Source organism: Paenibacillus sp. TAB_01 (assembly GCF_043945595.1).
Lineage (GTDB): Bacteria > Bacillota > Bacilli > Paenibacillales > NBRC-103111 > Paenibacillus_S.
Map to the genome: position 1 here is coordinate 790188 of NZ_JBIFNP010000001.1, position 230686 is coordinate 1020873.

Here is a 230686-nt window from a genome sequence, read left to right on the forward strand (position 1 = left end):
CGTTAGTCTCGTTTATGATGCTGGGAACGGCCCTGGCCGGTTGTTCCGGGGGCAGCGGCTCTGCCTCAGGGTCCGGCAGCTCGAATAAGCCGGTAGAGCTGACTTACTGGGACGCAACATGGAATACGACTACAGCCGCTATCGTGAAGAAATTCGAAGAGAAAAATCCTGATATTAAAATCAAAGTTCAGCAGTTCCCCGATGCGGGCATGTCGGACAAGTATTTGCTTGCCTTGAAGCAAAAGAACGGCCCGGACCTGATGAACATGGCCGTGGATTGGGTTACTCCGTTTGCTACCACCGGCGGCTTGCTGCCCCTCGATGATTATATTAAGAAGGATAACGTAGACTTGAAGGATTTTTACGACGGCGCCTTGGCAGTGACCAAAGTTAACGATAAGATGTATGGTCTGCCTTACCGCGCGGAAACGCATGGACTCATCTATAATAAAAAGCTGTTTGAAGCGGCGGGAATTGATGCGGCTAAAGGTCCGGAAAATTGGAATCAAGTGCTGGAGCAGGCGCAGAAAATGACCAAAGGCGATACCTACGGTTTTGCTTTCCCGGGAACGAACGTAGGGAATGTGACGACACAGCTGTTCAACATGATTCTATCCAATGGCGGCAGCATTCTGAATAAAGAGAATACGAAATCGACGCTGACCGAGCCTGCGGCTTTGGACATGGTGAAGCTGTATGTTGAAATGTTTACCAAATACAAAGTCATTCCGAACAGCATGCTGCAAAATGACAATGTAGCCGACCGGAACCTGTTCACCAACGAGAAAGTCGGTATGTACATGTCGGGTATTTATGATCTTGATCCAATCAAGCAAGCCAATCCGAAGGCTCAGCTTGGAGTAGCTATGGTACCGGCTAACAAAGACCGTAAAACGATACTTGGCGGCTGGGCCGTTGGCGTAACTACGGCGAGCAAGCATCAGGAGGCTGCGTGGAAATTTATTAATTTTATTACCCAGCCGGATATTTCTTCGGAATACAGCGTTACGTTCTCCGCGAGAAAATCGGCCGCAAACAACCCTAAATACCAGGATCCGCTGGTAAAGCCGCTGCTTGACGCGCTGGTGTATGCGCAGCCTTTACCGCAAATTCCGCAGTGGACTCAAATCAAGCAAATCATATTCGATAATCTGCAATCGGCGTTAGGCGGAAAAACGACACCGGAAGAGGCCATGACTCAAGCCTCGAAAGCGATCGACGATCTTCTTAGCAAAAAATAAATTCAGGTCACAACTGCAAAATGAACGAGTCTCCTCTTGTAGAATCGCGTTATCACTGTGCCGATGCGAGAGGAGCTCCTCCCTGCAATCGGCAGTGCAGACCCGTCTGGAAGAGGTGCTTGGTAGTGCGCATGTTTAAATTTACCCGCAATCCCGGGATGCTTTACGTTTTGCCGGCAGTTCTAGCTATTGCCTGCGTCATGGTATTCCCTCTGATTTATACGTTTGTCCTGGGCTTTAATAAAAGTGACTTATACACCGACGGTTGGAAGTTTGTTGGCATCAGTCAGTATGCAGCGCTGTTTCAAAACAGCGATTTTATAGCTTCGATCCGGCATACGGTTGTTTGGACCTTATCGAGTGTCGTTTTTCAGTTTCTCGTCGGCTTTATGGCGGCGGTTCTTATTAACCAGGATTTCATTAAGATGAAATGGCTTATCCGCATTTTATTGATGATTCCTTGGGTGCTTCCGAGCGTCATCAGCGTGAACATCTGGAAATGGCTGTATCATCCTGACTTCGGCTATATCAATTATTTGATCAAGGTGCTCGGCTTATCGGATACACCGATCAATTGGGTGGCTGACGAAAACTATGCCATGCTTTCTGCGGTCATTGTTAACGTATGGAAAATGTTCCCGCTCGTTATGCTCATGATCGAAGCTTCGCTTCAATCGGTTCCGAACGAATTGAAAGATGCCGCCAAGGTGGACGGAGCTACAGGCATCCGGGAATTTTTTACGGTTACGGTTCCGCATGTATCTTCGACGTGTTATACGATCATTTTGCTGTTAATTATTTGGACGCTGAATGCATTTACATTTATTTTCGTTCTGACGGGCGGCGGTCCTGCCAACAGCACGGAGATCCTGTCGATGTTCATCTATAAGTCCGCATTCCAAAATTACGATTTCGGTATGGCCGGAGCGGCCAGCGTCGTCCTGTTTGTCATAACGGCTGTCTTGAGCGTCGTCTATATGAAGTTCGTTATGAAAGGAGGAGACAACTGATATGCGAGAAAAAAGAAGCGGCCTCTATACCAGGGTGACATTGAGTTACCTGATTCTGCTGGTCATGATCGTTTTCAGCGTATTTCCGGCATTGTGGATGTTCATTACATCGCTCAAGACACCGGCCGAAAATTTTACCACGCCTCCCAAGCTTATTGTTGAGCAACCTACGTTTGCGAACTATACCCGAGTCCTGTTCGACAGCCAAATTCCGCGCGCGTTTCTTAACAGCGTTGTCGTGACGGTATGCGCGACGGCTTTGACCTTGGTGGTGGCGATCTTGGCGGGCTATGGATTTTCCAGGTACCGGTTCAAAGGCTCGCGTGTGCTTTCGTCCGGATTGTTATACGGGCAAATGATGCCGGGGGTTGTCATTATCATCCCGCTGTATATGGTTTTTAGCAAATTGCAGATCATTGATACCTACCTCGCCCTCATCATAGCGGATTTGGCTATCACGATTCCTATGGCGGTTATGATGCTGCGCTCGTTTTTCCAAACCATTCCCAAGGAACTGGAGGAAGCGGCTAAAATTGACGGCTGCACCGGCTTGGGAGCGTTGTTCCGGATCATTATCCCGGTATCGCTGCCGGGTATTATTGCGGTGAGCGTATACGCCTTCTTGAATATTTGGGAGGAATTCTTGTTTGCGTTAAACCTTACGAATTCAGATACGGTGCGCACGCTGCCGATCTCGATCAACAATTTCAGCGGCGAGTTCGTCATTGATTGGGGCGCTATGATGAGCGCGTCCATGGTCGTTTCCATCCCGGTTCTGCTCATCTTCCTGCTCTGCAACAAATTTTTTGTCAAAGGACTGTCCGACGGTTCGGTTAAAGGTTGATTCCAATAAAAAGGAGCTGCGAAACCATGACTGCAGACAAGCATATATTCATTACCGGCGCGAACAGGGGGCTCGGGTATCATTTGACAGCCGAGGCCGTAAGACGGGGGTATACCGTGTATGCGGGCGTGAGGTCGGTCGATTCCTGCCCGCTGCTTGATTCACTGGATGCACAGTTTCCGGACCAGATTCGAAGAATTGAAATCGATGTGGCGGATGAAGGCTCGATTCGGCAGGCTTGCCAAGCGATTGGAACGCTGACGCCGTCGCTCGATGCCGTAATTAACAACGCTGCCGTTCTGCTGGAACGCGAAAAGACACTGGAGGATCTCGACTTCGATCAAGTCCGCTTGAGCTTTGCGGTGAATACCTTCGGCCCGATGTATATTATTCAACAATTGCTGCCGCTGATTTATAAAGGAAGCGGGCAGGCGATTATTAATATTTCCTCGGAAGCGGGAACGATCGTTAATGCTTTCAGCACCAATTATGCGTACAGCATGTCCAAAACGGCGTTGAATATGTTCACCGAACGTTTACGTTATTACGTGAAGGACCAAGGGATCGAGGTATACGCCGTACACCCGGGCTGGATGAAGACGGATATGGGCGGTGAAGAGGCGCCAAGCGAACCGCTTGAGACGGCATCCGGAATTATGAATATCATCGAAAGAAAAACGACGATCACCAGCAAGATTTCCTTTATCACTCACCAAGGAAAACCGATGCCCTTATAAGGGCTGCGGACATGGGAGGAATGCACAAATGAAGCATACGATTACCGCAATTGTCGGAGATTTTTTTCATGATGAAAGCACGATTCGCGCTTCGCTGGAGCAGGCGCTGGAGCAGCAAGGGCTGCAGGGCTCGGTCTCCATTCATTACACAACCTACGACCGGCTGTCCGAATGCCTGGATGATGCCCCGGATGCCGTCATTTTGTTTAAAGATGACCGGCTGAATCCGGGAAGCCCGGAGGTTCACCGCTGGATGACGCCGGAGACAGCCGGGCGGATTGCCGATTATGTTCGGCAGGGCGGGAGCTGGCTCGGCTGGCATTCCGGTCTTGCCAGCTTCGAGAAGGCAGCGGAATACATCGCCATGCTGAGAGGACACTTTATCATGCATCCGCGCGAGCATAGCGAAGTGACTTACACTGTAGAGAAGAACGAGCTGGGAATACATGAGGGCAGGACATTTGCCTTTATGGACGAGCATTATTTTGTCGAGTGCGACGAAGCGAATACGAACGTCTTCCTCCGTTCATCGTCCAAAGACGGCGAATCTATTGCCGGGTGGCACCATTCCTTCGGTGAAGGCAAAGTTTGCTGTTTAACCCCTGCTCATACGATAGAAGGGCTGAACAGCCCGGACACAGCTGCTATTTTGGGCCAAGTCCTGCAATGGATCGTTTCTTGAGACTGCAGAGGGAGGCTTTGAAAAGGAGGGACATCATGCGGGAGCTTAACGTCGCACTTATTGGATACAATTTTATGGGCAAAGCCCACAGCTACGCGATCGGCAATGCGCCGTTCTTTTTTCAAACGGGTGTGAGACCTGTCAAAAAGGTCATTGTCGGCCGTACCGAGCATATGCTTAAAAAGGCGGCTGAGGAGTTCGGCTGGGAGGAATATGCGACCGAGTGGGAGTCAGTCCTTCATAGAGACGACATTGATATCGTCTGTATAGCGACGCCGACCTCATTGCATAAGGAGATCGCGATTGCGGCCGCCAAAGCCGGAAAGCACGTTTTGTGCGAGAAGCCTCTTGGGATGAATGCGGCGGAAGCCAAAGAAATGCTGGATGCGGCAGGACAGGCGGGCGTCATTCATATGCTGGGTCACAATTACCGCAGAGTTCCGGCGGTCGCTCTGGCTAAGAAGCTTATCCGTGAAGGGAAGCTTGGGGACATTTATCATTTCCGCGGCGTATACCTTCAGGACTGGTTAGCGGATCCGAACGAGCCAATGAGCTGGCGGCTGGACAAGTCGGTTGCCGGTTCAGGTCCGCACGGGGATCTGAACTCTCATTTGATAGACTTGGCCCGGTATTTGGTCGGGGATATTGGGCAGGTGATAGGCATGGAGAAGACTTTCGTGAAGCAGCGTGCCAAAGCTCGGGGGGACAACTGCACACGCCGTGCGCTCCGGATGAGCGTGAGACTGCCACTGTCACTGTCGACGACACGACGGCGTTTCTCGCGAAGTTTGAGAATGGCGCATTGGGGACCTTCGAAGCGTCGCGCATGGCGAGCGGCCGCAAAAATCATGAGCGGATCGAGATTAACGGCAGCAAAGGCTCCTTGTCCTTCAATTTTGAACGGATGAATGAGCTGGAGTATTGGTCTCAAGACGATGGTCTGGAGACACAGGGCTTCCGTACAATTATTGTGACGGAGGAGGTCCTATCCGTATATTCGCGCTTGGTGGCCGCCGGGCCATTCACTGGGCTATCAGAACACCTTTATTAATCAATTTGCGGACTTTATGCAGGCCATTGCAGATGGAAAGATGGCGCAGCCGAATTTTTACGATGGCTGGATGTGCAGCAAAGTATTGGATGCGGTAACCCGGTCCATTGAATCCAACACGTGGGAAAAAATAGACGGTTTGTAAACCGGAGTCGAGTTGGTTGCAACCTGTCCATTGAAACATAGGAAGCCATTCCTGTGATTGCCTTCAAAAACGGTGATGCAGACAACCTCTCCGAACCATTAAAGGAGGCAGCGTACATGTCAGATACATTCGAATCCACATTACATCACGTCAATACGCATTCAAGACCGTCCGAGCTTAAAATTACGGATATGCGCTTTGTTGATTTGGCCGGTGCGCCGATGCACTGCACGCTTGTGAAAATATATACAAATCAAGGGATCACAGGGATTGGGGAGCTTAGGGATTTTGGCAGCCGCACCTATGCGGCTATGCTGAAGGGCCGGCTGCTGGGAGAGAATCCATGCAACGTGGATAAGCTGTTCCGCCGGATTAAACAATTCATGGGAACGGGAAGACAGGCGGGCGGCGTTGCAGGAATCGAGATCGCGCTCTGGGATCTGGCGGGCAAAGCGTTCGGCGTTCCCGTATATCAGATGCTTGGGGGCAAGTTCCGCGATGCCGCCCGCGTTTACTGCGATCTGGGAGTCAATACGCCGGGGCTTAAAGGCGACGGCTATTCGATGGGCACACGGCTGAAGCAGTTTGCCGACGAAGGCGGCTATACGATGGTTAAGGCGGTTCTGGGCGTAGAGAGCCTCCAGGCGATGTACCCCGACGAGGAATTGATCTCAGCCCCCGGCAATTATGTGGAAGAGCTTCGTCAAGCGGCCCAATACAATTTCGACTTCATTAAAAACCGCCGGGATACGCCGTACGGCCCGTTATTCCAGCAGCGCAACCGGGCCTACGACCTGGTCAATACGCACCATCCTTATACGATGTTCCGCATGACCGAGCACGGTCTGGACCGTTATGAGCAAGAGGTCGCCCGTATGCGGGAAGTGCTCGGCAATAAGATGCCGCTGGCAATCGACCATCTCGGTTATTTGAACGTCGAGGATGCCGCCCGTCTTTTGCGCCGTCTGGAGAAATACAACTTATTATGGGCGGAAGACATGCTGCCATGCACGTATACGGAGGAATATAAACGGCTAAGCCAGTTAACGGCAACGCCTTTGGCGACGGGCGAGGATCTGTCGACGCTGGAAAGCTTCGAGGATCTGATTGTGAACAGGGCTGTTCCGATTATCCATCCTGACGTTTGCTCCTCCGGCATCTACGAATGCAAAAAGATCGGCGATCTGGCGCAACGCTATCATATAGCGATGGCCATGCATATGTGTGAAACGCCTGTGGCCGCTTTGGCTACCGCGCATATGGGCGTGGCGACGGAGAATTTTATCGCTACCGAATTCAATGCGCCCGACGTTCCGTGGTGGGATGATATTATTACGGGCTTCGGCGGCAAAGTTATTACAAACGGTTTTATCCATGTACCGGACAAACCGGGTCTTGGATTCGACGATATTAACGATGAAGTAATTAAAGATCATTTGATGCCCGGATTTCCCGATATGTGGGCTTCAACCGAGCATTGGAACTCGGAATATTCCAATGACCGGCTGTTCAGCTAGTCTTTCGGATACCATCGGGTGGTAGGCGAATGGAGATGCACCCCTAGGAATGAATATCAGATGCGCCCTTGGCGAATCCGATCATTCCTTCCTAGGGGTGTATTTTTATGTTGCTCGGTGATACAAGGGATACAAAGGGGAAGCAAAGCCGATATAAAGCCGATACAAGACCATCCAAGGCCATCCAAGGCCATCCAAGGCATACAGGGAGCCTCTGCCCCGATTTCGGCTCCTTCTTCAACTAATAAGACAATAGGATTGACACCATTAGTCCATTTGTCATACAATTGAACAAAAGAACAATCCAAGATCATCCCGACAGGTGGAGAACACGATGAGCAATCCGAACGAACTGCAAATGAAGAGCGTCAAGCGGGAAACGATGTCCAAGCAGGTCGTCGATCAGATTATCGAGCTGCTCCGCAGCGGACAGCTGAAGCCGGGGGATAAGCTGCCCACGGAGTCGGAGCTGAGCGAGAAGCTGTTCGTCAGCCGTCCCGTGCTCCGGGAAGCGTTAAGCTCGCTCGAAACGATGGGGATGATTCACCGCAAAACGCGGGAGGGCACCTTTTTCTCCGATAAAATCGGCAGCAAGCCGTTTTCGATCATGCTGGCTCTGTCGGCAGGAGATATTCCGGCGGTGATGGAAGCGCGGATTGCGCTGGAGCTGGGGCTCGTGACGGTAGCGGCGGAGAAGATTACGGAGGCGCAGCTCGGCAGGCTTGAAGAGCTGCTGGAGCTGATGAAGCGGCAGACGGATCAATACATGGATATCGACAAGGAATTTCACCGGACGATCGCCTACAGCGCCAACAATCCGATTCTCGAGGGCAGCATCGATCCTTTGTTGAATATGTTTGATGAAACGCTGAATCAGATCGCATTGACCGACCGGGATCATGCGGTCACTTTGCGCGAGCACCAGACCATCCTGGAGGCTCTGCAGAGAAGAGAACCGGCGGCGGCGTTTACCGCCATGTTCGCCCATCTGGACCATGTCCGCTCCAAGGTGATGAAAAGGCTGACGGAGGGCTGAGAAGGAACGGTCTGCCGTCCTTCCTGCTTCTGTCATGTCTTTGCATTTATACATTGTATGATTTATCCCAAATTGATTGAAGGAAAGGTGAACTCTCCATGACGGCAAGTGAAAGTAAATTGAAAGCGCCTACAGGCATTCTCGGTTTCCCTGTAACCCCAATGGAACAAGACGGCTCCTTGAACGAAAAGGCATTGGAAGCGAATATCCGGTTTCTGCTCGACAATGGTCTTTCGGCCATTTTTATCGGCTGCGGCTCCGGGGAATTTCATGCGGTCAGCCCGTCCGAATACCGGACGATGGTCGAAATTGCCCTGTCGGCGGCGAAAGGGAGCGTACCCGTATATACAGGGGTAGGCGGCAACCTCAGCCATGCGCTGGAGCTCGCCAAGCTGTCCGAAGAGCTGGGCGCCGACGGCTATCTCATTCTGCCGCCTTATCTGATCGAGCCGGAGCAGGAAGGGCTGTACCAATATTTGAACGCGATTATCCGCAGCACTTCGCTGAACGCGATCGTCTACCAGCGCGATAACTGCGTACTGACCCTGCCGACATTGCAGCGGCTGCTGGAATCGCCGCAGCTGGTCGGCTTTAAGGACGGGCTCGGCAACATGGAGATGAACATCGAGTTCACCCAGACGATCGGCGACCGGCTGGGCTGGCTGAACGGAATGCCGATGGCCGAGGTGACGATGCCGGCCTATGTTAATCTGGGCTTCCGTTCCTATTCCTCGGCGATTTCCAACTACATTCCTCACATCTCGAAGCTGTTCTATGATGCGCTGCTGCAGCAGAACCAGGCATTGGTGAACGAACTGTATCTGCAGGTCATTCTGCCGATCAGCCGCATCCGCAGACAGCGCAAAGGCTATGCCGTATCCTTGATTAAGGCGGGCATGGAAATCATCGGGCTGCCTGTCGGCACCGCGGTGCGTCCTCCGCTTATTCCGGTGGAGAAGGAGCATTACCGGCAGCTGGAGCAAATTCTGAAGACGGCCTTCGACCGCTTTCCCGTCTCCCGATAAGGGAGGAAGATCCGGAGAACGAAACGGCGGTCTGTCACTGACTGCCAGCCAAGGCTGAGGGAGCGGGCAAGAGCCGCCGAATCGCTCGGCCAGGCAGGCTTCATGTATTGAAATCTCATCAAACCGGGAGGAGATTATGAGTCATTTTACAGCAAACGCAACCTATTTGAACTATATCAACGGACAATGGAAGGCCGCTGCATCGGGAGAGACGGAAGCGAGCATCAATCCAGCACGGAAAAGCGAGGTTGTCGGCTACATACAGAAATCCGATGCGCGGGACTTGAACGAGGCCGTGGCGGGCGCCAAGCAGGCACAGAAGGCATGGCGCAAGCTGTCCGGTCAGGCGCGCGGCGATCTGCTGTTCAAAGCGGCGGCGGCATTGGAGCGCCGGCTGGATGAAATCGCGGAGACGATGACGCGGGAGATGGGCAAGACCTTCCCGGAAGCCAAGGGCGAGACGGCGAGAGGAGTGGCCATTCTGCGTTATTATGCGGGCGAAGGGCTCCGCTCGGTAGGGGATGTCATCCCGTCGACGGACAGCGAAGCGCTGATGTTCACGACCCGGGTGCCGCTCGGCGTCGTCGGCGTTATTACCCCTTGGAATTTCCCTGTGGCGATTCCGGTATGGAAAATGGCGCCGGCGCTGGTCTACGGCAACACGGTCGTAATCAAGCCGGCGTCCGAGACGGCGGTCACCTGCGCCAAGCTGATCGAATGCTTCGAGGAAGCGGGGCTGCCGGCAGGCGTCGTCAACCTGGTCACCGGTCCGGGCTCGGTGATCGGTCAAGGCTTGGCGGAGCATCCGGACGTGCAGGGGATCACGTTTACCGGCTCCAACGGAGTCGGCAAACGGATCGGTCAGGCGGCGCTTGGACGCGGAGCGAAATACCAGCTGGAGATGGGCGGGAAGAACCCGGTGATCGTAGCGGCGGACGCCGACCTGGAGCTGGCGGCGGAAGCGACGATCAGCGGAGGGCTGCGCTCCACGGGGCAGAAGTGTACGGCTACAAGCCGTGTCATTGTTCACCGCGACGTTTACGAGCCGTTCAAACAGAAGCTGCTGCAAAAAATCGGTGGCATCACGGTCGGCGACGGCATGCAGGAGGGCATATGGATGGGGCCCTGCGCCAACGAAAACCAGCTCCGCACCGTGCTGTCCTATACGCAGAAGGGCATCGAGGAGGGCGCGAAGCTTTTGTTCGGCGGGAGGCATATGCAGGGCGCGGCGTTCGACGACGGCTTCTTTATCGAGCCGACGGTATTCGAGGAAGTGACGCCGGGCATGACGATCGCCCGGGAGGAAATTTTCGGGCCGGTGCTCGCCCTGATGAAGGCGGACTCGATGGAGGAGGCGGTGGAGCTGGCCAACGATGCCGAATTCGGCCTGAGCGCTTCCGTATTTACGGCAAGCATAGGGAGCATGCTCTCATTCATTCAGGACATGGACGCAGGACTCGTCCGCGTCAATGCGGAGAGCGCAGGCGTCGAGCTGCAGGCCCCGTTCGGCGGCATGAAGCAGTCCAGCTCGCATTCGCGGGAGCAGGGCCGGGCGGCCATTGAATTTTTCACCTCGGTGAAGACGGTGTTTGTCAAAGGCTAAGCAGCGCGAGGGACTTACCGAAATTCGGGGATATCAGCGATCGGACGCGGGATCGTGGGGAGTCCGAGGCGTACGCTATTGGACTGTGCCGCGGCCGGTCGGACCCCGTTATAGGCGAATCCATTTATTTTTAGCGCCTTCCTTCCGGCGCAGCGGGCCGTTGTGTACACGGATGTAGATAATCGGATTGAATTAATCGGATCGAATGAGATCGGTTGGAACGATAAACATGTGGAGCAGGGGGAGCACTATGAATGAATCGTTAACGAAGGACAGCTTGACCGGCACGCCGGTGATCTCGGAAATGCGGGTGATCCCGGTTGCCGGCCACGACAGTATGCTTTTCAACCTGAGCGGGGCGCATGGCCCGTATTTTACCCGGAATATTGTGATCTTGAAGGACAATGCGGGCCGTACCGGCATCGGAGAGGTGCCCGGCGGGGAGAAGATCCGACAGACGCTGGAGGAAGCCCGTCCGCTGGTCGTAGGCCAGCCGATCGGCAGCTTTAACAATGTGCTGAACGCCGTGCGGAAGCGTTTTGCCGACAGGGACGCTTCGGGGCGCGGACAGCAGACATTCGATCAGCGCGTGACGATCCATGCGGTGACGGCGCTGGAAGCCGCGCTGCTGGATCTGCTCGGCCAATATCTTGGCGTACCGGTAGCCGCCTTGCTCGGGGAAGGCCAGCAGCGGACCGAGGTGGAGGCGCTCGGCTATTTGTTCTACGTCGGGGACCGGAGCAAGACCGATCTGCCGTACCTGCATGACCTGGGCGCAGAAGACGACTGGTTCCGTCTGCGTCACGAGGAAGCGCTTACGGTGGAGTCGATTGTCCGTCTGGCGGAAGCGGCCCACGAGCGTTACGGCTTCCAGGATTTCAAGCTCAAGGGCGGTGTGCTCCGCGGCGAGGAGGAGATGGAGGCCGTGACTGCCCTGGCGCAGCGTTTTCCGCAGGCGCGGATTACGCTGGACCCGAACGGGGCCTGGTCGCTGGAGGAAGCGGTCCGGCTGTGCCGCGGACAGCATCACGTGCTGGCTTATGCCGAGGACCCGTGCGGCGCGGAGCGGGGCTACTCGGGCCGTGAGGTGATGGCGGAATTCCGCCGCGCTACCGGGCTGCCGACAGCGACGAATATGATTGCCTGCGATTGGCGGGAGATGGGGCACGCCATCCAACTGCAATCGGTCGATATCCCGCTCGCCGACCCGCATTTCTGGACGATGCAGGGCTCGGTCCGCGTCGCCCAAATGTGCGATGCCTGGGGACTGACCTGGGGCTCGCATTCGAACAATCATTTTGACATCTCGCTTGCGATGTTTACCCATGTCGCCGCGGCGGCTCCGGGGAAGATCACGGCGATCGATACACACTGGATCTGGCAGGACGGCCAGCGGCTGACGAAGGAGCCGTTCCGGATCCGGGAAGGCAAAATTGCGGTGCCGGATAAGCCGGGGCTTGGCATTGAAGCCGACATGGAGCGGATCGAGCAGGCACATCAGCTGTACCTGCAAATGGGGCTTGGAGCCAGGGACGACGCGATAGCGATGCAATACCTGATCTCCGGCTGGGCGTTCGATAACAAGCGCCCTTGTCTGGTACGCTGAGGCGTGCAGGCGGGCAGCCGCCGCAGAAATGAAAACGCTTATAATCTTGTCTGAAACAGAGGGCCGGGTGGTTAACCGGTCCTTCTTTTTGTTTGTGGGGATTTATAAGCGTTGGCCAAGCGGCTGGAGGGCTTAACCCATTTTTTTATAGGGGGAGGAGATCGTATCGGCTATATCGCGAATGGCTCTATTGTTCTGATACACATTGGAATACACGAGGTGAATCATCCGTATCGGGAAGAGCGGTCCTAATTTCAGCATTTGGAAGGGGGCGGATGCTTCGGAACGGTAGTGAACGACATAGGAGGCGGGCAGGATGGTATAGCCCATGCCGCTTGAAATCATGTTGAGCAGCACGTTCAGGTCGTTCACCTCTTGGATGTCCCGCGGCATCGAGCCGTCCCATAGCTTCAGCAGGATCAGATCGGTCAGCTTACGCAGATGGGAACGCGCGTGGTACAAAATAAAAGGCTTATTCATCAGGCCGTCCCGATTTTCCAATAAGCGGTCTATCGGCTCCGAATCCTGTTTCGGACCAAGCAGAACCATCTCATCCTTATAGATCGGCACCTGAACCAGATCGGGCCGCTCCTCCGTAAAAGGCACGATGCCGATATCCATCTCCCCAACGGCTACCATATCCAAAATACATGAGCTCAGCTCCGACAGAACGTCATAACGAAGCAGCGGATACGAACGGTTGATCTCCTGCAAAATTGGCGTCAAAAAGGAGGAACTCAATGGCCGGGAGACGCCTATCTTCAGCTTTGTCCTTTCTCTCGAGCTCTCAGAGGAAGCAACCTGATCCTCCTCACGGCACACCTGGTTCAGCTTTTTCAAAAAGGCGATGCTGTCGTTCATTTCCTGTTTGATTTTGATCGCCTGCAGCAAAAATAACGCCCCATGCTCATTCAGCTTGATTCCATTCCAGTTTCTCTCCAGTAAACTGACCTCCACCTCCTGCTCCAGTTTTTTCAGCCTTGCTGTCAAAGTCGGTTGTGATACGTGAAGCTTCTGGGAAGCTTTGGAGATGCTTCTTTCTCTGGCAACGGTAATAAAAGCGTGCAGATCGAACCAGTCCAACTCACATCACCCTCCTTTTTACATTCAAAAGCCTAGCTTAATTTTAAGTGATGTTAACTTTATTTACAATTGAATTTATATAAATAAAGCGATTTGTCCGAAAAAATCCGCAATTTGACAGAAAGAAACAAAAATAGTCAAAAGATTTAGATATAGTATTTTTTTATTTCCTGTCCGGCTTAAAAAGATGCTACCTTATGTTATGTAAAATAACACACAAGAGGAGATGGATGTATGGAACTCATGCAAAAAACAATTAAGGATTTGGCGCCTTTAATTCAGAAAAAAGAAATCTCTCCTGTGGATTTAGTGAAAGCATGTCTGGACCGGATTGAAAAGACGGAGCCTGTCATCAATGCGTACATTACGGTGATGGCGGATAAGGCTCTGCAGGATGCGGAGGAAGCGGAGCGGGAGATCATGAAGGGCGGCTACAAGGGAGCCCTGCACGGCATTCCTTACTCCGCGAAGGATCTTTATACGACCAAAGGCTACAAAACGACGGCCGGCTCGAAAATATTGGCCGACTATGTGCCGGATTACGACGCCACAACGGTGCAGCGGTTAGCCGAGGCGGGAGCCATCCTGGTAGGCAAAAACAACCTGCACGAGTTCGCGTTCGGCGGAACCAACGAGAATGAACATTACGGGCCTACAAGAAACCCGTGGAATACGAATATGATCCCGGGCGGCTCCAGCGGAGGCTCCGGCGCTACGGTCGCCGCTTCCAGCTCGATCTTCTCGCTCGGGACGGACACCGGGGGTTCGATCCGGATGCCGGCAGCCTTATGCGGCGTAGTCGGAATCAAAGCGACCTACGGAAGGGTCAGCCGGTACGGCGTGCTTCCGTTAAGCTCCTCTCTCGACCACGCCGGGCCGTTAACGAAAACAACCTGGGACGCGGCAGCCGTTTTATCGGTGATGGCCGGATACGATCCGAACGACGCTTCCAGCTCGACAAGAGAGGTGCCTAATTATTTGGCCGATTTGGCCGAGGTGTCGGAGCTGCCGATGAAAGGCACGAGAATCGGGATCTGCAGAGAGTATTACTTCGAGCATTTGGACCCCGAGGTGACCGGCGCCGTCCGTCAGGCGATTGACCTGTTCCAGGAGATGGGCGCGGAGGTAGTTGAGGTTCATATCCCTTCCCTGCAGGAGGCGGTCCGTCTGCAAGGGGTCATTACAACGGCCGAGGCGTACGCTTACCACTCGGGCTATCTCGCAGAGCGTTATGCGGAGTACGGCTCCAATATCCGGCCAAGGCTGGAGATGGGTCAGTTCGTTCCCGCCTGGGCTTACGTGGAGGCGCAGCGGCTTCGGGCGCAGTACAAAAAAGACTGGGCGCGGGTTTATGAGCAAATCGATCTGCTGGTGGCTCCGACTACAGCGATTCCGGCATTCCCTATCGGAGCGGAGACGATCTCCTTCGAGGGCAGGGACGTAAATCCTAGAGATTTAGGCATTCTGGGCAGAACGTCGCCGGGGAATTTCAATGGGTATCCGTCGATCTCCGTGCCGTGCGGACTGACGGCGGCCGGCTTGCCGATCGGACTGCAAATTCAAGGCAGACCGTTCGAGGAATCGGCAGTATTCCAGGCGGCGCATGCTTATGAGGAGGCCAGCTCCATATTGACAATCACCAACCAATTGGCAGTTTAAGCTTCAAATCATTCTAAACCAGAAAGGCGGAGAGGATTGTGGCCGAAGTTTTGGAGATTGATCAGCTGGTGACGGAATTTGCGACGAAGAAAGGACTGGTGCCCGCCGTGCGCGGGGTTTCGCTGAAGGTGAGGAAGGGAAAGACGCTGGTCGTGCTGGGCGAGTCGGGCTCGGGCAAAAGTGTCATGCTGCGCTCCATTCTGCGGATTACACCGCCGGGAGCCCGGCTCTCCGGCTCGATCCGGTACGAGGACAGCGAGCTGCTGGAAAGCAGCCCGCAACAGATTCAGTCGCTGCGTGGCAACCGGATCGCGATGATTTTTCAAGATTCGTTATCTGCACTGGATCCCTTGTACCGGGTGGGCGCGCAAATCGAGGAAACGATCATGACGCATCAGAAGCTGTCCCGCGCCGAGGCGAAGCGTCAGGTCATCGAGCTGTTTCGAAAAGTCGGCATCCCCTCTCCCGAGGAACGGGTCCGCTCCTATCCGCATGAAATGAGCGGCGGGATGAGGCAGCGCGCGGTCATTGCGATGGCGCTGGCCTGCAAGCCGGATATTCTGCTTGCCGACGAGCCGACGACGGCGCTGGACGTTACGATTCAGGCGCAAATTCTGAATCTGTTCAAGAAGATCCAGGCGGAGTACGGCATGTCTATTATCATGGTCACCCATGATATCGGCGTAGCGGCCGAGATGGCCGATGAAATAGCCGTCATGTACGCCGGGAAAATTGTGGAGTTCGGCGAAGCGGGGCAAATTTTGTCCGGCCCGGCGCATCCGTACACCCGGGGGCTGATGGCCGCAACGCCGCGGAAAGGGCAGCGGGGTACGCTTCTTACGATTCCCGGCCAGCCTCCGCTGATTACCCAAATGCCGGCAGGCTGCGCTTTTGCTCCGAGATGCCCGGAGGCCCAGGCTTCCTGCACAGGCGTCTCTCCCGGCTACGCGTCGCTTCAGCAGGGCCATCAAGCGGCCTGCATCTTGCTGAACGAGCGCTCCGAAAGGAGAGCCTGAAGGCGAGGGCGTGAGCCGGCGTTGATTTAAACGAGCTGTACCGTATACAGCAGCAGATATATGAAGGAGGTCGCATCCGATGATTCCCAGGATGAGCATCGTAAAAACCAAGCAAATGACTGGTCTTTTAATTGCCTTAATGATGATTGTAGTCACTGCCTGCAGCGGAAGTAAGCCAGCCGCTTCGTCCGGCAAAAGCGTCCCGTTGGTTATTGCGATGTCCGCCGCCAATCTCCCCGTAGCGGATACTTCTCCGACAGAGGGCTACGAGGGATGGAGGTTCGTCGGCTTCCAGCTGTATGACGGACTGACAAGGTGGCAGCTGAAGCAGGGGGACAAACCGGCGGACGTCGGACCCGGGCTTGCAGAATCTTGGGAGGTTTCGAAGGAGGATCCCACACTCTGGACGTTTCATTTGCGAAAAAACGTCGCTTTCCACGACGGGACTCCTTTTAATGCGGATGCGGTCCTTTTTCAATTCGATCGGGTGAAGAAACAGGATGCTCCCCAATACAGTGCGCAGGTCGCGGCCGGGGTGCTGACCTATTTGAAGTATATCGACAGTTACTCCAAGGTGGACGATTACACGATTCAGATCAAAACCAAGGAGCCTTACAGCTACCTGCTGTACGACCTGGCGTTCATTGCCATTCCGAGTCCGGAGGCGGTGAAAAAGTTCGGTACCGATTATCCCGTGCATCCCGTAGGGACAGGCCCGTTTAAATTCGTCAGCATGAAGCAGGGGCAGGAAATGATTCTGGAGAAAAACGACAGCTATTGGGGCGGCGCTCCCAAGCTCGATCAGCTGGTGCTGCGGCCGGTGCCGGATGCCTCGGCGAGACTGGCCGCGCTGCAGTCCGGACAGGTGAACTGGGCGGAAATACCGCCGCCGGAATCCGTCGAGCCGCTGAAGGCGTCCGGGTTCCAGGTGCTGCTGAACGACTATCCGCATATTTGGCCTTATGTGCTGAATACGAAGGAAGGGCCGTGGGCGGATAAACGGGTGCGTCAGGCGGCCAACTATGCGATTGACCGGGAAGGGATGAGCAAATCGCTGCTGAACGGCGTCGCCAAGCCTGCGGGGCAGGTGCTTTATCCGGGCCATCCCTATTTCAACGATCAAGCGACGAAATATACGTACGATCCCGAGAAAGCGAAGAAGCTGCTGGCGGAAGCGGGCTATCCGAACGGCTTCCAGACGACATTCATCGTTCCGACGAGCGGGTCCGGCAATATGTGGCCGCTGCCGATGAACGAGTTCGTCCAGAAAAATTTCAAGGCTGTCGGCATCGATATGAAAATCGAGGCGATCGAATGGCAGACGCTCATTACCCAAATTCGCGGCGGCTTCCCGGCCGGCAAGGATATCGGGGCTTATAACATCTCGCTGGCGCCGGTTGCGCCGTGGGTGTTCGAACGGTATTTTGCGACGAGTTCCTTTATTCCGGCGGGCAGCAATTACGGGCAGTATTCCAATCCGAAGCTGGACGATATTTTAACGAAAGCAAGGCATGCCTTCGATGCGAAGGAAAGAGACGCTTACCTGAAGGAAGCGGGAGGCATCGTAGCCGACGACTCGCCGTGGCTGTACGTTGTACACGATTTGAACCTGCGGGTGCTGGGCCCGAACGTCAAGGGCTTCGTCCAGCCGCAATCCTGGTTCGCCGACCTGACCACCGTCTATATGGAATAAGGATAAAGGAGGGAGTCCATTGGCTCATTTTCTGATCAAGCGGGTCGCATTCATGGTGCCTACGCTGTTCGGTGTTACGCTGATCGTCTTCCTGATGCTTCAGATCGTACCGGGGGATCCGGTGAACAGCATTCTGCCGCCGGACGCCTCCGAGGCGAACCGGGCGAGGATGATTCAAGAGTTCGGGCTGGATAAGCCGCTCTACGTTCAATATTTCAGCTGGCTGTTTCACATTGTCCAGGGAGACTTCGGACGCTCCCTCATCAAGCGCATGGCCGTCAACGATCTGCTGTTCGAAAGCTTGTGGAACACCTTCCTGCTGTCCATGGCGGCCGGTATCGTATCGTTCGGCCTGAGCATCGTGATCGGGGTGTACAGCGCCTATAAGCCGAAATCGCTGATCGCTTCTCTGGCTAACATCATCGGCTTGACGGGAGTGACCATTCCGAACTTCTGGGCGGCGCTCATTCTGGTCGGAGTTTTCTCCGTCATGCTCGGCTGGCTGCCTTCATCCGGCATGAGCAGTATCGGCGGAGGCGGGCCGGGCGATCTGCTGGCGCATTTGATCCTGCCCGCCGTCGCCGCCGGCATGACGACGCTGGGGGTCATGACGCGGATGGTGCGCAGCACCGTCTACGACATCCTGCAGCAGGACTTCGTCACAACGCTCCGCGCCAAAGGCGTGTCGGCGGTTACGGTGCTGCGGCACGTGCTTCGCAACGGCATGCCGACGATCCTGACTGTGGCAGGGCTGCAGTTCGGCTACCTGTTAGGCGGATCGGTGCTGGTCGAAACGGTGTTCTCCTGGCCGGGCGTCGGACAGTTGATCTATCAGGCGATCAGCCAGCGGGATTTCCCGGTCATCCAGGCAGGAGTATTGATGATCGCCGTATTGTTCGTCTGCTTGAACCTGATCGTCGATTTGTTCCACGGCATGATTGATCCGCGAGTAAGACATACGTAAGGAGGGGATGAGATGGTCCAATCGAATACGGGAGCTGTCGCCGAGAAGTCGATCTTTGCATCTCAGCCGAAGGAGGAGTCGCAGCTTCGATTGTTTTGGGAAGTGTTTTACCGAAATAAAGTCGCGTTGGTCTCGCTGATCGTCCTGTTCCTCATTGTGGCCTCTTGTCTGCTGGCCTCCGTTCTGGCCCCCTACGATCCGCTGGACGGCAAGGTGACGGAGCGGCTGCTGCCGCTCGGGACGCACGGGCATATTCTAGGCACGGACGAACAGGGGCGCGACATTTTTACGCGGATCTTGTACGGCGGCAGGCTAAGTTTATTGGCAGGCGTCATGCCCGTTCTGATCGCCGCATGTATCGGCGGCTTCCTCGGTGTAACCGCCGGCTACTTCGGCGGCGTGCTGAATACGGTCATTATGCGGACGCTGGATATTTTCTACTCCTTTCCCGCCGTGCTGCTGGCCATCGGCATCTCCTCGGCGCTCGGGCAGGGCATGCTGAACATCATCATAGCCATCTCCATCGTGTTCGTTCCGCCGGTGGCGAGGATTGCGGAATCCGCCGTGAAGGGGGTGATGGCGGAGGAATACATCGAAGCGGCCAAGTCCAGCGGGGCCGGGCACTTCTCGATCATCTGGAATCATGTGCTGATGAATATTTTCAGCAAAATGTTCGTCTACAGCACGACCCAGATCAGCATCAGTCTCGTACTGGCGTCCGGCTTAAGCTTTCTCGGACTTGGCGTATCGCCACCCGCTGCGGAATGGGGCATTATGCTGAACAATTTGAAGCAGCAAATTTTTATCAATCCTATGGTGACCTTAATCCCGGGCGTGTTCATCTTTCTTAGCGCGCTGACGATGAATCTGGTTGCCGACGGGCTGAGAGACGCCCTGGAAGCCAAAAAATAAGGGAGGGAAGCGGCATGGACGCCATCCTGGAAGTTTCTTCGATAAGCAAGTCGTTTCCGGTCAAGAGCGGCTGGGGTAAAGCCAAGGGAGCCGTTTCCGCCGTGAAGGAGGTTTCCTTCGCCCTGCAGGAGCAGGGGACGCTCGGTATTGTCGGCGAATCGGGCTGCGGCAAATCGACTCTGGCCCGGCTGCTGCTGCGGCTGATCGAGCCGGATGCAGGCGAGGTCCGGTTCCGGGGCAATAACATCCTGGAGCTGAAGGATTCTGAGCTGCAGCAGATCCGGCAGAGCATGCAGATGGTGTTTCAGAACCCGTACTCGTCGCTGAATCCCAAGATGACGATTCTGGACAACGTTGCCTTCAATCTGTGGGTCAACGGGCAGTCGAAGCAGGAGGCCAGGAAGCGGGCCCATTACTACCTGGAAGCCGTCGGCTTGCCGAGCTCTTATGCGGGCCGCTACCCCCACAGCTTGAGCGGAGGGCAGAGACAGCGGGTTGCCATCGCCAGAGCGCTGATTCTGGAGCCGCCGATTCTGATCGCTGACGAAGCTGTCTCCGCGCTGGACAAATCGGTACAGGCGCAGGTGCTGAACCTGTTCCAGGATTTGAAGAAGGAGTTCTCCTTATCCCTGCTGTTTATTTCCCATGATTTGAACGTCGTCGAATATATGAGCGACGAAGTGATGGTCATGTATTTGGGAACCGTGGTGGAGAAAGGTCCGGCCGACAGGCTGTATTCCAGCCCGTATCATCCTTACACGCAGGCATTATTGAACTCCGCCCCCTCGATGGAGGTAGGGGTCACCACCTTAAATAAGCATACGCCGATCAAAGGGGAGCTGCCGAGCCCGCTCAATCCCCCATCGGGCTGCCGCTTCCGCACACGCTGCAATTTTGCCGAGGAACGCTGCGCGCATCAGGTCCCGGAGCCGGTCAAGGTAGGCCCGGGGCATGAGGTAGCCTGCTTCCTGTATGAAACAGGTCATGAAGCAAGAGTGGTTTCATAAAAAAACGGGAGGCTGATAACTATGAAACAGCATCTAAATCCGGAGGAAACAGCGCTGATTATTGTTGATGTGCAGAACGACTTTTGCCACGAGGACGGGGCTTGCGCCCGGATGGGCAGGGATGTTGCCGGAGCTCAGGCGATTGTTCCCCGCATCGAAGCTTTGATCGGGGAAGCGAGAAAGCAGAGTATTCCGATTGTTTTTGTTCAAATGACGATGGAGGAGCATACGGTGTCCGAGGCATGGGCCAAGCGCCCCCGGCCGAACGGCCATACCGACCCGCTGGCCATATGCCGCAAGGGCAGCTGGGGAGCCGAGTTCTATAAGCTGACGCCGCTGCCGGGAGATATTATTGTTGAGAAGCACCGCTACAGCGCATTTATCGGCACGCAGCTGGACATGATTCTCGGCAATCTGAACCGGAAATCGCTGGTCATCACCGGTGTAGCGACGAATGTATGCGTGGAGTCGACGGCCCGGGACGGTTTTATGCTGGATTATCATGTGACCGTCGTGCGGGATGCTTCCGCAGGCTACAACCAGGCGCTACATAACGCCACCTTCGACAATATCGAAGCCTGCTTTGGGCTGACGATGAACGCCACGGATATCGTCAAGTATTGGTCAAGCTCGGTGCTGCCGGTGTAAGCCGCAGGTCAATCTGATACTGCGATGCAAGGCAAAGCTCAATTCCGATGGTTTAAACCGGAGGTCGTACAGTCTCGAAAAATCTCGATAGCCTCGGCATCATGCATCAGATCGGGAAATCGATATCGATTCATGCAACACCCATTTTACGAAATTGAGAGAGGATAAGTGATCCGTATGGAAACGACAACTTTAAAAAGCATGACCGTTGAAATAAATGGAAGAAAGCTATATCCCGAGCTGGAAGCCTGCCTGCCTCAATATGCCAACGACTTGCAAAACATGATGGGAGGCCTGCTGAAGCTGTCCCGGACGTTCCCCCTGCAATTGGAGCCGGCTCCTACCTTCAATCCGGAGGCGTCCTCCCTATGAGTAATTTCCCTGTACAGACCATTGCCGAAGCGTCCAGGGCGATCGAGAGCAAGCAGCTTTCGCCCGTAGAATTGTTCCGGTATTTCATGGACCGGATCGACAAGTTCGAGCCCAAGCTCAATACGTTCATTACCGTCATGGCGGATGCCGCCGAGCAGCAGGCCAGACAGGCCGAGCAGGAAATCTTGTCCGGCCGTTACCGAAGCCCGCTGCACGGCATTCCGATCTCTTTAAAGGACATTATCGCTTATGCCGGGTACCCGATGACGAACGGTTCAAGAATTGCACCGGACTATGTTCCGACAGCCCATGCTACGGTTACGCAAAAGCTGCTCGATGCAGGAACGGTCGTCATGGGCAAAGCCCACTTGAACGAGTATGCTTTCCGGGCGCCCCATCCGTATTACGGGTGAACCCGCAATCCTTGGGATCTGGAGTCGATTCCCGGCGGCTCCAGCTCGGGCTCCGGCTCGTCCGTGCAGGCGTCGCTCGTGCTGTCGTCCATCGGCACCGACACCGGCGGCTCGATCCGCAATCCGGCCAGCTACTGCGGCGTCGTCGGCTTGAAGCCGACGTACGGCCTGGTCAGCCGGTACGGCGTCTCGCCGCTCTCCTGGACGCTGGACCAGATCTCGGTCCGCTGACCCGGACGTGCGAGGATGCCGCCCTGATGCTGGCGGCGATGGCGGGCTACGATGAGCTGGACGACAGCTCTTATCAAGGCTCGACCGCTTCATCGACTTCGTTCATGAAGGTCGAGTCGCTGCAAGGCAAAAGAATCGGCATCCCGACAACGTACTTCTACGATAACCTCGCCCCTGAGGTCGAGGCCGCGGTCCGGCGGGCGGTACAGGAGCTTGAAGGGCTGGGGGCGGAGATCATCCCCGTCGAGATCGAATCCATGGAAGCGCTGCTGAGCGCGCACCGGATCATTCTGAACACGGAAGCTTACGCCTTCCATCATCATCAGCTGGAAGATCAGCCGGAAGGCTACGGTCCACGGCTGCGGCTGTCCTTCGAGCTGGGCCAATATTTTACCGCAGAGGCATACATAGGCGCACAGCGGTTGAGAACGCAGATGCGTGAGCAGTTCCAGGGCATCTTTCAAAAGGTTGATGCGCTCGTCACGCCGACAACTCCGACGGCCGCCAAAAAAATTCAGCAGTTTGAAAAGGAGAACACCTTCGCGCTGCAAAGCATGACATCCACAGCGAACTTCCTGGGACTTCCTGCGCTCTCGATTCCTTGCGGCTTTACCTCCGAAGGCCTGCCGATAGGACTGCAGCTGATGGGCCGTCCGTTCAGCGAAGGAGAGCTGTTGACTATCGGACACTGCTACGAGCAGTTCGCGTCATTGTTTAAACAAGTGCCGAATGAAGCGGAATGGGTAGCTTAAGAGGGGGAAAAGGGGAGCGCAGCTTCCCTTTTTCTTGCCCAGGTTCGGGGATAGGGGGAACAGGGAATTGATGCCCTTACCCGCTGTCTTTACCGGGCGTTTAGACAACGGGAGGTGAGGATGTGGGAGAAGAAGCTGTGCCGTCTGCCGGTCCGCTGCAGTCTGCGGCCAACAAGTGGTCCGTGTTAACCTGTGTGTTATTAGGCTCCTTTACCGTGATTTTGAACAACAGCATGCTGAATGTTTCCATCCCGTCCTTTATGAAGCTGTTTCATATCGGGGCTTCGGAGGCGCAGTGGGTCATTACGGGCTTTATGCTGCCTATGATGATCATGATGACGATCAGCGGCTATTTGTCCGATGTGCTGGGGCAAAAAACAGCCTATATAGCCGGCATGCTGCTGTTTCTGGCAGGCTCCGCCTTTGGCGCAATGGCCTGGAGCTTTCATTCGATCGTCGGCTTTCGGATCGTGCAGGGGCTGGGCGCAGGGTTGGTAATGCCGCTTGGAATCACCATTATTTTCCATAATTTTCCTGAACGAGAACGCGGCCTGGCGACAGGCATCTCCGGCATTGCCTCGATGGCGGCGCCTGCGGTCGGGCCCACGCTCGGAGGGATGGTTTTGCAGGTCAGCTCCTGGCACACGCTGTTTCTGCTCAATATTCCGACCGGCGTTATTTGCCTTACTGCTACTTTATTTTGTCTAAAAGGGCGGCGCCTGCGGGTCCGGGTACCTTTCGACCGGCTGGGGTTTGCCGGTATAGCTGTCGGCATGACCTGCCTCATGCTGGGCATGAATCGGCTGCCCCAAGGCTTGGGAGGGACAGCACCCTCCCGCTGATCTGCGCAGGCGTCGGCGGCCTGGTTTTTTTTATCTGGAACGAGCTGCGCGCCGAGAAACCGCTGATTGACCTGAGTATTTTTAGTTTTCCGGCATTCACGGTCAGCGCCGTCTTATCCGCCATTACGGCTTCCAGCATGTTCGCCGGCGTTCTGCTCATCCCGCTGCTGATGCAGGAGGTGCTGCAATACAGCGCGATGACGACCGGGCTGATCCTGCTCCCTCAGGCGCTGATGATGGGGATCGCGATGACGGTAGGCGGCCGGATTGTGGACCGCCATGGAGCGCAGCTCATTTTGCCGTTCGGCTTGCTGCTGGCGGCCTGTTTCTCGCTGGTGCTGGGCTGGACGGCGGGAAAGACCGGCCTGGCCGCGCTCATCGTGCTGCTCTCGATACGCGGCTTCGGGCTAGGGCCCATCCATACGCCTGTGATGACGGCGGGTTTGAACGCTCTGCCGGTGTCCCAAGTATCCCGGGCGATGTCGATCCTTCAAATCGTCGGGCAAATTTCCGGAGCGGTCACCATCGTGCTGCTCTCCATGTTCTTTGAAGAAAGGCGCAGCCTGTACCAGCTGCAGATGCCTGCCGAAGCGGCCGGAATTCTGGCCGTTCAGCAAATGTTTATAGGCCTCGGCGCGCTGGCCTTGTGTATTCTGCCCATTGCGCTGCGGCTGATGGGCAAGCGAAGAGCCCTGCGGGCGGTGCCGCCGGCTGGCTGACAGACGGAGGCGGGACGAAGGTCCGGCAATGACAGCTGTTGAGTAGGGACGTGCAGAGGCGCGGCTTATTGATGGTTGATGGTTGTATGTATGGCAGTGATGAGAGCAAGCTGATTTCCGCTGTCGATTGTATAAGCTGCTCTTAGGCATGGCTGATTGACGGCTTTCGGTTGGGCAGGTGCTGGTAGATGCTAATGGGTATTCTAAAGGCGCGGCAGGTTGTCGATGTTGGCTGAGCAGTAAGACCGTTTTAATGAAGCAAGAGCCTCCCGTTCGCAATACTTTGCGGCGGGAGGCTCTTGCTGTTATCAGTCATTTGATTTTGCGCCGGACGCATGCGGCTTTCGCGGGAAGCGTGAAGCGAGTTCAACACAGCGTCAGGCCGCGCCTATCCGGGCTTTTGACCTCGCCCCCCATGCAGAGAGCCGGAAGCCTCGCCCTTAGGCTTGGCTTGAGACCTGCTGCAGCTCCTGCCAGTAGCGGCACAGCGTCGCGATGCCACGGTCAAAATTTTCAAGATGGAAGTGCTCGTTCGGCGCATGCATATTTTCGCTCGGCAGCCCGAAGTCCATCATCACAACGGGAGCGCCCAGCACCCGGGAGAACACCTCGACGATCGGAATCGAACCGCCGCTGCGGATATAAACCGGGGCGGCGCCGAAGCCCGCTTCGTACGCTCTGGCCGCAGCCTGAATATACGGGTGCTCGGGGGAGATATAGAACGGCTTGCCGCGATGCGTCTGCTGCACCTTAACGGTGACGCCCGCAGGCTTATGCTTCTCGATATGGGCCTCGATCCGTCTCATGATGTTGTCCGGGTTCTGCTGATCGACCAGACGGCATGAAATTTTGGCGCCCGCGGTAGACGGCACGATCGGCTTCAGGCCTTCGCCTTGATACCCGCCGTAGATGCCGTTAATCTCCAGCGTAGGCCGCGCCGTAGTTCTCTCCAGGAACGAGAAGCCTTCCTCGCCGGTCAGCTCGGGCACTGCCAGCTCGTTCGCCGTCTTCGCATCGTCGAACTGCAGCGCGCGGAATGCTTCGCGCTCGGTATCGCTCAGCTCGTTCACGCCATCGTAAAAGCCTTCGATCGTGATGTGACCTTCCTCGTTGCGCATAGAGGCCAGCAGCTGCACCAGCGCGATGGCCGGGTTGGCTACGCCGCCGCCGAACAGCCCGGAGTGCAGGTCGTTCTTGGCGCCCTGCAGGTCGATCTGGAAGCCGCACAGGCCCCGAAGGCCGTAGCAGATGGAAGGAACGCCTTCGTCGTGCATAGGGCCGTCCGAGATGACGATGGCGTCGGCCTTCAGCAGCTGCGCATGCGTCTCGAGAAAAGCGGGCAGGCTGGGGCTTGCGATTTCCTCCTCGCCTTCAATGCAGAACTTCACGTTGACCGGCAGCTTGCCGACGGTGTTCAGGAATGCCTCGACCGTCTTCACATGGGTGTACAGCTGCGCCTTGTCGTCCGTCGCTCCGCGGCCATACAGCTTGCCGTCGCGGATGACCGGCTCGAACGGCGCTGTCGTCCACTGCTCCAGCGGATCGGCGGGCTGCACGTCATAGTGCCCGTAGATCATAGCGGTCGGCTGGCCCGGGGCGTGAAGCCAATCCCCATAGACGACCGGATGCCCTGTGGTAGCGAGCACCTGTACATTTTCCAGCCCGGCTTTACGCAGGCTGTCCGCCAGCCATTCCGCCGCTCTGGTCATATCCGGCTTATGCTCCGTGCTGGCGCTAATGCTCGGTATGCGGACGAATTCAATCAGCTCGGCCAAATGGCGGTCGCGATGCTCTGCCAGGTACGCGGTTAATGAAGATTCCATACACGAACGACTCCCTTCGAATTAAACTGCCGTTAACGGACAAGTGCCGCTTACAATTCCAAATGCTCGCCTGGATGCAGAGCCCTGCCCTCGATGCCGCGCGACTTCAACAGCTCGATAAAGGCGGCGCCGTCCTGCTTGATCAGCTCGAAGGTGTTATAATGCACAGGCACGACCTGCTTCGCCTTCAGCCATTCGGCAGCGGTAGCCGCATCCTCCGGTCCCATCGTGAACAAGTCGCCGATAGGCAGGAAGGCCAAGTCGATCGCATTCCGTTCGCCGATCAGCTTCATGTCGAGGAACAGGTTCGTATCCCCTGCATGGAGGATCGTATGACCGTTCCAGCGGATGATGAATCCGGCAGGCATGCCGCCGTAAATGATCTCTTTGGTCTCATGGTTCACGATGGCGGAGCTGTGAAACGCCTGAACCATCTGTACCTCGGCATAGCCCAGCGACAAGCGTCCGCCGATGTTCATATCCTGAGCTTTGACGCCCTGCCAGCTCATGTAAGTAGCAAGCTCGTGAATAGCCACCAGCGTCGCGTCATTGGCTTTGGCAATCTGCGCCGCGTTCTGAATATGGTCGGCATGCGCATGCGTCAGCAGGACATGCTGTACGCGAATGGCGTCGGGGTCGGCTGTCGCGACCGGGTTATCCGAGAGAAACGGATCAATAATCAGCGAATGCTCGCCATCGGACAGCTGGACACAAGAGTGCCCGTGATACTCGATCTTTAACATCCAATCACCTCATGGTTTGTTTGTTGGATTACCATATCTTTCATTATAATGGACAACGAGAGAATCATTCAAACTTCTGTTATCTCAAGTGCTTCGGCTTGTAGACCTACGGGCTTTTCAGTATCATGAAAGGGAGTCATTTTTTACGTCCTGCGGAATGCGGCCGGGCAAGGCCCGGCGAGGTTAGCGGGCGGTTAGCTGCTGCCCAGCAGGCAACAAAACCGGATGGTGGGATACGCATGAAAAAAAGAATCAGCCGCAAGCATTTCCGGCTCCGTATAGATGAAATGATCGTCACGCTTCGTCAGGAAATCATGTCGGGCAAATATGCCGTAGGCAGCTACCTGCCTTCCGAAAACGATTTGGAGGAGCGCTTCGAGCTGAGCAACGCTTCGGTGCGCAATGCGCTCAAAGTGCTGGTAGACGAAGGGCTCATTGAGAAAATAGCCCGTGTCGGCAACCGGGTGACGAGCCCGCCGCCGGGTCGGGAAACGGTCATTAAATTCGGCTATGTGCACGATATCGCCGATCTGGTGGAGATGGAACGGCTGCTGGCCGAATTTCATCGGCTCCACCCGCAGATTCGCGTCCAGCCGGTGGAACTGCCGTCCTCGAGCTATTCGCAGACGCTGAAGGAATATATGGATTCCGGGCTGCTGGATGCCGTAATTATGAACAATAACAATTTTCAGGATTTTGCAGAGCAGGGCTCCCTCGATTTGCTGGAGCGGGTTGAGCCAATGGAGGACTGCTACCCTTTCTTGACCAAGCCGTTTCAGCGGGGAGAGGACATCCTGGTTCAGCCGTTCATTTATTCTCCCGTTGTTTTGTGCTACAACAAGGACCATTTTGATGAGGCGGGCGTTCCGGTGCCGGACAGCAGCTGGACCTGGCGCGATTTGTTCGCCTGCGGGCGGCGGCTTGCGGTGAAGAACGAGCGCTTCGGCTTTTACTTTTATTTGCCTTCGCGCAACCGCTGGCCGATCTTTATGCTGCAAAGCGGCGCCAGGTTCGAGGCGGATGCGGAGGGCCGGTTCCGGCTGCCCCATGGAACCCGGCTGGTAGAGAGCCTGGAGACGTGCAAGGAAGTGCTCGGTATGACGGACGTCTTTCCCCGCATTTTATCGGAGAGCGATGCGGATGCGGAAGCGCTGTTCCTGAAAGGAAAAGTATCGGTCATCATGACGACCTACTTTTTCTTAAACCAGCTTCGGGCATCGGGAATCGCCTTCGACGTATCACCCTTGCCCGGGCTGCACGATTCGAGCACGCTGCTGATTGTAAACGGCCTGGCGGTGAACAGCAAATCCGCCAACAAGGGTGCGGCAAGGCTGCTGGTGGACTTCTTGACGTCCTATGAAACGCAGCTGTACCTCCGGCGTCACACGCTGAACATTACCGCTCATCGCCGGGCGATGGCCTACAACGGGGATGAGGCGATTTACCGGCCGTCGCGGTTTTATTTATACCGGGAAATATTCCCGACGCTGCGTCTGATTACCGAGCTTGGCTTGACGAATGTCCGGCTCAAGAGCATTCAGAGGGATATTATGCTGTTCCTGTCAGGGCTGCAGGACGGAGAGTCGCTGCGGGTGCAGCTGGAATCTCTCTTGAATCCAACGGCGACAGAAGAGGCGAAGATAAAGGAATAAATTGTCAATAGTCCGATCTTTGGTTTCTTGCTCTGTTTATGAAAAGCCTGAAATGTGCGAATGAGTCAAACCTTTGTTTATTTCCAGGAGGCTGTCTTGAGGCTACGATAGGCCTAAGGCGGCCTTTTTGATGTGCAGGAAATGCTGCGGGGCTGATCGGTAACGAAGGTTCCCTGCTAAGTAACTGGCATCCGCTTCGCTGCTTGTCTTCACACTTTGGCTTTGGGGGCCTGGTTCCAGGGGCTGCCTTAATTCAATGACCTGGAGGGAAGGTTGTATGAGATTCAGGAAAACGATTGGAACATGTATGCTGCTACTTGCCTTGATCAGTCCTGCGGACAGCGCGTTCGCTTCATCCGATTATGATGACGAGGTGCTGGCGGATCATCCGGTCGGGTATTGGCCGATCGCTTCGGGGGTAACGGCAGACCAGTCCGGTCACAGCATGAACGGGACGTTCACCGGAAGCCCGGCGTCAGCCACGCTGCCTAATGGCGAAGGGGCCATAAAATTCAATGGCGTCGATCAGTACTTCACCATACCGGATGACGATTATTTGGAGGTGACGCGGACGGGGATTTTGACGGTGGAAGCCTGGATGCGTCCGGATGTGCTGCAGTTTACGCATTCGGAAAGCAGCGGCTACGTGCACTGGATGGGCAAGGGAACCTCCGGACAGCATTCCTGGGTGGCGAGAATGTACAGCCTGACGAATACGGAGAACCGCCCGAACCGGATCAGCGGCTACTCATTTAACTTAAGCGGAGGTCTCGGCGCAGGCTCCTACTTCCAGGACGCGGTGACGGCCGGAGAATGGATTCATTACACTTTGGTTATCAACACGGTGGATACGAGCTCTGCCTACCCTACAGGCTATACGAAGCTGTATAAAAACGGCGTGCTGCGGGATCAGGACAGCCTGTCCGGCTACAGCATCGTTCCGGGCAACGGGACGGCCCCGATGCGGGTCGGCACGCGCGACCTTGCTTCGTTTTTTGAGGGAGCGGTCGGCAAAGTGGCGGTATACGACTACGAGCTGACGCCCGCCCAGCTTGCCGCGCACTATACGCAGATGACCTCCACGCCTTAGCCTCTGCGGCTGATGCGGACGGTCTTTCTTGTGCAGCGTTAAAAACCGCAGTCCCGCTGTGCATAGCATAATACAGCGGGACTGCGGTATGTTTTGCCGTGGGACTGCCGTTGCCTGCGGCCTGAAAGGAGCTGCAGGATGACTAAGGATGCGCTGCGGCGCATATCCCGGGTGAGATGGAATCGGTCGTGCTTGCTTGCGCCGTGCCCTCTGCCGTTGCCTTCGCCCTAAAAAGGGGCAGCCCGATGCACCCCCATCCCGGCGCGTATCAGGCTAGCTGACCGAACGGCGGTACTCGCTCGGCGTCATGCCGGTATGCTTTTTGAACATGCGGTTGAAGGAAGCGACGGTATAGTAGCCGACCAGTCCTGCGATGTCCTGAACCTTCAGATCGGTCCGGTTCAGCAGCTCCATCGCTTTATTCATCCTGACGTTATTGACATAATCGCTGAAATTCGTATCATTCTTTTCTTTGAAATAACTGGACAAATAAGTGCTCGTAATGTTCAGCTTCTCTGCAAGCAGCTCCAGCGATACATCCCCGCCGAAATGATCCTCCACATAATTCATCACAAAGCTTGTAATATAATCGGTATTTGCTTTCTTTTGCTTTACGGCAGCTCCGCACTGCGTCAGCAGATTTTGAAAATAATGCTGAAACTGCTCCAGCGTCCGGCAATCCTTCAACGTTTCCTCCGAGGCGCGTCCGGGCAGCGGGATGTTCATGGCGACCATCGTTTTAATAATCAGGTTCTCGATTTCTTGAGACAACTCAACCATCTGCGAGTAGGAAGCCTGCTGTTTGCAGGCATGCTCCAGCAGTCTCATGACGAGAGGGATGGTGACGGCTTCATTGCCCGTCTCCAGATTAGCGGTGAAATCCTTGACCTTGGCATGCTGGAACCAGATCGGCTTGGTGGCCAGCGGAGTATTCCCGTCGACGACCTGGACGCCTTCCCCCAGTCTTCTTCGTTTCATGAGGCCGGCTGTGTGCTCGAAAGCAAGGTTAAAGGCAAGCGAATCGGTTTGGAGCGGACTGACGGCAATCGTGACGTCGTAATAATTGGCATCCGGAGCCAGAAAATGATGAATTTTATCCAGCATGTCCGAGAGGACCTGCGTCTGTGCATCGGTAAACAGCAGCGTCAAAATCTGGTCGTTCTCAATCTGGAACGTGACCGAATCGGGAAAGCGCTGCATGAAGACGGAGTGAATAAACTCTTTTATATAGTAGGAAGCCATATTGGAATCGAGCTCCAGCTCTTGGAGATGACGCTCTTTGAACATCAGATGAAACTGCAGCAGACGGTACGGCTTATCCGTGTCGATCGGTATTTTGGCGTCTTTAATATTGGTATGTATCATTTTGACCTTGCTTAAATAGGCAAACTGCTGAAGCAGGGAGTTTTTGGCGTGCAAATCTTTATGAATGTCTTCATTCGTTTTGAACAGATCATGCAGCTTGTCGCTGATGAAATTGAACTCGGCGATCTGGCCGTGTGCCGGGGCCTGGCCCGGATTGACCTGCTGGAGAGAACGGACAATCGCGGTCAATGGATTGTAGAACCGGACGGCGAAGAAAACCGATACGGCAATACTGATGATGATGGAGATGGCGAACAGAACGATCATAATGAGATTCAGCCGCGTGATTTGATCGGAAATGGCGGCGAAAGGGACGGTAAGGACGTAAGTAAGCCCGGTGTCGGCGCTTTTTTGATAAAAGTAGTAATCCGTTCCCCGCAAATAATAGCCCGAAGAAGTATCGAAGCGGTTGATAATTTCCTTCCCGAGCGCATGGCTGGATAACGAAAAAATAGGCCGCTCCGTCTCATCGAGAATATAAAAACCCCGGTCCGGCGCCACTTGGCTGAACGAGTCGTACATGCGGGTACTGTCAAGAAACGCGATGATCGCGAAGCCGGGATTCAGCGCGCTTTTGAACATGATGGGATTGAGCGTGCCCAGGCTGTGTGATGAGAAGCTGGTCTGCTCCTTAAACTCGGAGGCGGGATAGACATGAAAAGCAGGGGCGTTCAGAAGCTCATTCCTCCAAAAATCGGTTGTATACGGATCGGCTTGGAGAAAATTGTTGAACATCGTATCGACAGGACGTCCCCCGTCTTTATCGATGACATAATCCATATTGGGATAATAGTAAATTACGTTATTGAGGTACAGCTGCGTATTTTTGAGCGTATTCTGCAGATCCTTCTGCACTTGACTTGCGATGTAGTAGTCCCAGTCGCTCTTGCTGTTCTTGAGCAGCTCTGTCCGGTTGTTGGAATAGAGGCTGATCAGCAGGCTCTTGATGAGGGCGATGTGCTTCTCATAATTCATGGCGGTCGTATTGAGGCTCAGGCTGCTGTTCTTGGTGATTTCCTGGCGGATGTTGCTTAGAAAGAAGGTGTAGGTAAGCAGATTAAAGGATACGAGCAGCAAAATAACGACGACGAAGCTGGCGAGTAGACGGTATAACAAAGAACCGCTGAATCGGGCTCTGAGCACGCGCATGCTATCCCCTGCCTTCCTTCATTAGGAAATGGTGTGGCTATTATAGCATGGCTGATTTTAGAAAGAAATAAGGCTGCTGTCGAATGAGACTTTGTATTTTTTGTGGTTCTTATTAATTTTAATGATTTGTGAAGAACGGGCAAGGATCCCAAGACGGAACAGTAGGCTCGCGCAGCCTTTTGCATATAAGATCGACACATGGGAAGCCTGCAGGGGAAGTTCGCTTGGGGAGCTTGGCAGCTTGAGCTTGGTAGAAGTGAGCGCACAAAAGGAGATCAGGAGGAGGAAAGGGTATGGGGTGAAAAGTTTACGGGCCGTCTTTGAAGTCGTGTTCCACCCGCCTCATCTAATTAATGGAACACGACTTCAACAACGGCTGGAACCCCATACCCTTTCCTCCCAGCGCACAAACGGCTGGGTTTACTCCAAAGGTTTTAAAGTCAGGTTTTAAAGTCAGGTTTAGAAGTTTAGGTTTAGAAGTTCAGGTTTAGAATTTAGCCGCAGTCATCGTCCAAAATTTGCTTAACCAATGAAGGAGGCTCGTTCACATGCCGCAACCATTAAAATTCGCGATCGTAGGCGCAGGCGTTATCGCACACTTCCATGCCAAGGCGTTATCTCATCTGGCGGGAGGAGAGCTTGTCGCCGTCGCCGATAATCAGCCGGAGGTCGGACGCCAGTTCGCCGAAACCTACGGGATTCCATCCGTCTATACCGATTATGAGGAGATGCTGAAGCGGGACGATATCGACTGTATCTGCGTATGCACGCCGAGCGGTCTTCACGGGGAGGTCGTCATCGCTGCGGCGCAGGCCGGCAAGCACGTCTTTTGTGAGAAGCCGCTTGAGATTACTTCCGAAAAAATGCAGCGCATGATCGACGTATGCCGGCAGAACAGAGTGAAGCTGGGCTGTGTCTTTCAGCGGAGAGTCATGCCGGCCTCGCTTGCCGTCAAGAAGGCCGTTGAAGCGGGAAAGCTAGGCAAGCCGCTGCTTGGAGACGCATACCTTAAATATTACCGGAGCCCGGAATATTACCGCAGCGCCGGCTGGCGCGGGACCTGGGAACTGGACGGAGGCGGTGCGCTCATGAATCAGGGGGTTCACGGTATTGACGTCATCCAGTGGCTGATGGGCGATGTACAGTCGGTATTTGCCTACTCCGCGGCGCTCGCCAGAGATATTGAGGTGGAAGATACGGCCGTAGCCGTACTGAAGTATAAGAGCGGGGCGTTTGGGGTAATTCAGGGGACGACCTCCGTGTATCCCGGTCTCGAAACGAGCTTTGCCCTGCATGGGGAGAAAGGTTCCATTTTATTCGCGGACAGCGGCATCAAGCAGTGGTCCATTTCTTGGAAGCGACGAGCCGATCCCTCAGGTGGAGGGCAGAGTCAATTCCAGCAGCGATCCGTCAAAAATCGCCAGCGACGGCCATTTCGTCCTGCTGGAGGATTTCGTCGAAGCCATTCATGAAGACCGCGATCCCTTGGTGACGGGAGAAGAAGCGAAGAAATCGGTCGATCTCATTCTGGCGATTTACGAGTCGTCCAGATCGGGCCGGGAGATTCAACTGGCTTAAAAAGTATACGCCCCGTGTTCATCATTAAACAGAAACTATTTTGATAACAGGAGTGAAAACGGTATGTCCCGACAATGGAGCATCGGCATGATCGGGCTGGATACGTCCCATGTATCGGCCTTCACCAAATTATTAAACGACCCCTCCAACGAATTTCATGTCCCCGGAGGAACCGTCGCGGCGGCTTATCCCGGCGGCTCGGCCGATTTTACACTGAGCAGCTCGCGGGTCGGCGGCTATACGAAAGAGCTGCGGGAGCAGTACGGGGTGGAGATCGTCGACTCGCCCGAGGCGGTAGCCGAGCGCAGCGACGTGCTGCTGCTCGAATCGGTGGACGGACGCGTCCATCTGGAACAGTTTCGCCGAATCGCCGCTTACGGCAAGCCGGTCTTCGTCGATAAGCCGTTTGCGGTCAGCTATGCGGACGCGAGGGCCATTCTTGAGCTGGCGGCGAAGCATCAGGTCACGTTCATGAGCTGCTCCGCGCTGCGCTATGCCGAAGGGCTGACGCAAGCGCTCGCTCAGACGGAGCTGGGCGACATCATCGGGGCCGATGCGTTCGGGCCGATGGAGCTGCAGGAAACGCAGCCGGGTCTGTTCTGGTACGGGATCCACACCGTCGATATGATTTACCGCGCCTTGGGACGCGGATGCGTGCAGGTGCAGGCTGTCAGCAACGGCAGCCACGATATCGCGGTAGGAGAGTGGGAGGATGACCGCCTCGGAGCCGTCCGCGGCAATCGCAAGGGTAATAAGCGGTTCGGCGGGGCGGTTCATCGTGCGGAAGGCACGGCTTACATCGATGTTGCCGCATATGCCAAGCCGTATTATGCCAGCCTGCTGGAGCAAATTATGGCGATGTTCGATTCCGGCAAGCCCGGGATCGAGCCGGAGGAAACGCTGGAAATTATCCGCTTTATCGAAGCGGCTAATGAAAGCCGCGCTTCCGGAAGGAGCGTGAAGCTGTGAAGCGGCGTTTTCGGCTCGGAATTATAACCGATGAGGTGTCCCAGCGGATGGACGAAGCCGTCAGCTTCGCCGGACGGTACGGACTCGACGCCATCGAGCTGCGTTCGGTGAACGGGAAAGGAATACATCAGCTGAGCGATGAAGAGATTGACGCCATCGGCCGCTTGGCATCGGAGCATGGCTTGGCTGTCTCGGGTATCGCCGGGCCGCTGTTCAAATGCGAGCTGAACGCGCCGGAGCAGATCGAAGAGCACTTGGCTATGGCGGAGCGGCTGGCGGACATTGCCGTGAAGCTTGGAGCCCCGCTCCTTCGCGGCTTCACCTTCTGGGCGTCGCCGGAGCTTCCTTTTGCCGATGCGGTTCCTGCGATTGCGGAACACTTGAGGAAGCTCATTCCGCTGCTGGAGCGGTCGGGTATCGTTCTGGCGCTGGAATACGATCCGAGCACGTATGCGAGCAACGCCGCGAAGACGGCAGCCGTGCTGGAGGCTGTCGACTCTCCCTGGATACAGGCATTATATGACCCGGGAAATAATATATGGGATCCTGACGGCGAAGTCCCTTATCCGGCAGGCTATGAGGCCATCCGTGAACGATTATGCCATGTGCACCTGAAGGATGCGGTCCGGACGCCGGACGGGATTGAGGCTGTGGCTGTGGGCACCGGGGAAGTGGACTACCGCGGACTTCTCCGCCGGCTGGACCGGCGAAGGCTACAATGGCTTTCTCATTATCGAGACGCATTACCGGATGAAGTCGCAGCTGACCGAAGAGCAGCTGAAGCGGCCGGCCGGGAATGATTTTTCCGAAGGGGGCCAGGAAGCCTCTGCCCACTGCACGGAGCATCTGCTGCAGCTGCTGCGGGAGCTGGGGATGGAGGAAGCCGAGCTGGGTCCACGAATCGGCGATTCATTAGAGCAATGAATTACTGAGTCAACGAACCAATGAATCAATCAATTAAAAGGCCCGCGCGTCACAAGTTAACTGTCGATTCAATGAACCGCTAACGTCTGTTTAGCTCATAAGATAGGGGGAGAAGACAATGCATACGAACGCCAACACAGGCGGGCTCCAATTTCAGGTCGATTCGCTTCTAGTCGAAGTGTTTCCGAGCCGGGAGGCGCTCGGAGCTGCTGCTGCCGGCCATGCCGCAGAACGGATACGGGAGCTGCTGGGGCGTCAGGAGCGGGTGAGAATGATCTTCGCCGCGGCCCCGTCGCAGAACGAATTTCTGGCTTCGCTGATCCAGGCGGAGGGGATTGACTGGTCCCGCATTACAGCCTTTCATATGGACGATTACCTGGGGCTGCCCGAGGAGGCGCCGCAGCGGTTCGGCAGGTTTTTGAAGGAAAAGCTGTTCGACCGGGTTCATCCCGGAGAGATGCACTATATCCGGACGGACGGTGGAGTTGAGGCGGAGTGCGAACGCTACGAACAGCTGCTGCGCGAGGCTCCGATCGATATTGTCTGCCTGGGGATCGGCGAGAACGGGCACATTGCCTTTAACGACCCGCCGGTTGCCGACTTTCAAGATCCGGTATGGGTAAAAGCTGTGGTCCTGGACGATGCGTGCCGGCAGCAGCAGGTGAATGACGGCTGCTTCCCGGATTTCGGCTCGGTGCCTGAGCAGGCGCTCACTTTGACGATTCCGGCGCTGCTCTCCGGAGCGCGGCTGTACTGCATGGTGCCGGGGCCGACGAAGCGGGAGGCGGTGACGCGGACCCTTGCCGGGCCGATTACAACGGCCTGTCCCGCTTCCGTACTGCGCACGCATCCCCACTGCACGCTGTATGTGGATCAGGATTCTTACGACGGCGCTTGGCGCTTGAGAGAGGAATAAGCGGAATGAGTACAGCGAAAGAACAAGTACCATCGGCAAAAACGGAGCCTGAACTGCTTTCAACGGCGGAGGCTCCGACCGTACAGCTGGAGGGAATTCATTACCGGACGGGCTTGCCGGTACGCGTATCCTGCAGCCAGGGCCGGATTGTAAGTGTAGAGCCGCTGCCTGCCGGAAGGAACCGAGGAGCAGGCCCGGCACACGGAAGATTCCCGCAAGGCTTCCGCGAGCCTGCCGCTCATCGGCCCGGGCTTCGTCGATCTGCAGCTGAACGGTTATCGCGGCCGCGACTTTAATACAGTGCCGCTCGCGGACAATACGGTCACGGAGGCCGTCCGGCTGGCGGCGGAAGAAGGCGTAACGACCTTTTTTCCGACGATCATTACGAACAGCGGGCAAGCGATTCAATCGGCCTGCCGCGCCGTGGCCGAAGCTCGCGCAGCCGATCCGCTGGCTGCGCAGTGCATCGCGGGCATCCATCTGGAGGGGCCGTTCCTCTCGCCGGAGGACGGGGCCCGGGGCGCCCACGATGCGCGCTATATCCAGGCGCCGGACTGGGCGCTGTTCCAGAGCTGGCAGGAGGCGGCCGGGGGCGGCATCCGGATTGTAACCTTGTCGCCCGAATGGCCGCAGGCGCCCGAATTTATCCGGCGCTGCGCCGAGTCCGGCGTCGTGGTTTCTATCGGACATACGTCCGCTTCAGCGGAGCAAATCCGCGAAGCGGCAGCCGCCGGGGCGACGATGTCCACGCATTTTGGCAACGGAGCCCACTCGCTGCTGCCCCGCCATCCGAATTATTTGTGGGAGCAGCTGGCAGCCGATGAGCTGTGGACCTGCCTGATCGCGGACGGCTTTCATCTGCCGGATGCCGTGCTGAAGGTGGCGATGAAGGTCAAGGGAGAGCGGGCGCTGCTCGTCAGCGACGCGGTCATGCTGGCCGGTATGCCGCCTGGCGCCTACGAGACGCATGTCGGCGGACGGGTGGTGCTGTCGCCGGAAGGCCGGCTGCATCTCGCCGACAACCCGAAGCTGCTGGCCGGCTCGGCGCAAATGCTGCCGTGGGGCATCGCGCACCTGGCGAAGCGCGGGCTGTGCAGCCTGGCGGACGCCTGGGACATGGCGTCCATCCGCCCGGCGGCCAAGCTTGGGCTGCCGGTACGGCAGGGGCTGGCCGCCGGAGCTCCGGCGGATCTGCTGCTCGCCGATTGGGACGGCCGGTCGCTCGGCATCCGGTCGGCATACAAAGCCGGAGCGTGTATCTATAACACAACATAGCGGGGAGATGCTTATGGACAATTCAATCACGGCTTCAACGGAGGCAGCCGTCCCGACAGGGCTGAGGAAAACGGAGCGGTCCCGCTGGCGGCAGTGGAGCAAGGGCAAATATTTGCTCCTGTTGTTTTTGCCGACATTCGTTTTTTATGTGGTGTTCAAATATGCGCCGATGTTCGGACTGGTCATCTCCTTCAAAAACTACAACTTGTTCAAAGGCATTTGGGCCAGCGAATGGGTCGGCCTCAAGTATTATATGATGTTTTTTCAAAACCCGGATTTCTTCAAGCTGCTGCGCAATACGATTATGCTGGGGGGTTATAAGCTGGTGTTCGGCTTCCCGGCGCCGATTATTTTAGCCTTGCTGTTAAATGAGCTGAGGCATGCCGTATTCAAGCGTTTCGTGCAAACGGTCAGCTACCTCCCGCATTTTATTTCCAACGTCGTGACGGCCAGTATGGTGCTGATGTTCTTGTCTCCTTCAAGCGGAATCGTCAATCACCTGCTGCAGGCGCTCGGGTTTAACGCGATTAATTTTATGGCGATGCCGGAGCTGTTCCGCTCGGTCTATGTCGTATCCGAAATATGGCAGCATGTTGGCTGGGAGACGATTATTTATTTGGCGGCGCTGACGTCGATCGATCCGCAGCTGTATGAAGCTGCCGGCATCGACGGGGCGAACCGGTGGCAGCGGGTAATCCACGTAACACTGCCCGGCATCGCTTCCGCCATCGTTATTCTGCTTATCCTTAACGTGGGCCACGTGCTCGATATCGGCTTCGAGAAGGTGTTCCTGATGTACAATCCGGCCGTGTACGAGACGGCGGATATTATCAGCACCTACGTATACCGGACGGGGATCGGGCAGGGCAATTACAGCTACGCGACGGCGATTGATCTGTTTACAGGCGTCGTCAGCCTGATCTTCATTTATTCCGCGAACTGGATCGGCCGCAAGGTGGGCGAGACCAGCTTGTGGTAAGCGATGTTTGCGGCATACTGTAGAATACTGTAAGCGGTGGGGGAGAACGCTCGCAGCGGTGATGAGTTTTCCGCATACACAACGCAAGCCCGATCTTTTTGAAAATATTTCTGCTAATGACGCTGGTCTCGCAGCGTAAAACTCCAAGGAGAAGGAGGTTCCGCCGCCATGAAAGCAAAATTCAGTACGGTAGACCTGGCGATTATACTCGTGCTGCTGGGCGTCGTCGTCGTGACGCTGTACCCGTTTCTGTACATGATCGCCGTCTCCTTCAGCGACGCCGTCTATGTGCTGAAGAACGAGATTACGCTGTGGCCCAAAGGCTGGAATTTGAAGGTATACAAAATCGTGCTGGAGGATCCGCGGATTTCAAGCGCTTATGTCAACACGATTTTGTATACGGTCGTCGGCACGGTCATTTCACTGATCATTACAGCCATGGGCGCATTCGCGATTTCGAAGAAAGAGCTGCCGATGCACAAAACATTTACGATGATGATCGTCTTCACGATGTTTTTCAGCGGGGGCATGATCCCGACCTTCCTCGTGGTGAAATCGATTGGCTTAATTGATACCCTATGGGGTATGGTGCTGCCGACCGCTATCAGCACTTGGAATCTGATCGTCATGCGGACATTCTTTTCGGCCATGCCGAAGGAGCTGGAGGAATCCGGCAAGCTGGACGGCCTGAACGATATCGGCATCTTTTTCCGGCTGGTGCTACCGCTTTCCAAAGCTGTGCTGGCCACAATCGGCTTGTTCTACGCCGTAGGGATGTGGAACAATTTTTACTCGGCGCTGCTGTACTTGCGCGATCAGTCGCTGTTCCCGCTGCAGGTCGTGCTGCGCAACATCGTGCTTCAGGGTCAGGTCATTTCATCCAATGTGTCGAGTGTGGGCGGAGACAATCTGGTCGTCGACGATACGCTGAAATATGCTACGATTCTTGTATCCACGCTGCCGATTTTACTGGTGTATCCGTTCCTGCAAAAGTATTTCGTTCAAGGCGTTATGATCGGTTCCGTCAAAGGATAGAAGGAGATGGAAGGCTTGCATGCAGGACGTTCCGCGGGCCGCAAGTGTGCCGGCGGGCGCTTATACTATGATAAAGAGGAGTCGATCGTCATGAAAAAAAGCATGTCGCTATTATTGGCCGGGAGCCTGTCCGTAACCGCCCTGGCCGGCTGTACCCAAACGGCGCCTCCCGCTTCGGGCGGCAATACGGCAGGGGAGAGCGGGGGGACGATCGATTCGGGCTCGCTGAAGCCGCAGACCTTTACCTTTCTCGACAACTCCCACCCGAGCTGGCCTTACAGCAAGGACGCATTGGTTTGGAAGCTGCTGCAGGAGAAAACGGGCGTAACGCTGGACGTGCAGATTCCTTCGGGAAGCGTCGCGGACGCGCTCAGCATGACGATTGCCTCCGGCAATATGCCGGATCTGATGTACACGCCGGATAAGAAGCTCGCCGACAAATACGGACAGCAGGGAGCGCTGGTCAACATCCTGGACTATGCCAACGATATGCCGAACTTCAAGAAGTGGATGGCCCAGTATCCGGCGGAAACGCAAAATGCACTTGCTTCGGACGGCAAAATGTATATTTTTCCGAACCAGGGGATCGGCGAAACGAACCGGATGCACTGGCTGTACCGCGAGGACATATTCAAAAAGCTCGGTCTCAGCCAGCCGCAGACATGGGATGAGCTGTATGCCGCCTTGAAAAAAATCAAAGAAGCCTATCCGAGCAGCTATCCGTTCTCCTGGCGCGCCGGGACGGATTCGGCGATTTTGTACCTGCGCAATTTCGCGCCCGCCTTCCAAACCGGATGGGATTATTACTACGATTTCGATAAAAAGGAATGGCGCTACGGTCCGACAGAGGACAATTTCAAGAAAATGATCGTGTATTTGAACAAATTTTATAAAGAGGGACTCATTCCGCCCGATTTCCTGACGGTGGACACGAAGCAGTGGCAGGATCTGATGTCGACGGAACGCTCCTTTGTCTCGGTCGATTATATCGGACGGATCGACTTTTTCAATACGGCTTTGCGTCAAGCGAATCCAAGCTACAACCTCGCATTCATGGCTACGCCCGCAGGCTGGGACGGCGCTCCGCGCTTAAATGCGTATACGCAGTTTTTGGAATCCGGCCTTATGGTGGCCTCCACGTCGAAGAAGATCAAGGATGTCATGAAATATATCGATTTCTTCTACAGTGAGGAAGGCAGAACGCTGGCCAGCTGGGGGAAGGAAGGAACCACCTTCAAGACGGAGAACGGCAAGAAGCAGTTCATCGAGCCGTATGCGGATGTAGCCGATCTGCGTAAGAAAACCGGACTTTCCACCGACGGGACGTATATCTGGTTCGATTACGACTCGCATTTGTCCCTGGCTTCGCCGGAGCTTAAGCTCGCCTATGCGGAAGCGCCGAAGTACGACAGCCAGATGCAGCCGCGTCCGTCCTTTACCGCCGAAGAGACAGAGATGCTGTCTACTGTCGGAGATGCGATCAACAAGAAGCGCGACGAGAACTTATCCAAATTTATTATGGGCACCCGCAGTCTGGATGAATGGCCGAAATACGTGGAGGATATGAAAAAGCTCGGTACCGACAAGATCGTCGGCGTATATAAGGCGGCTTACGAGCGCTCCTTGAAGGCGTCGCAAAAATAAGCATAGCCGTTCTCGGTCTATTCTCAGAGAACGGCGCAAAGGAGAATCGGCGCATGAGCTATCGTGTTGCGGTGGTAGGGGGCGGCGGCATCGCCGCCCGTCATTTGGAAGCGATGGCCGGCATGAAGGACGAGCTGCAGCCCGTCGCCGTCGCAGAGCTGCGGCAGAATCGGGCGGAGGAGCTTGCTTCGCTGCACGGCATCCGAGCGTATACGGACTACCGGGAGATGATCGTGCGGGAGAAGCCGGATATCGCGATTGTTACGCTGCCGCATTGGCTGCATCGGGAGGCGGCGGTGTTCGCCGCAGAGCACGGCTGTCACGTGCTGCTGGAGAAGCCGATGGCGCTGAATGGGGAAGAATGCGACGAGATTGCCGTCGCCGTCAGGCGAAACCGGGTTGTCCTAATGGTGGGACATACCCAGCATTATATGGCAACCAACCTCAAAGCCCAGGCCATCGTCGAGAGCGGTCTGCTCGGGGAGCTCGTTATGATTTCTGACACCCGCCATGTGAATTATAATCAGCCGGAACGGCCTGATTGGTTTTTTGAAAAAGCGAAGGCGGGCGGCGGTATTTTGACGAATCTCGGTTCCCACACGATTGATAAAATCCAGTGGCTGTCAGGCTCGCCGATCACCAGGGTGAAGGCTTCCGTCAGCCGCCGGATGAACCGGGGGGACGTGGAAGGAGCCGGAATGGCTTACTTCGAAACGGCTTCCGGCGTACCGGCCACGCTGATGCAGTCCGGCTATACTGGCGCTCCGCGCAACGAGACGGAACTGGTCTTCACGAACGGCATGCTGAAGCTGCTGACCGGGGACAGCCTTTGGATCAGCCAGGGCGGCCCCTACACTCAAGTGGAAGTGGAGCCGGGCGAGCCGCCGTTCGTGCTGCAATTCCGCGAGCTGCTGGATTGTATCCGCAGCGGGCGGGAGCCGGAATGCTCGATGGCGTACTCCCGCAGCATCGTTGCGGTCGTGGAAGCAATGTACGCATCCGACCGGTCGGGCGAAACGGTAAGGATATAAGTCTGTCTTTAACTCAGTATATATACCTAATAGGGATTTTTATAGCTTAGAAGCCGGAGTCATACAAGGAGAAATCCTTTGTGATTTAAGGCTTTTTTTATTGGGGGCTTATGGATCAATAATTTTTTGTTCGCAGAATTTATTCATCTATTCTATTTCTATTATTAAACATTATTGCAAAATTGAAACAGATATTGGATAGTTAGGGGGATGTCCATTTTTCAGTGAAAGGAAGCTGCGGGGTTGTTTGAATATACCGTACATGGTATAATTTATGAACAAGATTGAATTACACAAACCAGGATGGTACAAAACCGGTTAGCGAATTTTTGACAAACTATTTACGAGCTCAGGGAACGCGAAGCCGTGCTTGGAAACGCCTTTACTTACTAGTCTTGCGCGGTCTTGTCTATCTTAGAACCGCTGTGATTTCCGATATCATCAATGTAGACATTACCTTACCGGACGAAGGGGATGGAGCCGGTCCGTATGAAATTACACTTGTAAAAGACCTTACAGGCTTCCATCCTTTGCTCGAATTCCGGATTAACGTTCCCGGCGCCGGCGCGGCAAGAATCGTATTCATCGAACACTTACATGAGGGTGAAAACTATCTCGTGATGATGCGGGCCGTGGTCAAGCAATCGAAAAATGACCCGGGATTTCTTGCTATCCGAGATGAAGCTCAGAGGCTGCTGCCGGATTTCTTAAATGCCCCACACCATTACATCAATACACCCGAATAGGAGAGTGAATCGTTATGAGTCCAACAAAAAAAGCGCCTGGGCAGGAGTTTGAGGAATTGCTGCTGGAAGCTCGGAAAGATCCGGAAGCTGCAAATTATTTGGACAGCTTTTCGGTTACAGTAGGCAACTGGATTTTAACCGAACGGTTGAGTCGCGGTATGACACAAAAACAATTGGCCGATTTGGCCGGCACGACGCAGTCCCGTATTTCTCAAGTCGAGGCAGGGTTTGAGGGAATTAAAATGAATACGATCAATAAAATTGTCGGGGCATTGAAACTGCACGTTCCCGATGCGATTAAATCTGAGTTAGAGCGCGAGGAAGCAGTGGCAACTGCCGTAGAAGCCATTCCTTCGCGAGTTAAAATGACTCGAATGAAACTGGTGGGGGCTACTCATTAAATATATCTCTCTCCTAGGAATCTTTACCGAACCATCGAAACTGCAATTGTAGTAAAAAAGGCCCTGTTATGCGATTTTCTGTTTCTTTCGAACTTTTACATTCGATTTAGAAAAAGAAAACGCAATTCGGGCTTTTTTGTTTGTTAATAAGTTTAGCAACTATTATGGTTAACATACTCACAAATGTGAGAAGTTCATGATTTTTCGGAAATATGAGGGGGAAGCAAGTTATTTACCAATCCTCTCTTTTTTCAGACTAATATTTATATTGACGGCAGAGTGACAATGGGATAAACTAAAAATATCGAAAAGAACCTTTAGTTAACTAAAGGTATTTAAGGGGGCTGTTCAATGGCTAAGACTTTCTATCCTAAAACTTACATTATGGTACCAGCAAGTTCACCTCATCCGGAAAATACAGAATACAAGGTATCGATCGGTGAAGAAATCTGGGGAGATAAAGCTCACCAAGTAGTGAAGGTTCAGATGGTATACAATGGTGAAATCGCTGGAAGACGCAGCCCTTCTTATCCTATTGGCACCGATGACTTAAAACGCGTCCAGAGTGCTATTGATACGCTCTACAATCGAATGAACTCTCCGGTAATTGAAGTATAAGGAGAGTGCGATCATTCCCAATTGGTGGGCTATCAGGCTTTTTTCGTTCGGTTTAAATATAAAATATTTTTCTTAATCATTGGTGAAATCAAATTTATGTTATACAATACTTATAACAAATATAGGCAGGTCTCTCCTTCTGGCCGTTAAGGATGTGGAGACAATAGAAACAAAAGATGCTATCCAGTTAATGATGATGTTCGGCATGCTTGAAAACCGTTTTCACACCTCTTAGTCTAATTAAAGAACACAATTTCAAGAGCGGCTGCCCCCCTATCCATTCCCTCCCAACGCGCTTTCGTAGGGGAGCGCACAATAAAGGACCGTCCGAATTCATTTTCGGACGGTTTTTCTTTTTTTGAAATTGTATATAAGACTGCACAGTTCCATTCCAGCATATAACTCATATTAGACACACAATCACTTGAAATATTTAATTGACAACGCTTTCTTTGATCGAATATGATTATAAACGAGTTAGATATAAGTCACAAATGGGCGAACGGAGAGGTCATACTTATGCTGCATAACGGTATTTATTTTCACAACGTAACGGAGCTGGAGCCGAACGACGGGCTGCCGGGCTGGACGCTGCACCGGTTTCCGAAGGAGGTGCGCCATCATATTTCCGAGAAGGGCCGGTGGAAGGCGGTTCAGTCGAACGGCTGCGAGCTGCGTTTTGTCACGGACGCCAAGCATGTACGGGTCACGGTGGCTTCACAGGAAACGAACGGCAGGGTGTTCGTCTTCCGGGGGACTTCTTCCATTCGTCCCATTCGCTTCAACCGGGCGTCGTGCAGACGCTGCAGCTCGATGCGCCCGAGCGTTTCGATGATGTAATCCCGGAGCGGCTGAACAACCGGGCGTTCCGCTCCAACGTGTGGCGGATCTTTTTCGACCGCTACAGCGCTGTCTTTTATGGGATCGAGAGCTTCGGCTTCGCGGTGAGGGCGCCTTATCCGGAGGAGATACCCCGATTGACCCTGCTCGCATACGGCTCGTCGATTACGCAGGGAGCGGGGGCGCTGGCGAATTACAACTGCTACGTGCAGCAGGCGGCAAGGCGGCTCGAAATCGATGCGCTCAACCTGGGCTTGAGCGGGTCCTGCTACTGCGAGCCGGAGCTTGCCGACCATCTGGCCGGACGAAACGATTGGGACATCGCCTACCTGGAGCTCGGCGTCAATATGCGCAGCGTGTTTACAGTGGAGCAATTCCAAGCGCGCTCGGCGTACCTGCTGGACCGGATGATCGAGCTGCAGCCGGAGAAGCCGATCTTCCTGACTACGATGTACCCGAACCGGGCGTCGTATTTCCACGCTAATGCGAGCATTCCAAAGCTGCAGGAGGATGAGAAGCGGTTCAATGAAGTATTGGAGTCGTATTGCGCCAATAAGCGGCATGCGCAGCTGCACCTGCTGGACGGCCGGGAGATTATGTCCGACTTCGTATCCTTGACGAGCGATCTGATTCATCCGTCCGATTACGGTCACATGCTGATGGGAGAACAGGTGGCCCGTCTGCTTCGGCCTGAGGTGGAGAAGCTGCGTACCGCAGCTACAGCCGGAACGGGAAGCGGGGAGACTGCGAAGCCGGAGCTTTAAGCAAATTTATACCGACAAGGAGAGTTATCTCATGAAAAAATGGCTTTTAGTCTTGACCGGTGCGGCATTGACCGCCACCACGGTTATCGGCTGCTCGCAGCCCGGCGCACAGCCGAGTGAAGAATCCTCCAGTTCCGGAGGGAAAACGTCCTTTTCGATCTCTTTTCGTTCAGGCAATATCTCTTATGCGGAGAATCACCCGAATCTGAATGAGGAGAAATGGGTGAAGAAGCTGGAGGAGCTGACCAACACCGATCTGGATATTCGGCTGATGCCGCATAAGGAATTCGATCAGAAGATGATCCAAATGTTCGCGATCAACGATATTCCCGATGTCGTCCAGGCAAGCGCTGGACTGACGAATCCGCAGCTTGCCGGCTCGGTACAGGCGGGCGTATTCATGCCGCTGAACGATCTGCTGAACAAGTACGGGAAAAATTTGCTGGCCAAAATACCGAAGGATGCATGGGAGAAGGAAACGGACGCGGACGGCAATATTTATGCCATTCCGGAATGGCTGTCGAATCCTTCCCGCCGGGCGACATGGATTCGGGAGGATCTGCTGGAGAAGACCGGACTGCCGGAGCCGAAGACAGTGGACGATTATCTCAACGTGATGCGCGCTTTTAAGAAGCTGGGCGTCGAGAACCCGTATATGGGCCGGGAGGATTTCGTCTACTCGGATATGTTTTTTGGGGCGAACGACGTGTTCGCCAACTTTTTCATGAAGCAGGGGGATCAGATCGTTCCGAAGTTTTTCAATGTCGAGGGAATGCAGCGCACGATGCAGACTTACAAAACGATGCTGGACGAGGGCTTGATCAGCAAGGAGTTCGCAACGACGAACCCGACCAAATTTAAGAACGATATTCTTGCAGGCAAAGCGGGCATCTGGAATATGAATGCGAACCTGCTGATCCAATGGGATAACCAGCTGAAGGAAAGCGTGCCGGGGGCCAAAATGAAATTGATCCCGTCTCCCACGGGCCCGGACGGTCAGGGCGGGCTGCGGCTGGTCGGCAATGTGACGAGGGCCTACTTGATCAACAAAAAGGCGAAGGGCCCTGCGGGCATTATTAAATTTTTCGACTGGATGGTCAGCGATGAGGCGGAGAAATTTTTCACCTTCGGGATTAAAGGGGAAAACTACACCGAGGAGAACGGCAAAATCAATTACAAAGCGCCGGCCAATGCTTTGGAGGTCGATGAGGAGACGTACCGGCAGACACTGCTCTGGTTCGTGCAGGACACGACCTATAACAAAGGCTCGCTCAGTCTGACGCCGGAAGGACAAAATCTGATGAAGCTCTATGACACGGTACTGGCAAAGGAAGGCCGCGATGGAATCCAGTTCGAGCCGCAGCTGCAGGGCTATACGAAGAACCCGGATATTACCCCGACAGGCGATAAGCTGCCTCCGGTCGTTCTGGTACATGTTATCAAAATGGTGTATGGCAAGGAGAATATCGCCGATTATCCGAAGGTGCTGGAGGAATGGAAATCGAAGGGCGGCAATGAGGTCATCAAAGAGGCAACGGAGCGCTATAACAAGAAGGAAGGCGTTATTTTATCCAAAAAGAAATAAGGAGGCGTAGTCCATGAAAGGCCTGTTATTCGGAAAAAGCATCAAGGTGCTGCTGTGTGCCGGCTTGCTGGCAGCATCTGCAGGTGCGGCGGCTTTACCGGGATTGAAAACGCTCACACCCTCCGTGGCGCAAGCGGCGGGCGCGGAACAATCGCAGGATACGCAGCTGTTCTATGACAGCTTCGAGTACGGCAACGGCACCCCGGTGCCTGCGTCACCGTCTTCGAAGTGGTCGCAGGACGGTACGGGCGGGAGCCTGGTCAAGACACTGCCAAGCGGCATGCACACCGGTACCTACGGAGCCAAGCTGGATGCCTCCGATGCGCTGACGCTGCACTTGGGCACGTCCGGCTTCCGCAATATCCAGCTCAGCTACTGGTATAAGGCGAATGTAACCGCCGGCGGGGTAAAGGTGGAATATTCCGCGGACGGCGGCGCGAATTGGACGGCGCTGGATCCTATTGATGCTTCCCAGGGAACCTTCAAGCAAAGAACCTACCTGCTGGCATCGCCGGATTACGTATCGGCGGACGATGTGGAGGACTTTCAGGTCCGCTTCCGGGTTGACGCGTCGGCTGCTCTCTCAGGCAACATTTATATCGACGACGTGGAGGTCCGGGGACAAACGGAATCGGGCACGATTCCCGATCCGCAAGGGCCGCTGATTACGTTCTTTAACGACAATTTCGACGATCCGGACAATTACGGCTCCGCCGGAGGCGTCGTCATTCCTTCGCCATGGGTGCAGGAGGGGGCGAATGCAAGCGCGGCCAAAACGTCCGTATCGACCAGCGCACCGTCGCTGCCCAATCTGGTAAAGATCGATTCCAAGGATGCGCTCGCGCTGCCGCTCAATACGACGGGCTACGGCAATATTCAATTGAGCTATTATACGCGCGCTTCCTCTTATATCAGCGGGAGCGTCATAACGGAATGGTCGCCCGACGGCGGCACGAGCTGGACGACGCTGGAGGATTTCAAACTCCCGGCCGGAACCGCCGAGCACAAGAACAGCCAATCCAATACGCTGAAAACATGGACGCTGCCATCAGCAGCGAACAATAACGACAATATCAAAATCCGCTTCCGCGTCGGCGATGCGATGAATGCCAATATGTACATCGACAGCGTCTCGATCGCGGGTCAGGCGATTCCGGGCATTCCTCCGGCAGCCAGTCCGGTGCCCGTTACGCCGCCGGTTGACCCGGTGCCGTTCACGCCTCCGGCAGGCGTGACGCTGTATGAGGACGTGCAGATCGGCTTGGCCGGATCGCGACCGCTGTATACCTCAATCGCGGTGCCTGAAGCTGCACCTTCCAGCCCGATGCCGGTGATCGTCTATATTCACGGCGGCGGCTGGAATCATGGCGACCGGAAGCAGGCGCTCGGCACGATCTGCGGCTACGTGACCAAAAGAGGATATATCGGCGTTACGCTCGATTACCGGTTAACCCCGGAAGCGCCGTATCCAGCCCAAATCCAGGATGTCAAGCTGGCCATCCGTTATTTGCGGGCTCATGCGGCGCAGTACGGCATCGACCCCAGCCGCATCGGGGTATGGGGCTCCTCGGCGGGAGGGCATCTGGCCTCGCTGCTCGGCACCTCCGGCGATTTGACCTCCGCCGATCAAGTGACCCTGGATAACGGGCATACCGTGAATGTGCCGGATCTGGAAGGAGCCGGCGGCTGGCCGGAATTTTCCGACAAGGTGCAGGCGGTCGCGGACTGGTACGGCCCCGCCGATTTCACTACCGGGTTCGCGAACGGGTACAGCTCGGTGACCGCGCTGCTTGGTGGCAGCAACGCGTTCTCCGTTCCGGATCTTGCACGCCTTGCGATGCCGGGAACGTATGCTTCGCCCGACGATCCGCCGTTCTGGATTCGCCACGGCGACGCGGACGCTACGATTCCGTACACGGACAGCGTTACGTTTGCCAATCAGCTGACGGCGGCCGGCGTACCGGTCGTAGACTTTCAGGTTGTACCGGGCCAGGGCCACGGCTTTACTGGCACGGCATCCGAGCAGGCCAACGCGGAGGCTTGGTCGTTCCTCGATCAATATGTGAAAAATCGGACGGTAACGGAGCAGGTGTATTATAAAGCGGGCTATCAGCCTTAGACGACCGGCATCGCCGGCATACCGCCGCACTCCATCGCACATTGCGCCATGCGGTATCTGAAGCTAGCTCGCGCGCATGGCTGCAGCCATGCCTGTTCCGCTCTGCTCCGCAGCGCTTGTGCCTAAACCTAGCCGAGGTGAAAAAGACCCGGCTCATTATACTGTGAACTGTACCCTATCGAGTAGACACTTTTAAAAAGTCTCTCGGTAGGGTATTCGTCTTATCAGGTCAGCCAGACATTTCTGGTTGGCCTATTTTAGCCTATTTTAATAGAAACAAAAATCGTACAGAAAGAACTAAAGATTTTTAAGGCTCGGAATAGACGAACCGCGTTACATTATAAGCATCACATCCAATACAACTTTCATCAGGAAAGAAGGAGGAGCCATGAAAACAACGCCTGCCGCCGCAGGAACGAATAGAGCACCGGCAGCCAAAGAGGCTTTTTACCAGACCAAGCGGTTTCGGCAAAATATTCCGCTATTTATCATGCTTATACCTGGAGTGCTTTATTATCTCATATTCCGCTACTTGCCTATGGGCGGTCTTGTGATCGCATTCAAAAACTACAACTTTCACGATGGCATATGGTCAAGTCCGTGGGTGGGGTTGAAATATTTCGAGATTTTATTCCAGTCTCACGTCACGCTGCAAATTATCTGGAATACGCTTACCCTGAGCATTCTGAACCTGATCTTCGGGTTCCCTGCGCCGATTATTATCGCCATTGCCTTGAATGAGGTCCGCAAGAGCTGGCTGAAGCGCTGGATTCAAACCGTTATTTATCTGCCTCATTTCTTGTCCTGGGTTATCGTTGCAGGCATTATCCTGACTTTGTTCTCCATCGACGGCGGCACCATTAACAAGCTGCTGGGCCAATGGGGGATGGAGCCGGTGCCGTTCCTGTACCGCGCTAACTCATGGATCGCCATCTTCATCGGCTCCGGGATGTGGAAGGAGATGGGCTTCGGCGCTATTATTTATCTCGCCGCTATCGCCGGCATTGATCCCAGCCTGTACGAATCCGCGGGGATGGATGGCGCAGGCAAGCTTAGACAGATTTGGCATATTACCCTGCCGGGTATCCGTCCTACGATTATCCTGCTGCTGATTCTTGGAATGGGCCGTCTGATGGAGGTAGGGTTTGACCAGGTTTACAACTTGCAGAATCCCACTGTCCTGGAGAAAGCGGAGGTCATCAGCACCTACGTGTACAAAGTAGGGCTGCAGCAGGCCCAGTTTGGCCTAACCACAGCCATGGGATTGTTTGAATCCTTTGTCGGCCTGGTGCTTGTGCTGTCGGCCAATGCATTGGCCCGTAAATTCGATCAGGGGTTATTCTGAAGAAAGGAGGGAAGTCCTCTTGAGGGAATCCACAGGCGGAAAAATTTTTGTCAGCTTCATTCACACGGTATTGATCCTCATTTCGCTTACCTGCATTCTGCCTTTCCTGCATCTCATTGCGCTGTCCGTAAGCTCGGGGCATGCGGTTGACCTGGGGCGGGTCTGGTTCTGGCCGGTGGGGCTTGATTTCACCGTTTACAAATACTTTTTTGAGAATACGCCGGCCCTGCGCGCCTTTGGCAACAGCGTGATCATTACCTTAATCGGAACGGTCCTGAGCATGCTGGCCACGGTGCTGACGGCTTATCCCTTATCCCGCTATTACCTCTACGCCCGCAAACCGATTACAACAGCTGCCTTGTTCACCATGCTCTTCAGCGGAGGCATGATCCCTACATATCTGATCATGAACAACCTGCATTTAACCAATACTTACTGGTCGCTCTGGATCAGCGGACTGATCAGTACCTATAATATGCTGATTATGAAAAGCTATTTTGAGAGCATCCCGGGAGAAGTGGTGGATTCCGCCCAGATGGACGGATGCGGCGAGGTCCAGCTGCTCACGCGCATCATCCTGCCCTTGTCTCTGCCCATGATGGCTACACTGACGTTATTCTACGGGGTGGGCTACTGGAACATGTTCATGAGCGTTATTCTTTACATCAACAAAACGAATTTGCAGAATCTTACCGTTATCGTGCAGGGGATGCTGCAAATTCAGGGGAACTACAATATGTCGGCCATGGATATGATGCAGCAGCAGGAAATGGTATCCGAAAAGCTGAAAGCGGTTGGGGTTATGGTTATGGTTGTGCCCATGCTGGCGGTATACCCGTTCCTGCAGAAATATTTTGTCAAAGGCATCATGCTTGGCTCTATTAAGGGGTAACGGCAGCAACGAAATCAATCATAGATTGAGGGGGATTCCACATGTTTAGACAAAAATCCGCACCAAAAATGAAGATCACGCTGGCACTGGGACTGTCGGCGGTTATGGCAGCAGGGGCAGCCGGGTGCAGTCAGAACGAAGAGGGGACGAACGGGCAAGCCGAAGGCAAAGCCATCATTACCGTTTCCAACTATGACAGGGGCAACATCCCCGCAGCGGAGGGAACGGTGGAGGAAAACCGTTGGACGAAGTGGATCAATGAGCATTCTCCCGTTACGGCCAAATATGTGCCGATAGCCCGGGCAGAGGCGGTCAAGAAGCTGAATGTGCTGTTCGCATCGGGCAGTGCGCCGGATATTGTCAACGATTACGATACGGGGTTTCGGAATTCCCTGTACCAGCAGAAGCAATTGATGCCACTGGACGATTACTTGAAATATGCGCCTGAATACGAGAAGCTGCTGGAAAAGTACCCTCAGCTCCGCAAAATAGGCACGAAGCCGGACGGCAAGCTTTACGAAATCGGCAAAATGAATGAGCCCCATCTGCAGAGTGTAGCCTTTATCCGGATGGATTGGCTAAAAAAGCTGAACCTGGAGGTTCCTAAGACCACCGACGAACTGCTTGTCGTGCTGAAAGCCTTCGTGGAGCAGGATCCTGACGGCAACGGCAAGAAGGATACTTATGGAACCAATATGAGCTATACCTCGGATGGTATGGTGGATTCCATGTTCGGCTCGTACGGCTGGAAGATCTCAGGTGACGACAAGATTATCAGGACTTGGGATAACACGCTGGAGTCTCTTAAATTCAAGAAAAAGTTATTTGAGGAAGGGCTTATCGATAGGGACTACCTGGCGGATAAGAATGGAGCCAAAGCCAAGCAGGATTATTTGAACGGAAAAATAGGCGTTTACCTTCCTCCTGTTGTCAGCAACTGGTTTGAGAGCACAGTAACGGACCTCCAAACGCTCCGCAAGGTTGTTCCGGAGGCGGAGATTGCGCCGATGGCCCAGCCCAAGTCTCCTATGGGACAATTCGTTCATCATGTGGTCAATCCGGTACAAATGACCACGGTAATCAATGCTGCGGCCAAAAATCCGAAGGCTGCCATGGAATATATTAACTTCATTCTCAAACCGGAGACAGGTCTGATTCTGAAGAAAGGAGTGGAGGGAGAGCATTGGAAAACAGGTGCGGACGGTTTTCCCAAAGTCATTGATCCTGCCAAAAATGCCAAGGAGCTGGATTGGGCCATCGATTACTCGATGTTCTACTCGATCCCCGAGAATCCGCTGCTGATCTCCACCACTGCGTTCGATGTGAATGATCCTGACCAGAAAGCCGGTCTGGAGATGCTGAAGAAAGCCGACGAGTTTCTGCTGAATCCCGAGGCCCAGTATCCCGCGCTGACTCACTATGAGCATATGCCTGCCCTGCCGAGCGACCTGGTAGTGATCAATACGAATGTCGACAAGGAAATGAAGGACATCTATACCAAAGGCATTATCGGCGGGGCCAAATATACGCCTGAGCAGGCCGCTGCAGATGCCAAAGCTGCCTGGGAGAGAGGCGGCGGCAAACAGATCGAGGAATTCATGAATACCTGGTATAAAGAAAATAAGGACAGGGCCTTCCTGGGGAAAGATATTCTGGAGCTGGCCCGCTCCCAGCACAAGTAAGGGCTGAAGGGCCTGAAATAGGATGAATGTGGACTTGGTTCGGCAAAATGCCGGGCCAAGTTTGCTTTCGAAGCATTCTATATGAGTTCCAAGCAGACAGGTCCGATGAAAACCTTGTTTGCTTGGAAGGAAGCGTTTTATAATACAATATGAAATTCAAGGGGGGAAGCCGACTGCAACCGACAAGCTGGCCGGGGTATATAGCCGGACAAATCAAGGGCAGCTTCAAGATGAAACTGATCGTGCTGCTCTCGTGTATGGTAACACTTGCCTTTGCGTTGGCAGGCTGGATGGTGTACAGGTCCAATATCCAGTTAATGGAGGATGAAATCAGCAAACAGTTCTCCATTGCCAACGAACAAGCTTTGGCCAGACTGGAGATGTCCTTCCAGGAAGTCAACCGGGTATCCCAATCCATTATCCTGAATCCGTCCATCGAGCAGTTCCTCAGGGAGAACACCGTTCCCGTAAGCGATTCCTACACCGAGTTCAAGAACCGTAAGTATGTGGAAGAGCAGCTGAATATGCTGCTCGTGGATGCGCCGTCCATCCGTTCCGTTTTTCTGTACAACGAGAACGGGGAAATGACGGTTCTCTCCAAGACCGGCGCGTCGGGAGAGCCTGGAACGGAAGACTTGACCAAAATGATGGACAAGCTTAAGCCTCATCGGGGGAATATGGTTTGGGGCCGGGCCGAGGCGGCCAGCACCATTGATCCGGACGGCCGCAGAACAGTTCTGGTTGCTGCCAGACGGATGCTCAACGAGAAGCTGATCCCGTACGGCACGATGGTGATGGTGATGGAGGAAAGCCTGGTGTCCAAGGTGCTGCGGGATCTTACGGAGAACGGCAGCGGCAAGGTGCTGCTTCTGGAGCCTATGGGCGGCATGCTCTACTCCAATACCGACCAGAGCGAGATGGAGCAGCTATTGCAGCTGACCAAGGCGAATTACCCCCGTTATGTCAAAATGAATGGCATCACCTATCTGTTTGTCCGCCACGAGCTGATTCCGGAGGGCTTTACCCTATACGGAGGGGCTTCCTTGCAGGAGATACAGAGGAAAAATAAAGACATCATTCAGGCATTGGCATTTGCCGGAATCGGCGTGATCCTGCTCAGTGCGCTGCTGATTACGATTTCCACCCGGACGCTCCTGACTCCTCTGGCCCATCTGATGCAGGGACTGCGTATGCTTCGTTCCGGCGACTTTACGGTCCGTGTCAGAGTGGATTCCGGCGATGAGCTGGGCTACATCGGAGACAGCTTCAACAGCATGGCGGAGCAGGTGAGCGAGCTGATCAATAAGGTGTATTTGGCCCAGATCAGCCAGAGGGAATCGGAGCTGAAGGCCATCCAGGCGCAGCTGAATCCCCATTACCTGCACAACTTGTTCAATGAGCTGTATTGGAAGCTGTACAGCAACGATCAGGAGGAGACGGCGCTTCTGATCAACGCCATCTCGGAGATGTTGAAGTATTCCCTTAAATCTGTCCAGACGGATACGACGCTTGGCGAAGAGCTGCATCAGATCCGCAATTACATCAAGATCCAGACAGAGCTGTTCACCGGCGAAATTGAAACCATTATTCAAGCGGAGGAGTCCCTGCTGAACCTGCGGATGATGCGATCCCTTTTGCTGCCGGTGGTGGAAAATGTGTTTGTGCATGCTTTCCGGGATATGGAGAAAGACCGGGTGCTGCGGATTAAAGCCTTTCTATTAAATGAAGCGCTGCATATCGAGGTGGCTGACAACGGATGCGGCATGGATCAAGAAACCTTGAGAACCTTGACGGAGGCGGAAGCTGCGCTGCCGGAGGGCAATAAGACGGGAATCGGCTACAAAAGTGTGCTGCGGCGTATTCAACTGGTATACGGACCCGTATATGGAGTGGAAATTACCAGCAGTCCAGGGAAAGGGACGGTTGTTCACATGACGCTTCCTATTAAATCCGGAACATTGCGGAGTCATGAGGAGGAAAACGGATGAAGGGCAAGCTGTTGATTGCAGAGGATCAGCCCAACTTCCGCAAAGGACTGCTGAAGCTGGCGGGGAAGCGGTCCGCCGAGTGGGTGGTGACGGGGGAAGCGGCCAATGGCCGGGACGCGTTGTTCATGATGGAGAAATGTGTTCCGGATCTGTTGCTGACCGATATCCGGATGCCTCATATAGATGGTCTGCAGCTGGCAGAAGAAATCAGGAGCCGCGGCTGGCCGACGAAGATTGTGATTGTAACCGGATTCAAGGATTTCTCGTATGCGCAGTCCGCCGTCAAGTTCGGGGTGCTGGACTTTATTACGAAGCCTTGTGTGGAAACGGATATATTAAGCGTACTCGACCGGATTTATGTGCAGCTGATTGAAGAAAGCCAGTCCCAGCTCTTGGTGGAGGGATGGAAGCGCCAGCATGAAGACGGTGAGCTGCGGTCGGCTATTATGGGCATGCCCTGCAGCGGCGAAGAAGTGGAGACGCTGCTGAAACGAATGGAGCCATGCGAGCTGTATTTTCTCCGTATTCCTACCTTTTTCCCTCACGAGAAGCATTATTCCGCCCAGGATGTGCCGCTTTTGCAGTTTGCTTTCGCCAATATTGCCGGGGAGCACATGAATAAATGGTTTCCCGGCGGCTTTCGCCTGTTCTCCTTGAACGCATCGGAATGGGCTCTATTGGTGAGCCGCAGTGCTTCCCGGCCGGATACAACCCCCGCATGGCTGCAGATTCTCACCGATTCGGTTCATCATTATTTGAAGCTGGTTCTTGAATGCAGCGGACAAGGGCTATGCGCCGGCACAGAGGAATTGCACCAGGCCTACAGACGATTTTGCCGGGAAGGGGACAGGGAACACGCTGCTGCCAATGAATCGCTGCTCAACCAGACGGCGCTTTATGAGAAGGAGAAGGAAATTGTAACTTGGCTTATGTCGGAGGATAACAGCCGGCTGAGCCGGGAGCTGCAGGAGCAAGTCGTCCGGATCAGCCATTTGCCCCCGCAAACCGCCAAGATCGAAGCGCTGCTGCTGGCTGCTGCGATTCTTCGGCTAGTGCAGGTCCAATTTCCCGAATGGCAGATGGCCGTGCGCCCCATCGAGTGGGATTCTGTCTACAAATGTGCGACGCCGGAGGATATTAGGGCTTGGCTGCAGGGATACATCCATGAATTCCTGCAGTCCCACAATAACTGGCTTGCCAGCAAGAATGATAGACCGGTCAAGCAGGCCATCCGGTTTATTGAAGAATCCTACATGGGGGTATGCGGCTTGGCCGAGGTGGCGGCCCATGTCCATCTCAATCCCAGCTACTTCAGCAATCTGTTTAAAAAGGAAACCGGGGAAAGTGTAACCGGATATATCCAGAACCTGCGCGTACGGAAAGCGAAGCTTTTGCTGAAAAGCACGGATATGAAAATATTTGAAATTTCTGAGGCTACCGGCTTCAACGACTCCAATTATTTCACGCATATATTCAACCGAATAGCGGGAGTCTCCCCGAAAGAATACCGCAAGCAGATGGCCAGCCGGTGACTCGTTCAGGAATGCAGTTTCTTGAAGGCAGGAGCCTGCCCTCTCTTAATGTAAGCCCGGCGAAAAATCCAGCTTCTTTGAAAGCAGGATTCTTGTCTTTTCAGCCGAATACTAAACTTAGTATGATGAATAAACTTAGTTTGGGACGTCTTAAGCGACCGACAGGAATGCTTTATCGTTCCACTGCCTTAATTCTAAAGGAGGATGTAAGTATGAATGCGTATACAGAAACGATTCCGGCTGTGATGAAAGCCGCGGTCATGCAAACCCCGGTGCACCATCACCATTGAGGAGCTTCCGGTTCCCGAGGCCGGGACCGGACGAGGTGCTGATCAAAGTAATGGCGGTAGGAGTATGCGGCTCCGACGTGCATTACTTCGAGCACGGGCGGATCGGCCCCTACGTGGTCCGCAAGCCGATCATCCTCGGGCACGAATGCGCGGGCATCGTCGTCGCCTGCGGGGAACGCGTCACGCGCTTTGCTCCCGGCGACCGGGTAGCCGTCGAGCCCGGCGTTACGTGCGGCCGCTGCGAGCAGTGCAAAGAGGGGCGCTACAACCTGTGCCCCGATGTGCAGTTCCTGGCGACGCCTCCGGTAGACGGGGCGTTCGTGCAGTACATCAAGCATCGGGAAGACTTCGTGTTCCCGATTCCCGATCATGTGTCGTTCGAGGAAGCGGCGATGGCGGAGCCGTTGTCGGTCGGCATCCACGCGCTGAACCGCGCCGGCTTCCAGCCCGGCGGCGAGGTGGCGATCATCGGCATGGGGCCGGTCGGCCTGCTGGCCGTCGCCGCAGCCAAAGCGTTCGGCGCTTCGCGCATCCTGGTCAGCGACCTGGAGGAGAACCGGCTGCAGACCGCGCTCAAGCTGGGCGCTACTGACGCCGTCTCCGGCAAAGCGGGCGACCCGGCTGCGCGGATATTGGAGCTGACGGGGCAGCGGGGCGTCGATCTGGCGATTGAAACCGCCGGCCATCCGCGGGCGCTGCAAACCGCGATGAAGGTAATCCGCCGGGGAGGCAAGCTGTCGATCGTAGGGCTGCCGCCCGTCGACGAGGTCGGCTTCAACGTGCCGTCCATCTGCGACAACGAGATCGATATTTACGGCATCTTCCGCTATGCCAACACGTACCCGATGGGGATTCGTTTCCTGTCCGGCGGTCTGCAGGGTCTGGACAGCATCTTTACGGACCGCTTCCCGCTGGCACAGACGCAGCAAGCGATGGTCAAAGCGATGACGGAGAAAGCGACCAGCGTAAAAATTATCGTCAATCCGAACGAGTAAGAAACAGACGGAGCACATGAGATACGTTAAAATGACGGAGGTGCTGTGATGAGTACGAAACCTGATCGCATGAAGCTATTTTTACTGATCGGCCAATCGAATATGGCGGGCAGAGGCGAGCTGACGGGCTCGGAGCCTGCCGCTGCCGAGGGTATATGGACCTTGGCTCAGGACCTGACCTGGAAGCCTGCCGCCGATCCGCTTCATTTTGATAAACCGGATATTGTGGGAGTCGGCCCGGGCCTGTCCTTTGCGGAGCAGCTGGTGCAAGGCGGCTTTCCGCAGCCTGTCGGCCTGATTCCGTGTGCGGTCGGAGGCACCCGGATCGAACGCTGGGTCAAGGGAGCCGACCTGTACGAGCAGGCGGTGCAGCGGGCCCAGGCCGCGCTGGAAGCTGGCGAGCTGAGCGGCATCCTGTGGGCGCAGGGCGAGAGCGACACCGGCGAGCTGGAACTCGCGCAGGCTTATAAGGAGCGGTTTTTCTCGCTGATACGGGATGTGCGCGCTGACCTTGGCTGCGGGGACCGGGTGCCTTTCCTTGCCGCGAAGCTCGGCACCTTTCTGCGGGAGGAGGCATCGCCCTATACCCGCTTTATTAACGAGGCGGTGGAGGCGGCGCAGGAGAATTACGCCAACTATGGCTGGGTGGATACGGCCGGCTTGACCCACAAAGGCGATGACCTGCATTATGACGCGGATTCGGCCAGAGCCTTGGGCCGGCGCTTCGCCGAACGATACGTGCAAATGAATTATTGAGACCGTCCGGCTCAACCGGTTATTCGATAAGCAAGACGTTCCAAGCGAATCTTCGACAGGTGACACTGACAATCGATGAGACGCTGGGGAACGTCTTTTTTTGACATGCTAGAATGGATATGTTTTCGGGTCCCCACTTTGTGGGGTTATTTTGATTTTGTCTAGAATACCGGTCGGAATAATTGTATTTTTACTGCAATGTACAATGGCCTGAGCACAAATATCGGCGCATGGCAGGCGGCACCGCCGTATCGCGGTACCGCGGCACAGGTTGTATCGGAACGCTTGTACGATAAAGGGAGTGACGGTAAACCGGATGAACTTGTCCTATAAGCATTTATGAACAAGGAAGTAATCCGCTTTATTCGGGTGCGCCAGTTCGGATTATTCAAGCATACAAAAATGATTATTGCCTGAAAAGACTTATTCTCAAGAGAATTTGCTTGTCTAAAAATGATTATAGACGGTACTTTCCAACCAATAGTATGTTGATGACACTTCATGAAACTGGACACATGGCCCGGATGCTTCAGACAGGATGGATGAAGAAAGCATCACGGGTCCCGCCGGGATCTAGAAGAATTCAACGAAACTAGTAGTGGGAGGAAACACATGAACAACAATCAACAGCAGTATCCGGTCGTCACGATCGTCCGTAATCCGGCTGATGCGCAGCTTCGGAAAGCATGATATTGTGGGCAGCAGGACGGCTTGCCGAGGTGCTTGCGAGCCGGGGCATCGGCGTAAACGAAGTTAGTCAAATCGACCAGACAGCCGAAACCGATTATTGCATCCTGCTCTCGGGAAGCAAGGTACAGCCGGCTCGTGATATTTTGCAGCAATTGCAGGTGATTGTTGCCGATGGTTTCGAATCGTACGGGCTGGTTAAAGCGGATTGGAACAACAGAGCTGTGCTCGTTGCCGCCGGAGCCGATGCGCGGGGCTTGATGTATGCGATTCTTGAACTGGCGGACCGGGTCAAGTATGCTGCCGATCCGATAGCCGATTTGCAGACGATTGACCGTATCATTGAGAAGTCGTTGAATCCGGTACGAAGCATTAAACGGGTATTTTCCAGCGAGATAGAAGATAAGCCGTGGTTTTATGATGAAAGCTTTTGGCTGGAGTATTTGACTGAATTAACAACGCAAAGACTGAATAAATTCAATCTGACATTGGGCATGGGCATAGATAACGGACATGATCCGGATCTTAGCGACAACTATTTTTGCTTCGCTTATCCCTTTTTTGTCGACGTTCCCGGTTATGATGTCAAAGCCAAACGTTTGCCGGTCAAGGAACGTGAGCTCAATTTGAAAATGCTGCGTTTTATTAGCACGGAAGCGAAACGCCGGGGGATTCATTTTCAATTGGCGCTCTGGACGCATGCGTACCAGCTCGTCGATTGCTTCCATGAGAATTATGTCATCAAGGGGCTGAATCCGGACAATCACGCTGCTTATTGCCGCGATGCGCTGCGTTTGCTGCTCCAGGCGTGCCCTACTATCGATGGCGTTACGCTGCGGGTCCACTATGAGAGCGGTATTCCCGAACCGGCGCATGAATTTTGGAAAACGGTGTTCGAAGCATTTACCGACTGCGGACGCCGTGTGGAAATTGACCTGCACGCCAAAGGCGTCGACGAGGACATGATCCAGCTTGCGGTCGATACGGGCATGCCGGTGCTGGTCTCAGCCAAATATCATGCCGAGCACTTGGCGCTGCCGTATCACCAAGCGGCGATACGGGATCTGGAGCTGCCGGATTACAGCCTTCCTTCCCATACCGACAGAACGGTTACGTCTTTGGGAAGACGGCATACGCGTTACGGTTACGCCGACTTTTTGAAGGACTGACCGCAAGTACGGGCTGATTTATCGTATTTTTCCGGGGACGCAGAGGCTGCTGCTATGGGGCGATCCCGTTATGGCCGCGGGTTATGGAAGAAACGGCGTGTTTTGCGGCAGCCAGGGTATAGAACTCATGGAGCCGCTAACGTATAAAGCAAGGAAGGATACCGGATATCCAGGCGGCCGTGACGTGTACGCAGATCCGGCTTTAAAGCTCGGCATCAGCGATTGGAAGAAGTATGAGTATTACTACAGATTGTGGGGCCGGCTGCTATTTAACCCGGATACCGACCCGGAGGTGTGGCGCCGCTATCTTCGCCATGAATTCGCTGAAGCTGCGGAGGCAAGTGAACAAGCGTTGGGCTTTGCCAGCCGTATTTTACCTTCAGTCACGGTTTCCCATCTGCCGTCTGCTGCTCACACTGTAAATTGGACCGAGCATGCTGCGATCGATCATTCGCAGTTGGCTTATCAGGAAGCGCTGGAAGCGCTGAAATACCAGATTCAATTCGGTAAAAGAGCTGTGCTTTATTTGCAGGATTTACAGCCCTCCGAACAAAATGTTGTCCGGTATCCAATCCAACAGCTGCAAATTTTAAGCCAAGCGATTAAATCGGGGGATACCGCCAAAGCGCAGGAAACCGTTAAGGAAATCATCCACGAGCTCCCGCGTGACAATGTAATGCTGCAGGAATATCAATTCGCGCTGCTGCGAATCATTATCGATATTCTCAAAATTCCGGCTGATCTGGGCATTTCCATCCATTACCTGGTCAACAAAGACAATCTGTACATCGATATGCTGCTGAAAAAAAACCGGGGCCAGCTGATCGCATGGATTAACCATGAATGTATTGTTCCTGTTATTGAAGCCATTCATTTGAACCGGAATGCGCAGCGCCTTCGCATTATCGAAGAGGTACAGCGTATCATCCATTTGGAATTTGATCAGAATTTGACGCTTGAGTCGGTTGCGGCACGGCTGGATATTCACCCCAGCTATATAAGAAGGCTTATTAAGCAGGAGACGGGCAGCAGCTTCAATCAATTTCTGTCCGATTATCGTTTGGAAATAGCCAAGCAGTGGCTGGCCAATACAGATATGAAGATTATGGAGATAGCAGATTCATTGTGCTACAATAACCCTCAAAATTTTATTCGTTATTTTCGCCGCATGACCGGTATCACACCCGGTCAATACCGGGAAGTCAGCTCGAAGCTGCCCGAGGACTTTAACCCGGACCTGGATAGACCGGAGGAAAATTAATTGGTTTCAGGAGGCCGTTTGTGCAGAACTCAGGAACTATTGGATCCTAGAAAAATGAAATGGATCAGCATTTTATGCAAGACCAGGCTCGTATGATCGGGTTGCAGCCGTTGCCCCATCGTACGAGCCTTTTTGACAGTTAAGCATTTGCGCCAGCAAATCGCCGTCATGGAAGAATGCCACCGGCAAAATCCGCTGCCGTCCGTCGTCGCCGACTAACTCCGTTCATCCCTCCTTCCCGGCGGCTGGCCCCCTCGAGGTTAAAAGGACAAGACAGCCGCCGTGAAGAGTTTCAAATTCGGTATGGGTTATAATCCATACAATTCTGGCGGAAGGCGCATATCATGTCATAGAAAACGATGAAGGAGGGAATTCCATGAGCGGCGTTGGATGCGGATATACTTCGACGGGCATCATTCTGGTTCTTTATATCTTGTTGGTCATCATTCTTTCTGCTGGTTTCTTGATCTAATCGATGGAAATCAGAAAAAGGAGCAAGAGTCCATAACGGATTCTTGCTCCTTTTTTGCTTTTTATTTGGTTCCGCAAATTAATACGTATCCGATATATTCCCGGTACTGCTCCATGATTCGATTGTAGGCTGACGTTACTTCCCAAATATCGGGATCTGTAAAGGAGCCGGGGTCGATCAGCTGATGATCGTCGGGGTACTGAACTAGATCCTCGCTTATATCCGGAAACGGAAAAGGGCCGTCGAGCTGCTGCTTCTCGAATCCCGCCTTTTTCACGAGCGCCTCCCAATTCGCCAGATCCCGAATTCGCTCTACCTGATAAAACCGGGTGATTTCCTCGTTCATATGCTCCGGCATGGCTTTGAGCTGAACCATTTCTCTGTCATACAGTCTGCCTCCGTCGCGCAAAGCTCTGCAGTATTCCGTAAACGCTTTGCACGTATCCGTAAAAATAGAGACCGATTCTACAAGAATTACGTCAAAGGAGCGGTCGGGAAAAGGAAGCGCGCAAGCGTCGCCTTCAATAAAATAGGCTGCAGCCCGTTCCTTCTCGGCGCGCAGCTTGGCCTTGGCAATCATCTCCGGCCGGATGTCGAGCCCGGTTACCTCATGGCCCCGCGACGCCAAATAGCAGGCGGCTCGTCCCGGTACCGCAGCCTACTTCGAGAATCCGGGAGCCGGGGGAAGCGGGTACTGCTCCAGCTGCCTAAGGGTCGCGGCAAATCCGCCGGGATGGGCGTTACCGACACCCAATTTGGCGAGCATATCCAAATATTCCATACGTAATTAGTCCTTTCCCTGGGGGTTTATCTCATCATATGTAGAAAGGAGCGTTTTGCACCGCTATTCTGCAGGTCAAGCTTCCATTTTATCTAATGGCGGTGCCGGATAGGAGGCGTCTTCCGAAAGGAATGGAGCGGCAGGCTGGCGCTTCATGCCTGATCTAAGCTCCGGCCGGCATGTCGCGAAATTGCATTGTCAACCCTCCGAGCGGGTGCGATAATAGGGTGCATGCTGACCATTTATTTATCCCAAGAGAGCGGAGACGATCATCGATGACCTATTTCTTGCTGTTTTATATGGTATTTTATATGGGGAATGCAGTATACGGCACGTATCTGCCGGTGTACTTTCAATCGATCGGCGCCTCAGCGACGCAGATCGGCACACTGCTGAGTCTGGGACCGCTCGTCGCCGTACTGGCCCAGCCCCTATGGGGCTCTGTCGGAGACCGCGCGAAGACGAAAAATACCGTCCTGGCCCTGCTCATCGCCGGCTGCTGCGTGATCATTTTATTTTTTCCGCTGTCTACGGCGTTTGCTTATTTGCTGTTCATGGTATGCTTGTTTACTTTTTTTCAAACGTCTATTTCCGCGATCAGCGACGCGATTACGCTGGAAGAGCTGGAAAAGCATAAGAAATGGTCGTTTGGAGCCGATCCGGCTTGGAGGGACGGTCGGCTACGCCATCATGTCGCTGGTGTTCGGCTTCATAGCCGATCACAATATCGGATATATGTTTCCTGTCTATGCCCTGATCATGTTTGGGGCGCTGCTGCTGCTGACCCGGTTCCCGCGTATTTCGGGCTACCAGTCGGCGGGAAGTAAAATGCAAATTTGGGTGCTGTTCAAAAACCGCAAATTGATGACCTATATGGGGATCAGCCTGGTGCTGCAAATTACGCTGGGGTATTACTATACCTTCTTTCCGGTGTATTACCGGCAATTGGGCGGCGACAGCGTGCTGCTCGGCTGGTCGATGGTCATCTCCTCTTTGAGCGAGATTCCGTTTCTCCTGTTCGCCCAGCGGATCTTGAAGCGCATCCGGATTCCGCACATTCTTCTTATTTCCAGCGTGGCTGCATCGCTGCGGTGGTTCTCCTTTTATTTCACCGATAATCCGCTGTGGGTGCTTCCGGCTCAAGTGCTTCACGGGCTTATCTTTATCGTGCTGTCCGTGACGCTTGCGATGTTCATTAATCAAGAGGTGCCGAAGGAGCTTAAGGCGAGCGGCCAAACGTTCCACGCGCTGCTTAGTCTCGGCGTGGCGCGGATTATCGGCAGCTTTGCCGGAGGATTTGCGAGTGAAGCGTTCGGGATGCGCAGTGTATTTTTGTATAATGCGTGGATCGCACTGGCTTGCGTGCTGGTGCTTGTAATGGTTGCCGCCAGGGAGAAGCAATCGGAGGTCAGTCTTAGCTCCTGACGGGGGCGCGGAGCGGATATTAGGGCGCAGGGGAAACCTGCGCTTTTTTGGCGCTGTCCGCCCAGGCTTCATAGTAAGCTGGCCTAGTGCAAGAAAGGTTCAATTTTTTTGATTTGAGCATGTATGGTGTAGATGCCCGGGGGCGCTTCCATTACAATAAGGGTATGAGAAAAGACAGCGCTTTCTCGAAAGCATGCTTGCTGCAGATCAAACCTATAAAGGAGCTATGACCGATGAGCTTTAATCGTCAAGAACGGCCGGTATGGTACGCCGACCTGGGCAATGGACGTTTCCGCAATCCGATTCTGTATGCCGACTATTCCGATCCGGACGTGATCCGAGTGGGAGAAGATTTTTATATGACCGCCTCCAGCTTTACGAGCCTGCCGGGGCTGCCTGTCCTGCATTCAAAGGATCTGGTCAACTGGACGCTTCTGTCTCATGCAATTCAAGACGAGCTTCCGGGCGGCTACGATACGGTGCGTCATGGAGATGGGGTCTGGGCTCCAAGCATCCGCCATCATGACGGGAAGTTGTGGATTTACTTCAGCGCGCCGGATGAGGGCATTTATATGACGACGGCCGCCGATCCTGCACGAACCTTGGACACCGCTGCATCTGGTTAAGGCGGTAAAGGGCTGGATCGACCCCTGCCCGCTGTGGGATGATGACGGACAGGCCTATCTGATTCACGCTTTCGCCAACAGCCGCTGCGGCATCAAGCATAAGCTGCAAATCTGCCGGATGAGCGCTGACGGCAAAGCCTTGCTGGACGACGGAAGCATTGTTTACGACGGTACGTTAGACCATCCGACGCTGGAAGGGCCGAAGCTGTATAAGCGCAGCGGATACTATTATATTTTCGCTCCGGCGGGAGGCGTGCCGACGGGCTGGCAGACGATTTTCCGCTCCAGGCATATTATGGGGCCGTACGAGGATACAATCGTGCTGCACCAAGGGGACAGCGTAGTGAACGGGCCTCACCAGGGAGGCTTCGTCGAGCTGGATTCGGGCGAATCCTGGTTTGTTCACTTCCAGGACCGTAGAGCCTACGGGCGGATCATCCACCTGCAGCCGATGCGCTGGGAGGAGGACTGGCCTGTAATGGGCGTAGACACGAACGGCGACGGCATCGGCGAGCCGGTGCTTGAGTACCGGAAGCCGGACGTCGGACGCGAGTGGCCGTTTACGGTGCCGGATACGAGCGACGAATTCGACGGACCGGCTATGGGTCTGCAGTGGCAGTGGCAGGCGAACCGGAAGCCGGAATGGGCTTCGCTTGCGGCGCGTCCGGGCCATCTGCGGCTTTTTGCGGGGACGGCTCTCTCGTTGTATGAAGCGCCGAACGTGCTGTGTCAGAAACTACCGGCGCCCGGCTTTACAGCCGGCACCAAGCTCGATTTTGTGCCGGGGCGGCCGGGAGAACGGGCGGGACTGACCGTGTTCGGACACCAATACCGGTATATTGCCATTGAGTCTGTGGCAGGCGGAACCCGGCTTGTCTTCGTGCACGGCACGGGCGGCAAGGAGAGCTCCGCGGAGGAGACGGCAGTCGCGCTGCCGCTGCCGGAAGGGACCCGTTCGGTTTATTTCCGCGTCCAGGTGGAGCTTGAGGCGCGGTGCACGTTCGAGTACAGTCTGGGTGGCGAGCGGTACGCTGCGGTAGGAGAGCCGTTCGCAGCCGTGCCGGGCGGCTGGGTCGGCGCCAAGCTGGGCTTGTTCTGCCTCCGGTTCGAGGAGCAGAGCGCTGCAGGCACGGTGCCGGCAGAAGGAGGCTATGCGGACTTCGACTGGTTCCGTTTCGCTTAGAAGGCAGGCTGTAAGCCTCGGGAGCATAGGGAGCCATGCGAGCCTGAAGCGGAGGCAGATGCGCGCGAATGTGACGCGCTTGCTTAAATGGAAGAAAACAGAAAAAATCCGGAGGCGGATTTTGAAAGGAAGGGGGAACGGGGGTGCGCAATTATTTACTGCGGCTGCTCTGCTTCAGCCTCGTGCTTGGGACGATTCCAACCGTATTGATCGGCCTCGTTTCCTATTCCATTGCTACCCGGGATATCGAAGCGAAGGTGAACGAGGGCAATATGCAGCTGCTGCTGCAAACCCAGATGCGCGTGGAGCAGATGCTTCAGACGCTGGAAATGTCGGCCATGCAGCTGGCCAACTCGTCTGCGGTACAGTCGGTAATGAACAGCGGCTTGACGAGCGGCGATTTCGCAAGGGTCAGGGAGCTGACGACAGAGCTGGCCCATCTGCGCGGGCCTGCGATCGTTAAACAGGCGTATCTGGTCAATTTTGGCCATAATTGGGCGATCAGCCTGGAATCCTTGAAGCAGCTGAGCGAGCTGGAGCAGCTGCCGGAGTTTACGGCTTATGCGGCGGAGCCCGCCAATATGTTTTGGCGTACGGATAAGGACGGAGGGCAGGCCGCCGGTCAGCAGCCGAACGATAAAGACCTTCAGAACAAGCCGGCCGATACGGTCAGCCTAGTTATGAAGCTGCCGATGCAGATGAAGACGAGCGAGCCCAAAGGGCTGCTGATCGTTCAGATTTCCGCTGCGGAGCTTCGGGAAGGCTTGGCGCCGGCCAGCCGGCTGGGCAGCAGCTTTGTGATCGGACCCGCAGGGGCATGTGTTTTTATCGGCAGCGCCGGATCGGGCGTCATATGCAGAGATCAGCAGACAGATTTCTTCCCAGGAGCGGGAAGGCGGCAGGAAGCAGGGAATGCTTCGCTTTAAGCTCCAGGGAGCGGATGCTGCGGCTCTGTACCGCACTTCGAGTCATAACGGCTGGACGTACGTATCGGTTGTATCCATCGAAGAGATGACCAAGGAAACGAAAAAGATTGCTCTCGCGACCGTCGCGGCATGTCTGCTCATTCTGCTTGTCGTCGCCGGCCTTGCATTCGTCGGCAGCCGCCGGATGTATTCGCCGATCGGCAGGCTGTTCGAGCTGACGCAAACCGTGGAGACGGAGACCTCACGGCACGGTATCCGAAGAGACGAGCTGGAATATATTCAGGCGAGTCTCGAAACGCTGACTGTATCGAGTTCCCGGCTGCAGGAGCAGATGAAGGGTCAAACAGCGCAGCTAAAGGAGTTTTTTGTGCTGAAGCTGTTCTGCGGCCAAATGACGGACGGGGATTTTCTGTACCGTTCCCGGATGTACGGCTTTCCGGCGGGCTGGGGCCGCCTGTGCGTGCTGGCGGTACAGATCGACTCCTTGCAGGGGACCCGTTATGAGGAGCGAGACCGGGAGCTGCTGCTGTTTGCGGTAAACAATATCGTCGCCGAGCTGCTGCCGCCGGACCGGCGATTCAGTCCGATTGTGCTTCATACGTCCCAGGTTACACTGCTTGCTTTGGACACGGATGAAACGGAGCCTCTCAGAGCCCGCGTCTACCGGATGGCGGAGCTGGTCCAATCGAAGGTAGAGCAGGTTTTGCAGCTGAAGGTTAGTATCGGTATCAGCTCCGCGTTTGCGAAGCCGTCTGAAACGATCGGGGCGTATAACGAGAGCCTCGCGGCCCTTCGATGCCGAATGAGCCTGGGCTCGGACATCATTGTGCATTACGAGGATATCGAGCAGAACGGGGAAGCGGTCGTTTACACGCAGGTCAAAGCGCTTGAGGAGAGAGTCGTGCAGGCGCTCCGCGGGCTGAAAGCAGACCAGGCATCGGAGGCGCTGCGCAATTATTTGAACGCCGTGCTGGTCAAGGACAGCTTTGCATGCGAGCCTCCGCTTTTATTCATTCAGCTTATTTCGCGGATCGTGCAGCTGATGCAGGAGCAGGGGGCCTCGGCAGGGAAGGTGCTGGTCGGCGAAAGGGAGCTGGAGAAGTTTCTCAAGCTGCAGACCCGTGAGGAGATAGCGGCATGGTTCGAATCGCGGCTGTTCGGCCCGGTCGTCAATCTGCTGTCGGAGAAAGCTGATGCGCAGTATGGCAATATTGCAGAGCGGATGGTCCGTATGATCCATGAGCAGTATGACCGCGGTATTACGCTGGAATCGTGCGCATCCGCCTTAAACTTTCACCCGGTTTACGTGAGCCGTGTATTCAAGAAAGAGATGGGGGTCACTTTCAGCGAATATTTGTCCGAATACCGGATGAATATGGGCAGGCTTATGCTGGAAACGACAACGCTCAAAATTTCCGAAATCGGGGAGAGACTGCAATACAAAAATATTAGCGCCTTTATCCGCACGTTCCGCAAAACGTTCGGCCAAACGCCGGGCCAATACCGGGAACGTGACGGCGATTACTCGTAAAATTAAAATGTGAATTTCTCCATCAAGTTGAAATTACCGGGAACCTGGGCGCTGGCCCAGGTTTATTCTTTTAAGTTGTGACAATCTATTATCAACTCGCCAGGGTATTCTAAAACGGTAATTTCTATAGTCCAAAGTCTGGAAAAATTAGAAGGAATGAATGAAAAGTATGTCGAATTACTAGTTTGATAGGTTCTAAGAACTATTTTATTACAGCAAAAGGCCTATGTGGCTATCAGGAGGAAAACAACATGTTTATAAACACGATTACGGCTATTGGTCAGGAAGTACAAAGATTGCTGGCTAAACAGCAAAGCTTATTAAGCGAGCTTTTACAGACGGAGCATGTGCTTAAGAACGATCAGGATGGAGTGGAGCGTTCACTCGACCGGAATCTGGCGACTCTTTGGCATCAGACCTTAACGGATGAAGTATCCAAGGTTGAAGGACTCGAAATGACATTGGCAGTCGTAGGCACCATGAAGGCGGGCAAGTCAACAACGATTAACGCGATTATCGGACGTGAGGTGCTGCCGAACCGAAATAGACCTATGACTACGCTACCAACCGTGATTCGACATAAAAGGAGCCAAGAAACGCCACAGCTGCGTTTTCCTAAGCCCGGACCTTTTAATAAAGCTATTCTTGCAATTAAGAACGCATTGCTTGCTATGAGTAACGAAGAGAGGATGGCCCTGCCGATTAGTGCGTCTGAGGACGGCCAACAGCTTATTGAGGGGATACTATCGGGAAAAATTAGTGAATTAAATGAAAATTACTCGGGTAACGAAGGTATTTTTAATTTTCTGAAGTCGCTTAACGACATTTCAAGAATGTGTGAACTTAAAAATTTGAATCTTCCATCGCCCTTGATCGAATACAGTTCTATGAATGAGTTTCCTGTGATTGAGGTAGAGTTTTATCACCTTAAAGGTAAAGAGCAGCAAATCAAAGGCAGTCTGGCACTGATTGATACGCCTGAACCAAACGAGGCCGGACAAGCTCATTTACGGGGAATATTAGAAGAACAGCTGCAAAAGGCTTCTGCTGTCCTGGCTGTTTTGGACTACACACAGCTGAATTCCGAAGCGGATGCCGAGGTCAGAGCATCTATCGAGCAGGTGTCCCGACATTCTGGAGACAGATTGTTCGTTCTCGTTAACAAGTTTGATCAGAAAGACCGCAATTCCATGGGGGAAGCCGATGTCAGACGGTTTGTAAGCAAGGAACTATTCGAGAACGATCTTCCGCAGGAACGGGTCTTTCCCGTATCAAGCCAATATGGATACCTGGCCAACTACGCCTTGAATGAGCTGGCAATCCATGGAACGTTGCCTTCCGCTGATGAAGCTGAGTGGGTGGAGGATTTCGGACAAAGAGCTTTGGGACTGGATTGGGAAGAAGAACTTGGAGATGCGGCTCGTGTAAAGCAAAGTGCGGAACGCCTATGGAAAAAAAGCATGTTTATTGAGCCATTGGACCAAGTAATTGGTAAGGCATATAGTGAGGCGGCACTCATTGCTTTAAAATCGGCGGTTGAGAAAATGAACTATTACGATCTGCAGATTGTTCAATATTTAAAAATGAGAACAGGCAGTGTGCATATTGATATCAACGAGTTAAAGCAATTTATCAAGGATTTGGAAGAAAACATCATTAGTATCGAGCAGGCGCAGCAAAGCACGAATAAGATTTCGGAAAATGCCCTGAAGAAGCTGTCCGCCGAAACAAACGATATTTTCTTGCAAGGAAATAAGGCGCTCAAACAATTAATCGAAAATCTATTTATACACGGCAAACGCTTAGAGGCGCAGCAGGCTAAAAAAGAAGAAGAAAGAAAAAGAAGCATGACTAAATGGATAACCTCCATACTGAACCCTAACTATAAGACCTATACCTACATAGAAATCGATCAAAGCGGTAAGAACAAATTTTCGAACAAAAGTGATGCGCACGCCTTTTTAGAAAAGATTCATGCGGCAGTTCAAAGTGATACGGGCCGTATTTCCGAAGAAATTCAAGCCCTTGCCAATAAATCGGTTCAAGAGATGGAGTCACAGCTTCAACAGCGGATTCACCAGGAGGTGAGCCCAGTCCTTGAACACGCGGCGCAAGCGCTGAATAATGCGTTCGATCTTAAAATTTCCTTTCAACAGCATGCTATTAAAGAAATAAAGGTAAACTTTGATCACATCACCAGGGATTCAATCGAGGAAACAAGTGTTGAAAAAACAAAGACCCGGTATGAACGGCGCTGGTATACGCTTTGGTTGAAGGAGCATGCCGTACAATATACTGTACATGAGGATGAATACCATGTAGATACCAAGCGAATAGGTAAAGAAGTGGTGGCCGATCTGGAGAAAGCACAGCAAAAGCTGCAAAAAGATTTGGAGCAGTATATTTCCAAAGAATTGGCTGTTAATTTGGCATTATATTTTAATGAACTGAAGCAGTACCTGGACAAATACAGAGGTAATCTGTTGGACGGGTTAAAAGATAAGCAAGAAAATGAGGAAACCTTGGGAAAGTTGCTATCAGCTATGGAGTGGCTTCTCTCGATAGCTGAGCTTCATCAACAAGATCTGGTTCCCCTTCTGGATGAAGTTAGATCAGGAGCCGTTTTAAAGAAAGAAGAGGTTAGCCTAACATGAACAAAGCTGGGTTTACGCAGGAATATCTAAGAGATGAGGAGCTTCGAAGCCTGCTGGAAAGCGTACCGGTTCTTCAAGATAAAATGATTGTGGACTTGGTTAATGGGCTGGAAGTGGCGCAGGAGCATATCCGGCTCAGGGAAGGCGGCAGTCAGGATGTTTTCACGAGAGCATGGGATGCTCTTACAGGCAGAACAGCCAGAAGACAGCAGAATATCGACCAGAATCTAACCAAAGGGCTGTATACAGCCTCAATTTGGCTGGAGAACCTGCAGGCCGGGCAAATTCAGACGGACCGCGCGTTAGCGTATGTTTCAGGAAAATTAGCGGAAACAAGAAACGGTGTGCATAAGCTAGTTCTCAAGCATTTGGAATTGAAACAAACGGTTAAAGACCTCGAGGAAAGATTACAAGAAATGGAACGGCAGTACCAGAAGCGTACCAGCGAGCTTCAAAAGGAACTTCAGTCTATCGGTTTGAGACAAAGTGCATTAATCCATATGAACAAAGAGTTCGATAAATGGGAAGGCGGGGGGTATAAGCAATTCGCGCCGCTGACTCAGATGCTGCTTGTCATTGAAGCTTTGAACTGGGGCCCTTTTGGTATATATGATGCAGCCAACCCGGAATTCAGAGAGCAATTATATTATAAATGTGCGATTGTATTGGAGAATAAAGCAGGAATCCCAGAGAAGTTAATGCCTACAGTGAATTGGATTTTACCGATGCTGCAGGAGAAGGAGACCCACAAGCAAATGTTTTCTTATTTGTTGCAGTCCGAATCTGAGCAAGGAACCCTGCAGTCCACGATCTTACGCAGTTTGGCTTGGAAGCAGGGGGATGCAGATGCTTCCGAATTTATTCAGACTGAATTAGACTGCACCGAGCAGGCTATTCCATTCGTATTTAGCAGCAGAAGACTAAGCGAGCGTTTACTGAAGGAGTCAAGAGGCCGATTGGAAAGGGAGGGTATGCATGTCTCAGGCTTTTAACCCATTCGGTTTGGTATTATCCGGCGGCGGTGCTAGAGGGGCATACGAGGTTGGAGTTGCGCGCTATTTGGCTGACCAGAGAATGGCCCCGTCAGCTTATGCGGGAGCAAGCATCGGCGCATTAAATGCAGTATTCCTAGCTGCAGCCTCTTCATTTACAGCAGGTGTTAAACGATTGGAGGACATCTGGTTTTCCCTTAAGTCGGATGAAGTGATGAAGGTAAATTATCAATCCATAATTTTGGGATTTATGAACTCGGCTATGAAAAAATATGCTCTCACGCATCCTCATCTGGCTTTATTCAAAGATTTGCTGAAGCTGCTTTCCGAGAAAAGCGGTATGCTGAATCATGCGGAAGCGACCCGTCGCACGATCTATGAGAACCCCCTATACCGAAAATTAAAGGAAGGACTGCTGGATAATGGATTCCTGCAGAATCTGCTGGAAGGGGAACTGGGGCTAGGTAACCTCGAAGCGTCCCCTCCCATTTGGATATCCGCCTATAAGAGTCAAGGCACGATGGAGGATATTATAGCATATGTGTTGTCCGGCTTGGGAATGAAAGATACGGCAGATTCAGATTATTTTCTGCTAAATAGTCTGCCGCAGCCGCAGCGCTTGTCTATTGTTCTTGCCAGCGCCGCTATCCCGGTAGCCTATGGCAGTGAAATTGTGGAAGGGCAGCGTTACGTTGACGGAGGTATTGGCGGGGCCATGACTTCCAGGGGAAATACGCCTATAACTCCGCTGGTTCAGGCTGGCTGTAAGCATTGTATTGTAGTCAACCTATCGGATGGCTCTTTCTTTAATAGGCATGAGTTTCCGGATACGAATATAATTGAAATCCGACCGGAGAAGTCCCTTCACCCTGACGGCTTGTTCTCCAGCTTATTTGATTTTCGTCGGGATCGAATAAGTGCATTAATCGAGCAAGGATACTCGGATGCGGAGCGTTGTGTGGGGAATGCGGCTCGAGCTTTACAGCTGGTCCGTGAGAGAGGCAAGAGTGCAGCTGAGCGTGATGAAAGTATTTTGCGGTTAAACGGCGATGGATTTGACAGTGCTATGAGATTGTTAGAGTCAGACTAACCAAGCTTACGAACGTGAAATTACCGCTAATTCTCATCCAATTCACGGATTTCACCTAGGTATTCTTTGAAAACATAAAGCCATCACCTCAAGCGCTATGTTATGCTTGCAATGGAGCTTGACCGCACACTACTTAATCGATTGGGGGAGCTTTGTCTATGTACGAGCATATTGTTTGTTTTAAGTTCAATGAACGGTTTCAGCCGGAGATGGAGAAGGGACTGCTGGAAGCGCTGCTGTCCTTCAAAGGCCGTATTCCCGGTATTGTCGATTTGACGGCAGGGATTAATGTAACGGAGGAAACCGGTAATATCCACGGCTATACGCTTGGACTCCGCGTGACGTTCGAGAATCAGGAAGCGCTGCGCGCTTACGGGCCGCACCCGGCGCATCAGCAGTTTGTCGGCATGCTGGACGGTATTCTCGACAACGTCGTCGTCGTGGATTATCCGATTGCGAACTGAGCCGCATGACGCGATACCTACGCAAGGCAGAACGAAGCGGGCTGCGGAGGCAGCCTGCTTTGTTTCTCTGCGTTCCGTGCAGGGAACAAACCGTCGGCGGAGCTGCAGCGGGACCCATATTCCGCTTGTTTTCCGGTCATTTGAACAAAATAATATAAAGATAGATAGAAACAGGGCAAGAAACGATAAGTTTCTTGGCGGCAAATATGCTAAGGTAGAAATGGACTTGGCTTCCAAATGAAAGCGGTTGCTTTTCTGGGCCGATGAAGCATGACTTAACTATTGAAGGAGGATAACGAAGCAATGAGCACTACTTGGTCTGTAGCTATGGCGGATTCGTTTATTCACAAATACCCGATCGTATCGGATATGCCTTTTCAAAAAAGAAGATGCTGGAACTATGAGAACGGCTGCGCGTTGACGATGCTGGAGCGTCTATGGTATACAACGGGGGACGACCGTTACTATCAATATATTAAAGAGAATATTGATCTGTTTATTCAACCGGACGGCAGCATCGATACGTACGAGCTGAACGAGTACAATGTCGACATGATCAACCAGGGCAAGTCGTTGTTCATGCTGTATGACAGAACAGGTGAGGAGCGTTACAAGAAAGCGATCGAGCTGCTCGTCACCCAGCTGAAAGGCCATCCGCGTACGAGCGAGGGCGGCCTGTGGCATAAGAAAATTTACCCGTTCCAGATGTGGCTGGACGGCGTCTACATGACTTCTCCGCTGCTTGCGGCTTACGCTCAAATGTTCAACGAGTCTGAGTGGTACGACGATGTGGCGAACGAAATTTTGCTGATGGAAAAGGTTTCCCGCGACCCGGCTACCGGCCTGCTGTATCACGGCTGGGATGAAACGAGGGAGGAGCGCTGGGCGGATAACGAAACGGGCTGCTCGCCGCATTTCTGGAGCCGCGCGATCGGCTGGTATGTGATGGCGATTGTCGACGTGCTGGATTACCTGCCGCTGGAGCATCCGAAGCGCGGCCAAATTGTCGGTATCTTTTACCGGCTGACGCAAGCGGTCATGAAATACCAGGATGCGGAGTCCGGCATGTGGTACCAGGTGACCGATCTTGCCGACCGCAAGGGCAACTACCTGGAAGCTTCCGGCTCGTCCATGTTCGTGTATGCGCTGGCCAAAGGCGCGCGCAAAGGCTACCTGGGCAAGGACGCGCTGGCAGCGGCAAGACGCGGACATGCCGGTCTGGTGGAGCGCTGCGTAGGCAAGGGTGAGGACGGCGCCTACTATCTGGATCATATCTGCAGCGTTGCAGGACTGGGCAATAAGCCGTACCGCGACGGCTCGTTCGCTTACTATATCAGCGAGCCTGTGCGCAGAGACGATCCGAAGGGCTACGCGCCGTTTGTGATGGCTTGCCTGGAGATCGAAGCTGCGGCTTCCGAGAACTAAGAGAGGGGCGACAGCGAGCGATGTGGAATCCGGACGCGTTTTTGGAAAAGCTGTATAACGCAGCGGACACGCAGCGGTTGTCGTTTCAAGCCGGGAGCCGGGACGAGTGGCTCGATTGGCGGGCGGAGCTGCGAAGCAAATTCATCGAAACGCTTGGCGGTCTGGAGGAAACGACGGCCGATCTTGCGCCACGTCTTCTCGAGCGGGTCGAATGCGACGGCTACGTGCGGGAGCGAATCGAGCTGACGACTGCGGACTCGCTCACGATGCCGGTCTATGTGCTGCTGCCCAAGAGCGCAAAGGGCAAGCTTCCCGCTGTAGTCGCCTGCCACGGCCATGGCTACGGCAGCAAATCCGTCGTAGGGCTGCTTCCTGACGGAAGCGAAGCGGCGGATGATCCGAACGTGCACCGGAAGTTCGGCGTCGCGCTGGTGAAGCGGGGCTTTGCCGTGATCGTGCCGGAGCTGCTAGGATTCGGCGAACGCAAGCTGGAGAACGAGACGATCGTGAACCGCGATACGAATTCGTGCTTTCCGATCGGCGTCTTTCTGATGATGCTCGGCAAGACGATTGCCGGCATACGCATCCAGGAGACGATGGCGGCGGTCAGCTACGCAGCGTCGCGCGAGGAGATCGACGCTTCAAGGATCGGCATCTTCGGGCTGTCCGGCGGCGGGCTGGTGGCCGCCTTCACGGCAGCGCTGGATGAGCGCATTCGCGCAGCCGTCGTAAGCTGCTATACGAATACGTTCTACGACAGTATTTTGCACCGCCGACACTGTATTGATAATTATATTCCCGGTATTCTGCGTCATGCCGAAATGCCGGATTTGATCGGTCTGACGGCTCCGCGGGCGCTGTTTATAGAAGCCGGACAGAAGGACGAGCTGTTCCCGCTGTGCGGCACGGAGAAAGCGCTCGCGACCTTGAAGCGGATCTACGCGGCGGCCGGCGTACCGGAGCAGCTGGACTCCCATCTGTTCCCCGGCGGTCATGAGGTTTGCGGCGAGCAATCTTATGCATGGCTGGAACGTCAGCTGGGGCTTCATGACTGAGAGCCGGTTCATCGGCTTTGCATTTTGCATCTCGAAAAAAACAGACGAACGGAGCCGGTGCTTCGCTCGTCTATTTTTTTATGGGCAAGCAACCAGTTTTCTCCGCTGGGCATAGTGTATAGTATCAATGGATTGGAGGAGATTTCTGACATGTCTTACAACCCTTACAGCTACCCTTACGGGCAGTATCCTTATGGACAATATCCATACACGACTCAATATCCCGTGGTCTATCCGGTGCCGATTCCGACGCCTTACAATCCGTGGGGCTATCCGTACGGCGGCTGGCACGGCAACTGGTACGGCGGTCACGGCGGTTGGCATGGCGGCTGGCACGGAGGACATGGGGGTCATGGCGGACACGATGGTCACGGCGGTCATGGAGGGCACCGCTCGTCCAAGTCTTCCAAGAAGCAATAGGACCTTATGGGAAAAGGGAGGCACCGGCTCTATGTGCCTCTCTTTTGTTATTTTAGGCGAAAAGTGTCCGAGCCTAAAAAGACGATTTCCCGGCAAGTACCGGAAAATCGCCTCTGTTCCATTTGGAGAGCGGCTCAGCTGCTAAAATAGTGACCTTCTTCGAGGTCCGGGATCAGTGCGGAATGCACGGGCTTCCAGCCCAGGAGCTGCTGTGTCTTTGCGCTCGATGCAGGATTGTCGGCAGCCGCGAAACCGCTCAGCCAGCCGAAGTGGGCTGCTGCATCCTCGCGGGAAACGCTGACGACCGGCAGGTTCAGGTGGCGGCCGATGACGCCGGCGATGTCGCGGAACGGCACGCCTTCATCGCTGATGCCGTGCAGCCGTGATCCGGCCGGTGCGGCCTCCACAGCCAACCGGAACAGGCGCGCCGCATCGAGGCGGTGCACAGCCGGCCAGCGGTTGGAACCGTCGCCGATGCAGGCGGAGACGCCCTTGTCGCGGGCGATGCGGATCAGCTGCGGGACGAAGCCGTGATCGCCGGGACCGTGCACGGACGGCGCGAGACGGACGACCGAGGATCGCACCCCGCGCTCAACCAGCGCAAGTGCGGCGCTCTCGGATTGCCGCGGTGTGGTCGCGAGCGGCGCGTCCTCTTCCGTCCCGAGACGTCCTTGCGGAAGCATCATCGTCCCCGAGGTGACGACGAGCGGCTTGCCGGAGCCTTGAAGCGCCGCTCCGATCGCTTCAATCGCCTGCCGGTCGGTCTCGGCGGCGGCCGCGAAGTTCAAGAAGTCGTGAACGAAGGCAAGGTGGATGACGCCGTCGGCAGCCGCGGCCCCTTTTTGCAGGCTATCCAGGTCGTCCAGGGCACCGCGATGTACGTCCGCACCGGCGGATTTCAATGCTGCTGCAGCCTGATCCGAGCGGGCAAGCCCGACGGCTTGATGTCCTGCGGCAAGCAGTTCTTGAACGACGGCAGATCCGATAAATCCTGTTGCTCCGGTTACAAAAATACGCATAAACCATTCCTCCTGAAAATGAAATCATAACTTCAAAAGAAATGATAAAGTATAGAGTGCGCTCGATAGCAACACGAATTTAATCCATGCTATAATTCAGCTATGAAAAATAAATTTACGAGCAAGCAAGTTTCCGAAGAAACGGGATTAAGCATCCATACGCTGCGGTATTATGAGCAAATCGGTTTAATTGACGGGATAGCACGGGACGCAAAAGGGTACCGTCAGTATTCGGAGTCGGATATCGCCTGGTTCCAGGTGATCAAATACTTTCGCGAGATGGGGATGCCCATTCATGAGATGCAGCAGTATGTAGCCCTGCACAATAGCGAATTTTCTACCGTAACGGCGCGCCGGGAATTTATGGAGACCTATCGCGAGAAAGTGGTCAATCAAATGAAGGAGCTGGAAGAGATGCTGGAGAGAGTCGATTATAAAATCGTTTTTTTCAAAAACCTGGAGAACGCTTCAAATTGACTTCTCAGTGAGAATGGAGCTGCTAAATGAAAAGGATAGTGGTCATGACTGTCGGTAAAACCCACAGCGGGAAAACGACATTTGCCAAAGCCCTGGAACAGCATTTGCCCAATTCGCTCGTGATTGACCAGGATAACCATGCTGATTTCATAAATACGCACTACAGAACCTTACTGCCCAAACAAGGACCTAACACTATCAAGTACGCCATTACCCGAACGATTGTAAATTATGCTGTTCATGAAACGGATTTTCATCTTATTTTATGTAACGCCAATCGCTCTCGCAGAGGCCGGCTGGCTATGCTCGAACGTTTTCGTCAGAACGGATTTATCAGCGTGCTTGTTCATTTGGATATCCCCGATTCAATTCTTCAAGCTCGCATTGCCAATAGTCAGCGCAGCACAGCTATTTTCAGGACGGCTGCTAATTTTGCGGAAGTGCTTCATCGGCAAAACGCCGAAGCTCATCATAGCGATATGACGGAGCCGGCAGAAGGCGAAGCGGATTATATGGTTACAATTAAGGACAGTCATGAAGTTCATTCCGTTATTCAAAAAATAGTGCATATCACTCAAAGCTTGTGAGGAGACGGTTAAGGTCAACGGATACGAAAGTCAACAAATCGAAGGCTCCGCATAGCAGGCAGCATTGCCATTATGCGGAGCCTTTGCTTGTTTATGAAGCTAATGAATCCAGGTCAGCAGCAGAATGCCAAGGGCACTGACGACGAGCACGTATGCGCCATTGTCCCGGATGCCGACTTCGATGCTGGATTTCTTGACCAAGGAGCTGACCAACAAATTAACGGGGTTGACCGGGCTAAGAATCGAGGAAGCGAACCAGGCCAGCATAATGACCATCGCGAGCATTTCCTTGGTGGTGCCGAGCAGAACCGGATCCATCTGGGTGGCCAGCACGGTAACGACAACGACCTGATGAATTCCGACAAATGTAACGCAGACCATCACAACCAGAACGAACAAGGCGAACAGCAGGAAGGAGATCTGCGCCAGGTTCGTCATTAGCACGTTGATTCCTTGGCCCAGGCTTGTCCCCTGGAGCGATTGGCCGAAAAATCCTGCGCTGATATACATGATGATTTCATTATTCATGACGGGTACGGCTTTTTCCCGATAATCGGCGACCTGCCGCCGAAGCGCAGTCCATTGACGTGAGAAGAGACCCCAGCAGAGCGGGAACAATAGCGCGAGCAGGCTGACAAGAACGAGAATCGAACCAATGGGTGATCGATTCCGCGGCAATGATGATCCCCATCAAGGCGACAAGCATCCAGGCGAGCAGCCGGACTTTTGTACGGTCCTTCGGGGTAGGCGGAGCCGCTTCGCCGGGAGCTTCTTCGCTGTGGAGCTGCTGTCTGCCGGACCAAATGCCGAACAGCACATTGCCAACGACCAGGAACAAAACGGCAATGCCGAAGCCGTAAAGCATATAGTCGGTAACGGCAACATGGAGATACAGCAGTGTAAGGCCGACAGCTGCATAATAGGGAGACCATAGAATCGTGGTGGAAAATCCGACGAGATACGCCTTGGACAGCAGGGTGGAATTTAAGCGCAGGTCTTTGATCAGTTCGTCCATAATGCGAATCGAGCCGATATTGAGGATGGGGCCGAGGAAAAAGAGTACGGCTGTCATGCCGGCGAACATTTTTCTCGGCTGATGCTTGTACCGCTGCAAATACGCGAGGATGGAATCCAAAAATCCGCCAAGCTTCAGCGGAATCGACAGCAGCGGCACCAGGACAAGCAGGGTCAGCAAAGGAAGGTTGGTCGTAACGCCTTGGGCCAAGGCTTGCATGCCTTGTCCTTTGGAATAAGTGAGGATGGCCCCTGCGGCGAACATCAGTATGCTGAACAGACGGGGAATCGGCTTGGCCCATGCAATGCTGGCGCCGAAGGCGATAGTGGCAGCAAGGGCTAAAGCATACTGCAGCCAAGCGGAATGAACGAAATACTGCACCAGAAACAAAAAACACATGCTTAAAATAAAGTAGCTTTTCATCATGACACCCCGATTCGCTATAGTAATTTAGTATATTGTATACCAAAATTCGGGCATGTTCTATACAAACTTTCATTTTAAAGTGAAACTCCTGGCGAATACGTTGCCATAACTTGCTAACGAGGGCGATTTCGCTTATTTTAATAAGAAAACATGCCCAAAGGATGTGCTTCTTCGGATGAGAACTGAAATGCAAGTGAAACGCAAGCTTAATGAGCTGCAGCTGCAGAAACAAGCGTTGGAAGGCCGGCTGTCGAGCGAACCGCAGGCATCCTCCGGAGAGCTGGAGGCAGCTCATACGATATCCGCCCAAATCGAACGCTTGGATGAGATGATCCTTCTGCTGGAATGGGTGCTGAACGAGCCGATGGGCAGCTATCACGTGTAATCGGATAGCCTGCGGGCGAAATCAGTAATAAGGCGCCGTCGAGGCGCCTTTTGCATTTTTACTTCTCTGCAGCCGATCTGCTCCGAACCTATTACCTCTTAACCGCTGCTCGCCCCGCCGGTATTTACCGGTTGATGAAGCATCCCTCCTGTTTAAGCCCGCAGCCTTTTCGAAATATAGGGCAGTGGTAGCCCCTTCCATTGATGAGTTCCTTCTATAATAATATGCTGCTTTCTGAGATGTCTCATATGCCGCTCTATTTCGTGACCCCGAAGTCGGGGAGCCTACTGGACTAAGGTCCGGACTAAGGTCTGGGCCTGAGCATGTGTTTGCAAAAATTTCCTGGCGGTACAATGGAACACAGTGAGCGACACAATGGAAATGGATGCGGGGGATACGATGATGCGGACAATGAGAAGAAGAGAAGCAGCTAAAGGAAACATGTTTGAGGGAGAGCGGGCGCTGGTGCTGACCGCGATTCTCGGGTTTGTGCTTGCGCTGCTGTGCCAGGCTTGGGTATGGATGTACGGGGCGGACGTTTCGCCCAAAGGAAATATCGCCAATGCCGTGTCATTTAATGCGGCGCTCGGATTATTTCTGCTTTCGACGGCGGCGATTGTTCCGCAATCGTTGATGGGCAGGAAGCGCAAAGCGGTTTTCCGCTGGTCTTATATTATGCTTGCGCTTTATTCCTACTTTGCCGAAACGGTACAAAATTTCCGGGGCGTCAATCCGCGGTTCGTGAAGGGCGGGACACCCTTTGATGTAACGGTCGGTTCGGTATTCGCTTTTGTAGCCCTGCTGTTGATTTTATTCTACTTGTTTCTGGCGGCGCAATACTTCCGCAGACAGGTGTATACGCTTCATCCGGAGCTGACTGTGGGCATTCGTTATGCGATGATCGCGATTGTGATTTCCTTTGCAGCGGGGATCTGGATTTCGGAGAATCAAGGCAGGATCGTCGGCGATCACGGCAACATCATTTGGCTGCACGGCCTTGGTTTCCATGCTCTGCAAGCACTGCCGGTTGTCGGTTGGCTGGCGGGGCGGGCTTCGCTGGCTGCGAGGGTGCAGATGCTCGGCGTTCATGCGGCAGGCCTAGCTTTCCTGCTTGGCTTATTGGCTATGGGGTGGCAGACCTATCTTGGACGGTCTGTTCTGGAGCTGTCCGGTATTACGCTTCTTGTGAGCGGCTGTTTCCTGGCATCCTTAGCGGCAGGAGTGATTGTGCTTCGCAGCGTGCCTAGAGCGGCCCTTTTCGGGAAAAGCTCTGCTTCCGGCCGCGGAGCATCTCCGCGAAAAATGAATGGTTTATGAGAAAAAGAAACGGCTCCTGCCCGGAGGCCACTGAAAAAGGCATCGCTCCGAGTACGGAACATTCTTCCGATCGCTGTTGTCCCAGGATCTCTTTGATTATATCCAGCTTGTAACGGTTGAAATCCAAGGACAAAGGCGAACGCATTCGCTTCTACAGAACGATTCCGCACTCTCCGCTAGTTTTTCAGTCGCCTCCCTGCCCGGTAGCCGTTCTTTGGCGTGTACCTCTCCCGAGTCCGCCCGTTCCCTGCTCCATGCTTGTGGTTACAGCGATCCTGAACAGGGTAATGAACGGGAAAAGGAGGCGTTCGTGATGAATACGATCAAGGTAGGCATTGTGGGGACAGGCTTTTCGGCGCAGGCTCACATCGAAGCATTGAGAAGAATACCTCTGGTTGAGGTATGGGGAATCGCAGGAAGCTCGGAGCAGAAGAGCAGGGAAGCTGCGCGAAAGCACAACATTCCGATGGCTTACGCTTCGGCGGACGAGCTGCTCGCTGACCCGGAGATCCGGGCGGTTCATAACTGCACGCCGAATGCGCTGCATTATGAAGTGAACCGCAAGGCGCTTTTGGCCGGAAAGCATCTATTATCCGAAAAACCGCTCGCGGTCGACAGCAGCCAGACGTCGGAGCTGATGAAGCTTGCCGCCGAGGCGGACGTGATCAGCGGCGTCTGCTTTAATTACCGGCATTACCCGATGGTATCGCAGGTGAGGGAAATGCTGCATACGGAGGATCAGGGCAGGGTGAATCTGGTGTACGGCGGGTATTTGCAGGACTGGCTGCTGCTGGATACCGATTACAGCTGGAGGCTGGAGACGGAGGTGAACGGCCCTTCGAGAGCGATTGCGGATATCGGGTCGCATTGGTGCGATACGATACAATATGTGCTGAAGCGGAGGATTACCGAAGTCATGGCCGATTTCAAAATCGTCCATCCGATCCGTTTAAAGCCCGCTGAAGGCGCTCAAACGTTTGCCGCGTTCGAGGAGGAGACGGAGCGCGAGGAGGTCCAGGATCACGACGGAGGATTACGCGAGCGTGCTTATTCATATGGAGGGCGGCATACAAGGAGTGTTCACGGTTTCCCAAGTGGCTGCCGGGCGCAAAAATCATCTGCACTTCGAAATCTCGACGGACAGCGCCTCCTTTGCATGGGATCAGGAGTCACCCAATCAGCTCTGGGTCGGCCGGCGCGAGCAGTCCAATGAGGAGCTGGTACGTGATCCGGAGCTACTGCTGGCCAAATCGGCGGCGCTGGCCCATTATCCTGGCGGTCACCAGGAAGGGTGGCCTGACGGATTGAAAAATTTGTGCAGCGATTTTTACCAAAAGGTGCTGAACCCCCGCTTCAAAAGCTCCTTCGCCACCTTGGCGGAAGGGCACCGGATTATGGTGCTGATCGAAGCGATTCTGGAGAGCGCGCGGGAGCGGAAATGGGTTTCCGTTCCGAGCTGACGGCAGCTTGCATGTAGGATCATTCCAACGGCGAGCTTGTTGAGAAACCCTCAGATAGTGGGGGACTCCGGTGGGGTATCCTCCTCCAGAAGATACCCCACCTGCGTCTGGAGGCCACTGAAAAACTAGCGGAGAGCACGGAATCGTTCTGTAGAAGCGAAAGCGTTCGCCTTTGTCCTTGGATTTCAACCGCTACAAGCGGAAGATAATCAAAGAAATCCAGGGACAACAGCGATCGGAAGAATGTTCCGTACTCGTAGCGATGACTTTTTCAGTGGCCTCCTGCGTCTGTGCTCTCATTTTTCACTTAAGGCATGTTTCTCCACAGCCTAGGCGCCCCGCATATGCGGGGCTATTTCAGCGTTAAGCATGCCAGCCAATCTGCACGAAACGCCTTGAAATCATCGAACAGCCCTCGCAAGCCCGCCTGCAGCGGCATTTTCCCCGTCTTCTGCAAGGATGTGCTAACTGTGCAAAATTGTCGCAAACCGATTTTTTGCCCCGGTCAAAATAATACGATTGTCCTGCTAACCTATTTTCCTATATAGTAAGGTAAATTTGATATGCCAAGGAGGTTTCACCCAGATGGCCGAGTTTACTATGCAGTCGTTTCAGAATCCCGATGCGACTTACCGTATTCATCCGTTTTGGTTTTGGAACGGGGAGATGGATGACGATCAAATCCGTTATCAAATCGACGAAATGGCAGATAAAGGTTTGGGCGGATTTTTCGTCTGCGCAAGACAAGGACTGGAAGTGCCTTATTTATCCGATGCCTGGTTCGACAAAGTACGCGTAGCGGTCGAAGCGGCGCAGCGCCGGAATTTAAATGTATGGCTCTACGATGAATATCCGTATCCGAGCGGGATTGCGGGCGGCGAAGTGACGCTGGAGCACCCAGAAGCGAAGCACTATACGCTTACGCACCGGGCTGAGCGGGTTCAGGGAGGCGAGCACCTGTCGGTGGAGCTGCCTTGGGCGCGCATTTTGTATGCGAAAGCGATTCCAGTTTCCCCGTCGGGGGACAAGCTGTGGAAGGAAGCGGTGGATGTCCGTTCCGCCATCGGGAACTACCAGGCGGAGCCGATTTTTCAGAAGGCCGGCTTGACGGCTTATAACCAGAAGCGGTTCTTTACGTACCGCACCGTGCAGAAGATCGAATGCGACCGCGCCTGCAGGCGAGTGGGAAGTATTGATCATGCAGGAAAAAGAAATCGAGGATTTCAAATATTACGGGACGTTCGTCGACCCGTGCAACCATGAGGCGATGGCTACCTTTATCCGGCTGACGCATGATAAATATGCCCAGCATTTCGGAGAATATTTCGGCAACACGATCAAAGGGATGTTCACCGATGAAATCGGTCTCTTGGGCAAGATGCCATGGTCGCCGAAGCTGTCCGAGTTTTTCATCGAGCAGCACGGCTATGACCTGCGGGATCATCTGCATGCGCTGCTGTACGAGGAAGCGGACGATGCCGCGAAAATTCGTTACGACTATTATCAGGCGATTCATTTGCTGCTGCTCGACGCTTACCATAAACAGGTGCATGACTGGTGCGAGCAGAACGGGCTGAAATACGTGACGGAGGTGCCGTCGGTACGGCATACGACGCAGCTGTACAGCCATGTGCCGGGAGGGGATACGGCGCACGAGAAGCTCGGTCGTTCCCTGGACTGGATCTTGAACAATCAGGCGGAAAGCTTCCGCAGCAGCGCCAAAATGGTCAGCTCCATCGCCCGCCAGTTAGGCAGGGAGCGTAATCTGATCGAATGCTTCCACAGCGTCGGCTGGTCGATGACGCTCCAGGATGCGAAGTGGATGATTGACCGCATGGCGGCTCAAGGAACGAACTTCTTTAATTTCCATGCCTTTTTCTATACATTGGATGCTTTAATGAAGCATGATGCACCGCCTTCGCAATTTTTGCAAAATCCGTACTGGCCGCACTTCAAGCAGCTGGGCGACTATGTGGGACGCATCAGCTATGTGATGAGCTGCGGGCAGGCGGAAATCAAGGTGGCCGTGGTTCAGCCGACGACTTCCTTGTGGGCTCATATGGGCAATCCGTTCCACCATTTCGATTACGGCGGCAATCAGACCGAGGACAAGCGGAAGCTGGACGATCTCAAAGCGTGGTGGACGCGCATCTGCAATGAACTGACGTACATTGGCCGAGACTACGATCATTTGGATGCGGGTCTGCTGGCCGAGGCCGACGTGGAGAACGGCAATCTGTCCCTTGGTAACGCAGGTTATTCGGTCATCATTTTGCCTCCGATGACGAATCTGGAAAGCGATGCCTGGGCGAAGCTGCAGACATTCCTCGCGCAGGGCGGAACCGTGATTAGCATGGGACAGCTGCCTTATCAAGTAATCGATCCGAATGGCTGGGATGCCGCCGCGGCAGGTCATGCTTTCGGTTTGCCGCAAGGCGCCGGCGAAGCGTTCTGGAGCGCGGCCGGCGAAGCGCCGCTGACATGGTCCAAGGGCGCGGCGAACGCCTACCATCTGCCGTTTGCAGCGTCGGCCGATGCGGACAAAGTGCTTGGCAGCATGTCCGCGCTGCTTGAAGAGCTGCAGCCGCTGACCGTGAAGCTGCAGCCGGCTTACGGCGGACGGAGCCTGCTGACGCAGACGCGCCGGATCGATGCGGACACGTTCCTTGTGTTCGTCAGCAACCAGGAGGAAGCGCCGCGGGATATCAACGTGCGCATTTCCGAAGCGCTGTGGGGAGAAACGGCCGGCGGCGCCTATGCGTTTGAATTTGCCGAGCTGTCGCTGGACCGCGGAGACGAGACGGCTGTGGAAGCGGCGAAGGAAGGCGAAGCCGCGTGGAGCCTGCCGGTACCGCTGGGCTCATTCGAGTCCAGACTGTTCCGGGTGACGCGCAAGGCGGCGTCGGAAGCCGTTGCGGCCGCTCCGCAGAAGCCGTGGAGCCTCACAGTCGACGCGTCGGAGTCCGTCTTGTGGACGATGCAGACGGAACAGGACAACTCGGTGCGGCTGGACGCATTCCAGCTGTCCGTTCAAGGCGTGAACGGGCCGCAGGATGCAGCGGACGGCGAGGCGCCGCTCGTGCAGGTGAAAACCTTCATCGATCAATGCGCCGACCTTGCCTCGTCGACACAGCTGCCGGTGAAGATGAGCCAGCTGTTCGGCACGCCGATGCGAATCAGCTTATCGTATCCGCTGCAGGCCCGTTACACGACGACGCTGACGGTGGAGCAGCCGCTGGACAAAGTCCGCCTGGTCATGGATCAGGGAGCGGTATCCGGCAGCGGCTCGATTACGGTCAACGGCCATCGCCTGCAGCAAGCGGATTTTGCACGGAGCTTCCTGTACGATTACATGAACGTAGGCTGCGATATTACTTCCTACATCCGCGAGGGCGTGAACGAGATCGCCGTTGACGTGGAGATCGCGCACGACTGGAACGGCTTGATCGATGCACTGTACGTCACCGGTACGTTCCAGGTCGGCTTCGATGCCGCACAGCGTCCCGTATTGACGCGTCCTGTGGTGCAGGAGCAGCCGCTTACGGCAGGTCCTTACGCCGGGTATCCGTACTTTGCCGGCACGATTTCGTTCAGCCGCGAGCTGCAGCTGGAGACTTTACCGGCAGCGGACCGCTTCGAGCTGACCTTCCAAGGATTGGATGCACAGTTCCACGAAGTGGCCGAGGTGCTGGTGAACGGCCAGTCGCTCGGAGCCCGCACCTGGATGCCTTACCGCTTCGGCGGCTCCGCCTCGCTTCTGCGTGAAGGCGCGAACCGGATCGAGGTTCGGGTGACCAATACTTTGATCGGTCTCCTGGAAGGCAAATATTTCGATTACGCCAAGCATGAGCTGAAGCCGGTAAGTACAGCGGCGGCAGCGATCCGACAATAGGCTGCAGGATTATTAATAGACGGAGACAGCGCGCAAAGCATGCGCGCTGTCTCTTTTTTTAACAAGCCAGACTTTATAAATTTTCGGGGTCCCCGCAAAGTACCTGAGTCCGCTTCGAAGCATAGGCCCCACTTTGTGGGGTTTTCATATCCCCGCCTTAGAACTCGCAAACCCAGGACCGGCACGGCTTTAACCCTGCTTTGCATAATAGTCTCAATCGGCAAAATAGTCGAAAGCCCCGGTAAGGCTTCGACAAATTTGCCGCTGCCTTCGACAATAATGTACGATTGTCAACCGCTTCAATTTGAATTAAGTTGATAAAACGAACAGGTGATGTTCACCGCCTCATACTCGAATCACGCATTCATGAAATCATGAAATGAAACTTAGGAAGGGGAATGGAGAGGATGGCATTAGTACAACCAGAGCGCACGGCTTCCGGTAATTCCGCAAAGTCCCAAGGCCGTCAAAAAGGAGGGCTATTCAGGGATCTACGGCGCGACAAGTACTTGTATCTGCTGGCGCTGCCCGGCGTGTTGTTTTTTCTTATTTTCAAATTTGTCCCGATGTGGGGCGTTGTGATTTCGTTCCAAAATTATTCTCCGTTTGCGGGCATTACCGGCAGTGAATGGATCGGGCTGGAGCATTTCGAACGCTTCTTCTCCAACCCGGACTTCTTGCTGCTGTTCCGCAATACGATGGCGATTAATTTGATGAGCCTCATACTCTTTTTCCCGCTGCCGATCGTGCTGTCACTGCTTCTTAACGAGCTGCGCAGCGTCTTGTACCAGCGGGTCATTCAATCGATCGTCTATATGCCGCACTTTCTGTCCTGGGTTATTATTTCCGGGTTGACGTTCCTGCTGTTTGCCAAAGGCGAAGGCCTGGTGAATAAGCTGTTTGAAGGCATCGGCCTGGCAAGAGTCGACTTTCTGACGAATCCCGATACGTTCTGGATTATGCTGACGATGCAGTCGATCTGGAAAGAATGCGGCTGGGGCACGATTCTGTTCCTTGCGGCGATGGCCAGCATTGATCCGGGCGTCTATGAAGCCGCCAAAATCGACGGTGCGGGACGTCTGCGTCAAATGTGGAACATTACCCTGCCGGCTATCCGCAACGTCATTATTACACTGCTTATTTTGCGCTTGGGCCATATGCTGGACGTCGGCTTCGAGCAGGTCTTCCTGATGTACAACGGCGCTGTTTCCCAAGTGGCGGAAGTGTTCGATACCTACGTATACCGCGTCGGTATTCAGCAGGGCGAGTTCAGCTACAGTACTGCCGCAGGCTTGTTTAAATCCATTGTCGGTCTGGCGCTGGTCGTTCTGGCCAACTGGATTGCTAAAAAAATGGGAGAAGAAGGCGTATATTAAGGAGGGGATCATATGAAACTAGGACTGGGAAACCGTCTGTTTAACGTATTCAACATTGCACTGCTCGGACTGGTCGGGATCGTCACCTTTTTCCCGCTCTACTACGTGTTCGTTGTTTCTTTTACCGATCCGACGGAATATTTGAGAAAAAGCTTCGTGCTGTTTCCGGAAACATGGTCACTGGAATCGTATAAATTTCTGATGGCGACAGGGGCGTTCCCGAGATCGATCGGCGTCAGCGTATACATCACGCTTGTCGGCACAGCGTTAAGTCTTGTGGTCACCGCTTCATTGGCTTACTCCCTGTCGCGAAAAAGACTGCGCGGCAGACAGATCGCCCTGCTGGGGATTTTGCTGACCATCCTGTTCAATCCGGGCATGATTCCGAATTACATGCTTATCCGTGAGCTGAAGCTGATCGACAGCCTGTGGTCTCTGATTTTGCCGGCGCTGGCGAGCGGCTGGAACGTCATCTTGATGAAAGGCTTCTTCGACAGCATCCCGGCGGAGCTTGAAGAATCCGCATCGATGGACGGCTGCAACGATTTGTCTACGTTTTTCCGTATTATTTTGCCGCTGTCGCTGCCGTCCTTGGCCGCATTCGGGCTGTTTTACGCGGTAGCTTACTGGAATCAATTCTTCAACGCACTTATTTATATTAACGATGCTACCAAATGGCCGCTGCAGGTTATGCTTCAGAACATTCTGCTCAATGCGAACAATGCCGACCTCCGGATGGATGCGACGACCGTGGCGCCGCCTACGGAAACCTTGAAAATGGCCGCGGTTATCGTAGCGACGGTTCCGATCTTGCTGGTTTATCCTTTCTTGCAGAAGCACTTTGCCAAAGGGGCTATGGTAGGCTCGGTTAAAGGGTAAGCACGCTGCCCATCCTCGAAGCGGGAAGGCGCAGCGGTCAGGCTGAAAAGGGATTTCAGCACAAGATGTCGAATCGTGTAAAAAATCGATTTTTTGGAAGGTGAGCATCTTGGCCGGCGTTTTCAAATCGTGGATGGGCTATATTCAGAAATATAAATATAACAAACGTTTCTTCCGTAAAAGCCTGGCGATGATTCTGATCATGGCCAGCATTCCCGGACTTATTATCGGCTTCAGCATTTATTGGATTGCGACGAACAACATTGAGGAGGAGCTGCAGCGGCTGCATCAGAACCAGATCAAGAACCGGGCCGCCAATATTGACGAGCAGCTCGCCTTTCTGGAAATGACCGTATCCCATTGGGCATTCGACTCCAAATTCGATGAAAAGCTGAAAACGATTAATTTCGGTTACAACTACGATACCGTGCAGGATATGTACCGGACGCTCCTGACGCTGGAGAGCTCGCATCCGCTGCTGCAGAAGGTGGAGCTGTTTCTGGACAAGCCGCGCCCCTTGGTATTTACGACGGAACGCTACAGATTTCTAAGCGAGCTGTCGGATATCGAGTCCTACGAAGTGCTGCTGAAGCACGAGAAGTCGATGTTCTGGACAAACCCGAATCCCACGGCAAGCAAACAGCAGGACATTTCTATCGTGAACAAAATTCCTGGCGGGAGCAGCGAGCCGTTCGGCGCGATTATCGCTACGCTGAATCAAAATAATCTGCTGAAGCTGCTAAAGACGCTCACGCCTTACGACGAAGGGGTTACCCAGCTGTTCAGCGAATCCGGGGACTGGGAGCTGTCCAGCAGCGGTCCGGAAGGTTCGGCGCTGGATCGGGCGATCAGACAGGAATATCTCAAGCATAGGCAGGCGGAGCCGGGCGATGCGTTCGAGCAGAATACGAAGCCGGAATCGTTTCTTTATGAATATAATAAAGTTTCCTATTCGGTATCGTACGGGCATTTCAGCCGTCTCGGCCAGTCTTGGGTCTATATTTCGGCAGCGCCGCTCAGCTCGATTACGGCCCCGGTCATCGCGATCTCCAAATGGATTCTGGTGATCAGCGTCAGCGGGCTTCTCTTCGCCCTGCTGTTATCGTGGTTCGTTTCCCGCCGTATTTACTCGCCGGTACAGCGTCTCGTGACCCTGCTTGCCGGGGAGAAGAACGATGAGGTCAAGGATGAGTTCGCCCTGATCGAGAAGCAGTGGCAGCATCTGTCCAAGGAGCGCGAATCGATGCGCTACAAGCTTGACGAGCAGATGCCGCTGCTGCGCGAAGGATTTTTCCTTCAGCTGGTGCAGGGCTACCTGATCTCGCTTCAGGAGAACGACATCAAGGAGCGAATGAAGCGTTACGGCTGGGAGACGGACGAACCGGCAGTTCGTCGCTCTTATGTTCCAATTAACCGGCTTTTCCAACCTGGAAGGAAGGTTCACGGCGGGAGACGAGAATCTCGTTACCTTCGCGGCCTCCAATATCATTGACGAGCTGATCAAGAATCAATACGAGCAGGCCGAAATGATTAATTTTCATAACTTTTCGATCGGGGTGCTGCTCTCGTTCCCGTTGTCCCATCCGGAGAAATGGCTGGAGGAGGACTTGGAGCAGGTATGCCAGGAGGCCACCCGGGCGATCAACCGTATCCTCAAAATGCAGGTAACGATATCGATCAGTAAATGGATCCACAGCGTGAAGCAAATTCCGCATCTGTTCGAGGAAGTGAGACAAGCGTTGGTATATCGAGACCTGTTGGATGAAAATCAGATTATTAAGACGGAGCAGCTGTCCAAGCTGAACGTGTTGAAGGAAAGCAGCTATCCGTTCACATTGGATAAAGAAATTATTAACGCTATCCGCAACGGGCAGGAAACGGATGCTGTCGACCTGATCAAGCAGTTTATGGACGAGCTGTCCGCCAACGGATCGACGGAGTTTATGCTCCAGCAGGGCATGCTCCAATTGCTCGGCAGCATCCGGTACGCGTCCCTGCAGTCCGGCATGAATCCGGTGCAGCTGTTCGGCAGCGTGAACTTGTTTGAGCAGCTGGCCCAGATCAAAGAGCCGGAGGAAATGCTCAAATGGTTCCAGCATAAGGTCATCGCCGTGTTCGTACAGGAGATGATCAGCCGGCAGGATTACCATTTCAAGCAAATTATCGAGCAGGTGATCGTTTACCTGCGCGAGCAGTATATGACGCCGCTGTCGCTGGAATCGTGCGCGGACTTGTTCGGTACGAGTCCCTATACTTTAAGCCGGGCGTTCAAGCAAATTACAGGCATCAATTTCATCGATTTCTTGACGAACATCCGGATCAATAACGCGAAGACGCTGCTGATGGAGACCGATATGAAGATCAACGAAATCGCCGATTCGGTAGGCTATCAGCACAGCTATTTTAACCGGCTGTTTAAAAAGTACGAAGGCATCACGCCAAGTCAATTTCGCGAGCTAAACCGCGCGGAATAAGGGTTTTGCGGCCTTGTGCATCGAAGTGCAAGGCTGCAATATAGTCCAATGGAGCCAGTTCGGGGCTACAAAAAAGTACGATTGTGGATCAAACCCGGATGTACTAAAGTCAACCTTGAGCTCGATCAGGAGCTTACACGGATAGAACCGGAGAGGAACAATTCGCTCCGAGGAAGCGAAAGCGTTTGCTATTATTCATCATGATTCCGGCGCATCGCATTTTATCCGCACAGCTCTTTGAACGATCGATACAAGAGGTACAACCGGTACCGACAAACAAGGGAGGATCACTAATGAAACAGAAAAAAAGCAAGAAAGCGGTCATGGGTTCGCTTGTTCTTATGCTGGCGCTTTCCAGTGTCGTAGCGGCATGCGGCAACAAAAATAATGCGGGAGGAAATGCGGCGGCAGGCGAAGACAGCCCGTTGGAGCTTAGCGTCATGACGATTTTGCTCACCCCGTCCCCTCCGGCAGATGATAATAAGATCAAACAGGCAATTGAAAAAGCTACAAATTCCAAAATGAAAATTCAATGGGTATCCGGCAACAACTATACGGACAAGCTGAACGTTACGCTGGCTTCCGGGGATATTCCCGATTTGATCATGATCAGCGATCCGTTCACCTCGGTATTCCGCAACGCGGTTACCCAAGGCGCTTTCTGGGATTTGACGCCTTATATTAAGGATTATCCGAACCTGAATTCCAAAATTTCCAAAACGGCATGGGATTTGACCAAAATGCAGGACGGCAAAAACTACGGTATTCCGCGTCCGCGTCCGGCCGAAGCGGATTCCTTCCTGATCGTACGTAAAGATTGGCTCGACAACCTCGGCTTGAAGGTTCCGACGACAACCGACGAGTTGTACGATGTCATGAAAGCTTTTGCCGAGAAGGATCCGGATAAAAACGGCAAGAACGATACCGTTCCATTGGCTGCCTATATGAATCCGCCGAGCGATATGGGAACGCTGGGCACTATTGAGAACAGCTTTACCGGCGCTACCGTAAAGAACGACAAGTGGAAGCTGGTTGACGGCAAAATTGTCAATACGGCCCTGCTTCCGGAAACACGCAAATCGCTTGAGTACCTGACAAAAATGTACAAAGAAAAGCTGCTTCCTGAAGACTTCGCTTCCTTGAAGCTGAGCCAGGCTTCGGACTTGTTTAAAGGCGGCAAAGCCGGAATCGTAATGGATAAAGCCGGTACGATGAACGATTATTACGAGAAATTGAAAGCTATCGATCCGAACATGAAGCCGACAGACTTCTATCCGCTTACGAACCTGAACGGTTACAATCCGAAAGGTCCTGGTTTCTCCGGTATGCTTTCGATTCCTAAATCCGTTCCTGAAGCAAAAATGAAACGTATCTTGAAAATGGTCGACACTTGGATGAATGACGATGTATTCGCTATTCAGCAATACGGTATGGAAGGCGTAGACTACACGGTCAAAGACGGCCAAAAAGTCATCAACACCGAGCAGCTGGCTAAAGACAACGGTCCTGACTTTAACCAAATCGTTTATGTTGCCGATCCGTATGCAAGCTCTACAAAAGTATATTTCCCTAAAGAGGCGAACGATCTGTTCACCAAAATTCAGGATGAGCGCGCCAAAACGAGCGTAGCGGACATCAGTATCGGTCTGTACTCGCCGACAGCGCAAAAGCTGCTGCCTGAGTTCGAGAAAAAGGTACAGGATTTGAAAACGAAAATCATTTTGGGCCGCGAGCCGATTACCGCTTGGGACGATTTCGTAGCTAAAGCGAAAACGGATCCGGATTTGACGAAAATGAGCCAGGAAATGACGGATGCTTACCAAAAACGCAGCGGCGGCGCAGCGAAATAATAGCGTTGCAAAATAGGTGTTTTTAGAGAAAGGGGCGGGGAGACTCCGCCTCTTTACTAATTGGGACGTAGATAAAAGAGCCGGGCCGCGGAACTACCGCCGGACTTGTAGATTGGGGAGGAAGACAACCATGAGCGAGCGTTATATCGATATCAACGAAAGCATCTTCGCGAAATGCGGAGACCGCGTCAGTGAAATTTTGGCCACGGTAGCCGACCGGTACGTAGGAAATAATCCTCCGCATCCGATGGCTTACCGGGCTTTTTGCGCAGACGGTATTTTGAAAAAGCACGATTACAGCTATGATTTTAATTTAACGGAGCGGTTCCCCGGGCTGCGCAACGGGCAAATCGTATATGCCTGGTGCAAATATTGGAGCGATGTGGAGCAGCCGCTCAATTTTATTTTGTACTGCTACGGTCGTTCTGATCCTGTATGCCAACGGAGAACGCATTTACAAAGCGAATATCGCGGACGAGCTGAATCCGAAGCGCAGAACAGTCGTGACGATTCCGATGCATAAAGGGTGGAATCATCTCGTATTCCAGTTTACCAAAACGGAAGCGGGCTGCGGAGGCTCCCTCGGACCGGGCTCCTTCAAGAGCAATCCTGTCCATTTTCTTGCGCCTTCGCCGGAGCGTTTCGGCCATGAGGGCTGGATCTACTCCGATCCGCAGGAGCAAGTATGGAGCGAGCTGCCGGGTGAAGGCAGCTCGGAGGCGGATCACGGCGTTACGTGGTATCCGAAGCTGGAGTGGAGCGGGGAGCAGCTGGCGGGTAACCCGGTCGCCCGCATCTTCGGCGGGCTCGAAGGCCGCTATGCCTTGGCTTGGACGAAGCTTCGCTCGTTCGCCCAGGAGCTCCGCAGCGTAGAGCTTACGGGCACGGCGGCTGCGAAGCTGGCCGTTTATGTTGACGGTCAGCTCCAAGCCGCAATTGAGCAGCCGGGAGCTTTCCGTGTTGCGCTCAGCTTGTCTTACGGCGAGCACGATCTCGTCGTGCAAAGCTTCGGGGGCGCCGAAGGCGCAGGCTTCCAGCTGGATGCCGCACCTGCCGGCATTCAGTTCACGGAGCCTTACCCGGTTCTCGGCGCAAGGGATACATGGCTTTATTTGGGGCCGTTTGCGGCGGACGAGGAAATGCCGGTTGTTGATAGCGGTTCGCTGCGGTCCTTGGTGGAGACGCAGGAAGGCGGCACGTTCTGGCGCCTGGATCAGCCGAACACATGGGTAAGGCCGTTCACGGAGAACGCGCTGTTCGGCAAGTGGAATTATCCGCTTGGCGTCACCTTGTACGGCATGCTGCAGACAGGTAAGCTGCTGGGCCGTGACGATCTGCTGCAATATGTTTACAGCCATATTGAAACTTGCACGCGTCTATACACCTATGCCAAATGGGATAAAGAGCAGTACGGCGCTTCGGGCGTCTTGAACACGCTGGCGACGCTGGACAGCCTCGACGATTGCGGATCGTTCGGAGCGACTATGCTGCTTGCTCTGCAGGGGCACCCGCTGCAAGGCGCGGAGCGGATCGCCGATGTAATTGCGGACTATATCGGCGGCAAGCAGGAGCGTCTGCCGGAAGGCGCGCTGTACCGGAAGCCGCGCCATGTCGACTTCCCGAATGCGACGCTGTGGTGCGACGACTTGTATATGAGCGTGCCGTACCTGTGCCGCTGCTACCAGCGGACAGGAGAAATTCATTACCTTGAGGATGCGGCGAACCAGTTTATTCAATTCAAGAAGCGCTTGTATATCCCTGAGCTGGAAATTATGTCCCACGTGTACGATTTCGGCATCGATAAGCCGACCAAAATCGCTTGGGGCCGCGGCAACGGCTGGGTGCTGTTCTCCTTGTCCGAGCTGCTGGCGGTGCTTCCGGAGCAGCATGCGCAGCGCAGCGAGCTGCTGCAGTTCTTCAACGAGTTGAGCGAGGGCTATCTCCGTCTGCAGGGCGAGAACGGCCTCTGGCATCAGGTACTGACCGAGCCGGAATCGTATGAGGAAACGTCGTGCACCTCGATGTTCCTGTATGCTTTTGCACGCGGGATAAGATACGGATGGATTGCGGATACGGAGAAGTATATCGCGGCTATCCACAAAGGCTGGGGCGGCATGGCCCGCATTTCGATCGATAAATTCGGCAACGTCTACGGCGTCTGCCGCGGCTCCGGCTATTCCTACAGCGTAGGCTACTATAAGGATGACCTGTCCTGGCTGCTTAACGATACGCACGGCATCGGCATCGTGCTGCTGGCCGGTATCGAGGTGCTTCAGCTGGAGCGCTATCTGGCCGCAGGGAAGACGGTCGCAGCTGCAGTCTAAGCGGACTGTGGATCTGCCCGGCTTGGATCCTTCGCATTCTCGCTGCGGGCCGGAAGGATTAAAGGCTTGGCAGTGAAATCGGCGGACTATGCTTTTGGCGATCGGGCCAAAAGCATGGTCTTCTGCTTTTTTACCGCATAGGTAAGAGTGGAAGGCGAACGAATATCTTTGAAAAGACATCGATAGACGGTTTTATCATATAGGATCGACGAAAGAGGGGGAAGGCGTTGGGTTCCGGCGAAAGCGGTCCGGTGTCAACGGCCTTACATAACAGGACAAGGGGAGTTTAGGATGAATGCTAACGCAAATCGGAAGCAGTATACAGCCAATGCCTACGGTGCGAGGCTGGACGGCGTAACGCTGTCTACGGCGGCCATTCAGCAGGCGATCGACGAAGCGGCCGCGGCGGGAGGCGGACGTGTCGGTTTCGAGCCGGGCGCTTATTTGACCGGGGCGATTTTTTTGAAATCCCACGTCGAACTGCATCTGTCGGAAGGCGTCGAGCTGCGCGCGGCGGTCGATGAAACGGCGTACCCGGAAATTTGGCCCCGGGTAGCCGGCATCGAGATGCTTTGGCACAGCGCGGTTATCAATATCTGCGGCCAGCACCATGCCAGCATTACCGAACCGGGGCTGATCGACGGCCAAGGGGAGTATTGGTGGCACAAATATTGGGGCGAAGATCGGCTTGGCGGCATGCGCAAGGATTATACGGCACAGGGCTTGCGCTGGGCGGTCGATTACGACTGCAAGCGCCCGAGAAACGTGCTGGTCATGAACGCGTCGCATGTCGAGCTGGAGCAGTTCACGCTGATCCGCTCGCCGTTCTGGAACGTGCACATCTGCTATTCGGACCGGGTGCGGGTAAGCGGATTGCAAATCCGGCAAAATTACGGTCCGAGCTCGGATGGCATCGACATCGATTCGTCCAGCAACGTGCTCGTGGAGCACTGCTATATCGACTGCAACGATGACAATCTGTGCATTAAATCGGGACGGGATGCAGACGGCTTGCGCGTCAACCGGCCTTCCGAGCATATCGTCATCCGTGATTGTGAAACGGGCCGCGGCGGCGGCATTACGCTTGGCAGCGAAACGTCCGGCGGCATCCGCGACGTCGAGATTTATAACATCAAAGCCGTAGGGACAGGCAACGGCCTGCGCCTCAAATCTGCACGTACGCGCGGCGGATTGATCGAGGATATCCGGGTGCACGACATCGAAATGATCGATGTGCCCAATCCGTTCAGCTTCCAGCTGAACTGGAACCCGAGCTACAGCTACGCGTCGGTGCCGGAAGACTACAAGGGGGAGATTCCCGACCACTGGAAGGTAATGGCGGAGCAGGTACAGCCGCCGGAGCGGGGCATCCCGGAATTCAGGAACATCGACATCAGCAATATTGTCGTCAAAAGCTTTTCCCGTACCGACGAGGATCACAGCGATTCGGAAGATCAGGCTTCCAGCGCGCAGCTGCATCCGAAGCAGAGCTTTTCCAGGGCGTTCGACGTCGAGGCTTATCCGGAGAAGCCGATCCGCGATATCCGCTGGCGGAATATTACGATAGAGACGGATACGGCAGGGGCCATTGCCCATGCGGCCGATTGGACGATGGACAATGTCGTGCTCAGGACGCGGGACGGAGAGCTGCCTAAGATAGAGCATTGCTCAAATGTCGAGCTGCCGAAGCTTGAGAGCTGAGCCGGATTTTGAGAAAATAATCCAGAAGACAGGAAGGAGGCGTTTTCGCATGAAACGGATGATTTATCGGGCACAGTGGAAGGAAGGACAGGCCGAGGCGGGGGCGGCTAGCCTGCTGGCCGATGTATCCTCGGTTGTGCGGCAGAGGGTAGATCAGGGAGACATCATGACGATAGCCGCGTACAAATGGCTGAACCATGTGTTTTTGTATTATGAGTGTATTCATTCGGATATTGATCCGGACGAGCTGTTCCGCTCGGCGGAGCCGTTATTGGAAGATTGGCCGGGCAAAGCGGAGAAGCGCAAATGGATGCCGATGATCGACGTATTTCATTTTAACGAGCCGGTCAGCTATGAGCATTGGTTGCGCAAGGAGCCTGTCGAGCGGCGAGCGGGCCGGGTGGCTCACCTGAAGCCTGAGATGGTCAGCAGTTATATTTATTATCACTACCAGCTGCAGGAAGAGAGGGCGTTCCTCGGGGATAAATACGAGATTATCGCTCTGCACGACAATCTGATGTTCGGCTATCAGGAGTTTCCCAAGGTCATTGAAGAGCCGCCGGCTCCGAAGAAGCTGCAGACCAAAGGCACCCCGGAGAATTGGGAAGATTCCCGGATGGACTTGCATTTCAAGCCATGGGGAGACGGACATTTGTATTTCAAGCATATCGATCCGATGTTTACGCTGTACTGCGGGGACAAGTAGGCAGGCTGTGCTCTGCATTTTGCAGCAGCCCCTATTCACCAGAAGCATGAGGGAGGAAATGATAGGAATGGTATTCAACATACGCGATTTCGGTGCTGCGGGCGACGCGGTAACCAAGGATACGAAAAGCATTCAAGCGGCGATCGACAGCTGCTTCGAGCAGGGGGGCGGCACGGTGCTTGTCCCTAAAGGGGAATATTTATCGGGGACGCTGCTGCTGAAATCCAACGTGAATCTGCATCTGGATGCTGCGGCCAGAATTGTGAGCAGCATGGAGGAACAGGATTTCGGAGTTCCCCTCTCGGAAGTGACCTGACGCGCAGAACTTAAGCGAGGGGCAGGGCGCCAGCGCGCTGATCTGCGCCCGCCATGCGGACAAGGTGTCCATTACCGGCCTGGGAACGATTGACGGTCGCGGAGAGCATTTCCTCGAGCCGGAGGACGGCGTCAGCGATTATGTGCTGCTGCCGCTTGGCGGCTTCCGTCCGAAGCTGATCGACTTCGAGGGCTGCACGGACGTATTGTTCCGCGATGTGACGCTGTACCGCGCGTCTTCCTGGGGCTTGCATATGACCGGCTGCAGCCGGGTTAATGTCGATGCGATCAAAATTCTCGGCCAGCAGCGCGGCCCGAACAATGACGGCATCGATCCGGACAGCTGCAAGGACGTGCATATTTCGAACTGCCACATTGAAACGGGCGATGACTGCATCGTCGTGAAGACGACGAAATACGGAGCCGAGCGCTACGGCGCCTGCGAGAATATTACCGTGACCAACTGCACGCTGACTTCCCACGACTCCGCGATCAAGATCGGAACGGAGACGCACGGCGATATCCGCAATATTACGGTGACGAACTGCGTGATCCGCAATTCGAACCGGGGGATGGGGCTGTGGGTGCGCGACGGCGCTACGGTCGAAAATATTTTGTTCTCCAACATTACCGTGGAGACCCGCCTGTTCAGTGACGAAGAGGAGACGAAACGGGAGCTGCGCTGGTGGGGCAAAGGCGAGCCGATCTTCATCACGGCGGAGCGCCGCAAAGGAGCGGAACGGGCACCGGGCAAGATCCGCAACATCCGCTTCGATCATATTCAGGTGGAATCGGAAGGCGGCGTTTATTTGGAGGGCTCCGAGGAAAGCGTCATCGAAAATATTTCGATCCGCGGCCTGAAGCTTGCGATGCGCCGGATCAGCGGCTATCCCGGCGGCTTGTTCGATACCCAGCCGTCGGAGCGGGGCGTATTTCCGCATCATATCCCGGCTGTATTTTGCCGCTATGCGAAGAACGTCACGCTGGACGATGTCGAGCTGGTATGGGACGGGGAGCCGAACCCGCATTGGTCTAACGCCGTATACGGCGAGCATATCGAGCGACTGGCAGTCAAAAGCTTCCGCGGAGCGCCGTCTCCCGCTCACAGCAGCCGCACTGCTATCGAGTTGAAGCAGGTGCAGGAGCTGTCTGTCGAGCATTGCAAGGCGGAGGCGGGAACCGATGTGTTCCTCGCGCTGGATGCAGTGGACCCGAACGGTCTGTTTATCGTCGGTAACGACTTCTCCAAAGCAAGACGGGCCGTGTCGTTTGCAGACGGCTCGAAGCCGGATTATTTCACGACCGCTAACCGTCCGCCGGGCCAAGCCTAAGCGGAGGTCGGCTAACCGTCCGTTGAGACATGCCGGAGCAGTGGTCAACAAAGCTGTGGTACAAGGGGATGTCCAATAAGTCCGAAAATAAAAGGTTGGGCGAGAAAACGCAAGGTTTTCCGTCCAGCCTTTTTGTGTACTTGCTTATGCAGGAAGGTAGCGTGGCGAATGCCTGCCACTTTTAGTAGGTTGTGGGCCAAGGCTACAATCTCAAACTCCGTATGAACCTTTCCGAGGCCTTGCAAAGAAAAACGTCGGAACGATCGGTTGCCCTTGATGTGACCAAACAGGCTTTCTACCTCGACTTTGCGCCGAGCATAGATGACAGATTTCTCATCATCCTCAAGGGCACCTCTGGCCTTTGCTTTTAACTCTTCACAGATTGTATTCCCGTGTAAGAAGATGCCGCCAATCGCTCCAGATGCGGAATGAAGCAGCGTGTCTCCGTAGACGTTGATGGAGACTGTAAAACAAACTGGTTATTGGTCCCCATTTGCACATTGTAGGTAGCCCAGTTTCAGTTAGCCATCTTTCAAATGGTTTTCCTTCATCCGCATAAATGTGGCATCTGGATCGGTTTTGGAATAACTGTTGTGATCGCTAAACTCCCCTGACGGTTTTTCTTAATTACTATAATTTTACGTAATACGTTTGGAATATCTATCTTTTTAGCCATAAAAATATCCCCTCCAAGTGGCACTCAAGCCTCCATGATACCAAGAAGGTTTTTTTGGATAGTACCACTTTCCTTATCGGATTGAGGGATGTTTGTGTTTATATTAGTGAAATTCTGACATTGATGAGTTTGGATATGATTGAAATAAGTTATATAAATTGGCTACCGTTCATGGTACAATTCTCCTATTCGTCCCATTTTATTCATTATTCATAGGACCTAAGGAGGATCGCAATGTCATTTTTAAGATTTTTAGGGTGGTTGTTCGTTCCATACGTAATGATTTTTGTGAGGTGGAAAAAACTAAAAGGGCTGGGAAAAACACTTGGTGGTATTTGGGCAGTAATTGCTTTACTTATGGTAATTGGAAATATGGCAGGAAGTAAAGATCAGCAACCGAGTCAATCATCTGCGCCTGTAACAGCAACTATCGATACTAAGGCACAAGCACCAGATGAGAATAAATTAAAGGCAGAAGCAGACGCAAAAGCTAAAGCAGAAGCAGATGCAAAAGCTAAAGCAGAAGCAGACGCTAAAGCAAAGGCAGAGGCAGAGGCCAAAGCAAAAGCCGAGGAAGAAGCCAGAAAACCAATTGTTGTCTCTGGCAAAGGGAATACTGCTACTGACCCATTCACATTAAAGGCGGGATTCGTAGTAGTTGATGGAAGTCATACCGGCAACTCAAACTTTGCTTTGCAATTTATGGATAGTTCAGGTGGCACTAAAAAGCTGTTAGTTAATGAAATCGGAAATTATAAAGGCAAGACACTTGCACTGATCCCAAAGAGTGGTGACTATTTATTTAACGTATCAGCCGATGGGAAGTGGAATCTAAGTTTATCTCAAGTTATTCCAAGCGAAGTTCCAAATGCACCTACTTCTCTAAAGGGGAGTGGCGATGATGTTGTATTTGTAAACCTTCAGAAGAAACTTACCAAATTTACCTTTAACCATTCTGGTTCTAGTAATTTTGTCGTGATGCTTAACGGTAGGAATCTACTTGTAAATGAGATTGGAAATTATGAAGGATCTAAGGCTCAATCAATTAATGATGCTGGGCCTTATGCAATAAGTGTCCAGGCGGACGGTGATTGGTCGATTGATATTAATTAACACGACTTCTATCGGAAAGAGGATGTCCCAAAAGCCACGAAAATGGCCAAGGACACCCTCTTTTCAACTTTGTACATTCAATATAACATGGATCAACTTTGCCTGCCAATGGATTTAGAAGAAGATATTCCTTCGAATCATCTCGTGCGTGTTATAAACGCCGCCGTGAATCGTCCCGATGATCGTATCTTCGACGCGGCCTATCCCGGAGGTGGCCGACACAGCTATCATCCGAAAATGCTCACTAAAGTGATCATCTATGCCTACACCCAGCGAATTTACTCCTCCCGTCAGATCGCCAAAGCGGTTCGTGAGAACATCATGTTTATGTGGATCGCGGGCAGGCAGCGTCCAGACTTTCGTACCCTGAACCGGTTTCGTTCCGAACGTATGAAAGCCGTCTTGGAGACCGTATTTACTGCGGTTCTTCAATTTCTCACTGACGAAAACTATGTACAGCTTGAACACTACTTTGTCGATGGAACCAAAATCGAAGCCAATGCTAACCGGAATACCTTCGTCTGGAAAAAATCCACCCAGAAGCATAAGGTCAAGCTCCAGGAAAAAGTACAGGCTCTGTTTGCCACCATCGAAGAAGCTGAAAAACAAGAAGATCAAGCACACGACGGTCGGGATCTCCCCGAGTTAGGCGAGTCCTCGGGGATCACGAGCGAAAAACTGGAGCTTGCGGTCAAGAAACTGGAAGAAAGACTGCAGGAGAAACCGAAAGATAAGCCATTGAAGAAAGCCGCGCGCACCCTCCGAAAAGACCTTCTCCCTCGTCTTCAAAAATACGAAACACAGGAAGACATTTTAGGAAATCGAAACAGTTACAGTAAAACCGACAAAGATGCTACATTTATTCGGATGAAGGAAGACCACATGCGAAACGCCAGCTAAAGCCGGGTTACAATGTGCAAATGGGCACGGAAAATCAATCATCCTCGGTTATAGTGTGCATCAGCGGCCTACAGATACACGTTGCCTCATTCCCCATCTCGAAAAGGTAAAGTCACAGCTGGGAAAGCTGTCGGGCACGGTTATTGCAGACGCCGGATACGGTGGTGAAAAAAACTACAATTATTTAGAGAAAAATAGAATTGAAGCCGTTGTTAAATACAGCACCTATCATCGTGAAAAAAGCAAAGCATGGCAAACGGTTCTGAGCAAGATCGACAACTGGAGGTATGACGCCGAAGCAGATGCGAGGACGTGTGCGGCGGGACACATGCTTCATTTTCGGAGAGTCAGCAAGGAAACAACAGAAAGTGGATATGAGATCGAATATCGTCATTATCGGAAACGGTTACGCGTTAGCCGTTCGACGTATGATCGAACCGGAGCCTGTATTTGGAGATATCAAGAACAACCGCGGGTTCAAACGTTTCCTGCTTCGAGGGCTATTTAAAGTTAGCCTGGAGGTCGGGTGGCTTTTTGCCCATAACCTGCTGAAGAAGCGTCGGTAGACGCCAAAAATAAAGGAGCGAGGCAGATACAAGTCGCCTAGCTCCTTTATTGTTTGAAAATACGTATTGAACTTGCGAATTTAGCGTGTCCCTCAAGTTTTGATTCCTACTTTTGGGACACCCTCTTTTATTGAAGAAGCTTCCGCGCCTCCATTAGAAAAGATGTCCGTATGGCGCCGGGCTCAACCGCTCCCCGGGCCTTGCGGGATTATGGATGATAAATCAGGATGACGATTTAAGTATGACTTGCTTCCGCTCGGACTAGGACGGGCCATGGCGGATCCGGACCGGCTGCTGCCCGGCCCGCAACTTATCTGGGCATCGGCTGCCCCGCATAAGGATAAGAATACTTCAGCTCTTCATCGAAGGTGACATAATCGAGATTCACCATCAGTAACAGATAGCGCATACCCGTATTCGGATCGCTGATAATGATATGATCGCGTCCCGCCGCTTCAATGCGGCCTTTAAATATTTTGGCGTTCCATTCGCTGTTATTCTCGTAGGTCATGTAGAACGTGCCTGTTTTCCCCAGATTGAGGCGCAAAATATTCTCAATGAACGATTGCTCCAGAGGGAGCTGGGACAAGGTGCCGCCCTGCGGAGTAATGTAGGAGCCGCTTGGCACCTGCGGCGGCTGCGTTTGGGGGACGTACTGCTGCGGATACTGCCCGCCGGCCTGAGGCGGATACCCTGGATAACCGTAGCCGGGTGTCCCTGACTGTCGGTATGGAATGTTCGTCATGTTTGGAAATTCCTCCTTCGATCGAATGAATAAATGATGCCTACACTTATACCTATTATGTTGGCTTGGACATTTATCACTCTTGGACGAAGAAAAGCCAAGCTTTTTATCGGGGCTTGTATTTTCTGACGTTCCCAGGAGGGGGCCGGTCAAAAAGCAAAAAGCCGCCGGGCGGCAGCTTTTGCATGACGAATATGTTATTGTAAGCCGGGTTAGAAGTTGAAATTGTCCGGATCGGGACCGAACCGGTGGTTTTCATTCAGTGCATCCAGCTTAGCGATGTCCTCGTCGGACAAGGTAAAGTCAAATACATTGCCGTTCTCGCGGATCCGCGATTCGGTAACGGATTTAGGGATGGTCACGATGCCGTTCTGCAGGTCCCAGCGCAAAATAATTTGAGCGGGGGATTTGCCGTATTTGGCAGCGAGCTCCGTCAAAACCGGGATGTCCAGGTTGCCCTGCATTAAGGGACTCCATGCTTCCAGCTGGATTTGATGCGATTTGCAGAAGCTGCGCAGCTCCTGCTGCGTCAAGCGCGGATGGCACTCCACCTGGTTCACCATCGGTACGATTTCGCTGCCCGACAGCACATCCTCAAGGTGATGCACCTGGAAGTTGCTTACGCCGATGGCGCGGACGGCGCCGTCCCGGTACAGCTTCTCCAGCGCGCGCCATGTATCTTTATACTTGCCTTTCACCGGCCAGTGAATCAAATACAGGTCGATCACATCCAGACCGAGCTTACGGCGGCTTTCTTCAAAAGCGCGCAAAGTGGAGTCGTAGCCTTGATCCGCATTCCATACTTTAGTTGTAATGAACAATTCGTCGCGGGAGACGCCGCTTTCCTTAATGGCAGCGCCTACGCCGCTCTCGTTGTTGTAGGCCGCGGCGGTATCGATGCTGCGGTAGCCGGCCTGGATGGCTGCTTTGACGGAACGGATGACTTCGTCACCGTCCTTCGTTTGCCAGACGCCAAGTCCGAGCCAAGGCATCTTTACTCCGTTGTGCAGTACAGTTGTATCGGCAATATGCTGAGTCATTTGGTTCCTCCTACGATTCATATGTAAGTTTATGGTTCCCTTTTATCATACCATGTTAACCTATAGGAATAAAATGGCTGGCCGGAAGGCGTGTCGGGCATGGTTTTGCCCTGGAACGGCAGGCATTCTTTTGCCAATGCTGCGGAAGCTGCGTCGGCTTGTCCCGGCGAGCAAGCGAAACGTATTCGGCGGGTCCAGGCAGAATAGCGGCTGCGCGCAAGCTAAATAATGCCAAAGCCTTGCGCTGCATCCGTTGTTTTGCAGCTGCTCCGCGCTCCTGCCCGCTCTGGGTACGCGAAAAGCCCGGCGCACCCAGTCCCGCCCAGCCGGCCCCAGCTCTGCCCGTCCCCAGCTCTGCCCGTCCCGCACCCCTGCGCACGAAAAAACAGCCGCTGCCCGCCGCTGTTTTTCAATGTGCTTGTCGCGGCCGCGGCGCCTGCGCGCTACACGGCCAGGTGCTTCTTCACCTGCTCCTCGCTCAATGTGGAGGAGCTGCCCTCGGCGACGATCGTGCCCTTATCGAGCACGTAGTAGTAATCCGCGATGCTGGTGGCGAACGTAAGGCTTTGCTCCACGAGCAGAACCGACATGCGCTTGCTCGCTTTGATCGATTCGATGACCTGCTCGATCTCCATCACGATGGACGGCTGGATGCCTTCCATCGGCTCATCCAGGAGCAGCAGCTTCGGCTCGGCAACGAGCGCGCGGGCGATGGACAGCTGCTGCTGCTGCCCGCCGCTGAGGTCGCCGCCCTTGCGGCGCATCATTTCCTTCAGCACGGGAAACATGCCGTAGACCGACTCGGGGACGCTTTTGCGCCGGATGCTGGACGCTTCGAGTCCGAGCAGCAAGTTCTCCTCCACCGTCAGCTGCGGGAACACATCTCTGCCCTGCGGCACATAGCCGATGCCGGCTTTGGCCCGCTTGTCGGGCGAAGCGCGGGTCAGATCGCGCTCATTGTAGGCAATGCTGCCTCTGCGCGGCTTGATCAAGCCCATGATCGTCTTCATCAGGGTTGTTTTGCCGACGCCGTTGCGGCCCATCAGGCAGACCACCTGTCCAGGCTCCACCTGCATCCTCACATCGCGCAGAATCATGCTTTCTCCATAACCGGCCTCCAGTTCACGTATGCTCAGCATCGCGTTCACCCCTTCTTCCCAAATAAACCTCGGCGACCTTGTCGTCATTCTGAATGTCCTGCATCGTTCCCTCGCGCAGGACCGTTCCCTCATGCATCACGGTGACGGTCTTGGCGAACCGGCGGACGAACTCCATGTCGTGCTCGACGACCACAACAGTTTGGTTGTCGCTGATTCTGTGCAGCAGCTCGCCGGTTTTCTCGGTTTCGCTGTCCGTCATCCCGGCCGCCGGCTCATCCAGCAGCAGCAGCTCGGGCTCCTGGATCAGCAGCATGCCGATCTCGAGCCACTGCTTCTCGCCATGAGAGAGCGAGCCGGCTTTTTCCGCAGCTTTCGGCTCGAGTCCGATCATGTTCAAATAATACCTCATCCGCCCGCGCTGCTCCGGTGTGGTTTTGGCAATAAGCGAGCTGAGCAGGCCGCGTTTTTGGCGCATGGACAGCAGCAGATTTTCCTGAACGGTCAGCGTAACGAAAATGGACGGCGCCTGAAATTTGCGTCCCACGCCAAGCTGGGCGATTTGATGCTCCTGATGCTTTGCCAGATCGATGTCTTTGAACCGAACCTTCCCCTTGGAAGGCTTTACTTTGCCGCAGAGCACATCGAGCAAAGTCGTTTTGCCTGCGCCGTTCGGACCGATCAAGAAGCGTAACTCTCCTGATTGGAGCGAGAAGTCCAGTCCGCGGATGGCTTTGAAGCCGTCAAAATCAACTTCGAGCTGTTCGACGCTCAGCAAGTCGGCTGCTGTTGTTTTTCTTGGTGATGTCTCCATCATCTGAGGTTCCTCCTTTGGGTTATGCGAAGCAAAATATGCATCTTTATCCGTTAGGGCTGCCGTGCGGGGGATGCAGCGCAGCAGCACTCGCGAATCGTACGAAACGCCCTATTTGGTCACCGCGGGATTGGTATCGTTATCCAGGGTAACCCTCGCTTGGGACGAAGCTTGAAGCGGGGATCGGGTCTTTCCTTGGAACCAGCCGCGTTTTTCCGCCAGCTCCTTGCAGGTGCCCACGATGCCCTTCGGCAAGAACAATACGACGACAATGAACATGGCGCCGAGAATAATCGGCCACCATTCGGGATAGGCTTCGCTGAAGCTGGTCTTGGCCGCATTCGTGATGACCGCGCCGAGAATCGCTCCAAAGATTGTCGCCCGTCCGCCGATAGCGACCCATAACACCATTTCGATGGAAGGCACGATGCCCATTTGTGCGGGAGAGACGATGCCTTCCTGCAGCACGAACAAAATACCGGCGAGTCCCGCCAAGCCTGCAGAGAAGCAGTAAATGAACACCTTGTACGTCACCGGGTTGTACCCGATAAAGCGGACGCGGTTCTCCGCATCCCGGACGGCAACGAGAATTTTGCCCAAACGGCTGGAAGCGAGCCATTGGCACAGAATGAGCGTGGCGATGACGACGAATGCGGTAATGTAGTAGAACATCAGCTTGGTCGACGGCTCGCCCATCGACAGGCCGAGGAACGAATCAAAATTGGTCAAGCCGTTCGTGCCTCCGGTATAGCCCTGCTGTCCGACGAACAGCGTTACCGTGATGATGACGAGCGCCTGGGACAAAATCGAGAAGAAAGAGCCTTTGATCCGGTTGCGGAACGTCAGATAGCCGAGCAGGAACGCGACGGCCATCGGAACGAGAATCGCCAGCAGGATGGCCGCAGCAGGGGACTGGAACGGGAGCCAGAAGGCAGGCAGCTTCTCAATGCCGCTCCAGGACATGAAGTCGGGCAGCTCTCCGTGCGAGGCGACAAGCTTCAGATGCATCGCCATGCAGTAGGCGCCAAGTCCGAAGTAAACCCCGTGCCCGAGGCTTAGGATACCGGTATAGCCCCAGATCAGATCAAGCCCCATGGCGATAATGGCGTAAGCCAGAAATTTGCCGAGCAGCGACAGCCGGAATTCAGACAGGAACATCGGCGCCGCCAGCATCAAGGCGAACAAGACGAGCGTGAACGCGATTTTTATTTTCGTATTGGACAGGGACAAATGCATAGCTATCAACTCCTTAGAGCTTCCGTGAAGAAGCTGGGTTCGCGAAAATATGAGCTGCGGCTTCCGTCAATTCGGAAGAACAGCCTTAATCCAGCGCCCGGGATCTCGTCGTAACCAGACCCGACGGCTTCCACTGCAGGAACGCAATAATGAGCGTGAACACAATGACTTTGCCCAGCGTCGCGCTGGTCGTATACTCGAATGCGGTATTCAGCACGCCGATGCCGAGAGCTCCGGCTACCGTACCGATGATCTTCCCGATGCCGCCTAGCACAACGACCATAAAAGCGTCGACGATATAATAGGTGCCGATCGAAGGGCCGATCGGGCCGACGAGGGTCAGCGCGCAGCCTGCGATTCCGGCCATCCCGGAGCCGAAGGCAAAGGCTTGCGCGTCAACGCGGCGGGTGGAGATGCCTAGGCAGGACGCCATGCCGCGGTTTTGCATCACCGCCTGCATATTGCGGCCGCCCCGGCTGTGATATTGGTATAAGTAAATAATGACGATACAAACGACGACCAGGCCGATGATAAACAGTCTTTTATAAGGAAGCGTCAGGTCTTCGCTTAGCACAAGACCGCCTTCGAGCCATTCCGGCGCCTTAACGGCAACGTTGGGCGCTCCGAAAATTTGCCGCGCCAGCTGCTGCAGCACGAGACTCACGCCCCAGGTAGCGAGCAGGCTGTCGAGCGGACGCCCGTACAGGAAGCGGATCAGCGTGACCTCCAGCAGCCAGCCGATAGCGAAAGCGACGGCAAACGCGACGCCGATGGAAAGAATGAAGTACCAGCCGAAAGCGGAGGCCGGGACGAATTTTTGAAACAGCTGTTGAATCGTGTACGCCATATAGGCGCCGATCATGATGAACTCGCCGTGGGCCATGTTGATGACGTTCATCAAGCCGAACGTAATGGCCAAACCGAGCGCGATCAGCAGCAGAATGGAGCTGAGCGAAATGCCGTTAAATAATTGAAGCAGCAGCAAGCCCATCGGCTTCAACCTCCCTTGTAAAACGGAAGACTGCCCGCGATGGGGCAGCCCCGTTCTTTAGTTCGTGTACGACCCATGCCGCGTCTAAGCGAAATCTATTTTTTCGTGACCTCAGCGCCCCATGGATACGTTTTGAGGAATGGATCCGGTTTGACCGGCTGTCCCGAATTCCAGACTTCTTTAATCAGCCCGTCGGCCTGCACTTGGCCGATCCGAACCGTTTTATACACGTGCTGGTTATCGCCGTCGAGCTTGACCTTGCCACCCGGTGCGTTGTATTCGATGCCTTTGGCAGCTTCCTTGACTTTATCCACCTCGACAGAGCCTGCTTTTTTCACCGCTTCCGCCCATAGATAGACGCCGAAATAGCCTGCTTCGATCGGATCGTCGGTTACGCGGTCTTGGCCGTATTTGGCTTTGTAGGCTTCAACGAACTTTTTGTTTTCCGGGGTGTCGGTCGTCTGGTAGTAGTTCCAGGCGGTGTAATGCCCTTCCAGCACCGATGCGCCGATCCCGCGGATTTCTTCCTCCGCTACGCTGACGGACATGGTCGTCAAATCCTTGGCGGTAATGCCCGCATCCTTCAGCTGCTTGAAGAACGCCACGTTGCTGTCGCCGTTGAGTGTATTGAAGACGACGTCCGGCTTTTCTTTTTTAATTTTGCTGATGATGGTGTTGTAGTCGGTATGTCCGAGAGGGGTGTATTCCTCGGCGATCAGCGTGCCGCCTTCCGCCTTTAATTGTTCTTTAATAATCTTGTTGGCGGTCCGAGGGAAAACGTAGTCGGAACCAAGCAGGAAAAACTTCTTGCCTTTGTTCTGAAGCAGCCAGGTGACGGCCGGAACGATCTGCTGGTTCGTGGTTGCGCCGGTGTAGAAAATGTTCGGAGACGCCTCCAAGCCTTCATATTGTACAGGATAGATGAAGAGCCCTTTGTTTTGCTCGACGACCGGAAGCACGGCTTTACGGCTTGCGGAGGTCGCAGCCTCCGAAGATGACTGCGGTTTTGTCTTTTTGCAGCAGCTTCTTCGTTTTCTCGGCAAAGGTCGGCCAATCCGAAGCGCCGTCCTCAATAATAGGCTTGAGCTGTTTGCCGAGCACGCCCCCGGCTTTGTTGATTTCTTCAATAGCCATCATTTCCGCGTCCTTAACGGAAACCTCGCTGATGGACATGGTGCCTGTCAAGGAGTGTAGAATGCCTACCGGAATCGTGTCGCCTCCTGCGTCGGCCGTCTTGGCGTCCGTTTTCGTCTCTGTCGCTGCAGGAGCTGACGAAGGCTGGGCGGTTGTCGCGCACCCGGCCAGCAATGCGGTAAACGACATGCACACCGCCATTAAAACTTTGATCCCTCTTTTTTGTACCTTCATTCGATCCACTCCTCTTCAAAAATAGATTTCCGCATCGTCATCATCATGCGTCAGCGATGGCGGAGAGCGGGATGCAGACAAGGTCTGCTTCGTTCCCATGCTCTTGGAGGGTAACATCCGGAGCCAAAATCCGAACAATGTTCGGATTTTCAAAGCTGTAGGCACATTTGGAATGTTTTCTCACATGTCATATCATAGATTATGTGTAAACTGTGTGTCAATATACTTGACATAAAATTTTACAGTGATAAAATTTTCGGCTTTTTGTTCCTTATTCAGGGATTTAATCCTTCTAAATCCAATGAATGACGGAAAAAACGTAGAATCAGGACTTTTGTAGGGGAATTAAAATGACACAAAAGATTTACAGCTTTCGGAATTGCGAATATAATAGACTTAGCAGTGACTCAATATTCGTGTTTATTGCGTCAGGTATTATGACATTCATCGCGTCCGCGTAAAGCCTTGAAGGAGGAACTTCAATTATGCATTTGACGGAGAGGGAAAAGGAAAAGCTGCTCATTACCGTCGCTGCGGATTTGGCCAGAAGACGGCTGCAGCGGGGAGTCAAGCTGAATTATCCCGAAAGCATTGCATTGATCACATCGGAAATTATGGAGGGGGCCCGCGACGGAATGACGGTAGCCCAGCTCATGCAATACGGGACGACGGTGCTGAGGGCGGATCAGGTGATGGAAGGCGTGCCCGAGATGATTCACGAGGTGCAGGTGGAAGCGACCTTTCCCGACGGGACGAAGCTTGTAACCGTTCACCATCCCATAAGCCATTAGAGAGGAGCATACGGATGATTCCTGGCGAGTACCGCGTCAAGGCGGGCGACATTGAACTTAATCAAGGCAAAAAGACAGCCGATCTCATTGTAATCAATGCCGGGGACCGGCCGGTGCAGGTCGGCTCGCACTTTCATTTTTTTGAAGTGAACCGCGGCTTGCTGTTTGACAGGGAGCAGGCTTTCGGCATGCGGCTCAACATTCCCGCAGGCACGGCGGTGCGCTTCGAGCCGGGCGAGGAGAAGCCGGTGCAGCTGGTCGAGCTCGGAGGAGCGAAGCTTTCTTACGGCTTGAACGGCTTATCGCACGGTGAAGCTGTCGCCGGCTCGCTACCCCCGGATGTGAAGAAGCGGCTGGATGCTTGGAAGGAGGGAGTTTAACCTACGTGGCTACGATGAATCGTAAAGCTTATGCGCAGATGTTTGGTCCGACGGTCGGAGATGCGGTTCGCCTGGCGGATACGGAGCTTTGGGCCGAAATTGAAGCCGACTATACCGTGTACGGGGAAGAATGCAAATTCGGCGGCGGCAAAGTCATTCGTGACGGGATGGGTCAATCGAGCCGGCATACCCGCGATCAAGGCGTGCTGGATACGCTGATTACCAATGCGATTATTTTGGATCATTGGGGGATCGTCAAAGCCGATATCGGCATTAAAGACGGGAACATTATTGCTATCGGCAAAGCCGGAAATCCCGACCTGATGGATGGCGTCCATCCGAAAATGATCGTTGGCGCCAGTACCGAGGTGATCGCCGGAGAAGGCAAAATCATTACGGCGGGCGGCATCGACACGCACATTCATTATATATGTCCGCAGCAGATCGAAACGGCGCTCGCCTCGGGCGTGACGACGATGATCGGCGGCGGGACAGGCCCTGCCGCGGGCACAAGCGCGACCACGTGCACGCCCGGAGCGTGGCATATGTACCGGATGCTGGAGGCGGCCGAGGCTTTTCCGATGAATCTGGGCTTCACGGGCAAAGGCAACGCTTCTTTCACGGCTCCGCTCGTCGAGCAGGTGGAGGCGGGGGCGATCGGTCTCAAGCTTCATGAGGATTGGGGCACGACGCCGGCGGCTATCGATGCTTGCCTGCAGGTTGCAGACCAATACGACGTGCAGGTGGCTATCCATACGGATACGCTGAACGAAGCGGGCTTTATCGAGGATACGCTTGCCGCGATCGGCGGCAGGACGATCCATACGTATCATACCGAGGGAGCGGGAGGCGGCCATGCGCCGGATATTATCCGTGCCGCAGCGGAGCTGAACGTGCTTCCGTCGTCTACTAACCCGACGCGTCCTTTTACCATTAATACGGTCGAAGAGCATCTCGACATGCTGATGGTGTGCCATCATCTCGACAGCCGCATTCCAGAGGATGTCGCTTTCGCGGATTCGCGGATTCGGCCCGAAACGATCGCGGCGGAAGATATTCTTCACGATATGGGCGTGTTCAGTATGCTGAGCTCCGACTCCCAGGCGATGGGCCGCGTCGGCGAGGTCATTATCCGCACGTGGCAGACGGCGGATAAGATGAAGAAACAGCGCGGGCACCTGCCTGCCCCAGGGGAAACGGATGCCGCTGCGGAGGCGGGAGCGGAGCAGGATAATTTCCGGATTAAGCGCTATGTGGCGAAATATACGATCAATCCTGCGATCACGCACGGCATCAGCCATCTGGTCGGCTCGGTCGAAGTCGGCAAGCTGGCGGATCTGGTAGTATGGAGCCCGATGTTTTTCGGGATCAAGCCGGATCTGGTGCTGAAGGGCGGCATCATCGCTTACGCCCAGATGGGGGATCCGAACGCCTCCATCCCGACGCCGCAGCCGGTGTTCGGACGGCCGATGTTCGGTTCCTTCGGCAAAGCGTTGAACCACAATATTACGTTTATTTCGCAGGCGGCCTTCGATTTGGGCGTGCACAAGCAGCTTGGCTTGCAGAAACGCATTGAGCCGGTACAGAACTGCCGCAGCGTGACCAAGAAGGATATGATTCATAACGGGGAGACACCGAAAATCGAGGTCAACCCGGAAACGTATGAGGTGAAGGTGGACGGCGAGGCTATCACTTGCGAACCGGCCTCCGAGCTGCCTATGGCGCAGCGGTATTTTCTTTTCTAATTAATATAGCGAATCTATTTGCAAAGCTTTTGCGGAGGAGGATGGGGTATTGCAGGAGCGCAAGCGTTCGCCTTTGAAATTGTGAATAGACCTCTAATGGTTCCATTCAATATTCACAATTTCAACAGCGACCGGAGATACCCCATCTTCCGCAGCGCCGGCTTTGCCAATAGACGGAGCGGGGGGCAACTAACTTCATGCAGCAACCGACTACACATTCGTGGCTCTCCTATATGCAGCTGCTGGATTCCGCCATTCCGATCGGCGGGTTCTCCCATTCGTTCGGACTGGAGACGCTGGTTCAGCTCGGTGTCGTCGAGAAGCCGGAGCAGCTTCGGCAATATATCGAGACGATGCTGTACCAGAGCTGGGCGCCTGTCGACGCCTTGGCGGTCAAAGCCGTCTATCAGTACACGCCTGATCAGGCGTGGTCCGTCGCTCTGGGAGGTCGATCGGACGCAGCATGTACAGAGGGCGGCCGCAGAGACGAGAGAAGGCGTCGTCAAAATGGGCAGGCGGCTGCTGCAGCTGTCCCGGGCGATGTATCCGGAGCTGGGCTGGGAACCGCTGATGGAAGCGATCCGGGAGCAGCGCTGCTTCGGCACCCACCCGCTTATTCACGGGTGGATTAGCTACCGGCTGCAGGTCGCCCTCGCCATGGCGGCCGAAGGATACCTGTATGCCGCAACGATGACCTGCATCAACAGCGGCCTCAGGCTGATGTCAATCGGCCAGACCGAGGGGCAGCGGCTGCTCGCCCAGCTGCTGCCGGTCATTGCCGACGCCTGGCGGGAAGCCTCGTCCCTGGATCCGCTAGAGGATGGGTTCGGCAATACGCCCTTCGCCGACATTGCCATGATGCGCCACGAGGCGCTGTATTCCCGATTGTTCATGTCCTAACTATACAACAATCATCCATTTAGAGGAGGCTGACGCATATGTGTCAAGGAGCATCGCATCATCATCATTGGGAAACGCCGGACCATCCCCACCTGGATCGTCCGATGAGAATCGGCATCGGCGAGCCAGGTCGGTTCAGGCAAAACAGCCCTTGTCGAGCGGCTGGCCCGCAAGCTGAACGACCGTTACAGCATCGCTGTTATTACGAATGATATCTATACGAAGGAAGATGCGAATATTTTGATTCGCTCCGAAGCTTTGCCGGCAGAGCGGATTATCGGCGTAGAGACGGGCGGCTGCCCGCATACGGCGATCCGTGAGGATGCCTCGATGAACTTTGAAGCGATTGAGGAGCTGGAGAACCGGTTCTCCCACTTGGACATCATTTTCATTGAAAGCGGCGGGGACAATTTGGCTGCAGCCTTCAGCCCGGAATTGGTGGATCGCTTCATCTATATTATCGACGTGGCGCAGGGAGAGAAAATCCCGCGCAAAGGCGGTGCCGGCATCATCCGTTCCGATATGCTCGTCATTAACAAAATCGATCTGGCTCCTCATGTTAGAGCAAGCCTGGCGGTGATGGAAGAGGATACGATCAAAATGCGCGGCGACAGACCGTACGTATTCTCCAACCTGTTCAACGGCCAAGGCTTAGATACGATCGTCGACTGGATCGAGAAGGAATTCCATCGTGCCTAATGTCACCGGCCGGGTATCCGCGGCCTTCGTCGAAGCGAACGGACAGACCCGGCTCAGCGACAGATTCCATGCGTACCCGCTCAAAATCGCCAAGGCGTTTCCTTTCGAAGGAGGCCAGCTCGGCGTGTACGTGATGGATGCCTCTCCAGGCATCATGTCCGGAGATCATTACGAGCTGGATTGGCGTTTCGGCGAGCAGACGAATGTGTTCATAACGAACCAATCGTATACGAAGGTGCATCCATCCCGTGCCGAGGCGGGAGCCGCGGGGGAAACGATGCCTGTCTTGAGCAGGCAAAAGCAGACGCTGCGGCTGCAGCGCGGCAGCTATGTCGAATATATGCCCGAGCCTCTGATGCTGTATAAAGACGCAGCTTTCTTGAGCAGCACGGAGGTTCATTTGGAGCCGGGCTCTGCGCTGCTGATGTCGGACGTCGTCTGTCCCGGACGTACGCAGCGCGGAGAAGTATTCCAATATGACCGCTTTCAGAATAAGCTGTCCGTCTTTTACAGCGGCGAATTGATTTATTCCGGCAGGCAGCGGATCGAACCGGCCAGGCAGCGGCTTGGCGGTATCGGCAGCTGGGGGGCGTATACGCACAGCGGCACGCTGTATTTGTTCAGCGACCTGGCGGATGCGGCTCTAGCCGAAAGACTGAGGGAATTTATCCAGCTGGAGGTGCGGGACAACACGGCGCAAGCTCATATGCCGATGCCGGCGGAGCGTTTGTATACCGGGGTGAGCCGGACCTACAAGCACGGCCTCGTGCTTTCGATATTGGGCCATAAAGTATATGAAATTCAACGGCTGCTCGATGCAGCCTGGCAGTGGCTGCGAAGAGAGCTTTTTGACAAGCCGCCTTTGTTGGTGCGAAAATAATATAAGCCAACCGATATTAAATCATCTTATGCGTCCGCCGGGCATGCACCGGCGGATTTTGCATTTATATCAAGCTGCGCGAGGTGAAGAAGGAATGATCCATTTAACGAACATGATCCTGCTTGGCATGCTGATGGAGCGTCCGATGCACGGCTATGAGCTTCAGCAGCAAATCCAGTCCCGGCGTCTGGACGTCTGGGCCCACATCTTGTCGGGCTCCATTTATTACGCCTTGAACAAGATGGAGAAGGAGGGGCTGGTCCAGTACCGAATCGGAAGAACGCACCGGAGCCCGCCTGCGCAAGATTTATGCGGTGACGGAGCAGGGAAGAGAAACGTTCAAAGAGCTGCTGCAAGCCGCTGTGCTGCAGCCCCCGCACGAGACGGGCTCCGCTTTTTTTACCATACTGCCTTGGTTGTCGATTTTAGACAGCAAGGATGCTTTTTCGTTTTTAATGCAGAATAAGAAGAGGCTGGAAGACGCCAGACTGCTGTGGGAGACGCGCAGAGCGGAGCTGGCTGCGCAGGGCGGCGAAGATGCCCAGCTGTGGGCGGTAGAGAATACGATGGAGATTATCGATGCGGATCTCCGCTTTCTTCAGAGGCTGTTAGCTTCCATGGCGTGACGGTCCGGCAGGCGCAGCTCGTTCATTTTGTGGTTATTGAACGTTTTTACCCGATATATCGACAATATTTTGAATTCCTAGCGCGTTTTGTTGTCAAAAGGTTACGGGGTTGATATGATAAAGGAGATCTGAGGAGGGCTTGGACAGAGCTCTCGACGGAGTTTGTGAACAACGTCACTTGTCATGAAGCGAATCGATGCAAAGTAACTTTTCGATATAGAAAAGGTCTTAGGAGGTACAAATTAAGTGGGAAAACAAATAGGACTCGATCTTCCGGCAGATTCCGCGCAGGCGGTGGCTGAGGCGGAAACGAATCAAGGAGCCTGTCACTTGGAGAGACTTCGTGCAGCTGGCTAAACCAGGCATTATTTTCTCCAATTCCATTACGGCGTTCGGCGGTTTCTGGGTCGCTTCCGGATGGCACGTGAACTGGCTGCAGATGCTGTATACCATGATTGGAACGGCGCTGGTCATGGCATCCGGCTGTGTGCTGAACAACTATCTGGACCGGGATATGGATACGAAGATGGCAAGAACGCAGAACCGGGCGACGGCAACCGGGAAGCTCCCTGCGCAGGTAGTGCTGTGGTACGGAATTATTCTAGGGATTATCGGCGTGTCGGGACTTTGGCTCTTGGTCAATCCGATGGCTGCGCTCCTCGGTATGCTGGGACTGTTCTTGTACGTTTGGGTATATACCGCCTGGTTTAAACGGACTTCCGTATGGAGCACCTTCGTAGGAAGCTTCTCCGGCGCCGTGCCTCCGGTGATCGGCTACTGTGCGGTGCGTCAGGATATCGATGCGGGAGCGCTGATCTTGTTCGGCATCATGTTCTTGTGGCAGCCGCCTCACTTCTGGGCATTGGGCATTCGCCGCGTCGAGGAGTACCGGGCTGCGGGCTTCCCGCTGCTTCCGGTGGTGAAGGGCTCGTACATTACGAAGATGGCCATGATGCGTTATGTCGTACTGATCGTGCCGGTATCATTGCTGCTGTACGTTTACGGGTACGTGAACGTCATCTATTTTTATGCCGCGGCGCTCATGGGCTTATACTGGGTTTTCCTGTGTCTCAAAGGCTTTAAGGCCGAGGATGAGGTGCAATGGGCGAAGAAAATGTTCATCTATTCGATTAACTACTTGACGCTCTTGTTTATCATCATCGTCCTGACTACAGTAAAAACAACAGTAGGCTGAGCGGCAGCCGGGCTGACGTTCAAGTCAATACACTGGATGCGATGAAGTCCCATGAAAGCATGGGGCTTTTTTTGCAGAGTGAACGAGGAGAGGGTACATAATGGATACAGAAGCAAACGCAGGAGCAAAAGGGCAAAGCAAATGGTTCAAAATCATGGTCGTCGTACTGCTGCTGGCTATGATCGGGACATTCGCTTATATACTGATGAAGGGCAAGGAGCAGAAGCTGGATGTAATCAAAAAGACGCCGGATTTCCAATTGGAAAACCTCGACGGGAAGAAGGTCGGCTCGGCCGATTTGGCGGGGAAAGTAAAGCTTGTTTACTTCTTTTACTCTACGTGCCCGGATGTTTGTCCTCCGACCACGTACACGTTGTCCAAGATTCAGGATCAGCTGGTGAAAAAAGGCGGCTTCGGCGACAAGACGGCTCTTGTCTCGATCACCTTCGATCCGACCAAGGATACGCCGGCCCAGCTCAAGGAGTTCTCCGGCCGGTATCACCCGGACTATAAAGGCTGGTACTTCCTGCGGGGAGAAGAAGCGGCTACGCTCGATTTGGCCCAAAAATTCGGTCTGATGGTGATAAAGGACCCGCAGGGCGGCACCTTTACGCATCAAAATTTTATTCTGCTCGTGGATAAGAAAGGCGATCTGCGCAGCTATTATGACGGAAGCGATGCGGATTTGAACATCGATAAAATCGTGCAGGATATGATGGGACTGACCAAAGAGTAGCAGAGGAAGGCATCAGGAACACGCAGCTATGACTTATTTTACACACATACTACTGAACAACGTTATACCGCTGACCGTTATGATTGCTCTGGGCGCCTGGCTCTACCGGGCGTTCAAGCTGGATATCCGAACGTTATCGAAGCTCAACTTTTACTTATTTTCTCCGGCGATCGTATTTAAAATGCTGTACGAGTCGGAGCTGACCGTCGCTTTGCTGGGAAAAACGCTGCTGTTTTTCCTCTTTTATTTTGCCGCCATGTATTTGCTGGTAGAGCTGGTCATGAAGCTGCGGGGCTATCAGGGCGGCATGGTGACGGCGATGCGCAATAGCATAATGTTTTACAACAGCGCCAACTATGCCATTCCGCTGAATCAGCTCGTGTTTGTCGGCGATGCGTTTACGCTGTCGGTCCAGATGATTATTATGATGATGCAGAGTCTGCTGCCGAACACCTACGGGATTTACAGCGTGAATGCGCATAAGCGGAATCCGAAGGAGTCGCTGCGGACGATTCTGAGCATGCCTATTATTTATGTCATACCGGTCGCATTTCTGATGAGAGGGCTTCACGTCCCGGTACCGGAATCGCTTTATGCGCCGATCAACTACATTTCCGATGCGTTTATCGCGACGGCGCTGATTACGCTTGGCGTCCAGCTCGGCAGTATGACATGGCGGCTGCGATTCTCCGACGTTCTGCTGTCCAATGTGCTGAGGCTGCTTGTAGGCCCGGTAGTGAGCTTTGCTATCGTATGGCTGATGGGGATTCATGGCGTCATGGCGCAAGCGCTGGTACTTTCCAGCTCAGTGCCCACTTCGCTCAGCACCGTGCTGCTTGCAGTAGAGTATGATAACGAGCCTGAATTCTCCTCCCAAGTCGTCTTTTCTTCGACGATTTTCAGTATATTTACGGTGACGCTGGTCATCTATTTGATGAGATTCATTTCATAACGGAAGGCTTCGAGCTTTGCATCGGAAAAGCCGGTTCCTGCGGAGGGTAAACGATATACGCTTCCAGGCCGGCTTTTTCCAATTGCTGAATGACATAGTCATCCGGTGTCCCCTCTACTCCCGCGTAGCCTCTTCGCGTGTAAATCTGCTCCGAATCGGGAAACGTATCCCGGAGCATGCCTCTTATTTTTTTGCCGGAAGCGTCATTGTCGGTAAATAAAAATACCTCGTCTTGGCCCACCTTTTTCTTCAGCGACTCCAGTTTTTCCGTATTTAAGGAACCGAACGTGCACAGGATGGCAACGTCGTCGGTCAACAGGCGGCGAAGCCTGCTTTTATCGTTTTTTCCTTCGACGATGATTGTTATTCCCATCGGTTTCACCAGCCTTGTTAACAGGATTTGGGATCATAAGCGCGCATTCGTTTCGTAAGCGGTGCAGAAGTTTAAACCTTTGTAAGTAGTATATCCAGTTTTACCGCAGCTTCCAACCCCGGCATCCCGCTTATTTCCTAGGAAATGCGAGTTTATGAAGGGCGCTTGACGGACGGATGAATTTGAATTAAAATAATGTTATTAACTAAATAAAAATAAGTAACTGACTGACAAGTTAAATAAATAAAAGGAGTGGACAGCGATGAAAATAACCATCTATCCGCCGCAGAAGCAAGCCGTAGGGGCATTTGACGGAGGCAAAATTACGGAGCAAAAGCCGATCGGCTTTCCCGGCGAAGGCTCCGCGGTGAAGGGGATCGGCCCGCTGTTTTACTGGGCATGGGCTCATACGCCGGAGGAAGGATATATCCCGATGCATCCGCATCAGGCTTTTGAAATTATTACCTATATGGTGAACGGACAGGCAGCGCATGAAGATTCGCTCGGCACGCGCAGCGTTGTTCAGGCCGGAGGCATCCAAGTTATGCAGACGGGTTCCGGCGTATCTCATGCCGAACGGTTCATCGGGCCTGATTCCGAAGGCTTTCAGATTTGGTTCGAGCCCCATATCCGCGAAGCGCTGCAGCGCAAGCCAACCTACCGCCAGTATGAGCATGAAGCTTTTCCCGTTCAGCCGTCGGAAGGGATGACCGTGAAGACCATCATTGGAGAAGATGCTCCGGTGGAGCTGGTTACGGACATTCGCATGTGGGATGTGGAGCTGCTGCCCGGATCGACGTACCGGCACAGCCTGCAAGCAGGCAAAGTCCTGGCGGCCCTGGCCATTCGCGGAGATGGGGGAGCCTGGACGGCAGCGGGGGATATGGCGGGTACGGTGACCCCGGTCAGCTTTCAGAACAAAGATTTCTCCGTGCTTGAAGCGGAAGGAACGGCAGCCTCCGAGCTGCTGCTGACCGCCGATTCCAAGCTGCGGATGATTCTGATCGAGGTTCCGGCCGAGGTCGATTACCCGCTCTACAAGAAAAGATAAGAGAGGCGGCTCCGCCTCTGCATCCAGATGAAAAAAACGGCCTGGCGTCCAATGACGCCGGGCCGTTTCCTTATTGGAGAGTGGTGTTGCTCTAGAGTGATACCTTACCTTGCGGTTAGTTGATGAAATTTGCTCTCGTCAACAAACGTTTCAGCATAGTAGCGGATTGAGCACGGGTTGCTTGGCTTGCAGGAGCAATTGTGCTGTCCGTCATGCCGTCTACAATGCCGGCTTCGATAGCTTCAGCCATTTCCTGCTGACCCCAGACGATTTGATTCGCGTCTTGGAATTTTGCAAGAAGCGTGGCTTGGCGATCGGAGGATACTTCAGGCTTCGCACCTGCATAATTCAGAGCGCGAACGACCATGGCAGCAAGCTCTTCACGCGTGATCGATTGATTAGGTCTGAAGGTGTTGTCTTCATAACCGTCAATGATTTTAGCGGATACGGCTGCGCCTACAACGCCGGAGAACCAGTCACTGGAGCTCACGTCGTTAAATGTTCCGGTGCTTGCCGAAGTATTGAGGCCCAACGCACGTACGACCAATGCTGCAAATTCAGCACGCGTGATATTGCGTTCAGGCTGGAACGATGTATCCGTTACGCCGTCGACAACCAATTTGTTAGCCAGCAGCTCAATGTAGCCTTGAGCCCAATGGCCTTGGATGTCGTTGAAGCTTTTGTTCAGCTCGATAACGGAGTAAATGCTGTTGCTGTTGCGTTTGATAACTACTTCGTTCGTGTCGTCTGTGTTGGTGAACAAGGAAGGCACGAAGCTTAATTTGTTCGTTGCAGGGTCATATACCACTGCAGTAGCGTGCGATGGATCTACGGATTTGGTCAACGGCAGCGTACGGCTGAGATAGTTGCTTCCCAGGTCGATCGCTTGCGTTTGATCATCCGGACCTACTGCAGCAAGGCTGAAGTCAACCGCGCTGCTTGCTACTGTACCGCCCAGAGCGGCTGCAGCGGAAGCAAGGCCGTTAGCATCTGTCTCGCTGGCTGCGCTGATGGAAACTTTAATCGTCGTATTATCGACGTCAGTGCCCAGTTTGCTTGCCAGGTCATTCAGGTTCAGAACGTAAAGAGGTAACAAATAAGTGCCTTTATCGTTGATGATTTTCAACGCTTTGTTCTTGTCGCTTACATAATCGACAAGAGCTTTAGCAGGAATCAGAGCCAGGTCGCCGCTCAATTGCAGCTCGACGACATCGTTGTTAGCCAAAGCATTTTTCAATGTGTTGGCATCGATGCTGCCGTCGGAAGGTACGGAAAGGCTAGGCCCGCTAGAGATACCGCCGCCTCCACCGCCGCCGTGGTGGCTGCTACCGCCATTGTTGTTGGAACTGGAGTTATATACGTTGTAGTAAACGGATTCGTCTACCGTTCCTTGAAGCGTCAAATAATTAAGGTTTGGCAAGCCGGACACAGAAAATTGGTACTTATAAAGATCATTATACACATCGTGGTAGACGCTGGAAGCGGTAGTAGTTTGTAAAAAAGTACCGTCTGGACGATATACACTTACGGTAACATTGTCACTGTAAGTTTCTGAGTAGACCGAGCCGGATACAGTTCCGTTACTGTAAACTACCTTTTCGTTGGCATCGTTAGTAAACCCGGTAGCAGCGAATGCTAGTACCGGCAGCAGGGCGGAGATGATTAGCATCATAACGGTTACCTGCGCCGTTTTTTTGAAGACAGCTGGCTTCATGTAAGGCTCACTCCTATCTTTTCTGGTCAATTGTTTTGTTTTGTGTTGCAGCCCCTTCATCAAGATTTCACCTCCCTTGTTTAAAATCTCATTCATAATTGTTCGATAGCCATCCCACAATTGTGTCCGTCGTTTTCCAAAAGAGAATTAAAACTAGGGAATAATGTTAATTGTGTGTACTGGCATCGTCACCCGAGTAACCATTACCCGGCAATGAAACGACCGAAACAGCCTGTCCGGTAAAAATCGGAATAAACTAAAAAACGCCCCTTTGAAGGGGCACCTGACAATCGAGCAGCGTGTACGGAATCATTCTGTAGAAGCACAAACGTTCGCCTTTGTCCCCGCATTTCAACCGCTCAAAGCGGGATACAATCAAAGAAATGCGGGGACAACAGCGATCGTAAGAAGGATCCGTAATCGCAGCGGTGATTTTTTCAGCGGCCTCTAATTGAAGGGGCGTTCTGAGTAATTAGCGTCTTAATAGACGAAAGCGCTGGTAACGATAACCAGCAGAATAAACAATACAAGAATGACTCCTACAGAAGTCCAGGCGCCGCCTACTTCACATGCTCCCATTGAAATCTCTCCTTTCGTGGTGCGGTTGTCATCTGACAATTCTATAGTATGTGGGAGGAGATCAAAGGTCTGTGCGAACACCTACCTTCGTCAAAATGGGTGAGGCGGATGTCCTGAATCTCCGCATGCTTTTCCGGGACAGGATTCCTAATTCCGTGCCTGCTCCGGCTAGATATGAACCGGCTTGAACGCTCGCAGCGGAAGAATCGACAGCGCCGCCATCAAGCATAGGAAGGCGATGAAGTAAGGGGAAGTATGGCTTCTCATATGTCCGGCAACAATGGGTCCTATAAACGCCCCGATGGAAAAAGAGATCGACAGGATCGAAAAAACGCGGCCATATCTGTCGCGGCTGGTGATGCTTGCGAGCAGCGAGGCGATAGACGGGAAAATGACGCCTTTGGCCATACCGATAAGAAATAACGATACATGGATCGGAAGAGGCCAATGGACCGACATACCGAAGAAAATAAATGCCAGTGCCAAGCTGCCCATGGAAGTTCGAAGAAGCGGAGAGATCCGGTTCAAGAACAGCATGCTGAGCGTAACCAAGGCCCCCAGACTGACAAGCGAAAACAAAATGCCGGAGGTAAGAATGGAACCGCTGCTTTCTTTCATCAATGGAAGCTCGAAAAAAAGAATGCCCTGCGAGCAAGAAATGGCAAGCGGGATGCCGAAGAACAGCCAAGGAATACGCTGCGGCCCTTCCAGCGAGGGACTGTCTTCATTGGCTAGGGCCGGCGCGTGATGGTGATGGCCGGCTAGGCCGGGGGATTCATTGGGAAACAGCTCGCCGGCCGTTTGGGCGTACTGCTTTTCCTTCACTCCGAAAATAGCCAGGACCCCTGTCACAATCAGGATCCAGCCGAGGATAGTGAAGGAATGGACAAACCCGAGCTTGGCTACAAGGAACGCGCCGACCGCCGGACTCAGCACGGAGGCCATCGTATGCACAAGCCCGTTACCGGCCATCAGCTTGCTCTGCTGGACGCTGTCCTTGGCCAATTTGGCCAGCAGCGACAAGCAGGCGGGCGATAGAAAGGCGAGCACAAAGCCGCTGATGGACCGGATGATCAGCAGATCCCACGGGTCGGTGACCCGAGATTGAACAAGCAGTACGATACCTGCTACAATCAGGCTAAACACAATAAACCGCTTGCTGCCGTAGCGGTCTACCCCGAAGCCGGCAATCAGATTGCCAGGCAGATGCGTGATGGAATAGACGCCGAGAATCAATCCGATAAACGAAGGGGCGGCACCTAACGAAATCGCGAACGGAGACAGGATCGGATACTGCGCGTGCAGGTCGAAAAAGGCAACAAACATGAACAAGTAAAGCCAAATTGCAGTTTTCAAATCGTTCTCACCTCGAGCCTTATCGGATAATGAGGGCTTGCCTGAAAAAAGCCTTTATCATTACTTTTACGTGACAAGCCTTGGGGTTAGTACATTTTTTTGCAGGCTGGCGGGAGAGGCAGGAAAGAGATGGAGCCGTTTGTCATTGCTGTGCTGGCAGTCATCGCGTTCAGCGTGCTGCTACGCATCCGGCATACGTACCGAAAGGCAAGAAAAGGGGATCGTGCCGAAGAAATCCAGGCCAAATTGGCTGCGCTGAGAAAGAAAAGAGATGAAGAGTAAGCGGCGGATGTTGTATGATAGCAGAGAGATTTTAGAACTGGCAGATCCGATAGGAAGCAGTAAAGGGGAGCGATGAGGTTTGGATTTTTTGACGGCTTTTTTACAGGAACGCTGGTTTATTATTGTTGCGGCGATCGTGGTATTATTTATTGTCATTCGAATTGTGAAGACGGTCGTCAAGTGGGTACTGGTGCTGGCCGTGCTGGCGGGACTGTTCTTTTATGGAGCCAGCTATAAGGAGCAGCTGATGAACATCGGAACGGCGGCGACGGCTGAAGTGAAGAACCAGGCGGTTAAAGTCGTGAGCGGAGAGATGAAGGAAGCGCAGTATAAGCAGAATCCGGATGGAACGTTTACAGTGATGACCAAAAGCGTTCGGCTGGACGGACAGCCCGGTTCGAGCGATGTGAAAGTGACCTTTATGAATCAGACCTTTACGATGAAAGTGGACGATGTATTAAATGCACTGATCGAACAGGCAAAGAACAATACCAAGCTGTAGCGGAAGACGCCTGCGGGGCCTAAGCTTCGCAGAGGAAGATTCGAAGGCGGAAGGAGGAGAGGACATGCTTCAGCAAGCATGGCAGACGCTAAGCGCGTGGAACTGGATTACGCTGCTGCTGGCGGGCACTTTGGTGGTATCGGTCATCCAGGGACTGCTCAGAGGAGCCTCCTTGTCCGCCAGACATCTGACGATGATGATAGCCGAAGGGGCGGCTACGGTACTCGGCTTGCTGTCCGCATGGAAGCTGGCGGACTGGCTGTCGCCGAAGGTGCAGGCTTGGCTGGTCGCCCGGCAGCTGCAGATTCCGAAGGAAACGCTCGGACTGCCGGAGCAGATCTACTACACGGTCGTGACCGGCGTGCGCGATTTCACCCTGCTGCGGTACGGCATTTTGTTTGCCGTCGGGTATGTTGTAGTCAAGCAGGTGGTGTACCGGCTGATGGACCCTCTGATCGACTCCTGGTTGTCCGGCGCTGCGAGACAGAAGGCGGCTTTGGAGCATAAGGGAGGGCCCTCCGTGCTCAGCAGCCTGGCGGGCGGGGCGATCGGCGCGCTGACCGGTGCAGCCAGGGCGCTGATGATCATTGCCGCACTGTTTATTGTTACGTCGTTGTTTCCGCAGACGCAGGCGGCGCAGTACATCCAGGCCTCCGGCTTGTATCAGAAGGGGGCGACGGGGGTAATCCGGCCCGTCACCGGCGACTTCCTCGCCAGCCAGCTGCCGGTGTTTACAAGGGCGGTCGAAGCGGAATTCAGCCAAATATTGCAGCGCAAATACGAAGTGGTGGATGCGAACATTCCGGGTGACATTTCGGCTGCCGCCAAGCAGGTGACGGCGAAAGGGAATACGGATGAAGAGAAGGCCAAGCTGCTGTACAGCTGGGTCGGCACCCGCGTCACTTACGATTGGGATAAAGTGAACCTGTACGAGCAGCAGCGCATCTGGAAGGAGCAGACGCCGGAGGAGACATTCGCCACCAAAAGAGGCGTATGCATCGACTACTCCCGGCTCTACGCCGTGATGGCCCGGTCGGTCGGGCTGCAGGTCAAAGTGGTGACGGGCCTCGGCTACGACGGACGCGGCGGTTATGGCCCGCATGCCTGGAACGAAGTCTACTTGTCCGATAAGGCCGCATGGGTGCCGCTGGACTCTACCTGGGTTTCAAGCGGAGGCAACTGGTTTAACCCGCCGAACTTTAACGAAACGCATATCAGGGAAGCCTAATCATATCGTACCGGCAGCGGCCGAAATACGATAAATTCAAGCCGGAGACCGCCGTTTGCGCGCGGGAGAAGCCGGCTTTTTTCTTTCTGCGGAAGTTATGGTAAACTACTAATTGTGCGTAAAAAACGAAGATTAGCGTGTTCCAAGAAAATGAACCAAGCATGGGGAAAAGGAGCCAGTTCAGTCAATGAATGAAATAAGTCAAGGACGCAAGCCGCTGGATCAATACAAAGCCGTTTTTTTTGACGTAGGAGATACGTTAATTACTATACCGGAGTCACGGATCATTATGCAGCAGGTGCTGGCCGCGAGGTCTCTTCACAGGGGAGAAGAGCAGGTCGGCAGTTTGTTTACCGAAGCCTTTCGATTGTTTTATTACGGCAAGCAGCTGGACCCGTTCGAGGCATGCACGCCTGAATCGGACAGGGCTTTCTGGATGAAGCTGTACCGCTATATTCTGGACAAGCTGGGGGCGAATGAGGAGGATTGGTCGAGGACCAAATACACGCGTGCTGTCACGAACTGTATGATGTGTTCACGGGTCCCGAGCATTACCAGTTATTCAATGATGTGGCGGAATGCCTGCCGAAGCTGCAGGAACGGGGGCTGCGGTTAGGCATCATTTCTAATTTTGCGCCGACGCTGTCGTCGATTCTCAAGCATAAAGGCATTTTGCATTATTTCGATCCCGTGATCGTTTCGACGGAGGTTGGCTTGGAAAAGCCGAACCCGGCCATTTTCGAGCTGGCGCTGGCCCGCGCCGGACTGTCGGCGTCGGAAGTGCTGTATGTCGGCGATCACGACCGCAACGACATTTGGGCGCCGAATCAGGCAGGGATCGATGCGGTCAAGATCAAGCGTTACGATTACCATTCCGGAGAAGGGATCCACTCTCTGCGGGAGCTGCTGGATCAAGAGGCGGAGCGGTAATGTTATTTTGTAAAGATTTAAAGGAGCTGTATTCATCATGAGAAAGTCTCATTCCACGGACGATCCGCAAAAGCATGAGATGAACAAGCGCCGCCATCATACACTGCGCATTAATTTATTTTTCTTCTGTACGTTCTTTTTATTTTCCGTGCTGATTGTTCGCCTGGCTATTCTCCAATTTGTGGAGGGCAAGCAGCTGAAGGCGGAGGAAGCCTTGACGACCAAACGGGATACGCCGATTGCGCCGATCCGCGGCAATATTTTTGACCGCGACGGCTATCCGATCGCTTTTACTTCCTCGACGCAGTCGCTTTATTTTCGCATGGAAACGGATCAGAAAAAGGATGATGTCATCGCGCTTGCCTACAAGCTGGAGGCTTTGTTCAAGCAGTACGGGGACGCTAATGCCAAAACCGTGCTGACCGCTGCCGATATCCTCAAGGAAATGGACGTCGGCTACGATCTGGAGAAGAAAACAACGACACCGCCGAGCTACTCGTTCGTGCCGCGGCGGCTGAAATCTGGATTGTCGCAGAAGGAAATCGCCTATATTCTGGAGAACCGCGACGAGCTGAAATGGCTTGAGGTCATGGAGGAGAGCATCCGAAATTATGATACGGATAACCTTGCCGTACAGCTGATCGGCTATATGCGGCCGTTCTCCCGGGCGAGAGAGCCGAAGAACGGACTCGATTTCTACAAAAACAAAGACAATACCGCAGGCTACCTGGATACGGAGGATGTAGGCTACGACGGCATCGAGCTGATGTATCAGGAGGATCTCCGGGGCAAAAGCGGAATGAAGACGTATCCGGTAAACGCCTCGCAGAAAATTATCGGGAAAGTGTCGATCGAGCCTCCGAAGAAAGGGAACAACCTGTTCCTGACGATTAACAAGGACGTTCAGCAGGTGGCCGAGCAGGCCATCCTCGATCAATTGGTCTATGCGAAGTCGTCGACGGCCCGCGCAACGCACTACGGCTACGCTCCGAATGCCCGGGCCGGCTATGCCGTGGCTATGGAAGTCGATACCGGGCGTGTCGTAGCGATGGCGAGCATGCCGGACTATGATCCGAATATTTGGAGCGGGGGCATCTCGACGGACGACTACAACCGGATTCAGCCGTTTATCAACAACGGAACGATTACGACGGCTTACCCGGATTACCCGGATAATGAGCTGAAGAATCACCCGACGTCCATCGTGTACATGGGCTCCGTCGTAAAGCCGTTATCGGTGCTGATCGGGCTGAACGAAAATTTGTTCACTGTGAATACGACTTATAACGATACGGGGGAGTTCAGCTACGGGAAAGACAACAACGCGAAGCTGACGAACTCGGACCGTGCCGCGTACGGGCTGATTAATGCGGCAGATGCCATCTGGCATTCGTCCAATACGTTCATGTCGGCGATGATTGGCAACCCGCTGTATATGCGGAGCGGCTCCAAAGCGGTTGATATTTGGGAATCTTACATGAATAAGTTCGGGTTGGGCGTCCTGACAGGCAGCGGACTGCCGAGAGAGTTTGCGGGGATCAGCGAGTTCAAGACGAATACGAAGGAAACGCTGCAGTCCCGTATGGTCTATGCTTCTTGGGGCCAGAACGAAAAGTATACGACGCTGCAGCTGGCGCAGTATGCGACGACGCTGGCGAATAAGGGCAAGAAGCTGAAGCCGCTGCTGGTCGATAAGATCGAAACGTACGATTTTAAGCCGGTGAAGCAGATGGAGCCCGAAGTGATGGAGGAAACGACGTTCCCGCAATCTTACTGGGATTCGATTCAACGCGGGATGCTGAAGGTTAACGTGCAGGGCTTCGAGGGCTTCCCTTACTCGGTTGCGCGTAAAACAGGGACGTCCACCCAATCGGTCGGCGGTAAAATGATCGATAACGCGGTATTCATCGCGTATGCGCCTGCAGAGAAGCCGAAGCTCGCTATCGCCGTCGTGGTGCCGGAGGGAGGCTTCGGAGCCTGGAATGCAGCGCCGATTGCCCGTAAAATCTTCGACGCATACGACCAACAGTACGGCCTGGATGGCGTACCGAAGGGGAATCCGGCCGACAAGGCCGCTCCGTAACTTTCTTTAGCTGAATATGATATTGAAAATAAGGCATTGCGCCGCGCATAGATATGCCGCTTGTACAAACAATTGAAGCCGCCTGGAAGATTGCGGGCAGCTATCCATTCTCCGTCTCCCTTCGAGCTGAATCAAGTTGGCTCGGAGAAGAGGTGGAGATTTTTTTATAAAAAAGTTGCACTAAGGAAACAAATTTGTATAATATAAAAATATAGTCATCTGAGAAACAAAAGTTGCCCTAGTCAAAAAAGTAGGTCTAAGACAACTTTTCAGCGACATAGGAATCTGGCAGTGAAATAAATAAACAGGGAGTGGAATGAAAATGAAAGCAAGGCAGGTTTCGTCATTCAAACGTTTTTGGCTTACTCTATTGTTTCTAACCATGGCGGCGCTTGCTGCCGCATGCGCTCCAAGCCGGCCCGCTGCCGATGCCTCGGGTCCAATCAAGGTGACTGCGACGATAGGCATGATATCGGATATCGTGAAGCAAGTAGGCGGGGAGCATGTCGAGGTCACTGGGCTCATGAAGTCGGGAGTGGATCCTCACTTATACAAGGCTTCGCAAGGGGATGTGAAGAAGCTGGAGCAGGCGCAGATCATTTTCTATAACGGTCTGCATTTGGAAGGGAAGATGGTTGAAATTTTCGAGAAAATGGCCGCGGAAAAGCCGACGGTTGCCGTCTCGAAGACCATTCCCGAATCGGAGCTGCGGGGCTGGGAAGACGGGGAGGCTGCGCATGACCCGCATATTTGGTTCAATGTGAAGCACTGGATGTCGGCGACGGAAGTCGTTCGCGACGAGCTGAGCAAGGCCGATCCGGAGCACGCCGACGCTTACCGCAGCAGCGCAGAGGCTTACCTGAAGCAGCTTCAGGAGCTGGACACTTACGCAATGGAGCAAATTGCCTCCATTCCGGAGCAGCAGAGAGTACTCGTTACCGCCCATGACGCCTTCGGCTATTTCGGCGACCGGTACCATATCAAGGTGATGGGGCTGCAAGGAATCAGCACCGCCTCCGAATACGGGTCGAAGGATGTGAGCGACCTGCGCGAATTCCTGGTCAGCCAGCAAATCAAGGCGGTCTTTGTGGAATCGAGCGTACCGAAAAAATCGATCGAAGCGGTGATCGAAGGAGCGAAGAAGCAAGGGCATGAAGTCAAGATCGGCGGCGAGCTGTTCTCCGATGCGATGGGAAAAGAAGGAACGGCCGAAGGAACCTATATCGGTATGGTCCGGCACAATGTCGACACGATCGTGAATGCATTGAAATAAAGAAAGGGAGTGAGCGGGATGACTACAGCGGCTTCACCGTTATCGGTGCAAAATCTAACCGTTGCTTATCAAAAAAAGCCGGTGCTGCGGGATATCAGCTTTGAGATCCCCGAAGGCAAGCTGATCGGCATTGTCGGTCCGAACGGAGCGGGCAAATCGACGCTCATTAAAGCGGCCTTAGGGCTCATCCCCCGGGTAACGGGGGAAGTCACCCTATACGGCAGGCCGTACAAGGAGCAGCGGAAGCTGGTCGGCTATGTGCCTCAGCGGGAATCCGTGGATTGGGATTTCCCTACGAGCGCGCTGGACGTGGTCATGATGGGACGCTACGGGCATTTGGGCTGGTTCAAGCGGCCCGGAGCGAAGGAGAAGGAGCTGGCGCTGGCATGCCTGGAGAAGGTCGGAATGACCGACTTTGCCGATCGTCAGATCAGCCAGCTTTCGGGAGGACAGCAGCAGCGCATCTTTCTCGCGCGGGCCTTGGCTCAGGATGCGCAGCTCTATTTTATGGATGAACCGTTCGTAGGCGTCGATGCCGCGACCGAGAAGGCGATCATCACTCTCTTGAACGAGCTGAAGCTGCAAGGGAAGACCGTGCTTGTCGTCCATCACGACCTGTCGACGGTGAAGGAATATTTTGATTGGGTCATGCTGCTGAACGTGCAATTGATGGCCCTTGGGCCTGTAGATGAAGTATTTACGAAAGACAATTTGCAGCGGGCTTATGGCGGACGGCTGGCGCTGCTGAATCGGGACGATGACGCCATCATCGTCAGTGCGAGGTGAGCTGAAGAATGGGGAGCATCGATTGGTTAGGCCTGCTGGTCGATCCGAATACGCAATGGATTCTGCTCGGGAGTATTTTGCTCGGCTTAAGCAGCGGGGTTCTAGGAAGCTTCGCCTATTTGCGGAAGCAGAGTCTGATGGGGGATGCCTTGGCTCATGCGGCGCTGCCCGGGGTATGCATCGCCTTTATGCTGACCGGCTCCAAATCGATCGGATTTTTCCTGGTCGGCGCGGCTGCGGCGGGATTGATCGCAACGTTCGGCATCGGCTTTGTCACGCGGAATACGCGCATCAAGCAGGACTCGGCGCTTGGCATCGTTTTGTCGGTATTTTTCGGGCTCGGCATCGTGCTGCTGACGCAAATTCAGCATGGAGACAGCGGAAACCAGAGCGGGCTCGATAAATTTCTGTTCGGTCAGGCCGCCTCCATGGTGCATTCCGATGTCGTAGTCATGGCTGCGGTGGCACTGCTGCTGGTGGTGGCATGCAGCCTGCTGTTCAAGGAATTCAAGCTGCTCAGCTTCGATTCGGGCTTTGCCAAAGGGCTGGGTTACCCTGTCGCTTTGCTGGATCAGCTGCTGATGTTTCTGATTGTGGTTGCGGTCGTCGTCGGCATTCAGGCTGTCGGTGTCGTCTTGATGTCGGCGCTGCTTATTACACCGGCGGTCTCCGCCCGTTATTGGACGGAGAAGCTGGGGGTTATGGTCGTGCTCTCCGGCGTCTTCGGCTCGATCAGCGGCTTGATCGGGACGGTTGCCAGCACGGCGGCCAACAATTTGCCGACGGGTCCTTTGAGCGTGCTTGCCGCAACTATGTTATTTGTCGTATCGGTCATTTTCGCTCCACGCCGGGGCGTGGTCTCCAAGGCATTGCTTCAATGGTCTGTAAGAAAATCCGTTCTGCAGGAAAAAAAGCGGGCCGGCGCCGTACTCGGCACCTCGTCGGTTCCAGCGCAGCGAGGGGAGGAGGGGCAGGCATGAATGATTTCTGGATTTTGCTGACCGCAGGGCTCGTAGCCTGCTCGTGCAGTCTGCTCGGATGCTTCCTCGTACTCCGCCGGATGGCGATGATCGGCGATGCGATCAGCCACTCCGTCCTGCCGGGCATTGTGATTGCCTTCCTGTTGAGCGGCTCGCGCGACTCGTTCTGGATGATGCTGGGCGCATCGGTGCTCGGGCTGATCACGGTATTCCTGATCCAGCTGTTTCAGCAGAGCGGCGTACAATCGGACGCTTCAATCGGTGTAGTCTTTACCGCTTTGTTCTCCGTTGGCGTCGTGCTGGTCAGCCTGTTTACACGGCAGGTGGATTTGGACCTGGATTGTGTCCTGTACGGGGAGATCATCCGCGTGCCTTGGGATACGATGACCTGGGCAGGGATCGATATCGGCCCGAAGGCGGTATGGTCGCTCGGGCTCGTGCTGCTGCTGAGCGGCAGCGTGCTCGGACTGTTCTTCAAGCAATTTAAGCTGTGCTCGTTCGATCCGGCGATGGCGGCCGCTGTCGGCATTCCCGTGGCCTTGTTCCATTACGTGCTGATGGGGCTTGTATCGGTGACGACCGTCGCATCGTTTGAAAGCGTCGGGGCGATTCTCGTCGTCGGCATGCTGGTCGTGCCGGCCGCTACCGCCTATCTGCTTACGGAAAGGCTCGGCACGATGATTCTCTACAGCATGCTTACGGGCGTCATAAGCTCTACGGGAGGCTACTACATCTCCGTCTGGATGGACGCTTCGATTGCAGGCTGTATGATTACGGCGGCAGGAGGTTTGTTTCTGCTGGCGCTGCTGTTCTCTCCGTCGCACGGCGTCATTTGGCGCAAATGGAGACAGCGCAGGATGGAACAGACGGCATGATCGTCAGCTTAATACGACGACAATAAAGCTTAGTCCCTGCAATCGAAAAGCGCCCTAAGCGCACTTGAAATAACCCGGATCCGAGCGCTGTCTCGTCGTCCGGGTTTTCGTCTTAACCGGGCCGAGGAGCATGACGGCCCATGGCATTTGAGCCATCGCTTTTTAGATGAGGTTCGATCATAAAAAATCCCCGCAGGTGGCCGTCTCCTGCGGGGATTAGTCTTGCCTAGGTCCGCGCCGGGCTTTGAACCGGCTTGCGGGGACCTTTGCGCATATTCAGCGCTATGCTGAGCAGAACGATAAGTAAGACGACCAATTGGGGGAGCGTCGTCTCCCAGTTGGCATAGAGGCCGAGCGACGGCACGTTGAACAAATATTCCGATAGATGCGACGGAAGCTGTCCTGTTACCTGCAGCGCGTGGATGCTGACGCCGACAAACTTGAAGGCCATATAATACAGCAGCAGGCCGGCCACGAGGAAGAACGGCCGCACCGGGATGCGCGAGCTCATCTTGATAATCGCGTAGCCGATAATAATCAGAGCGACAAGCGCCCCGCCAACCCCTGTCAGCAGATCGGACAGACGAATCGTCGACGCCATACCGATATAAAAGATTAACGTTTCCGCGCCTTCGCGGATCACGGCCAGAAACGCCGTAAACGCCAGCGACCACAGCGTTCCTGCGGCAAGGGAAGTGCCGATTGCTTTGGCTACGTATTGATTCCAATTTTTCAAATTGGATTTCTTATGAAGCCAAGCTCCGATCGTCACCATAAAGACAACGGCAATCAGGCCGGTAATGCCCTCGATCGTCTCCCGCGAGCCGCCTGTGGTGAGGTTGGACAAGAACAGGCTCAGCACGACCGCGAGCATAGCGGAAGCGATCACGCCCGCCCCGGCGCCGGACCAGATCCATTTGCGCTTGTCGCCGTTGCCGGACCGGTTCAGGAAGGCGATCAGCGAGGCGATGACGAGAATCGCTTCGAGCCCTTCACGGAACAGGATGAGCGCAGCATCCCAAGCCGTATAGGCGGAAGCTTGGGCGAACGGCTGCAGCTCCGTCTTCATTTCATTCAGCAGCGCTTCCGCCTTCTCCCACGCCGGCGGCTTGGACAGCAGCAGGGTCGGCACGGAAACCATCTTGGTCTCGATGGACGTATACGTATCCGGCGAGCGGGTCATGACCTCGCCTTCCACCAGCGGCCAATTCGCGATGAATTGGTCCATGCCGTCGGCCGCCGTCTCGGCTTGCTTGCTTTGTATCGCCTGCTGGACGGTATCCAGCAGCTGGAGCTGGGAGGTGATCGTCGGCTGCCCGCTGCCTGCCGCCGCCGTATCTGCGGCTTCGGCCGCCTTACCGGACAAATAATCCTGAACGACCAGAATCAGCTCCTGAAGCTTCGCGGCGCTTTTGGCGCTGTCCGGAGGCTCGGTGTTCATGGCGATTCTGGCGCCGCTGATTTTTACTTCCATTGCGGCATAGATTTGCGCGTTCTCCGCGCGCACGAGATTCTCTGCCTTGCCCCAGCCGTTCACGAAGCTGTTGTACGACTGCTTGGCCTGCGTCCAGTCGCCGGCCTTCACGGAGGCCAGACTTTTCTCGAGCATGGGCAGCAGGGCCTGGATCTGCTTATGGGCTTTTTCCTTCGGCTGGTCGTTCTGCTGCTTGGATTCCGAATAGCGGTCGACCGCCTTCGCAAGCTCTGACACGGCCTGTACGGCGGGCTGCGGGGAGGAGGACGCTTGAGCAAGCGCCTGTTCCGCTTTCCCAAGCGCATCGCTTACGGCTTTGGCTTCTGCCGTAGCCGTAGCCTCGCTGTTCTGGCTCCAAATCTGCTTTAGCTGCTGAACCGCGTGCTGGGTCGCTTCCCATTGGTTATCCCGGGAGGAAATCAGCGCATCGCTGGATAAAGCGATAAGCTGGTTACGCTGTTCCGGCTGAAGCTCCTGGGCCGAAGCGAGGGAGTACAACGACGAGAACAGGGCGAAGCACATGCACGCGACGAGTAGATACCGTTTCACCAAGTCTCACCACGTCTTTCTATGTCTTAATTTCGATTTCTTAGAACAGCGTATCCCCGATATACCCGCCCTGGCGGGCCCCAGGTAAACAGGCATACAGGCCGCTGCCCATGTGATTGATATATTCGTTCAACTTATCCATCGAGGCGAGCTTCTGCTGCATCGGAATAAACTGCTTCCGCGGATCTCGGTTGAAGCAGATGAACAGCAGGCCGGCGTCCAGCTGGCCGGTTTTGGCATCCAGGCCGCTGGAGTAGGAATAGCCGCGGCGTAAAATTTTGACCTTGCCCTCCATATGCGCCAGCGCGACATGGGAATTAGCCGGAATGACAGGATGGCCTTGTTCGTCCTTTTTCGTAAAATCGGGCGGATCGAATTCGCCGGATTGACCGAGCGGCGCGCCGGAATCCCGGTATCGGCCGAAGGTGGTCTCCTGATCGTCCAGATTCGAGCGGGCCCATATTTCGATCCGCATCCGAATTCGGCGCATGACCATATAGGTCCCGTTAGCCATCCAGGCAGGAGCGTCCGAGCTCTGCGCCCACACGATATCGTCTGCATTTTGAGCGTCGCTCACATTCGGATTATTCGTGCCGTCCTTAAAGCCCATCAAATTGCGGGGCGTCGACCCCTTCGGATCGGCAGCACCGGTCCGCTGGAAGCCGTCCTGCATCCAGCGCAGCACCGCCTTGCCGCGCGCGATCCGGGTGAGGTTGCGGAACGCATGAAACGCCACCTGCGGATCGTTCGCACAGACCTGCACGACAATGTCGCCGCCCGACCATTCCTTGCGCAGATCATCGCCGTTGAACTTCGGCAGATCGACCAACGGGGCCGGACGCTGTGCGGATAAGCCGAAGCGCTCGTCGAAAAAGCTTGCGCCCAATCCGAACGTAATCGTCGTGCGCATAGGGGCCAGCCCCATGCTTTCGCCTGTATCTACAGGCGGGAGATTCGGACTGCGGGTTTCATCGCCCACGCCTTTGCCCTCGCTCAGCCGCGCCGACGCCTCGGTTCAGCTTTGGAACAGCTTCTTCACATCTTCCAGGCTTGTGGTGGTGAGATCAAAAGCACCCATGCAAATAAAATCCTGCATAGGCGTAGTAATGCCTGCTTGATATTTCCCGTAAAAAGGAATGATGCCGTCTACAGCCGGCGCCGCCTCGGTCGTTTTGCTTAACAGACCGCCTACCGCGAGCTGCTTCATACCGCCGATACCAAGGAACAAGCCGATGCCTCCGGCACCGGCGAGTTTGAGAGCATCCCGGCGGGATATTTTCCTGCCGGGTTGATCATGTTTCTTTTCTGTTTGCTCAGGTAGCTGCTGATCCATAGGATTACGCCTCCAGAACGGTTCCCATTTTTGACAAAGGCTCTGCTAATGCATCGAGCGTTTGGCTTAATTTCTTCGTTTGATCCTCTTTCAAATCGGTAAACAGGACGAAATCCTTGTCCTTGCGATAAGGGGCCAGAGCCTTATCGAGATCGGCGAAGCGCGTTTCAATATCTTTGGCAAGCGCTGCGTCTTTCTTCTCGAGGGCCGGCTTCAGCACCTTGTAGATTTCATTGGCTCCCTCTACATTAGCTGCGAAATCATAGAGATCGGTGCGGGAATAACGTTCTTCTTCACCTGTGACTTTGCTGGTCGATACTTCATTCAACAGCTCGACAGCACCGGTCACCAGATCCTTGGTCTGAATATCTACGCCTTCGACCTTGACGCGGAGCTGCTTCACGTCCTGCAGCAGCTGATCAGCGACTTTCTCCGAGCCTGCAGTCGTTTTATCGACCCACAGGGCTTTCTCCAGCTTATGATAGCCGCGCCATTCATTGTCGGGAACATCGCCTTCCCGCGCATCGATCCAAGGGTCGAAATCGCCCAGCGATTCGGCGATCGGCTCGATTTTTTCATAATACATCCGCGCCGGAGCATATAATTTCTTCGCCTGCTCCACATCTCCTGCCTTCACGGCGGTGGTAAATCCTTCAGTTGCTTTTACCAGCTGGTCCGTTTGATCGATAACCCATTTGCGGTACTGGTCTATGGAAGCCTTCAAAGCCGCATCATTCGCTGCGGGGTCAGCGGTTTGGCCCGCTGCCGGCTGGTTGGCCGGCGCTTGGGAGGTCTGGCCTGCCGTAGTATCTTTAGCCGGCGCGGATTGGGCTTGGTTTCCGGCTGTATTGCCGCATGCCGCAAGGAACAGGGAGGAGCTTAATACCATGGCGGCGAGAGGATACGCGAACTGCTTTTTCAATTGAATACATCTCCTTCAGTGAGTTAAATGAATAGAAGTGGTTTATATAAATGAGCCTGATATCAACCTGACATAGTGTGATAATGAGATTCATTATCAGTCAATGACAAATGTAACTCATTCTTTTTTTTCACGCAATACTTTTTATTAAAAAACTATTTTACCTTGAATGATTTTTATGGAATTAGCCGCAAAATTGTCACCATTTCACGATATATTGAGGTTTTAGCGAACGATTTCCTGAACTCGCTGCGAATATGGTATACTAGACTATCGAATTATTTTTAACCCGTTGCTGTTTGAACGTTTGAGGAGGAAGCAATACCATGTGCGGCATAACTGGAGCTATGTATTTTGAAGATAGAGAGCCTTCGCAGACCATGCTGAAGGCTATGACGGATGTCATCGTACACCGCGGGCCGAACGATGTCGGCTTTTGGGGGGAGAACCGGATCGGTCTTGGCTTTCGCCGGTTGTCCATCATCGATATCCGAGAAGGCCATCAGCCTTTAGCCAACGAAGACGATACGGTATGGATCGTGTTTAATGGAGAAATTTACAATTATAAATATTTGCGCCATACCCTACAGGAGAAAGGCCACCAATTCAAGACGCATTCGGATACCGAGGTTATCGTCCATATGTACGAAGAATATGGCGAGGACTGCGTAAAGCATCTGCGCGGAATGTTCGGCTTCGTCATCTGGGACCGCCGCAAAAAGCAATTGTTCGGCGCGCGCGACCATTTCGGCATCAAGCCTTTCTACTACTATAAAGATGCGAGACAGTTTCTGTTCGGCTCGGAAATAAAAAGCCTGCTGGCGGCCGACGGCATGAACCGGACGATTCATACGGAGAGCCTGTTGAATTACTTGACGTTCCAATATGTGCCTGAGCCTGACACGATGTTCCGCGGCATACATAAGCTTCCGCCGGGCCATACCGTGAAGCTGACGTTTGACGGCGAGATGTCGATCCGCCGCTATTGGGATCCGATGTTCGAGCCGGAGGAGCGTCCGATCGAAGAATATATCGAGCAGATCCGAGAGGGCTTGAAGGACTCGGTCGTGCACCACATGCAGAGCGACGTGGACCGCGGCTGTTTCTTATCGAGCGGCATCGACTCGACGGCGATTGCCGCCCATATGAGATCGATCGAGCCGATCCGGACGTTCTCGGTCGGCTTCGAGGGTCCGAACAACGAAACGGAAATCGCCCGTCAGACGGCGAACGCTTTGGATACGGAGCATCATGCGAAAATCATTACGCAAAACGACTTCTTCTCCACGCTGCCCAAGGCGGTATGGCATCAAGACGAGCCGGTTGCCGACCCGTCGGCCATTGCGCTGTACCACGTGGCTCAGCTCGCGCGCGAGCAGGTGACCGTCGTGCTATCCGGCGAAGGCGCGGATGAGCTGTTCGGCGGCTACCGCATTTACCGCGAGCCGCAGTCGCTTCAGCCGGTTGAACGGCTGCCGCTGCCGATTAAGCGCATGCTGCACGCGCTCGCCAGGCTGCTTCCCGACGGCGTCAAAGGGAAGAGCTACCTGCTGCGGGGGACGACGCCGCTGGAGCACCGCTTCCTCGGCAACGCCAAAATTTTCTCCGAGGAGATGAAGGGCGAAATCGTCCGCATCGATCAGGAAATGCTGCGCAGCTACAAGAATCCGCAGCAGATTGCACAGCAGTTTTATAACAAAACGCAGCATCTCGACCCGGTGACGCGGATGCAGTATATCGATATGAACCTGTGGCTTCCCGGCGACATCTTGATGAAGGCGGACAAAATGACGATGGCTCATTCCCTGGAGCTGCGCGTGCCGTTCCTGGATGTGGAGCTGTACGAAGTTGCAAGAAAAATACCGGTGCAGTACCGGATCGCCGAAGGGACGACCAAATACATTTTCCGTAAAGCGATGGAAGGGCTGATTCCGGACTTTATTCTGAATCGTCCGAAGCTGGGCTTCCCTGTGCCTTTGCGCGACTGGCTGAAGGGGAACCAGGGCAAGGTGATTCTCGAGCAGATCGAGGCAAGCGGCATTGAGGATTATATCAATACCGGCACCGTGCGCCAAATGCTCGCGAAGCATCAAAGCGGCCAGGGCGACTACGCCCGCCGTATCTGGACGATTTATATGTTTGCCTTATGGCATGTAACGTATATGGAGGAGCTGCCTAAGCCGTCGCTTGCGACAGCCCTCTAGGAGAAAGCCGGCCTGCTCGCCGGCCCGTCTCCTGACCCACCACAAAGAAAAGAGGAAACCGCATGGGGAACTATAAGCTGATAGCTCTGGATATGGACGGGACTTTTCTGACGGAGGATAAAACCGTATCCCAACAAAACCGTGAAGCTATCGAAGCGGCGGCTGCGGCCGGCGTCACGGTCATGTTCGCGACAGGCCGGGGGATTCAGAACGTGCTGCCCTACATTGAGGAGCTGGATCTGCAAGCGCCTATCGTTACGGTGAACGGCAGCGAGGTATGGGCTGCGCCCGGCAAGCTGCATCACCGCTCCATTCTCGATATGCGGCTCGTTAACGACATGCACCGTCTTGCACTGGAGCATGACACCTGGTATTGGGCATATGCGGTAGGGGAAATCTTCAATAAAGAGACATGGGCGAACGATATCGCAGGAAAGCAATGGCTGAAATTCGGTTATTATTACGAGGATATTGACGTGCTTGAGGTCATCCGCAAAAAGCTGACGGGCTGGGACGCCCTCGAAATTACGAATTCACATCCTTTCAACATCGAGCTTAATCCCAAAGGAATCCATAAGGCTAGCGGGATCCGGCAGGTATGCGGGCTGCTCGGAATCGACATGTCGCAGGTCATCGCCATGGGCGACAGCTTGAACGATGTGTCGATGATTCGGGAAGCGGGCCTCGGCGTCGCCATGGGCAACGCGCAGGACGAAGTCAAAGAGCTGGCCGATGTGGTGACTGTAAGCAACGAAGAGCATGGCGTAGCGAAAATTATCGAGGCTTACGTATTGACGTAAGCCGGTTCGGGAGGCTTGTCCATGGCATTGGCTGTAACGGCATGGATCATTGTCATTGTTTTGTTTCTGATCGGCATGGCCGGCGCCGTCTATCCGGTGCTTCCGGGCGCGGTTGCCATTTACGCGGCGTTTTTTATTTACGGCTGGATGATGGGCTTCGAGCCGTTCGGCCTCTGGTTCTGGCTGACCCAGACGACCATTCTGATCGTCCTCCTGATCGCGGACTACTTGGTCAGCGCGCTCGGGGTGAAGAAGTTCGGCGGGAAGCGGGCATCCGTGATCGGCAGCACGGTAGGCCTGCTGGTTGGCCCGTTCGTCATCCCGGTAGCCGGTCTTCTGATCGGGCCGTTCATCGGCGCCGTGATCGGCGAGCTGCTGGTCGGCACCGAGTTCAAGCAAGCGCTGCGCGCGGGCTTGGGGGCGCTGGTCGGCTTTTTTTCCGGGCTTGTCGTGAAGGTCATCCTGCAGCTTTTGATGATTCTATTATTTATTATCTGGGTTCTGTGACAGGCGTTATGGGGCAGGACAGACGAAGCTTCGTTTATTTCGGGCAGGGAGAAGGTTTAAGTCTTGGCTAAGGATTCGTTGGTAAAAGGCACGTTAATTTTGACATTAGCGGCACTCGTTGCGCGGGCCCTGGGGGTCGTGCAGCGGATACCGCTTATTTTGCTGCTGGGCGAGCTGGGCATGGCGGCCTATGGGATCGCCTTCAATTTGTATTCCATGCTGCTGGTGGTAGCTACGGCAGGCATTCCAAGCGCGCTCAGCAAAATGATCTCCGAGCGCACGGCGCTCGGTCTTCATGCCGAGGCAGGCCGGGTATACAAGGCGGCCCTTTGGTTCGCCGCCGCCGCCGGCTTCGTCATGGCGGTCATTCTGTATGCGGCGGCACCTTATTACGCTGAGCGCATCATTAATCCGCAGGCGGCGCTGCCGATCCGCGCTTTGGCGCCGGCACTGCTTCTGTTCCCGCTGATCGCGATCATGCGAGGTTATTTTCAAGGACGCCGGATGATGATGCCGAACGGATTGTCGCAAATCATCGAGCAGATTTTCCGGGTGGTGACTTCGGTTCTGCTGGCCTATGTGCTGCTCGGCCACAGTCTGGACTGGGCGGTAGCCGGCGCGTCGTTCGGCGGCGTGATGGGCAGTGTGGCCGCCGCGGCGGTCATGGTTTACTACGCCGCCAAGCTGCGCCGCAGCGACCGGTCCGAGGCGGTGGCTGCGGCTCCGGAGCCGCCGAGCACACTGCCGTTCAAAACGATTTACGCGCAATTGTTCAAGCTGTCGATTCCGATCGTGATCTTCTCGATGACGGTGACGCTCATTTATACGATCGATTCTTCCATCGTTACCCTTCTGCTAAGAGATCAGGTAGGCGAGCAAAATGCAAGAGAAATACTGGGGATTCTCGTCGGACGAGCCCAGTCGCTCGCCGGCATTCCGATTATTTTGGCCGTCGCGCTCAGCCAATCGGTTGTGCCGATCATTTCGTCGGCTTATTCCCAGAAGGATATGAAGCAGGTGTCCGATCAGACGGGGAAGGTGCTTCAGCTGTCCATCTTGTCCGGGCTTCCGATGGTGCTGGTCATCTGTCTTGCGGCAGGGCCGATCAACGCCTTTATTTTCGGGAATCCGACAGGCTCTTCCGTCGTAGAGAGCTACGCGGCACCGATCATCATCTTGCTGACGGTCAGCGCCCTGTTCCAGATTGTGATGCAGACCTCGGGCGCGGTGCTGATGGGTATGGGCAAAATGCGCGCCCTCGTGCTGCACGTCGTGGCCGGTATCGCGGTGAAGCTGATCGGCAGCTATGTGCTGGCTCCCGCACTCGGGATTTACGGCATTATTGCGGCCACCTGCCTGTGCTTTGTCGTGATGACGATACTGAACCTGCGGGTGCTGCGCGGAGAAGTGGCATACCGCGTGCTGGGCGCGAAGCGCTGGTTCGGCCTGGCGCTGACGACGGTGATTATCGCCGTCGTCGGTATCGGACTCGATGTGCCGGTACAGCGCTTCGTTACGCCGTTCGGCAGCCCGCGGTGGGATGCGGCGCTGCAGACCGTTATCCTGTGCGGTGTAACCGGCGCGGCGTATCCGGTGCTGCTGATGCTAACCCGTACGCTGCGATTGTCCGATTTGCAGCACATGCCGAGCCCGGTGCAGCGGCTGGTCCGCAAATTCGCGCCTAAGCTGCTGCGCGGCGGCGCAGGTGCAGGCGAGAAGGATAGAGGCTGACGCGCGGAGAAGCAGATGTAGGCGAAGGAGACAGAGGCCAGTCCCGCAAGCGGCGGGGATACGGCTTCTTTTGCGGGAATGTGAAGCAAAGACACTAGGCTCCGGGCGATCTGTTAGGAATCGGATCGTCCGTTTCTTTTTTCGGTATCGAAACCGGCAGGCTTTCGGGATTCATACCGGCAGGCTTTCACTGTTCCGCTGCAAGCTGGTTACCCGCATTCTTACGGGCAGGCTCTGAATCTTGCGGCTTCAGCAATCGGCTTGGGGGCGCGGGCCCATCGTTTTCCGTACGGTTCCGCCCCTCCCGGATTTGAAACTTGGCGCCAATCATGATACGGTGAACTAACAAACTAACGCTATAGTGATAGATGAAGATGCAAACTGGAGGGAATTAGGTATGGCTCATATCGCCAAAAGCTTAACGGATTTAATAGGAAACACCCCGCTCCTGGAGCTGTCCAATTATAATAAAAACCATCAGCTGGATGCCAAGCTGGTAGCAAAGCTGGAGTTTTTCAACCCGACCGGGAGTGTGAAGGACCGGATCGGCTTTGCGATGATCAAAGCGGCCGAAGAGCAGGGGCTGCTCAATGAAAATACGACGATCATTGAACCGACGAGCGGCAATACGGGTATCGGACTGGCTTTTGCCGCAGCTTCGCTGGGCTACCGTTTGATCATTACCCTGCCGGACACGTTCAGTGCGGAGCGGCAGAAGATGATGAAAGCCTTGGGAGCCGAGCTGGTGCTGACACCGGGCAGAGAGGGCATGCGGGGAGCGATTCGCAAAGCGGAGCAGCTGTCCCAGGAGATCCCGAACTCGTTTATTCCCCAGCAGTTCAGCAATCCGGCGAATCCCGAGATTCACCGTAAGACCACGGCCGAAGAAATCTGGCGGGATACCGATGGTCAAGTCGACGTGTTCGTGGCGGGTGTAGGCAGCGGCGGAACGATCACCGGGGTAGGGGAAGTGTTGAAAAAGTACAACCCGTCCGTACGGATTGTTGCTGTAGAGCCTTTCGAATCGCCGGTTCTTTCCGGAGGAAAGCCGGGCGCTCATAAAATTCAGGGCATCGGCGCAGGCTTCGTCCCTGATATTTTTGATAAAAGCGTTGTCGATGAGGTCGTAAAGGTTAAAGGCGACGATGCGATACAGACTGCGCGCACCTTAGCCCGAAGCGAAGGGCTGCTGGTAGGCATTTCCTCCGGCGCGGCGGCGTTTGCGGCGACTCAGCTGGCCGGCCGTCCTGAAAACAAAGGCAAGACGATCGTCGTCCTTCTGCCGGATACGGGCGAACGGTATTTATCGACGAATTTGTTCCAGGAAGAGTAAAAAATTAAACAGCTCATGGAGGATCGGCTTCTAAAAGGAAGCGGATCTCCCCTGAGCTGTTTTTTTGTTCTGTATAAAGTATGTGCGCCTTGGAAATGACGCGCAGCGGCTTATTGTGCAGATGCCAACAGGGAGGGGAGGGCCCCTGAAAATAATCGAGCTGCGCTTGCCGTACGTCTTCGTTTCTTGACGACTCGTAACCGTTATTTGTGATTTTGCTGTTCCAAGGACACCCAATTACAGCCCGCGCCCCCGGACCTTGGCATAAATTAAAGTGTCGCGAAGCTCCCCGCATGGCGAACAGCTGTCGGACTGCAGCAGCGCCTCCCGGGTAAAGCCGAGCCGCTCGGCTACGGCCCGGCTTTTGGCGTTCTTCGCATCGCAGCGGATCTCGATGCGCTGCGCGTGCAGCTCCTCAGCGGCAAACTGCGTAATGCCCGCAGCCGCTTCCGTAACGTAACCGCGGCCGCTTTCGGAGGTACGGACCCAGTAGCCGATCTCGAACCTTCTCGCCTGCCAATGAATGCGGTGAAGGCCGCTGCAGCCGATAAGCCGCCCGGACTCCTTATGAAAGAACAGCAGGCGCAGATCGCTGCGCTCCAGAAATTTAAGACGGGATTTGCGAATCTCGATCTCCGATTCTTCGACGGACGGCAGCCGCTGCGCCCAAGGCATCCACGGCTTGAGCTCTTCTATGCTTTCATGCACAGCCTCGTTCACCGCCAGGCCGTCACCCCAAAGCGGCGCACGGATGAGCAGCCGCTCGGTTTCGAATTGCTCGGGAAATGAGATAAGAATCGGATCTTGTACAGGCATTTCCATCGTCCGGACCCTCCAATGCGAATGTAAATTTTACATAATTTAACACACGGAGAGACGGTTGGCAACGTCTTTTTTACTCAATGAAATCCCCTGCCAGTACGGCCAACTCGATTTTGTTAAGGCCTAGGCAGTATTCCTGCGTCATTTCGAAGGCGAACGGGGGCTCGGCGGAGGAAATCCATTGCAGGCAGTCCGTGCTGCGGAGCCAATCTCCGGTTTCCGCCTCCGCCACAGGACGGTCCTTCCAGACGGTTTCAAGCCTCGGGCTGTACAAGAGTGAGGCGCCTGGGCGCAGGCTGCAGCCGTCCAGCCACTCTTTCAGCTGGCCTCTCGGTACGGGCGGCCCTTGCCTGACCGGGGCGAACAGATGTGGCCAGTAATCCGATCTCGAGCCGGTATGGCGGACCCGTTCGGCGAAGCGAAGGATGCCTGCATGCACGGAAGGGATGCCGAACAGGACGGCATACAGCTTTTTGCCGAATTGAATCCGTTCATCCAGCTTGGTGAAATCCTCCAGAATGAGTCCGGCTAAGCGCACCTTGCCTTGATCTTCGTAGGGGAATACGACCTGATTCAGCTGAAGCAGCGACTGCGCATAGAAAAACAGCGTATTCAGCACATGCTTCACATAGTACGGATGCTGAGCGACCCGCTGCTCGATGTAATGCTGCTCATTGACGATCAGAGCTACCGTCAGCAGGGCGCTGTCGCGTCTCTCCCAGAACAGCTCCCATACGGGGCGCATAAACCGGGACACGCGCAGGGGAGCCAGCAAATGAAACAGCGGTCGGCTCGCGCGGAGGCTGGCCTCATACAGCAGCAGCTGCGGGTACGCGTCCTGAAAGATGAGCGCGTTCGCCCGCTCCAGGAAAGCGAAAACATGCTCCTGCTGCCGGCCGTTAAGCAAGTAGGGAAGCAGCTCTCCTCTCAGATCGGTCATACTCCACCCGCCGTTGCGGGACACCATGTGGGCGAGCAGCGCCCAATGGAGCTCGGGGCGTCTTTGGAACAGCTCCCAATACGCCTGGGTGCGCGTCACATTATTGCGGTTCCGCTGCGTCACAGCCTCGCGAATTTGAAGAAGGAGCTGCCGGTCTTGAGGAGGCAGGGACCTTTTCTCGGAGGCGCCGCCCCCAATGAAAGAGCCTGCAGCCGGATTCGTCAGCGAAGCGGATTGGGCAGGGGAGAGGAGGGCTTGCAGCTTCGACTCCAGCAGAGCGGCGGACTCCTTCGGTATGCGGATGCCCTGCATATGTTCCAGCTGCTGGCTTTCATAGATCAGCGTACCGGCTTTTCCTTTCATCCACTGTCCGATTTCCTGAGGCACATCCGTCAGCTTTTGCAGCAAATCCCAGCCGTTCCAACGGGCTTTTCCTTGTGTCATGCAGCGTAGACTCCTTTCCAAACGTGTGCTCGCTATGCAAATAAATTCCAAATAAAGGACTTTTACTGGTTCGTGTCGAATTATTTATATGTGCACAATGGAGCCTTTTTTCCAGTTCGCGCGTATATACATAGGCGGGGAACGTTTTGCGCACTTATTATTCTTTTTTTGGAGGTAGGCATGAAAAACAATAGGAATTACAAATGGCTTTCGGTTTTTCTCGTGGTTCTGCTTGTCATTCTGGCGGGCTGCCAATCCGTGAATGGCTTGGATCTGAACAAAATGATTCAAAACGGGGCCAGCGTTAAATCGCTGCAAGGCTCGCAAACTTTTGCGCTGGAGTTTATCGCAAATCCGTCCGTTAAGCTGGACGAAGAGAATCAGCGTTTGCTGGATCTGTTTGCCAATGTGAAGCTGAATCTCGATGAAGTGAAGCAGCAGGACTTGACACATGCTTCGGTCAAAGGCTCGTTTGAATACGCCAAAGGCCGGATCCCTTTTCAAATGACGATCAGCGATCAAGACTATACGTTCCAGATTGAAGGCGCGAAGAAGCCGGTTGTCATACATAACGGTCCGGCCAATATGGAAGAGCTGAAGCAGACGCTGTCCAAGGAAATGCAAGAGCAGCTGAAGCAGCTCTACGCCAAGTCGGCGGAGCTGACGCCGTCCCTCGTTTCCTACTTGAGCGGCAATGCCCCGAACCCGGCTAATATCAGTGTGTCGGATTCCCAAACGTACATTCATAATGAAGGCTTGAGCCTGAAAAAGGTTCACGTTGAAATTAAAGGCAGCGAGCTGCTGGACCTGTTCAAAGCGTTTGCTACCAACCTGGTTGCTGACGAGAAGGGCATGAAGGACATACTCGGTCAAATCTATGATGTCGTAGCTCCGTTCATGAAGCAGGCGATCAAAGAGAACGCTCAAGGCCAGGCCGATCCGATGAACCAGATGATTGAGCCTTACTTGAACAACAAAACTTTGGCTGTGGAGTTTGCCTTCACATTCCTGAACTCGAATTTGAAAAAAATGCTGGCCGATTACGATACCTATACGGCACAGATCAAAGACAACGAGGCTGCGCGCCAGCTGTTAAGCGATCAGCAAACCTTGAAGTTGGATATTTATGCGGACCGCGATCTGATGCCGCGTAAAACGAATATGGAGCTGAACCTCCAGTTCACCGGCGAGGATACGAGCATCCAAGGCTTGAAGATCACTTCCACGAGCGAGACCTGGAATTTGAATCAGCCGGTACAGGCGGATGTAATCGACACCAGCTCAGGCGTGGTAGAGCTGAACGGCCTGTCCAAGCCGTCCAGATTGCTGGCGGGACTGGATCCCAATTCCCAGCTGTACTCGCTGTTGAAAAATGATTTGCGCATTACGAAGAAAGATATTCAAATGATTGTCGACAATGACGATACGTACGGGGCTTCGACCAAGCCGTATAATGCGAACGGGACGATTATGGTTCCGGCACGCTTTGTCGTTGAACAGCTGGATGCGGACGTTGACTGGGATCCGGCTACACAGCAGGTAACGATCACCGATTGGGTCAGCGGCGCGGTTATTAAGCTGAACATCGGAAGCAAGCAGGCTTCCGTCAACGGCATGATCAAGCCGCTTGAAACCGAAGCGGAACTGACGAACGGCTCCACCTTCGTCCCTGTCCGCTTCATTGCGGAAAGCATGGGAGCGACCGTGAAATGGGATCAAGAACTGCAAATGGTGACGATTTCCAGAGACTAACCGTGCTTTGGCTGAAATGAGCAGCTATGCTTATCGTTTCCAGCCGGGAGGCAGCTCATGCTGCCGGCGTATAAAAACAAAAAGGAAGAGCCTGATTCCGCCGGATCAGGCTCTTCCTTTTTGTTTTGCAGACTTCCCTGCGGGAAAGAATGCGGAGCGGGAGTGCATCCGGCTCCGCTATTCCTCTGTCCCGGGTTCCCCCGCTTCAGGCTCCGTCTCCGGTGAAGCTCCTTCGGAGCTTCGATCTGACGCGGAAGAGGGCCGGGGACCGGGAAGCCGGCCTGCGCGCGAAGCCGCTTCGCGGAGCAAATATTCAATATGCCCGTTCACGCTGCGGAACTCGTCGTTGGCCCACCGCTCCAGCACCTCGTACAGCTTGGGGTCCAGCCGCAGGGCGAAATTTTTCTTCGGTGCCATCCTTCAGTTCGTCTCGAGCCCGGGTTAATACAGGCTGCCGGTATTAATAATAGGATTAGCGGAACGATCGGATACGATGGCAACGAGCAGATTGTTGATCATGGCCGCTTTACGCTCTTCATCCAGCTCGACCAGGCCTTCCCGCTGCAGCTGGGCGATGGCAAGCTGCACCATGCCTACGGCGCCTTCGACGATCATCGAGCGGGCCGAGATGATGGCTGCCGCCTGCTGCCGCTGCAGCATGGCGCTCGCGATCTCCGTGGAGTAAGCCAAATGCGTCAAGCGGGCTTCCAGTACTTCGACGCCGGCGACCGACAGACGCTCTTGCAGCTCGCTGCCCAGCTCTGTGGCAATTTCCTCCGAGTTGCCGCGCAGCGAATAGCCCGTATCCCCGAATACGTCGTAAGGATATTTATTGGCGACATGACGGAGAGCGGTCTCGCTTTGAATTTCAACGAACTGTTCGTATTTATCGACATCGAACATGGCTTTGGCCGAATCGATAACCCGGAATACGACGACGGCCGCAATTTCGATCGGATTGCCTTCGATATCGTTGACCTTCAGTTTTACACTGTTAAAGTTGCGGACGCGCAGCGAAACCTGCTTGCGCATGGAGAAGGGGACGGTGATCCATAGGCCGCTCTCGCGCAGCGTGCCCGCATAACTGCCGAAAAAGGTGACGATCATCGCTTGATTCGGCTGAACGACGACCAGACCCGACAGCAGGATTATTGCGATGAGCAGTGCGGGAATGCCGAGCAGGAACGATTCCTTAATAAGCATCGTCACGCCAAGTGCGCCAAGCACCAGAATAAGCAGTAAACCGAGAAAGCCGTTAATAACCCATGCCTTTGTTTCTTTCATAATCAACCACGCTCCTTGTTGTAATAGGATGAGAATATCGTTTTGATATTTATATGATATCACTTTTTCTATTTAATGTAAATTGGTATATTATCCCTGTTGCGGTTCCTTATTATGATTTGCAAGCAGAGCCCCATACAGAGGGATGCAGAGAAGGTCCAAGGAGCTCCTGCAGCCTGCTTTTGTCAGACCGGGCCGAACGGCGTTGACTTCAATGAACCGTCATGCTATAAGTGGGTAAAGAATAATTTTCATTCCTAATCTATAGCCAAAGGGTGGTGTCCGATCATGGAAAAAGTGAACACAGAGCAAGCGTTTGAGGCGCATATTGCCAATGAGCTGCCAACGATAGCCGTCTTTAAAACAACCTGGTGCAAAGACTGCCATTTTATCGATCCTTTCATGCCGGGGGTAGTGGAGGCTTATAAAGGGCGTCTGAACTTTATCGAGCTGGACCGCGACGAGGTGCCCGATCTGTGCGAGAAGCTGAACATTTTAGGGATTCCAAGCTTTATCGCATTCCGCAAAGGTCAAGAGCTGGTTCGTTTCGTAAGCAAGCTCCGCAAGACGAGAGACGAAATCGAGCAGTTTCTGGACCGGGCGCTGGAGGTTTCCTCCGCGTTGAAATAAGGATAGCCATTAGCGAAGCAAGGTCCGTTTTGGTGCGGCTGACGTCCTTTAAGGACGGTACATTCCGTCACAAAACGGGCTTTTTTCTTTCAACGGTTTGTAACAATTCCGCATGGATTTGCTTTGGGTTTATGGCTATAATGAAACAAGAACGACTCGGTTAGCCAAGATTTGCGGGCTTGTGTCGGATCCTGTCCAGGTCCCGGTATCCAGGCTTGACCGATTCATAGAAAAGTAGGTGAATCGCATCTCATGAATCCGCAACGATGGTTGAAGGGCTTCTCGTTTGCCAGCATGTTCGGCATGCTGCTTATTTTAGTGATGGGCGCTTTGGTGACCAAGACGGAATCGGGCCGCGGCTGCGGTGACGATTGGCCGCTCTGTAACGGCAAGTTTATCCCTGCATATACGATCGAATCGATTATCGAGTACAGTCACCGGTTCGTAGTAGGGGTCGTAGGGATGGTCCTGCTTGTTGCCATGGTGCTTGTATTTGTCTACAGCAAAAGAAAAGACGCCAAGTGGTTCGTCGGCGGAGCGATGTTCTTTACGATTCTGCAGGCGATTCTGGGAGCGCTGGCTGTCATCTGGCCGCAATCCTCCTCGGTGCTCGCGCTGCATTTCGGGTTTTCGCTGATGGCTTTCGCCTTTACTCTGCTTCTTGCCTTGGTATATACGCGTTACGGCACGATTTTGGCCCAAGCGGCGGGCACGCTGACCTCGGGCTTGCAGAAGGGCATCTGGCTTGTTACGATTTACTGCTACGCCGTCGTTTATTTGGGCGCATTCGTGCGTCACACCGATTCGTCCGGGGGCTGTGTCGGCTGGCCGTTATGCAACGGGCAGGTGATTCCCGAGCTGTCCGGAGCGACCGGCATTGTCTTCCTGCACCGGCTTGGAGCGATTGTCATGCTGATTTTGCTGGTGTGGCTGTACGTTGCCGTTAAAGCGCAGCGCGAGCCTAAGGACAATATGGTAATAGCCGCAAAATGGTCGCTGATTTTCGTCATCCTGCAAATATTCAGCGGAGCTTTCGTTACGTATTCGATGACCTCCGACTGGTATTTGATAGCCAGCTTGCTGCACACGATTTTGATATCCTGCTTGTTTGGCATCCTATGTTACCTATGCGTGCTTTCCCTTCAATCCGGGAGACAAGACAATGGACAGGCTTACTCGGCTCGTTAGCCGCGTAAGCCTTCTGTGCGTCGTTCAGAACGATATACATATTAAAAGGGGTTATGTGACGAGATGATTCATCCGAATTTACGCACGTTTGTGGAAGCGCTACGCAAAGATAACCAGCTGGTGGAGGTGACGGCTCCTGTGGATCCGAACCTGGAGCTGGCCGAAATTCACCGCAGGGTGATTGATGAGGGAATGAACCGGCGCTGCTCTTCACGAACGTCAAAGGAAGCTCCTTTCCTGTCGTAACGAACCTGTTCGGGACAAGCCGCAGGGTGGATATGGCCTTCGGCCCGAGACCGGAGCAGTTCATGAAGCAGATCATTCAGGCAACGGATACGCTTATGCCTCCGACGCCCAAGGCGCTGTGGAATGAGCGCGGACTCATCATGGATTTGATGAAGGTTGGAACGAAAAAGGTAGCTTCCGCGCAGGCTCCCGTCCTTCAGCAGTGCCGTAAGGACGCTCCGCTCGCCGGTCTGCCTGTCCTGACGAGCTGGCAGGAAGACGGCGGGCCGTTCGTCACGCTGCCGCTCGTTTATACCGAGCATCCCGAGAACAAGCATCACAACCTGGGCATGTACCGCATGCAGGTATTCGATGACCGGACGACGGGGATGCACTGGCAAATCCATAAGGGCGGCGGCTTCCATCACTACGAGGCCGAGCAGCGCAATATGGCGCTGCCCGTCACCGTATTTCTGGGCGGGCCGCCCGCGCTGATCGCTTCGGCTATCGCGCCGGGGCCTGAGCATCTGCCGGAGCTGATGCTCACCTCGCTCATTCTCGGGCAGAAGCTGCCCGTGGCGGATAATCCGCTCGGCGGTCACCGGCTTGTCGCCGAGGCCGAATTCGCCATCTGCGGCTCGGTGCCGCCGCATGTGCGCCGCCCGGAAGGGCCTTTCGGCGACCATTACGGCTACTATTCCTTGACGCACGACTTCCCGGTGTTCAACGTAAGTCACGTATGGCACCGCAAGGATGCAATCTATCCTGCGACGATTGTCGGCAAGCCGCGCCAGGAGGATTACTACCTGGGCGAATTTTTGCAGCGGCTTCTGTCGCCGGCCTTCCCGATGGTCATGCCGGGCGTGAAGGAGCTATGGACGTATGCCGAGACCGGCTTTCACGCGCTTGCGGCAGCCGTCGTACGCGAAAGCTACAGCCGCGAGGCGCTGGGAACCGGCTTCAGCATTCTGGGGCAGGGCCAGCTGACCTTGACCAAATTTCTGATCCTGACGGATCAGCCGGTCGCGCTGGAGCGCTTCGACCAGCTGCTTGAAGCGGCGCTAGAGCGTTTTAACCCGCACCAGGACTTGTTTATACTCAACAACACGTCGCACGATACGCTGGATTATACCGGGGACCGGCTGAATCATGGCAGCAAAGCGATGATGCTCGGAGTCGGCGAACCGATCCGCAGCCTGCCGGGAAGCTATGAGAGCGGCGAGCTGCCGGAGATCGACGGCGTAGAAGTGTTCTGCCGCGGCTGTCTGGTTGTCTCGGGCGCTGCTTACGAGAAAGAGCCGCAGCTGGCTGAGCGGCTGCTGGAGCGTTCGGCGACCGTCTGCAGGACTGGCCGCTCGTTTTTCTGGTCGATGATGCGGCGGTTGCCCGTAACCAGAGCGCTTTTCTGTGGACCGTGTTCACCCGGTTTAATCCGGCGGCCGACATCTATGCGCGCAGCCAGCTGAAGGGTCATCACATTTCCTATGAGCTGCCTCTGGTGATTGATGCCAGAATGAAGCCGGGCTATCCGGACGAGCTGCTCCCGCGCGAGGATATCGTCAAGCTGGTGGACAGCCGGTGGAAGGAATATTTTACAACAGGAGCGTAACAGACATGCTAACGGAAACAAGACCGACCGGCGGGCTGCAGCGTTTGCTGCCGCACGCCGGCTTTGTTATTGTCTATATTTTATGGGGTATTAATATATCAGTCATGAAGATCGGAGGACAGCAGTGGTGCCGCTGGTATTTAATGGGCTTCGATATTTGAGTATCATCCCTTTTCTATGGGCGTATACTTACTTTTATTACCGTAAAAACGGCTTGAAGCTTCGGATGGCCGGACGCGATCTGGCCTTGATTTGCACGCTGGGCGTCGTGAGCGCCATCGGCATGGAGGCGCTGCTGCAATATGCGCTGCAGTTCTCCAATTCGGCGAACGGCGCCGTGCTGGGCAGAGGCTTTATGCCGGTCATTACGGCCGTGATCGCGGTGATCCTGAAAGATATCCGGTTAACCTGGCGGGTCATGCTCGGCATTCCGATGGCTTTTCTCAGTATTATTCTGATCGTGGCGGGAGGGGAGCACGGCTTCCATCTCGGAGCCGATACGCTGCACGGAGATGCGCTGCTGCTCCTGCGCAGCTTCCTCGGGGCTTTTTATCTGATTGGAATGAACCGGCTTGTCAGCAAATATCCGCTGGCGCTGCTTGTTTCGCTTGAGATGACGGCCGGCGCCGTCTCGCTGCTGCCTTTCCTGCTGTGGAAAGCGGATATCGCCTATCTCGCCGCGCGCAGCGGCGCGGGCTGGCTTTGTCTCGGGTATACGGCGCTGTTCGCAACGCTGATCGGTTTTACGCTGCATAACTGGAGCTTGTCCCGGCTGGGCTCCTTCAAATCGTCGGTTTATGGCTATCTGCTGCCTGCCACCGCCGCCTTGGCCGGCTATTGGCTGCTCCAGGAGCATTTGTCTGTCAATCAATATGTCGGCGGTGCCGGTGTGCTTGCAGCGATGTATCTGGTACAAAAGTGACCGGATGCAGCGGTCGAAGGAAATCGCAGTCCCAAGACCGGCAGCAGTACGCCGGATGGGCGGAGCGAAGGAAGCGTAGCGGGCAGTTTATTGAGCATATAGAACTGAAGAAACACGAAAGGAGGCGGATTACCGATGCTGAGAAGCTTGTTTCACGAGCCGGCACGAGCAGATCAAGGTTTGCTCAAAACGGCCAATGAGGCCATCGTCCATTACATGGACATGCTCCGCTCGATTCCGCCGGAGGAACGCAACCTGCAGGAGCGCAGGTATCTCATCTGGAGCGGAAGCTTCCTGCGGGCGCTGGACGAGCTGGAGCAGAGCCAATACGCGGCGAAACGCTGCGGGGCGAAGGTTTCGAAAATCTTTTTGGATGAAATGAGCGAAGAGGAGCGGGAGGAATATCACCGCCATCTTTATTTTTATAAAAACGCGATTATCCGCTTATTTTCCATACTCGACAAACTGGGTCATTTTATGAACGACCGGTTCCGGTTGAAGACCGAGGAGATCAAAGCGCGCTATTCTTATTTCACGGTTCTGCGCAATATGCATGAGAATAAATTGTATATTGAACTGGAGGAACAGCTGTTTGCGTTGAAGAACAAAAACAGGGAGCCGGTAGACCGTCTGAGAAATGAACGGAATATGGAGATTCATACGATCAATGCGGATCTGCTGGACGACTTGCTGAGAGCGGCGGAGGAGAAGCAGGGGTATGATGAGCGTCATCGGATCGACGATATCCCTTCCCGGCTGAGGGATCTGGAAGAGGCCTGCGATATGACCTATGAGGCGGCTGGGCTGATCTTCAGCTATATCGCCAAGCTGACGCAGTCGTCCGGGCGTTACGACACAGATACGGATTAATCCGCTCAATCCTCGGTCCGCGCGGGTTGAATCGCTCTCTGCGTTCCTCTATACTGAGGTTAAGGGTTGAGGAAAATCAGGGGGGCGGGCATGAACGAACGAAAAGTTGCACTCATTACCGGAAGCGCCAAAGGCTTAGGCAAAATGACCGCGCTTCAGCTCGCTGAATCAGGCTGCGACATTATGCTCAATTACGTGAACAGCCGCAGGGAAGCGGAGGAGCTTCAGCGGCGTATTGAAGGCCTTGGTGTGCGCTGCCTGGCGGTGCAGGGCGATGTAGCGAGCCCCGACGACATGCACAGGCTGGTTGAAACCGCTGTCCAGGAATGGGACGGCATTGATATATTGATTAATAATGCGGGACCTTTTGTAAGAGAACGCAGATTGTTTAGTGAGTACGAACCGCAGGAGATCGACTATTTGATGCGCGGAAACCTGCTCGGCGTTATGCAGCTGGATCATCTGGTGCTTCCCTTTATGCGCCGGAAGCGATGGGGAAGAATTATTCATTTCGGCTTCGGCCATGCGGCGGAAGCCCGCGGATGGCCGCACCGCGCTGTGTATGCAGCCGCCAAGGTAGGGCTGGTCTCCTTCACCAAGACGCTGGCGGTAGAAGAGGCGCCTCACGGCATTACCGTCAATATGATTTGCCCGGGCGATATCCGCGGAGCCAACAAGGAGAAGCGGATTGCCGAGGTGGAGCATGAGCGGGACGATGAATCGCCGCGCGGCCGCCCCGGTGCGGGTGAGGATATCGCGCGGGTGATCGCCTTTTTGTGCGAGGGGCGCTCGGATTTCATAACCGGCAATATTATGGATGTGTCCGGAGGCCTGGACCCGATCCGCGCGCTGATCGGCGCACGGACGACCGGGCAGGCGATTCAATAAACAAAAAAAGACCCTTGTGGAGGGAAGAGCCGGGCTCTTTGACTTCCACAGGGCCTTTTCATTAAAACACTTGAACAACCTCTTGAACGCCTTCTACTTCTTCCAGCAGAGCGCGCTCAATACCGGCTTTCAGTGTAATGGTTGAGCTTGGGCAGCTTCCGCATGCACCCATCAAACGCAGTTTGACGATTCCGTCTTCCACATCAACCAGCTCAACGTCGCCGCCGTCGCGTTGGAGGAACGGACGAAGCTTATCTAAAACCTCCAGTACTTCATCGTACATGGTGCTTTGTGCATTTTCACTCATCGGTATCCACTCCTTTCTATAACTATTATATTACATCGCGCAGCAAATTAAAATGGTCTACAAAGGCGGCTGATATAGGATGCGACCTATTATAGAATTTTGTGCCAGCAATATGCATCACGGAACGGAACCGGCTGATGAAAAAGCTGGAAGCCAATCCCGATTATGATGTCCTCGAATACGGCTGTCTCGGCAACTGCGGCGAATGCTATTTAGCGCCATACGCCTTGGTGAATGGCGAGAGAATAGCTGCCGCCACAGTTGAAGAGCTGGAAGTACTGATTGCAGGAAAAATTAAAGAGATCGAAGACATGCTCGATCTCTTTGACTAACTTAACCGATCTGGTGCTTGGATTTCCATAGCACGCCACTTTTAATCAGGCGCGGTACCATCCCGGTGATGGTGCGCTTGCCCATCAAACCGAAGCCGGATTTTTTACCGAGCGACCCGAGAACCCCTTTGAGCTTGATTTTGCCAAGCCGAGGGGTTTCGTTTTTCCAGACGGCTCTCAGCACATCGGCTACCTGCTTGCCTTGGCCCTGCGCCGCTTGCGCGCTTGGAGAGAACGGCAGGGAGGCACAGTCCCCGACGACATAAATATCCTGATATTCCTGTACCTGATGGTACGGGTTCAGCAGAATGCGGCCCTGCGAATCTTTGCCGAACGGAAGGTTCCGCACGATCAGGCTGGGCTGCACGCCGGCGGTCCAGATGGTAATGTCCGTCTGAATCGTTTCCTGCTGGGTGTCCTGTTTATTGTACAGCAGGCCGTCCTCGATACGGCAGAGGCTTACATACGATCTCATTTCGATATCGTGCTCCAGCATCCAATCCCGTACGAAGCTTTGTACCGGGCCGGGGAAGGAGGAAAGAATGCTGGAACCGCGGTCGATAATGCGGATATTCAGATCCGGACGGCTTTCACGCAGCTCCGCCGCCATTTCTACGCCGCTCAGCCCGCCGCCGATGATGGAAACTTGTCCATACGGATTAATGTCATTGACGGCTTGATACGTTTTGCGGGTACCCGATAACGTTTGAATGCTGTGGGTGTACTGCTCCGCACCGATAATCTGGTGGTACTTGTCCACGCAGCCAAGAGAGATGACGAGCCAATCGTAAGATAGCGGCTCGTCGTTTTCGAACATAATTATTTTTTGAACGGGATCGACGGCAGTCACTTCACCGTACTTGAGAATTAAGCGCGGGTCTACTGGAAACTGGACGCGAATATCCAGATCGGACACGGTACCGGAGGCCAGAGCGTAATACTCGGTCTTTAATCCTTGATACGGCATCCGGTCTACAAGCACCAGCACGGTGTCCGAAGGCAAATCTTTTTCCAGCAGCTGGTTGGCCACAGTCAATCCGCCGTAGCCTCCGCCTAAAATAACTACTTTTTTCATCATTGCAAAACCCTTTCTATATCGCGGCCTAAAACTAGGATGTGTAATAACCTCTTGCTCTAATACACTTTAATTTCGTTGTAGAACGTATCGCGTTCGACCGGGATGCGTCCTGCTCCCTTGACCAGCCATACTAGCTCGTCTCTTGTCAGGCCTTCAGGGGACAGCGCGCCCGCGGCATGGCTGATTTTTTCCTTAATAATCGTTCCATGCACGTCGGAAGCTCCGAAGGTCAGGGCGATTTGCGTCAGCTGAGTACCCAGGTTAATGAAATACGCTTTGATGTGAGGAATGTTGTCGACCATCAGACGGCTGATTGCAATCGTTTTGAGATCGTCAAAAGCCGCTACACGGCGCTTGATGCCTGCATTGACGTTGGCCGGCTGTACCGAATTCGGGATGAACACCATAAAGCCGTTCGTTTCGTCCTGCAGCTCGCGAAGCAGAATCATATGCTGAATCCGCTCCTCCAGCGTCTCGATCGAGCCGTAAAGCATCGTTGCATGCGTTTTGAGGCCGATGCTGTGGGCGACACGCTGCACTTCCAGCCATTGGTCGGTCGTCGCTTTGCCGACGCCCATCTTTTGACGGTAACGCTCGGACAAAATTTCGGCGCCGCCGCCCGTTAACGTACTAAGACCCGCTTCGACGAGCGTCTCGAGCACCTCTTTATAACTTAACCCGCTGATTCGGGAATAAAACTCAATCTCAGCCGCCGTATGGGCTTTAATCGTCACATCGGGATAGCGTTTTTTCAAAGCGCGGATACAGTCGACATAATATTCAAAAGGCACATGCGGGTTATGGCCCTGTGCAATATGGAACTCGCGCAGCTGCGGATGGTAATGCTGGTCGATGAAGTCAAACATATCCTCCGGCTTCAGCGTGTAGGAGCCTTCCTCGCCTTCATCGCGGCGGAAATGACAGAATGCACAGTGCGCTTCGCACACGTTGGTGAAATACAGGCTCATGTTATCGATAAAATAAACCTTTTTGCCGTTCATGCGCAGATTCACTTCATTTGCCAGTTGACCGATTGTCAATAAATCGTCGGACTTGTACAAAAATACGCCATCTTCAAGAGAAAGTCTTTCTCCGTTTCTGACCTTTTCTGCGATCTCGGCCATGCGTTGATCGGGATTGCTAATCACGATGCTCATCAAAGCCACCTCCATATAATAATGTATAAAGATTGTAGCGTGCAAAATTGCGACTTAAGCTTAGCCTTGTGCGTATAACCTATATATTAGCTGTACTTTCCAACGAAGCTGCTTTACTCATCCGGAGATGAAGACAAAATAAAACAACGCGTAGCCTATTCCACATAACGATACGTGAACACCCGCGTTAAGATGACATTTCCGAACAGCTGTGAAAGCTTGCACAAGGTTGCCCGGAGTAAAGCGCGTTTAAGATTAGTTCATACAAAGACCCCTTAGACACGAATAAACAAACAATATTACCTATTATAAACCTCCTGTTGGGGCGGGGCAATACGTAGTTCGGCGAAACCGGTTTCCCGATTCCAGAAATGGGTCCGTTTTATTTGCCTGTCTGTCCTTGTGCCTTAGCCTTGCGGTCTAACGGCTTTCGGCTCAGAGCGTTCCTCTTGCCAGTCTATACGCACTGTCCGCTCAGGAGGCCCGGAACCGCCGCAGTTTATCCGAAGGGTGTAATGTTACAAATTTATGAACTGCGGGAAAATCATCCGGCAGGGCCGGAAGTCCTTGAGGAGTGTGCTCAATAGGAGTATACTGAAGAGGTAAAGCCATTATGTAAGCTATGGCTGCTTTTTTGAAAAAGAACCCGCGAGGAGGTCTGGATTATGATTCATATCAGCGAAACGGCTAGCGATAAAATAAAAGAATTGCTTGAAAGCGAAGGAACCCCGGATTTGTTTCTCCGTTTGGGCGTGAAAGCGGGAGGCTGCAGCGGCTTTTCCTACGGCATGGGCTTTGACGACCAACAGCAATCAGACGATAAATCTTTTGAAGTTAACGGTTTGAAGGTTGTTGTCGATGCGGACAGCTCCAAATATTTGTACGGCGTCGAAATCGACTATAAAGAGTCTGGCATGGGGGGCGGCTTCACCATCAATAACCCGAACGCCGTAGCTTCCTGCGGCTGCGGCTCGTCCTTCAAGGTGAAGGACGAAGAGGGAGTCGTCGAGAAATGCGACGATAAGGTCGAGGCTTAATAAAGGTTTTGTTGTTTCTTGCAGGTGACAGGTTGTTGAATTTTAATTAGTGGTAGTTGTAGCCTCTTGGACTTGTGTATAATGTATATTACACAGGTCCAAGAGGTTTTATTTTTTTATTAAAGGTGTAGCGGTAAAAACAGGCTTCATACATAATAAAGGAGGTACGGGATGAGCGAAGATTTTTACTGCGACGAAGTGCTGAGCGGACATACGCAGGTTAGAATGGTGATCGAAACCCCGAACGTGCTGGCCTACCACCATACGCGCCCTTATTACCCGGTTCATATTGTTGTCATTCCCAAAAAACACATCGCTTCCTTATTAACGCTTGAGGCGTCCGATGCGGAGCTGCTTGCCGAGCTGTTTGACGTGATCAAACAGGTGGCGTCGGCAGTTGTTTCCGAGCATGGAGCCTGCAGGGTGCTGACGAATCTCGGACAGTATCAGGACTCCAAACATTTGCATTGGCATGTAGCCTTCGGACAGCCGCTAAGGCAGAATTATTTTATGTAAACGCTTCCTATTATAATATGCTTCTGCTGAGGTGATACGATGGAATGCTTTTTCGCACTATTTCTTGCTCTGTCCGGGATGTACCACGACTCTACCAAAGCGTTTGTTGTGGAGGGGCCGTCTATGGAACCGACCATGCACCCGAATGACCGGCTGGCGGTCGATACCTCCTATTATACCCATCATAGAATTGAACGCGGGGATCTTATCGTGTTTCAGGCGACGCCGGATAAAATATTCGTCAAGCGGGTCATAGCGCTGCCGGGCGAATCGGTCCGGGTGGAAGGCGATGCCGTGTACATCAACAAGGTCAAACTAAGCGAGCCCTATTTGCAGCCGGCGCTCGATGAGTCCGTACATCAAGGCAGCGTATACAATGTCCGCGATTTTCCCGAGCATATCGTTCCGGATCATTCCGTATTCGTGCTGGGAGATAACCGCTCCAACAGCATGGACAGCAGAGATATCGGATTTATCAAGCAGGAGCAGATCATCGGGAAGGTTCAGACGCCCCTTCTCCATTGATAGGCGTGGTGCGGCAACTTTACGCTTCGAAGGAACGTCCATACATCTGAATTCATTTTCATGATGGAGCATGCTTGGCATAAAACTGATGTAAGGGAGGCTTGACGTGAACGTTTCAAAAAGCTTGACCATCCGCTTGATGCTGTCTGCCGTTCTCAGCTTCAATCTTATACCTGCTGCATCTATGTATGCATCGCAGCCTGCCGCCGCGGCGGAGGCCGGCAAGAGCAGGCAGATTACCGTTCTGGAGCCGGCCCCGCTGTATGACGATTACACCCGTCCGGGAACATCCGTAGGGGCTGTAGGCGCCTTACAGACGTTAACTGTGAAGGAGGTCGTGAATTCGAATACCGGCGCCCGGTCTGCCGCCTGGTATTTGGTAGGGACATGGCTTGGAGATAAATGGCTCCGCGGGGATGAACGAGTCGTATGGGGAACCTACGAGCCACAAGAACAGAAGCTGACGACAAGATCCGAGCTGCCGTTGTACGGCCAATGGAACGGAACCGGCGGAAGGCTCCATCTCGATGCAGCAGGTTCGATCCATAGGACACCTGCATTATTGCTCGATGAGCGGCTCCCTGTTGGAGCCGCCGCCGGAATGCGGGAATGACGCCTACCTCGTAGAGACCTGGGCGGGACCCAAATGGCTGATGAATCCTTCGCTGGTGGAAGATTTGCCCGAAGAAGCTTATACGGCGGAGTTTACGATTCTGGAGCAGGTGCCGTTCTTCGACCAGCCGGCTTCTGCAGATTTTAATCTGCCGTTTACGTTGGATTATATGCAGCCTTCGAAGGTTCAAGTTACGGCCCGTAAGGTGCTGAACGAGAATTTGATATGGTATAAAATACGTCTGCCCGAGGGAGATAAATGGATCCTGCCAATGGGCAGAACGCTGGACAACGTCCAGCCGGTTTCTGCGACGATACAGCTTCCGACCGGAGCGAGACTCTGTGAAAACCCGAATCTGGAATGCTTTTTTTCCAATGAAACGGCCGAGCCGGGAGCGTATGAAGCAGCCGAGCAGTGGAATAACTGGTATCTCATTCGAACGGAACCGGGGGATGAAGTGGGTCAACCCGCCTGAGGCGCTGCGCGAGAGACCGCTAGGCATTCAGCCGGCTAATGAACAAGTGCAGCTGCTGACCACGACGACCACATACCGGACGCCGGATACGAAGGGGGTTGCCGGGCATCTGGCGGGCTTTTTCGCTCCGCAGTATGTCGACGCATTCGAGAAATGGACGTCTCCCTCCGGCGAGCAGTGGTACCGGGTTCATACCTCCGAGACACAGGAATGGGTGCGGGAGCAGGATGTGCAGATTCCTTTGTATCCCGTTGTAAAGGATGGAAAGTACGGATATATCGATCAGAAGGGAAATGTGCGGATTCCCTTGCAGTATGATGCGGCCATGGAGTTCGCCGAAGGGCTGGCGGCGGTTCGGATGACCTCCGGTGGCGGCTGGTCTTATATTGACAGCAGAGGAAAAGAAGTGATCCCCGGTCCTTTCCGTGAAGCGGGAGCATTTGCTGATGGGCGAGCGCTGGTCAGCGTCACCACGGCCTCCAATGGCACGAGGCAGGGCTATACCGAACCGGCAGGGCCGGTTTATCGACACGCCGGAGCTGCTGTCCGCCTCGCCGTTTGCCGAAGGGAAGGCAGCCGTAGCCGTGAAGGGGCAAAGCTCCTGCGGCGAAGGTGCTGTATTCGGCTATATTGACCTGCAGGGACGCGTGGCGATCGAGCCGCGCTTCGATACGGCCGCTCCTTTCTCCTGGCACCTTGCAAGAGTGGGACTGAATCAAAAGTACGGCTTTATCCAGGAGGACGGCTCGGCGGCGACGGAGATGGAATATGACGACGCCCGGGATTTCCATCAGGGGACGGCTGCAGTCAAGGCAGGAGAGCTGTGGGGATACTTGCTGGTCATCCGGCAGCTGGCGCATCCCGCCGCAATTCGAGGGGGCAGGCGATTATTCCGAGGAGCTGGCCGCGGTAAAAAAGGACGGCAAATGGGGATTCATCGATGCCTCGGGCACGATGGTGATTCCGGCCGTATTCGACGAAGCCGGCGCATTCAGCGAAGGGTTGGCGGCTGTCCGGCTAGGCGAAAGGCAATGGGGATATATCGATACGTCGGGCACGATGGTTATCCCTCCGTCCTACAATCGGGCGGAGCCGTTCCGGGCAGGCTTGGCAAGGGTGAGCGGCGGCAAGGAAACGGAGTCCGCCGACTACGGTTATATAGACCGGTCAGGACAGGTGATATGGAAGCCGACGCATTGATTGATGAAGCAATCTTTCCGATAAGGGGAGATTGCTTCTTTTTTTAGAAGCTGATGCATGGTTTGGCGGCTCCCCAAAATATTTTTTTTGGAAAATGAGAGGGAAAAGCGGGTTGTGTATAACCTTGTCCACATTATACACGGCATAACCACCCATATTTTGACACTTATTAACAGCGTACACACAGCTTATACACATTTTCCTGTGGATATTGGAACACTTGTTCTATTTTTTCAGACATGTTAATATGATTTTACATTAAGGAAGTAAGGTGATCCTAGATGAGATTAATGAGCAACGAAATTTTAATTGAGTCTTATTTCAAAGCTTTACATCTGGAGCTGGAACAGGAATTTGTCGACTTGTTGCTGGAAGAGATCAAACGCCGTAAATTGAACTTGGACTATTATCGTGATGGGGCGCAGGTCAGCTGACCTGCCCTCTTTTTTTGCATTCATATACAAAATGCCCCGGCCAGCCGCACCGACCAGGGGATAAGCACAGCTACCGGAGGAAGAAAAAAGCTACATCTTTAAGCTGCTGCTGTGCCCGGGAGACAGCTTGGCTGCCGGATCGATATATACTTTGGCGTTGTTGATAGCTGTAGGCGCCTCGCCGAAACCGACCGCGATCAGCTTCAGCTTGCCGGGATAGGTCGTAATATCGCCGGCGGCAAAAATCCCCCGGACGCTGGTTTCCATGCGGGAGTCGACGAGAATCGAGCCGTTATCGAGGTCGAAGCCCCACTCCGCAATCGGTCCGAGGGAAGAGACGAAGCCGAAGCTGACGATGACGGCGTCGACGCTCAAATCGAACGCTTCGCCGGTTTTGCAATCGCCAAGCGTTGCGCTTGTAATTCGGTCATCGCCGTGCAGCTCGGTAATTTCTTTTGGCGTAAGCACCCGGACCTTGGAGTTCATCAAGCTTTCCACACTGTGCTCATGCGCACGGAACTTGTCGCGGCGGTGAATGAGCGTCACCTGTTCGGCTATCGGTTCCAGCATCAATGCCCAGTCGACGGCCGAATCGCCGCCGCCGCTGATCAGCACCTTCTGGCCTTCAAACCGGTTCAAGTCGCTTACGAAATAGTGCAGGTTTTTCTTTTCGTACTTTGCAGCTTCCGGCAGCTCCAGCCGTCTCGGTTCAAACGCGCCGACGCCGCCCGTAATGATGACCGTTTTGGCTTGATGCACGCCTTTATCCGTAGTGACCTCGAACAGCCGCTCGTCTTGTTTCACCACCTGCAGCACTTTTTCCTCCAGCCGGATGTCAACGGGGAACTGCTTCATCTGCCGTTCCAGCTCGCTGACCAGGTCCTGCGCCGTCACCTTAGGAAAGCCCGCAACGTCATAGATATACTTCTCGGGATACAGCGCGGCAAGCTGTCCGCCGAGCTGCGGCATACTTTCGATCACCTTCACCGAAGCATGGCGCATACCGCCGTAAAACGAGGCGAACATACCGGCCGGCCCGCCGCCTATAATAAGAATATCCACCAGTTCATTCTGCATGGCTCTATCACCTCCCGGGCTCTGAAAAACAATTGAATAATATTATATACGCTCAGATATCATAATGAGAATAAGAAAAAGGGCAGCGGATGAAGGGAACTCCGTCCAATTTTGTCGGATAAACCTTACAAAAATGAAAAGGGTCAGAAATCGGCAGGAATCGGGTACATACCTTGCATAGTCAAGGATTTTCCCTTGTATATTAGCCAAAATAAAGCTTGCTATTTGGCTTTTGACATTATATTATGTCATGAGAACTGATTAAAAATGGCTGTGCGAGCTTTACTTGAAGCGTTTTATATTGTAGTTTATGCAGTCTGGCCTAACTGGAAAAATGTTTCTTGAAATACTTTGTGTAAAAATTCACATTCGGGTATAGGAACCTACAAATACAGAAAAAAACAACGGGATGGAAGGGATCGAAACCATGAGTCGAATACCAAGAATAGTCATTTTGGGAGCAGGATACGGTGGCATCGTAACGGCTATTCGTTTGCAAAAGGAATTAAATTATAACGAGGCGGATGTTACGCTTGTCAATAAGCACGATTACCACTACATCACGACCCATCTGCATATGCCGGCTGCAGGAACGGACAATCCGGAAAATGCGCGGGTGAATATTCTTAAGCTGATTGATGAATTTAAAATCGACTTCGTAAAATCGACAGTGGTTCAGATTCGCCCGCAAGAGAAGAAGGTTATTCTGGAAGAAGGCACTTTGTCTTACGACTATCTGGTTGTAGGCTTGGGCGGCGAACCGGAAACGTTCGGCATCCCGGGAATGAAGGAATACGCGCTCAGCATCCGGAGCATTAACAGCGTCCGTTTTATCCGTGAACATATCGAGTACCAATTCGCCAGATTCAAACGGGAGCCGAACCGCACTGATTATTTGACTTTTATTGTCGGCGGCGCAGGCTTTACGGGCATCGAGTTCGTCGGCGAGCTGGCCGACCGTATTCCGCAGCTGTGCAAGGAATTCGACGTGGACCCGTCGCTTGTGAAAATTTTCAACGTAGAGGCGGCTCCTACCGCTCTGCCCGGGTTTGATCCCGAGCTGGTGGAGTACGCTATGAATGTGCTGCAAAACAAAGGCGTTACCTTCAAAATTGCTACCGCGATCAAGGAATGTACGCCGGAAGGCGTTATTCTGGCGACAGGCGAAGAGATCAAAGCGGCTACGGTCGTTTCGAACCGGCGGGGTTCGCGGTAACCATATGCTGGACGAAGCAGGCTTTGAAACGATGCGCGGCCGGATCAAGGTCGACGATTATCTGCGCGCGCCGGGCCATGAGAATATCTACATCCTAGGCGATTGCTCCATTGTGATGAATCCGGAAGGCCGTCCTTACCCGCCTACCGCTCAAATTTCGATTCAGCAGGCTGACGTATGCGCGCACAACTTGGTTGCGTCCATCCGCGGCGAGCAGCTGAAGACGTTCAAATACGAGAGCAAGGGCACTGTAGCGTCTCTCGGACGCGGAGAAGCGATCGGAATCGTCGGCTCCCGCAAAATTAAAGGCGGCGTGGCCGCGGTCATGAAAAAAATTATCGATGTGCGTTATTTGTACGTCATTGGCGGCATTCCTCTTGTGCTGAAGAAAGGCCGTTTCTAGTGAGACACTGCAGCGTACAGGTACGCGGATTGCTGACGCGAGACGAATTGGACCGATATAACGCGCTGATCGAGGTAGGACACTATCTCGAGTCCCAAAACCGCTATGATCTGGTCTATCCGGTGCAAAAGGAAATCGATATATTGATTCTCCCGGCCATTGAACGGTTAAAGGAAAAATCCCGTCAGCGCGACCGCGACACGGAAGCTTACCTTGCCGGCAAAAACGAGCTGAGCCGGGACAATCGCTTCGAGTTCGACGACGAGGACGACGAAGACGATAATTAATCAAAGAACCCTGCGATCCGCGGAAGCGGTAGGCAGGGTTCTTTTGGTTTTTCGTGAGATATTTGATGTGGTGTATCGGTTTATATTGATGTTGTTGGCTGGGTTTTAAGGTAGTTTCACCGTGCAGCCTGCAGCGGAACACGGTGTTCTAAGCTTTCATCAACCTCTGACGAAGCGGCAGAGGTTTTCTTTTCTCCCCATCCAACGGAGGGGATTCTAGAAGGCCTGGCGAAGGAAGAAGGGGACGGGGTGGAGGAGCGAAGCGTTCGCCTTTGAAATCGGGAGTTATCCTCTGCCTGTGACAATTCAAGGACTCCCGATTTCAACAGCGGCCGGAACCCCGTCCCCTTCTTCCGCAGCCCCAGCCGTCCAGCTCTTCCCAAAGCTCCATGCCTTTTTGAATCAACCCTTACAATTTCAACATAGCCGCCATCTTCTCTTCGTTCAGCAGATTGCCTACGTAGAAATCGCCGAACTCGCCGAAGCGTGCGCTGGTTTCGTCAAAGCGCATTTCGTAGACGATTTTTTTGAACTGCAGCGCGTCCTCGGAGAAGAGGGTAACGCCCCATTCCCAATCATCCAATCCGACGGAGCCGGTAATGATCTGTTTGATCTTGCCCGCATAATTGCGGCCGATCATGCCGTGAGCCCGCATGAAATTGCGGCGCTCTTCCGTGGAGAGCATGTACCAGTTATCGCTGCCCTCGCGGCGCTTGTTCATCGGATAGAAGCATACGTGCTTGGCTTTAGGAAGCGTCGGCTTCAAACGAGCCAAAATATCCGGATCCTGCATCGGATCGCTGCCCGGCTTCGCCATATAGCTGCTCAGCTCGACGATGGACACATAAGAGTAAGTCGGGATCGTCACTTGAGCAAAGATCGTTTTGTTAAATGCCGTTTCCAGCTCGCTCAATTCTTCCAGCGTTTCACGCAAATGCATAAACATGAAATCCGCTTTTTGCCCGACAATGGAATAAAAAGCGGTGCTGCCCTGCTTTTGATCCTCAACGCCTTGATATTGGCTCAGCAGGCTGTACAGCTCGTCCTCCGCACGGTTTCTTTCCTGCTGGGATAAGCTTTTCCAGGCTGTCCAATCGATCGCGCGGAAATCATGGAGCGCATACCAGCCTTCCAAAGTTTGAACCGCTTCACTCATGTAAAAACACTCCTTTATATGTAATCATTTTGACTCGCCGTACCGGAACGGGCGGATACGCATGATCCGGCGGAAGAGAGATGAAACATCCGCTGAACGCGGCTGCTCTTCATGCGGCCGGCTCTCATGCCCTGGTGCCTAATTAATTCGTATAAGTGCCCCCGCAGACCGAAAAACCTCAGGGAGGTTGATCTCATTGTATCGAAATCGTACCTAAAGGGCAAATGAACGCTTTGTAACCGAACCTGCCCCCAAATCGGTTCTTTTATGCAAGTTCATGAAGCGTTCACTTTACCGGAGTGGAAATTTTATATAAAATAAACATAACTGTACACTGCGGTTTGTGAGGATAAGAAAAGAAGGAGTTGGCGGTTTTGCTGCAATTAATGATTGTAACCGTGCTGCTGTTCGTATTGTTCTTCGGTCTCGGTTTTATACTAAACATGCTGATGAAGACGACTTGGTTCCCGATTTACGGATATATTGCTTTGGTCATCGGATTGGTTATCTATTGGGGCTGGGAAACGGGCTCGCTGGCTTCCAATCTATCGGAGTATGCGGTAGCGGATTATATCCCGGCTATCGGCGGACTGATCGGCGCCGTATTAAGCGGATACACGATTAAAGCGCTGCGCGAGAAAGGCTACAAGATGTTTTAAACTGTTGAAGCACTTGCGAGCGTGCGGATTGTTCTGTAAAGGTACAAGCAATGGGAAGAAGGCTTCTGTATTTTTAGAGGTCACTGAAAACTAGCGGAGAGTACGGAATCGTTCTGTAGAAGCGAAAGCGTTCGCCTTTGTCCCTGGATTTCAACCGCTGCAAGCGGAATATAATCAGAGAAATCCAGGGGCAACAGCGATCGGAAGAATGTTCCGTACTCGCAGCAATGACTTTTTCATCGAGCTTAAAAAGCGCGGCTTGGCAGAAAGGATGGAGACAGCAATGAACGGACAGCTGCGTAAAGATGTCGTGCCCGGAAGACGGGTGCACATTGTGCAAAAGCAGGACCAGCGGACGGGCAAGCTGACGGAGGGCGTGGTCAAAGATATTTTGACCAATTCCCCGACGCACCCGCATGGAATTAAAGTAAGGCTGACCGACGGGATCGTCGGCAGGGTGAAACAGATTTTAAACGATTAAGCATATGATCATATTCCAAATCATGGGGGCGGAACTCCATGATTTTTTCATTCTTTTTCATGCTCTCAGGTGTCGATTTATGTGGTAAAATGGAGAGTAAGACGCTAGACCAAAGATGGGATTGAGTAAATGAGAATTACGAATATGCTGCATTTTTCGGAGTATCACCGTTTTGTCGTGATGCGTGATTTTTCGTTAAGCAGTCTGGATATGAAGATGCTGTCCACAATTTATCAGCCGATGATCGGAGCCTATGCGGTCAGTCTGTACCATACGCTGTTCCTTCAGCTTCCGGCCGATAAGGTCGGAAGCTCGTTAATGGAGCAGCAGCGGAAGCTGTTTCTCGCGCTGGAGCTCGAATCGAGCGAAACGGGCCGCAAATTTTTTATTGAACAGACATCCAAGCTGGAAGCGGTCGGGCTCCTTAGGACGACCCGGAGATTCGTCGAGGCTTCGGATGATTATGTGTATGAGTATACGCTGTTCGCGCCGCTTACGCCGGGCGAATTTTTCAAGAACCAGCATTTGACGCTGCTGCTGCGGGATAAAGTTGGCAAATATATGGTATTTTCCCTTCGGGACGAGCTGCTGCTGCCGGAGCCCGAGGAGCTTAAGGCATCGAACTCGGAGAACTTGTCCGTGCCGTTCTACGAGCTGTTCCGCTTGAATACGCAGGTTGTCGATCTGGAGCTGGAGCAGGCTCTATTCGAATCCGCGGCGTCCCGGCCTGCCGAGGCAAGACCGGAGGTCGCGATCAAGGGCTTCCAGTACTCGGATATCATCATGCATTTTCCGCGGGAGTCCTACAACCGCTCCTTTGTCGAGCGGCTTAAATACGAGCCGGAGCAGATGGCCCAAATTAATTTTGTCGCCAAGAAATACGGCTTGTATTTGACGGATATGTGCCGTCTGCTCGACGAGGAAGGGGTATTCGCCCCGGACGGCTCGCTGCTGCTGGAGCTTCTTCAGCATAAAGCGAACCTGGTGTTCCGCCAGGATAAGAAGCGCAGCGAGGAACGGGCGAGATACCGCTCCAAGGTGGAGCAGGAAGCCGCAGGAAAAGGTGCCGCCGGGGCTGATGAGCCGGCAGAGGAAAAGTCCGTCGAGATGGAGTACTACCTTGAGGTGCCGGATATTTTCCAAGGAGAATGCAATCAGCATCAATACAACTATATTTTGCGCAATGAGCCTTACATGTACCTGCTGGAAAAGATTTTTTCCAAAGGGACGGTACCGGACGGCTTGCTGGATACGCTCGCCAAGGTGGACTTGAATTACGGCTTGAGCGAGGAAGTCATTAATGTACTTATCCATTTTTTATATATGAATAAGCGCTCGTGGTCCGAAGGCGTCCATCGAGTTCAGCGTGACGGATATGCTGGCCAAGCAGGTCGGCACCTACGAGCAGGCGGTGCAGTATATCCGCGAGCAGACGAAGTATAAGGAAAGCAAGACTCCGGCGCGCAACAGCCGCGGGACGTCGGCGGCCGGCACGCGCGGCAGCGGAACCAGGGGCAAGCAGCAGAAGCCGGTGCTGCCGATCGTCGAGGACAAGCCTGCAGCGAATGCGCGCAGTGCGGAGGAACGCGAAGCGATGCGGCGCAGAGCGCAGCTGCTGGACGGCAAAGTATAACTTCTCCAGAGACAGCCACGACTTAAATAAAGTTAAAGACTTGCGTGCGATAGAGCCGGAAGGGGCAGAGCCGCGTTCGCGGCCCCATCACCCGGAAAGGAGTGAATTTGAATGGAATCACTCGGCGATGTGTTAAAATCGATTCCGAATCATAAATACCGGCAGCAGGCGGAGGAACGGGTCAAGCAAATTATGGCCGATCCGCTCGTACGGAAGCTGCAGGATAAATACCCGATGCTGGATGAATATACGATGCGGATCAATATGAACCGGCTGTACCAGTACGTTACCGAGTACCGCAGCTGTTCGAACTGCCCGGGGCTCGACCGCTGTCCGAATGATTTTACAGGGCATTATACGATGATTACGGTCGAAGAGGAGAACGGCAGAGTCTCGCTGTACGATCAGAAGGTTTCCTGTAAAAAGTTTATCGCCCAGCAGACGCAGGAGGCGGTACGCGGACGCATCCGCAGCTTTTATGTCGATGAACGGGCCTTGTCCCAGGGCTATTCCTCTATGGAGATTTTCGATAAAGACCCGGAACCGGGAGGAAGCGGTGAACCGGCTGATCCGGTACATTTTGCAAACGAAGGAAGAGGGGCTGCAGAAAACCGGGCTGTATTTGGCAGGCAGCTTCGGCACCGGCAAAACGTTCCTGATGTGCTATTTGCTACATGAGCTCGCAAAGAGCGGATACACCGGCGCTATCGTATATATGCCGGATTTTGCGGAAGACCTGAAGGCGATGTTCCAGGACCCGATGCAGCTGAAGGAAACCATTGACGCTTTGAAGGATACGGATTTGCTCGTATTTGACGATATCGGCGCGGAGAACCTGAATCCATGGCTTCGGGATCATGTCATGGGTTCGATTCTCAATTACCGGATGAACCGGAAGCCGACGTTTTTCACCTCCAATCACGATCTGAACGCGTTGGAGCAGCATTTCAGCTTTACAAGCAAGGATGGAGACGAGGAGTTCAAAGGAAGACGGATTATGGACCGCATCCGCCCGTTCGTGGAAACGATCTTGGTGAACGGGTATAACAAACGGGGCGGCCAGCGATAGATGGGAATGAAAATAAAGCCCGGTCCTTTACCTGTATGGGAGAGGATCGGGCTTCTATTTTTGGCGGTCACGCTTACGCTCGGGGCGCTGCACCGTTCCACTCCATGCTGATCTCGTAAAAAAAGTCCTCCCCGTTACCAAACGAGGCCACTGAAGAACTTACGTTTTTTCGGTGAGTCCAGGCGTTAGGCGAAAAAAATGCGGCACCTGTTCCGATTTTCTCGGAGGGTACCGCATTTTTCATAGGGCTTTACGCTATTTTTTAGTCAGCCAGTTTCAATATCCGCTTTAAGTTTACTGCGAATATGGCCATAGCTCCTTGTATCTGCATGCCTAACAGACCCGAGGACGTGGCTACGTCGTACCCGTGCCGGTGCTTAAGTTCGCTGTTTTTGGCCTCGATCTTGTACCGTTCTTTCGCCTTCTCTTTGAAATACTCCGTTTCCTGGAATGCCATCTGCTCGGCGTGCTCCCCGGATTTAATGCTCACCGAGTACGTTTTACTTTTAGAGCCCTCCTTGTAGCATCCTTCTTTGAAGGGGCATCGTTTGCATAGCTCCACATCGAAATAGTAAGTGTCCTTTTGGTTTTTGCTGATTCCCTTTTTTCCTGTCCGCGCTTTCCGAATCGCCATATGGCCTGCCTTGCATACATACATGCCTGCATCTTTATTGAATTCGAATTCATCTTCCTTTTTGCGCATACCCTGGGTGATTTGTGGGTTAAGCCGGGAGACGAGTTCAATCTGATTTTCCTTGCTGTATGCGATGTTTTCTTTTTCCGAATAGGCCATATCGCCAATTACCGTCTTTACATCCATGCCCGCAGCCTTGCTTTTCTCGATGAGCGATTGCAACTGCTTGCCATCGTTCTTCTCTCCGGTCGTTACAATTGCCGCCGTAATGATTCGTTCCTCACTCATGGCAATATGCGTCTTATAGCCAAAAAACGAGGAATCTGCACTCTTGTGGCCGACGCGCGCATCCTGATCTTGCGAGATGCGCAGTTGTTCTATGTCATCCTCGACGGTCTCTTTTAGCAGATTCAACGGTTCTGTAATCTTAGGCAGTTGGGCGATACCAAGCCCGGTTTCGGTAACCTCGATGAGCTTCTGGCAATAGTCGATCTCGGCCTCGAGCGTATCCACGGCGTTCTTGGCAGGTAGCTTCCCCTTCAGCGATTCGTCGATAGAGTAGATGGCTTTTCGCAATTTGCGGGAACGGTCCTGTAAAATCTCCCTCGGTGATTTCTGGTTATAACGGGCTTTTGTATGCGTCGCGTCCACGATGATGGAGGTGCTCGTTAAAATCCCTTGCGCAGTAGCTAGTTCAACTGTCTTGCCGATGAGCAGATCCAGCAGATCCATGTTTTTTAACCGCAACTTGCGGAACTTCGTAAGGGAGCTCGGGTCGATGACGGCTTCTTCCGGAGCCATCTGAAGGAAGTATTTAAAAGACATATCGTACCGGGAGCGCTCGACCAGATCCACGTCCGACACCTCGAAAATAGCTTTCAGAAGCAGATATTTAAACATCCGCAACGGATCGATGGCGTTACGGCCGTTGTCCAAACAGTAGTTAGCTTTCAATTCGTCGTAGACGAAGGAGAAGTCAACCAGCTCATTTATCTGGCGTAGCATGTTGTCTTTCGGCACGATGAGGTCATATAGCGCTGTGTATGGGCTTAATGCAAAAGAAAGTTGAGGCTGGAACATGGTCTTCACCCTTCCGACGTATTACTTTAAAGTATACAAGAAAAAAGGCACAGCGCCCTCAAAATATTGAGAGTCTGTACCTTTTCATTAACGGACTTTTTCAGTGGCCTCTTACCAAACGGGGAAGACCTTAGTCGCCGGTTAAGCTTAGCGCATCATAACTTGAATGACCGTTGCGATGATGCCAATGAGAAACAGCACGCCGAAGAATACGCCAAAGCCTGTAGTCACGTCCTGGAAGTCATTAGTCGGCTCTTCCATTACGTGCAGTTCGGGATGTTTCGGATCGTTCATGGGATTACCCTCCTTGAGCAAATCGACATCGTTTGCCTAATTCTAGTTATGCTTAGTATAACCAACTTTCAAGATAAATGTAAAGAATGCGAAAGTGACAATTATGCGACTTTTGGAAATTTGGCGGTGATTGTGTGTCCGTAGCCGTCATGGCAGAAGTGGAAACGATTCGCCAGCCCCGGAAGCGGTTGAAAATAGGGTGCATTGTGGTATACTTTACATGTTGACAACATTTTTTTCGGAGTGGAAGGAGAATAAGCATATGGCAATCGTAAATGTATCTGACCAATCTTTCAAAAGCGACGTTGAAGGATCCGGTACGGTTCTTGTTGATTTCTGGGCTCCATGGTGCGGACCTTGCAAAATGATCGCGCCTATACTTGAAGAGCTGGACAAAGAGTTGGGGGACAGTGTGAAAATTGCAAAAGTCAATGTGGATGACAATCCGGAATCCGCAGCGCGCTTTGGCGTCATGAGTATCCCGACATTGATCGTATTCAAAGACGGTCAACCGGTGGATAAAATCGTAGGCTTCCAATCCAAGGATGCGCTGAAAGGCGTTATTACACGCAACCAATAATTAGCGGTTGGATGAATTAAGATGAGAAAAAGCTCTTTTTCTGCTATGCTGAGAAAGAGCTTTTTTTTGTATCCTTAAGCGGCTGAAGCCGTATAGATACACGGGCGCGCTCCGGATTAAAGGGAGAGGGGAGCCGCGTCATGGATGCTGAAGCAAGAAAGGGGAGAAATCAGGTGCCGATCCAAGACGACGAAGAACGGAAACGGACCGCGGAGGCCATCCGCAACAAGCTGGCGCTTTTACCGGAGCAGCCGGGCTGCTACCTGATGAAGAATAAAGAAGGTACGATCATTTACGTGGGCAAGGCGAAGGTGCTGCGCAACCGCGTGCGCTCTTATTTTACAGGGAGCCATAACGCGAAGACGCAGGCGCTGGTGCATGAAATTGCCGACTTTGAATATATTGTGACCGCCAGCAATGTCGAGGCGTTGATTCTCGAATGCAATCTGATCAAAAAATACCATCCGCGGTATAACGTGCTGCTGAAGGATGACAAGACGTTTCCTTATATCAAAATCACCCACGAAGCGCACCCGCGGCTCGAGGTTACGCGGAAGGTGTTTAAGGATAAGGGGAAATATTTCGGCCCTTATCCGAACTCGTTCGCCGCTCAGCAGACGAAGAAGCTGCTGGACCGCCTGTACCCGCTGCGCAAATGCCGGACGCTGCCCGACCGCGTCTGTCTGTATTATCACCTCGGTCAATGCGTAGCGCCCTGTGAGTACGAGGTGGAGCAGGAGACGTACGACAAGATGGTGTCGGAAATTTCCCGGTTTCTTAACGGCGGTCACGACGAGATCAAGCAGGATTTGACGCGCAAAATGCACGAAGCGGCGGAGGAGCTGAACTTTGAGCGGGCGAAGGAGCTGCGCGACCAAATCGTTCATATCGACGCCGTGATGGAGAAGCAGAAAATTACGACGACGGAAGCCGTCGACCGCGATATTTTCGGCTATGCCGTCGATAAGGGCTGGATGTGCGTGCAGATTCTGTACATGCGCCAGGGCAAGCTGATCGAGCGCCACGCCTCGATGTTCCCTTATTACGGCGAGGAGTATGAGGACTTCGTCTCCTTCGTTACGCAGTATTACAGCGACAACCCTGCGCTGCCGAAGGAAGTGTTCCTGCCTGCGGAAACGGTCGGCAGGGAAACGGCGGCAGCCAAAGAGCCGGTGAAGCGCGTCATTACGCAGGAAACGATCGCGGCGCTGGATCAAGCCTCTGCCGAAGAAGCCGCCGGACGCGGCGATGCGGAAGGAACGGAGCTCGATGCGGTCAAGGCGGACGTGAAGGAAGCGCTGGAAGGCTGGCTGAAGGTGAAGGTGCACATTCCGCGCCGCGGCCTGAAGAAGAATATGGTCGACATGGCGGGAGACAATGCCCGTGTCGGGCTGGAAGAGAAGTTCCGCTTGATCGAGCGGGATGAGCAGCGCTCTGTCAAGGCGGTGGAGAATCTCGGCGAGTGGCTAGGCATGGGGATGATCCGCCGGATCGAAGCGTTCGATAACTCGAACATTCAAGGGTCGGATCCGGTATCCGCGATGGTCGTATTCACGGACGGCAAGCCGAACCGGAAGGAGTACCGGAAGTTCAAGATCCTGGACCGTTCAAGGGCCGGACGACTACGAAACGATGCGGGAGGTTGTCCGCCGCCGGTACGAGCGGGTGCTGAAGGAGCAGCTGCCGCTGCCGGATCTGGTTGTCATCGACGGAGGAAAGGGGCAGATTTCCGCGGCGATCGATGTGCTCGAGAACGAGCTGGGCCTGTACATTCCCGTATGCGGCCTGGTGAAGGATGCGAAGCATAGAACGGCCCAGCTGATGATGGGCGATCCGCCGGAGGTCGTGCCGCTGCCCCGCGACAGCCAGGAGTTTTATCTGCTGCAGCGAATCCAGGACGAGGTGCACCGGTTCGCGATTACGTTCCACAGGGAGACCCGGGCCAAGTCGATGGTCGTCTCCCAGCTGGACGCCATTCCGGGCATCGGAGAGAAGCGCCGGAAAGCGCTGCTGAAGCATTTCGGCTCCCTGAAGAAAATCAAAGAGGCCGGAATCGAGGATTTCCGGCCTGTCGGGATCGGGGAGAAGCTGGCGGCGCAAATTCTCCAGGCATTGAACGGCGATGACGCCGCGCAAGCCGGGGAGATAGGCGAAGCTGGGGGGAACGAAACCCATACGGCGGCGGCGGATCCGATTGTTTAAGACGGAAGCCGGCGCCGCGGACAGCGGGCCGTATGTAATCGATTATTCCAGACGAGGGCGCGTAACAAGCCTTCGTCTTTTTGTTTTGCCGTGAACCCAGGCAATCAGCCAGCCGGCCAGTCCGGGAAAGATAATATAGAAGCCGCCCATCAGGCTGTGCGTCCAGTCACCCAAGTCCATTAATGAAAATCCCATCAGAATACTGTCCATGGAGGCATGGGCGAACAGCACGGTCATAAAGCCGTATTTCAGAAAGGCATAACCGAAAATAAGTCCGATGACGGTAACCTCGACAAAACGGGTGTAAACCGGGTAGATCGGGTACTGCGTATGGCTGAGCGCCCAGATCATGCTGGGGATCAGCACGGCTATAAACCGGCTGCGTACGAGCTTCATAAAGAAGGGGATACCGAACAGTCTGTATACCGATTCCTCCGAGATGGCGGCCGCCCAGGCCATGAGCGGGAAAAAGGCGGGATATACCATATTGAGTACGGAGTCCGACGGATCGTTCACCGCCCACACGTCAAACCAGTGCTCCGCCCCGAAAAACAGCGTCTGCTGTACGCCGAGGATGAACAGGCAGAGCAAGTATCCCTGAATGACCGCGCTGCGCAGCTGTCCGCCGAAGGAGGGCTCGTGCCATAGCGGCCAGGGACTCCAGCCTTTGCGCAGCCACAGCTGCCTGCCGGCAAGCAGGGCAAAGTAGACGCTGACCGCCATGAGGCCGATCAGGATGTTCAAGAACCAGAGATTGAACATTGCCTCCAGCTGGGAGGGGCCGTTCGAGTGCGCGGTGCGCAAGGCCGGCACCATATTGAAGTTATTGGCGATGTAGATCGCCAAAAATAGGGCGGTGAGCAGCAGACCGCGCCGAAAGGTGATTTCTTTGCGGAAGCGGAACACGATGTAGAAGGAGGCCAGCGCCATGATGAGCGACAGCAGCAGGCTGATGCGCGTCATCGTTGCCGCGTTCTTGTCCTGCGCTTCCTGCCATGCCAGGAACGAGGCGGGAATGGCAAAGCTCGCGTGAAAGGCGGCCGCCGAGCCGTTTCTGACGGTGACCGCAAGCTGCAGCTTGGCCTCCCCGATGGCCAGGGATTTGCTTTGATAAACGAAGCGGCTGCTGTCCGCAGCGGCGGAGCCGCTTGGGTGACGCTGCGGGTCCGGTTCGATCCGCTCCCAATCCTTCAGCGTGTAGCCGCGGGATCTCAAGGTCTGCTCGGCAATCAGCTGCGGATCGGCTGGACCTGCAGCCGCTGCGGGCTGTTGGATGCTCCGGGGGATGTAGCTTTCCCAGCCGAGGATGCTCAAGTCGGTAAAATTGACATCAATGTAATAAGTCGTTTTTGACGTATTGTCGTTCACTTCCACTTCATAATAATCAAGCGGATAAGCCCCGAATCTTTGCGCATACGTCCCGGCCAGATCTTCCTTCTGCAAATAGCCGCTGCGGTCGGCATCGGATTGGTACAGGGTGCTGACACGATAATCGGACGACAAAGGAAAGGTTTGGCGGATGAATCGCAGCGCCTGCTGTGCGGCCTGTTCTTTGCTTACCGCAGGGCGATCCTGGAGGGCTTCCAGCCCCGCATCGTTCGATTGAGGGAGGGAGGAGACCAGAACGACGGCCAGATAGAGCACAATCCCGATAACGGCCAGCGGCAGCAGGGGAGATCTTGCGGTCGATTTTATCATAATAGGCTCCTTTGCTTGAGATGGACATGGGGTGAATCTTTATATTGTATTCTGTAAACTTAGCACACATGACATTAGGAAATCCAATGAATCCGAGAGCATAGGCGGGAAAAACGATGAAAAGCGAAGCGGCGGGATTGCCAGTCTTCCCGCAGGCGGACTTATAATCCGATTATCCCCGGATTTCGGCGTACAGCGGCTTTGTGCTTCCTCGTAAAGGGGATTATAATTCATATCAATTGAATACAAAGCCGAATTTCTTTTGAAAACGGGGGAACCATTTATTACAAGGGGTGAATTCGATTCTATCGTCAAGATGGAATTGATAGGGTACCTGTGAATCCGAATCCGTCAGCTAACCTCGTAGGCTTTAAGCAGGAACCTATCATACGGCATTGGGTTTCCAGTGTCTTTTTTTGTGCTCTGAACTTGGATTTTGAGGTGAACCATGAAACTATCGCTGAAAAAAATTGAGCTGACGCCGCCGCAAATTTTAGTCATCGGGTTCGCGGCCATTATTTTGGCAGGCTCGGCACTGCTATCCTTGCCCATCGCCTCGGCGACAGGAAAGCCGCTTTCTTTCCTGAACGCCTTCTTCACGGCAACCTCCGCTACCTGTGTAACCGGGCTCGTGGTTGTCGATACGGGGACGAGCTTTACGCTCTTTGGGCAAATTGTCATCATCCTGCTGATTCAAGTGGGAGGCTTGGGCTTCATGACGATGGGCACGCTGTTTGCTTTTGCCTTGAAAAAACGAATTTCGCTGAGGGAAAGGCTCGTACTTCAGGAAGCGATGAATCAAGGGAGCATGGAGGGCATTGTCCGGCTGATCCGTAAGGTGATCCAATATTCGCTGACGATCGAAGCGGCAGGGGCGCTCATTTTCTCAATTCGCTGGTCATTTGACCTGGGTCAGGCGAAGGGGATCTACTACGGTATTTGGCATGCGGTCTCCTTCTTCAACAATGCCGGATTCGATCTCTTCGGCCCGGTCACGGGGAAATTCAGCAGCTTGACCGCCTATGCAGACGATCCGGTCATCAATATCGTTTCCATGGGGCTCATCATTCTGGGAGGTCTCGGATTCGTCGTCATTTCGGATCTGCTCGATTACAGGAAAAGCAGAAGAAGGCTGTCGCTGCATTCCAAGGTCGTGCTGAGTGCGACCGGCATTCTCATAGCCGTCGGGGCCGTAGTCATCTTCGTCTTCGAGTTTACGAACGCCAAAACACTCGGCACCTTGAGCTGGCAGGGGAAAATATGGGCTGCGCTGTTTCAGTCGGTTACACCGAGAACGGCGGGGGCCAATACGATTGATTTGGCCGGCATGCGGCAGGCCACTCAGTTTTTTATGATCCTGCTTATGTTTATCGGAGCATCGCCCGGTTCTACGGGCGGAGGGATTAAGACGACGACATTTACAACGCTGATAGGTGCAATGATCGCAATGATCCGGGGGAAAGAGGATATCGTGCTGTTTCACTTCCGTCTTGGCAAAGACCGGATTTTAAAGGCCATTACCCTCACGATGATTGCTTTATTTCTCGTTATTTTCGTCGCAATGGTGCTCTCGACGACCGAGGAGCATCCGTTTCTGATGATTTTGTTCGAAGTCACCTCAGCTTTCGGTACGGTCGGTTTAACAATGGGATTAACGACCGATTTGACCGATTTCGGGAAAATTATGATTGCGCTTATGATGTTTGCCGGGCGGCTGGGGCCAATGACACTGGCTTATGCCTTAGGGCCGAAAACGGAAAAGGAATTATACAGATACCCGGAAGGGAAAATTACAATCGGATAGGGGAACATTCGAAATGAAACGTGGGCAGTACGCGGTAATTGGTTTAGGGAGATTCGGATCCAGCTTGGCGGAAGAGCTCGTCAATCTGGGCTACGAGGTGCTCGGGATCGATAAGGACGAGGAATCGGTCGATGAGATGAGCGAGGTGCTGACCCATGTGGTTGTAGCGGACGCAACGGATGAAGAGGTGCTGCGCTCGCTTGGCATCCGCAATTTCGATTGCGCGATCGTGGCGATAGGAGACGATATTCAATCCAGCATCATGGCCGCCATTTTGCTGAAGGATATGGGCGTGAAGACGGTGGTGACCAAGGCGCTGTCGGAGCTGCACGGCAAGGTGCTGCAGAAGATCGGAGTCGACCGGGTGATTTTCCCGGAGCGGGATATGGGGATTCGGGTCGCCCATCAGCTGGCTTCTCCGAATTTGCTCGATTATATCGAGCTGTCGAACGATTACACGATCGTCGAGCTCTCCGTTCCCAAACGGCTGTCGGGACGTACGCTGAAGGAGCTGGACCCGAGAGCGAAGTACGGCTGCAGCGTCGTTGCCATTAATAAGAAGAAAGGGGTTATTATTGCCCCCACGGCGACCGATACGCTTGATGAGCAGGACGTGATGGTCATCATTGGAACGAATGAGCAGATTGAAACGTTTGAGAACGAAGTGATAGGGTAATAGATAAAGCAGGGCACCCGTCTTTGAGCGGGTGTGAAATGTGAAACGGAGTATGCGGTCATGAACAGTCAAGTGGGAGAAATGATTCACCACGTTATCTTTTTATTAATCTTTATACTGGGTCTCGGCATGCTGTCCGGTAAAGCGGCCAGCTGGCTGAAGCTTCCGGATGTCGCTTTGTTTCTGGCGGCCGGGATGATCATGGGACAAGGGCTTCATCTGGTCACGGAAACAAGCAGCTCGTTCACGAATCAGTTCATTCTTACTATCGGTTCGGCGCTGATTTTGTTCGACGGCGGAAGAAATATTCGGCTGTCAGGGTTGAAAAGGGTATGGCTGACGCTGACGCTGCTCAGCATTCCCGGCGTTCTGATCACATGTGCGGTTGTGGCGGCTGCGGCGCATTGGCTGCTCGGCATTCCGGTCTTGCACGCCGTGCTGCTCGGTGCGATCATTTCGTCTACCGATCCCGCGACGCTGATTCCGGTCTTCAAGCAGATCCGGATTCGGACGAAGGTGCGGGAAACGGTTGAAAGCGAGTCCGCGTTCAACGATGCGACAGGCTCCATCCTGACGTTTACGGTGCTGGCTCTTGTAACGGGAGGGCAGACCTTCTCGCTGTCGGCAAGCCTGCTGCAATTTGCGGCGACCGCGTTAGGCGGCATTGCCGTGGGGGCCATCCTGGGCCTTGTTCTGGCGTTTATTACGGGACACTTGAGGCTGGGATGGCTGCGGGATTATACGACGATCGCCTTGGTCGTGACCGCGCTGGGCGCCTATTGGTTCGGGGAAACGCTGCACGTCAGCGGTTTTATGGCGACGTTTACCGCCGGGCTGATTTGGGGAAATGCCGACCTGTTCAAGCTGAATCTGAACGACAAGCATCAGGAGATGCTGCATTTCAGCGAGAATATAACGGTGATCATGCGGATGCTTATTTTCATCCTGCTGGGCAGCCAGGTCAATTTTGCAGTCATTTACGCGAATTTATGGCCAAGCCTGGCCGTTATTGCCATCTTTATGCTCATCGCGCGTCCGCTGACCGTGCTGGCCTGTACGCTCCCCGACCGGAGGGCCGGCTGGAAGCGGAACGAGATTCTCTTCATGTTCTGGGTCCGCGAGACCGGGGTCATCCCGGCCGCTTTATCCGGGATGGTGGCGGGGCTCGGCGTCAAATATGCGGACGTGATCGCTTCGGTCACGTTCCTTGCGGTGCTGCTGACGATTCTGCTGCAGGCGGGAACGACGGCCTATGTCGCAAGGAAGCTCGGTATTGAGGAGAAAAACGGCTAGTTTAGTCCTCCAGCCGGTTAAAATATTGTCTGGCCTTCTCGATAAACCGCTGGGCGGACGGATGATGGACGGCCTCCTCGGTAAACAGCAGGGAGGTCGTTCTTGTCGTCTGCTCCAGCGCGGGGATAAAGCGGATGAACAGCTCGTTATCCTTCATTAAACTGCGGCGCAGATAAGATTCCGGCAGCAGGGTAGCCGTGTGGCAGGTGGAGACGAGACGGATAATGGCTTCGAACGAATCAATCTCCATTTTGACGTCAGGATGGATGTTGTAGCGGTGAAACAATTCATCCATTAAAATGCGGTACCAGGTCCCGCGCGAAAAAAGAATCATCGGAAGCTCCTGAAGATCGTCAATTTCGAGCGACGCCTTATCGATTAAAGGATGCCCGAGCGGCAGCACGAGACAGAGGTGGTCGTCGAACAGCGGGATGCACTTCAAGCCGGGGTGTTCGATCTTGGAGGCGACCAGCCCGATGTCTACTTTTCGTTCTTTGACCATGGGAACGATTTCATGCGTTTTGCCTGTAACAGCCTTTATATCGATTTTCGGGTAATCCTTGGTATAGATGGTAATCAAATCGGGAAGCGTGGATTGTAGAGTCGTTAGGCTGGCCCCGATAATGATACTGGCCGGCTTGCTGTCCGACTTGAATTCCTCAAGCTGGCGGAACAGCTTTCTTTCCGAATGGCGCTGCTCCAGCGCATATTCGTACAATATTTGGCCGGCGCGGGTAATTTCCAGACGTTTGCCCCTGCGCAGAAACAAATCGACGCCGAGCTCTTCCTCCAGGCGCATGATTTTACGGGACAGTGCGGGCTGGGAAATGTTGAGCGCCTGCGAGGCTTTATTCAAGCTCTCCAATTCGACGACGCTCGCGAAAATATCTAGGTGTTCCAGCATGAAAATCCCTGCTTTCATCTATATATGCAAATTATGAATAAGCGATTATAAAAAAACAGCACTTCCATTATAAGCGATAAAGGAGTACGATGTACATGTCACCTACTGTTCACATTTTTTGTCCCTGTCTGCATAAAAATATGTCGATTCATGGAAAATAGGCGTAACGAATCATGTTGACGCTTGTTTCTTGCGGGAGTACAATGAAAAATGGTTTTGACCGACATGTGAACAAAGCTACATATTGCTGAGGGGGGAAAGGATTTCAATGTTTCGTAATTCGTATTTTTCACGCAAGCTGCATTCATTGCTTGGTGTCATTCCGGTCGGTTTCTTTCTGATCGAGCACCTGCTGACGAACTATTCGGCTACGAAAGGCCCGGAGAAGTTCATGGAGCATGTGAATTGGCTGCACGACTTGCCGCTGATGCTTCTGCTTGAGATCGTGGGCATCTGGCTGCCGCTGCTGTATCACGCGGTATACGGGCTCTACGTAGCTTACACGGCGCGCAATAATGTTTCCAACTATGGTTATTTCCGTAACCAAATGTTTTTCCTGCAAAGGGTAACGGGCGTGATTACCTTCTTGTTTATCGCGTTCCACTTTTTTCAAACACGGCTTCAAATCACGTTTGGGCTGCCGCAGGAAGAGATCGGCGTACAGATGCACAGTATTGCTTCGAACGGGTTGTTCTTCGTTCTGTACTGTATTGGCATTGTGTCCGCCGTATTCCATTTCAGCAATGGAATGTGGTCTTTCCTCGTAAGCTGGGGTGTGACCATCGGTCCGCGGGCACAACGTGTATCCACTGTTATCTGGATGGCCGTATTCGTTGTTATGTCCATCATGTTTATCATGTCTTTGAGCGCGTTTGTCGATCCGCAATTCCAGAACGTGCCACTGAACGCGAAAGGTTAAGGAGGAGTGAACTACAATGGCTAATTCAAAAGTAATCGTAGTCGGTGGAGGTTTGGCCGGATTAATGGCTACCATTAAAGCCGCTGAAGCCGGGGTTCACGTTGACCTGTTCTCGCTGGTTCCTGTGAAACGTTCCCACTCGGTCTGTGCGCAGGGGGGAATTAACGGAGCGGTAAACACGAAAGGCGAAGGCGACTCCACTTGGGAGCACTTTGACGATACCGTGTACGGGGGCGACTTCCTGGCTAACCAGCCGCCGGTTAAAGCAATGTGCGATGCTGCGCCGGGTATTATCCACTTGATGGACCGGATGGGCGTTATGTTTAACCGTACGCCGGAAGGCTTGCTCGATTTCCGTCGCTTTGGCGGTACGCAGTATCACCGGACGGCATTTGCAGGGGCAACGACAGGCCAGCAGCTGTTGTATGCGCTGGACGAGCAGGTTCGCCGCTGGGAAACGGCCGGCTTGGTAACAAAGTATGAGCATTACGAATTTATGGGCGCAGTCATCGACGACGATGGCGTATGCCGCGGCGTGAGCGCGCAAAGTCTGCGCAGCATGGAGATTCAAACCTTTGCAGCGGACGCAGTCATTCTGGCTACAGGCGGCCCTGGCATTATTTTCGGTAAAACGACGAACTCTGTCATCAATACAGGTACGGCGGCTTCTGCGGTTTATCAGCAGGGCGTGAAATATGCGAACGGCGAAATGATTCAGATTCACCCGACAGCGATTCCGGGCGACGACAAGCTTCGCTTGATGTCCGAATCCGCACGCGGTGAAGGCGGCCGGATCTGGACTTATAAAGACGGTAAGCCATGGTACTTCCTCGAAGAAAAATATCCGGCATACGGGAACCTCGTTCCGCGCGATATCGCAACCCGCGAAATCTTCTCGGTGTGCGTTGACCAAAAGCTGGGGATTAACGGCGAGAACATGGTATACCTGGATCTTTCCCACAAGGATCCGAAAGAATTGGACGTTAAACTGGGCGGGATCATCGAGATCTATGAGAAGTTCATGGGCGACGATCCGCGCAAAATCCCGATGAAAATTTTCCCGGCCGTTCACTATTCGATGGGCGGTATGTGGGTTGACTTTAACCAAATGACGAACATTCCGGGCTTGTTTGCCTGTGGCGAGTGCGAATACCAGTACCATGGTGCGAACCGTCTTGGCGCCAACTCCCTGCTGTCTGCGATTTATGGCGGTATGGTTACAGGTCCGAAAGCGATCGAATATATCAAAGGCTTGAGCAAGCATGCGGAAGACGTTTCTTCGACCGTGTACGACCGCGAGAAGAAGAAGCAAACCGACAAATACGAAAGCCTGCTGAAAATGGACGGCAAAGAAAATGCCTACGTCCTGCATAAAGAGCTTGGTGAGTGGATGACGAACAACATGACGGTCGTTCGTTACAACAAAAAGCTGGAAGAAACGATCGGCAAAATCAATGAGCTGAAAGAACGTTACCGTAACATCAATATGACGGATACGGCGCGTTGGAACAACCAAGGCGTAGCGTTCACACGTCAATTGTGGAACATGCTGGAGCTGTCCCATGTTATGACTTTGGGCGCTCTGCTGCGTAACGAAAGCCGCGGTGCACACTATAAGCCGGAATTCCCTGAGCGTGATGATGATAACTTCCTGAAAACGACGAAAGCGACTTGGACGCCGGACGGAACCTACTATCGAGTGGGAAGACGTGGACACCTCGTTGATTGAACCGCGTAAACGCGACTACTCGCAAAGCAAGAAGGGAGGACATTAATCATGGCTGAAACGACTACTGCCGCCGGCAAAAAGGTTAAGTTTATCGTGACCCGTCAGGATTCGCCTGAAAGCAAGCCTTATACGGAAGAGTTCGAAGTACCGTACCGCCCGAACATGAACGTCATCAGCGCGTTGATGGAGGTACAGCGGAACCCGGTCAATGCCAACGGCAAAGAGACGACGCCGGTATGCTGGGAATCCAACTGCCTCGAGGAAGTATGCGGAGCCTGTTCGATGGTAATCAACGGCAAACCGCGCCAGGCTTGCTCGGCGCTTGTCGATAAGCTGGAGCAGCCGGTGCGCATTGCTCCGATGAGCACATTCCCTGTTGTGCGTGACTTGGTCATCAACCGCGAGCGGATGTTTAATGCGCTGAAACGCGTTAAAGCATGGATTCCGATCGACGGAACGTATGATCTGGGGCCGGGACCGCGGATGGCGGAATCCAAGCGTCAATGGGCGTATGAGCTGTCCAAATGTATGACTTGCGGCGTCTGCCTGGAGTCCTGCCCGAACGTGAACGACAAAACGACGTTTATCGGACCGGCAGCGGTATCCCAAGTCCGCTTGTTCAATGCTCACCCGACAGGGGAGATGAACGCGGAAGAGCGTCTGGAAGCATTGATGGAGGACGGCGGCATCGAGGGCTGCGGCAACTCGCAGAACTGCGTGCGTTCCTGCCCTAAAGGTATTCCGTTGACGACATCGATCGCTGCGATGAATAAAGATACAACCAAGCACTTGTTCAAAAAATGGCTGGGCATGTAAGCCGGCCTGCACACCTCCTGAGAAGGCATGCTTCTCGGGAGGTTTTTTTAACGTGGGGCGGTCCGGTAAAATTGCAGTTGACGCTGGGCGCGTTTCCTTTTAAAATAGAGTTAAACGTTTCAATTGAAACGTTTCAATGTAAGGCGAATAAGTAATGGAAAGAAAGCGGGTCGGCTATGAGCAAAAATCGTTCCGTCACCATTGTAGATATAGCAGAAGCGGCCGGGGTGTCCATAGCCACGGTGTCGAACGTGTTGAACCGGCGCAAGGTTCCCATGGCTGAGGAAACCATCCGCAAGGTGGAGAAGGCGGCTGAGGAGCTCGGCTACCGGCGCAATGAGATGGCTGCCAGCTTGAGCCGCAGGAAGTCGTACGAGCTTGGGCTGATCGTCCCGTCGTTTACAGGCTATTACGGGCGGTTCGCCGAGGAGATGGAGCGTATGGCGCACCGGTACGGGTATCATATGTCCGTATTTTCGGCAGGCGGGTACAACCCGGATATGGAGAAGCGGCACTTGGACGTGCTTCTCCAGCGCAGAGTGGAGGGGCTGTTCTGTCACGGTCTGGCGATGTCCCCGGATTCCACTCGGCAAATTGTGGGCGAAGGCACGCCGCTCGTGCTGTTTAACGCGTGGCATTGGCCGGAGGATCTCGCGGTCGGCGCCGTGAACCTGGATGTGGGAACGGCCTGTGTCGACGGCCTTAAGCATCTGGCGGAGCAAGGCTGCCGCACGATGGTCTATTTGGGCAGAAGCCAGTCGCTGGCGACAGATCTGGAGCGCTTGCGCGGTTTTCGTCTGGGGCTGACCGAGCTGTCCGGGCAAGTGCAAGGGTCTGCTTCGCTGGATGTGGACGCCGTAAGCTATGCCGAATGTGTGAGGATCGCACAGGAAACGGCTGGAGGACACGGTCCGATCGGCGTCATGTGTTTCGATGATATGGTTGCATTGAAATTCATGTCCGCCGTCTTGGAGCAGGGATATCGGGTGCCGGAGGAATACAAGATTGTGGGCATCAACAATGACACGATCTCATCGGCCTGCTACCCTCAACTATCTACCTTCGATATCCCTTACGGCATGCAGGCGCAGATCGCTATCGGTCTGATGCTGCGCGAGCTGGGGGAAGAATCGAAGCTGGACGATGAACAGGAGGCTGCCGAGCTTCCGGGAGTCCATGTGCATGAAGTCCGGATCCCTTTAACGCTGGTACCGCGTTTGTCGACTCAAAAGGAATAGTCTGAAATGAAAGACAGGGAAGGCCGGTACCGGAGCGGGCGCAGCTTTTCTCGGGGGAATGTTGAGGCGCTAGCAGCGCTACTGGTGCCAGAAGCGTTAGAAACAATCCGCAAGCGCAAGCTCCGCCCGCACACCCGGCTGTTGTTCATCGGGCATTTTAAATCACTGTGAAAATGGGAGAGAAGAACACATGTGGAAACAAGCGATTGAAGATGCGGTAAACAAAACGAGAGCCAATATTGAGAAATTCGGAAGCCAATTTCCCCACGTAAGCAACAATGGGCATTATCTGCTGAACGATAACGACGAATGGACCGATGGATTCTGGTCGGGCATCCTCTGGCTCTGCTACGAATATTCCGGCGATGAAGTATTCAAGGATGCGGCGAGAGGTACGGTTGAGAGCTTTCGTAAGCGCTTAAACGAAAAGGTGAAGCTGGATCACCACGATATCGGCTTCCTGTATTCCTTGTCCTCCAAGGCGCAGTGGATTATCGAGCGCGACGAGAAAGCGAAGGAGCTGACGATTCAGGCGGCAGACGTGCTGATGGCCCGCTGGAGACCGAAAGGCCAATATATTCAAGCATGGGGCCGCGAAGGCGATCCGGACAACGGGGGCCGCATTATTATCGACTGCATGCTGAATCTGCCGCTGCTGTACTGGGCTTATGAACAGACCGGCGAAGCCAAATATAAAGAGGTTGCCGTTCTGCACGCGGATAAATCCAGACGCTTCCTTGTGCGCGGCGACGATTCCTCTTACCATACCTTCTACTTCGATCAGGAAACCGGCGAGGCGCTCCGCGGAGGCACGCATCAAGGCTATCAGGACGGCTCGACCTGGACACGCGGTCAGGCTTGGGGCATTTACGGATTTGCCCTGTCCTACCATTACACCCGGAATCCGTTGTACCTGGAAACCTCCAAGCGTCTCGCCCGCTATTTCATCGAGCGGCTTCCGGAAGATAATGTAGTGTACTGGGATTTCGATGCACCGGTTCACGCCGATACGAAACGCGACAGCTCCGGCTCCGCTATTGCGGCGGCAGGCTTAATCGAGCTGCTGTCTCATCTGGATGCCGGCGATCCCGACCGGGCGTTCCTGGAGGACGGGCTGCAGCGCTCAATGAAGGGCCTTGTTGAAGGCTACGCCACGATCGGGCAGCCGGAAGCCGAAGGCTTCCTGGAGCACGGCTCCTACAGCGTGCGCGGAGGCAATGCGCCGGATGATTACATGATTTGGGGCGATTATTACTACCTGGAGGCGCTGGTCCGTTTGGAGAAAGGGATCAAAGGCTATTGGTATGAAAGATAAAAGATGGGAATAAAAGATAGGCCGTAAAAACGTATCGCGGCAATGAACCGTACCAGATACAAACCGGATACAAGATACACCAAAACACCCCTCTCGCCATGAGCGCGGGCCGTACTGCGGCTCCGTTCGTGGGGGAGGGGTGCTTTTTCTATTCCAGACGGGCTTTTTCCTCTTCGCGGTGTTTCAAAAATTCTTTGCCGTATTCGCCGTGCGGATGAATGTTGGCATGCTCCATCTGGATGGTTGAATGCTCAATACCGTATTTGCCCTTCAGCATTTCGTTAATAGCAAGGATGATGCAGAACGGTTGAATCTGTTCGTTGATGAACACATGAGCCGTCAAGGAATAATGATCCGAGGATATGGCCCACAGGTGCATTTCGTGGACGTCCTCGACGCCTTCGACCTGCCCGATATCGCTGCGGATTTCGTCGAGATTGAACCGCTCCGGAACGGATTCCATCAGGATCATATACGATTCCTTGATGATTCTGGCTCCGCCTGTAAAAATGATCCCGCCGACGACGATACTGATCAGCGGATCAAACCAGAGAAGACCGGTAAAGTAGATCAGGACAGCCGAGATGATGACGCCGACCGAGCTGAGCAAATCACCGATAAAATGCCACAGGGCGCTCTGAACGTTCAAATTTTCTTCCTCTTTCATGCTGCGGCTGAGTACGACGGTCAGCACGACATTAACGATCAGCCCTATCGAGGCAATCACGAGCATCAGCTTGAAATCGATAGCTTCGGGGTGAATGAAGCGGCGGATGCCTTCAATAAAAATCCCCAGGGCGATAATGGCTAAAGCGAGTCCGTTCAGAAAGGAAGCAATAATTTCGAAACGCAGAAAGCCGAAAGTGAAGCGGGCGTTGGGAGGGCGCGTGGCGAGATAAATCGCGACCATACTGAGCCCAAGCGCGAGAACGTCGGAGATCATATGTGCGGAATCGGATAGCAGCGCCAACGAATTGGACATCAGCCCGCCGATGATTTCGACTAGAGTGAAGAATAGGGTTAACAACAAGGTAATCCACAGCGTTCGCTTCGATTTGGATTGTTCCTTTACATGGTGTAGATGATGAAAGTCGTATTCCTGTTCAAATGCGCTCATGATAAATTCACCTGCCTTAAACATAAAGTTACTATGTACGGATTATACGTCAAGGTCTGAATTTTGGCAAATACTTTAATTGATAGCGTTTATCAGCGATTTGAGACTGTTTTTCACTGTTTTGATAAGTTTTATCAATGATTTGAGAGCTTTTCTCAATGAATTGCTTATTTCCTGTTTATATACTATTCGTTTAGGCGGGAAGTGCGACAGGTCGCTTAAAAATAGGAGCGCAGACGCTCCGCAGGACCGAAACCGGAGAGGACAAGCTCCCGCCTTCACTATTATATACCCTCCGGCAGCCGGCTTGCTATGCGAGAACAACCGGTTCATATAAAACAGGCACAGGGAACGCTTTCAAATTTGTTACACAATTGAAATATTGCTGTTATGAAATTAACATGTTAAGGGCGTATTATAATAACCAAGACCCCCTTTTTAATATATAAACACTTTAGACCTGCAGCCCGTTGCTGCGGGTCTCTTTTTTTGCATCAAAGGGCCTGAGATTTCATGTCCCCGTCCATTTGAAGGCTAAGCGGCTTAAACCGGACCGGGACAGGCTTCTTGCCGCATATGTGCTTAGGCTAAGAACTCGCCAGCATTGGAAGTAAGGCACGCCAGGAAGGACGGCGTGTTATTTCCTTAACTATCGGGTTTACGGTACAATAAGCGGTGAGGTGAAATCGACTTGAAGCGTTGGAACCGATATTGGATCGTACCGTGTCTTCTTCTGACCTTGACCGCTTGCGGCGGAGCAGCCAGGACGGTCATGAGAAGCACCGGCTGGCGAACGGCGATATACAGGAAAGGACGGCCTCGATCCATGTGCTCCCTTCTTTCCTGGATCAGAAAGACCCGCAGCTTCGGCAAATTTATCAGCTGGCGGCGAGCCATGCCGATCTGCTTCAATGGATGCCCTGCTACTGCGGCTGCGGCGAGAGTGCGGGGCATACAAGCAATCAGAACTGCTTTATTAAAGAAGTGGCTCCAGACGGATCCGTCGTATGGGACGATCACGGCACGCGATGCAATGTCTGCCTGGAGACTGCGGTATATTCGGTTAAATTAAAGCAGGAGGGCAAAACGGCTCAAGAAATACGTGCTCTGATCGACAGTAAATATGAGAAGGGCTACGCAGCCCCGACCCCAACCCCGCTGCCTGCCTAGCAGGAAAAAACCTTTGCCGCCAGCCGCTCTGCAAGGCAGAAGCTTATTGGACAGCAAAGGCGAATAGGTTACCTTGGAGACTGAACGAAGCTCTTCCCGTTTCCTCGGACACGACAATAACCAATGCGTCGCTGCGCTCGCTTAATCCGAGCGCGGCGCGGTGCCGGGTGCCGAGCTTTTTATCCGTGGCCGCGGTTTCCGATAACGGCAGCACGTTGGATGCGGAGACGATCTGGTTGCGCCGGATGAGGACGGCGCCGTCATGCAGCGGGCCCCTGGGATAAATACGGATTCCAGCAGGGCGTGCGTCAAATTCGCGCCGATGAGGACTCCCGGCGTCATCAGCCGGTCCAGCGTATCCTCCCGCTGGACGACGATCAAGGCGCCGTAGCGCCGCTCGGATAAATTCCGCACCGTGCGGGAAATTTCCGAATATTTGTCGGTGTACGAGGACAGATAGCACTTGAGATAGAATGAAGCGGCAAGCGCTTCGGATCTGCTGATCTCCTCGCGGATTTGTTCGAATTCGTTGAGCAGGCATTGATTTTCTTGTTCCAGCTCCTGCAGCGTATGCTGCAAGCGGAGCACAATGCCCTGCATCCGGCTTTTCAGTTCTTCCTTCAGCGGGTTAAAATCGCAAGTGGTATCCACGGCTTCACTTCCTTTTGGAGCGGAAGGCTCGAATTACTTGAAGATTTTGATCCGATCCTCAAGCGGCTGGAACTGCTTCTCCTCGGCAGGCGCCGTCGGTTTGCCGAAGGGGAGCTGGGCAATCAGCTTCCAGCTGTCGGGAAGGAGCAGATTCCTGCTTGACCTGATCGTCAATGAGCGGGTTGTAATGCTGCAGCGAGGCGCCGAAGCCTTCCATCTCCAGCGCGGTCCAGATCACATACTGATGCATGCCGCTCGTATGCTGCGACCAGATCGGGAAGTTGTCTTTATAGGAAGCGAACTGCGTCTGCAAATGCTCGACGACGGACTGATCCTCGAAAAACAAAACGGTGCCGTATCCGCCGCGGAAGCCGGCCATTTTCTGCGCAGTCGACTCGAATTTGGCCTCATCCTTGGCGATGCGGCGCAGCGTTTCCTTGGTCAGATCCCACAGCTTATGGTGCTGTTCCTTCAGCAGCAGGACGATGCGGGTGCTTTGGGAGTTGAACGCCGACGGCGTATGCTTGACGGCTTCATAGATGATTTCCTGGATCCGGTCGTCCGAGAGGACAGGCTCATCGCTGATGGAATAAATAGATCTCCGGTGACGCAATGCCGAGTAAAAATCGGTCGTCATGTACATAACCTTCCTTTAATGGATTGATTGTGTGTCCGAGTATAGCGTAACCAATTGATAAGAACATTATGAAAGAAGGGGGAGGGATGGGTTTGTCCCGACTTTGTATTATCCCATGCGGGTCCCGAAAAATATGGGATACGAACCCCTCCGCTGCAGGCAGCTTCCCGGCCGAGCAGGCATACACCGGTGCGCTGCACCGCAAATGCCAGGCCTATGCGGCCCGGTTTTTCGAGCATTGGGCCATTTTATCGGCGAAGCACGGGTTTTTGCTGCCCGGCGAGCTCGTCCCAGGCAATTACGACGTCGCTTTCGGAAGCGGCCATCCGGACATCCTGTCTGCGGCTCAGCTGGCCAGCCAGGCGCGCAGCAAGGGGCTGGACCGGTTCGAGGACATTGTCGTCCTGGGCGGCAAGAAATTTACGGTCATTCTCCCGCAGGTGTTTGACGAAGCAAGGAGCATCGTCTATCCGTTAGTCGGCAGCAAAGGGATCGGACATATGCTGCAGAGGCTGGATCAAGTATTGGCATCGGGCAAAGAATTCGCACCGGATGCCGCAGATGGATTTTCCGGTTGAATAACATAAATCAGTTGACAGTTGAAGGAGTTACACAGATGAAACCGATTATTTTGGATGTAGATACAGGAATCGACGATGCGCTGGCCATTTCTTATGCAGTGCGGTCGCAGGAGCTGGAGGTGCTTGGCATTACGACATGCTTCGGAAATGTCACGGTAGAGGAAGCGACCCGCAATACGCTGGTCGTGTTGGAGCACCTGGAGAGCGAAGTGCCGGTAATCGCCGGAGCGGGCAAGCCTTTTATGCGCACCCCGACAAAAGGCAGTACCCCGCATATTCACGGCGAGGACGGAATCGGCAATACGCTGAAAGGACTGCCGAAGCGCGGTGCGGAGGAGGGGAACGCCGTGGATTTCATCATAGATCAGGTGAAGCGGCGCCCTCGCGAAGTGACGCTCATTACCGTGGGCACGCTGACGAATCTCGCTCTGGCGATCCGGCAGGCGCCTGAAATAGTAGAGCTTGTCGAACGCGTAGTCGTCATGGGCGGGGCTGTTACGGTTCCGGGCAATGTGACGCCTTATGCCGAGGCGAATGTATATGCGGACCCGGATGCGGCGGATTATGTGTTCCGCTCGGGCATTCCCGTCACACTGATAGGTCTCGACGTAACGATGAAGACGCTGCTCTCGATTGACGAGATGGACCGCTGGCGCACTAAAGATTCGACGCTTGGCCCGTTTCTTGCGGACATGACCGAATTTTATATGGGCGCTTACGAGCGGTTTTATCCCGGTATCGGCGGGTGCGCGCTTCATGATCCGTTGGCTGTTGGAGCGGTCATCCGTCCTGATTTCGTCAGGGGCGATCGCATGCGGCTGCAGGTGAACCTGGACGGGGAGGCGCTTGGCCGGACGACAGGCATGCCGGATGCCGCCGGTTCCGTCACGGTCTGTACGGAAGTGGATGCGTCCTTATTTCTGGAGCATTTTTTAAGCAGGGTTTGTTAATTCATAGAGTCGTTGTCGATTCATAGAGCGGCAGAAAGGCTTCTTTATCCGGCTTACCGGAAAGGAGCCTTTCTTTTCTTGATTTCCCGGAAAGAATCCGCTGGGGATACGGTCAGTAACCGGGGGCAGCAGACTAGGCGGCAGAGCTGAAATACTTGCCATCCCGCTCGGCTTGACTTTTCAAAATAACGACACTACAATTTGTAGTGAAAGGTGTGTAGAGGGTGAAAATACAACATTTCAAAACGAACGAGAGCGGGCTGAACCGGTTCTTCGGTACGCTGGAAGCGAAGATTATGGACATCCTGTGGGCAGGTCCAGGAGATGGCGATCAAGGACGTTCAGCACCAGCTGGAGCGGGAGAAGCCGGTGAATTTCAATACCGTTATGACGGTCATGAACCGCTTGGTGGAGAAGGGCATTCTTGAGAAAAGACAGGAAGGAAGATCTTTTCTGTATCAGCCTGTCTTGACCCGGGAACAGTTTCTCGACAATCAGTCGAAAGAGCTGACGCATGAGCTGATCGAGGAATTCGGCCCTCTGGTCGTCAACCATATGCTGGATGCGTTAGAGGAAGCGGACCCGTCGCTCATGGAGAAATTGGAACAAAAAATCAAGCAGCTCAAAAAGGAATCCTGAATATGTGGGAAAATCGGTCCAGATTGATTTTTATGTCGTCCATGCTTCTATCCGGCGCCTTGTTCGTTCAGATGGGGCTGTACCTGCTTCATATGGTGTCGGGCTGGGATGTAAAATACAACGTGCTGGAGCTCTGCCACTCCGTCATAGGACGCCTCGGCTTTCAATGGATGGGGTACGCGCTCAATGTGCTTGTATTGCATGCTTTCCTCTATTCCGTCTGGTACTGCGTCCGTCAGCTGGTCCTCTCGGAGCGGTTTTACCGTCGGCTGCTGAAAAACCGGGACGACGCGATGGCTGATGAGCTGAACGGAGCCTATGCGCACGGTAAGGCTTACATTACCGTCGTGCAAAGCTCTGCGCCGATGGCTTTTGCTATGGGGCTGGTCAGGCCCAGAATCGTGATTTCGACCGGACTGATCGACATGCTGGACGAGCAGGAGCTGCAGGCGGTTATTTATCACGAGCGCTTTCACCAAATGCACGGCGATCCTTTGAAAACCTTCCTGCTGTCGCTCGCAGCCTCGGTAATGTGGTATTTGCCGATTCTTAAATCGTCCCAGCACAATTACAAGATTATAAGAGAAGTGCTTGCGGACAAATACGCGATCGGGAAGCAGGGAGCTTCGGTTTATCTGGGAGGCGCTTTGCTGAAGCTGCTGCAAAGCAAAACGGCGGCTGCGGTGCCAATGGCGCATGTATCGTTTGCGGATACGTCGGTCAACTACCGCATCCGGCATATTCTTGAGCCGGGCTCCGATATTCCGCTGAAGTGGCCGTTCACGCCTGCGGTTGTTTCGGTTCAGACGCTGCTTCTGATTTGCGCGATGTTTATGGTCGTGCTGCACTAATTTTTTTTACCTGACTGCACTACAGTTCGTAGTTTTGCCATGGGCTTTATTTAGGCATTCGGCCCCTCACTTTTCAAATCATCCTTCAAGGAGGCTTAAACGATGTTTAATCATAAGATGGAAGCAGGCACACTGCTGATCCGGCTTGCGCTGGGAGTTACTTTTCTGGTGCACGGTTATATGAAATTTCATGGCGGCATCGCCAATACGGCGGGCTTTTTCGAGAAAATGGGGATTCCCGGCATCCTGGCCTACGTTGTGGGCGGCATTGAATTGATCGGCGGCCTCTGCGTCATTCTAGGAATTGGCACGCGTGTCGTTTCCTGCGCCTTTGCGGGAATTATGATAGGTGTTATTACGACAGCCAAAGCATCGGCCGGCTTCGCCGGAGGCTTTGAATTCGAGGTGGCGCTGCTCGTGATGTCGCTTCATCTGCTGCTTGCGGGGAGCCGGACGCTTTCCCTCGACGCTGTTTTTGCGCGGGGCAAAGAAACGAAGCTGGACAACAGAGTTTAAGCGATGCTTCTATCAGCTGCAGGATAGAAACACGCTGCTAGAATGTGGTATAATTAGCTACTGCTATATTTTAAGCATATGAGAGTAAAGGAATGAGATTTCATTGTCTAATCCATCCAAAAAGAAACCAAGCTACAAGGAGCAGCGCAAGCTGCAGAGGCAAAAAGAACAAGCCGGCATGAGGCGGCTGATGTGGATTACGGCTGCGGTCGTCGTTCTGCTCGTTGCCGCACTCGTTATTTTTCAGCCGAAATCGGATCCGGCCGCAATTCCTTATGAGACGATGCCGTCTTTGGGCGAGGCGAACGCTCCGGTCAAAATTGTCGAGCTCGGCGATTACAAATGCCCGTCCTGCCAATATTTCAGTCAGCAGATTGAACCGAAGCTGAAGGCGGATTATATCGACAAGGGGATTGTTTCCCTGCACTTCATGAATTTCACGATCATCGGTCCCGATTCCAATACGGCGGCGCTGGCGGCGCAGTCGATCTTCCATCAGAACAACGAGGCTTACTGGAAGTTTTATGACGCCATTTACAAGAATCAGCCTGACGAGAAGCTGCCTTGGGCGACGCCGCAATATTTGGTCGATTTAGCCCGCAAGGAAGCTCTGCCTATCGATTTCGATAAGCTTCAGCAGGATATTACTTCCAAAACGTATCAAAAAGAAATCGATCAGCATAATGCCTTTGCTAATAAGAACCGTGTAAGCAGCACGCCGACGCTGTTCATCAACGGGCAGAAATTCGAAGATGCCAACGATTATGCCAAGCTGAAGGCGGCGATCGACAAAGCGCAAAAGGGTGAGTAATGCCAGATGATAAAGCAATACGGAATGTATATGGCTTGGGTTGTCTCGCTCGTTGCGGTCGGGGGAAGCCTCTATTTTAGCGAGGTGCTGAGATTCGAGCCCTGCAAGCTGTGCTGGTTTCAACGGATTTTTATGTATCCCCAGGTCATTCTGCTCGGTATGGCTTGCTATAAAAATGACCGCAGGCTGATCGGCTATGTGCTGCCGCTCAGCATCATCGGCGGATGCATCTCTTTGTATCATTACGCGGAGCAAAAAGTTCCCGGTTTGGCCAAGCTGCTGCCATGCACGATCGGCGTACCCTGCGACCAGGATTACATCGACTGGCTTGGATTCATTACCATTCCGCTGCTGGCGTTAACCGCCTTTGTTCTGATTACGGTTTTCCTGTGGGCTGCGCGCCGCAGTGAGGATTCGGAGCAGGACGAGCGCGGTACGGACCGCGAACCATCCGTTTCCAACCGATAATTATGAGGAAAGCTGTCCGGAAGTCATTTGACTTCCAGGACAGCTTTTTTTTGACCGGTTCAACCGTGAAGCTGACGAAAGCGAACAAGCGCTTTTTAGCGTGCCGATTTCATGAAGGGCTTCCGTTGTCCGTCTAATATGCCGCCGGAGATGATCTTAGCGCTTGGCTCTCGCTTGGGAGATTTGCGCTCTGTTTCTGTGGCCGGCAATACCTGGATTGCCTATGAATTCATCTCTTTCTGTACAAGTGACAACGTGTTTATACACAGGTACGCAATGGTGACGATTGACAACCTCGACCTGGTGAACAACCTCTACAAGCTGTGGATGATAGAAGTTGCGGATGACTTGTCTTGGGGGGTCGCAAATCACTTTGACTGGAGGGCAGCAAAATTGGTGATGTCCATGAGACACTGGAAATCAACTCCTTTCTTTGATGATGTAGTATACGAGACCGTAGACTAGTGCGACTGTTCGTTTGTCATGGGAGGACAAGAATTTATTTTTTTGGGTTAGGCGGATGAATTAGAACGGGCTAGGTATGATTGAGCCGGCCAGTCCATATATTGGAACAGGAGCTACAAATTCAATATATATGGTGATGGAGTGAAGCCAATGAGCGGGCCAACGCCTACAGCAGTCCGGCAAGTCGGAATCAGCATTTCAGGAATGACCTGCGCGGCATGCGCCGCACGCATCGAAAAGGCAGTTGGAAGAATGGATGGAGTGGAGGGGATCAGCGTCAATTTGGCACTGAACACAGCTTCCTTACGGGTGCGTCCCCATCAGATTACTTTCGAGCAGATTGAGCATAAAATCGAGCAGCTGGGTTATTCGGCGCAGGTGCACAGGGATAACGGCGAGGAGGATAAAACGACGGACCGGCTGGGCACGGGCATCACGGGCTGGATGGCGTTTGTATCGATGCTGCTGACCCTGCCGTTTATATGGTCCATGATGGAGCATCATTCGCTGACCTCTTCCTGGTGGGTACCGGATTTGCTGTCGAATCCCTGGTTTCAGCTGACGCTGGCTACGATTGCCCAGTTTGCCATCGGGCAGCCCTTTTACCGCGGAGCTTACTATGCATTGAAAAGCGGCAGCGCGAATATGGATGTACTGGTCGTGATGGGAACATCGTCGGCTTATTTTTACAGCCATTATTTGATGTTCCATGGAGGGGCTTCCGGGGAGGTTGCGCACCATGGCGGGTCGGGCGCCGCACCGCTTTATTTTGACGCGAGCGTTATGATCTTCACGATTGTATGGCTGGGCAAATGGCTGGAGGCGATTTCGAAGAGACGCACGCTGGTCAGCTTGAAACGGCTGCAGGAGCTGCGGCCGGAGACGGCCTATGTGGTGAGGGAGGAGAAGGAAGTGAAGGTCCCCTTCCATGAGGTGCGGGAAGGGGATACGCTGGTCATCCGCCCGGGAGACCAGATTCCGGCTGACGGAACGGTGCTGGAAGGATATGCGGCCGTTAACGAATCAATGATCAGCGGCGAAAGCGTGCCGGTCGATAAACAGCCCGGAGACGGGGTCACGAGCGGAACGATCAATCTGAATGGAGTATTGATGGTCCGCGCTGCCCGTGTCGGCCACCAGTCGACGGTTGCCCGGATGATCCGGCTGATGGAAGAAGCGCAGGCCGCCAAGCCGCCGATTCAACGGATGGCGGACCGGATCTCGGCGGTTTTCGTTCCCGTCATTATTGTCGTGGCCATAGCCACTTTTGCCGCATGGTATGGGATCGTAGAGCCGGGAGCCATAGGCGGAGCGCTGGAAAAGGCGATCGCGGTACTGCTGATTGCCTGCCCTTGTGCGCTGGGGCTGGCGACGCCGACCTCGATTCTGGTAGGCTCGGGCAGGGCGGCGCAATCGGGCATTCTATTCAAGGAGGGACGGCAGCTCGAAGTGCTGCCCGGCACGGAAGTAGTGCTGCTCGATAAGACAGGGACGCTGACGGCCGGCAAGCCGAGCTGGGTTGATGCCGTCGCCGCTAAAGGCACGGTGACGGGACTGCTCCGGACCGTCTCCGGCGCAGAGCAGCACGCGGAGCATCCGCTCGGAAGAGCGATCGTGCAGGAGGCGCTGAACCGCGGCCTGACGCTGCCTGATGGCGAGCGGTTCGAGGCTGTTCCGGGCAGAGGGATTCAGGCGACCGTCGAGGGCCGCCGCGTCCAGGTCGGCAGCCGGCGGTGGCTGCAGGACAGCGGCGCTGCGGGCGTGCCCGAAGGGGCGGGGCTCAGCAGGCTGGAGCGGTGGGAGCAGGAGGGCTGCACCGTCGTGCATGCCGCTGTCGACGGACAATGGTACGGGGCCATCGCCCTGCGGGACACGCTGAAGCCTGCGGCGCGCAAAGCGGTGCGGCAGCTGAAGGCGATGGGCATGGAGGTCAGAATGGTGACCGGGGACCACAGCCGGACGGCGAGAACGATTGCCAAGCAGGCGGGGCTGGAGCAGTTTGCGGCGGAGGTGCAGCCGGAAGGAAAGGTTGCGATCGTGCAGCAGCTGCAGAGGGACGGGAAGAAGGTGACGATGGTCGGCGACGGCATCAACGATGCGCCAGCGCTCGCGGCAGCCGATGTCGGCATTTCTATCGCGCGGGGCACGGATATCGCCAAGTCTGCGGCGGATGTCGTGCTGCTGCAGGGCGACTTGACGGGCATCGTCCGCGCGATCCGGATCAGCCGGAGCACGATGCGGGTCATCCGGCAAAATTTGATGTTCTCGTTATTTTATAACGCGCTTGCCATACCGCTGGCCGTCATTGGCTATCTGGCTCCGTGGATGGCTTGTACGGCCATGGCGCTGAGCTCCGTAACCGTCATCTGCAACGCTTTGCGGCTGCAGAAGGCCTGACGGCAGGGCGACAGCTGAAACGGCGGTGCAGCGCGAAGGAAGGAGCATGGTGTATGATAAGCAGCGACGCCTTGATGCTTGCCGCGCTGACCGGCATTCTGGGAGCGCCGCACTGCATCGGCATGTGCGGGGTACCGTCAGCGGCTTTGCGCTGAACGCCGATATCGGCGCATGGCGCGCGGTGACGGCCTATAATCTGGGACGGGTGACGACGTATACGGGGCTCGGCCTGCTGATGGGCACCGTCGGCTCGTTCGTTGATGTGGCGGGAAAGCTCGCGGGCGTTCAGGGCATTGCCAGTATAGCGGGTGGCCTGCTCATTCTGCTGTGGGTGTTCCGCAAATATGCGCTGCCGCTTGCCGGCTGGGGACCGCTGCGGATTCCGCGGCTGCGGCGCTGGTCGGAGAGACTTCGCTCACGCAAGGACGGAGCCGCCGTCTACTTAAGCGGCATTCTGCTCGGCTTCATTCCGTGCGGCATGACCTACGCCATGCAGATGAACGCCGCTGCAAGCGGTCAGGCTTGGAGCGGCGCTCTGCTGATGGCGGTATTCGGCTTGTCGACCTTGCCGGCCTTGTATTTCGCCGGCCTGTTCGCCGGCGTCATCAAGCGAACCCTGCGCCGGCACGTGCTGAAGATCGGACAAATGGTGGCCATCTGGATCGGCATGGTGTCGATTTTGCGCGGGATGGCCGCTAACGGATGGATACCGAGCATTCATCCTTGGCTGTGGTAGCTTAGCGCACCGAAAGGAAAGCGTGCTCGACGGTATAGGTTTGCCCGTTCAATGCAACAGTCACTTCGGCGGAGGAGCGTCCGGCCATCAGAGGGATGCCTTCCCCGCGATAGACGCCGGGTTCGACCTCTTCGGCGTGGGCTGTGCTGATGCCGCAGAACATATCGGGCATCGAGATGGCGATATTCACTTGCGCTCCGCTGACCGGCGTACGGTTAGCCTCTTGGACGGAGATGGTGAAGGTATTCGGCTTCAGCACCTTGGCTTCAGGGGACGCCATTTGCACCTGAAGCGTGTACGGGCCGGTGGTGGCAACGGTGGAAGGGGCATACTGCTCGGAGGAAGCCTTGCGGGTGACGGACCAGGGCGGCGCACAGCGCTACGCAGACAATCACCAGCACATAGATGAACATACTGTTTCTGCTCATGCACGATCGACCTTCTTTCGTGTCGGATCCGATTCTCTTATAAATATGTCGATTTATACTGAAAAAAGACCATGAGATACGGGAAGACCGTGGATCCTAGACGCGAGCTGCAGCACAGTGCGGCAGGTTGTCTGTCGAAACTCCAACGGGGACAGCGATGCCTAAGGGCTGGGGAGAACCATGGAGCTTAGCCGGTACGGCAGCAGCTAATAGCGGCAGTTAATGCAGCAGGTGCGCCTTCCACGCAAAACAGGTACAATAATAGAACCGGATAGCAATTCAATCCGTGAATGTTGGAACTGGGTGCGGGAGGCGTCGGCATTGCGTATTTTTATTACATACCTTGTGATTATGAACATCATCAGCTTCTGCTTGATGGCTTACGATAAGTCGCAAGCGGGGAAGCGAAAGCGAAGAATACCGGAGAAAAGGCTGTTCGGCTACGCTGCCTGCGGAGGGGCGCTTGGCGCTTGGATCGGCATGTACACCTGGAGGCACAAAACGAAGCATACGTCCTTCATCCTCGGTATGCCTGCGCTGCTGGTTGTCAATGCGGTTCTCATTTATTGGATCGTCAAGGGGCTTCAAGCCTGATATTATTGTAATATCCAAAAGGCGAATATTCTTTTTATATTTACCATTATCGTTCGGTTATTGTAGGGGGATTGAATGTAAAAAGGGAATAATCGTCATTTGTTCGAGCTTTTTGTTGACGCAGCGGCTTTGGATACGTTAAGATAAAAACAACTTTCATACATTCGTATATCCTCGATAATCGGATTGAGGCTCTCTAGAAGGAACCGTGAATTCCTAACTACGAATGACAAAAGCATCCTTTTGTCATTTCGTCGTTAGGATTTTTTGCGTACGGAAGGAAACAATCAGGAGAAGGCTGTACCGGTTCGTCGAAACGAGCAATTGTAAAAAATGATGGTGAGGGAGTGGGAGCATGGCAACGACACTGATTCGAAATGCTTGCATTGTCACGATGAATGCCGATCTGGACGTTTTCTCAGGGGAGGTGCTGCTTGAGGACGACCGCATTTCCCAAGTGGGCGCGAAGCTGGATGTAACTGCGGACACGGTCATCGACGCAGGAGGAAAGGTGCTGCTGCCGGGCTTCGTGCAGACGCATATTCATCTGTGTCAAACGCTGTTTCGCGGCCGGGCCGACGATTTGGAGCTGCTCGACTGGCTGCGCAAAAAAATATGGCCGCTGGAGGCGGCGCATGACGAGGAATCGATATACTATTCCGCGCTGCTCGGCATCGGCGAGCTGATCCGCAGCGGCACGACGACGATTCTCGATATGGAGACGGTCCGCCATACGGATTTCGCCTTCCAGGCTATGGCTCAGAGCGGAATCCGCGCCATCTCCGGCAAGGTGATGATCGACCACGGCGACAATGTGCCGTCCATTCTGTATGAGGAGACGGCCGCTTCCTTGAAGGAGTCCGAGGCGCTGCTGAACAAGTGGCACGGCTACGACAGCGGCAGGCTGCAGTATGCTTTCTGCCCCCGATTTGTCGTATCTTGCACCGAGGAGCTGCTGACAGGCGTCCGCGATCTCTCCAAGCAGTATAACGTGCTTGTGCATACCCACGCCTCCGAGAACCGGGGCGAAATCGAGCTGGTCGAGCTGGAGCGCAAGATGCGCAACGTGAAATATCTCGATCATATCGGCTTGGCCTCGCCGAATCTGGTGCTCGCGCACTGCGTCTGGCTGGATGAAGAGGAGAAAGAAATCATCCGCGAGCGCGGGGTTAAGGTGACCCACTGTCCCGGCTCGAACATGAAGCTGGCCTCCGGTCTCGCCGAAATACCGGATCTGCTGGGCCGTCACATTCATGTTGGTATCGGCGCCGACGGGGCTCCCTGCAACAACAACCTGGATATGTTCCAGGAAATGCGCCTGACCGCCTATATCCAAAAGGTTCAGCACGGCCCGACGGTGATGAATGCCCGTTCTGTGCTTCGGCTGGCCACCATCGGCGGCGCTGAGGTGCTCGGGCTCGACCATGAGATCGGAAGCATCGAGCCGGGCAAAAAGGCGGATCTGCAGCTGCTCGACTTGTACGATTTTCATGCCTACCCTTCGTTCGATGTCGATCTGTTCTCGCGCATCGTTTACTCCGCAACCCGCGGGGATGTCGATACGGTATTCATTGACGGCAAAATCGTGATGGAGAACAAAACTGTAAAAACCATGGATAAGGACCTCGTGCTTAGAGAGTCCGACCGGGCGATTCAAAGGCTTCTGGCACGTATTTAAACAGCACATACCTAGAAAGTGCTTCCCATGACTTGACCGGGAGGATGGCCTGCCTTCATGCCATTCTCTCCTTAGGCCAGGAGTGGAGCACTTTCGATAAGATAAGAATTCGAATTTGGGAGTCACGGGAGTGACTCTTTTTTGATGACATGCCTGAACTTGCGGGCGGAAATAAAGCAGCAGGTTTGGGGAACGAGCCACGGGTATGTGAGAGGTGTCTAGATCGCTCTAGAGAAGTAGAAGGCAGCACAAAGTAGAACAGAAGAGAGAATGGATATGGGGTGGAAAAGCGATAGCGTCCGCCTTTGAAATTCGTGTCGCTCCTGCTAAGTATCCATTCAAATGACACGAATTTCAACAGCGGTTGTAACCCCATATCCATTCTCTCCTGTGCTCAGACAGTTGGGTTACATGGAGGCCCATATTTTTTTCATACCATAGCCTGAATGGAATGCGCAATCGCTCCCAATGTCAGAATAAAATGATTGAAAAAATCAAAATAATGACGTAAAATTTCATTATATCCAGGAGAGGAGCTATTCCATGACGAAATTCGGTCAGTTTACGTATCCTGAAATATCCGCCCAAGCGGACGCTCTGCAGGCAGCATGGGCACAGCTGGAGCGGCAGCAGGATTGGATTCAATCCTACTTGCTGAATCCCGCTTATGATGAAATCATTTTTATCGGATCGGGCTCATCCTACTATCAAGCGTTGTCCATGGCTTCCACCTGCCGTGCATGGCTTGGCAAAAGCGCCTCCGCGTATCCTTCGTCAGAGCTGTTTCTGTTCCGAAGCCAGGCGATGACGGATCAGCGCCGTTACCTGGTGATCGGCGTATCCCGTTCGGGAGAATCGTCCGAGGTTATTCTGGCGCTGGAATCGCTGCGCGATGTGCCGAATGCTGACATGGCAGGCATCAGCTGCTATGAGGACAGCAGGCTCGCGCAGCTGGCGCCGTGCCTGATCTCGCCGCTCGGGAAAGAAAAAAGCACGGTAATGACGAAATCGTTCAGCAGCATGACGTTTATGATGCAGGCGGCGATTGCCAAAGCGGCAGAGAACGAAGAGCGGATCCGCGAGATGGAGCGGGTGATGAAAGCGGACGAGGATGTGGTTAGCCGGTCGGATGCGTTTATCCGGAAGCTGGTCGACGGTCATGATTTCAATAAATACATTTACTTGGGCATGGGTACGGCCTACGGCATTTCGCTTGAAGCCTGCCTGAAAGTGAAGGAAATGTCTTATGTGTGGACTGAAGCGTACGGCACGCTGGAATTCCGCCATGGCCCCAAATCGGTCGTCGAGCCGGGAACGCTTGTGTGTCTGCTGCTGTCCGAGCAGGCTCGCTCCTATGAGCTCAAGGCAGCCAAGGAGATGCAGGAATACGGCGCGTTCGTGCTGCTGTTGACCGCGCGCGAAGGGGAAGACACGGCGTTTGCCGACGCGGTGCTCGATATCGGTGGAGCGGACTTGTCCGATGACGCGCGCAGCGTTCTCTACTTGCCCGCCCTGCAATATTTGGGTTATTACACGGCCATGAAGCGCGGGGTCAACCCGGATACGCCGCGTAATTTGACGCAGGTTGTTATTATTTAATTCATCTACTTATCACCGGAAGCTCGGAGGTTAACGATATGCCCTTAGTATCATCTACCCCTTTACTGGAAGCGGCCAGAGCGCAAGGTTACGGCATCGCCGCATTTAACATTCATACGCTGGAAATGCTCCAAGCGGTCGTCGAGGCGGCTGAGGAAACGCAGTCGCCGCTCATTCTGCAATCGACCGTAGGTACCGTGAAGCATCTGGGCGCCGACTATATCGCAGCTGCGGCCCAAACGGCTGCAGCCCGCGTCCGGGTACCGATTGCGCTTCATCTGGACCACTGTACGGATTTCGATACGATTATTCAATGCATCCGGGCAGGCTATACGTCCGTGATGATTGACGCCTCGATGCATCCATTCGAGGAGAACGTCAGGCAGACCCGCCGGGTTGTGGACATTGCCAAGGCGGTCGGCGTCAATGTGGAAGCCGAGCTGGGCAAGGTCGGCGGCGTCGAGGACGAGATCGTGGTAGCCGAGCACGAAGCGCTGATGGCCGACCCGGACGAGTGCGTCCGGTTCGTGGAGCTGACGGGCGTGCCTACACTGGCTCCGGCTATCGGCACGGCTCACGGCATTTACAAAGGGGAGCCGAAAATCGATTTCGACCGGATCGCGCGGATTGCCGGCAAGCTTTCGCTCCCCTTGGTGCTTCACGGCGGCTCCGGCATTCCCGAGGAGCAGGTAAAAAGATGTATCTCGCTTGGCATGGCGAAGATGAATATTGCGACGGAAATCCGGATCGTCTTTTCCGACGCGATCAAGAGCGTATTTGCCGAGCATCCTGCGGAGAACGATCCCCGCAAATATATGATTCCGGCCAAACAGGCCGTAAAGGCGGCCGCAATGGATAAAATGCGGATGGCCGGCTGTGCCGGCAGGGCTTCGGACTGGAAGTGAGCGGACGAACAATGATTACGACCGTTACCTTGAATGCGGCTATCGATAAGACGTATTATTTGCCCCGTTTTCCATTGGGGCATGTATCCAGGGTGAACAACCTCTATGCCGAGCCGGGAGGCAAAGGGATTAACGTCGCCCGCGTGGTTCACCAGCTAGGCTGCCCGGTTGTTGCGACCGGCTTTCTGGGAGGGAGCAACGGGGACTGGATCCGTAAAGGGCTGGACCGTCAAGGACTTCGACACGATTTTGTAAGCGTTGAAGGAGAGTCCCGGCTTTGCCTGAACATGATCGATGAAGCGACCGGCGTCTCTACGGAGGTGCTGGAGCCCGGGCCTGTCATATCGGCCAAGGAAATGAGCAGGCTGGCGGATACGGTATACCGTCTGGCCTGCAGGTCATCGGTCGTCTGCTTCAGCGGCAGTCTCCCTCGGGGAGTCCCGGACGATTATTATGCGCAGCTGATCACGCTGGCGAAGGCGGCGGGAGCGCTGGCCTTTCTCGATACAAGCGGCTCTGCGCTGAGGCATGCGGTCGATGCGGCTCCGTATTTCATCAAGCCGAATGAGGACGAAATGGCGCAGCTGACAGGTCAGGCGCGGGAAGCCGGTGCCCCTTGGGCTGCGGAGGATACGCAGCTGGACACGCTGCACGAGAAGGGGATTGAGCTGATCAGCGTCACGCTGGGAGCCAAAGGATCACACAGCTCTTACGGGGGCAAACGGTATACTGCTCTTTCACCGCAGGTGCAGCCGGTGAATACAGTAGGGTGCGGAGATGCGTATACAGCCGGTATGGCGGTTGCGACCCTGCGCAAGCAGCCGCTCGAGGCATGCCTTGCCTACGCTGCGGCGGCAGGCTCGGCCAATGCGCTGACGGCCCGTGCCGGTTATGTGGACCCGCAGGATGTAGAGCAGCTGCTTGGGCAGGTCGTTGTAAGGGAAGAGCCGCACTAGACACTAGCGGAGTGCGGCGGAATGAAGATGAATCGGCCAAGGCAGGAGCCGAGGGCGCTAAAGAAACGGGCGGAGCGTACGCAACCGTACTGCAGCAGCGTAAGCGTTCGCCTGTGTCCTAGAAGCTCAACCCGATTCAAAGCGAGGGGATCATCGGTTGGTTGAGCCTCAAGGACAACAGTTGCGCGCTTGCAAAGCCGTCAGACAGGCTTCGTAAGCTTAAGCCTGGAAGCAGGTATTGTGCGCGCAGCGATGTTTTTTAACAGCCAGGTGCAGAAGCCCTGGCTGTTTCTTTTTTCACTCCCGCCTCTCCGACGTTCTCGGATCTTAAGTGCGCACTGCGGGGCAGCCAAGTCCGGGTCTTTTGCCGCCTGCTGCTTAAGCCGGTCCCTTGAAGAGGGAGACATCGGACAAATAGTTAGGGCAGGAGGAAAACATCCGAAGCTTATTTTAGATACGGGAAGGAAACCGCTTTCTAAATAGAGAATCCATAGTAAGAGAAATTCCATCCTTTTATCCTACTTTGAAAAGAGGCGACCTGATTCATGAGAACGATCGTGTGTGAAGAGCCGAACCGCTTTGCTTTAAAAGAAACGGATATGCCTGCGGCGGCGGAAGGGGAAGCGCTGGTGCGGATTCGCCGCATCGGCATTTGCGGCACGGATTTGCATGCTTACCGCGGCAATCAGCCGTTTTTTGAATACCCGCGTATTCTTGGGCATGAGCTTGCAGGTGAAATTGTGGAGATCGGCAGCAACAGCCGGGGGTTGAAGGCGGGCGATCCGGTAGCGGTTTTGCCGTATCTGGAATGCGGACGCTGCATCGCCTGCCGGTCGGGCAAAACGAACTGCTGCACGCAGATGAAAGTGCTCGGCGTCCATCAGGATGGCGGCATGCGGGAGTATATAGCGGTGCCCGCCGATCATCTGCTGAAAGCGGAGGGCTTGGGACTGGAGCAGACGGCTATCGTCGAATGCTTGAGCATCGGGGCTCATGCGGTACGCCGGGCAGCGATTACTCCAGGCGAATTCGCGCTTGTGATCGGAGCGGGGCCGATCGGACTCGGCGTCATGAAGTTCGCCAAGCTGGCGGGCGCTCGGGTCATCGCGCTCGATATGAATGAGGGCCGGCTTGAGTACTGCAGGGAATGGGCGCCTGCCGACTACACGGTGAATGTAAAGAACGATCCGTTGAAGGAAATCGAAGCGATCACCGGCGGTGATTTGCCGACGGTGGTATTCGATGCAACAGGCAATGCCAAATCGATGGAAAGCTCCTTCCAATATGTATCGCATGGCGGTCGGCTGGTTTTCGTAGGGCTGGTGAAGGCCGATCTATCCTTTCACGATCCGGAGTTCCACAAGCGTGAGCTTACCCTGATGAGCAGCCGGAATGCGACAATTGTTGATTTCGAGCATGTGATCGACAGTCTGCGCAGCGGACACATCGATACGGATTCATTTATTACCCACCGCGTCGGCTTCGAGGACATGATCGGCTCGTATGAAGCCTGGCTGAAGCCGGAAACCGGAGTCATCAAAGCGATGGTGGAGCTGTAAAAGCACGCATCCGCATCAGTATCAGCATCAGTATATGGCGGCGGCCATTTCAAGCTGCGAGCCGGCCGGGCGGTGAAGCCCTTCCGGCTTGCGGCTTTGTTTGCATGCCCTCTCATAAACCGAAGCCTCTGCAGCAAGATTAAAGCCTGCGGCTCGGAGTATGGTACAATGAATTTATTCCTATTAAACTTATCAGGTTCATCGTAATTACTCATTTAATTGAGAGGGAGTGGTACTGTATGAGTACACATGAGGCGGAAATGATTCAGGAGCCTTTCATTCGGGAAGCGGGGCAGCTGCCGTCGGGAGAACCGCTTTATATCCGCGGAGAGATCGTGACCCTTGCCGGCTCGGGAGAAGCATCGGGAGCTGTACGCCGGCCGGTGCTGGTCATCTGCCACGGCTTTAAGGGTTTTAAGGATTGGGGATTCTTTCCGTATGCCACCCGGCGGTTTGCGGAGGCGGGCTTTTATACGGTCACGTTTAATTTTTCCTGCAACGGCGTCGCCGAAACGGATTTCGATGAGCTGGACAAGTTCGCGCTGAATACTTATTCGCGGGAGCAGCAGGATCTTACATATCTGCTTCACGCCCTAGGCATCGGGGAGCTGCCTCGTTCCGAGCAGGCTGATGCCGGGAAGATATGCTTGCTCGGCCACAGCCGCGGAGGGGGCAGCAGCATCGTTTATGCCGCGGACCATCCCAATGAGATTAGCGCCGTGGTAACCTGGAACGGCATCGCCAAAGCGGATTTGTTCGACGATGCGTTCAAGGAGCAGATAGCCGAACAGGGCGTTGCCTATGTAGCGAATGCAAGGACCGGACAGCAGATGCCGATTCGCGCTTCCTTCTACGAGGACTTGAAGGAGCAGGGCGAGCGGTTCGATATCGTCAAGCGGCTCGCCGGGCTGGAGCTTCCCGTGCTGCAGGTGCAGGGAGACCAGGATTCGCCCCGCTTGCGGGAAGGCTTTGAAGCGCTGCGCCTGGGAGCGCCGCAGCACGGCATCGCCTTGATCCAGGCGGGAAACCATACCTTCGGGGCGGTACACCCGTTTGCTTCGACAACACCGCAGCTGGAGGAAGCGATCCGCGTGACGCTGGAATTTTTGAAGCGCAGCTAGAACCGGAAGGTCGCCGCTCGAGTCATGCATCCGGGACTCCGCAGACAGGTATCCGGACGGAAGAGCTATGTGAAGCGGTAAGGATGGCGCGACCTCCGATGGATATCCTTGGGCGGATAGTCACGCATTTTACGTACGGTCGGCGTGAAAATCAGTACTATTTTATCAGATTGTGTGGTACAATGGTTCCGAACTTTATTATTCCAATGTGAGAAATCGATAATGGCAAACCTGTTGAAAGGCAGGGACGCAAAGCTGCGGGCCTAAGGGGGCAATCCCTACGGCAGCCGAGCCGCCGAAAGCTGCGCTCATATTCTAGGTTAGCTAGAACAGGACTGCTCATTTCGGGCAGTCCTTTTTTTGATATACATTTATTTTGCAAAGGGGTTGTATGATGTGCAGGCCAGTCTGGTCAATCCGTTCCTGTCTTCCTCGATTCATGTTATCGAGACCTTGATTCAAATCAAACCTTCGGTCGGTCAATTAAGCGTTCAAAAGATCGACTATCTCCACCATTATATATGGTTCAAAATCGGTATTATCGGTTCCTTGAACAAGGATATTTTGTTCGGTTTTCCGGAAACCGTCGCTTTCCGGATGGTGTCGGGCATGATGGGCGGATATCCTATAACGGAATTCGACGAAATGTGTCAGAGCGCCGTAGGGGAGCTTGGCAATATGATTAGCGGGAATGCCAGCGCGATCTTGTATCAGCAGGGCATCGAGGTGGACATTACGCCGCCCCATCTGGTTCAACAGACAGGGTATACCTGGGGGGAAAAGGTATTCAGCATCCCGCTGACGATTGACACCATCGGACAATTTCACATCTACATTTCGACATAAAACGCGCTTCTCATAGGCCGTAAGTTTGAGTAAAACAAGCATAGTAGAGCATTGTTCCCAGTATTCGGATATGCTATGTTTAAAAACAGAGATATGCATCCTATTTACGGGCAGGTTTTTAGCGATGAAGATAGAGCCACGACTGATGGAACTCAGGGACAACAAAGCGAATTTGATCAATTATTGGATTGAACAATTCAATGATCAGTTTGTGGATAGATTTGAATACGGCATTTTATACAAACAGGGCGAGGCTTTGTTCGAATTCTTTATCGATCTGCTTAAGCCGGCGGAGGAACATCCGATCCAGTGGAAGGTCGATGAATGGTGCAGGATTTATAATGAGATGAATGTACATATCATTCATATTATTACCGGCGCGCACTTGTGGAGAAAGACGTTCCTGGAAGCGGGAAGCGATCTGGTGTCGCTTGAGCTGTACCGGGAGATCAGCTACCGGATCGACCAGTTCGAGCGGGTGCTGTGCGAGTGCTACTGGAACCAGGCCGTATCCGCGATGCGGGAGAAGGATCAGGCCATTCACGCTCTGCATGACGACCGGATTAACCTGGTCGGGAAAATGGCGGCCAGCATGGCGCATGAAATCCGCAACCCTTTGACAGCGATTAAAGGCTTCCTGAAGCTGCTCAGTACGGGAATCCAGCATGCCGATTCGAATAAAGGGCAGACCTATATTCAATACATAGAAAATGAACTGAACCACATTCATATGCAGGTGACCGGGTTCTTAAGCTTCTCCAAGCGGCCTATTATGGAAGAGGAGCTAGCCGTGCTTCCGCTCAAGCCGACGCTGGAATACAGCTTATCCCTTCTGGGACCGCGATTGATTAATGAGAATGTCGAGCTGACCGTTTCCGTTCCCTCGGATCTGTACGTCCGGGTACAGAAGCTGGCGTTTCAGCAGGTGCTGTCCAATTTGATTAATAATGGCATCGATGCCCTTTCCGATATGAAGAGCAATAAAAAAATGCACATTTCATGCTTCGAGGATCAGCAGCAGGTGCATATTCATATCAGCAATAACGGTCCGCGGATTCCGGAAAGCATTTCCGGCACGATCTTCGCCCCGTTCGTCACGAACAAATCGGACGGGACCGGTCTGGGCCTTGCCATCTGCAAGCAGATCATGACCAAAAACAACGGCGACATCACATTTACGAGCAACGAGCATGCTACGACATTTATGCTCTCCTTCGAAAAAAACGCGTCCTGAGGCACGAGACAGGCGTCGCTTGCACATCGAAGGACAGGAACATGAGCAGGAGACGGGCGGTACGGCCGGCGCATGAAAATATAAAAAGTTAGAAGCCATGCCTTCCGATAAAGGGAAAGCATGGCTTCTTTTTTTCATCAGCAGGCGGACCGGGAGGCCGCTTATCCTTTGCACAGCTTGCCTGCGACCGATTCGATCGTGTCGCAGAGCGGAGGGTAAGGCTCGCTCAGGCTTTGCAGGTAGGTGTACATGCCTTGAATAATGACATCGTTAGGATGATCCTTAGCGAATTCGGCATCGAGAGCCTGGAGAGCCAGCAGCATGGACTGCGAGGCTTGAGGATCCGTTACATGATCTCTAACCGCCTGCTTCACCTGCTCCATGAAGGTGTGCAGAGATGCGTCTTCCGTCAAGGCTGCGGGCTGCTGGAAGATGTAGGACGCCTCAAGCAGCGGACCTTGTTTTTTGCTCAGAATGCCTTGAGCGAGATCATCCAGCCGTTCGACCAGATAGACGGAAAGCTGTTCAATATCAAGCGGATGATGGTAGCAAATATAGTAGAAGAAGTACTCCTTCAGCATGCCGTTCAGCATTGCGGACAGGTCTATGGCATGAGCTTCGACGGCCGGGCCGTACAATTCGACGATTTTCGTTTGAAACCAGGCCAGCCCGGCGAGATTCTGCTCGAAGCAGAACTGCTGAATCGCTTCGTTCTGCGTAAACAGCATGCCTTTGACCTGCATGTTCAAGAAATCTTTATTTTCCATAACCAGCTTGCACTGCAGCGTAATGGCCTGCACGAGCAGCTCCTTGGTTGTAAGCGCTTGATCCTGCGACGCCTGATGCAGCTGTTCAAAGTAGGAGTGGAAGTAATGCTTGAAGATCGAAATAATGAGCTCTTCCTTGGAATGAAAATGAAGGTAGAAGGAGCCTTTGGATACCCCGGCCAACGAAACGATATCCTGAATGGATGTATTATGGTAATCCCGTTCTCCGAAGAGCTTGATTGCCGCTTGAATGAGCAGCATTTTTTTATCGTTCAAACCGTTTCACTTCCCTAATAGGCAATGGGCAAACGCTGGAATATAAAGCTACCGTCATTGTAACGTCCGCCAACTTTGAAGTCAAGGATGTGACTGACCGGTCAGTTTTGAAGGAAAACTTAATTTTAATCATAAAATAGATTGAATAATTACTAAATATTGTTTATATTCTTATTTGGAATGACCGGTCAGTTTGAAACCGTCAGGGGATCGTTAACGTAATTCTTTATGATTTGAAAGCTGTAGTAGCGAGGAGTGTGTCATGAATGCCATGCATAGAACGGTCTTAGACATAAGGGAGGAGATGAGTCACCATCTGTCTCTCCTCTTCGAAAACGACGGGTACAGTCCGCTTGTAGGCAAAATATTCGCCGTGCTGTTGTTTGCGCCGGAGCCTGTAAGCCTGCGGGAGCTGGCGGATGGATTGGGCGTCAGCAAAGCCGCTGTGAGCGTCCAGATTCGGAGCATGGGCCGCAATGCGCTGTGCCGCAAGTTACATAAGGGGAACGACCGCAAGGATTATTACTACCTTTCGGACGATATCAGCTTGAAGGTGATTCAGTCCGTATCGCAGAAACTGCTGGCAGGCCAGCAGATGATTCATACCGCTCTGGAAGCTATCAACAGCTTATGCCGGGTCGAACCCGAAGAGCTGGCCGCACGGGATATCGTCAAGCTGCGCATGACGGAGCTGTCGGCTATGTATGACCTGTCGGCCTGCAGGCTCAAAGGGCTGGAGAACGAATGGGCGCTTCGGACCAAGGGCGGTTACAAGTAGAAAGGGAGCTTCGCAATCCAGGAAGCCAAGTAACGGAGGAGTCAAGAGATGAATAAGTTAACGAATTTTTCATTAAAAAATATCGCGGCCATTCTTATTATCAGCTTCCTCTTGTTTGCTGCCGGCGGTTTTGCGGCATCAACACTGAAGCAGGAGAATATGCCGGATATTTCGCTTCCGGTTGTATTCGTGAGTACTACCTACCCGGCGCCTCCCAAAGATGTGATGGAGGATGTGACCAAGAAGCTGGAGAAGCGGATCGTGGGGATCGAGGGTCTGAAGAAAATTTCGTCCACATCCAACGATAATTTCTCGGCGATTACCGTCGAGCTGGTCAATGGACGCAGTCCGGACGACGCCAAGGACGATATCGAAAGCGTTCTGGCCGACGTCGAGCTTCCTTCCAATGCAGGGAAGCCCAAGGTGTCCAAGTTCGGCAGTAACGATTTCCCTGTATTTTTCGCTGCCCTCTCGGGAGGCAACGGCATGAATCAGGAGGAATTGAACCGGATCTATAAAGATACCATTGAACCGACCTTGAGCGGGATGAAAGGGATCGACCATGTGGATTCGGTCGGCGAAGAGGAAGCGACGCTGGAGCTTAAGCTGAACCTCAATGCCATCAATAACTACGGGCTGACGCCTGCACAAGTGTCGCAGAGCATCAAGTCCGCCTTGGCGACAAGCCCGGCAGGGAACGTCAAGTTTGGCGGCAACGATCAGATGGTCCGCGTCGAGAGCGATCTGAACACGATCTACAACCTGGAGAATATGAAGATCAACACGCCCGGCGGGGAAACCGTGCTGTTGAAGCAGATCAGCAAGGTAGAGGCGATCTCGGATTCGGAATTTATCGCCCGGTTGAACGATCAGCCTACAATCGGCATTACGCTGTATAAAGGGAAAGATGCGAACACGGTCGAATTCGCCAATGAAGTCAACCGGTTGATGGCCGGATGGGAGAAAGATTTCCCGAATCTGAAATTTACCCCGGTGTACAATTCGGCGACGGAAGTCGAGAAGTCGGTACACGGGATGCTGAAGGAAGGCATTACCGGAGCTATTCTTGCAGCCGTTATGATTTTATTGTTCCTAAGAAATATTCGGATGACTTTGATCGTTTTAGTCTCGATTCCTTTGTCGATCCTGACCACGCTGGCGGTTATGCTGCCGCTCGATATTACCTTGAACGTCATGACCCTGGGCGGGTTAACGATTGCGGTAGGCCGGGTTGTGGACGATAGTATCGTCGTAATCGAGAATATTTACAGTGAGCTGCAAAGAGCGCAGGAGCGCAACGAATCGGTGATCAAGCTGGCTACCTCCAGGGTCGCTTCCGCCATTACCTCCTCGACGCTGACGACAGCAGGGGTCTTTTTACCGATTGCGTTCGTCGGCGGGGTGCTTGGGGATATATTCAGACCGTTTGCCATCACGCTGGTTGTGGCTCTGCTGATGTCCTTGCTGGTGGCGCTCACGGTGATTCCGATGCTTGCCAAGCTGCTTGTTCTGAACAACAATAACATCAAGCACCATGATGAAGAAAAGCTCGGCAAATTTGCAGGCTCTTATAAAAAGATTTTGTCCTGGTCGCTGGACAACCCGAAGAAGGTTGTGGCGGCAGCCTTTCTCGTTCTCGTCGTTTCCGTAGGGGGGACGGTTCCGTTTCTCGCTGCCTCCTTTATGCCGGAGAGCGCGTCGGACCGTCAGATTATGTTTACCTTGAAGCTGCCTCGCGAAACTTCGATGGAGGCCATGGACGAGAAAATGAAAGAAATCGAAGGCATGCTCAGAGAGTCCAAGGATCCTCAAGGTGGTCCGGCTTTCGAGTATTACGAGTCGATGGTCGGTTATGACCAGAATAATACGAGCGGTGAGCGTGTGCCGTACCGGAGCATGATGATGACCTCGGTCTCGCCGAATTTGAGGCCTAAGGACGCGGCGAAGGAATATAAAGATAAGATTTTATATATGCTGCCCAAAGGCTCCGAGGTGGAGGGCATGCTTATGTCCGAAGCGATGGGCGGCACCGGTGAGGATTTTGCCTATGTTCTCAAAGGGGACGATCTGAACCAGCTGACAACGGCTGCAGAGCTGCTGAAAGAAAAAATGAAAGAATTTCCCGAGCTGCAGGAAATCAAGGATAATTTGAGTGAAAAGAAAATGCAGGTTCAGGTCGGCGTGGATCAGAACAAGGCTCGTCTGTACGGGCTCTCTTCCGCGGATATTACGAACACGGTAAGAGTATGGCTCGCTGAAGAAGAAATCGGCGACCTCAAGTTCGATAATGTCACCTTTAAGACGAAGGTTATGCTGGACGACGAATTTAAAGATTCGGTCGATAAAATCGGGCGGTTTCAGCTGAAGACGACTGCGGGTCAAAGCATCAACCTGAACGAAATCGCGAAGATTCGCCAGGTCGACGCTCCGGCTTCCATCTCCCGTGAGAATCAGGAGCAGATGGTGAAGATAACTGCCAAAATCGACAGTAAAGATAAGGGCGGCGTCAGCACCAAAGTAGGCGAAGCGCTGAAAACTGTAGAGCTGCCAAGCGGTATCCGTACCCAGGTTCAAGGGGTCAGCGACGATATTCAGGAAAGCTTCGGGCAAATGGCGATAGCGATGGTGGCGGCAGTACTGCTCGTTTATCTGATTATGGTCATCGCCTTCGGCAATGCGAGCGCGCCGTTCGTTATTTTGTTCTCCCTGCCGTTGGCTGCTATCGGGGGCTTCCTGGGACTTCTGATTGCGGGAGAATCCCTCAATATTACTTCGCTGATCGGTTTCCTCATGCTGATCGGTGTCGTCGTCACCAACGCGATCGTATTGATCGACCGCGTGCAGCAGCTGGAGGAAGACGGTCTGTCCGTAAGGGATGCTCTGATTCAAGCGGGTTTGAGCCGGCTTCGTCCTATCATCATGACGGCCGGAGCGACGATCGTTTCGCTCCTTCCGCTGGGACTCGGATTGTCGGAGGGCACGCTGATTTCCAAAGGGCTTGCCGTCGTAGTTATCGGGGGGCTGACGACTTCAACGGTATTGACCCTGGTGGTTGTGCCGGTCATTTATGAGATCATCTCAGGCATGAAGCGTTGGGTGAGCAGCCGTCTATTCAAGAAAAAGAAAGGACCGGAGCGAATACGGCTCCCGCTGCCCACTAATCTATAAGAAACAATCGATAAAGGAGAATCGGAACATGAATTTGAGATGGAGCCAATCGATGCATAGAAGCACCAAAGTCCTGGGGGCGGTCGTCCTGAGCGCGGCATTGTTTGCGGGATGCACCTCGAAGCCTGCAGACAATGCGGCTCAGACGGCCGAACCGCAGCTGAAAACCGTCAAGGTTGCCCCTATCCAGAAGAGCAAAATCAGCGATCCGCTGGAGCAGGTTGCCGACGTGGTCTCGTCCATTCAGATCGATGTGATCACTAAAACGGGCGGCGACGTCATGGAAATTGTCAAGAAGCGCGGCGATATGGTAGAGAAGGGCGATGTCATTCTGCGTCTGGATCCTACGGATGTACAGATTCAGAAGGAAAAGACGCAAATCGGCCTGAGCGGCTCCCAGCAGCAGCTGGTTAAAGCGAAGCAGGATTTGGAGGACAGCAAGCTGGAGCTGCAGAACGGGATCAAAAAGCTGGAGCTGTCCATCTCTGAAGCCCAGAAAACTTACAGCAAGATGCATAACGACTATGACCAGGGGCTTGTGACCAAGTACCAGCTGGAGCAGACGGAAACCCAGTTAAGCAACCTGAAGCTGGATTTGGAGAACAGCCGCAATAAGCTGAAAACGCTGGAGACAACCAATTCGCTGGCGCAGCTGGAGCAGGGCATGCAGACAGCGGCCGTTTCCTTAAAGGAAATCGAACCGTACCCTGGAAAATATGGAGGTCAAGGCTCCGGTCAGCGGCGTGCTGACGGATTTGCCCGTAGAGGCGGGCATGACGGTGACGACGGGCTTCAAGGCGGCACAGGTGCAGCAGCTCGACCCGATCAAAATTAAGGCGGAGCTGACGGAAGAAGCAGCGGGCCTGATTCGGGGCAAACAGGAGCTGGCCTTCTATATTCCGGGGCAGACGGATAAGCTGAAGGGCAAGGTCAATTACTTGGCGGATGTCACCAGCGCGCAGTCCAAATCGTATTCCTTGGAGCTGGAAGTGGCGAATGCGGACCGCAAGCTGAAGCCCGGCATGAAGGCGCAAATTTTACTGACCGAAGAACAGGATGAGGTCGTGACGGCTGTTCCGTCCTTAAGCGTAGTCCGTGAAGGCGGCGAAACGTTCGTATTCGTCCTTGCAGGCGACCAGGCGGAACGCCGCAAGGTAGAGCTGGGACGGTTGAACGATACGATGCAGGAGGTGTTGTCCGGCGTTAAGGAAGGCGAGCAGCTTATCGTATCCGGCCAGCATCAGCTCAAGGACAAGGAAAAGGTGCAGGTGGCCAATTAATTGGCCGCCGGAGGCTTCATGAATTGGAAAAAGTATGCGAATGCGAATCGGTGTCAGCGGCATTCTAAGCCAGTTCGCGGATTGCAACAGCGGCCGGAGGAAGATACGCCTCCGGAGTGCCATACGAATGTAAGAGCTGCTCGACAAGCTTGCCCGGTCTCCTGGAGAGAGCCGGGCTTTTTTCTTGTGTAAAGAAGGCTTCCCCGTTATGATGGAAGGACATATGGAAATAAAGGGGAGAGCGAAGTGGATTTTTTCGGACAAAGAGTGCTTCCGGCCGTAAGGAAGATGCGGGAAATGGAGGTGCTAGTCAAGAGCCATTTTCAGTATCTTGTGCTGCTCGATAGCCATATTTCCCAGCTGGCCAGCATCGTTCAGTTAGCCCGCGCTCATCAGAAAAAGCTGCTGGTGCATGCGGATTTGATTCACGGGCTAAAAAACGACGAATACGCGATCGAATTTCTGTGTCAGTCAATCCGTCCGGCGGGCATCATTTCGACCAAGAGCACGGCCATTGCGACAGCCAAAAAAAATAAAGTGCTGGCGATCCAACGGCATTTCCTGTTAGATACGACGGCACTGGAGATGACTTATAAAATTACGGAGAAAATGCAGCCGGATTACATCGAGGTACTGCCCGGCGTCATGCCGCACATTATTGCCGAGATGACGGAGCAGCTCGGCATCCCGATCCTCGCAGGCGGCTTGATCCGCACCGTGGATGAGGTCGAGATGGCTCTGCAGGCCGGGGCCGTCGCGGTTACCACCTCGCGCAAGGATATTTGGAACCACTACTAGCATCAGCTGCGCAGCCTAGCGATGCATTCCGGCGGAGACGCTTGCATGCAGGTGCTGCCCTCTTCAGGAAAGGGCCGGCGGCTGGCTTCGGCATCGTCCGCGGCTTGAAAAGCAGGCTGTCCTCTCGAAAAAGCCGCTTTTGATTTTGCAGTTCCCGTTTCTAGCTGAATATACATAACAAGACGCCTCCAAAAATCCGCTTATGTCGCGGATTTGGAGGCGTCTTGCAAATGGACGGGTTCCGTCGCTGCCGCCCTTGCGGGACAGCCTGTCTTGCTGGCCTTAGGCGTGGCGGGCCAGAGGCTTCTCCGGAGCGCCCAGCGGCTCCGTAGCGTCGTGAAGCTGTACTTCCAGCGCCTCGCTGTGCCGTCTTGTTTCGGCTTCGCTCCAGCCGAACCGCTTCGCCATATATGCGATGACCGGCTCTTTCCAGCGATCGACGGAGTGAATGTCAAAGTACAGCGCGCCGGTACGGCGGATGAAAAAGTCCAGCGGCGTCGCCGTCATTTCCGCCTCGATGCTATACAGCAGCGAAGCGAACCAGACGCCGGGCAGCCCGTGCTGCAGCGCTTCCTTCTGATGCGACGCATACAGCTCCAGCACACGGTTCACGTTGGAGCCGTAGCGCTGCACTAGCGACAAGGCTTCGGCTTCGTTCAAGCCGGCGCGTTGGCCTGCACGCACCTTCTCCTGCACGAAGGCGGTGAAGCCCTTTGAGCCGCCGACATCGCCGCCGGACAGCTTGACCCGGTCGGTGGAGCAGGCAGGATACGGCGCACGGCCCTGCTGCTGGAGCTGGCCGGCAACCAGGTCGACGATGCGCTCGGCCATCTTCCGGTAGCCGGTCAGCTTGCCGCCGGCAATCGTGATCAGGCCGGAGGGAGCGACGAAAATTTCATCTTTACGCGACAGCTCGGAAGGGGACTTGCCGTCCTCGTGAATGAGCGGACGCAGACCCGACCAGCTGGATTCGACGTCATCCGGCGTAAGCTGAAGCGTCGGGAACATGAAGTTGGCCGCCCGTAAGATATAATCGCGGTCGCTCCTGGGTCATGCGCGGATGAGTGATATCTCCGGTATAGTTCGTGTCGGTCGTGCCGATATACGTTTTGCCGTTGCGCGGAATCGCGAAAACCATGCGTCCGTCCGGGGTATCGAAGTAAATCGCCTGCTTGAGAGGGAAACGCTTGCCGTCGAGCACGAGATGGACCCCTTTGGTCAGATGCAGACGCTTGCCCTGCTTAGAGCCGTCGATTTCGCGAATCGTATCGACCCACGGTCATGCAGCGTTTACGATTTTTTTGGCGAAAATTTCGAAGGCTTCTCCGCTCAGCTGATCGATGACCTTCACTCCGATAAGAGCCCCTTTGCTGTCATACAGCAAATCCGCCGCCTTGGCGTAGTTGACGGCTTTCACGCCGCGCCGCACCGCTTCCTTCATCGTCTCGATCGTCAATCTCGCATCATCGGTCCGGTACTCGACGTAGTAGCCTCCGCCTTTCAGCTTATCCTTGCGGAGCAGCGGCTCCCTGCGCAGCGTTTCTTCCAGCGACAGCATGATGCGGCGCTCCTTTTTGCGGACTCCGGCCAGGAAATCATAGACGAGCAGGCCGACCGACGTCGCCAGCTTTCCGTATGTACCTCCCTCGATAATAGGCAGCAGCATCCATTCCGGGGTGGTGACATGCGGCGCATTCTCATATACGATGGCCCGTTCTTTACCGACCTCGGCCACCAGCTTGAACTCCAGCTGCTTCAAATACCGCAGGCCGCCGTGAATCAGCTTGGTGGAGCGGCTGGAAGTCCCTGCGCCGAAATCCTGCATTTCGATCAAGCCCGTATTCAAGCCGCGCGTCCGGGCGTCGAGCGCAATGCCCGCTCCGGTAATGCCCCCGCCGATGACAAGCAGGTCCAACGCCTGCGCCGCCATTTCCTGCAAATAAACGGAACGCTGTTCCGAAGAAAAATTGTTTGTCATTTCGATCCACCCGTTTCTCTTTGTATTGTGTGAAAGTACGCAAAAAAGACCGTTAACAATACCGTACGGACGGCCTGCTCGGCGCGTGTACAGCTTGTTACGGTCTACTCTTCTTCTCTGACCTGCATATTAACTTGTGCATTGTTTCATGTACTGCTTCATACGAATTAACCGTATCATAACACGGGCTGCGGCATTAATCAATATGGTTGACAGCAAAAAACTTCCTGTGTTAGATTTCAACTTGAAAGCGGTTAAGAACGGGAGGGGAAGAAACCATGACGAAAGCCGGGTATGTCGTTGCGATTGATCAGGGAACGACAAGCTGCAGAGCGATCGTGTTCGACCACGAAGCGAATATCGTGAACACGGCGCAGAAGGAATTTACGCAATTTTTTCCGCAATCCGGATGGGTGGAGCATGATGCGGAGGAAATTTGGGAGACGCAGTGGGAAGTGTTGAAGCAGGCGGTGCAGGCCGTTCCGATAGAAGAGATTGCCGCCATAGGCATTACGAATCAGCGGGAGACGGCGGTTGTCTGGGACAAACAGACCGGCAAGCCGCTGCATCCGGCCATTGTATGGCAGTGCAGGCGAACCAGCGCGATGTGCGAGGAGCTGAGAAGCAGAGGCTGGGAAGAGACGATTCGGGCGAAGACGGGGCTGCTGCTGGATGCCTATTTCTCCGGCACGAAGCTCAAGTGGATTCTCGATTCCGATCCGGCAATCCGCGAGAAAGCGGAGCGGGGAGAGGCGCTGTTCGGAACGATCGACAGCTGGCTGATCTGGAAGCTGACCGAAGGACAGCGGCATGTGACGGACGTATCCAACGCCTCCAGAACGATGCTGCTGAATATTCATACGGTGCAGTGGGATGAGGATATTTTGCGGGAGCTGAATATTCCGGCAGCGATGCTTCCCGAGGTGCGTTCCTCAAGCGAAGTATACGGCCATACGGCGCTGCTCGGGTCAGGCGGCCCTGCGGTGCCGATTGCGGGCGCGGCAGGCGACCAGCAGGCAGCCTTGTTCGGACAAGGCTGCTTTGCCGAAGGCATGGCCAAGAACACGTACGGCACCGGCTGCTTCGTCCTGAAGCAGACCGGAGAGAAGCCGATCGCTTCGGCCAAAGGGCTGATCACGACGATCGCCTGGGGCTTGAACGGCAAGGTGTATTATGCGCTCGAAGGCAGCGTATTCAATGCCGGGACGGTCATCCAATGGTTGCGCGACGGGCTTGGAGTCATCCGCGAAGCGGCGGAGACGGAGGCGCTGGCGCAGTCCGTGGAAGATACGGCCGGCGCTTATTTCGTCCCGGCGTTCACCGGCTTGGGAACGCCCTATTGGGAGCCGGAAGCGCGCGGCATGATCACGGGCTTGACCCGCGCCACCTCCAAGGCGCATTTCGTCCGTTCCGCGCTGGAATCGATCGCCTATCAGAGCAACGATGTGCTTCAGGTGATGGAGCAGGAATCGGGCATTCACCTGAAGGAGCTGCGGGTCGACGGCGGAGCGGTGAAGAACAATTTCCTGATGCAGTTCCAGGCGGACCTGCTGGGCGTTCCGGTCACCCGGCCCAAAATCATCGAAACGACGGCGCTGGGCGCGGCATTTTTGGCCGGACTCGCTGTCGGCTTCTGGCAGCATACCGGCGAGCTGGATCAGCTCAAAGGGCATGGCGGCACCTTCAAGCCGGAGCGGGATGACGCGTTCCGCGAGCAGAAGACGGCCGGCTGGAAGCGGGCCGTGGCCTATCAGATCACGCGGGGAGATGCATCGGTTCATGCTTAAATTGACCAAGGTTCATCACGTTGCCATCATTTGTTCCGATTATGAGGTATCCAAGCATTTTTATACGAAAAAGCTCGGTCTTCCGGTCATCCACGAAATGTACCGCGAGGAGCGCCGTTCTTATAAGCTGGATCTGCAGGTCGGGGACCATACGCAGATCGAATTGTTCTCATTCCCCGATCCGCCGGAGCGGGTTCAATACCCGGAGGCCAGAGGGCTGCGCCATCTGGCGTTCGAGGTAGAGGATGTCGCGGAGGCGGCGGAAGAGCTGAAGCGGCAGGACATTGCCGTGGAGCCGATCCGGATCGATCCGGTAACGGGGAAGAAATATACGTTTTTTCAAGATCCCGACGGTCTTCCGTTGGAGCTGTACGAGGCGTAAGCACGCCGCGCTAAATCACAAAATCGACCGGGCCAGCGAGGGCACGGTCGATTTTTTTTAACATATCAGAAATTATAAATTTTCTGGTTCCCCGCAAAGTACCTGAGTCCGCCTCGAAGCAAAAGCCCCGCTTTTGTGGGGTGAGCTTGTCGAGAAACCCAGACTTTGTGTGAAACTCCGGTGGGGTATCCTCCTCCAGCCGCTGTTGAAACCCGTGAATTGGATTAAATTTAAAGGTATTTTCACGGATTTCAAAGGCGGACGTAAACTAAGCGTGTTTCGTAGAAAAACGGGCTTCGTAAGCTTGGATACCCCACCTGCGTCTGTGCTCCTTTTTCACTTAAAGGCGGGTTTCTCGACAGCCTGGCCCCAATTTGTGGGGTTGTTTTTGGCCTATCGGAAAGTATACAGTCAGGATGAAAGCCGCTGCCCTTCCCGCAGACCGGTTCGGAACAAAATTATGTAAGTATCCGGCACAGCTTGCCGTCCGCCTTACAGCGGCACGATCTGCCGTTCCTTCCGCTTGAAGTAGACCCATTCCTTGAAGCCGATTTCTTTGAGCCGCTCACGGACCAGCTCCCAGTCGTCTCCTACGCGTTCCGGCTTATGGGCGTCGGACCCGAAGGTGACTCTCACGCCGTAATGATTGGCGCGTTCAAGCACCGCATCGATCGGATACCAGCCTCCACAATCCTTCGTCTTGCCGGATGTGTTGATCTCGATGGCAATATCCTGCGCTGCGATGATTTCGAGCGTCTTGTCGACCGCATCGGTCGGAATATCGGCGAAGGCCGGATAAAATCCGCGCATCGCATCGATATGGCCGAGGATCTGGAAGATGCCGCTGCGGGCCGATTGCTGGATCAGATCGTAGTACAGTTCCTTTTGCTCGATCTTTTGCTTGTCCGTCAAGCCGTTCCAGCGCTTCTTGTTGAAGATGCTTACGCCGCCCGATAAATCGAACCGAGCCGATGATATAGTCGAACGGATACGGCTCATACATTTGACGGTACAGCTCCGCATGCTCGGGGAAAAAGTCGGACTCGACACCGAGCAGCACGTCGATTTTGCCGCTGTATTCCTGCTTGAGCTTCAGCACTTCGTCGATATACCGGCCGAATTCGCTCTTGGCCATGGCGATGCCGGGCTGCTCCTGGTCGACGGCACTGCCGAAATACGGCGAATGGTCGGAGATTCCGATCACATCAAGCCCGTGGCGTATGCCTGCTTCGATATAGTCCCGAATAGTACCCAGCGCGTGACCGCACCGTTCATGATGCGTATGCAAATCGAATTTCATTGCTTATCACTCCGATCCGATAAAATGAATTTCCTGCATTCCTTTGAGATCCAGCAAAAACTGATGCAGCGCCGAGCTCAAATAGCGGCCCGATTTATACACGACGCCGACAGGGTGGCTGAGCTCCAGCTCATTAACCTTCACCATCTGCAGCGTGCCGAGACGAAGCTCATTGGCGATCGACAGCTTGGAAATGATGGCCGCGCCTAAATTAAGCTCGACCATTCGCTTGACTTCTTCGCTGCTGGACAGCTCCATCACAATTTGGGGCGTGATGTACAGCTGCTTGAATATTTGATCGACGAACCGCCGTCCGGCCGTCTCCGGAGACAGCATAATGAGCGGCGTGTCGTGCAGCTTTTCTATCGGAACATGGCGGTACCGGCTTAACGGATGCTCCGGCGAGACAACCAGCTCGAACGTATCGTAATACAGCACCGAGCTTTCCAGCGCCGGATGCTTCTCGAACAAGTACGTAATGCCGATATCAATCGCTCCGCTTTCGACGCTTTGCATAATTTGCGAAGACGTCATGGAGTGGATGGTTGTTTTGATGAGCGGAAACTGATTTTGAAAGTAGGAGAGCACACGGGGCAAAATCTGGATCGCGATGGATGTCGTCGTACCCAGGTGAATGTGTCCCTGCGGGGTTGAGTTGAGATCGGCGAGGCGCTGCTTCAAATCCTCAACTGTCTGCAAAATCATCTCCGCATGCTCCAAAAATACGCGGCCGCTGTCCGTCAGTGTGACCGGCTGATTACGGTCGATCAGCACGGTTTTAAATTCATCCTCAAGGCTTTTGATTTGAGCGGACACCGCCGGCTGCGTAAGATTCATGACCTCCCCCGCTTTACGGAAGCTCATCGTTTTGGAAATCGTAATTAACGTTTCCAATTGATTTAAATTCATGAGGAAACCCTCCTTTCTCACAAAAGGCACTGACGGCTGTTAGATGTAACAAAATAGATTTAATTTATCAATATTGCAAACAATATAAATACATTTTCTCAAGCTACTTCCCATTATATGATACTTGCGGAATTCGAGCAAACGGCGGACAAGCAAATTCATAAAATCTTTAGATGCTTAAGCGGCAAAAATAGTTTGCAAACTACTCAAATTTGAATATAATAATTTTAGTTATTGATGGAATTGAAATGGAGGAACCGTATGTTAACCAAGAAATCAAATGTCCGCTGGACGATTGTCGGACTGATGCTGGGGCTGCTGCTGGCTGCGCTGGATCAGACGATCGTTTCGACGGCCATGCCTACCATTGTCGGCCAGCTTGGCGGTATGGATAAGTTTGTCTGGGTATTTTCATCTTATCTGATTGCAAACGTCGTCTCGATGCCGATTTTCGGCAAGCTGTCCGATATGTACGGAAGAAAGCTGTTTTTCCTGCTCGGTCTAGTTGTCTTCATGCTTGGTCCGCGCTGTGCGGCACCTCGACATCGATGTTCGAGCTGATTGTGTATCGTGCGATCCAGGGGATCGGGGGCGGCGCTTTAATGCCGATTACCTTTACGATTGTATTCGATCTGTTTCCGCCGGAGAAGCGCGGGAAGATGCAGGGGCTGTTCGGCGCGGTTTTCGGGATATCCAGCGTGCTCGGGCCGCTTGCCGGCGCTTATTTTACGGATCATCTCAATTGGACGTGGATTTTCTATATCAATCTGCCGCTCGGCATTGTCGCCTTTGCGCTGATTGCCTTATTTTATCATCCGGTCATGCCCAAAAATCCGAATCAAAAAATCGATTGGCTCGGTACGGCCGTCTTTGCCGGCTCGATCCTCTGCCTGATGTTCGCGCTTGAGCTCGGAGGCAAGGAATTCGCCTGGAACTCCATCGAGAGCTACGGCTTGTTTGCCGGCTTCGCCGTGCTGCTGGCGCTGTTTATCTGGATTGAATCGAAGGTGAAGAGCCCGGTTGTACCGCTTGGTCTGTTTCACAACAAGCTGTTTACCGCCAGCATGGGAGCGAGCATATTTTACGGCGCGCTGATGATGGCTGCGGCTTCGTATATTCCGATCTTTATTCAGGGCGTATTCGAGGGCTCTGCGACAAGCGCGGGTCAAGTATTAACGCCGATGATGCTTGCCGTCGTTGTCAGCAGCACCGTCGGAGGCAGATTTATCGGCAAAACGAGCTATCGCAGCATTTTGCTTGTATCCGCCGTATTACTGCTTATCGCCACAATCCTGCTCAGCACGGTTTCCGTGGACACGAAGCAGTGGATGGTGGTCGTCTATATGATTCTGATGGGGCTTGGCATCGGCGTGTCGTTCCCGGTGATCTCCATGTCTTCGCTGCATAACATTGCTTATCAGCAGCGGGGCGTTGTCAATTCGCTGGTCAGCTTTTTCCGTTCAATCGGATCGGCCATCGGGGTCACGGTGTTCGGCACCGTTCAGGCAAGCGCGCTGAAGTCGCGTTTAATTGGAGTGATGCCCGGCGGCGCGGCGCAAGCGCCCACAGATGCCCAGGCGCTGCTCCAGCCTCAGGCGAGAGCGGGGATGGATCCGGCTGCGCTGCAGAAAATGACGGTCGCCCTGGCCGACTCGATCGGCTTCGTGTTTCTTTGCACGATTGCAATGGCCGCTGCGGTGCTCATCTTCGTTATCCTGATGGGAAAAGCGAAAATGGAGCTTAAGCCTCAAGGGGCGCCGGGACAAGGGCAGCAGGATAACGGATCCCATGCCAAGGCAAAAACGGCAGGGCAGAAGGCCTGATCCTGCCCTGATTTCAAGAATGACGAAGAGGTGCCTACTTCCATGTCAATGAAGCTGGTTATATTGGGATTGCTGATGGAGGGCGACCGCCATCCATACGAAATCCGGCAGACGATGAAAGACCGCGCCATGCATCATTACGTCAAAGTGCAGGAAGGCTCTTTGTATTATGCCATCGATCAATTAAAAAAAGACGGCTATATCGAGCCGGTGGAAGTGGTCAAGGACAGCAGCCGGCCGGACCGGACGATCTACCGGATTACGGCTTCCGGACAGGAGCTCTTCCAGGAGCTGCTGCACCAGCAATTTATGGGGCAAAAGCAGGTGTTTCATCCGATGAGCACGGCCCTCGTGTTCGCCAAATATGGGGACCCCCACAAAATTGAGCTGATCCTGCAAAAAAAACTGACGGAGCAGCGGAAGAAAGTCAAGGAGCTGTGGGCGGTGTACGAGGAGCATATTCCGACGGTGCCCCGCAGCGTGCTGCATCTGATGATGCTGGGCTACGAGCATGGCATGGCGGAGCTCCGGTGGCTGGAGAGGATCGTCCGGGATGCCCGCGACGGGCGTCTCGGTGAGAAAGGAACCCCGCTCAACCTGGATGAGGATCAGGATAATGCTCAGGATGACGCATGAAGTATGAGTCAACGAAGCAACTGCCGGCCTCTAGGGGACACGGATGCCGTCCGATCGGTTTCCGCGTATTGCGCCAACGCTGTGCCATGGATTCATCGGCCGCAATGAAGCGGCAGTTTAATGAAAAACCGGATCTCTCGCATTCGAGAAATCCGGTTTTTTGCCGTTACAGGAAGCTTTGAGGTCAGCTTAATACAATCACGGATGAACGCGATCGAACATCCAGGAAGGGACCGCCTGTCCGGGCTGCGCGGTCAAGGGACTGCAGCCAGCGGAGATAGATTACTCTCCTTCGGAGGCGAGCCGGTCCGCCAGCTGCTGAAGATTATCGCAGATGAGCTCCGGCCGGAGACCGGTGCGCCCGATATATTCCTCCACAGTATCCCGCGTCAGCAGCCCCGTAAGCACCAGAGCCGTATGGCATTCCGCTGCGAGACCGCCTTGAATGTCAGTCCGCAGGTTATCGCCGACCACCCAGATCTGCTCCTTCGGAAGCCCGAGTCTCTCGATGGCGTAGTTCATAATGATAGGGGACGGTTTGCCTATGACGACGGGCTGCGTTTCACTGGCTTTTTCGATCGAGGCGGCTATGGAGCCGGCCCCCGGCTGCAGCTCGTTGTTCCACGGCAGCAGGTGATCCGGGTTCGTCAGCACGTAGGCTGCTCCCGCGCGCAGGCGGCGGACTGCCGCCGCAAGCTTCTCATAGCTGAAGCTCCGGTCGATGCCCTGCACGACGAAATCCGCCGGGCGCTCCGTATCGGTATGAAAGCCCGCATCCCGAACAGCCAGCTCCAGACCGGACTCCCCGATGAGATAGACGTTGCCGCCGCTTTTCTGCTCCTTCATATACATCGCTGCGGCTTGGGCGGAGGTCAGCACTTCATCGGCGCGGGCCGCAATACCGACCTTCTCCAAATGAGCGGCTACCTGCTCAGGGGTGCGTGAGGAATTGTTCGTTACATACAAATATGGAAACTGATTTTTATTCAGCCAGGCGATAAATTCAGCCGCTCCGGCAATGGGGCGATCCCCATGATATAACGTACCGTCCAAATCTAATAAAAAACCGGGCATGCCGCGGCCTCCTTCTTCATCGAATAAAAGTCATTGTACCAAAGGAAGGGACGCGGCGCTACAGTAATAAAGCCATCCGGGAAGCAAAAGCGGAATAACGTATGTAAAGTCCGGCAGGAGAACTGGGGCGGACGCCGAAGCTAGATGGAGATATTCTTCATTTCATGGATCAATAAGGGGGTTCTGAACCTATGCACGGATCAATGCCGCGTCAGTCCTTGAAGTTCCGCCAGGATGGGACGTTTACGATCGTACAGTTAACGGATCTGCATTGGAAGCAGGGAGGAGAACGGGACCGTCAAACGGAGCGGCTCGTTGAGCTCGTTTTGGAGAAGGAGCAGCCCGATCTGGTCTTTCTGACGGGCGATACGATTGAAAGCGGCGGTATTGCCGATCCCAGGCAGGCTTACCGGGAAGCGGTGAAGGCTGTCGACCGCAGCGGTATTCCGTGGGCGGCCGTTTTCGGCAATCACGATGCGGAAGGCGCTGTAACGAAAGCGGAGCTGCTGGAGGTACAGCGGGAGCATGCCGCCTGCCTGTCGGAGGCCGGGCCGGAGACGGTGACCGGCATCGGCAATTATACGCTGCCCGTTTACGGCAATGACGAATCCATCGCTGCCGTTCTGTATGCGATGGATTCGGGGGAATATGCGAAGCCGCTGCTGCCCGGCTACGATTGGATCCGCCGCGATCAGATCGGCTGGTATGCGGATGAGTCCCGCAGGTATGCGGCGGACAATGGCGGAAGGCCGCTGCCCGGGTTGATGTTCTTCCATATTCCGCTGCCGGAATATGTGGAGGTGTGGGAGCACGAGTCCTGCTTCGGCGAGAAGCACGAAGGGGTGGCGAGCCCGAAGGTGAACTCG

At 54.0% G+C, this 230686-nt stretch carries 204 protein-coding genes, 24 pseudogenes and 3 riboswitches (2 of these 231 only partly in view); of the genes and pseudogenes, 179 read left to right on the top strand and 49 right to left on the bottom strand.

Annotation, left to right across the window (positions count from 1 at the left end; translation table 11 throughout):
* From ACHHV8_RS03865 to ACHHV8_RS03895, 7 genes and pseudogenes are all read left to right on the top strand, one after another.
* Window positions 1-1241 carry the 3' portion of an ABC transporter substrate-binding protein gene (locus ACHHV8_RS03865; protein ID WP_395156923.1) on the top strand. The gene continues 28 nt to the left of window position 1, outside the view, so only the last 1241 of its 1269 coding nucleotides appear in the window; its start codon lies beyond the left edge, outside the window; its stop codon occupies window positions 1239-1241.
* A gap of 131 nt (window positions 1242-1372) precedes the next feature.
* Window positions 1373-2251: a carbohydrate ABC transporter permease gene (locus tag ACHHV8_RS03870; protein ID WP_395163413.1), complete on the top strand. Its 879-nt coding sequence runs from the start codon at window positions 1373-1375 to the stop codon at window positions 2249-2251.
* A gap of 1 nt (window position 2252) precedes the next feature.
* The gene (locus ACHHV8_RS03875; protein ID WP_395156925.1) at window positions 2253-3095 is read left to right on the top strand and encodes a carbohydrate ABC transporter permease; all 843 of its coding nucleotides are present in this window, start codon (window positions 2253-2255) and stop codon (window positions 3093-3095) included.
* Between the two features lie 26 nt (window positions 3096-3121).
* Window positions 3122-3832: an SDR family oxidoreductase gene (locus ACHHV8_RS03880; RefSeq protein WP_395156927.1), complete on the top strand. Its 711-nt coding sequence runs from the start codon at window positions 3122-3124 to the stop codon at window positions 3830-3832.
* A gap of 28 nt (window positions 3833-3860) precedes the next feature.
* The gene (locus ACHHV8_RS03885) at window positions 3861-4514 is read left to right on the top strand and encodes a ThuA domain-containing protein (RefSeq protein WP_395156929.1); all 654 of its coding nucleotides are present in this window, start codon (window positions 3861-3863) and stop codon (window positions 4512-4514) included.
* A 35-nt stretch (window positions 4515-4549) separates the two neighbouring features.
* A pseudogene (locus ACHHV8_RS03890) lies at window positions 4550-5191 on the top strand (Gfo/Idh/MocA family protein); the annotation flags it as partial.
* Between the two features lie 32 nt (window positions 5192-5223).
* The gene (locus tag ACHHV8_RS03895) at window positions 5224-5565 is read left to right on the top strand and encodes a Gfo/Idh/MocA family protein (RefSeq protein ID WP_395163414.1); all 342 of its coding nucleotides are present in this window, start codon (window positions 5224-5226) and stop codon (window positions 5563-5565) included.
* Here ACHHV8_RS03895 and ACHHV8_RS03900 read toward each other — a convergent pair.
* Window positions 5537-5749, bottom strand: a complete 213-nt coding sequence (locus ACHHV8_RS03900) for a hypothetical protein (protein WP_395156931.1) — start codon at window positions 5747-5749, stop codon at window positions 5537-5539. The two genes, ACHHV8_RS03895 and ACHHV8_RS03900, sit on opposite strands and share 29 nt — an antisense overlap.
* Window positions 5750-5826: 77 nt before the next feature.
* Here ACHHV8_RS03900 and ACHHV8_RS03905 point away from each other — a divergent pair, with 77 nt between their 5' ends.
* The 5 genes from ACHHV8_RS03905 (at window position 5827) to gudD (ending at window position 12497) form a co-directional block, all read left to right on the top strand.
* On the top strand, window positions 5827-7227 hold the full coding sequence (locus ACHHV8_RS03905; protein ID WP_395156933.1) for a mandelate racemase/muconate lactonizing enzyme family protein: 1401 nt from the start codon (window positions 5827-5829) through the stop codon (window positions 7225-7227).
* A 334-nt stretch (window positions 7228-7561) separates the two neighbouring features.
* Window positions 7562-8263 (top strand): FadR/GntR family transcriptional regulator, encoded by a 702-nt coding sequence (locus ACHHV8_RS03910; protein ID WP_395156935.1) that lies wholly within the window; start codon window positions 7562-7564, stop codon window positions 8261-8263.
* Window positions 8264-8361: 98 nt separating this feature from the next.
* Entirely contained in the window at window positions 8362-9288 is a 927-nt protein-coding gene (gene kdgD / locus ACHHV8_RS03915) for a 5-dehydro-4-deoxyglucarate dehydratase (RefSeq protein WP_395156937.1), read from the top strand.
* A 136-nt stretch (window positions 9289-9424) separates the two neighbouring features.
* Window positions 9425-10891 carry an alpha-ketoglutaric semialdehyde dehydrogenase GucD gene (gucD, locus tag ACHHV8_RS03920; RefSeq protein WP_395156939.1) on the top strand — a complete coding sequence of 489 codons (1467 nt, stop codon included), beginning with the start codon at window positions 9425-9427 and terminating at the stop codon, window positions 10889-10891.
* 250 nt (window positions 10892-11141) lie between these two features.
* Window positions 11142-12497, top strand: a complete 1356-nt coding sequence (gudD, locus tag ACHHV8_RS03925; RefSeq protein WP_395156941.1) for a glucarate dehydratase — start codon at window positions 11142-11144, stop codon at window positions 12495-12497.
* Between the two features lie 132 nt (window positions 12498-12629).
* Here gudD and ACHHV8_RS03930 read toward each other — a convergent pair whose 3' ends face one another.
* Complete coding sequence (locus ACHHV8_RS03930) at window positions 12630-13580, bottom strand: LysR family transcriptional regulator (RefSeq protein ID WP_395156943.1); 951 nt, start codon at window positions 13578-13580, stop codon at window positions 12630-12632.
* Between the two features lie 234 nt (window positions 13581-13814).
* On the opposite strand from ACHHV8_RS03930, the gene ACHHV8_RS03935 reads away from it, so the two are divergent.
* The 12 genes and pseudogenes from ACHHV8_RS03935 to ACHHV8_RS03990 all read left to right on the top strand — a co-directional run bounded on the left by ACHHV8_RS03935 (window position 13815) and on the right by ACHHV8_RS03990 (window position 24808).
* Window positions 13815-15239, top strand: coding sequence for an amidase (locus ACHHV8_RS03935; RefSeq protein WP_395156945.1), 1425 nt, complete (start codon window positions 13815-13817; stop codon window positions 15237-15239).
* Between the two features lie 38 nt (window positions 15240-15277).
* The gene (locus ACHHV8_RS03940) at window positions 15278-16255 is read left to right on the top strand and encodes an ABC transporter ATP-binding protein (protein ID WP_395156947.1); all 978 of its coding nucleotides are present in this window, start codon (window positions 15278-15280) and stop codon (window positions 16253-16255) included.
* A 79-nt stretch (window positions 16256-16334) separates the two neighbouring features.
* Window positions 16335-17948, top strand: coding sequence for an ABC transporter substrate-binding protein (locus ACHHV8_RS03945; protein WP_395156949.1), 1614 nt, complete (start codon window positions 16335-16337; stop codon window positions 17946-17948).
* Between the two features lie 19 nt (window positions 17949-17967).
* Window positions 17968-18912 (top strand): ABC transporter permease, encoded by a 945-nt coding sequence (locus ACHHV8_RS03950; protein WP_395156951.1) that lies wholly within the window; start codon window positions 17968-17970, stop codon window positions 18910-18912.
* Window positions 18913-18924: 12 nt separating this feature from the next.
* Window positions 18925-19824 carry an ABC transporter permease gene (locus tag ACHHV8_RS03955; RefSeq protein ID WP_395156953.1) on the top strand — a complete coding sequence of 300 codons (900 nt, stop codon included), beginning with the start codon at window positions 18925-18927 and terminating at the stop codon, window positions 19822-19824.
* Between the two features lie 14 nt (window positions 19825-19838).
* On the top strand, window positions 19839-20831 hold the full coding sequence (locus ACHHV8_RS03960; RefSeq protein ID WP_395156955.1) for an ABC transporter ATP-binding protein: 993 nt from the start codon (window positions 19839-19841) through the stop codon (window positions 20829-20831).
* 21 nt (window positions 20832-20852) lie between these two features.
* Window positions 20853-21479: a cysteine hydrolase family protein gene (locus tag ACHHV8_RS03965; RefSeq protein ID WP_395156957.1), complete on the top strand. Its 627-nt coding sequence runs from the start codon at window positions 20853-20855 to the stop codon at window positions 21477-21479.
* A gap of 177 nt (window positions 21480-21656) precedes the next feature.
* Entirely contained in the window at window positions 21657-21851 is a 195-nt protein-coding gene (locus ACHHV8_RS03970) for a hypothetical protein (protein WP_395156959.1), read from the top strand.
* Window positions 21852-21937: 86 nt separating this feature from the next.
* Window positions 21938-22495: pseudogene (locus tag ACHHV8_RS03975) on the top strand (amidase).
* 26 nt (window positions 22496-22521) lie between these two features.
* Window positions 22522-23247, top strand: coding sequence for an amidase (locus ACHHV8_RS03980; RefSeq protein ID WP_395156961.1), 726 nt, complete (start codon window positions 22522-22524; stop codon window positions 23245-23247).
* Window positions 23248-23369: 122 nt separating this feature from the next.
* Complete coding sequence (locus ACHHV8_RS03985) at window positions 23370-24089, top strand: MFS transporter (RefSeq protein WP_395156963.1); 720 nt, start codon at window positions 23370-23372, stop codon at window positions 24087-24089.
* 32 nt (window positions 24090-24121) lie between these two features.
* Window positions 24122-24808 carry an MFS transporter gene (locus tag ACHHV8_RS03990; protein ID WP_395163415.1) on the top strand — a complete coding sequence of 229 codons (687 nt, stop codon included), beginning with the start codon at window positions 24122-24124 and terminating at the stop codon, window positions 24806-24808.
* A 440-nt stretch (window positions 24809-25248) separates the two neighbouring features.
* On the opposite strand, the gene ACHHV8_RS03995 is transcribed toward ACHHV8_RS03990, so the two are convergent.
* Entirely contained in the window at window positions 25249-26631 is a 1383-nt protein-coding gene (locus ACHHV8_RS03995) for a dipeptidase (protein ID WP_395156965.1), read from the bottom strand.
* Between the two features lie 50 nt (window positions 26632-26681).
* Window positions 26682-27374, bottom strand: coding sequence for a metal-dependent hydrolase (locus ACHHV8_RS04000; RefSeq protein ID WP_395156967.1), 693 nt, complete (start codon window positions 27372-27374; stop codon window positions 26682-26684).
* 239 nt (window positions 27375-27613) lie between these two features.
* On the opposite strand from ACHHV8_RS04000, the gene ACHHV8_RS04005 reads away from it, so the two are divergent.
* Window positions 27614-29026: an extracellular solute-binding protein gene (locus ACHHV8_RS04005; RefSeq protein WP_395156969.1), complete on the top strand. Its 1413-nt coding sequence runs from the start codon at window positions 27614-27616 to the stop codon at window positions 29024-29026.
* A gap of 277 nt (window positions 29027-29303) precedes the next feature.
* On the top strand, window positions 29304-30116 hold the full coding sequence (locus tag ACHHV8_RS04010; protein ID WP_395156971.1) for a LamG-like jellyroll fold domain-containing protein: 813 nt from the start codon (window positions 29304-29306) through the stop codon (window positions 30114-30116).
* Between the two features lie 273 nt (window positions 30117-30389).
* Here the strand turns inward: ACHHV8_RS04010 and ACHHV8_RS04015 are convergent, their stop codons facing one another.
* Complete coding sequence (locus ACHHV8_RS04015; RefSeq protein WP_395156973.1) at window positions 30390-32630, bottom strand: helix-turn-helix domain-containing protein; 2241 nt, start codon at window positions 32628-32630, stop codon at window positions 30390-30392.
* A 548-nt stretch (window positions 32631-33178) separates the two neighbouring features.
* Here ACHHV8_RS04015 and ACHHV8_RS04020 point away from each other — a divergent pair.
* The 29 genes and pseudogenes from ACHHV8_RS04020 to ACHHV8_RS04160 all read left to right on the top strand — a co-directional run bounded on the left by ACHHV8_RS04020 (window position 33179) and on the right by ACHHV8_RS04160 (window position 63123).
* Window positions 33179-34102: a Gfo/Idh/MocA family protein gene (locus tag ACHHV8_RS04020; RefSeq protein WP_395156975.1), complete on the top strand. Its 924-nt coding sequence runs from the start codon at window positions 33179-33181 to the stop codon at window positions 34100-34102.
* Window positions 34008-34208, top strand: coding sequence for a Gfo/Idh/MocA family oxidoreductase (locus tag ACHHV8_RS04025; protein ID WP_395156977.1), 201 nt, complete (start codon window positions 34008-34010; stop codon window positions 34206-34208). The genes ACHHV8_RS04020 and ACHHV8_RS04025 overlap by 95 nt, the downstream gene beginning before the upstream one ends.
* Before the next feature lie 63 nt (window positions 34209-34271).
* Window positions 34272-35177: a Gfo/Idh/MocA family protein gene (locus ACHHV8_RS04030; RefSeq protein ID WP_395156979.1), complete on the top strand. Its 906-nt coding sequence runs from the start codon at window positions 34272-34274 to the stop codon at window positions 35175-35177.
* Window positions 35174-35977, top strand: a complete 804-nt coding sequence (locus tag ACHHV8_RS04035) for a sugar phosphate isomerase/epimerase family protein (protein ID WP_395156981.1) — start codon at window positions 35174-35176, stop codon at window positions 35975-35977. Before ACHHV8_RS04030 ends, ACHHV8_RS04035 begins: the two co-directional genes overlap by 4 nt.
* A complete protein-coding gene (locus tag ACHHV8_RS04040; RefSeq protein WP_395156983.1) occupies window positions 35928-36101 on the top strand; it encodes a hypothetical protein in 174 nt (57 codons plus the stop codon). Before ACHHV8_RS04035 ends, ACHHV8_RS04040 begins: the two co-directional genes overlap by 50 nt.
* 118 nt (window positions 36102-36219) lie before the next feature.
* Complete coding sequence (locus tag ACHHV8_RS04045) at window positions 36220-37017, top strand: glucosamine-6-phosphate deaminase (RefSeq protein ID WP_395156985.1); 798 nt, start codon at window positions 36220-36222, stop codon at window positions 37015-37017.
* Between the two features lie 5 nt (window positions 37018-37022).
* On the top strand, window positions 37023-37313 hold the full coding sequence (locus ACHHV8_RS04050; protein WP_395156987.1) for a hypothetical protein: 291 nt from the start codon (window positions 37023-37025) through the stop codon (window positions 37311-37313).
* A gap of 4 nt (window positions 37314-37317) precedes the next feature.
* On the top strand, window positions 37318-38292 hold the full coding sequence (locus ACHHV8_RS04055) for an N-acetylglucosamine-6-phosphate deacetylase (RefSeq protein WP_395156989.1): 975 nt from the start codon (window positions 37318-37320) through the stop codon (window positions 38290-38292).
* A gap of 13 nt (window positions 38293-38305) precedes the next feature.
* The gene (locus ACHHV8_RS04060) at window positions 38306-39271 is read left to right on the top strand and encodes an ABC transporter permease (protein ID WP_395156991.1); all 966 of its coding nucleotides are present in this window, start codon (window positions 38306-38308) and stop codon (window positions 39269-39271) included.
* A 168-nt stretch (window positions 39272-39439) separates the two neighbouring features.
* Entirely contained in the window at window positions 39440-40306 is an 867-nt protein-coding gene (locus ACHHV8_RS04065; protein WP_395156993.1) for a carbohydrate ABC transporter permease, read from the top strand.
* A gap of 90 nt (window positions 40307-40396) precedes the next feature.
* Window positions 40397-41950: an extracellular solute-binding protein gene (locus ACHHV8_RS04070; RefSeq protein ID WP_395156995.1), complete on the top strand. Its 1554-nt coding sequence runs from the start codon at window positions 40397-40399 to the stop codon at window positions 41948-41950.
* 53 nt (window positions 41951-42003) lie between these two features.
* Window positions 42004-42981, top strand: coding sequence for a Gfo/Idh/MocA family protein (locus ACHHV8_RS04075; RefSeq protein WP_395156997.1), 978 nt, complete (start codon window positions 42004-42006; stop codon window positions 42979-42981).
* 329 nt (window positions 42982-43310) lie between these two features.
* Window positions 43311-43727, top strand: coding sequence for a hypothetical protein (locus ACHHV8_RS04080; RefSeq protein WP_395156999.1), 417 nt, complete (start codon window positions 43311-43313; stop codon window positions 43725-43727).
* A gap of 14 nt (window positions 43728-43741) precedes the next feature.
* Complete coding sequence (locus ACHHV8_RS04085; RefSeq protein ID WP_395157001.1) at window positions 43742-44128, top strand: helix-turn-helix domain-containing protein; 387 nt, start codon at window positions 43742-43744, stop codon at window positions 44126-44128.
* Between the two features lie 351 nt (window positions 44129-44479).
* Window positions 44480-44746 carry a hypothetical protein gene (locus ACHHV8_RS04090; protein ID WP_395157003.1) on the top strand — a complete coding sequence of 89 codons (267 nt, stop codon included), beginning with the start codon at window positions 44480-44482 and terminating at the stop codon, window positions 44744-44746.
* 519 nt (window positions 44747-45265) lie between these two features.
* Window positions 45266-45586, top strand: a complete 321-nt coding sequence (locus ACHHV8_RS04095) for a hypothetical protein (RefSeq protein ID WP_395157005.1) — start codon at window positions 45266-45268, stop codon at window positions 45584-45586.
* The gene (locus tag ACHHV8_RS04100) at window positions 45541-46350 is read left to right on the top strand and encodes an SGNH/GDSL hydrolase family protein (protein ID WP_395157007.1); all 810 of its coding nucleotides are present in this window, start codon (window positions 45541-45543) and stop codon (window positions 46348-46350) included. Before ACHHV8_RS04095 ends, ACHHV8_RS04100 begins: the two co-directional genes overlap by 46 nt.
* A gap of 31 nt (window positions 46351-46381) precedes the next feature.
* Window positions 46382-47935, top strand: a complete 1554-nt coding sequence (locus ACHHV8_RS04105; protein WP_395157010.1) for an extracellular solute-binding protein — start codon at window positions 46382-46384, stop codon at window positions 47933-47935.
* A 13-nt stretch (window positions 47936-47948) separates the two neighbouring features.
* Entirely contained in the window at window positions 47949-50054 is a 2106-nt protein-coding gene (locus tag ACHHV8_RS04110) for an alpha/beta hydrolase fold domain-containing protein (RefSeq protein ID WP_395157012.1), read from the top strand.
* 388 nt (window positions 50055-50442) lie between these two features.
* On the top strand, window positions 50443-51399 hold the full coding sequence (locus tag ACHHV8_RS04115; protein ID WP_395157014.1) for an ABC transporter permease: 957 nt from the start codon (window positions 50443-50445) through the stop codon (window positions 51397-51399).
* A gap of 19 nt (window positions 51400-51418) precedes the next feature.
* Window positions 51419-52291, top strand: coding sequence for a carbohydrate ABC transporter permease (locus ACHHV8_RS04120; RefSeq protein ID WP_395157016.1), 873 nt, complete (start codon window positions 51419-51421; stop codon window positions 52289-52291).
* 41 nt (window positions 52292-52332) lie between these two features.
* Window positions 52333-53973, top strand: coding sequence for an extracellular solute-binding protein (locus ACHHV8_RS04125; protein ID WP_395157018.1), 1641 nt, complete (start codon window positions 52333-52335; stop codon window positions 53971-53973).
* A gap of 230 nt (window positions 53974-54203) precedes the next feature.
* Complete coding sequence (locus ACHHV8_RS04130) at window positions 54204-55961, top strand: cache domain-containing sensor histidine kinase (RefSeq protein ID WP_395157020.1); 1758 nt, start codon at window positions 54204-54206, stop codon at window positions 55959-55961.
* Complete coding sequence (locus tag ACHHV8_RS04135) at window positions 55958-57493, top strand: response regulator transcription factor (protein WP_395157022.1); 1536 nt, start codon at window positions 55958-55960, stop codon at window positions 57491-57493. The genes ACHHV8_RS04130 and ACHHV8_RS04135 overlap by 4 nt, the downstream gene beginning before the upstream one ends.
* Before the next feature lie 212 nt (window positions 57494-57705).
* Window positions 57706-58778, top strand: a pseudogene (locus ACHHV8_RS04140) (NAD(P)-dependent alcohol dehydrogenase).
* A gap of 48 nt (window positions 58779-58826) precedes the next feature.
* Window positions 58827-59534: a sialate O-acetylesterase gene (locus ACHHV8_RS04145; protein ID WP_395157024.1), complete on the top strand. Its 708-nt coding sequence runs from the start codon at window positions 58827-58829 to the stop codon at window positions 59532-59534.
* A 686-nt stretch (window positions 59535-60220) separates the two neighbouring features.
* Window positions 60221-61390: a hypothetical protein gene (locus ACHHV8_RS04150; protein ID WP_395157026.1), complete on the top strand. Its 1170-nt coding sequence runs from the start codon at window positions 60221-60223 to the stop codon at window positions 61388-61390.
* A 127-nt stretch (window positions 61391-61517) separates the two neighbouring features.
* Window positions 61518-62651 carry a helix-turn-helix transcriptional regulator gene (locus ACHHV8_RS04155; protein ID WP_395157028.1) on the top strand — a complete coding sequence of 378 codons (1134 nt, stop codon included), beginning with the start codon at window positions 61518-61520 and terminating at the stop codon, window positions 62649-62651.
* A 376-nt stretch (window positions 62652-63027) separates the two neighbouring features.
* Window positions 63028-63123 carry a YjcZ family sporulation protein gene (locus ACHHV8_RS04160; RefSeq protein WP_395157030.1) on the top strand — a complete coding sequence of 32 codons (96 nt, stop codon included), beginning with the start codon at window positions 63028-63030 and terminating at the stop codon, window positions 63121-63123.
* A gap of 61 nt (window positions 63124-63184) precedes the next feature.
* On the opposite strand, the pseudogene ACHHV8_RS04165 reads toward ACHHV8_RS04160, so the two are convergent.
* Together ACHHV8_RS04165 and ACHHV8_RS04170 are read right to left on the bottom strand one after the other, a co-directional pair.
* Window positions 63185-63760 (bottom strand): annotated as a pseudogene (locus ACHHV8_RS04165) (class I SAM-dependent methyltransferase); the annotation flags it as partial.
* A gap of 21 nt (window positions 63761-63781) precedes the next feature.
* Window positions 63782-63904, bottom strand: coding sequence for a hypothetical protein (locus ACHHV8_RS04170; protein WP_395157032.1), 123 nt, complete (start codon window positions 63902-63904; stop codon window positions 63782-63784).
* 275 nt (window positions 63905-64179) lie between these two features.
* Here ACHHV8_RS04170 and ACHHV8_RS04175 point away from each other — a divergent pair, with 275 nt between their 5' ends.
* From ACHHV8_RS04175 to ACHHV8_RS04230, 12 genes and pseudogenes are all read left to right on the top strand, one after another.
* Window positions 64180-64731: an MFS transporter gene (locus ACHHV8_RS04175; RefSeq protein WP_395157034.1), complete on the top strand. Its 552-nt coding sequence runs from the start codon at window positions 64180-64182 to the stop codon at window positions 64729-64731.
* Window positions 64616-65329, top strand: coding sequence for an MFS transporter (locus tag ACHHV8_RS04180; RefSeq protein ID WP_395163416.1), 714 nt, complete (start codon window positions 64616-64618; stop codon window positions 65327-65329). The genes ACHHV8_RS04175 and ACHHV8_RS04180 overlap by 116 nt, the downstream gene beginning before the upstream one ends.
* A 233-nt stretch (window positions 65330-65562) precedes the next feature.
* Window positions 65563-67138: pseudogene (locus ACHHV8_RS04185) on the top strand (glycoside hydrolase family 43 protein).
* Window positions 67139-67281: 143 nt separating this feature from the next.
* Window positions 67282-68064 carry a hypothetical protein gene (locus ACHHV8_RS04190; protein ID WP_395157036.1) on the top strand — a complete coding sequence of 261 codons (783 nt, stop codon included), beginning with the start codon at window positions 67282-67284 and terminating at the stop codon, window positions 68062-68064.
* Window positions 68051-69595: a helix-turn-helix transcriptional regulator gene (locus ACHHV8_RS04195; protein WP_395157038.1), complete on the top strand. Its 1545-nt coding sequence runs from the start codon at window positions 68051-68053 to the stop codon at window positions 69593-69595. Before ACHHV8_RS04190 ends, ACHHV8_RS04195 begins: the two co-directional genes overlap by 14 nt.
* Before the next feature lie 251 nt (window positions 69596-69846).
* Window positions 69847-72249 (top strand): dynamin family protein, encoded by a 2403-nt coding sequence (locus tag ACHHV8_RS04200; RefSeq protein ID WP_395157040.1) that lies wholly within the window; start codon window positions 69847-69849, stop codon window positions 72247-72249.
* Window positions 72246-73241 carry a diguanylate cyclase regulator RdcB family protein gene (locus ACHHV8_RS04205; protein ID WP_395157042.1) on the top strand — a complete coding sequence of 332 codons (996 nt, stop codon included), beginning with the start codon at window positions 72246-72248 and terminating at the stop codon, window positions 73239-73241. The genes ACHHV8_RS04200 and ACHHV8_RS04205 overlap by 4 nt, the downstream gene beginning before the upstream one ends.
* A complete protein-coding gene (locus tag ACHHV8_RS04210; RefSeq protein WP_395157044.1) occupies window positions 73225-74331 on the top strand; it encodes a patatin-like phospholipase family protein in 1107 nt (368 codons plus the stop codon). Before ACHHV8_RS04205 ends, ACHHV8_RS04210 begins: the two co-directional genes overlap by 17 nt.
* A 158-nt stretch (window positions 74332-74489) precedes the next feature.
* Entirely contained in the window at window positions 74490-74795 is a 306-nt protein-coding gene (locus ACHHV8_RS04215; protein ID WP_395157046.1) for a Dabb family protein, read from the top strand.
* 303 nt (window positions 74796-75098) lie between these two features.
* On the top strand, window positions 75099-76220 hold the full coding sequence (locus ACHHV8_RS04220; protein WP_395157048.1) for a glycoside hydrolase family 88/105 protein: 1122 nt from the start codon (window positions 75099-75101) through the stop codon (window positions 76218-76220).
* Between the two features lie 20 nt (window positions 76221-76240).
* Window positions 76241-77275: a dienelactone hydrolase family protein gene (locus ACHHV8_RS04225; RefSeq protein WP_395157050.1), complete on the top strand. Its 1035-nt coding sequence runs from the start codon at window positions 76241-76243 to the stop codon at window positions 77273-77275.
* Between the two features lie 150 nt (window positions 77276-77425).
* Entirely contained in the window at window positions 77426-77695 is a 270-nt protein-coding gene (locus ACHHV8_RS04230; protein WP_395157052.1) for a hypothetical protein, read from the top strand.
* Between the two features lie 134 nt (window positions 77696-77829).
* On the opposite strand, the gene ACHHV8_RS04235 is transcribed toward ACHHV8_RS04230, so the two are convergent.
* Window positions 77830-78714, bottom strand: coding sequence for an SDR family oxidoreductase (locus ACHHV8_RS04235; protein WP_395157054.1), 885 nt, complete (start codon window positions 78712-78714; stop codon window positions 77830-77832).
* A 102-nt stretch (window positions 78715-78816) separates the two neighbouring features.
* Between ACHHV8_RS04235 and ACHHV8_RS04240 the strand changes: the two genes are divergently transcribed.
* A complete protein-coding gene (locus ACHHV8_RS04240) occupies window positions 78817-79191 on the top strand; it encodes a MerR family transcriptional regulator (protein ID WP_395157056.1) in 375 nt (124 codons plus the stop codon).
* 26 nt (window positions 79192-79217) lie between these two features.
* Window positions 79218-79778, top strand: coding sequence for an AAA family ATPase (locus tag ACHHV8_RS04245; protein WP_395157058.1), 561 nt, complete (start codon window positions 79218-79220; stop codon window positions 79776-79778).
* Between the two features lie 99 nt (window positions 79779-79877).
* On the opposite strand, the gene ACHHV8_RS04250 is transcribed toward ACHHV8_RS04245, so the two are convergent.
* Entirely contained in the window at window positions 79878-80306 is a 429-nt protein-coding gene (locus ACHHV8_RS04250) for a hypothetical protein (protein WP_395157060.1), read from the bottom strand.
* Window positions 80299-81219 (bottom strand): hypothetical protein, encoded by a 921-nt coding sequence (locus tag ACHHV8_RS04255; RefSeq protein WP_395157062.1) that lies wholly within the window; start codon window positions 81217-81219, stop codon window positions 80299-80301. Before ACHHV8_RS04255 ends, ACHHV8_RS04250 begins: the two co-directional genes overlap by 8 nt.
* A gap of 175 nt (window positions 81220-81394) precedes the next feature.
* On the opposite strand from ACHHV8_RS04255, the gene ACHHV8_RS04260 reads away from it, so the two are divergent.
* From ACHHV8_RS04260 to ACHHV8_RS04335, 16 genes and pseudogenes are all read left to right on the top strand, one after another.
* Complete coding sequence (locus tag ACHHV8_RS04260; RefSeq protein ID WP_395157064.1) at window positions 81395-81604, top strand: hypothetical protein; 210 nt, start codon at window positions 81395-81397, stop codon at window positions 81602-81604.
* 399 nt (window positions 81605-82003) lie between these two features.
* Complete coding sequence (locus tag ACHHV8_RS04265; protein WP_395163417.1) at window positions 82004-82921, top strand: hypothetical protein; 918 nt, start codon at window positions 82004-82006, stop codon at window positions 82919-82921.
* A gap of 313 nt (window positions 82922-83234) precedes the next feature.
* Window positions 83235-84381: pseudogene (locus tag ACHHV8_RS04270) on the top strand (Gfo/Idh/MocA family protein).
* A gap of 585 nt (window positions 84382-84966) precedes the next feature.
* Window positions 84967-85644, top strand: coding sequence for a hypothetical protein (locus ACHHV8_RS04275; RefSeq protein ID WP_395157066.1), 678 nt, complete (start codon window positions 84967-84969; stop codon window positions 85642-85644).
* Window positions 85580-88273, top strand: a complete 2694-nt coding sequence (locus tag ACHHV8_RS04280) for a glycosyl hydrolase (protein WP_395157068.1) — start codon at window positions 85580-85582, stop codon at window positions 88271-88273. Before ACHHV8_RS04275 ends, ACHHV8_RS04280 begins: the two co-directional genes overlap by 65 nt.
* A gap of 398 nt (window positions 88274-88671) precedes the next feature.
* On the top strand, window positions 88672-89649 hold the full coding sequence (locus tag ACHHV8_RS04285; protein ID WP_395157070.1) for an ABC transporter permease: 978 nt from the start codon (window positions 88672-88674) through the stop codon (window positions 89647-89649).
* 12 nt (window positions 89650-89661) lie between these two features.
* Entirely contained in the window at window positions 89662-90528 is an 867-nt protein-coding gene (locus tag ACHHV8_RS04290) for a carbohydrate ABC transporter permease (protein ID WP_395157072.1), read from the top strand.
* Window positions 90529-90637: 109 nt separating this feature from the next.
* Window positions 90638-92020 carry a HAMP domain-containing protein gene (locus tag ACHHV8_RS04295; RefSeq protein ID WP_395157074.1) on the top strand — a complete coding sequence of 461 codons (1383 nt, stop codon included), beginning with the start codon at window positions 90638-90640 and terminating at the stop codon, window positions 92018-92020.
* Window positions 91929-93002, top strand: a complete 1074-nt coding sequence (locus ACHHV8_RS04300) for an AraC family transcriptional regulator (RefSeq protein WP_395157076.1) — start codon at window positions 91929-91931, stop codon at window positions 93000-93002. The genes ACHHV8_RS04295 and ACHHV8_RS04300 overlap by 92 nt, the downstream gene beginning before the upstream one ends.
* Window positions 93003-93295: 293 nt before the next feature.
* Window positions 93296-94852 (top strand): extracellular solute-binding protein, encoded by a 1557-nt coding sequence (locus tag ACHHV8_RS04305; protein ID WP_395157078.1) that lies wholly within the window; start codon window positions 93296-93298, stop codon window positions 94850-94852.
* Between the two features lie 130 nt (window positions 94853-94982).
* Window positions 94983-95375: a hypothetical protein gene (locus ACHHV8_RS04310; protein ID WP_395157080.1), complete on the top strand. Its 393-nt coding sequence runs from the start codon at window positions 94983-94985 to the stop codon at window positions 95373-95375.
* Window positions 95356-97176 carry a glycoside hydrolase family 88/105 protein gene (locus tag ACHHV8_RS04315; RefSeq protein ID WP_395157082.1) on the top strand — a complete coding sequence of 607 codons (1821 nt, stop codon included), beginning with the start codon at window positions 95356-95358 and terminating at the stop codon, window positions 97174-97176. Before ACHHV8_RS04310 ends, ACHHV8_RS04315 begins: the two co-directional genes overlap by 20 nt.
* Before the next feature lie 291 nt (window positions 97177-97467).
* The gene (locus ACHHV8_RS04320) at window positions 97468-98877 is read left to right on the top strand and encodes a glycoside hydrolase family 28 protein (protein WP_395157084.1); all 1410 of its coding nucleotides are present in this window, start codon (window positions 97468-97470) and stop codon (window positions 98875-98877) included.
* 49 nt (window positions 98878-98926) lie between these two features.
* Complete coding sequence (locus ACHHV8_RS04325) at window positions 98927-99583, top strand: hypothetical protein (protein ID WP_395157086.1); 657 nt, start codon at window positions 98927-98929, stop codon at window positions 99581-99583.
* Between the two features lie 67 nt (window positions 99584-99650).
* On the top strand, window positions 99651-99899 hold the full coding sequence (locus tag ACHHV8_RS04330; protein ID WP_395157088.1) for a glycosyl hydrolase family 28-related protein: 249 nt from the start codon (window positions 99651-99653) through the stop codon (window positions 99897-99899).
* Between the two features lie 28 nt (window positions 99900-99927).
* Window positions 99928-101229 (top strand): annotated as a pseudogene (locus ACHHV8_RS04335) (glycoside hydrolase family 28 protein); the annotation flags it as partial.
* A 179-nt stretch (window positions 101230-101408) separates the two neighbouring features.
* On the opposite strand, the pseudogene ACHHV8_RS36785 reads toward ACHHV8_RS04335, so the two are convergent.
* Window positions 101409-101828, bottom strand: a pseudogene (locus ACHHV8_RS36785) (transposase); the annotation flags it as partial.
* The gene (locus ACHHV8_RS04350) at window positions 101777-101905 is read right to left on the bottom strand and encodes a hypothetical protein (RefSeq protein ID WP_395157090.1); all 129 of its coding nucleotides are present in this window, start codon (window positions 101903-101905) and stop codon (window positions 101777-101779) included. The pseudogene ACHHV8_RS36785 and the gene ACHHV8_RS04350, both read right to left, overlap by 52 nt.
* A gap of 234 nt (window positions 101906-102139) precedes the next feature.
* Between ACHHV8_RS04350 and ACHHV8_RS04355 the strand changes: the two genes are divergently transcribed.
* Window positions 102140-103018: a hypothetical protein gene (locus ACHHV8_RS04355; RefSeq protein WP_395157092.1), complete on the top strand. Its 879-nt coding sequence runs from the start codon at window positions 102140-102142 to the stop codon at window positions 103016-103018.
* 69 nt (window positions 103019-103087) lie between these two features.
* Window positions 103088-104484 (top strand): annotated as a pseudogene (locus ACHHV8_RS04360) (IS1182 family transposase).
* A gap of 310 nt (window positions 104485-104794) precedes the next feature.
* Here ACHHV8_RS04360 and gerQ read toward each other — a convergent pair.
* The 7 genes and pseudogenes from gerQ to urtA form a co-directional block, all read right to left on the bottom strand.
* The gene (gene gerQ / locus ACHHV8_RS04365; protein WP_395157094.1) at window positions 104795-105229 is read right to left on the bottom strand and encodes a spore coat protein GerQ; all 435 of its coding nucleotides are present in this window, start codon (window positions 105227-105229) and stop codon (window positions 104795-104797) included.
* 212 nt (window positions 105230-105441) lie between these two features.
* A complete protein-coding gene (locus ACHHV8_RS04370; protein WP_395157096.1) occupies window positions 105442-106269 on the bottom strand; it encodes an aldo/keto reductase in 828 nt (275 codons plus the stop codon).
* Between the two features lie 443 nt (window positions 106270-106712).
* A complete protein-coding gene (urtE, locus tag ACHHV8_RS04375; RefSeq protein ID WP_395157098.1) occupies window positions 106713-107408 on the bottom strand; it encodes an urea ABC transporter ATP-binding subunit UrtE in 696 nt (231 codons plus the stop codon).
* A complete protein-coding gene (gene urtD / locus ACHHV8_RS04380; RefSeq protein ID WP_395157100.1) occupies window positions 107392-108183 on the bottom strand; it encodes an urea ABC transporter ATP-binding protein UrtD in 792 nt (263 codons plus the stop codon). Before urtD ends, urtE begins: the two co-directional genes overlap by 17 nt.
* Before the next feature lie 108 nt (window positions 108184-108291).
* On the bottom strand, window positions 108292-109416 hold the full coding sequence (urtC, locus tag ACHHV8_RS04385; protein WP_395157102.1) for an urea ABC transporter permease subunit UrtC: 1125 nt from the start codon (window positions 109414-109416) through the stop codon (window positions 108292-108294).
* Between the two features lie 85 nt (window positions 109417-109501).
* Window positions 109502-110407 (bottom strand): urea ABC transporter permease subunit UrtB, encoded by a 906-nt coding sequence (gene urtB / locus ACHHV8_RS04390; protein WP_395157105.1) that lies wholly within the window; start codon window positions 110405-110407, stop codon window positions 109502-109504.
* Window positions 110408-110502: 95 nt separating this feature from the next.
* Window positions 110503-111775, bottom strand: a pseudogene (gene urtA, locus ACHHV8_RS04395) (urea ABC transporter substrate-binding protein).
* A 485-nt stretch (window positions 111776-112260) separates the two neighbouring features.
* Between urtA and ACHHV8_RS04400 the strand changes: the two are divergent.
* The 11 genes and pseudogenes from ACHHV8_RS04400 (at window position 112261) to ACHHV8_RS04450 (ending at window position 120679) form a co-directional block, all read left to right on the top strand.
* Window positions 112261-112566: an urease subunit gamma gene (locus ACHHV8_RS04400; RefSeq protein ID WP_395157107.1), complete on the top strand. Its 306-nt coding sequence runs from the start codon at window positions 112261-112263 to the stop codon at window positions 112564-112566.
* A 14-nt stretch (window positions 112567-112580) separates the two neighbouring features.
* The gene (locus ACHHV8_RS04405; protein WP_395157109.1) at window positions 112581-112946 is read left to right on the top strand and encodes an urease subunit beta; all 366 of its coding nucleotides are present in this window, start codon (window positions 112581-112583) and stop codon (window positions 112944-112946) included.
* A 14-nt stretch (window positions 112947-112960) separates the two neighbouring features.
* Window positions 112961-114691, top strand: a complete 1731-nt coding sequence (gene ureC / locus ACHHV8_RS04410; RefSeq protein ID WP_395163419.1) for an urease subunit alpha — start codon at window positions 112961-112963, stop codon at window positions 114689-114691.
* Window positions 114692-114787: 96 nt separating this feature from the next.
* The gene (locus ACHHV8_RS04415) at window positions 114788-115591 is read left to right on the top strand and encodes an urease accessory protein UreF (RefSeq protein WP_395157111.1); all 804 of its coding nucleotides are present in this window, start codon (window positions 114788-114790) and stop codon (window positions 115589-115591) included.
* 38 nt (window positions 115592-115629) lie between these two features.
* A pseudogene (ureG, locus tag ACHHV8_RS04420) lies at window positions 115630-116290 on the top strand (urease accessory protein UreG).
* Window positions 116283-117170, top strand: a complete 888-nt coding sequence (locus tag ACHHV8_RS04425) for an urease accessory protein UreD (RefSeq protein WP_395157113.1) — start codon at window positions 116283-116285, stop codon at window positions 117168-117170. The pseudogene ureG and the gene ACHHV8_RS04425 overlap by 8 nt, the downstream one beginning before the upstream one ends.
* Window positions 117171-117264: 94 nt before the next feature.
* A complete protein-coding gene (locus ACHHV8_RS04430; RefSeq protein WP_395157115.1) occupies window positions 117265-117636 on the top strand; it encodes a PadR family transcriptional regulator in 372 nt (123 codons plus the stop codon).
* Window positions 117626-117796, top strand: a complete 171-nt coding sequence (locus ACHHV8_RS04435; RefSeq protein WP_395157117.1) for a hypothetical protein — start codon at window positions 117626-117628, stop codon at window positions 117794-117796. Before ACHHV8_RS04430 ends, ACHHV8_RS04435 begins: the two co-directional genes overlap by 11 nt.
* A gap of 343 nt (window positions 117797-118139) precedes the next feature.
* Window positions 118140-118991, top strand: coding sequence for a heme o synthase (cyoE, locus tag ACHHV8_RS04440; protein ID WP_395157119.1), 852 nt, complete (start codon window positions 118140-118142; stop codon window positions 118989-118991).
* 100 nt (window positions 118992-119091) lie between these two features.
* Window positions 119092-119727 (top strand): SCO family protein, encoded by a 636-nt coding sequence (locus ACHHV8_RS04445; protein ID WP_395157121.1) that lies wholly within the window; start codon window positions 119092-119094, stop codon window positions 119725-119727.
* Window positions 119728-119755: 28 nt separating this feature from the next.
* The gene (locus tag ACHHV8_RS04450; protein WP_395157123.1) at window positions 119756-120679 is read left to right on the top strand and encodes an AEC family transporter; all 924 of its coding nucleotides are present in this window, start codon (window positions 119756-119758) and stop codon (window positions 120677-120679) included.
* Here the strand turns inward: ACHHV8_RS04450 and ACHHV8_RS04455 are convergent.
* Window positions 120669-121052, bottom strand: coding sequence for a toprim domain-containing protein (locus ACHHV8_RS04455; RefSeq protein WP_395157125.1), 384 nt, complete (start codon window positions 121050-121052; stop codon window positions 120669-120671). The two genes, ACHHV8_RS04450 and ACHHV8_RS04455, sit on opposite strands and share 11 nt — an antisense overlap.
* Window positions 121053-121314: 262 nt before the next feature.
* Here ACHHV8_RS04455 and ACHHV8_RS04460 point away from each other — a divergent pair, with 262 nt between their 5' ends.
* Window positions 121315-122103 carry a pirin family protein gene (locus ACHHV8_RS04460; protein WP_395157127.1) on the top strand — a complete coding sequence of 263 codons (789 nt, stop codon included), beginning with the start codon at window positions 121315-121317 and terminating at the stop codon, window positions 122101-122103.
* Between the two features lie 115 nt (window positions 122104-122218).
* Here ACHHV8_RS04460 and ACHHV8_RS04465 read toward each other — a convergent pair whose 3' ends face one another.
* The 3 genes from ACHHV8_RS04465 to ACHHV8_RS04475 form a co-directional block, all read right to left on the bottom strand.
* A complete protein-coding gene (locus ACHHV8_RS04465) occupies window positions 122219-123817 on the bottom strand; it encodes an S-layer homology domain-containing protein (RefSeq protein ID WP_395157129.1) in 1599 nt (532 codons plus the stop codon).
* 480 nt (window positions 123818-124297) lie between these two features.
* The gene (locus tag ACHHV8_RS04470) at window positions 124298-124396 is read right to left on the bottom strand and encodes a YjcZ family sporulation protein (protein ID WP_395157131.1); all 99 of its coding nucleotides are present in this window, start codon (window positions 124394-124396) and stop codon (window positions 124298-124300) included.
* Between the two features lie 168 nt (window positions 124397-124564).
* On the bottom strand, window positions 124565-125752 hold the full coding sequence (locus ACHHV8_RS04475; protein WP_395157133.1) for an MFS transporter: 1188 nt from the start codon (window positions 125750-125752) through the stop codon (window positions 124565-124567).
* Between the two features lie 129 nt (window positions 125753-125881).
* Here ACHHV8_RS04475 and ACHHV8_RS04480 point away from each other — a divergent pair, with 129 nt between their 5' ends.
* The 10 genes from ACHHV8_RS04480 to ACHHV8_RS04525 all read left to right on the top strand — a co-directional run bounded on the left by ACHHV8_RS04480 (window position 125882) and on the right by ACHHV8_RS04525 (window position 134691).
* Window positions 125882-126034, top strand: coding sequence for a hypothetical protein (locus ACHHV8_RS04480; protein ID WP_395157135.1), 153 nt, complete (start codon window positions 125882-125884; stop codon window positions 126032-126034).
* Between the two features lie 79 nt (window positions 126035-126113).
* On the top strand, window positions 126114-126536 hold the full coding sequence (locus ACHHV8_RS04485; protein WP_395157137.1) for a hypothetical protein: 423 nt from the start codon (window positions 126114-126116) through the stop codon (window positions 126534-126536).
* Between the two features lie 64 nt (window positions 126537-126600).
* The gene (locus tag ACHHV8_RS04490; RefSeq protein WP_395157139.1) at window positions 126601-127764 is read left to right on the top strand and encodes a transglutaminase domain-containing protein; all 1164 of its coding nucleotides are present in this window, start codon (window positions 126601-126603) and stop codon (window positions 127762-127764) included.
* A 187-nt stretch (window positions 127765-127951) separates the two neighbouring features.
* Window positions 127952-128380: a hypothetical protein gene (locus ACHHV8_RS04495; RefSeq protein WP_395157141.1), complete on the top strand. Its 429-nt coding sequence runs from the start codon at window positions 127952-127954 to the stop codon at window positions 128378-128380.
* Window positions 128296-128694, top strand: coding sequence for an HAD-IA family hydrolase (locus ACHHV8_RS04500; protein ID WP_395163420.1), 399 nt, complete (start codon window positions 128296-128298; stop codon window positions 128692-128694). The genes ACHHV8_RS04495 and ACHHV8_RS04500 overlap by 85 nt, the downstream gene beginning before the upstream one ends.
* Window positions 128695-128731: 37 nt before the next feature.
* Complete coding sequence (locus ACHHV8_RS04505) at window positions 128732-130777, top strand: peptidoglycan D,D-transpeptidase FtsI family protein (protein WP_395157143.1); 2046 nt, start codon at window positions 128732-128734, stop codon at window positions 130775-130777.
* Between the two features lie 322 nt (window positions 130778-131099).
* Window positions 131100-132050, top strand: coding sequence for a metal ABC transporter solute-binding protein, Zn/Mn family (locus tag ACHHV8_RS04510; RefSeq protein WP_395157145.1), 951 nt, complete (start codon window positions 131100-131102; stop codon window positions 132048-132050).
* A gap of 18 nt (window positions 132051-132068) precedes the next feature.
* The gene (locus ACHHV8_RS04515) at window positions 132069-132836 is read left to right on the top strand and encodes a metal ABC transporter ATP-binding protein (RefSeq protein ID WP_395157147.1); all 768 of its coding nucleotides are present in this window, start codon (window positions 132069-132071) and stop codon (window positions 132834-132836) included.
* A gap of 8 nt (window positions 132837-132844) precedes the next feature.
* Entirely contained in the window at window positions 132845-133816 is a 972-nt protein-coding gene (locus tag ACHHV8_RS04520) for a metal ABC transporter permease (protein ID WP_395157149.1), read from the top strand.
* Window positions 133813-134691: a metal ABC transporter permease gene (locus ACHHV8_RS04525; RefSeq protein ID WP_395157151.1), complete on the top strand. Its 879-nt coding sequence runs from the start codon at window positions 133813-133815 to the stop codon at window positions 134689-134691. The genes ACHHV8_RS04520 and ACHHV8_RS04525 overlap by 4 nt, the downstream gene beginning before the upstream one ends.
* 226 nt (window positions 134692-134917) lie before the next feature.
* Here ACHHV8_RS04525 and ACHHV8_RS04530 read toward each other — a convergent pair whose 3' ends face one another.
* The 3 genes and pseudogenes from ACHHV8_RS04530 to efeO form a co-directional block, all read right to left on the bottom strand.
* Window positions 134918-136714, bottom strand: a complete 1797-nt coding sequence (locus ACHHV8_RS04530) for an FTR1 family iron permease (RefSeq protein ID WP_395157153.1) — start codon at window positions 136712-136714, stop codon at window positions 134918-134920.
* Window positions 136715-136754: 40 nt separating this feature from the next.
* Window positions 136755-138047 (bottom strand): annotated as a pseudogene (gene efeB / locus ACHHV8_RS04535) (iron uptake transporter deferrochelatase/peroxidase subunit).
* Between the two features lie 4 nt (window positions 138048-138051).
* Complete coding sequence (gene efeO, locus ACHHV8_RS04540; RefSeq protein ID WP_395163421.1) at window positions 138052-138936, bottom strand: iron uptake system protein EfeO; 885 nt, start codon at window positions 138934-138936, stop codon at window positions 138052-138054.
* Window positions 138937-139295: 359 nt separating this feature from the next.
* Between efeO and asnB the strand changes: the two genes are divergently transcribed.
* From asnB to cysK, 5 genes are all read left to right on the top strand, one after another.
* On the top strand, window positions 139296-141173 hold the full coding sequence (gene asnB / locus ACHHV8_RS04545; RefSeq protein ID WP_395157155.1) for an asparagine synthase (glutamine-hydrolyzing): 1878 nt from the start codon (window positions 139296-139298) through the stop codon (window positions 141171-141173).
* 62 nt (window positions 141174-141235) lie between these two features.
* Window positions 141236-141973 carry a Cof-type HAD-IIB family hydrolase gene (locus ACHHV8_RS04550; protein ID WP_395157157.1) on the top strand — a complete coding sequence of 246 codons (738 nt, stop codon included), beginning with the start codon at window positions 141236-141238 and terminating at the stop codon, window positions 141971-141973.
* A gap of 21 nt (window positions 141974-141994) precedes the next feature.
* Window positions 141995-142480, top strand: a complete 486-nt coding sequence (locus tag ACHHV8_RS04555) for a DUF456 domain-containing protein (protein WP_395157159.1) — start codon at window positions 141995-141997, stop codon at window positions 142478-142480.
* Window positions 142481-142543: 63 nt separating this feature from the next.
* Window positions 142544-144211 carry a putative polysaccharide biosynthesis protein gene (locus ACHHV8_RS04560; RefSeq protein WP_395157161.1) on the top strand — a complete coding sequence of 556 codons (1668 nt, stop codon included), beginning with the start codon at window positions 142544-142546 and terminating at the stop codon, window positions 144209-144211.
* Window positions 144212-144608: 397 nt separating this feature from the next.
* Entirely contained in the window at window positions 144609-145544 is a 936-nt protein-coding gene (gene cysK, locus ACHHV8_RS04565; protein WP_395157163.1) for a cysteine synthase A, read from the top strand.
* 237 nt (window positions 145545-145781) lie between these two features.
* Here the strand turns inward: cysK and ACHHV8_RS04570 are convergent, their stop codons facing one another.
* A complete protein-coding gene (locus ACHHV8_RS04570; protein ID WP_395157165.1) occupies window positions 145782-146366 on the bottom strand; it encodes a GNAT family N-acetyltransferase in 585 nt (194 codons plus the stop codon).
* Between the two features lie 73 nt (window positions 146367-146439).
* Entirely contained in the window at window positions 146440-147750 is a 1311-nt protein-coding gene (locus ACHHV8_RS04575; protein WP_395157167.1) for a DUF2515 domain-containing protein, read from the bottom strand.
* A 180-nt stretch (window positions 147751-147930) separates the two neighbouring features.
* Here ACHHV8_RS04575 and ACHHV8_RS04580 point away from each other — a divergent pair, with 180 nt between their 5' ends.
* On the top strand, window positions 147931-149502 hold the full coding sequence (locus ACHHV8_RS04580; protein WP_395157169.1) for a copper amine oxidase N-terminal domain-containing protein: 1572 nt from the start codon (window positions 147931-147933) through the stop codon (window positions 149500-149502).
* Window positions 149503-149679: 177 nt separating this feature from the next.
* Here ACHHV8_RS04580 and ACHHV8_RS04585 read toward each other — a convergent pair whose 3' ends face one another.
* Both ACHHV8_RS04585 and ACHHV8_RS04590 read right to left on the bottom strand, forming a co-directional pair.
* Window positions 149680-149919 (bottom strand): type II toxin-antitoxin system antitoxin, encoded by a 240-nt coding sequence (locus ACHHV8_RS04585; protein WP_395157171.1) that lies wholly within the window; start codon window positions 149917-149919, stop codon window positions 149680-149682.
* Window positions 149920-149943: 24 nt separating this feature from the next.
* Entirely contained in the window at window positions 149944-150786 is an 843-nt protein-coding gene (locus ACHHV8_RS04590) for an SPFH domain-containing protein (protein WP_395157173.1), read from the bottom strand.
* 288 nt (window positions 150787-151074) lie between these two features.
* On the opposite strand from ACHHV8_RS04590, the gene ACHHV8_RS04595 reads away from it, so the two are divergent.
* The 7 genes and pseudogenes from ACHHV8_RS04595 to ACHHV8_RS04625 all read left to right on the top strand — a co-directional run bounded on the left by ACHHV8_RS04595 (window position 151075) and on the right by ACHHV8_RS04625 (window position 157118).
* Window positions 151075-151416 (top strand): thioredoxin family protein, encoded by a 342-nt coding sequence (locus ACHHV8_RS04595; RefSeq protein WP_395157175.1) that lies wholly within the window; start codon window positions 151075-151077, stop codon window positions 151414-151416.
* A 252-nt stretch (window positions 151417-151668) separates the two neighbouring features.
* On the top strand, window positions 151669-152604 hold the full coding sequence (locus ACHHV8_RS04600) for a COX15/CtaA family protein (protein WP_395157177.1): 936 nt from the start codon (window positions 151669-151671) through the stop codon (window positions 152602-152604).
* Between the two features lie 63 nt (window positions 152605-152667).
* A pseudogene (locus tag ACHHV8_RS04605) lies at window positions 152668-154438 on the top strand (UbiD family decarboxylase).
* A gap of 5 nt (window positions 154439-154443) precedes the next feature.
* Entirely contained in the window at window positions 154444-154599 is a 156-nt protein-coding gene (locus ACHHV8_RS04610) for a hypothetical protein (protein WP_395157179.1), read from the top strand.
* Window positions 154566-155360, top strand: coding sequence for a DMT family transporter (locus tag ACHHV8_RS04615; RefSeq protein ID WP_395157181.1), 795 nt, complete (start codon window positions 154566-154568; stop codon window positions 155358-155360). The genes ACHHV8_RS04610 and ACHHV8_RS04615 overlap by 34 nt, the downstream gene beginning before the upstream one ends.
* A 135-nt stretch (window positions 155361-155495) precedes the next feature.
* Window positions 155496-156230 (top strand): Cthe_2314 family HEPN domain-containing protein, encoded by a 735-nt coding sequence (locus ACHHV8_RS04620; protein WP_395157183.1) that lies wholly within the window; start codon window positions 155496-155498, stop codon window positions 156228-156230.
* A gap of 90 nt (window positions 156231-156320) precedes the next feature.
* Window positions 156321-157118: an SDR family oxidoreductase gene (locus ACHHV8_RS04625; RefSeq protein WP_395157185.1), complete on the top strand. Its 798-nt coding sequence runs from the start codon at window positions 156321-156323 to the stop codon at window positions 157116-157118.
* 61 nt (window positions 157119-157179) lie between these two features.
* Here the strand turns inward: ACHHV8_RS04625 and ACHHV8_RS04630 are convergent, their stop codons facing one another.
* Window positions 157180-157425: a NifU family protein gene (locus ACHHV8_RS04630; protein ID WP_395157187.1), complete on the bottom strand. Its 246-nt coding sequence runs from the start codon at window positions 157423-157425 to the stop codon at window positions 157180-157182.
* A gap of 79 nt (window positions 157426-157504) precedes the next feature.
* On the opposite strand from ACHHV8_RS04630, the pseudogene ACHHV8_RS04635 reads away from it, so the two are divergent.
* Window positions 157505-157757, top strand: a pseudogene (locus ACHHV8_RS04635) (YuzB family protein).
* Window position 157758: 1 nt separating this feature from the next.
* Here the strand turns inward: ACHHV8_RS04635 and ACHHV8_RS04640 are convergent.
* A complete protein-coding gene (locus ACHHV8_RS04640) occupies window positions 157759-158832 on the bottom strand; it encodes an NAD(P)/FAD-dependent oxidoreductase (RefSeq protein WP_395163422.1) in 1074 nt (357 codons plus the stop codon).
* A gap of 59 nt (window positions 158833-158891) precedes the next feature.
* Entirely contained in the window at window positions 158892-159992 is a 1101-nt protein-coding gene (mqnE, locus tag ACHHV8_RS04645) for an aminofutalosine synthase MqnE (protein WP_395157189.1), read from the bottom strand.
* A gap of 665 nt (window positions 159993-160657) precedes the next feature.
* On the opposite strand from mqnE, the gene erpA reads away from it, so the two are divergent.
* The 9 genes and pseudogenes from erpA (at window position 160658) to sda (ending at window position 164792) form a co-directional block, all read left to right on the top strand.
* Window positions 160658-161029 carry an iron-sulfur cluster insertion protein ErpA gene (gene erpA / locus ACHHV8_RS04650; RefSeq protein ID WP_395157191.1) on the top strand — a complete coding sequence of 124 codons (372 nt, stop codon included), beginning with the start codon at window positions 160658-160660 and terminating at the stop codon, window positions 161027-161029.
* Window positions 161030-161200: 171 nt separating this feature from the next.
* The gene (locus tag ACHHV8_RS04655; protein ID WP_395157193.1) at window positions 161201-161545 is read left to right on the top strand and encodes an HIT family protein; all 345 of its coding nucleotides are present in this window, start codon (window positions 161201-161203) and stop codon (window positions 161543-161545) included.
* Between the two features lie 39 nt (window positions 161546-161584).
* Window positions 161585-162070 (top strand): signal peptidase I, encoded by a 486-nt coding sequence (lepB, locus tag ACHHV8_RS04660; protein ID WP_395157195.1) that lies wholly within the window; start codon window positions 161585-161587, stop codon window positions 162068-162070.
* A gap of 106 nt (window positions 162071-162176) precedes the next feature.
* The gene (locus ACHHV8_RS04665; protein ID WP_395157197.1) at window positions 162177-162683 is read left to right on the top strand and encodes a hypothetical protein; all 507 of its coding nucleotides are present in this window, start codon (window positions 162177-162179) and stop codon (window positions 162681-162683) included.
* Window positions 162598-163158, top strand: coding sequence for a hypothetical protein (locus ACHHV8_RS04670; RefSeq protein ID WP_395157199.1), 561 nt, complete (start codon window positions 162598-162600; stop codon window positions 163156-163158). The genes ACHHV8_RS04665 and ACHHV8_RS04670 overlap by 86 nt, the downstream gene beginning before the upstream one ends.
* Window positions 163136-163792 (top strand): WG repeat-containing protein, encoded by a 657-nt coding sequence (locus tag ACHHV8_RS04675; protein WP_395157201.1) that lies wholly within the window; start codon window positions 163136-163138, stop codon window positions 163790-163792. Before ACHHV8_RS04670 ends, ACHHV8_RS04675 begins: the two co-directional genes overlap by 23 nt.
* A 13-nt stretch (window positions 163793-163805) precedes the next feature.
* Window positions 163806-163937: pseudogene (locus tag ACHHV8_RS04680) on the top strand (WG repeat-containing protein); the annotation flags it as partial.
* Complete coding sequence (locus ACHHV8_RS04685) at window positions 163927-164358, top strand: WG repeat-containing protein (RefSeq protein ID WP_395157203.1); 432 nt, start codon at window positions 163927-163929, stop codon at window positions 164356-164358. The pseudogene ACHHV8_RS04680 and the gene ACHHV8_RS04685, both read left to right, overlap by 11 nt.
* Before the next feature lie 281 nt (window positions 164359-164639).
* Window positions 164640-164792 (top strand): sporulation histidine kinase inhibitor Sda, encoded by a 153-nt coding sequence (sda, locus tag ACHHV8_RS04690; protein ID WP_395157205.1) that lies wholly within the window; start codon window positions 164640-164642, stop codon window positions 164790-164792.
* A gap of 90 nt (window positions 164793-164882) precedes the next feature.
* Here sda and ACHHV8_RS04695 read toward each other — a convergent pair whose 3' ends face one another.
* Window positions 164883-165869: an NAD(P)/FAD-dependent oxidoreductase gene (locus tag ACHHV8_RS04695; protein WP_395157207.1), complete on the bottom strand. Its 987-nt coding sequence runs from the start codon at window positions 165867-165869 to the stop codon at window positions 164883-164885.
* 427 nt (window positions 165870-166296) lie between these two features.
* Here ACHHV8_RS04695 and ACHHV8_RS04700 point away from each other — a divergent pair.
* Window positions 166297-167488 (top strand): annotated as a pseudogene (locus ACHHV8_RS04700) (NAD(P)/FAD-dependent oxidoreductase).
* Window positions 167488-167775, top strand: a complete 288-nt coding sequence (locus ACHHV8_RS04705) for a hypothetical protein (protein WP_395157209.1) — start codon at window positions 167488-167490, stop codon at window positions 167773-167775. Before ACHHV8_RS04700 ends, ACHHV8_RS04705 begins: the two are co-directional and overlap by 1 nt.
* A gap of 409 nt (window positions 167776-168184) precedes the next feature.
* On the opposite strand, the gene hemQ is transcribed toward ACHHV8_RS04705, so the two are convergent.
* Window positions 168185-168931 (bottom strand): hydrogen peroxide-dependent heme synthase, encoded by a 747-nt coding sequence (hemQ, locus tag ACHHV8_RS04710; RefSeq protein WP_395157211.1) that lies wholly within the window; start codon window positions 168929-168931, stop codon window positions 168185-168187.
* Window positions 168932-169305: 374 nt separating this feature from the next.
* Between hemQ and ACHHV8_RS04715 the strand changes: the two genes are divergently transcribed.
* The 5 genes and pseudogenes from ACHHV8_RS04715 to dnaI all read left to right on the top strand — a co-directional run bounded on the left by ACHHV8_RS04715 (window position 169306) and on the right by dnaI (window position 172773).
* A complete protein-coding gene (locus ACHHV8_RS04715) occupies window positions 169306-169590 on the top strand; it encodes a YuiB family protein (protein WP_395157213.1) in 285 nt (94 codons plus the stop codon).
* Window positions 169591-169873: 283 nt separating this feature from the next.
* A complete protein-coding gene (locus ACHHV8_RS04720; protein WP_395157215.1) occupies window positions 169874-170071 on the top strand; it encodes a YwbE family protein in 198 nt (65 codons plus the stop codon).
* Window positions 170072-170200: 129 nt separating this feature from the next.
* A complete protein-coding gene (locus ACHHV8_RS04725) occupies window positions 170201-171514 on the top strand; it encodes a replication initiation and membrane attachment family protein (RefSeq protein WP_395157217.1) in 1314 nt (437 codons plus the stop codon).
* Complete coding sequence (locus ACHHV8_RS04730) at window positions 171447-171704, top strand: hypothetical protein (RefSeq protein WP_395157218.1); 258 nt, start codon at window positions 171447-171449, stop codon at window positions 171702-171704. Before ACHHV8_RS04725 ends, ACHHV8_RS04730 begins: the two co-directional genes overlap by 68 nt.
* Before the next feature lie 111 nt (window positions 171705-171815).
* Window positions 171816-172773, top strand: a pseudogene (gene dnaI / locus ACHHV8_RS04735) (primosomal protein DnaI).
* Window positions 172774-173035: 262 nt separating this feature from the next.
* Here dnaI and ACHHV8_RS04740 read toward each other — a convergent pair.
* The gene (locus tag ACHHV8_RS04740; RefSeq protein ID WP_395155790.1) at window positions 173036-174487 is read right to left on the bottom strand and encodes an IS1182 family transposase; all 1452 of its coding nucleotides are present in this window, start codon (window positions 174485-174487) and stop codon (window positions 173036-173038) included.
* Window positions 174488-174634: 147 nt separating this feature from the next.
* Window positions 174635-174781: a YqzM family protein gene (locus ACHHV8_RS04745; RefSeq protein WP_395157220.1), complete on the bottom strand. Its 147-nt coding sequence runs from the start codon at window positions 174779-174781 to the stop codon at window positions 174635-174637.
* 262 nt (window positions 174782-175043) lie between these two features.
* On the opposite strand from ACHHV8_RS04745, the gene trxA reads away from it, so the two are divergent.
* The gene (gene trxA, locus ACHHV8_RS04750; RefSeq protein WP_395157222.1) at window positions 175044-175361 is read left to right on the top strand and encodes a thioredoxin; all 318 of its coding nucleotides are present in this window, start codon (window positions 175044-175046) and stop codon (window positions 175359-175361) included.
* A 140-nt stretch (window positions 175362-175501) separates the two neighbouring features.
* Window positions 175502-177563, top strand: a pseudogene (uvrC, locus tag ACHHV8_RS04755) (excinuclease ABC subunit UvrC).
* Between the two features lie 42 nt (window positions 177564-177605).
* On the opposite strand, the gene ACHHV8_RS04760 reads toward uvrC, so the two are convergent.
* Window positions 177606-179261: a CPBP family intramembrane glutamic endopeptidase gene (locus ACHHV8_RS04760; protein WP_395157224.1), complete on the bottom strand. Its 1656-nt coding sequence runs from the start codon at window positions 179259-179261 to the stop codon at window positions 177606-177608.
* 239 nt (window positions 179262-179500) lie between these two features.
* Window positions 179501-179646, top strand: a riboswitch (cyclic di-AMP (ydaO/yuaA leader).
* A gap of 63 nt (window positions 179647-179709) precedes the next feature.
* Here ACHHV8_RS04760 and ACHHV8_RS04765 point away from each other — a divergent pair.
* Genes ACHHV8_RS04765 through ACHHV8_RS04775 form a run of 3 tightly spaced genes read left to right on the top strand, consistent with a single transcriptional unit; the run spans window position 179710 to window position 183034 of the window.
* Window positions 179710-181065, top strand: a complete 1356-nt coding sequence (locus tag ACHHV8_RS04765) for a TrkH family potassium uptake protein (protein ID WP_395157227.1) — start codon at window positions 179710-179712, stop codon at window positions 181063-181065.
* Between the two features lie 13 nt (window positions 181066-181078).
* Entirely contained in the window at window positions 181079-181741 is a 663-nt protein-coding gene (locus ACHHV8_RS04770; protein ID WP_395157229.1) for a potassium channel family protein, read from the top strand.
* Window positions 181742-181801: 60 nt separating this feature from the next.
* On the top strand, window positions 181802-183034 hold the full coding sequence (locus ACHHV8_RS04775) for a cation:proton antiporter (protein ID WP_395157231.1): 1233 nt from the start codon (window positions 181802-181804) through the stop codon (window positions 183032-183034).
* 1 nt (window position 183035) lies between these two features.
* Here the strand turns inward: ACHHV8_RS04775 and ACHHV8_RS04780 are convergent, their stop codons facing one another.
* Window positions 183036-183935 carry a LysR family transcriptional regulator gene (locus tag ACHHV8_RS04780; RefSeq protein WP_395163423.1) on the bottom strand — a complete coding sequence of 300 codons (900 nt, stop codon included), beginning with the start codon at window positions 183933-183935 and terminating at the stop codon, window positions 183036-183038.
* A 271-nt stretch (window positions 183936-184206) separates the two neighbouring features.
* Here ACHHV8_RS04780 and ACHHV8_RS04785 point away from each other — a divergent pair, with 271 nt between their 5' ends.
* The 5 genes and pseudogenes from ACHHV8_RS04785 (at window position 184207) to ACHHV8_RS04805 (ending at window position 189955) form a co-directional block, all read left to right on the top strand.
* Window positions 184207-184857 carry a succinate dehydrogenase cytochrome b558 subunit gene (locus ACHHV8_RS04785; protein ID WP_395157233.1) on the top strand — a complete coding sequence of 217 codons (651 nt, stop codon included), beginning with the start codon at window positions 184207-184209 and terminating at the stop codon, window positions 184855-184857.
* Window positions 184858-184873: 16 nt separating this feature from the next.
* A pseudogene (gene sdhA / locus ACHHV8_RS04790) lies at window positions 184874-186632 on the top strand (succinate dehydrogenase flavoprotein subunit).
* A 2-nt stretch (window positions 186633-186634) separates the two neighbouring features.
* The gene (gene sdhB, locus ACHHV8_RS04795; protein ID WP_395157235.1) at window positions 186635-187402 is read left to right on the top strand and encodes a succinate dehydrogenase iron-sulfur subunit; all 768 of its coding nucleotides are present in this window, start codon (window positions 186635-186637) and stop codon (window positions 187400-187402) included.
* Window positions 187403-187578: 176 nt separating this feature from the next.
* Window positions 187579-188640, top strand: a complete 1062-nt coding sequence (locus ACHHV8_RS04800; protein WP_395157237.1) for a LacI family DNA-binding transcriptional regulator — start codon at window positions 187579-187581, stop codon at window positions 188638-188640.
* Between the two features lie 190 nt (window positions 188641-188830).
* Entirely contained in the window at window positions 188831-189955 is a 1125-nt protein-coding gene (locus tag ACHHV8_RS04805; protein WP_395157239.1) for a glycoside hydrolase family 88 protein, read from the top strand.
* A 148-nt stretch (window positions 189956-190103) separates the two neighbouring features.
* Here the strand turns inward: ACHHV8_RS04805 and ACHHV8_RS04810 are convergent, their stop codons facing one another.
* Window positions 190104-191072 carry a cation diffusion facilitator family transporter gene (locus ACHHV8_RS04810; protein WP_395157241.1) on the bottom strand — a complete coding sequence of 323 codons (969 nt, stop codon included), beginning with the start codon at window positions 191070-191072 and terminating at the stop codon, window positions 190104-190106.
* A 723-nt stretch (window positions 191073-191795) separates the two neighbouring features.
* On the opposite strand from ACHHV8_RS04810, the gene ACHHV8_RS04815 reads away from it, so the two are divergent.
* Complete coding sequence (locus ACHHV8_RS04815; RefSeq protein ID WP_395157243.1) at window positions 191796-192242, top strand: PCYCGC motif-containing (lipo)protein; 447 nt, start codon at window positions 191796-191798, stop codon at window positions 192240-192242.
* Between the two features lie 43 nt (window positions 192243-192285).
* On the opposite strand, the pseudogene cdaS reads toward ACHHV8_RS04815, so the two are convergent.
* Together cdaS and ACHHV8_RS04825 are read right to left on the bottom strand one after the other, a co-directional pair.
* Window positions 192286-192842: pseudogene (cdaS, locus tag ACHHV8_RS04820) on the bottom strand (sporulation-specific diadenylate cyclase CdaS).
* A gap of 84 nt (window positions 192843-192926) precedes the next feature.
* Window positions 192927-193530: pseudogene (locus tag ACHHV8_RS04825) on the bottom strand (nitroreductase family protein).
* A gap of 92 nt (window positions 193531-193622) precedes the next feature.
* Here ACHHV8_RS04825 and ACHHV8_RS04830 point away from each other — a divergent pair.
* The 9 genes and pseudogenes from ACHHV8_RS04830 to ACHHV8_RS04870 all read left to right on the top strand — a co-directional run bounded on the left by ACHHV8_RS04830 (window position 193623) and on the right by ACHHV8_RS04870 (window position 201944).
* Entirely contained in the window at window positions 193623-194108 is a 486-nt protein-coding gene (locus ACHHV8_RS04830) for a DUF6884 domain-containing protein (RefSeq protein WP_395157245.1), read from the top strand.
* Between the two features lie 38 nt (window positions 194109-194146).
* Window positions 194147-195061, top strand: a complete 915-nt coding sequence (locus tag ACHHV8_RS04835; protein ID WP_395157247.1) for a nucleoside hydrolase — start codon at window positions 194147-194149, stop codon at window positions 195059-195061.
* 224 nt (window positions 195062-195285) lie between these two features.
* Window positions 195286-195700: pseudogene (locus ACHHV8_RS04840) on the top strand (BlaI/MecI/CopY family transcriptional regulator).
* Window positions 195701-195702: 2 nt separating this feature from the next.
* Window positions 195703-196551: a M56 family metallopeptidase gene (locus tag ACHHV8_RS04845; protein WP_395157249.1), complete on the top strand. Its 849-nt coding sequence runs from the start codon at window positions 195703-195705 to the stop codon at window positions 196549-196551.
* A 102-nt stretch (window positions 196552-196653) separates the two neighbouring features.
* Window positions 196654-197067: a DoxX family protein gene (locus ACHHV8_RS04850; protein ID WP_395157251.1), complete on the top strand. Its 414-nt coding sequence runs from the start codon at window positions 196654-196656 to the stop codon at window positions 197065-197067.
* Between the two features lie 103 nt (window positions 197068-197170).
* Window positions 197171-197878, top strand: a complete 708-nt coding sequence (locus ACHHV8_RS04855; protein ID WP_395157253.1) for a DsbA family protein — start codon at window positions 197171-197173, stop codon at window positions 197876-197878.
* Window positions 197879-197884: 6 nt separating this feature from the next.
* Window positions 197885-198346, top strand: a complete 462-nt coding sequence (locus ACHHV8_RS04860) for a disulfide oxidoreductase (protein ID WP_395157255.1) — start codon at window positions 197885-197887, stop codon at window positions 198344-198346.
* 615 nt (window positions 198347-198961) lie between these two features.
* Window positions 198962-201208, top strand: a complete 2247-nt coding sequence (locus ACHHV8_RS04865) for a heavy metal translocating P-type ATPase (protein WP_395157257.1) — start codon at window positions 198962-198964, stop codon at window positions 201206-201208.
* Window positions 201209-201254: 46 nt separating this feature from the next.
* Window positions 201255-201944, top strand: coding sequence for a sulfite exporter TauE/SafE family protein (locus ACHHV8_RS04870; RefSeq protein WP_395157259.1), 690 nt, complete (start codon window positions 201255-201257; stop codon window positions 201942-201944).
* A 1-nt stretch (window position 201945) separates the two neighbouring features.
* Here the strand turns inward: ACHHV8_RS04870 and ACHHV8_RS04875 are convergent, their stop codons facing one another.
* Entirely contained in the window at window positions 201946-202230 is a 285-nt protein-coding gene (locus tag ACHHV8_RS04875) for a FixH family protein (RefSeq protein ID WP_395157261.1), read from the bottom strand.
* 463 nt (window positions 202231-202693) lie between these two features.
* Between ACHHV8_RS04875 and ACHHV8_RS04880 the strand changes: the two genes are divergently transcribed.
* The 9 genes from ACHHV8_RS04880 (at window position 202694) to ACHHV8_RS04920 (ending at window position 212864) form a co-directional block, all read left to right on the top strand.
* Entirely contained in the window at window positions 202694-202966 is a 273-nt protein-coding gene (locus ACHHV8_RS04880) for a DUF1294 domain-containing protein (RefSeq protein WP_395157263.1), read from the top strand.
* Between the two features lie 144 nt (window positions 202967-203110).
* A riboswitch (purine riboswitch) is annotated at window positions 203111-203209 on the top strand.
* A 112-nt stretch (window positions 203210-203321) separates the two neighbouring features.
* Complete coding sequence (locus tag ACHHV8_RS04885) at window positions 203322-204644, top strand: 5'-deoxyadenosine deaminase (RefSeq protein ID WP_395157265.1); 1323 nt, start codon at window positions 203322-203324, stop codon at window positions 204642-204644.
* 543 nt (window positions 204645-205187) lie between these two features.
* Window positions 205188-206243: an SIS domain-containing protein gene (locus ACHHV8_RS04890; protein ID WP_395157267.1), complete on the top strand. Its 1056-nt coding sequence runs from the start codon at window positions 205188-205190 to the stop codon at window positions 206241-206243.
* 38 nt (window positions 206244-206281) lie between these two features.
* Window positions 206282-207148, top strand: a complete 867-nt coding sequence (gene fba, locus ACHHV8_RS04895; protein WP_395157269.1) for a class II fructose-1,6-bisphosphate aldolase — start codon at window positions 206282-206284, stop codon at window positions 207146-207148.
* 11 nt (window positions 207149-207159) lie between these two features.
* Window positions 207160-208104, top strand: a complete 945-nt coding sequence (locus ACHHV8_RS04900; protein ID WP_395157271.1) for a 1-phosphofructokinase family hexose kinase — start codon at window positions 207160-207162, stop codon at window positions 208102-208104.
* Window positions 208105-208649: 545 nt separating this feature from the next.
* The gene (locus ACHHV8_RS04905; RefSeq protein ID WP_395157273.1) at window positions 208650-209663 is read left to right on the top strand and encodes a zinc-binding alcohol dehydrogenase family protein; all 1014 of its coding nucleotides are present in this window, start codon (window positions 208650-208652) and stop codon (window positions 209661-209663) included.
* A 239-nt stretch (window positions 209664-209902) separates the two neighbouring features.
* Window positions 209903-210784 (top strand): alpha/beta hydrolase family protein, encoded by an 882-nt coding sequence (locus tag ACHHV8_RS04910; protein WP_395157275.1) that lies wholly within the window; start codon window positions 209903-209905, stop codon window positions 210782-210784.
* Between the two features lie 214 nt (window positions 210785-210998).
* Window positions 210999-211084: riboswitch (cyclic di-GMP riboswitch) on the top strand.
* 96 nt (window positions 211085-211180) lie between these two features.
* Window positions 211181-211630 (top strand): chemotaxis protein CheX, encoded by a 450-nt coding sequence (locus ACHHV8_RS04915; RefSeq protein ID WP_395157277.1) that lies wholly within the window; start codon window positions 211181-211183, stop codon window positions 211628-211630.
* Window positions 211631-211754: 124 nt separating this feature from the next.
* Entirely contained in the window at window positions 211755-212864 is a 1110-nt protein-coding gene (locus ACHHV8_RS04920; protein WP_395157278.1) for a sensor histidine kinase, read from the top strand.
* Window positions 212865-213025: 161 nt separating this feature from the next.
* Here the strand turns inward: ACHHV8_RS04920 and ACHHV8_RS04925 are convergent, their stop codons facing one another.
* Window positions 213026-213907, bottom strand: coding sequence for a TetR/AcrR family transcriptional regulator (locus ACHHV8_RS04925; RefSeq protein ID WP_395157279.1), 882 nt, complete (start codon window positions 213905-213907; stop codon window positions 213026-213028).
* A gap of 304 nt (window positions 213908-214211) precedes the next feature.
* Between ACHHV8_RS04925 and ACHHV8_RS04930 the strand changes: the two genes are divergently transcribed.
* The 5 genes from ACHHV8_RS04930 to ACHHV8_RS04950 all read left to right on the top strand — a co-directional run bounded on the left by ACHHV8_RS04930 (window position 214212) and on the right by ACHHV8_RS04950 (window position 219931).
* Complete coding sequence (locus ACHHV8_RS04930) at window positions 214212-214685, top strand: GbsR/MarR family transcriptional regulator (protein WP_395157280.1); 474 nt, start codon at window positions 214212-214214, stop codon at window positions 214683-214685.
* Between the two features lie 48 nt (window positions 214686-214733).
* Window positions 214734-217853, top strand: a complete 3120-nt coding sequence (locus tag ACHHV8_RS04935; RefSeq protein ID WP_395157281.1) for an efflux RND transporter permease subunit — start codon at window positions 214734-214736, stop codon at window positions 217851-217853.
* 28 nt (window positions 217854-217881) lie between these two features.
* Window positions 217882-218688, top strand: coding sequence for an HlyD family secretion protein (locus ACHHV8_RS04940; protein WP_395157282.1), 807 nt, complete (start codon window positions 217882-217884; stop codon window positions 218686-218688).
* Entirely contained in the window at window positions 218570-219133 is a 564-nt protein-coding gene (locus ACHHV8_RS04945; RefSeq protein WP_395157283.1) for an efflux RND transporter periplasmic adaptor subunit, read from the top strand. The genes ACHHV8_RS04940 and ACHHV8_RS04945 overlap by 119 nt, the downstream gene beginning before the upstream one ends.
* Before the next feature lie 246 nt (window positions 219134-219379).
* Window positions 219380-219931, top strand: a complete 552-nt coding sequence (locus ACHHV8_RS04950) for a glycerol-3-phosphate responsive antiterminator (protein WP_395157284.1) — start codon at window positions 219380-219382, stop codon at window positions 219929-219931.
* A gap of 2 nt (window positions 219932-219933) precedes the next feature.
* Here ACHHV8_RS04950 and ACHHV8_RS04955 read toward each other — a convergent pair whose 3' ends face one another.
* Together ACHHV8_RS04955 and ACHHV8_RS04960 are read right to left on the bottom strand one after the other, a co-directional pair.
* Entirely contained in the window at window positions 219934-220107 is a 174-nt protein-coding gene (locus ACHHV8_RS04955) for a hypothetical protein (protein ID WP_395157285.1), read from the bottom strand.
* 106 nt (window positions 220108-220213) lie between these two features.
* Window positions 220214-221909: pseudogene (locus ACHHV8_RS04960) on the bottom strand (glycerol-3-phosphate dehydrogenase/oxidase).
* A gap of 278 nt (window positions 221910-222187) precedes the next feature.
* Here ACHHV8_RS04960 and glpK point away from each other — a divergent pair.
* Window positions 222188-223696, top strand: a complete 1509-nt coding sequence (gene glpK, locus ACHHV8_RS04965) for a glycerol kinase GlpK (RefSeq protein ID WP_395157286.1) — start codon at window positions 222188-222190, stop codon at window positions 223694-223696.
* Window positions 223689-224078: an SMU1112c/YaeR family gloxylase I-like metalloprotein gene (gene gloA2 / locus ACHHV8_RS04970; RefSeq protein WP_395157287.1), complete on the top strand. Its 390-nt coding sequence runs from the start codon at window positions 223689-223691 to the stop codon at window positions 224076-224078. Before glpK ends, gloA2 begins: the two co-directional genes overlap by 8 nt.
* 492 nt (window positions 224079-224570) lie before the next feature.
* On the opposite strand, the pseudogene ACHHV8_RS04975 reads toward gloA2, so the two are convergent.
* A pseudogene (locus ACHHV8_RS04975) lies at window positions 224571-225378 on the bottom strand (histidinol-phosphatase).
* Between the two features lie 6 nt (window positions 225379-225384).
* A complete protein-coding gene (locus tag ACHHV8_RS04980) occupies window positions 225385-226287 on the bottom strand; it encodes a LysR family transcriptional regulator (RefSeq protein WP_395157288.1) in 903 nt (300 codons plus the stop codon).
* A gap of 261 nt (window positions 226288-226548) precedes the next feature.
* Here ACHHV8_RS04980 and ACHHV8_RS36790 point away from each other — a divergent pair, with 261 nt between their 5' ends.
* Genes ACHHV8_RS36790 through ACHHV8_RS04990 form a run of 3 tightly spaced genes read left to right on the top strand, consistent with a single transcriptional unit; the run spans window position 226549 to window position 228746 of the window.
* Window positions 226549-226848: an MFS transporter gene (locus tag ACHHV8_RS36790; protein WP_483874872.1), complete on the top strand. Its 300-nt coding sequence runs from the start codon at window positions 226549-226551 to the stop codon at window positions 226846-226848.
* Window positions 226836-228110 carry an MFS transporter gene (locus ACHHV8_RS04985; RefSeq protein WP_483874873.1) on the top strand — a complete coding sequence of 425 codons (1275 nt, stop codon included), beginning with the start codon at window positions 226836-226838 and terminating at the stop codon, window positions 228108-228110. Before ACHHV8_RS36790 ends, ACHHV8_RS04985 begins: the two co-directional genes overlap by 13 nt.
* A gap of 42 nt (window positions 228111-228152) precedes the next feature.
* The gene (locus tag ACHHV8_RS04990; protein ID WP_395157289.1) at window positions 228153-228746 is read left to right on the top strand and encodes a PadR family transcriptional regulator; all 594 of its coding nucleotides are present in this window, start codon (window positions 228153-228155) and stop codon (window positions 228744-228746) included.
* A gap of 282 nt (window positions 228747-229028) precedes the next feature.
* On the opposite strand, the gene ACHHV8_RS04995 is transcribed toward ACHHV8_RS04990, so the two are convergent.
* On the bottom strand, window positions 229029-229820 hold the full coding sequence (locus ACHHV8_RS04995; RefSeq protein ID WP_395157290.1) for an HAD-IIA family hydrolase: 792 nt from the start codon (window positions 229818-229820) through the stop codon (window positions 229029-229031).
* 191 nt (window positions 229821-230011) lie between these two features.
* Here ACHHV8_RS04995 and ACHHV8_RS05000 point away from each other — a divergent pair, with 191 nt between their 5' ends.
* On the top strand, window positions 230012-230686 hold the 5' portion of the coding sequence (locus tag ACHHV8_RS05000; RefSeq protein ID WP_395157291.1) for a metallophosphoesterase family protein. Its footprint extends 279 nt past the window's final position; the window shows 675 of its 954 coding nt (coding positions 1-675); its start codon is at window positions 230012-230014; the stop codon falls past the right edge of the window.

Excerpts from the sequence above, each read along its gene's own strand:
- ACHHV8_RS04065 (WP_395156993.1), top strand. The coding sequence starts at position 39,440 with ATGAAAGCAAAATTCAGTACGGTAGACCTGGCGATTATACTCGTGCTG.
- ACHHV8_RS04600 (WP_395157177.1), top strand. The coding sequence starts at position 151,669 with ATGAATCCGCAACGATGGTTGAAGGGCTTCTCGTTTGCCAGCATGTTC.
- ACHHV8_RS04870 (WP_395157259.1), top strand. The coding sequence starts at position 201,255 with ATGGTGTATGATAAGCAGCGACGCCTTGATGCTTGCCGCGCTGACCGG.
- ACHHV8_RS04890 (WP_395157267.1), top strand. The coding sequence starts at position 205,188 with ATGACGAAATTCGGTCAGTTTACGTATCCTGAAATATCCGCCCAAGCG.
- ACHHV8_RS04000 (WP_395156967.1), bottom strand. The coding sequence starts at position 27,374 with ATGTTAAAGATCGAGTATCACGGGCACTCTTGTGTCCAGCTGTCCGAT.
- ACHHV8_RS04725 (WP_395157217.1), top strand. The coding sequence starts at position 170,201 with ATGAGAATTACGAATATGCTGCATTTTTCGGAGTATCACCGTTTTGTC.
- ACHHV8_RS04310 (WP_395157080.1), top strand. The coding sequence starts at position 94,983 with ATGAGCGAGCGTTATATCGATATCAACGAAAGCATCTTCGCGAAATGC.
- ACHHV8_RS03880 (WP_395156927.1), top strand. The coding sequence starts at position 3,122 with ATGACTGCAGACAAGCATATATTCATTACCGGCGCGAACAGGGGGCTC.
- trxA (WP_395157222.1), top strand. The coding sequence starts at position 175,044 with ATGGCAATCGTAAATGTATCTGACCAATCTTTCAAAAGCGACGTTGAA.
- ACHHV8_RS04985 (WP_483874873.1), top strand. The coding sequence starts at position 226,836 with ATGTTCGAGCTGATTGTGTATCGTGCGATCCAGGGGATCGGGGGCGGC.
- ACHHV8_RS04555 (WP_395157159.1), top strand. The coding sequence starts at position 141,995 with ATGGCATTGGCTGTAACGGCATGGATCATTGTCATTGTTTTGTTTCTG.
- ACHHV8_RS04430 (WP_395157115.1), top strand. The coding sequence starts at position 117,265 with ATGATCCATTTAACGAACATGATCCTGCTTGGCATGCTGATGGAGCGT.
- ACHHV8_RS04030 (WP_395156979.1), top strand. The coding sequence starts at position 34,272 with ATGTCCCGACAATGGAGCATCGGCATGATCGGGCTGGATACGTCCCAT.
- ACHHV8_RS04575 (WP_395157167.1), bottom strand. The coding sequence starts at position 147,750 with ATGACACAAGGAAAAGCCCGTTGGAACGGCTGGGATTTGCTGCAAAAG.
- ACHHV8_RS04355 (WP_395157092.1), top strand. The coding sequence starts at position 102,140 with ATGTCATTTTTAAGATTTTTAGGGTGGTTGTTCGTTCCATACGTAATG.
- ACHHV8_RS04580 (WP_395157169.1), top strand. The coding sequence starts at position 147,931 with ATGAAAAACAATAGGAATTACAAATGGCTTTCGGTTTTTCTCGTGGTT.
- ACHHV8_RS04905 (WP_395157273.1), top strand. The coding sequence starts at position 208,650 with ATGAGAACGATCGTGTGTGAAGAGCCGAACCGCTTTGCTTTAAAAGAA.
- ACHHV8_RS04980 (WP_395157288.1), bottom strand. The coding sequence starts at position 226,287 with ATGAATTTAAATCAATTGGAAACGTTAATTACGATTTCCAAAACGATG.
- lepB (WP_395157195.1), top strand. The coding sequence starts at position 161,585 with ATGGAATGCTTTTTCGCACTATTTCTTGCTCTGTCCGGGATGTACCAC.
- ACHHV8_RS04250 (WP_395157060.1), bottom strand. The coding sequence starts at position 80,306 with ATGAATAATGAAATCATCATGTATATCAGCGCAGGATTTTTCGGCCAA.
- gerQ (WP_395157094.1), bottom strand. The coding sequence starts at position 105,229 with ATGACGAACATTCCATACCGACAGTCAGGGACACCCGGCTACGGTTAT.
- ACHHV8_RS04745 (WP_395157220.1), bottom strand. The coding sequence starts at position 174,781 with ATGAACGATCCGAAACATCCCGAACTGCACGTAATGGAAGAGCCGACT.
- ACHHV8_RS04590 (WP_395157173.1), bottom strand. The coding sequence starts at position 150,786 with ATGAAAGAAACAAAGGCATGGGTTATTAACGGCTTTCTCGGTTTACTG.
- ACHHV8_RS04525 (WP_395157151.1), top strand. The coding sequence starts at position 133,813 with ATGAATGATTTCTGGATTTTGCTGACCGCAGGGCTCGTAGCCTGCTCG.
- ACHHV8_RS04010 (WP_395156971.1), top strand. The coding sequence starts at position 29,304 with ATGAGATTCAGGAAAACGATTGGAACATGTATGCTGCTACTTGCCTTG.
- ACHHV8_RS04945 (WP_395157283.1), top strand. The coding sequence starts at position 218,570 with ATGGAGGTCAAGGCTCCGGTCAGCGGCGTGCTGACGGATTTGCCCGTA.
- ACHHV8_RS04210 (WP_395157044.1), top strand. The coding sequence starts at position 73,225 with ATGTCTCAGGCTTTTAACCCATTCGGTTTGGTATTATCCGGCGGCGGT.
- ACHHV8_RS04150 (WP_395157026.1), top strand. The coding sequence starts at position 60,221 with ATGATATTGTGGGCAGCAGGACGGCTTGCCGAGGTGCTTGCGAGCCGG.
- ACHHV8_RS04610 (WP_395157179.1), top strand. The coding sequence starts at position 154,444 with ATGCTAACGGAAACAAGACCGACCGGCGGGCTGCAGCGTTTGCTGCCG.
- urtD (WP_395157100.1), bottom strand. The coding sequence starts at position 108,183 with ATGATGGAGACATCACCAAGAAAAACAACAGCAGCCGACTTGCTGAGC.
- ACHHV8_RS04115 (WP_395157014.1), top strand. The coding sequence starts at position 50,443 with ATGAAAACAACGCCTGCCGCCGCAGGAACGAATAGAGCACCGGCAGCC.
- ACHHV8_RS03910 (WP_395156935.1), top strand. The coding sequence starts at position 7,562 with ATGAGCAATCCGAACGAACTGCAAATGAAGAGCGTCAAGCGGGAAACG.
- ACHHV8_RS04415 (WP_395157111.1), top strand. The coding sequence starts at position 114,788 with ATGGTTCCATTCAATATTCACAATTTCAACAGCGACCGGAGATACCCC.
- kdgD (WP_395156937.1), top strand. The coding sequence starts at position 8,362 with ATGACGGCAAGTGAAAGTAAATTGAAAGCGCCTACAGGCATTCTCGGT.
- ACHHV8_RS04865 (WP_395157257.1), top strand. The coding sequence starts at position 198,962 with ATGAGCGGGCCAACGCCTACAGCAGTCCGGCAAGTCGGAATCAGCATT.
- ACHHV8_RS04175 (WP_395157034.1), top strand. The coding sequence starts at position 64,180 with ATGACCTATTTCTTGCTGTTTTATATGGTATTTTATATGGGGAATGCA.
- ACHHV8_RS04595 (WP_395157175.1), top strand. The coding sequence starts at position 151,075 with ATGGAAAAAGTGAACACAGAGCAAGCGTTTGAGGCGCATATTGCCAAT.
- asnB (WP_395157155.1), top strand. The coding sequence starts at position 139,296 with ATGTGCGGCATAACTGGAGCTATGTATTTTGAAGATAGAGAGCCTTCG.
- ACHHV8_RS04760 (WP_395157224.1), bottom strand. The coding sequence starts at position 179,261 with ATGATAAAATCGACCGCAAGATCTCCCCTGCTGCCGCTGGCCGTTATC.
- ACHHV8_RS04655 (WP_395157193.1), top strand. The coding sequence starts at position 161,201 with ATGAGCGAAGATTTTTACTGCGACGAAGTGCTGAGCGGACATACGCAG.
- ACHHV8_RS04730 (WP_395157218.1), top strand. The coding sequence starts at position 171,447 with ATGCTGGCCAAGCAGGTCGGCACCTACGAGCAGGCGGTGCAGTATATC.
- glpK (WP_395157286.1), top strand. The coding sequence starts at position 222,188 with ATGACGAAAGCCGGGTATGTCGTTGCGATTGATCAGGGAACGACAAGC.
- ACHHV8_RS04505 (WP_395157143.1), top strand. The coding sequence starts at position 128,732 with ATGAGAAAGTCTCATTCCACGGACGATCCGCAAAAGCATGAGATGAAC.
- ACHHV8_RS04005 (WP_395156969.1), top strand. The coding sequence starts at position 27,614 with ATGAAAAAAAGAATCAGCCGCAAGCATTTCCGGCTCCGTATAGATGAA.
- ACHHV8_RS04370 (WP_395157096.1), bottom strand. The coding sequence starts at position 106,269 with ATGACTCAGCATATTGCCGATACAACTGTACTGCACAACGGAGTAAAG.
- ACHHV8_RS36790 (WP_483874872.1), top strand. The coding sequence starts at position 226,549 with ATGTTAACCAAGAAATCAAATGTCCGCTGGACGATTGTCGGACTGATG.
- ACHHV8_RS04640 (WP_395163422.1), bottom strand. The coding sequence starts at position 158,832 with ATGAAAAAAGTAGTTATTTTAGGCGGAGGCTACGGCGGATTGACTGTG.
- ACHHV8_RS04630 (WP_395157187.1), bottom strand. The coding sequence starts at position 157,425 with ATGAGTGAAAATGCACAAAGCACCATGTACGATGAAGTACTGGAGGTT.
- efeO (WP_395163421.1), bottom strand. The coding sequence starts at position 138,936 with ATGGTATTAAGCTCCTCCCTGTTCCTTGCGGCATGCGGCAATACAGCC.
- ACHHV8_RS04835 (WP_395157247.1), top strand. The coding sequence starts at position 194,147 with ATGAAACCGATTATTTTGGATGTAGATACAGGAATCGACGATGCGCTG.
- ACHHV8_RS04885 (WP_395157265.1), top strand. The coding sequence starts at position 203,322 with ATGGCAACGACACTGATTCGAAATGCTTGCATTGTCACGATGAATGCC.
- ACHHV8_RS04330 (WP_395157088.1), top strand. The coding sequence starts at position 99,651 with ATGGTATTCAACATACGCGATTTCGGTGCTGCGGGCGACGCGGTAACC.
- ACHHV8_RS04095 (WP_395157005.1), top strand. The coding sequence starts at position 45,266 with ATGCTGCATAACGGTATTTATTTTCACAACGTAACGGAGCTGGAGCCG.
- ACHHV8_RS03965 (WP_395156957.1), top strand. The coding sequence starts at position 20,853 with ATGAAACAGCATCTAAATCCGGAGGAAACAGCGCTGATTATTGTTGAT.
- ACHHV8_RS03945 (WP_395156949.1), top strand. The coding sequence starts at position 16,335 with ATGATTCCCAGGATGAGCATCGTAAAAACCAAGCAAATGACTGGTCTT.
- ACHHV8_RS04320 (WP_395157084.1), top strand. The coding sequence starts at position 97,468 with ATGAATGCTAACGCAAATCGGAAGCAGTATACAGCCAATGCCTACGGT.
- ACHHV8_RS04280 (WP_395157068.1), top strand. The coding sequence starts at position 85,580 with ATGCAGGAAAAAGAAATCGAGGATTTCAAATATTACGGGACGTTCGTC.
- ACHHV8_RS04400 (WP_395157107.1), top strand. The coding sequence starts at position 112,261 with ATGCATTTGACGGAGAGGGAAAAGGAAAAGCTGCTCATTACCGTCGCT.
- ACHHV8_RS04245 (WP_395157058.1), top strand. The coding sequence starts at position 79,218 with ATGAAAAGGATAGTGGTCATGACTGTCGGTAAAACCCACAGCGGGAAA.
- ureC (WP_395163419.1), top strand. The coding sequence starts at position 112,961 with ATGAATCGTAAAGCTTATGCGCAGATGTTTGGTCCGACGGTCGGAGAT.
- ACHHV8_RS03870 (WP_395163413.1), top strand. The coding sequence starts at position 1,373 with ATGTTTAAATTTACCCGCAATCCCGGGATGCTTTACGTTTTGCCGGCA.
- ACHHV8_RS04515 (WP_395157147.1), top strand. The coding sequence starts at position 132,069 with ATGACTACAGCGGCTTCACCGTTATCGGTGCAAAATCTAACCGTTGCT.
- ACHHV8_RS04215 (WP_395157046.1), top strand. The coding sequence starts at position 74,490 with ATGTACGAGCATATTGTTTGTTTTAAGTTCAATGAACGGTTTCAGCCG.
- ACHHV8_RS03935 (WP_395156945.1), top strand. The coding sequence starts at position 13,815 with ATGGAACTCATGCAAAAAACAATTAAGGATTTGGCGCCTTTAATTCAG.
- ACHHV8_RS04460 (WP_395157127.1), top strand. The coding sequence starts at position 121,315 with ATGAAAATAACCATCTATCCGCCGCAGAAGCAAGCCGTAGGGGCATTT.
- sdhB (WP_395157235.1), top strand. The coding sequence starts at position 186,635 with ATGGCTGAAACGACTACTGCCGCCGGCAAAAAGGTTAAGTTTATCGTG.
- ACHHV8_RS04845 (WP_395157249.1), top strand. The coding sequence starts at position 195,703 with ATGTGGGAAAATCGGTCCAGATTGATTTTTATGTCGTCCATGCTTCTA.
- ACHHV8_RS03995 (WP_395156965.1), bottom strand. The coding sequence starts at position 26,631 with ATGGAATCTTCATTAACCGCGTACCTGGCAGAGCATCGCGACCGCCAT.
- ACHHV8_RS04135 (WP_395157022.1), top strand. The coding sequence starts at position 55,958 with ATGAAGGGCAAGCTGTTGATTGCAGAGGATCAGCCCAACTTCCGCAAA.
- ACHHV8_RS04110 (WP_395157012.1), top strand. The coding sequence starts at position 47,949 with ATGAAAGGCCTGTTATTCGGAAAAAGCATCAAGGTGCTGCTGTGTGCC.
- ACHHV8_RS04350 (WP_395157090.1), bottom strand. The coding sequence starts at position 101,905 with ATGGCTAAAAAGATAGATATTCCAAACGTATTACGTAAAATTATAGTA.
- ACHHV8_RS04445 (WP_395157121.1), top strand. The coding sequence starts at position 119,092 with ATGGATACAGAAGCAAACGCAGGAGCAAAAGGGCAAAGCAAATGGTTC.
- ACHHV8_RS04085 (WP_395157001.1), top strand. The coding sequence starts at position 43,742 with ATGAGTCCAACAAAAAAAGCGCCTGGGCAGGAGTTTGAGGAATTGCTG.
- ACHHV8_RS03970 (WP_395156959.1), top strand. The coding sequence starts at position 21,657 with ATGGAAACGACAACTTTAAAAAGCATGACCGTTGAAATAAATGGAAGA.
- ACHHV8_RS04930 (WP_395157280.1), top strand. The coding sequence starts at position 214,212 with ATGAGTCACCATCTGTCTCTCCTCTTCGAAAACGACGGGTACAGTCCG.
- ACHHV8_RS04405 (WP_395157109.1), top strand. The coding sequence starts at position 112,581 with ATGATTCCTGGCGAGTACCGCGTCAAGGCGGGCGACATTGAACTTAAT.
- ACHHV8_RS04040 (WP_395156983.1), top strand. The coding sequence starts at position 35,928 with ATGAAGTCGCAGCTGACCGAAGAGCAGCTGAAGCGGCCGGCCGGGAAT.
- ACHHV8_RS04920 (WP_395157278.1), top strand. The coding sequence starts at position 211,755 with ATGAAGATAGAGCCACGACTGATGGAACTCAGGGACAACAAAGCGAAT.
- ACHHV8_RS04620 (WP_395157183.1), top strand. The coding sequence starts at position 155,496 with ATGCTGAGAAGCTTGTTTCACGAGCCGGCACGAGCAGATCAAGGTTTG.
- fba (WP_395157269.1), top strand. The coding sequence starts at position 206,282 with ATGCCCTTAGTATCATCTACCCCTTTACTGGAAGCGGCCAGAGCGCAA.
- ACHHV8_RS04290 (WP_395157072.1), top strand. The coding sequence starts at position 89,662 with ATGAAACTAGGACTGGGAAACCGTCTGTTTAACGTATTCAACATTGCA.
- ACHHV8_RS04785 (WP_395157233.1), top strand. The coding sequence starts at position 184,207 with ATGTTTCGTAATTCGTATTTTTCACGCAAGCTGCATTCATTGCTTGGT.
- ACHHV8_RS04510 (WP_395157145.1), top strand. The coding sequence starts at position 131,100 with ATGAAAGCAAGGCAGGTTTCGTCATTCAAACGTTTTTGGCTTACTCTA.
- ACHHV8_RS04105 (WP_395157010.1), top strand. The coding sequence starts at position 46,382 with ATGAAAAAATGGCTTTTAGTCTTGACCGGTGCGGCATTGACCGCCACC.
- sda (WP_395157205.1), top strand. The coding sequence starts at position 164,640 with ATGAGATTAATGAGCAACGAAATTTTAATTGAGTCTTATTTCAAAGCT.
- ACHHV8_RS04675 (WP_395157201.1), top strand. The coding sequence starts at position 163,136 with ATGAAGTGGGTCAACCCGCCTGAGGCGCTGCGCGAGAGACCGCTAGGC.
- ACHHV8_RS04465 (WP_395157129.1), bottom strand. The coding sequence starts at position 123,817 with ATGAAGCCAGCTGTCTTCAAAAAAACGGCGCAGGTAACCGTTATGATG.
- ACHHV8_RS04765 (WP_395157227.1), top strand. The coding sequence starts at position 179,710 with ATGAAACTATCGCTGAAAAAAATTGAGCTGACGCCGCCGCAAATTTTA.
- ACHHV8_RS04155 (WP_395157028.1), top strand. The coding sequence starts at position 61,518 with ATGGAGCCGCTAACGTATAAAGCAAGGAAGGATACCGGATATCCAGGC.
- ACHHV8_RS04195 (WP_395157038.1), top strand. The coding sequence starts at position 68,051 with ATGCTTCGCTTTAAGCTCCAGGGAGCGGATGCTGCGGCTCTGTACCGC.
- ACHHV8_RS04805 (WP_395157239.1), top strand. The coding sequence starts at position 188,831 with ATGTGGAAACAAGCGATTGAAGATGCGGTAAACAAAACGAGAGCCAAT.
- ACHHV8_RS04860 (WP_395157255.1), top strand. The coding sequence starts at position 197,885 with ATGATAAAGCAATACGGAATGTATATGGCTTGGGTTGTCTCGCTCGTT.
- ACHHV8_RS03980 (WP_395156961.1), top strand. The coding sequence starts at position 22,522 with ATGCTGGCGGCGATGGCGGGCTACGATGAGCTGGACGACAGCTCTTAT.
- ACHHV8_RS04910 (WP_395157275.1), top strand. The coding sequence starts at position 209,903 with ATGAGTACACATGAGGCGGAAATGATTCAGGAGCCTTTCATTCGGGAA.
- cysK (WP_395157163.1), top strand. The coding sequence starts at position 144,609 with ATGGCTCATATCGCCAAAAGCTTAACGGATTTAATAGGAAACACCCCG.
- ACHHV8_RS03875 (WP_395156925.1), top strand. The coding sequence starts at position 2,253 with ATGCGAGAAAAAAGAAGCGGCCTCTATACCAGGGTGACATTGAGTTAC.
- ACHHV8_RS04070 (WP_395156995.1), top strand. The coding sequence starts at position 40,397 with ATGAAAAAAAGCATGTCGCTATTATTGGCCGGGAGCCTGTCCGTAACC.
- ACHHV8_RS04090 (WP_395157003.1), top strand. The coding sequence starts at position 44,480 with ATGGCTAAGACTTTCTATCCTAAAACTTACATTATGGTACCAGCAAGT.
- ACHHV8_RS04625 (WP_395157185.1), top strand. The coding sequence starts at position 156,321 with ATGAACGAACGAAAAGTTGCACTCATTACCGGAAGCGCCAAAGGCTTA.
- ACHHV8_RS04520 (WP_395157149.1), top strand. The coding sequence starts at position 132,845 with ATGGGGAGCATCGATTGGTTAGGCCTGCTGGTCGATCCGAATACGCAA.
- ACHHV8_RS04045 (WP_395156985.1), top strand. The coding sequence starts at position 36,220 with ATGCATACGAACGCCAACACAGGCGGGCTCCAATTTCAGGTCGATTCG.
- ACHHV8_RS04495 (WP_395157141.1), top strand. The coding sequence starts at position 127,952 with ATGAATGAAATAAGTCAAGGACGCAAGCCGCTGGATCAATACAAAGCC.
- ACHHV8_RS04305 (WP_395157078.1), top strand. The coding sequence starts at position 93,296 with ATGAAACAGAAAAAAAGCAAGAAAGCGGTCATGGGTTCGCTTGTTCTT.
- ACHHV8_RS04265 (WP_395163417.1), top strand. The coding sequence starts at position 82,004 with ATGATGCGGACAATGAGAAGAAGAGAAGCAGCTAAAGGAAACATGTTT.
- ACHHV8_RS04850 (WP_395157251.1), top strand. The coding sequence starts at position 196,654 with ATGTTTAATCATAAGATGGAAGCAGGCACACTGCTGATCCGGCTTGCG.
- ACHHV8_RS04800 (WP_395157237.1), top strand. The coding sequence starts at position 187,579 with ATGAGCAAAAATCGTTCCGTCACCATTGTAGATATAGCAGAAGCGGCC.
- gudD (WP_395156941.1), top strand. The coding sequence starts at position 11,142 with ATGAATGAATCGTTAACGAAGGACAGCTTGACCGGCACGCCGGTGATC.
- ACHHV8_RS04955 (WP_395157285.1), bottom strand. The coding sequence starts at position 220,107 with ATGTATATTCAGCTAGAAACGGGAACTGCAAAATCAAAAGCGGCTTTT.
- ACHHV8_RS04230 (WP_395157052.1), top strand. The coding sequence starts at position 77,426 with ATGTCTTACAACCCTTACAGCTACCCTTACGGGCAGTATCCTTATGGA.
- ACHHV8_RS03960 (WP_395156955.1), top strand. The coding sequence starts at position 19,839 with ATGGACGCCATCCTGGAAGTTTCTTCGATAAGCAAGTCGTTTCCGGTC.
- ACHHV8_RS04695 (WP_395157207.1), bottom strand. The coding sequence starts at position 165,869 with ATGCAGAATGAACTGGTGGATATTCTTATTATAGGCGGCGGGCCGGCC.
- ACHHV8_RS03900 (WP_395156931.1), bottom strand. The coding sequence starts at position 5,749 with ATGTTTCAATGGACAGGTTGCAACCAACTCGACTCCGGTTTACAAACC.
- ACHHV8_RS03905 (WP_395156933.1), top strand. The coding sequence starts at position 5,827 with ATGTCAGATACATTCGAATCCACATTACATCACGTCAATACGCATTCA.
- ACHHV8_RS04225 (WP_395157050.1), top strand. The coding sequence starts at position 76,241 with ATGTGGAATCCGGACGCGTTTTTGGAAAAGCTGTATAACGCAGCGGAC.
- ACHHV8_RS04455 (WP_395157125.1), bottom strand. The coding sequence starts at position 121,052 with ATGGGAATAACAATCATCGTCGAAGGAAAAAACGATAAAAGCAGGCTT.
- hemQ (WP_395157211.1), bottom strand. The coding sequence starts at position 168,931 with ATGAGTGAAGCGGTTCAAACTTTGGAAGGCTGGTATGCGCTCCATGAT.
- urtC (WP_395157102.1), bottom strand. The coding sequence starts at position 109,416 with ATGCATTTGTCCCTGTCCAATACGAAAATAAAAATCGCGTTCACGCTC.
- ACHHV8_RS04205 (WP_395157042.1), top strand. The coding sequence starts at position 72,246 with ATGAACAAAGCTGGGTTTACGCAGGAATATCTAAGAGATGAGGAGCTT.
- ACHHV8_RS04550 (WP_395157157.1), top strand. The coding sequence starts at position 141,236 with ATGGGGAACTATAAGCTGATAGCTCTGGATATGGACGGGACTTTTCTG.
- gloA2 (WP_395157287.1), top strand. The coding sequence starts at position 223,689 with ATGCTTAAATTGACCAAGGTTCATCACGTTGCCATCATTTGTTCCGAT.
- ACHHV8_RS03885 (WP_395156929.1), top strand. The coding sequence starts at position 3,861 with ATGAAGCATACGATTACCGCAATTGTCGGAGATTTTTTTCATGATGAA.
- ACHHV8_RS04130 (WP_395157020.1), top strand. The coding sequence starts at position 54,204 with ATGAAACTGATCGTGCTGCTCTCGTGTATGGTAACACTTGCCTTTGCG.
- ACHHV8_RS04075 (WP_395156997.1), top strand. The coding sequence starts at position 42,004 with ATGAGCTATCGTGTTGCGGTGGTAGGGGGCGGCGGCATCGCCGCCCGT.
- ACHHV8_RS04995 (WP_395157290.1), bottom strand. The coding sequence starts at position 229,820 with ATGCCCGGTTTTTTATTAGATTTGGACGGTACGTTATATCATGGGGAT.
- ACHHV8_RS04200 (WP_395157040.1), top strand. The coding sequence starts at position 69,847 with ATGTTTATAAACACGATTACGGCTATTGGTCAGGAAGTACAAAGATTG.
- ACHHV8_RS04990 (WP_395157289.1), top strand. The coding sequence starts at position 228,153 with ATGTCAATGAAGCTGGTTATATTGGGATTGCTGATGGAGGGCGACCGC.
- ACHHV8_RS04300 (WP_395157076.1), top strand. The coding sequence starts at position 91,929 with ATGTTCCAATTAACCGGCTTTTCCAACCTGGAAGGAAGGTTCACGGCG.
- ACHHV8_RS04740 (WP_395155790.1), bottom strand. The coding sequence starts at position 174,487 with ATGTTCCAGCCTCAACTTTCTTTTGCATTAAGCCCATACACAGCGCTA.
- erpA (WP_395157191.1), top strand. The coding sequence starts at position 160,658 with ATGATTCATATCAGCGAAACGGCTAGCGATAAAATAAAAGAATTGCTT.
- ACHHV8_RS04775 (WP_395157231.1), top strand. The coding sequence starts at position 181,802 with ATGAACAGTCAAGTGGGAGAAATGATTCACCACGTTATCTTTTTATTA.
- ACHHV8_RS04810 (WP_395157241.1), bottom strand. The coding sequence starts at position 191,072 with ATGAGCGCATTTGAACAGGAATACGACTTTCATCATCTACACCATGTA.
- ACHHV8_RS04275 (WP_395157066.1), top strand. The coding sequence starts at position 84,967 with ATGGCCGAGTTTACTATGCAGTCGTTTCAGAATCCCGATGCGACTTAC.
- ACHHV8_RS04935 (WP_395157281.1), top strand. The coding sequence starts at position 214,734 with ATGAATAAGTTAACGAATTTTTCATTAAAAAATATCGCGGCCATTCTT.
- ACHHV8_RS04015 (WP_395156973.1), bottom strand. The coding sequence starts at position 32,630 with ATGCGCGTGCTCAGAGCCCGATTCAGCGGTTCTTTGTTATACCGTCTA.
- ACHHV8_RS04585 (WP_395157171.1), bottom strand. The coding sequence starts at position 149,919 with ATGGCACCGAAGAAAAATTTCGCCCTGCGGCTGGACCCCAAGCTGTAC.
- ACHHV8_RS04235 (WP_395157054.1), bottom strand. The coding sequence starts at position 78,714 with ATGCGTATTTTTGTAACCGGAGCAACAGGATTTATCGGATCTGCCGTC.
- ACHHV8_RS04435 (WP_395157117.1), top strand. The coding sequence starts at position 117,626 with ATGCAGAATAAGAAGAGGCTGGAAGACGCCAGACTGCTGTGGGAGACG.
- ACHHV8_RS04170 (WP_395157032.1), bottom strand. The coding sequence starts at position 63,904 with ATGGAATATTTGGATATGCTCGCCAAATTGGGTGTCGGTAACGCCCAT.
- ACHHV8_RS04060 (WP_395156991.1), top strand. The coding sequence starts at position 38,306 with ATGGACAATTCAATCACGGCTTCAACGGAGGCAGCCGTCCCGACAGGG.
- ACHHV8_RS04050 (WP_395156987.1), top strand. The coding sequence starts at position 37,023 with ATGAGTACAGCGAAAGAACAAGTACCATCGGCAAAAACGGAGCCTGAA.
- ACHHV8_RS04570 (WP_395157165.1), bottom strand. The coding sequence starts at position 146,366 with ATGGAAATGCCTGTACAAGATCCGATTCTTATCTCATTTCCCGAGCAA.
- gucD (WP_395156939.1), top strand. The coding sequence starts at position 9,425 with ATGAGTCATTTTACAGCAAACGCAACCTATTTGAACTATATCAACGGA.
- ACHHV8_RS04450 (WP_395157123.1), top strand. The coding sequence starts at position 119,756 with ATGACTTATTTTACACACATACTACTGAACAACGTTATACCGCTGACC.
- mqnE (WP_395157189.1), bottom strand. The coding sequence starts at position 159,992 with ATGAGCATCGTGATTAGCAATCCCGATCAACGCATGGCCGAGATCGCA.
- ACHHV8_RS04770 (WP_395157229.1), top strand. The coding sequence starts at position 181,079 with ATGAAACGTGGGCAGTACGCGGTAATTGGTTTAGGGAGATTCGGATCC.
- ACHHV8_RS04720 (WP_395157215.1), top strand. The coding sequence starts at position 169,874 with ATGAACGGACAGCTGCGTAAAGATGTCGTGCCCGGAAGACGGGTGCAC.
- urtE (WP_395157098.1), bottom strand. The coding sequence starts at position 107,408 with ATGCTGAGCATACGTGAACTGGAGGCCGGTTATGGAGAAAGCATGATT.
- ACHHV8_RS03955 (WP_395156953.1), top strand. The coding sequence starts at position 18,925 with ATGGTCCAATCGAATACGGGAGCTGTCGCCGAGAAGTCGATCTTTGCA.
- ACHHV8_RS04685 (WP_395157203.1), top strand. The coding sequence starts at position 163,927 with ATGACGACGCCCGGGATTTCCATCAGGGGACGGCTGCAGTCAAGGCAG.
- urtB (WP_395157105.1), bottom strand. The coding sequence starts at position 110,407 with ATGGGCTTGCTGCTGCTTCAATTATTTAACGGCATTTCGCTCAGCTCC.
- ACHHV8_RS04255 (WP_395157062.1), bottom strand. The coding sequence starts at position 81,219 with ATGATGAAAAGCTACTTTATTTTAAGCATGTGTTTTTTGTTTCTGGTG.
- ACHHV8_RS04940 (WP_395157282.1), top strand. The coding sequence starts at position 217,882 with ATGAATTTGAGATGGAGCCAATCGATGCATAGAAGCACCAAAGTCCTG.
- ACHHV8_RS04260 (WP_395157064.1), top strand. The coding sequence starts at position 81,395 with ATGAGAACTGAAATGCAAGTGAAACGCAAGCTTAATGAGCTGCAGCTG.
- ACHHV8_RS04240 (WP_395157056.1), top strand. The coding sequence starts at position 78,817 with ATGAAAAATAAATTTACGAGCAAGCAAGTTTCCGAAGAAACGGGATTA.
- ACHHV8_RS04285 (WP_395157070.1), top strand. The coding sequence starts at position 88,672 with ATGGAGAGGATGGCATTAGTACAACCAGAGCGCACGGCTTCCGGTAAT.
- ACHHV8_RS04325 (WP_395157086.1), top strand. The coding sequence starts at position 98,927 with ATGAAACGGATGATTTATCGGGCACAGTGGAAGGAAGGACAGGCCGAG.
- ACHHV8_RS04145 (WP_395157024.1), top strand. The coding sequence starts at position 58,827 with ATGAGTACGAAACCTGATCGCATGAAGCTATTTTTACTGATCGGCCAA.
- ACHHV8_RS04160 (WP_395157030.1), top strand. The coding sequence starts at position 63,028 with ATGAGCGGCGTTGGATGCGGATATACTTCGACGGGCATCATTCTGGTT.
- ACHHV8_RS04480 (WP_395157135.1), top strand. The coding sequence starts at position 125,882 with ATGGAGCCGTTTGTCATTGCTGTGCTGGCAGTCATCGCGTTCAGCGTG.
- ACHHV8_RS04900 (WP_395157271.1), top strand. The coding sequence starts at position 207,160 with ATGATTACGACCGTTACCTTGAATGCGGCTATCGATAAGACGTATTAT.
- ACHHV8_RS04020 (WP_395156975.1), top strand. The coding sequence starts at position 33,179 with ATGCCGCAACCATTAAAATTCGCGATCGTAGGCGCAGGCGTTATCGCA.
- ACHHV8_RS04470 (WP_395157131.1), bottom strand. The coding sequence starts at position 124,396 with ATGGGAGCATGTGAAGTAGGCGGCGCCTGGACTTCTGTAGGAGTCATT.
- ACHHV8_RS04670 (WP_395157199.1), top strand. The coding sequence starts at position 162,598 with ATGCAGCAGGTTCGATCCATAGGACACCTGCATTATTGCTCGATGAGC.
- ACHHV8_RS04125 (WP_395157018.1), top strand. The coding sequence starts at position 52,333 with ATGTTTAGACAAAAATCCGCACCAAAAATGAAGATCACGCTGGCACTG.
- ACHHV8_RS04220 (WP_395157048.1), top strand. The coding sequence starts at position 75,099 with ATGAGCACTACTTGGTCTGTAGCTATGGCGGATTCGTTTATTCACAAA.
- ACHHV8_RS04490 (WP_395157139.1), top strand. The coding sequence starts at position 126,601 with ATGCTTCAGCAAGCATGGCAGACGCTAAGCGCGTGGAACTGGATTACG.